We start from the raw sequence: 218,761 nt of genomic DNA on the forward strand, positions 1-218,761 counted from the left end.
CCACGAGCAGGATTATTTCATCGACCAGGTCCGCAGCGGCGACACCGCCGTGCCCCGGCTGGTGCTGACCGACCTGCCCAAGGATCTGGGTGCCCTGGACAGCGTGGACGACCGCAAGTCGGTCTTCGTCAAGACCATGCTGCCGCTGGTGCTGATGGCCAACGAACAGATCGAGGCGGACCGCCGCCGGCTGGAGAAGCTGCAGGCGGTCCGCGACGGCGGTGAAAGCCTGGCCCCCCAGGACCAGCGCTGGGTGCTGGAACTGGCCGACCGCTACGGGGTGAAGCTGGACACGGGCGGCGACCTGAGGCCGCTGCTGCGCAAGGTGGACATCGTGCCGCCCTCCCTGGCCCTGGCCCAGGCGGCAGAGGAAAGCGGCTGGGGTACCAGCCGCATCGCCCAGAAGGGCAACGTGCTGTTCGGGCAGACCACCTCCAACACCGAACACCGGGGCATCACCCCCGCAACCGGGTGCCGGGTGAGACCTGGCGCTATCGGGCCTTCGATGACCCCAAGGCGGCGGTGGAGGCTTATGTCCACAATTTGAACACCCACCAGGCCTATGGGCAGTTCCGGGCCATGCGGGCATCCTTGCGCAAGCAGGGCAAGCCGCTGGAGGGCATCCAGCTCGTCGCCGCGCTGGAAAAATACTCCGAGCGGGGGACGGATTACGTGAAGACCATCCGCACCCTGATCCGCAAGAACGGCCTGGACGATTTCGACCGCGCCGTCCTGCGCCAGGACGGGCCGGAACAGGTGATCCGGCCGGAACCGGCAGGCGTGCAGCAGGTGGCGGCGAAGCGCTAGACCCGTTTCCCGCAGACTGGAAACCGGTCTAGCTCTTCGTGTTCCTCAGTCGCCGGCGCCGCATCCGCGGCTTGGCTTACGCGGGCATGGGCCCGCGCGGCGGCAGTCGCCGCCGGAGCGTGTTTACGGTCAGCGTAAACACGCTCTAAACACGTTTCCGGAGCCCGGAAACCGGTCCAGCCGTTCGCTTCCTCAGTCGCGGGCGCAGGCTCCGCCTGCTTGGCTTACGCCCCGTCAGGCCACCCGCGGCCCCAGCGCCCCGTCATCCACCAGCGGATAGCGCTTGGCGTCCGGCAGCTGGTAATGCCACCATTCGAAGGTATAGTGCTGCCAGCCGGCCGCCGCCATCAGGCCCAGCAGCAGCAGGCGGTTGCGTTGCGCCTCCACCGGCACGGCGGTGTCGGCGTGGTAGGCCCGCTCGCTCATGTCGTCGAAGTCGGTGCCCATCTCCAGCGGCGTGCCGTCGGCCGTCGCCAGGGTCAGGTCCACGGCCACGCCGCGGCTGTGGTTGGAGCCCTGGCGCGGGTCGGCGATGAAGGTGGGGTCCGGCAGGGCCCGCCACAGGGCCCATTGTGCCGCGGGCGGCCGGAAGCCGTCGAACACGCGCAGCCGCAACCCCTGGGCTTCCGCCAGCATCCGCGCCCGCTCCAGCCGCCGTGCCGCCTCCGGGTGCAGCAGGCACAGGGGCCGGCGATAGATGGGGCTTCCCGTCAGGTTGTCCGCCGTGGCATAGCGGAGGTCCAAATCGACGGCCGGCGACGTGATCTCGACGAAGCGCATGGGGCATGGGTCCCGTGGGTTGCTGCCGGCCTCCTGTACCACGGACGGGACGGGCGTCCAGGGCGAACGCGGGGCAGCCTCATGATCACCCTCGGCATCGACACGGCCACCAGCGCCTGCGCCTGCGCCGTCTGGTCCGCCGGCGAGGGCCGCGCCCTGGCCGTCCGGGCGGAAGCCATGACCCGCGGCCAGGCGGAACGGCTGATCCCCCTGGTACAGGAGACGTTGGCGGCGGCCGGGCTGGGCTTCGATGCCATCGGCCGCTACGCCGCCGTGGTGGGGCCCGGCACCTTCACGGGCCTGCGCATCGGCCTTGCCGCCGCCCGGGGGCTGGCCCTGGCCGCCGACAGGCCCCTGCTCGGCGTCACCAGCCTGGAGGCCGCGGCGCGCGGCCTGGACGTGGGCGACCGGGACGGCCGGACCCTGCTGGCCTGCATCGAAAGCCGGCGGGACGAGCTGTTCGTCCAGCCCTGGGGCGCCGACCTGGCCCCCTGGCCGACCCGGCAGAGGTGCTGCCGGCGGACCTGCCCGCCTATGCGGCCCGGGTACTGCCGCCGGGGCCCGTGACCCTGGTGGGCGACGCTGTGGGCCGTGGGGCCGCGGCGCTGGGGCCCTGGCCGGACCTGCGGGTCATCCAGACCACCGGGGCCGCGGAGGCCGTGGCGGTGGCCCGGCTGGCGGCGGCGCTGTCGTTGGAGGAGATCGCGGCCCGGCCGGCCGATCCCTTCTACCTGCGCCTGCCCGACGTGACGCTGGCCCCCACCCGGCCGGCATGACGGAGGTCACCACCCTGGGGCCGGCGGGGGCGGAGCTGCTGGCCGCCATCCATGCGGAGGCCTTCGACCCCGCCGTCAGTGGCGACGCCTGGGAAGCCAAGGCCTTCACGGAGCTGTTGTCCCTGCCCGGCACCGCGGCCCTGCTGGCCGGCCGCGACGGGGACCCGTTGGGTTTCGTCCTGCTCCGCACCGCGGCGGACGAGGCGGAGATCCTGACCCTGGCCACCCGGCCCGCCGCCCGGCGTCGCGGCGTGGCGCGGGGGCTGCTGTCGGCGGCCGCCCGGACGGCACAGGCCGCGGGGGCCGCCACCCTGTTCCTGGAGGTCGCGGCGACCAATGCGGCGGCCCTGGCCCTCTATGCCGGTTTCGGCTTCTCTGCTGTGGGCCGCCGGCGTTGCTACTACCGGCTGAGCGGCGGCCCGGTGGACGCGGTGGTCATGGCCCGCCCACTTCCCTGAGTAGCGCTAACTTCCCCGTCTTACCAGCAGGCGATGCACGCCCGTTCCGGCGGCGGAACTTTCCTGCGCAACGGATAAAATCTCATGTCCCTGCTCGGCAAGTGAGCGGGGCACGTTGACCAGCGGCTCCCCGGAATTCAGCCGGATTTCAATGATTTGCCCGGCAGTCATCCGCTCTATAGCCAGCTTGGCCCGCACGAACGTCATCGGGCAGACCTGACTGGTGATGTCCAGGAACTGGTCGGGACTGCTTTCAGCCACCGCGTTTTCCTTTTCGAAGGGAGTAATTCGATATTGCGTACAAACCGGAGAAGACTTATATCACGGGAAAGTTCCTAGGCTGGAGCAAAGATAGATGTCCACTACGTCCCCGACGAATGAGCTGTTGTCTCTCACCACCGAGATCGTGGCCGCCCACGTCTCCAACAATACAGTGGGCATCCAGGACCTGCCGGCCCTGATCGAGCAGGTGTACCGCACCCTGTCCAACGTCGGGACCGAGCCGGTGGTGCAGAGCGAGAAGCCGCAGCCCGCCGTGCCGATCAAGAAGTCCGTCACCCCCGAATACATCATCTGCCTGGAAGACGGCAAAAAGCTGAAGATGCTGAAGCGGCACCTCAAGACGGCGTACAACATGACGCCGGAGGAATACCGCGACCGCTGGGCGCTGCCGGCCGACTACCCGATGGTCGCCCCCAACTATGCCAAGCAGCGCTCCAAGCTGGCCAAGCAGATCGGCCTGGGCACCCGCGCCCGCCGCAACGGTGCGGACGAGGAGTAAGGGTTCCACGTACCAGGTAAGGACCGGCGGCATAACGTCTTGACCCATGCCGCCGGCCCGCAGGCCCATGCCCGCGCAAGCCAGGGGCGCGGATGCGACCGCCCGGCGGCCGTCCGGATAGACCAAAGGGCCGGTGGCGACACCGGCCCTCCCCTTTTGCGGGGGGTGTTGCACAATCTTTCCGCTGGGATGAAAGTTTCGTGATCGGGCCGTAGGCAGTGTCGGAGTTGGTTGACCGTGCTCCGCCGCTTTGTGGTATGCCAATGGGCCGAGACGTCCCCTGGGCGTGCCCACCCGGGAACGCCAGCGACCGCGAACGAGAGCATGGCAGACATCACGATCGACTCGCTGACCTCCGGGGAGCTGCGCTTCGGCAACCTCGAGGTCCGTCTCGCCGAGACCAGCTCCGAGGTGCAGGCCGCCCAGGCACTGCGCTACCGCGTCTTCTACGAAGAGATGAACGCCCGCCCCACGGCGGAGATCGCCGCCCAGAAGCGGGATTTCGACCGCTATGACACCCTGTGCGACCACCTGCTCGTGGTGGACCACAACCTCGGCCCGGGTGCCGCGGGCGTGGTGGGCACCTACCGGCTGATCCGCCGCCCCGCCGCGGCCCGCGCCGGGTCCTTCTATTCCTCCGACGAATACGACATCTCCCGCATCGAGGAATACCCAGGTGAGGTGCTGGAGCTGGGCCGGTCCTGCGTCGATCCCGCCTACCGCTCCCGCGGCAGCATGCAGTTGCTCTGGCGCGGCATCGCGGCCTATGCGGTGGTCTACAATGTCGAGCTGATGTTCGGCTGCGCCAGCCTGCCGGGCACGAAGCCGGATGCGCTGGCGGTCCCCCTCTCCTACCTCTACTACCACCACCTGGCCCCGCCGGCCCTGCGCCCCGTGGCGCTGCCGCACCGCTATGTGGACATGCGTATGCTGGACGAGCACGCCATCAACCCGCGCACGGCCATCCAGGAAGTGCCGCCCCTGATCAAGGGCTACCTGCGCCTGGGCGGCTTCGTCGGTGAGGGGGCGGTGGTGGACCACCAGTTCAACACCACCGACGTGTCCATCGTGGTGAAGACCGACATGATCACCGACAAGTACCTGCGCCATTACGAGCGGCGCGGTTCCGCCCTGCTCTGACCGGCCGGCACGGGAGGGCCGCACCAGAATGGAGATCGGCTCCACCCTCCGCGGCGTGCTGCGGCTCGTGGCCTATGTCTCGGTGACCCTGGCCGGCATCCCGGTGCAGGCGGCGTTCCTGGCCCTGGGCTGGACCAAGGCCTATGTCCGCTTCCCCCGGGCCTACCACCGCTTCTGCCTGCGCATCCTGGGCATCGAGGTGGTGGTGAAGGGCGCGCCGTCGGCCAAGCGGCCCACCCTGTTCATTTCCAACCATTCCTCCTACCTGGACATCCCCGTCCTGTCCGCCGTGGCCGACGTGTCCTTCGTGGCCAAGTCGGAAGTGAACGACTGGCCCTTCTTCGGCCTGCTGGCCCGGCTGCAGCGCACCGTCTTCGTGGAGCGGGAGAAGCGCACCAAGGCGCAGGAGCAGCGGGACAGCATCGCCGGCCGCCTGCAGGCCGGCGACTGCCTGGTGCTGTTCCCGGAAGGCACCAGCAGCGACGGCAACCGCGTGCTCCCCTTCAAGACCGCCCTGTTCAGCGTGGCCGGTACCAAGGTGGATGAGGCGCCGGTGCTGGTGCAGCCCGTCTCCGTCACCGCCACCCACCTGGACGGCCTGCCCCTGGGCCATGTCTGGCGGGCCCTCTATGCCTGGTATGGCGACATGGAGTTGCCGCCGCACCTCTGGCGCATGGTGCGGGCCGGGCGCATCCGCGTGGTGGTGGAGTTCCACCCTGCCCTGACCGTGGACCAGGTGGGCAGCCGCAAGGCCCTGGCGGAGCATTGCTGGCGCACCGTGGCGCAGGGCGTGGAACGGGCCGTGAAGAACCGGGCGGAGCTGCCGGTGCCGGCCAACGCCGCCGACGGGGCGAAGGCCGCGGTGGGGTGAGGGTGGGAGACCCTCGCTGTCCGGGTGCCTGGTAGGCCGGCCTGTTTTGGCAGCATCAACTGCCTCCCCTGCGCAAGCAGGGGTCCACGGTTTTTGACTCCCATCTCCGCGTCACGGCCGCAGAAGAACTGTGGGCCCCTGCTTTCGCAGGGGAAGCAGGAAAACCTGGGCCTCAAGGGTTGAAAGCGCCGGGAAAGCCGTAAGCCGGCTCACACCACCAGATTCAGCCGGGTGCCCCGGGCACTGCCGCCGTTGGTCTTGGCGCGCACGGTCCCGGCTTCCGTGTCCACGGAATAACCCTGGAAGGTGCTGCTCTGGTTCTCCCGGCCCCGGTCCGCCTGGGCCACGGCGGCGGTGGCGCGGGACGTCTGCACCTCCGTCGGCCGCGCCGTCTTTTGCGCGGTCACCATGGCCGAGGCCAACGCCGCGTTCTGCTGCGGCGCTGGTGTCGATGCCGGTGGCGGCGGCGGTGTGTAGGACGGGATCAACATGCCTTATTCCGCCGCCGTCCCAGGCTGGGAGTCAAGAAAATCCGGTAGGGCTGCTGAACGGCACGTTGCAGGCGGCCCGGCCGGCGACCGTCCTCACGGATGGTCCGCGAACCGGTATGACACCTCCTTGATGCCGGGGTCGTCCGGGCTGTCGTGGGTGGTGAAGCCCAGTTCGCGGCAGAGGGCCAGCATGCCCGAATTCTCCCGCAGCACCTCGCCGAACACCTCCTTGATGCCGCGGCTCTTGGCGTATTTCAGGATCTCCGTCATCAGGATGTGGCCCAGGCCCTTGCCCTTCATGTCGCTGCGCACCAGCACGGCATACTCGGCCCGCTCATTGTCCGGGTCGGCGGTGATGCGGACGACGCCATAGATCGGGTCCTGGGCGTCCTGCTCCTCCCCCCGGCCCGCGGGGAAGGTGGCGACCAGGGCCATTTCCCGGTCATAGTCGATCTGGGTCAGCCGGGCGGCCATCTGGTGGGACAGGCGCTTCATGGGCGCGAAGAAGCGCAGGCGCATGTCCTCGATGCTGGTGTGGGCCACCATGTCGTGGATCAGGGGCTCATCCTCCGGCCGGATCGGGCGGATGAAGAATTCCCGACCGTCGCGCAGCGTCTCCTTGTGCTCCAGCCGCTTCGGGTAGGCGCGCACCGCCAGCCGCTTGGTGGCGGCCTGGGTCAGCGGCACCACCTTGATGCGGGCGTCCAGGGCCAGCACGCCGTTCTCGTCGGCGAACAAGGGGTTGATGTCCAGCTCGGCGATCTCCGGGAAGTCGCTGACCAGCTGGCTGACCTTGACCATGGCTAGGGCCACCGCGTCCAGGTCCGCCGCCGGGCGGTTGCGGTAGCCTTGCAGCAGCTTGAAGATGCGGGTGCGGGCCATCGTCTCCCGCGCCAGGTTCAGGTTCAGGGGTGGCAGGGCCAGGGCCTTGTCGGCCACCACCTCCACGCCCGTGCCGCCCTCCCCGAACAGGATGACCGGGCCGAACAGCACATCGTCCACCATGCCCACGATCAGCTCATGCGCGCCGGGGCGGTGGGCCATCTCCTGCACCGTGAAGCCCTCGATCTTGGCGTCCGGCAGGGCGGTGCGGATACGCTCCAGCATGGCCTCCGCCTCCGCCCAGACCTGGTTCGGCAGCAGGTTCAGGGACACGCCGCCCATGTCGGACTTGTGCACGATGTCGTGGGACAGGATCTTCAGGGCGATGCGCCCGCCCAGGCGCTTGGCGGCCCGTTCCGCCTCCGCCGGGGAGTTGGCCACCACTGTGCGGACGCAGGGGATGCCATAGGCGCGCAGCACCTCCTTGGCCTCGAACTCCGTCAGCCAGGCGCGGCCCTCCCGCAGCGCCTCGTCCACCATGGCGCGGGCGGAGGCCATGTCCACGTCGAACTGCTCCGGCACGCTGGGCGGCGTCTCCATCAGCAGTTCCTGGTTCTTGCGGTAGCGCACCAGGTGCATGAAGGCCCGCACCGCCTGGTTCGGCGTGTGGTAGTCGGGGATGCGGTGCTGGGCGAACAGCTTGCGGGCGTCGGCCGCGGCAAATTCCCCCAGCCAGCTGGTCAGCACCGGCACTTTGCGGCCGCCGCCGGGCTTCTTCGCGTGCTCCAGGATCACGTCCACGGTGGCCTTCGCCGCCTCGCCCGCGTCCGCCACGGCGGTGGGGCAGTTCAGCACCAGCACGGCGTCCAGGCCGCGGTCCTCCAGCAGGATCTTCAGGCTGTCCGCATAGCGCTTGCCGTCGGCATCGCCGATGATGTCAACCGGGTTGCCGTGGCTCCAGGTGGGGGGCAGAACGCCGTTCAGCTTCTCGATGGTCTCCGGCGCCAGCTGGGCCAGCCGACCGCCGGACCCGATCAGCGCGTCCGTGGCCAGTACGCCGATGCCGCCGCCGTTGGTCAGGATGGCCAGCCGGTCGCCCTGGATGTGCACGCCGGTGGCCAGGGTCTCCACCGCGTCGAACAGCTCGTCCAGCTCCGCCACCCGCAGCATGCCGGCGCGGCGGAAGGCGGCGTCATAGACCGCGTCGGCCCCGGCCAGGGCGCCGGTGTGGCTGCTGGCGGCCTTGGCGGCTTCCTCGCTGCGGCCGGCCTTGATGACGATCACCGGCTTGGCGCGGGCGGCGGCCCGGGCGGCGGACATGAACTTGCGGGCGTGGGTGATGGCCTCCACGTACAGCAGGATGGCGCGCACGCTGCTGTCCTGGGCCAGATAGTCCAGCAGGTCGCCGAAATCCACGTCGGCCATGGAGCCGAGGCTGACCAGGTGGCTGAAGCCGATGCCGCGGGGCGTGGCCCAGTCCACGATGCTGGTGACCACGGCGCCCGACTGTGCCACCAGGGCGATGTCGCCCTTCAGGGGCGGCACATGGCAGAAGCTGGCGTTCAGCCCCTGCCCCGGGACCATGACGCCCAGGCAGTTCGGGCCCACCAGCCGCATCAGGTGGGGCTTGGCGGCGTCCAGCAGCTCCTGTTGCAGCGCCTTGCCCTCCTCGCCCAGCTCGGCGAAGCCGGCGGTGATGACGATGGCGGCCTTGGTGCCCCGCTCCCCCAGCTCCCGCACCAGGCCGGGCACCGTCTGCGGCGGGGTGGCGATCACCGCCAGGTCGGGCACCACGGGCAGGTCGGCGACGGAGGGATAAGCCAGCACGCCCTCGATCGACCGCTCCCGCGGGTTCACCGGCATGATCGGGCCGTCGAAGCCGGCGTTGAACAGGTTGCGGGCCACCACCTGGCCGATGGCGCGGGCCCGGCGGCTGGCGCCGATGAGCGCGATGGAGCGTGGCTTGAACAGCCGGTCCAGGTTGCGGATCGTCATGTCAGCCCTTCCCTGTGAAAGCTGGAATGGTTGGCCCGGCGAACCGCCGGCGCGGCCCACCATAAACCTGTGCCGCGACGCGGCGATGACATACCTCAAGCGGGTGAGCAGGCTTATCCGACGGCTTATTGCGGCGCACAATTGCCGCAGGCCCGGCGCCTCACTCAATGGCCCGCAAGGCCCGCCCGGCCAGGGGGTGGCCCCCGTCCATGGCCTTCCTCAGCCAGTGGCGGGCGGCTTTCAGGTCCTGGGGCACGCCCCGCCCCTCGATGTGCATCACGCCCAGGCGGAAGGCGGCCTCCGGGTAGAAGGCGGGGCCCCGGCCGTCCAGCGGGCCCGGCAGGGGCGAGGCGTTGTTGCCGGGCACGACGATGTAGGTGGTGGGCGGCGGGCCCTTCACCGCGGCCAGCCGGTACCAGCGGGAGGCCAGTTCCGCATCCTCCGGCACGCCGATGCCGGTCTCGAAGCTTTCGCCCATGACCAGGGCGGCGGCCTTGTCACCCTGGCAGGCCTGCAGGTAGGCCATGGCCAGCAGCGGCGCCCGCTGGAAGGGCATGGCGTCCTTCTCCTGCGCCGGGCGGCCCAGGGCGGCGCAGGGGTCGGCGAACTGGCAATCGGGCAGGCCCGGGCAGATGCTGTCCCGACCCCCGGCGACACAGGCGGACAGGACCAGCCCGGACAGGGCCAGGGCGGACAGGCGTGCGGCGAAGCCCACGCCCCTGCCGGTTGGGACCGTCATCGCTCACCCTTTCTGCGTCCCGGTTCCGGGGGAAAGCATGGCCCGCCGGGCGGGGCCGCGTCCATTACCCGAAATGGGGGTCAGGCCGGATGGCCCGACAGTTCCTTCGGGCTGCGCCAACGCGCCAGGGCTCCCCGCAGCGCATGGGCGAAGTCCAACCGCTCCTCCGGCGCCAGGAAGCTGCCCACCACCAGGTGCCGCCCGTGGGACGACAGGGTGACGTGGCTGTCATGCTGCACCGGTTCCTGGATGTGGACCTGCAGCCAGGTGGGTTGGAAGGTCCAGGTTCGGACGCGGCGGGCGGGGTCCACCCGCTGCACCGTCAGCGTGTCCGCGTCCAGTTCCACCGTCTCATACAGCCGGCCGCTGCGGTAGCTGGCCTTGAAGGCGAGATAGACCAGCAGCACGTCCAGGCCCAGGAAACCCACGATGGGCCAAGCCCCCGCCAGGAAGAAGCCCAGGCCGAGGGTGAAGCTGAGGGCGCCCACCACCAGCATCAGCCGGCGGAAGCCCTTGGCGCTGAGGCTGCGGTTGGGGTGCAGCACGGCCCGGAACAGGACCGGCCGCTGACCCCCCTGCCCCGGATGGTCTGCCCGCGTATCCATGGGGCGAGAATATGCTTCGCCGGGCGAACCGGGCAAGGCCTGCCGTGCCGGCGATTGCGGGCGATCTGTCGCCCCCCTAGATTGCTGCCCGGTCCCGTCCGCCATCTCGAGGTCCCCCGTGAAGCGTGCCGCCATAGAGGAGTTCTTCCGCCGCTTGTCCGCGGCCGACCCGGAGCCGAAGACCGAGCTGGAGTACGGCAACCCCTATACCCTGCTGGTGGCCGTGGTGCTGTCGGCCCAGGCCACCGACGTGGGCGTCAACAAGGCGACCAAGGGATTGTTCGCCGCGGCCGACAACCCGGCCGCCATGGTGGCCCTGGGCGAGGCCACGGTGCGGGACTTCATCAAGACCATCGGCCTGTACAAGAACAAGGCCGCCAACGTCATCAAGCTGTCCCAGATCCTGCTGGACAAGCATGGCGGCGAGGTGCCCCGCGACCGGGAGTCCCTGGAAGCCCTGCCCGGGGTGGGGCGCAAGACCGCCAACGTGGTGCTGAACGTGGCGTTCGGGGAACCCACCATCGCCGTGGACACCCACATTTTCCGCGTGGGCAACCGCACCGGCCTCGCCCCCGGCAAGGACCCCGATGCGGTGGAACAGGTGTTGCTGAAGAAGGTGCCCAAACCCTATCGCCAGCACGCCCACCACTGGCTGATCCTGCACGGCCGCTACACCTGCAAGGCCCGCAAGCCCGACTGCCCCGCCTGCATCGTCCGCGACCTCTGCGCCTACCCCGCCAAGACCACCGCCGAGGAAATGGCCAAGGGCCGGACGGCTCCGGAGGCGTGAGCGTTGGACAAAATTGACCTTAAGGTGACTAACTTTACCTAAAGGTGACGCTTAACTTTACCATGGTTAAGTTATATGTGGCTGATTTTGCTGGGGTTTGTGCCTTAAGGCGACTAACTTGACCGGGTTGCGCTTTGTGTCACCTTAAGGGGTGGTTGCGTCAGGAGTGCTGACCTGTTGACAGGTGTAGCGGATGGACGGGGACACGGATGTCCACGGATGATGTCCGGAAAGCCGCGGATGGAGGAATTCACCCTGTCCAAGAACCGCGCCGAAAGGGCGTGGGAGGAGCATGGCACGCCCTAGGAATTTTGTCACCTGTCGGGCAAGGGGCATGCATAAACGCGAAAGTTGCCTTGGGTTGGATTTCCGGTAGATTCATTTGTAGGAGCCGCCCGCACGCCGTCGATGCCGGTGGCCGTCCGGGACCGGGTCATGGGAAACGCCACACCGACGAACCCGCTGGCCGCAGGGTTCTATACCGTCGATGATGCCGCCCGGCTGATCGAGGTCGGCAGCGCGCGCCGTATCCTGGGCTGGTTGCGGGGCTACCCGGACCGACAGATCGGGCCGCTGCTGCACCGGGACTACCAGCCGCTGGGCGGGCGCCAGGAGCTGAGCTTCCTGGACCTGATGGAAGTGCGGTTCGTGGAGCATTTGCGGGAGCAGGGCGTGAAGGTGCGCACCCTGCGCCGGGCGCTGGAGGCTGCCCGCGCCCTGTTCGGGGAGGCGAAGCCGCTGGCCAGCGACAAGGTCCGCTTCCTGCTGACGGCCGACCGCAAGAACGTGCTGGTGGAGGAGGTGCTGAAACCGGCCGCGCAAGAGGCGGGGGACACGCGGCTGTGGAACCTGCTGACCCGGCAGTATGAGATGTGGGAGGTGATCCAGGCGACGCTGGCCAAGGGCGTCAGCTTCGATCCCCAGACCCATCTGGCAGCCCGCTGGGCACCCCGCCCGGACAGTTTCCCGACCATCCTGATCGATCCCCGCATTGCCTATGGGCAGCCAATCGTCCCCGCCCTGGTCCCGACCCGGGCCATCGCCGACATCTGGGCGGCGGAGGGAGGCGACGTGGAGGCGGCCGCCGACTGGTTCGGCATCCCTGTCGAGCAGGCCCGGGACGCCGTGGGGTTCGAGTTGGCCCTGAACGAGCCGAAGCAGGCGCTGGCGGCGTGATTTGAGCACGAGTAGAAAATCTTCCACCCTAAAACCAAGAGTCTGTTTTGCGTTGGCTCCGATGAGATCTTGCAATCATTTCTGATGATTTCCAGATACGACAGCCATCAATGGATGCTGGAGTAGCTGACGTAAATGCTTAAAACTTTGTGGCAAATTTCCAGCAACAAGCTGGTCGCCACGAGCAACCTGATCAGCTTAAAATTTTTCGTGCTCCTTTGGGGCCCCTTCATTCCATCCTCCATATCTTGCGAGTTTTCTGCGAAAGCCGACGCTACATTATGATGGAGAGCCTACCCCCTTCTCGCAAACGCTTTTGTGTATAGAAATTGCTAGGGCTGTTAGCAACTTGTGGATAAATCTGGTGCGTCTGTTGATAAGTGTCTTCTTTGGAACCAACGTGTCATTAGGTCGGCTGCTAAGCAATTGAAATGACTTGGAAATTTTTGTCACCTGTCACTCTGTTGAAAGCGTCAATCTGCGGTAAGGGATCGCAGAAAATTTCACGGGCATTTCTGATAGCTTACAATCGCCTAAGCTCTTTCAAGTTCGGCGGGGAAGGTCATGAGCGCCCAGACAAATCAGAGAACAAAAAAGCGAAACCAATTAAATGTACGACTTTCCGATAAGAGTGATTTCCAGCTTGAACTTATTCGTATGAAAAAAGCCTTGAATCAGACATCTGCACTTGAAGTAACAATAGAAAGCTATGTTGATGGCTTAGAATTAAGTTCAGAAGGACTTACATGGCAGGATATATGGCATGCTGATCCAGCAATTCGAGAGTTTAGATTGCTTCTCTGTGATAGGATATGGTTAGAACATAATCGGCAGGAATTACGAGATTTCATCAAAGAGCATCACGAATATTTTTTCTTTGGCGGATTTGGGGTCCGTCCAAATGAAAGTGCATTCAAAGTATTCTATTCTAGAAAAGATGAGATAATGAAGTATTGGAGGTCTGGAAATGGCTTTGACCTGAATGCCCTCCATCGCACTCTCCAGGCTGAACTTGTCCGAAGAGGTGTTCAGTTTGCAAGAAGCGAAAGTGTGGACGAGCTAATGGATACTGACCAGATTGCCGAATAAAGAACCCCGCCCCCTCTCGCGAAGGGGCGGGGCTTCTCGTCTCAATCCCGAAGGATGCCCTCAGGCGCCGGCGGGCTCGGGGGCCTTGGGCGCGGGGGCGGTGGCGGGCTTCGGGCCGCCGGTCAGCACCTCGATGGTGCCGGACAGCTGGCCGCCATTCTCCACCTCCAGGGTGCCGTAGCGGATGGTGCCGGTGATCTTGCCGGTGCCGCGGACCTTCAGCGTGCCGCGGACGGTGATGTCGCCCTCGAACCGGCCGCCGATGTCGGCGTCGTCGATCTCCACCGAGCCCTTGAACAGGCCGGTGTCGGCGATCTCGATCACCCGGCCGTCGCGCAGCTTGGCCTCGACCGTGCCTTCCACCACCAGCACGTCGCAGGCGGCGATCTCACCGGACAGGCTGATGTCGCGGCCGACGATCAGCTTGCGCATCTCCGTGGCGGGGGCGCCGCCCTCCGTGCCCGTGGGGGCCACCCGCTTCGGCGGGGTGCCCGGGATCTCCACCACCCGGCGGGGGATGTCGGGCTTGAAGCCCTGGGTCAGCGGGTTGCCGCCGGCCGGGGTGGTGCCGGACGCGCCGGTGCCCGGCGGGAAGGAGGTGGGCGTGTTCATGGGTGCGGGCCTCGTCTGCGGGTCGGTGGGCTGGGCGGCTGCGGGCGGCGTGGGGCTCGGCGCAGGGTCCGGGACGCGCGCCTCGGGCGCCGCGGGCGGGCTCACGGGCGTGCCGGGGCCGGAGGGTGGCTTGGTGCGTCGGAACATGGCGGTCTTGCCCCCAGGAAGCTTGCGCGGTGACGACGGTCGTCTTGGCCGTTGGGCTGACACCGTCCGGGTATCATGCGCCCCCCGTCCGCGGCAAGCCTCGGCGCAACCGTTCGAACAGATGCACCATGAAGGCCGTGGCGACGACGGGCGCCAGCAGATTCACGATTGGGATGGAGGAGATAAAGGCAATAATGATTCCGGCCACAAAAAGTCTCAACGACTCTGACGAACGTAGGTACTTCATGCTGCGAGCATCCATGCGCCGCACGGCCACAAGTTCGTAGTACTCCCGCCCAAGGAGGTAGCCGTTCAGCCCATAAAAGATGAGCGGATACAGGGGTCCCAGAAACAGGAACGGCAGGGCCAGCAGGTTCAACAGGAGGACGAGGCCCAGGAACTTCGCGCTGCTCCACAGCCCCTCTGCCAGCGTCTGGGAACGGCCCGGCGGCAGGTGCGGGTACCAGCGCCGTTCCACCGCTTCCACGATGCTGTCCAGCATCAGGCTTGACGTGGTGACCACCACGGCGGGGAAGGCCAGCCAGCTCAGACCGATCACCGCCGCCCCGCCCAGCAGGTCCACGCCCCAGTCCAGCCAGGGCGTCTCGAACAGGGCCGTATGGGTGACCAGATAGCCGAAACCGGCCCAGACGGCGGCGAAGACCACCACGGTCAGCAGCACCGACAACAGCACCACGCGGGTGAAGGCCCGGTCGGTAAGCTGGCTAACGGCCTTGAAGAAAGCGTCGATCATCGTGCCACGCGAACAGGTGCCGGAGGAATACCATCTAGGAGAAAGCCCGCCCTTGCCGCAAGCGCGCCGCCGCCTATACTGCGCCGCACTTTCTTTCCCGGTGGAGGCTTTTCCGTGGCGGCTCGGTTCGATGTGGTGGGTATCGGCAACGCGATCGTGGACGTGATCGCCCAGGCCAGTGACGAGTTCCTGGCCGCCAACGGCCTGGTGAAGAGCGGCATGGCCCTGATCGACGCCCAGCGCGCCGAGGAGCTGTACGCCAAGATGGGCCCGGGGATCGAGATGTCCGGCGGCTCCGCCGGCAACACCATGGCCGGCATCGCCATGCTGGGCGGCAAGGGCGCCTTCATCGGCAAGGTGGCCGACGACCAGTTAGGCAAGGTCTACCGCCACGACATCCGCAGCGTGGGCGTCACCTTCGACACGCCGGACCTGACCGACGGCACCCCCACCGGCCAGTGCCTGATCCTGGTGACGCCGGACGCGCACCGCACCATGAACACCTTCCTGGGCGCTTGCACCCTGCTGACCCCGGCGGACGTGGACCCGGCCGTCATCCAGGGCAGCCAGGTCACCTACCTGGAAGGCTATTTGTGGGACCGGGACGACGCCAAGCAGGCCTTCCTGAAGGCGGCGGAGCTGGCCCACGCGGCCGGCCGCAAGGTGGCCCTGTCCCTGTCGGACAGCTTCTGCGTCCACCGCCACCATGACAGCTTCCTGGAGCTGGTGGCCAACCATGTGGACATCCTGTTCGCCAACGAGGGGGAGGTCACGGCCCTCTATGGCGGGGACTTCGACAGCGCCGCCGCGGCGGTCCGCAAGCATGTCGACACCGCCGTGCTGACCCGCAGCGAGAAGGGTGCGGTGGTGCTGGCCGGCGGCCAGACCTACAGCGTCCCGGCCGAGCCGGTGGCCCAGGTGGTGGACACCACGGGGGCCGGCGACCTGTTCGCCGCCGGCTTCCTGCACGGCTACACCACCGGCCGCAGCCCCACGGACTGCGCCCGCCTGGGCGCCATCTGCGCGGCCGAGATCATCAGCCACTACGGCGCCCGCAGCCAAGCCGACCTGAAGGCGCTGGCGAAGGCGAAGCTGGGGTGAGGGGATTGGCTGGGGGAGGGCAAACCTCCCCTGGCCCGGATGTTCAGAATGCCAGGACGTGTTCCAAGAGGTCTTGGTTTGCAGGGTTGAAGGGGTTCACGAACCGCACCCCTTCCAACTCCCGGCCATCTTGCAGGTCCTCGCTCAGCAGGTAGGCGGCGCCGGCCCGGCGGCTGACTGCCCAGATCATGCCATCCCAAAAAGAGATGCCGTGGTCCCGATGGACCCGCATGGCATCAGCCAAATCTGCCATTTCCGCTGAGCGGGGTGGAAAGACGGCGCCCCAGACCTCGACCAGCTCCTTCGCCTTGCCCGGATCGGCATGCACTTTCCGGGTGACGACGGTGTAGAATTCCGTCAAGGCCTGCATCGGCAGCAAGCCCCTGTTCCCGAGGCTCAGGCGGGCCAGGATGTCCACGGCGATCCCATGCTTGCCGGCATCGTGCGTCGGGTTGGCCGCATAAACCAGGATATTGGTGTCCAAGGCCGCCCGGATCATCGGGAGTGCAACGCGTCCCGGTCCAGCTTGCCGTCATAATGGAAGGCCATACCCTTCTGGAGCATCTCAAGCATCCGGGTCCTGGCGGCCTCTGCCACGAGGTCGGGCACCGCAGACGCGGGGACCATGACCGCCACCGGCTTGCCATCCTTCGTGATGGTCACCTGCGCGCCATCCTCCACGCTGCGGAGGAGGCGGGAGAAGCTCCGGTTGGCGTCAGTCGCTGAGATGAAGGCGTCGGGCATGCCACCCACCGTGCCAGTAGTGTGTAGTCACTACCTTGGTCCCTCAGGGTTGGTGGGTCAAGCCCCCCGCTGCCATGCTGCTTCCCGCCCGCCTGTCCCAGGCTGTTTCCAGCACCACGCCGTACAAGGGCACGCGGTCGGGCCAGGCGATGTGGCTCCAGGCGGCGATGCGGTCCTCGGGGCTGTAGAACAGGGGCACGATGGGGAAGTCCCAGAGCAGGGCCCGGTCCAGGGCGCCGGTGGCGGCGGCCAGCTCTTCCCGTGTGCGGGCCTGGCCCAGGGCGGTGATGGCGGCGTCAACGGCCCCGTTGCGCAGGCCGGGCCAGTTGCGGCTGCGGGGGATGTCGGCGGCGGCGCTACCGTAATACTGGGCCTGCTCGTTGCCGGGGGACAGGCTGTTGACCCAGCGGTGGGTGATGGCATCGAACTGGAAGCGGTCCAGGCGCTGCTGGAACTGGGCGGCATCCACCAGCCGGGGCCGCAGCACCACCCCGATCCGGGCCAGTGACCGGGACCATTCCAGCAGCATCCGCCCCTCGGCGGGGAGCTGGTACAGAACCTCCGCCTCCAAGGGCGTGCCGTCGGGGCCGACCTGCCGCCCCTCCACGACGCGGTATCCGGCCTGGGCCAGCAACTCCATGGCGCGGCGCAGGTGCGGGCGCATGGCATAGCCGGTGCCGTCGGTGCGGGCCACCCGCCAGGCCGGGCCGAAGGCGCGGGGGTCCAGCCGGTCACGGAAGGGCTCCAGCAGGGCCAGCTCGGCGGGGCTGGGCGGGCCGGCGGGCGCGGCCAGGTCGGCGTTGGGATACAGGCTCTCGATGGGGCGGACCTGGCCGAAATACAGGCTCTTGGCCATCCAGTCATAGTCGAAGGCCAGGGCCACCGCCTCACGCACCAGCCGGTTGTCGAAGGGCGGGCGGCGCAGGTTCAGGAAGACGGCCCGGGTCCATTCGGTGCGGCCATGGGGCAGGGCCACCAGCCGGATGCGGCCATCGCGCACCGCCGGCGTGTCATAGTCCCGGGCCCAGCGGGCCACGTCCGGCTCCCGCCGCAAATCGATGCCGCCCGCCTTGAAGGCCTCCAGCGCCACCGTCTCATCCCGGAAATAATCGATGGTGATGCGGTCGAAGTTGAAGTGGCCACGGTAGGCGGGCACCCGCTCCCCCCACCAGCCCGGCACCCGCTCATAGACCACCCGGCGGCCGGGTTCGGCCACGGCGACACGGTAGGGGCCGCTGCCCAGGGGCGGGTCCAGGTGGGTCTTGCCCACGTCGCGGCCCTCCGCCTGCCACCAGTGCTTGGGCAGCACGGGCATCAGGCCCAGGATCAGCGGCAGCTCCCGGTCGATGCTGCCGTCGGGGTTGGGGGACAGGTCGAAGCGCACGCTGCGCTCCCCCGTCCGCTCCGCCCTGGCGACGCGGGCGTAATAGCTGCGGTGGTTGGGGCGGCCCTTGGTCTTCAGCTCCTGGAAGCTGAACAGCAGGTCGTCGGCGGTGACGGGCCGGCCGTCATGCCAGCGGGCGGCGGTGTCCAGGGTGAACTCGATGGCCGAACGGTCGGGGGCGACCCGGAAGCTCTCCGCCAGGCCGGCATAGAGGGTGAAGGGCTCATCCCAGCTGCGGGCCAGCAGGGATTGGTAGACCCAGCCGGTCAGGTAGGTGGCCGCCTTGCCGCGGATGGCGTGGGGGTTCAGGCTGTCGAAGCCGCCGGTCATGCTTTCCCGCCGCTGCCCGCCCTTGGGCGCGGCGGGGTCGGCATAGGGGAAATGGCTGAAGCCGGGGGCAGGGCCGGTTCCCCCTGCATGGCGATGGCCGCCTGGGGCGGCCCCAGCTCCCCCGCCAGGACGGGCGCAGAGACAAGAAAGGCGAGGAGCAAGAGGAGCAGCCCACCTGGTACCCGTCCCCAAGGGGCAGTACCAAAGTCCATGCGTCGGAAACGCACAGCCGCCCCGACCACCGGAACCTTCATTTCGCACCTGCACTGGCGTAGAGTGCCCCGGCGACGTGCGGTGCCCCAGGGGCCGCGCTCCCTATATTGTCAGAAGGCCGAACCATGGACATCACCAAGATCCCCGTGGGCAAGAACCCCCCTGGGACCTGAACGTCGTCATCGAGATCCCGCAGGGTGGCCAGCCCGTCAAGTACGAGATGGACAAGGACAGCGGCGCCCTGTTCGTGGACCGGTTCCTCCACACCGCCATGTTCTACCCGGCCAACTACGGCTTCGTCCCGCACACGCTGGCGCTGGACGGCGACCCGATGGACGTGATGGTGGTGGGCACCCAGGCCGTGGTGCCGGGCGTGATCCTGCGCAGCCGCCCCATCGGCGTGCTGATCATGGAAGACGACGCCGGCGTGGACGAGAAGATCCTGGCCGTGCCGGTGGACAAGCTGCACCCCTTCTACTCCAACATCGCCAGCTACCGGCAGCTGCCCCAGATCCTGGTGGAGCAGATCGCCCACTTCTTCGAGCACTACAAGGATCTGGAGCACGGCAAGTGGGTCCGCGTGGTCCGCTGGGGCGAGGCCGACGAGGCCGCCAAGCTGATCATGGAGTCCTTCGAGCGGGCCAAGGGCACCGACAAGGAGTGAGGTTCCGGTCCTGGACTGGAGACAGGGGGCGGGCTCTGCGGGGCCCGCCCTTTTTCTTTCGGTGCGATCGAGGCGGTCGGGCCTGGGGCTGGTGTTCGGCCAGGGGACACGGACGGCACGGATGCCGCTTGCGCGGCCACGGATGACACGGACGGTTCAACGGGGCCGTTCGGCCTTGATGAAGACCAAGCGCGGCGAAGCCGCAGTAGGATGTTCTTGCGGCTTCGCCGCGGGGTGTCGGTGCGGTGAGGGCCACACGGCATCCAATGCCATCCGTGCCTATCCGTGGCCGCGAAGCGGCATCCGTGTCGTCCGTGTCTCCTGGAAGACTCGCTCCGCGTGCCCGACGTCGCCTTATGGCACCTGGCACCGCTCTACCCAAGCCTCCGCCTGGCACAAACCGGCGCTGCCGGACCCCAGGCGCTGGCGTTCGGCATCAAGGATGGCGTGGAAGGCGGACAGCTTGGCAGCGCGGACCTCGGCCGGGGGCAGGGGGTTGCCGGCGCTGTCCAGGACCAGGTCGATCACCCGCTCCGCCGCGTGCAGGCGGCCCAGCACATAGTCGTGCTCCCGATCGGTGCGGCTGAAGAAGCCGCCGAAGGCGTTCAGCCGGGCGCTGCGCATCTGCTGCGGGGCGCCGGCCTCGCGTAGCAGGCGGGCGTCGGGCGGGGCGATGCGGTCCACCTTGATGGCGTGGAACTCGTCCAACTCCTGCCAGCCGCTGGTGCTGAAGGTCAGCACGTCCCAGAAGGCGAAGCCCAGGTACGCCTCGAAAAGCTGCTGCCGGGCGGCGAGGCCCAGATAGTTCAGGCCCATCAGGGCGAAGACCTCATCCACCTCCCGGCTGCTGCCTTCCAGGGCCCAGGCCCGTTCCAGGATGCCCAACGCCCCGTCCAGGTCGGCCGGGCCGGGGATCGCGGCGGCAGAGAGCAGGGCGGCCAGGGCGGGGCGGTCCTCCGCCGACAGGGTCTCCAGCGCGCGGGCCCGGCGCAGCCCCTCCAGGCTGCCATAGAAGGCGACCTTCAGCTCATCCAGGTCATGGGGGCGGGTATCGGCCAGGGCGCCGGTGCCCACCGCCTCATACAGCAGGTTCAGCTCCCGGATCAGGAAGCGCAGGCGGCGCTCGCGGAAGCCGATGTCGAACCCCTGCAGGAACCCCACCCAGGCGGGGGCGGGGCCGCCGGGCTCCGGCGCGTCCAGCCGGTCGGGCAGGATGCCGCGCGCACGGGCCCAGCCCTTCAGGGCAGCCAGCAGGGCGGCGCGGCCGGCGGGGTCGGGGTGCCCGGACAGGGTGGAGAGCAGGCCCGACAGCTCCTCCAGCACCCCCTCGATCTTCAGGCGGATATAGGCCTCAAAGGCGAAGCCGGCCTGGGCGGCGGCGCGGCGGCTGGCGCCCTCCCGCCAGCGGCGGACCTGCTCCATGCCCGGGGCGTCGGGCAGGGGGCCGCCCACGATGGCCGCCACCTGGTCGGCGATGCGGGGCCGGGCGGCGTCCAGCACCCCTTGCAGCCGCTCCACCCGGCGGTTGGCGTCGGCGATGGCGCCCAGGGCGTCACGGGTGGGCTCGTTCCGGGGGATGTCGGACAAAGCCCCCTTCAGCGTCCGGAAGAAGCCGGGCACGTCCGCCCGCCCCGGGCCGGTGGGGCCGGCGGGGTTGGGGTCCACATAGACGACGCGGCGGTCCACCTCACGGTAGGCGGGGCGGCCGGCAATGGCCGCCAGGGCCGCGGCGAAAGGCTTGTTGTTCAGCACGCTGCCGTCGATGAAGCAGGCCTGGGCCGGGCTGGCGCCCGCGGCCAGGTAGGGCTGGAAGTTGCCGGCCAGGAACCTGTCCCGGTCCGGCCAGTCCAGCCCCTGGTCCTCCAGCAGCCGGTCCATCTGGGGCAGGCGGGCCGGGGGGAAGGCGCCGGGGAAGCTGCTGGTGGCCCGGGCGGCGAAGACCAGGCCGGGCACGTTGGCATCGGTGAAGTCGCTCTCCACCGGGCCCTCCGCGGCGCGGCGGTAGCGGAAGGCGAAGATGTGCCGGTGCTCCCGCTCCTCCACCAGGGGCGGGTCGTGGGCGGGGATGCGGGTGCGGTAGCCGTGGAAGTCCGTGGCCGTGACGAACAGGGTCAGCGGCAGGCCGCGGGGCAGCAGGCTCGGCCCCTCCGGCCCGTCGTCGGCCGGGCCCATGGCATAGGCGGCCTCCAGCAGGAAAGCCATCAGCCGGTCCCCGTCGAAGGGCGGCTGGAACCAGCGGGAGCGGACGAACAGGGACAGCTTCTCCCGCACCTCCGGGTCGGGGGCCAGCCGCTCCAGCCGGGGCAGGCCGGCCCACAGGAAGGGGCGCAGGAACCACTTGCTCCATTTCCCGGCGCGGCGGTCATCGCCCAGCAGGCGGGTGACGTCCGCGTTTTCCAGCCACAGCCGGGTCAGGGGCTCCAGGCTCAGATCGTGGGCCAGGGCGCGGGCCAGCAGCACGCCGTTGATACCCCCGGCGCTGGACCCCGCCACCACGTCCACCACCACCCGCAGGGACAGGTCCCGCCCCAGCCGCCGCAGCAGGTCCAGGTAGACACCCTCGCTGTCCTCCACCGGGGCGGCGGTCGGCCGCCGGTCATGGCAGGCACGGGACGCCCGGGCCAGCTTCCACACCTCCTTCGTCACCCCGTGCATGTACACGGCCAGCGACACGCCGCCATAGCAGACCAGCGCGACCCGAAGTTCCTTTTCCTTCACGGCCGGCCTGCCGGTGCGGTTGTTGGGTGGGTCCAGGGTGACGCGGGCGGGTAGGGGCGTCAATGGTGGCGGAGGGCACGGGGATGTGCTTGGCGCCGGGGTGCCGGCGAGGGCGTGTGTTGGGAAAACGGATTTGAACGGATCGAAACGGATGTAAACGGTAGGCGGGGTTGGTGGTGGAGGTGTTCGTCTGCTCCGCGGAAGTTGTCAGGAAATATTACGCCGCAGGCGCGAAAAAGGGGATGAGAATTAGACTGGAACTCTGATAGCCGGATAAATCCCTACGCCTTTCGCCACACCAACATTACCGTTCAAATCCGTTTCGATCCGTTCAACTCCGTTTTCCCCACACCCCCCACCACCAAACCGACCGCCAATCAAAGGGCCCTGCACCGTCAACTTCCCGGCCCACCCCCCTCCACCCGCAGGTTCAGCCGGGCCAGGGCGTCGGCGATGGGGATGAAGAAGTTCAGGCCGGTGTTCAGGCCCTCGGCGTTGCTGAAGGTGGCGACGGTGATGCCGACCACGTTGCCGTTGGCGTCCAGCAGCGGGCCGCCGCTGTTGCCGGGATGGACGATCGTGTCGGCCTGGATCAGGGGATAGCCGGTCAGCCGGTCCTTGCGGTGGGAGCTGACGATGCCCTGGGTCACCGTGCCCTGCATGCGTTCGGACAGGGGGGCACCCACGGCCAGCACCGTCTCGCTCACCGGCGGGGGGCCAAGCGCAGGGGCAGGGCGGGGTAGCGGCCGCGGGGGACGCGGACCAGGGCCACGTCGCGCTTGCGGTGCACCCGCTCCACCGTGCCCACCAGGGCCACCCCATCCTGCAACACCACCCGCACCCGATCCGCATTGCCCACCACATGGGCGTTGGTCAGCAGCAGCCCGTCCGGGTCGATGAAGAAGCCGGAGCCGTGCCCGCCCCCGGCCGCCACCAGCACTGCCTGGTCCTGCACCCGCCCGTCCAGGGGCTTGGACCGCAGGGGGAAAGCGGGCAGGTCCAGCCAGGGAAGGCCGCCGGAAACGGGGGACAGGTCGGTGTCGGGCCGGGAAGGCTGGGGGGTGCCGGGCCCCGGTGAACCGGGGGCGGTGAGGGCGATTGCCGGGGCAGGGCCGTCCACCCAGGCAGGCGCCTGGCCCGGCAGTGCGGATGGCGGTGGGTCACCGGGAGCCCCGACGACGGGCGAGAGGCCCGGCGCGGCCGCGGCGGCCATGCGGACGGGTGGTCCTTCGGCTTCTTCCCGCCCGCCTTCCCCCGGCACCCCGCCGGTCCAGGCGGGGGGTGCGGCGGCGCCGCGGAATTCCAGCAGGCCCTCCGCGGGGTCGCGGCTGCCCTCCCGCAGGGTGCGCAGGCTGCGGGCCACGGCCTGGTCGCCCCCGGGGGCGCTTGCCCCGCCGCGGGTCAGGGCGGCGCGGAAGGCGGGCGTGGCGCCCAGGGCATTCACCGCGTCCGCCAAGGCGGATTGCAGCACCAGGTACTCCCCGTCGGCGCTGGCGCGGTCCAGCTTGCCGTGCCCCTCTGTCGTGGCCTGGGCCAGCATGCGGCGGTCCACCCGGGAATAGAGCGCCCAGTCTACCCGCACCTGGGCCTGGCCGGTCACCCCCTCCGGCCAGCCGGTCCAGAAGTTGACGGCGTTGCAAAGGTCGTAACGGACGAAGGTCACCCGGCCGGCCAGCAGCGCCTCCGCCCGCTGGTAGTCCTCCTCCAGCTCGAACAGGCGGGCGGGGTCGCCCACCATGTCATAGCCCAGGGTGGACAGCCCCTCATACACCACCTCCGCCAACCCCAGCTTGGCGCCGGGCGGGGTGACCCAGGTCATCCGCTCATAGGGCGGGCCGCAGAGCAGGCTGAAGGGATAGCCGCCCACATCGGTGCCCCGGGGGATGTCGAACACCAGCTTCTGGAAACCGGTGGGCACCATCATGCCGCTGGCCGGGCGGGTGCGGGCGGCGGACGCTTCCCAGACCACGGCCTCACGCGGCGGGGCGGGACCAAGCCCGCCGTCGCCCAGGCCCGCCCCCAGGCCGCAGCCGGTCAGGCTGGCTAGCAGGGCTAACGGCTTGAGGCAAAGGCTCATGCCGTTGAAGGCCGGCGACCGCCGGCCCGCGGGCCCATGCCCGCGTGAGCCAAGCCCGCAGATGCGGGCGCCCGGCGCTTGAGGGGGCTGTTGATCGGTCACGATCAACAGCCGCGCGTATAAGCCGAACCAAAGCCGTGCGGCTATGTGCATGGCGTTGTTCCCGCGGTGCGTGTGCTCGCGGACGGTAGCCTACAAGTCTAGGGCCGGCAAGACCCCAGGGCAGGACAGCATGGCGGGGGTGGTTGTGGACGAAGCCGCCGGCCCTTGCTACCTAACCGGCATGGACAGCATCGCCCCCGCCCCCCGCCGCACCGCCAGCGTCGCCCGGACGACGAAGGAAACCCGCATCCAGGTGTCCGTGGACCTGGACGGCACCGGCCAGTACTCGGTCTCCACCGGGGTGGGCTTCCTGGACCACATGCTGGAACAGCTCAGCCGCCATTCCCTGATGGACCTGACGGTGAAGGCGGAGGGCGACCTGCACATCGACTTCCACCACACGACAGAGGACACGGGGCTAGCCATCGGCGAGGCGGTGGCCAAGGCCCTGGGCGACCGCAAGGGCATCCAGCGCTACGGCCATGCCTACCTGCCCATGGATGAGGCGCTGACCCGCTGCGCCATCGACCTGTCCAACCGGCCCTACCTGATCTGGAAGGTGAACTTCACCCGGGACAAGCTGGGGGACATGGACACGGAATTGTTCAAGGAGTGGTTCCAGGCCTTCGCCCAGACGGCCGGCGCCACCCTGCATGTCGAGAACCTGTACGGCGAGAACAACCACCACATCGTGGAGAGCTGCTACAAGGCCCTGGCCCGGGCCCTGCGGGCGGCCATCGAGATCGACCCCCGCAAGGCCGACGCCGTCCCGTCGACGAAGGGCGTGCTTGGCGGGTCGTTGTAGGTCGGATTAGCGTAGCGTAATCCGACGGCCCACCATCGACGTTTTGATGTCGGATTATGCGGCGTTGCCGCTAGTCCGACCTACGGTATTACGGCATCGAAGGCCCTGACATGACCGAAACCGTCGCCCTGATCGATTACGGCTCCGGCAACCTGCGCTCCGCCGCCAAGGCGCTGGAGCGGGCGGCCCTTGAGGCCGGGCTGGACGTGGTGGTGCAGTTGACGGCGGACCCCGACGCGGTGCGCCGGGCCGACCGGGTGGTTCTGCCGGGGGTCGGGGCGTTTGCCGACTGCATGGGCGGGCTGGAGGCGGTGCCGGGCATGGTCACCGCGCTGTATGAGACGGTGCTGGTGCACAAGCGGCCCTTCCTGGGGATCTGCGTGGGCATGCAGCTGATGGCCCGGGTGGGGCACGAGCATGGGGAGCATGCGGGCCTGGGCTGGCTGGACGCGGAGGTGGGGCCCCTCACCCCGTCCGACCCGGCCCTGAAGATCCCGCACATGGGCTGGAACGAGTTGCTGGTGGTCCGGCCGCAGCACCCGGTGCTGCACGGCATCCCCAACCGGTCCCATGCCTATTTCGTCCATTCCTACTGCATGCGCCCCGCCGACCCCACCCTGGTCCTGGCGGAATGCGGCTATGGCGGGCCCTTCGCGGCGGTGGTGGGCCGGGACAACCTTGTCGGCACCCAGTTCCACCCGGAGAAGAGCCAGGCCACCGGCCTTGCCCTGATCGCCAACTTCCTGCGCTGGCATCCCTGAGGGTCCCCGATGAACATGATGCAGAAGGCCACCACCGCGGTCGAGGTGGTCGAGGAGTTCAGGCGCGGCGACCTTTACGACCTGTGCGACGCGGCGGACGCGGCCATCGTGGATGGCGGCGGCTTCGGCTGGGTGGACCCGCCGCCCCGGGACGTGATGGAGCGGTATTGGCGCGGCGTGCTGGCGGTGCCGGAGCGGACCCTGTTCGTGGGCCGGCTGGACGGGGTGATCGCCGGCTCCGCCCAGCTGGTCCGGCCCACCCGCAACAACGAGGCCCAGCATTTCGCCGCCGGGCTGACCACGGCCTTCGTCGCCCCCTGGGCCCGGGGCCATGGGCTGGCGCGGATGCTGACCCTGGCGGTGGAGGGGCGGGCGCGCCAGGAAGGCTTCAAGGTGCTGAACCTGGACGTGCGCGACACGCAGAAGGCGGCCATCGCCCTGTATGAGAGCCTGGGCTACAAGCGCTGGGGCAGCCACCCCCGCTACGCCATGGCACATGGACGGGTCTTCGCGGGCTTCTACTACTACAAGGACCTGGACGAAACGGCCCCGCGCGACGGCGGGGAGGAGCGCTGAGATGATCCTGTTCCCCGCCATCGACCTGAAGGATGGCAACGCCGTGCGGCTGGTCCGCGGCGACATGGCCCAGGCCACGGTGTTCAGCAGCGACCCGTCGGAGCAGGCCGTGCGGTTCGAGGCGCAGGGCTTCCAATGGCTGCACCTGGTGGACCTGAACGGCGCCTTCGCCGGCAAGCCGGTGAACGCCGAGGCGGTGGAGCGCATCCTGTCCCGCACCCGCCTGCCGGCCCAGCTGGGCGGCGGCATCCGCGACATCGCCACCATCGAGGCGTGGCTCAGCCGCGGCATCAAGCGCGTGATCCTGGGCACCATCGCCCTGCGCGACCCCGCTTTGGTGAAGGAGGCGTGCAAGCGCTTCCCCGGCCAGGTCTGTGTCGGCATCGACGCCCGCGACGGCTATGTGGCGGTGGAGGGCTGGGCGGAGACGAGCGAGGTGAAGGCGCTGGACCTGGCCCTGAAGTTCGAGGATTGCGGCGTGGCCGCCATCATCTACACCGACATCGACCGGGACGGGGCGCTGGGCGGGGTGAACGTGGAGGCGACGGCGGACCTGGCCAGCCACCTGACCACGCCGGTGATCGCCTCGGGCGGCGTCTCCACCCTGGCCGACCTGCAGGCCCTGAAGGCGGTGGAGCATACGGGCATCGAGGGGGTGATCAGCGGCCGGGCCCTCTATGACGGCCGCATCGACCCGGGCAAGGCCCTGGCCGTGCTGCGGGGGGCCGCCTGATGCTGAAGGCGCGCATCATCCCCTGCCTGGACGTGAAGGACGGCCGGGTGGTCAAGGGTGTCAACTTCGTCGACCTGGTGGACGCGGGCGACCCCGTGGAGCAGGCCCGGGTCTATGACGCCGCCGGGGCGGACGAGCTGACCTTCCTGGACATCACCGCCAGCCATGAGAACCGGGACACCATCTTCGACGTGGTGCGCCGGACGGCGGAGCAGGTGTTCATGCCCCTGACCGTGGGCGGGGGCGTGCGCACGGTGGAGGACATCCGCAAGCTGCTGCTGGCGGGGGCCGACAAGGTCTCCATCAACACCGCGGCCGTGCACCGGCCGGACTTCGTGCGGGAGGCGGCGGAGAAGTTCGGCGCCCAGTGCGTGGTGGTGGCGGTGGACGCCAAGCAGGTGGCGCCGGGGCGGTGGGAGGTCTTCACCCATGGCGGCCGCAACGCCACGGGGCTGGAGGCGGTGGCCTGGGCGCAGCGGATGGCCAGCTTGGGCGCGGGGGAGATCCTGCTGACCAGCATGGACCGGGACGGCACCAAGTCCGGCTTCGACATCGCCCTGACCCGCGCCGTGGCCGATGCCGTGCCGGTGCCGGTCATCGCGTCGGGCGGGGTGGGCACCCTGGACCACCTTGCCGCGGGCATCCGCGACGGCCATGCCAGCGCCGTGCTGGCGGCCAGCATCTTCCATTTCGGCACCTTCACCGTCGGCCAGGCCAAGGCGCACCTGGCGGCCGCCGGCATCCCCGTCCGGCACTAGGAAAGGGCCAACCCTTGGCCGAGAACAGCAAGAAGAAGGCCGGCGCGCCGGGCGTGGAGGTGCTGGACGCGCTCTACGCCACCATCCTGTCCCGCAAGGGCGCCGACCCCGAAACCTCCCACACCGCCCGCCTGTTCAGCCGCGGCCGCGCCAAGATCGCCCAGAAGCTGGGGGAGGAGGCGGTGGAGACGGTGATCGAGGGGGTGCGCGGCGACAAGCAGAAGCTGGCGGAGGAAAGCGCCGACCTCTTGTACCACCTGCTGGTCCTGTGGGCCGACGCGGGCGTGGACCCGGCGGAGGTCTATGGCATCCTGGAAGGCCGCAAGGGGGTGAGCGGCATCGAGGAGAAGAAGAACAGGAAGGGGTAGGGCCGGAAGGTTGCCTGTCCCGTCTCCCCTGCTTCCCCCACGAAGGCGGGGGTCCACAGTTCTTGGAATCGGTGTCCGGCGGGATTGGGGTCAAAAACCGTGGGCCCCCGCCTTCGCGGGGGAAACAATCACCCCCATCCCGGCCGGATAGCCCAACGCGCGTCACCACCGGGAGGAACCAACGGATGACCTACGACCCGAACAACATCTTCGCCCGCATCCTGCGCGGGGAGATTCCCTGTAAGAAGGTGTATGAGGACCAGCACGTGCTGGCCTTCCACGACATCCACCCCCAGGCGCCGACCCACATCCTGGTCATCCCCAAGGGCGCTTATGTCAGCTTCGCCGACTTCAGCGAGAAGGCGACGCCGGAGGAGATCGTCGGCTTCACCCGCGCCGCGGGCCTGATCGCCCGCCAGGCGGGGGTGGAGGACACCGGCTACCGCATCCTGGCCAACCACGGCCCCGACAGCCACCAGGAGGTGCCCCACTACCACCTGCACATCGTCGGCGGGAAGAAGCTGGGGCCGCTGTTGATGCGGTGACGCCGTCGTTATTGGGGTGTGTCGGGGTTCGGCTTCGCCTCACCCCGACCTACGATGGACCGTAGGTCGGGGTGACCAACGGGAACCCCGACATCACTTGGCTCTTCGCCTCACCCCAACAACAAGCCCGTGTCCACCGTGGCGGTGTCGGACAGGCCCACCAAGCCCAGGCTGGAGCCGGTGCCGAGGGTCAGCTTGATGTTGTCCCCGGTCAGGCTATTGGCCTGGACGCCCTTCAGGGTCGCCAGTTCCACCGCCCGGCCGCTGCCGGCCCCGTCCAGGTCCACCAGGATCCTGGTGTCGGCGCCGGACTGCACCGCCTTCACGTGGCTGCCGTAGCTGTCGGCCAGCATCAGCCCGCCGCGGACCAGCAGGGCGCCCAGGTCGATCACGTCGCCGCCGCGGCCGGCCTGGAAGTCGGTGATGGTATCCCCGGCCTCTGACACGTCGTTGAACAGGAAGCGGTCACGGCCCGCGCCGCCGGTCAGGCGGTCGGCCCCGCGGCCACCCCAGACAAGGTCGTCGCCGGCGCCGGTGGTGATGGTGTCCCTGCCGTCGCCGCCCAGGCGGATGTCCTGGCCCGCGGTGCCGCCCAGGGTCTCGTCCTCCCCGCCGCGGTCCCAGAGGCGCTGCACGTTCTCCAGCTTCACGCCGCCGCCCACGCCGAAGTGCCACTGGCGGGCGCTCTCGAACTCCCCGTTGCGGACGATGCTGTTGGTGACGGAGCCGGCGGTGACCAGGGTCTTGTCGGTCATGTCGCGCAGGACCACGTCCTCCACCAGCAGGCGCTTGCCGTCGCCGTCGCCATACTCGAACAGCTGGATGCCGCGGGGCATGTTGCTGCCGCCGCTGTTCTTGAAGACGTTGTCCACCCCGCGCAGCACGGCCAGCTGCTGGCTGTCGAAGGCGAAGACGCTGTCATAGACGCCCAGCTTGGCCTCGGAATGCCAGGAATAGGCGGCCGCCGTGGTGCCGTAGCTGATGGCGTTCTTTACCACCATGCCGATGTCGCCGCCATATTTGGACATGTCGGAGTTGGCGGGGTCGCTGCCGCTGTTGTTGTCGGCGGTGTGCCGCACCCGCTGGCCGTACAGCCCGTCCACATGGGTGCCGTAAGACTGGGCGGAGTGGACGCCGTAGCCGTAATGGCCGTTGGCGATGTCGTCCTTCAGGTTGACGGCCGCCACCTCCGTCGCCTTGGCCAGGACCGTGTTGACGAAGTCGATGCCGGGGCCGCCGCCGTCCCGCACCATCACCTTGTGCACCTCCGGGTTCACGGTGGACCGGATGCTGACCAGGGCGGCGCCGCTGTCGCCATTGCCCTTGATGGTGCCGTCCACCAGGGTGAACTTGCCCGTCTCGAACGCCGCCACGCGGATGTTGGTCTTGTAGACCGACTGCTCATGCAGGGGCGGGTCGCAGATCAGCTTGTCGCCCTGGATGTCCACCACCTTGGTGGCCTGGCCGATGCGGACCGGGTTGTTGCCGGAATGCTTGGCGTTGGGGAGCTTGTCGTCGGCGGTGACCTTGACCCAGTCGCCCACCTGGATGCCCTGGGGCATGCCTTTCAGGTCGATGACCAGCTTGCCGTCCTTGGTGGACAGGCCGCTGGCGCCGTGGGCCTGCTCCAACCCGCCTTCCACCTTGATGACGGTGCCCATCTTGCTGCCCTGCTGCAGGGTGGCGCCGTTCAGGTCGAAGGTGATCTTGCGGCCGTTCAGGTCGAACGACAGCGACTTGTCCAGGCGGATGGTCTCGTTCTTCGGGAAGACGATGCGGGCGTCCGCGCCGGCCTTGGCGACGGCGGAAAGGATGTCGTCGGCATCCGCGCCGGAGCGCAGGGTGATGGTCTGGGTCATGTTTGCCTCTGTCCCCTTGTCGTTCTTCTGGCCGGCGGCAAGCCGCGCCCGTCCCCTGGGCCCGCTTGGCGACGGGTCGGGGTCGGGTGGCGCGGTCGCGCTTGCTTGGCGGGCGGGGCCGGGAGGAAGGGTTTCCGGCCATCGCCGGGCTTTGGCCCCCACCGCCAAGGCAGGCGGGGCGGACCCCACCGGCCTTCTGGTGCTGCCGTCCCGGGGGTGCCGGGCGACGAGGGGCAGGATGGGCGGCAATGGTTAACAGGAATTAACCAAAGCCAAGACAATCATGGGACAGGCAAACCGCAATGGGGGTGGTCTTCCGCTTATGGGTACCCAAGCCAAGGGGGGACCGTGACAGGGAAAACGCATGTTGTGTCGATGAAGCGACAATCTTCGTGAAGGAAGCTGTCAGGACACGGTGTGGCTTTTGGGTTTTGGACTATCGCCTGGTCCGGATTAATTAACGAATGCTGTTGCTTGACTGGTATATCGGTTCGTAGGTCGGATTAGTGAGCGCAAGCTCGCGTAATCCGACGTGAGGGCGGCGGGTTCTGGGGCCGTCGGATTACGGGGCTTTGCCCCTAATCCGACCTACGGGAGTGCCTACCCCTCCGCCCGCCAGACATCCTTGATGTGCTTGGGCCAGCGGCGGCGGCGGACCACCATCAGGTCGAAGCGGATGCCCAGGCTGTGCAGGTGGGAGCGGCCGGACAGGTATTGGTTGGCGGCGGCGTGGCGGCGGCGCCAGTTGGGCAGGGACACGGCGGCGAGCGCGGCTTCCAGGCTGGGGCGGGCCTTCACCTCGATCACGGCCAGGGCCTTACCCTTCACGGCCAGGATGTCGATCTCCCCGCCCGACAGCCGCAGCCTTGTGCCCAGGATGCGGTAGCCGCGCAGCCACAGGGAGAAGCAGCACAGCCACTCCGCCCAGCGGCCTTTCCGCTCGGCGCTGCGCCGGTCGCGCTTCGTCCGCTGCTTCGGCATTACGCTTGTTCCCTCAAGCGCCGGGCGCCGGCTCCGCCGGCTTGGCTTGCGCGGACACGCGTCCGCGGGCCGGCGGTCGCCGGCCTGGGGCCATGCGTCGCTGGCGCTCTCATGGCCCCCCGTCCCGTGCCGCGGACGCCAGTTCCAGGGCGCGGGCGTAGACCTGCTTCTTGGGCTGGCCGGTGACGGTGGCCACGTGGGCGGCGGCGTCGCGGACGCTCATGCTGGCCAGGGCCTGGCGCAGCAGCGTGTCCAGGTCGGCGGCCTCGGCCTGCGCCGCCCCCTCCGCGGGCGGGGCGATGACCACCACCACCTCCCCCTTGGGCGGGCCGGCCTGGGCGTAGTGGGCGGCCAGCTCCGGCAGGGGGGCGCGGCGCACCTCCTCGAACAGCTTGGTCAGCTCCCGCGCCACGGCGGCTTCCCGGTTGCCCAGCACGGAGGCCGCGTCGGCCAGGAAGTCGGGCAGGCGCTGGGGGACTCGTACAGCACCAGGGTGGCGGGGACGGGCTTCAGCTCCTCCAACGCCGTGCGGCGGGGGCCGCCCTTGTTGGGCAGGAAGCCCGTGAACAGGAACCGGTCGCTGGGCAGGCCGGACAGCACCAGGGCGGTGATGGCCGCGTTGGCCCCGGGCAGGTGGGTGACGGGCAGGCCTGCCTCCCGCGCCTCCCGCACCAGTTTGAAGCCGGGGTCGCTGACCAGCGGGGTGCCGGCATCGGACACCAGCGCGATCGCCTCCCCCGCCGCCACCCGGGCCAGGATCTGGGGCGGACCTTGGCGGCGTTGTGCTCATGATACGGAAACAAGGGCACGGAAATGCCATACCGGCGCAGCAGGCTGCCTGTGGTGCGGGTATCCTCACAGGCCACGGCGTCCACGCCGCGCAGCGTCTCCAGCGCGCGCAGGGTGATGTCGCCCGCGTTGCCGATGGGGGTTGCCACGATGTGGAGTCCGGGTCCGGGTTTACGGCCGGGCTTCACGCCGGTAGGCTCCGCGCCGAAATCCGGACCGCCGGTTGCGGCGTTGTCCTCAGTCGTGTCGGGGTCGCCGGCGTCAGAGTCAGGGGGTTGGGCCATGGGGCTGTTGGGTTTCACGCGGCAACGGGTGGGAAAGCGCATGCGCGGGGTGGCCGCGTGCATGGCACTGGCCGGGCTCGTCGCCTGCGCCAGCCCCCAGACGGTACCGGCCCCGCCACCCCCACCGCAACCCCCGCCGCAGGCCGAGGTGTTACCCCAGGTGGTGGCCCCGCCGCCGCGGGTGGTCCCCAATGATGGGAAAACCCGTATCGCCCTGCTGCTGCCCCTGACCGGCCGGGGCGCCAACATCGGCAAGAGCATGCTGGACGCCGCCCAACTGGCGGTGTTCGAGCTGGCGGGGGATGAGTTCCTGTTGCTGCCCCGTGACACCCGCGGCACGCCGGAAGGGGCCGCCGCCGCCGCCCAGGCCGCCATGGACGAGGGCGCCAAGCTGGTGCTGGGTCCCCTGTTCAGCAATGACGCCACCGCCATCCGCCCCATCGCAGCCACGGCCAACGTGCCGGTGCTGAGCTTCAGCAGCGACTGGGCCATCGCCGGGGGTGGGTTGTGGACCCTTGGCTTCCAGCCGCAGGACCAGGTGCGCCGGGTGGTGAACCACGCCCTGGCCCAGGGCATCACCCGCTTCGGCGTGCTGGCGCCCAACACCGCCTATGGCCAGGCCGTGGTGGACAGCCTGGCCCAGGCGGCCCAGGCCGGCGGCGGGCAGGTGACGAAGGTGGAGCGCTATGCCGCCAACCCGTCCAACCCCACCGACCTGGTGAAGCGTTTCGCCGAGTTCGACCGTCGCCGCGCCGCCCTGGAGGCGGAGCGCGCCCGCCTGCGCCAGGCGGGGGATGAGCCGGGGCTGAGGCGGCTCGCCAACGCCAGCACCTTCGGGGAGCTGCCCTACCAGGCCGTGCTGCTGGCCGAAGGCGGGGCCAAGCTGAAGGAACTGGCCAGCCTGCTACCCTTCTTCGACGTGGACCCGGGGCCCGTGCGGGTGCTGGGCACCGGCCTGTGGGACGAGCCGGGCCTGGGCCGGGAACCTGCCCTGCTGGGCGGCTGGTACGCCGCCCCGGCCCCGGAGTCCCGCCAGCCCTTCGAGGCGCGCTTCCAGGAGCTGTACGGTTACCGGCCGCACCGGCTGGCGACCCTGGCCTATGACGCCACGGCCCTGGCGGCGGTGCTGTCCAAGGGCGGCGGGCGGGAGCCCTTCACCCCCGGCGCCCTGACCAACCCCAACGGCTTCGCCGGTATCGACGGCATCTTCCGCCTGCTGCCCAACGGCCTGCCGGAACGGGGCCTGCCGGTGCTGGAGGTGACCCGGGCCGGCGTCAACGTGGTGGACCCGGCCCCGGCAAGCTTCGAGCCGAGGGCGTTCTGACCCGGGCGTTTTTGCAATAGACCGGACGGCACGGACAAGCCACGGACGGACACGGACAAAAAGGGTGATGCCTGCGGCGCTTGGCGCCAAAAAATTCTGTCCGTGCTTGTCCGTGGAGTGTCCGTGTCGTCCGTGAAAATCAGCCCCTCGCCTCGAGGACTGCGACCATGGACCTGATTGTTTCACGTGAAGCCGACGGGACTTGGCGCCTTTCCTGGCCGGGCGGCGGTGCCCGATGTGCCGTGGGGCGGAACGGGATCGTCGGCGACAAGCGGGAAGGGGACGGGGCCACGCCGGTGGGGGCTTGGCCCTTGCGCCGTGTGCTGTACCGGCCGGACCGGCTGGCGGCGCCGCGCACGGCGTTGCCGGTGGCGGCCATCGAACCGGACGACGGCTGGTGCGACGACCCCGCCCATCCCGACTACAACCGCCCGGTCAAGCTGCCCTTCGCGGCGAGCCACGAGGTGATGTGGCGGGAGGACCCTGTCTATGACGTGGTCGTCATCCTGGGCCACAATGACGACCCGCCCGTGCCCGGCCTGGGCAGCGCCATCTTCCTGCACCTGGCCCGGCCGGAGTATGAGGGCACCGCCGGCTGCGTGGCCGTGGACCTGCCCGCGGTGCTGGCCTTGTTGGAAGCCGCAGGCCCTGGGGACCGGGTGGTGGTGCCGGCCGCGTGACCAAGCTCCTGTTCTGGGCCCAACCCCTGTCCGGGGCGGAGGAACCGCCGCTGCTGGCCATGGCCGGGGCGCTGGCGGGGGCGGGGTTCGCCGTGACCCTGGCCTGGGGCGGTGTCGGTCTGCCGGACATCCCCGGCGTGGCCGTGGCGCCGCTGCCGCCCGCCGTGGGGGACGGGGCGGGCCTGGTCTGCCGGCCGGACACGCTGGAGCCGGTGGACAACGCCTGGAAGAAGCGCCGCGCCGCGGCCACCCTGGCGGTGCTGGCAGGGCAGGCACCCAGCGTCATCCTGTTGGACCGCTTCCCCCGCGGCCACCGGGCCTTCCGGTTCGACCTGCGGCCGTTCCTCCACATCGCCGCCCGCCGGGACCCGGCCCCGCTGGTCGCGAGCTGGCTGCCGCCGGGGATGGCGGCGGTCGACGATCCCGCGCTGGAGGCGGAGCTGGGCGGGCTGGTGACGCTGCGGCTCAGCGGGGAGTTGGGGGAAGTCGCAGGTCGGATCAGGCGCGACGCGCCGTAATCCGACGGCACCCCAGCCCTCTCCGGGCTACGGCGCCGCCTCGATCAAGGCGCCGCGGAGGGACAGCAGGCCCACCTCGGCGGTGTCCTGGCGGGCGTCGCTGCGGTTCCAGTCCAGGACGAAGCGGCGTTCCGCGATGCGCCAGTCGCCATCACGGCGCTCGAACCGGTCAAGGTAGCGGCCGCCCACCACCACCTGCCGCTCCACGCCGCCCTCCCGGACCCAATGGTAGGCGACGACGTAGGATTCCACCTCGGCCCGGTCGCCCTCCAAGCGGATCAGCACGTTGCCCAGCTTATGCATGCAACGGTGGGGCGTGCAGCCCGTGCCGACGGCCTGCTCGATGGCGGCCCCGATGGCGGCCAGGCCCCCCTCGACCCCCTCGGGGCCCTGGGCCTCCGGCCAATAGGCGCTGGCCAGCAGCCGGCGGTCCTTCTGGTCCATGCCGCGGCAGTAGCGTGCCAGACAATCCTGGATCGCCTGCCGGTCCAGCAGCGCGTCGATCCCGAGCACGCCCATCCTTCCCGTTCCCTTTCCCTGTGGGCCGGCCCCTGACAGGACCGGATGTTTCGCCGACGGGTTGCATCCCGACCCGTTCCTTTCCGCTAGGCTAGCGTCCCCTTCCGGCGAATCCAAGCCCCCTGGTGCGGTGCCCCTTTCCGCCGAAGCGCGGGGGGAACCGGCAGCCTTGCCCCGGGGTTTCCCTGGGACGGGCGCGATGTCCGGGCTCCGGGGGAACGCGGCATGGAACAAGACGCCGTCATCGACACGCTTAACGACCTGATCCAGGCCACAGAGGACAGCCATCTGGGCCTGCAGCGCTCGGCCGAGGACATGAAGGACGAGGCCACCAAGGCCCTGCTGAACGACATGGCGGCCCGCCGCGGCGCCATCGTGCGGGACCTGCAACGGACCGTGGCCGCCCTTGGGGGGGCGCCGGAGGCCACCGGCACCCTGATGGGCGGGGCCCGGCGGATGGTGGCGGAGGTGGCCGCCGCCCTGGGTGCCCGCAGCGACCCGGCCATCCTGGCCGACACGGTGGCGGCGCAGGAAGCCACCCTGTCCGTCTATGGCCGCATGCTGGACCTGGACCTGCCGGAAGAGGTGCTGGAGGCCATGGCCGGCCACCAGGACCGGTTGCGCGAGGACCGGGACCGGCTGGCCGCCCTGAACCTGCCCGACCAACCGGCCGAGCCCACCCGTGAAAGCGCCTGAGCAAGGACGAGACCCATGCCCACGAATGCCGAGATCGCCGCCCAGCTGCTGCGCGATGCCGCCGACTTCTTCCGCCAGGTCGGCGACCAGAACGCCCCCATCAAGCCCCAGATGGACCACAACGCCCGCGCCTTCGAGGTGGTGGCCGACCGACTGGAACGCTCCCCCACCGACGAGTTCGCCCCCGGCACCCTGGCGGCGAACGACGGGGCGAACGGGGCGGGGTGAGGGGCGTCACGACACCGGCGGCGTGACCGTCTTCGGCAGGAACAGCCAGTAGCGTCCCTCGCTCTTCATCTTGCCGGCGCGCAGTTCGGCGTCGGCGCCATGGCCCCAGAACACATCGCCGCGCACGGGGCCGCGGATGGCGCCGCCCGTGTCCTGGGCCACCATCAGGCGGCGGATGCGCGCGTTGGCGTCCAGCGGGTCCTGGGCGTCCAGCCACAGGGGCACGCCATAGGCGATGAAGCTGCGGTCGATGGCCAGCGACCGGCCGGGGGTCAGGGCCACGCCCTGGCCGCCCAGGGGGCCTTCCCCTTCCAGCGGGCGGAAGAAGACGAAGGACGGGTTGCTGTCCAGCACGGCCTTCGTCTCCGCCGGGTTGGCTTCCAGCCAAGCGCGGATGGATTGCATGCTGACCTGTTCCTTGGCCAGCGCGCCGCGGGCCACCAGTTCTTTGCCGATGGCGACATAGGGGTGGCCGTTCTGGCCGTCGAAGCCGATGCGGGCCTCCGTCCCGTCATCCATCATCACCCGGCCGCTGCCCTGGATCTGCAGGAAGAAGGCGTCCACGGGATCGTCCACCCACAGCAGCTCCAGCCCCTTGCCGGCCAGGGCGCCGGCCTCGATGGCCTTGCGGTCCTCGAAGGGCCTCAGCCGGCCGTCCACCACCCGGCCGGCGATGCGCTCCCCCTTCATGGCCGGGCGGAACTCCCCCAGATCCACCATCACCAGGTCCGGCGGGCGGCGGTACAGGGGGGTCTGGTAGGCGCCCTGGCGGGTGCGGCTGCCGCGCAGCTCCGCCTCGTAATAACCGGTGAACAGGCCGTCGGCCTTGCCGTTGTTGGCGGCCAGCCAGGGGGTGAACCAGCGCTCCAGCCAGGCCCGCGCCGCCGCGTCGTCGCCCGCGGGCACGGCGGCCAGGGCGCGGCAGGGTTCCTGCCAGTCGGCGATGCGGCCCATGATGCCGTCGGGGCCCACGGGCCGGTCGGCAGGCTGGGCCAGCAGCTTGGGGCAGGACCTGGCCAGGGCGGGCAGCGCCTCTGCCGGGCGGTCGGCGGACCAGCCCGGCAGGTCGTTGAGGCTGGCGGCGGACAGGGTCAGCCGCGGCGGGGGCGGCGGCTCCTCCGCCTTCTGTGTGCAGGCGGCCAGCAACAGGGCCAGGGCGAGGGGGAAGGTCAGGCGGGGCAGTCGCAGCATGGGCAGGGGATGGCCTTGTCCTTGGGGGCTGGGGCAAGGTGGCAAAGACGGGCGGTGCTTGTCACCCCCTGGCAGCGCCCCCGCCGCAAAGCAGAAGGGGCGGCGCCGCTTGGCACCGCCCCCTGGGGTATCGGGCTGTTGAGACCTTACTTGGCGGTGCCGGCGCTTGCCGTGGCGCTGACGCCGGCGCCGGCCTGGACGCCCGACGGGGTGGCGCTGGCCTTCGCGTCCGGCTTGGCTTCCGCCTTCACCTCGGGCTTGGGGTCCGCCTTGGGGGCGGGCTTCGGCTCGGCCTTCGCCTCGGCGGCCTTGGTGACGGCGGCGTCGGCCTTGTCCGCGGCCTGGGCCGGCAGGCCCTCGGCCTTGCCGGTGGCGGCGGTCGCCTTGTCCGCGGCGGTGGCGGGCAGGGTGGCTGCGGTGGCCGTCGCCTTGTCGCCGGCGGCGGCGACCTTTTCCGTGGCCGTGTCGGTCTTGGCGGCGACGGTATCGGTCACGGTGGCAGCCTTGGCTTCCGCGGCGGCCCTGGCCTTCTCCGCCCGGGCGGCGGCGGTGCCGGCCAGGCTGCCGGCCCGCTCCTGCGTCTTGCCCAGGGTGTCGGTCGCCCTGCCCAGGGTGTTGCCGGGGGCGGCCGGGCCGGTGACGCCCAGGGTGCCGGTCACGCTCCCCCCGGCGGAACCGGTGACCCCACCCACCAGGCCCGCGCTCGCGGCACCGGTGATCAGGGCGATGGCGGCGGCGCCGACCAGGACATGGACACGCATCTGTTCCCTCCGAAGCTCAGGACATCGGGCCTTCCCGGCCCCGCCGGCGGGGTATTTCCCCCGACCGGCTGCCCATTAGTTTGGAGATCGAACCGTGGCCGGTTTTGGGCAGGTCCCTGGCGGCATTTCGGATTTGTGGCCGCAAGATCAGGGCAGCGTGGCGCAGGCGAGGGGGGTGCATACCCCCTTCAGCCGTCCCGCAGCATCTTCCGGATCGTCTGGGCGAGCAGGGCATAGGGGTCCTCCCCCGCGGCCCGGGCCTGGTCCTCCACCCGCTTGCGGAAACCGTCGCCCAGGGCGCGCTTGCGCCGACGCTCCAGCTCCGCCGCCGACAGGCGGTGGTCCAGGGCGCCGGGCTCGGGCTCCGCCGGGGGCGGGGTTTGGGCGGGGGCTTGCGCATGGGGGAAGTGTGCGCCGCCCCGGCGCCGTGGTCCAGGGCGCCCGTCAGTCGCCGACGTCAATCGCCGACGATGGCCCTGCCCTGGCCGATGTTCTGCACCCGGGCGGTGCCGGTGTGGCGGGAGACGTGGACGCTGCCGGCACCGGCGGCCAGCACCTCCGGGTTCTCCGCCGTGCCGTCGAAGGTGAACTCCGCCGCCCCCGTGGATGCCACCTTGAGGGGGGAGGCGGTGCCGCCGTTGATCCGTACCGTGCCGGCGCCGGGCAGGTCGGCCTTCACCGGGCCCTCCACCCGGTCCACGGTGACGTCGGCATGGCCGGGGATGGACAGGGTCAGCCCGCTTTCCACCCGGCCCACATTCACTTCCGCGTTGCCGGCCACGTCCAGGCTCAGCGTGCCGGCCCGATCCACGGTCAGTTCCCCATGGCCGTGGGCGCTGAAGGACAGCTTGCCTTCCACCCGGTCGGCGGTGAAGGTCCCGGCCTCATGCACGGTGATGTTGGCATCCTGCAGGCGGCCGGCGGTGACGTCGCCGCGGCGCAGGTCCAGGGTCAGCTTGCCGTCGATGTTGCCGTCGATGGCCAGGTCGCCGGCCAGGCCGGTGATCTCCAGGCTCGCCTCATCCGGCACCACCAGCTTGATGTCGGCGCCGGGGATGTCGCCGCCGCGACCCACCAGGGTCAGGGTGCCGTCCACCACGCCGGTGCGCAGGGATTCGCCGCCGCCCTCAACCTCCAGCCCCACCTTGTCGGCCCGGCGGCTCACCTCCACCCGCACGTCGCCGGTGATGTCCACCAGCCGCACGCCCCGGGGCGCGGTGAAGCTGGCCTTCAGGGCGCCGTCCTGGGCCTGGAGCCCGGCGGACAGGGCGGCCATGGCCTGGGCCTGGGCGCCGCGGGCCTGCTCGGCCGCGCGCAGCGCCTCCCGCCGGATCGCCTCCACGTCGCCGGTGCGCAGGCCTTCCTCCACCGCCCGGCGGATGGCGTCCGCGTCCACCCGCACCACGATCTCCCCCGGGGCGCCGGGCCCGCGGGGCGGGGCGGGCGGGGCCGGCGGGGCAGGGGGTGCCGGGACGTGGAAGGCGGCCCGGTCGGTGTCGAAGTCGAAATCCACGTCGAACCCCCGGTCCGACGACCCGCCGGCCATGATGCCCCAGCCCACCATGGCCAGGGTCACGGCCAGGGCCGCGACGCCCCCCGCGGGGATGCCGGGGTTCAGGCGCGGGCGGGCGGCGAGGGGGCTGGCATCCATGGGACGGGTCTTTCGCATGGGAATGGCTCTACCCCGGGACTATGGCGCGGCCGTTGCGGCCTGTCCGCCGGCGTTGCACGGCATTTACAAAATTCACCGGGCCGTTACGCCCGGCCCCTGCCCATCATCGCCCTCCGCCCCGCCCGGGGCAAGCTTCCCCGGTCCGAAACCCGCGCGGGAGCGTTCCCACACCCACGGGGAAAAGGGGGAGGGCAACCGAGCATGAGCACCGTCCTGGCGCGGCTGGCGCTGGTGATCTACGGGCTGGTCACCGGCTCGCTGCTGCTGATGGCCATGCTGTTCGTCGTCGGGGCCTGGTGGATGGTGGCCAAGGCCGCCCTGGGTGGCGAGAACGTGGTGGAGGTGATGCTCCGCTCCATCGGCCTGCTTGTCATCGCGCTGGCCGTGTTCGACGTGGCGAAGTTCCTCTGGGAGGAGGAGATCGTCCGGGACAAGGAACTGCGCTCCGCCACGGAGGCGCGGCGGACCCTGACCAAGTTCATGACCATCCTGGTCATCGCCGTCAGCCTGGAGGCGCTGGTCTTCATCTTCGACGCCGGCAAGGACGACGTGCGCACCGTGGTCTACCCGGCCATCCTGCTGGCCGTGGTGGTGCTGATGCTGGTGGGCATCGCCGCGCACCAGCGGCTGATGCGCTCCGCCGAGCAGATGGACCCCACCGCCGACCCGGACAGCGAGGCGATCCACCGGGAGGGGGACGACATCAAGGACCAGGCTGACGGCGACGACGCGCCCGTCAGCCCCTCATCCGCCAGCCCTGGGCATAGAGCCTGAGGCACAGGGCCAGGAACACGGCACCAGTCCCGGCCACCACCAGGGCGGAGACGGCGGGGTCTTGCTGGCTGCTGCCCAGCAGGGCCCATCTGAAGCCGTCGATGGCATAGAAGATGGGGTTGGCCTGGACGATGGCGGCGAAGGCCGGGGGCATGGCGCTGACCGGGGCGAACAGGCCGGACAGGAAGCTGACCGGGACGAAGACGAAGGTGAAGAAGGCGGACATGTGGTCCCACTTCAGGCTGACCATGCCCGCCAGCACCCCCGCCAACCCCATCATCAGGGCGGCCCCGGCGGCGAACAGCAGGGCCGCCAGCGGGTGCGCCACCGGCATGGGCCAGAGCAGCAGCGACCCCAGCCACACGGCCGTGCCGCTGGCCAGGCCCGACAGCATGCCGGACAGGGCATAGGCGGGGACCACCTCCCGCGCGCCGACGGGGGCCATCAGCTGGTCGTTCACCATGCCCTCGATCTTGGCATAGAGCAGGCTGAAGCTGGTGTTCTCCGCCGCCCGCAGCAGCACCGACAGCATGACCAGGCCGGGTACCAGGAAGTCCAGCACCCGCTCGCCCGTGTCCGTCCCCCGCTCGGCGCCCAAGCCGAAATGGAAGCAGGTGAAATAGATCATCGCCATCACGGCGGGCGCCACCACCACCATGGCCGCCATCTTCCACACCCGCATCAGTTCCCGCCGCAACAGGGCCTGGAAACCCGGCAGGTGGAAGGCGGGGATCCGCCGGTCGATCTCCGGCCGGAAGGCGCCGGCGGGCAGGGTGGTGGGGTCCGGCATGGGGGAGGGTTCCGCGGCGGGAAGGGTGGCGGGAAAGGGGTCAGGCCTTCAGCTTGTAGCCCTTGGCGATCATCCGCCAGGCGGCGAAGCCCAAGACGAGGTTGGCGCCCAGCATGACCAGGATGCCGGTGCCCAGGGTGCCGTCGGTCAGGCCGATGAAGCCGTAGCGGAAGCCGTCGATGAAATAGAAGAACGGGTTCAGGTGGGCCAGGAAGTGGAAGGTGGGTGGCACGCTTTCGATGGAATAGAAGGTGCCGGACAGGAAGGCCAGGGGCGTGACGACGAAGTTGGTCACCGCCGCCATGTGGTCGAACTTGTCCGCCCAGATGCCGCCGATCAGCCCCAGCAGGGCCAGCAGGGTGGCCGCGGCCACGGCGTGGAACAGGATGTAGCCCGGGTGCAGCACCGGCAGCGGCACCACCAGGGCGATGGCGGCCCAGGTCACCACCCCCACCAGCAGCCCGCGGATCAACCCGCCCAGCACATAGGCCAGCGTCAGCTCCGTCGCTGACAGGGGCGGCATCAGCACGTCCACGATGTTGCCCTGCACCTTGCTGACCAGCATGGAGCTGCTGGCGTTGGCAAATGCGTTCTGGGTGATGGCCATCATGATCAGGCCGGGGGCCAGGAATTCCATGTAGGGCACGCCGCCCACGGTGCGCACCACCCCGCCCAGGGCCAGGGCGAAGACGGCGTAGAACAGCAGCGTCGTCACCACGGGGGCGGCGATGGTCTGCACCCAGACCTTCAGGAAGCGCCGGACCTCCTTGCGCACCAGGGTCTGGAACCCCACCCAGTTGACGGCGCCGACGGCGCGCGGCATGGGGAAGCTGGTCTCGCTCATCGGGATACCTCGGGGCCTCGGGCGGGCGGCACCCTAGCGGAGCGGCGGGGACGGGGCAACCGCGGGTGGGGTTTTGGCAGGGATGCGGCGGTCCGGCCGCCAGGGTGCGATGATGGGGAACGGGATGGACGAGGGACGCAAGCCGCCGCCGAAGCGCAAGCAGCCGCGCAAGGTCTCGCCCGAGTACCTGGAGCGGTCGGCGCTGCATTACCTGGAGCGCTATGCCAGCAGCAGCGCGAACCTGCGCCGGGTGCTGCTGCGCAAGGTCCAGGCCTCCGCCCGGGCGCACGGCACCGACCCGGAGGAGGGAACGCGCTGGGTGGAGGACCTGCTGGCCCGTTACCGGCGGAGCGGCCTCTTGGACGACAAGGCCTATGCGGAGATGAAGGCCGGCGGCCTGCAACGCCGCGGCGGCTCCACCCGCAGCATCCGGCAGAAGCTGGCCGCGAAGGGCGTGGACCCGGACCTGGTGGAACAGGCGGTGGGCGGCCTTGAGGGGGCAGAGAGCGGGGAGGCCGACCTGGCCGCCGCCATCGCCTATGCCAAGCGCCGCCGCATCGGCCCCTTCCGGGTGGAGCGCCCGGGCCGGGAAGGGGAAGACCCCCGCGCCCGCCGCGACAAAGACCTGTCCGCCATGGCCCGCGCCGGCTTCGACCTGGACACGGCCCGGCGCGTGCTGGAGGCGGAGGACCCGGAAAGCCTGCTTTGATGCCCGTGTGCGCATTCAACATGCACGAACACGCACGAAACATTCACGGACACGCACAAGAGAAGAATGCCTGCGGCGCTCAGGTGCCGGCGAAACGGCTCGGCGCATGGCACCCGTGCGTGTCCGTGAGTGGATGGTGCGTGTCCGTGCGTGTTGCCGGGAACCCGGCAGCGGTCAGGGCGGCACCCCCCCTCAATCCACCGCCCCTTGCGCCGCGGCCAGGGCGAGGGTCTTGGGGTCGGCCTTTTCCGGCAGGCCGCCGGCGATATGGACCGTGCGCTGCGGGAACGGGATGTTGATGCCCAGCTCGTCGAAGCGCTTCTTCATGCGGCGGTTGAACTCCCGCCCCACGGTCCATTGCTGGATGGGGCGGGTCTTGATGCGGGCCTTCACCAGCACGGCGCTGTCCTGGAAGGCGTCCACCCCCGCCACGTCCAGGGGCGCCAGGATCAGGGGCGCGTATTTCGGGTCCTGGCGCATGCCCTCCGCGATCTCCCCCAGCACCTGCACCACCCGGTCCGTGTCCTCCCGGTAGTCCACGGTCACGTTCAGCACGGCGAAGCTGAAGTCCTTGGTCAGGTTGCTGACGGTGGTGACGGAGCTGAAGGGCACCGTGTGGACGGCACCGTTATAGTCGCGCAGGCGGATGGTACGGATGGTGATGCCCTCCACCACGCCGCCCAGGGCGCCCAGGTTGACCACGTCGCCGATGCTGATCGTGTCCTCGAACAGGATGAACAGGCCGGTGATGACGTCCTTCACCAGGGTCTGGGCGCCGAAGCCGATGGCCAGGCCCACCACGCCGGCGCCGGCCAGCAGCGGGGCGATGTCCAGCCCCAGTTCAGACAGGGTGGTCAGGATGACGATGGTCAGCAGCAGCACCATGAAGGCGTTGCGCAGCAGGGGCAGCAGGGTGCGGACCCGGGCGCTGCGCTGGACCACTTGGCCGCTGGTGTCCGTGGCGGTCAGGTAGCGCTCGATGGCGCCGCTCACCACCTCCCACGCCACCAACGCGAAGACGATGATGAAGGTGATGGAGACGAGGCTGCCGCTCACCCGCTGGCCCACCGGCGTGGCCAGCCAGCCCAGGCTGTCGATGCCCCAGGCCTCCAGCACCACCATGGCGACGACGAAGGAGACGAAGCCCTTCAGCACGCGGTTCAGGATGGGCAGGTAGCGGTTGGCACGCTGCTCCAGCCTTGGATACTGGCTTTTCAGGTCGGGGGCGACGCGGAAGCCGCGGGCCACCAGCCTGTCCACGCCGCGGGAAACCAGCCGGCCCACCACCAGCGCCACCAGGGTCACCAGCGTGGCGCGCAGCACGTATTCGAAGCCGCCCTCGATGTCCAAGGCCCAGATGCCGTAGATCACCACGATGTAGAGGATGGCCAGCACGTGCCAGACCTCCGCCAGCCGGCGGCGGGCGGCGTTCCAGGCCTGTCGGGGCTCCCGCTTGGCGCCCGTGGTGGCGGTGACGCTGACCGGCGGGTGGTCGCCCGTGGACTCCCCCGCCACGGCGGCGGCCAGGGCGACGTCGGCCGGGTCCTGGGTGCCCGGTTCCAGCCGGCGGGTGCCGCGCAGCCAGTCGGCGAAGGCGTGCCGGTTCTGCAGCACCAGCACCACCAGCATGGCCGCCACTACCAGCCCCACCAGTTTCAGCAGGGCGGCATAGGGGCGTGACGGCAAGCCCAGGAACAGGGCGGCCTGGGCGATGAAATAGCCGTAGACGGCGGTGAAGGCGATGCGGCGGACCCAGATCACCAGGTAATGCGCCGTCTCGTCCGACACCTTCAGCAGCCGCAGGTTCGGCCCGCTCGGCGACAGGGGCACGCGCGCCGCGATCATGACCAGCTGGACGACGATGCTGGCGCTGATGAAGGCCAGGGCCGCCTGGCTGACCACCTTGGGCGGGTTGGTGACCGCCAGCACGCCATAGCCCGCGGCCACGAAGGCCACCGCGGGCAACAGGTCCATCAGCACCCGCACGAACAGCAGGGGCAGCCGCGACCAGACGCCGTTGGCCGGCCGGGCGGACAGGGCCCGGCGCGGGCGGGCCAGCAACCACAGCATCAGGAACCGGGCCACATAGCCCGCCGCCACCACCACCACCAGTTCCAGGAACAGCCGGGCCCAGGTGGCGCGCTTGGCGGGGTCCTGCACCTGCTGGTTCAGCCAGCGCAACGCCCGGGGCGTGTCCACCAGGGCGCGGCCGGCGGCGCTGATCTCCGCGCTCACATCCTCCGCCCGGTCGGACAGGGTGGTCAGGATACGGGTGCCGAAGGTTTCCGGCGGGGTGTCATCGGCCGCCTTCTGGGCCTCGGACAGGGTCTTGAGCTGCTTGACCAGGGCGGCCCGCTGGCCCTCGTCCTCCAGGGTGTGGACCAAGCTGTCGATCTGCTTGGGGTCCACCTCCGCCGCCGGGGCGGGCTTGGACGGCGCGGGCACGGGCACCTGGGCCGGGGACGGCAGGGTTCCCAGCAGCAGCAGGATCAGGGAAAGCGCCGGCAGGCACAGGCGGCGGACGCGGGACATTCGGTCAGCCCATCCAACGGTTGCGGTCGAAAAACGGGCGGGAGGTTAGACGCCAAAGCGCGCCATGCCAACAAGCCGAATGCCAGTGTCTCCGGATGGTGCTAAAGGCCAAGGCTTGCGGAGGCCGCGACCATGACCGCATCCCCCCTCGCCCCAGCCGGCGGCCGACGCTATGTTACGGGGCCGAGCGCATCTTGACGACGTGAAGAAGGCCGATCCCATGGCACCCGACGACCAGAACCCCCTCCCCAACGCCAAGCTGGTGGAGAGCAAGCAGAAATGGGCCGAGGACGGGCGCCTGCTGACCGGCGCCCCGGTCCCGCCGGAGCAGCGCCTTCCACCCGGCCAGCGGGAGGTAAAGAACTGGCCGGTGCTGGACCTTGGCATCCAGCCGGAGATCGCCACCGGCGACTGGGAACTGGCCATCGACGGGCTGGTGGAGAACCCGGTGACGTGGCGCTGGGCCGACTTCCAGGCCCAGCCGCAGGTGCAGGAGGTGTCGGACATCCACTGCGTCACCGCCTGGTCCCGCTACGACAACCGGTGGGAAGGCGTGTCCGCCGCCCACATCCTGGCCACCGTGCGGCCGAAGCCGGAGGCGCGGCACATCGTCTTCCACTCCTACGACAGCTACACCACCAATGTCCGGCTGGACGTGTTCGCCGACAGCGACGTGCTGCTGGCCCATAGCTGGGAGGGCAAGCCCCTGACGACGGAGCATGGCGGCCCGGTGCGGGTGATCATCCCCAAATTCTATTTCTGGAAATCCGCCAAGTGGCTGAAGCGCATCGAGTTCGTGGCCGAGGACCAGCCCGGCTTCTGGGAACTGCGCGGCTACCACAATGAGGGGAACCCCTGGACCGAGGAGCGCTATTCCTGAGGGATGGTCTTTCCCGCGCTCGTTGTGGGCGTTGCGGGGCGAGGCGATCGGGTCTATATTCTAGAAGGGAAAGGCGGGGTGGTGTTGGCGCACCACCCCGCCCGCTCCTAGGTCCGCTCGATCAGGAAAACGAGGCTCACCGAGCGTCGTCTCCAGACCGGAAAACGGAGCACCAAGAGGAACGGCATTCTCCTCATGCCATTTCTCCCTGTAGGCGGCGGGTTCGGGACCCATTCCCGGCCCGCCGTTCCCTTTTCTAGCGCATACACTTTCAAGCGCCCATGATTATGCGCGCGCTGGATGCAATCCGGTTAGGCCGGGGCCATGCGGCCCCGCCTGCGACGCGGGGACGCAAGAACTGCGCTTGTCCGGGGGTGGGGTCCGCGACCATATCGCGACGGAACTTTTTCCCCAGACAGCCCCGGCAGGACAGGCCCCGTGACGTCAACCGTCCTTTCCCCCGAGACAATGGGCCGCCGCGCCGACCGCGCGTCGGCCAGCACCCGCACGGTGGCCGCCTGGCTGCTGACCTGCGCCGCCATGGTGTTCGCCATGGCCATCATCGGCGCCATCACCCGGCTGACCGAGAGCGGCCTGTCCATCACCGAGTGGAAGCCCATCACCGGCGCCATCCCGCCCCTGACGGAGGCGCAGTGGCTGGTGGCGTTCGAGAAGTACCGGCAGATCCCGGAGTACCAGCTCATCAACAAGGGCATGAGCCTGGAAGAGTTCAAGTTCATCTTCTTCTGGGAGTGGTTCCACCGTTTGTGGGGCCGGCTGATCGGGCTGGTGTTCCTCGTGCCCTTCGTCTGGTTCTGGGCCACGGGGCGCCTGTCCAGGCCGCTGGTGCCGAAGCTGCTGGGCATCTTCGCGCTGGGCGGGCTGCAGGGCTTCATCGGCTGGTTCATGGTGCAGTCCGGCCTGTCCGTTCGCACGGACGTCAGCCACTACCGGCTGGCCCTGCACCTGGGCATGGCGCTGGTGCTGTACGGGATGCTGCTGTGGGTGGCCCTGGGCCTGCTTGACCCGCGGCCCCTGGCGCACCGGGCGGCCCAGGCCGTCTCCCTGCGCCGCCACGGGAAGGCGGCCCTGGCGCTGGTGGCGGTCACCGTGGTCTGGGGGGCCTTCGTGGCGGGGCTGGATGCCGGCTTCGCCTACAACACCTGGCCGCTGATGAACGGCACCTTCGCCCCGCCGGAGATGTGGACCCTGTCGCCCCTGTGGTCGAACCTGGTGGAGAACACCGCCGCCGTGCAGTTCACCCACCGTTGGTTGGCCATCCTGACCGCGGCCGTGGTGCTGGCCTATGCCTGGCGCATCGGGCAGCAGGCGGACTTGGATGCCCGCACCAAGAAGGTGGCCCTGGGCCTGTCGGGGGCCGTGCTGTTGCAGGTGCTGCTGGGCATCGCCACCCTGCTGGCCGCCGTGCCCGTGGCCCTGGGCGCCGCGCACCAGGGCGGGGCCATCCTGGTCATCACCCTGCTGGTCTGGACCCTGCACGAATTCCGGAAGCCGGCGGCGTGAGGGTGGTGCAGGGGACACGGACGGCACGGACGATCCACGGACTGCACGGACAAGGATGAATCGCTGCCGCAGCCCTAACCTGCCTCGGTTTGCGAGCTGGTCTGGGTGGTGAGACTGTCCGTGTCCGTCCGTGGCGTGTCCGTGCCGTCCGTGTCCATGCCCCCACCTCTCAGGCCCCCACCCCCTCGAACCGTGCCGGCTTGCCGAAGAAGCGGGTGGCCAGGGTGGTAACGGCGGGGGCGTTGCCGGTGGTCATGAAGCGCACATGGCCGCTGCCCGTCCGGTCGAACTCCGGGTGGCGCTCCAGATAGGCGGACAGGCTGCGGGCGGTCAGGTCGGGTTGGGACAGGATCTCCACCTGTCGCGGCAGGGCGGCGGCGAAGGCATCGGCCACCAGCGGGTAATGGGTGCAGCCCAGCACCACGGCCTGGGGCAAGGCGCCCCCGAGCCGGGTCAGCAGCCCGTCCACGTACCGGTTCACGGCGGCGGTGACGGCAGCCGGCGGGGCGTCCGCCTCGATCAGCGGCACCAGCTCCGGGCAGGCTTGCTGCACAACCGTCACCTCAGGGGCGCGCTTGTTGATCTCCCGCGGGTAGGCGCCGCTGTCCACGGTCCGCTGGGTGGCGAAGATGCCGATGGTCCGCGGTTCCCCCGCATGGCCGCCGGCGGGCACGTCCGCCATCCAGGGCTGGCCGGTGATGGCCTCCACCATGGGCACCAGCACGCCCAGCACCCGCCGGCCGGGATAGGCCCCCTCCAGCCAAGTCTGCTGCATGCGGCGCAGGGCCACGGCGGATGCGGTGTTGCAGGCCAGGATCACCAGCCGGGCGCCCTGGTCGAACAGGCGGGACACGGCGGCCCGCGTCAGGTCGTAAATCTCCTCCGGCGTGCGGTCGCCATAGGGGGCGGCGGCGTGGTCGCCCAGATAGGCGAAGTCGTGCCCCGGCATGGCCGCGTGCAGCCGCCGCAGCACCGTCAACCCGCCATGCCCTGAATCGAAGACCCCGATCATCCACCGCCCCAACCTGCCGCCCTATTCGGGAACCCAGCCTTCCCGCGGTGTAGCACGGCATTGCGGCAAGGGAAGGGCTTTCGCCGTGACCGCGGCGGTGACTTGCCAAGGGCTTGCGGCTGTGCCTAACTCCGCCCCGATTTCCGCCCCTCTCGGGCTTACCCCGGTCGAGTGCTGCCAGCCCATGCCCGTCCCGATGCGTCGCCTGTCGTCAAGCACCGCCCTGCTGCTGGGCACTCTGCTGCTGCCACTGCCCGCGCTGGCCCAGGGCGGCCCCACCCTGGGGGACATCGTCCGCCAGGCGGAGCAGCCGGCCCCGGCCGCCCGTCCCGCCCCCACCCCGGCCCCGGCACCCGCCGCCCCGCAGGGCCGCGCCCTGACGCTGGAGGAGATCGCCCGGCAGGCCGCCCAGCCCGCGGCCCCCGCCGGCGGCCAGCGACCGGCCCCGGCCGCCCGGACCCAGCAGGCCCCGGCCGCTGCCGGCGGGCCGACCCTGGGCGACATCGTGCAGGCGACCACGCCCCAGGGCTGCGACCGCCCGAAGGCGCCGGAGAAGTTCCCCGACGGCCGCAGCGCGCCGGAGCCGGAGATGCGCGCGGCCCAGGAGGGCATCCGCAAATACGTGGCGGAGGGGGAGACCTTCAACAGCTGCATCGACAAGCTGATCCGCGACAACTACGCCCGGCTGACGGTGAGCGACTACCTGACCCTGTTGCAGCAGCAGGTGATCATGGAGGCGCAGGTCATGCAGGCCGCCAACCGCTTCAACGAGCAGCTCCGCCTGTTCAAGGCCAAGGCGCCTTAACGCGTTCCCTCAGGCGCCGGCCTTGGTCGTTTTTCCCCAGGCGCCGGCCTCGGGGCCCTACACCCAGCGGGCCACGGCCACGCCCAGCCGGGAGCCGGCGACGGCGATCCAGGCCAGCAGCCGCTCCACCCAGCCCGCCCGGCCCATGGCGATGGCGGCGTCGCGGCTGTGGTGCGCCTCGTCGTTGCGGCAGGCCTGGAGCAAGTCCAGCAGGCGGCGGTCGGGGGCCAGGCGGCGGACCAGGGCGATCTGGCCGGCATAGTGCCCGTCCACCCAATGCTCCACCGCCGACACCACGGCATAGAAGGCCTTGGGCCCGACACGGGCGGGCAGGCCCCCCATCAGAAGCCCTGCGAAGCGCCAGAACGGCCCCAGCCGGCTGCGGTAACGGGGCGGCAGGGTGGCCTCGAACAGGGCCAGATGGTGCCGCTCCACCGCCCGGTGGCTGGCGGCGAAGCGCAGCACGTCCGGGTCGCGGGTGGCGCGGGTGACGCCATCATACAGATGGACGGCCACCGTCTCCCCCACATGGCTGGCGCGCAGCTCCCGGATCACCCGCCGGGGCAGCCGGTCGAAGTCCAGGGGTACCGGCTCGGCCTCCGCCGCCGCGGCCGGCAGGACGCCATGGTAGTCGGGGGCGGGTCGGGTGGTGCTGGGCGCGTGCATGCCCGGACAACCCGCGGCACGGGCAGAAGTTTCCAAGACATGGACGTGACAAGACGTCCGGCAGGGAAGGATAGGGAAGATTAGCGGGCGCTTTTATGAACGTTGGTAGGTCGGATTAGCGGGCGTCAGCCCGCGTAATCCGACAGGAACGCCGACTTGGCCGTCGGATTACGGCGCTGCCGCGCCTAATCCGACCTACGATGTGCGGCCATTCCTGCTGAAACGCAGGTACACCGGCCTGCCGCCCCGTTCCCGGGCCTTCTGCTCATACCGGGTGGGGGTCCAGTCGGCCGGCGGCTCCCGCCAGTCCTCCGGGCCCTGGGCCAGCCAGGTGAAGTCCGGGTGGCGCCAGGTATGCTCCAGCATCCAGCGGGACAGCTGCACGTCGTCGGTGGCCAGGCGCAGCTCCGCCCCGTCCCGCATCACCCGGGACAGGCGGGCCAGGTTCTCCGGCCCGATGAAGCGGCGGAAGGCGTGGCGCAGCTTGGGCCAGGGGTCGGGGAACAGCACGAAGACCCGGCCCAGGCAGGCATCGGGCAGGGCGTCCAGCAGGGGGCGGGCATCGTCGGGCACCACCCGCACCCTGTCGGTGGTGCCCTGCTCCTCCAGGTGCTTCAACAGGCTGGACACGCCGTTGACGAAGGGCTCGCAGCCGATGAAGCCCACGTCGGGGTGGCGGGCGGCCTGGGCGGCCAGATGCTCCCCCCCGCCGAAGCCCACCTCCAGCCACAGGTCGGCGACGGGGCGGGGGAACAGGGTGGCGGTGTCGATCGTCCCGCCGCCGGCCGGGGCGTCCAGTTGCAGCCGGGGCAGCAGCGTCTCCAACAGGTCCTTCCGCTGCTGCCGCAGGGGCCGGCCGTGGCGCCGCCCGTAGAAGATCTGGCGGTGCTGGGCGGAATCCTCGGTCATGGCGGGCCTGGGTCGTGCTGCGGGAACGGCGGCGGAAGGTACAGGCGGGGGCCCCCGGGGGCAAGGCCGGGCGGGCCTTCGCGCTTTCCGCGTGAAGCCGGCGGTCGGGTTCACCAAACCACTGTTCCCGGCGCAACCATATGCTATGGTGACGCCCCCTTTCGGTCCCCGGGGCCGGTAGGGGACGTGGCGGCAATAACAGGCACCGCGGCCCCCCTCGGGTGGCGGTGGAGACAACGAACCGGACCCCAGATGAAGATCACCATCGAGCGTGCGGCCCTGCTTCGGTCCCTTGGGCATGTGCAGAGCGTCGTGGAGCGGCGCAACACCATCCCCATCCTGTCCAACGTGCTGCTGCGCGCGGAAAACGGCGAGCTGTCCCTGACCGCCACCGACATGGACCTGGAGATCGTGGAAAGCGTGCCGGCGGACATCGCCCGCCCCGGCGCCGCCACCGCCCCGGCCCACACCCTGTATGACATCGCCCGCAAGCTGCCCGACGGCAGCCAAGTGGAGCTGGACGCCACCGGCGACCTGCTGACCCTGCGCTCCGGCCGGTCCCAGTTCAAGCTGGGCACCCTGCCGGTGGACGATTACCCGCAGATGGCCCAGGGCGACCTGCCGCACCGGTTCCAGCTGTCCGCGGCCGACCTGAAGATGCTGGTGGACCGCACCAAGTTCGCCATCTCCACGGAGGAGACGCGCTATTACCTGAACGGCATCTACATCCACGCCGCCAAGCCCAAGGCCGGCACCACGGACCCCGCCGTGCTGCGCGCCGTGGCCACCGACGGCCACCGGCTGGCCCGGGTGGAGATGGCGCTGCCCGACGGGGCGGCCAGCATCCCCGGCGTCATCATCCCGCGCAAGACCGTGCTGGAAGTGCGCAAGCTGCTGGATGAGGCGGCGGACCGGATCGAGGTGCAGCTCAGCGACACCAAGGTGCGCTTCGCCTTCGACAGCATCACCCTGACCAGCAAGCTGATCGACGGCACCTTCCCCGACTATGAGCGGGTGATCCCGTCCGGCAACGACAAGGCGCTGGAAGTGGACCCGAAGCTGTTCGCGGCGGCCGTGGACCGCGTGGCCACCATCAGCACGGAAAAAAGCCGGGCGGTGAAGCTGTCCCTGGACCGCAACGTGCTGACCCTGTCCGCCAACTCGCCGGAGGCGGGCTCCGCCACGGAGGAGCTGGAGGTCAGCTACAACGCCTCCCCGCTGGAGATCGGCTTCAACAGCCGCTACCTGCTGGACATCACCGGCCAGATCGAGGGCGACGGCGCCCGCTTCATGATGGCCGACCCCGGCAGCCCCACGGTGGTGCGCGACGTGGCCGACGGCTCGGCGCTGTACGTGCTGATGCCGATGCGGGTGTGAGGATCGTAGGTTGGATTAGCGGGCGCAAGCCCGCGTAATCCAACAACCCCCGCCTTGGTGCCGTTGATGTCGGATTACGCCGCTGCGCGGCTAATCCGACCTACCAAGCTCACAGCGTCGTCAGGTTGCGCGGCTTCAGGCCCTTGGCGATGACGCGGACCTTCACCTCCAGCTGGGCGGCGGAGAAGGGCTTGACGATGAAGGCCGTCACGCCGTGCTGGCGGGCGGCGATGACGTGGTCCTTGGTGCCGTGGCCCGTCTCCATGATGAAGGGCATGTCGGGGTCAAGCTGGCGCACGGCCATCAGCAGGTCGATGCCGCTCATCCGCGGCATGGCCCAATCACAGATGATCAGGTCGATCACCTGGGACCGGTCCTTCACCAGATCCAGCGCCTCCATCCCGTCATTGGCGGCCAGGATTTCCCGCACGCCCATCTGGCGCAGCATGTCGACGATCCAGTTGCGGGTCTGCAACTGGTCCTCCACCACCAGGATGCGCAGGGACTTGATCGGGTCCTCGGGCACGAACAAGCGGGTCATCAGGCCCTCACCAGGGTCGCGGTCCCGGACAGGATGGCGGCGACCGTGGCCGGCAGGCTGTCCAGGTCCAATGGTTTGTACAGGATCGTGGCCCCGGCGGGGAGGTCGGCCGGCGCTTCCTGCCCCCGCGCCGGGTAGCCGGTCATGAACAGCACCCGCACCCGCGGGTCCAGCTCCGTCACCAGGTGGGCCAGGCGGGCGCCGCCCAGGCCGGGCATGACCAGGTCGGTCAGCAGCAGGTCAATCCCGCCCTCCTCGAACCGCTCCAGCGCCTCCACCCCGTCCGGGGCGGCCAGCACCCGGTGGCCCGCCCGCTCCAGGGTCGCGGTCACCAGCGCCAGCAGGTCCGGTTCGTCCTCCGCCACCAGGATGGTGGCCGACGGGCCGGTGCCTGACGTGGCGGCATCCGTCACCACCTGGCCCGGGGGCGGGTCCGCCGGGGCCGCGGCCAGGGGGAACCACAGGGTGAAGCGGCTGCCCCGGCCGGGGGCACTGTCCACCGCCGCGGTGCCGCCCGCCTGTTTCAGCAGGCCATAGACCATGGCCAGGCCCAGGCCGGTGCCCTGGCCGGGGGCTTGGTGGTGAAGAAGGGGTCGAAGATGCGGGCCCGCACCGCCTCCGTCATGCCACAGCCCCGGTCCTCCACCACCAGCATGGCGCAGGGGCCGGGCGGCAGCTCCGCGGGGCCCGACGGCACCACATGCAGGGCCACGGCCAGCGGCCCACCCTCCGGCATGGCGTCGCGGGCGTTGATGGCCAGGTTGACCAGGGCCTGGGCGGCCATGTCCGGGTCCACCGCCACCCAGACCGGCTCCCGCGGCACGGCCACGGACAGGGCGATGCTGGCGCCCAGCAGGGGTTTCAGCAGGAACTCCTGCCCCCGCACCACGGCGCCCAGGTCCACGGTCCGCGCCTCCCCCACCCGCTGGCGGGAGAAGGTCAGCAGCTCCCGCGTCAGGGCGGCGGCCCGGTCCACCCCCTGCCGGATCTTGGCAAGGTAGGCGGACAGCGACTCGGCCCCGCTTCCCTGGGCACCCAGCCCACGGGCCTCCTCCCGCGCCATGCCGGCATAGCCGCCGATGACGGACAGGATGTTGTTGAAGTCGTGGGCCAAGCCGCCGGCCAACTGGCCCAGCGCCTCCATCTTCTGGCTTTGCAGAAGTTGGGCCTGGAGCGTCTTCTGCTCCGTCACGTCGGCGAACAGGGCCACATAGCCGCCGCCGGGCATGGGGAAGTGGCGGACCTGCAACCACTTGCCGTTGGGCCGCTGCCGTTCCCCGAAGAAGTGGCCCCGCTCCCGGATGCGGTCATAGTCGGCCAGGCTCTGCTCCACCGTCTCGCCCGGGTATTCGCCATGCTCGGCCAGGTATTTCAGCACGTCCCGGTCCCAGGTGCCGGGGCACAGGAAATCCTCCGGCAGGTCCAGCAGCTCCGTCAGCCGCCGGTTGGCCACCAGAAGCCTGCCATGGGCGTCATAGACCTCGATCCCGACGCCCACGCTCTCCATCATGGCTTCCAGGATGCGGGTCTTCTCGTCGATTTCCGCCTTGGCCTGGCGCTGGCCGGTGATGTCGCGGATATAGGCGGTGTAGCGGCGGCCGGGGCCCAGGGCCACCTCGGTGATGGCCAGCTCCACCGGGAAGACGGTGCCGTCGCGGCGCATGGCCTCCAGCTCCATGCGCCGGCCCAGCAGCCGGTGCTCCCCCGTCTCCTTCAGCCGGGCCATGCCGCGGTCATGGGCGGCGCGCAGGTGGGTGGGGATGATCAGCTCCCCCATGTTCCGGCCCATGGCCTCCGCCCGCGACCAGCCGAATGTCCGCTCCGCCGCGGGGTTGAACTCCTGCACCAGCCCGTCGCTGTCCACGCTGATGATGCAGTCCAGGGCCGATTCCAGGATGCTGCGGGCGCGGGCCTCGCTCTGGCGCAGCTTCAGGCTGGCGGCGGCCTCGTCGCTGACGTCCCGGAACAGGCAGAGCACCAGCCGGTCCGTGCCGCTGAAGAAGGGCACGGCGGAAAACTCCGCCACCCAGTCGGCCCCGTCCTGGCGGCGCAGGGGGATGCGCACCTGGGTCACCGACTCGCCCCCCGCCACCCGGCGCATCATGGCTTCCGCCAGGGGGCGGGATTCCGGGGTGGCGAAGGACAGAACCGACAGGCCGGCGGGGTCCGTATCCTCCGCCAAGCCCAGGATGCGGCGCCCGGCGCTGTTCAGGAAACGGCCCCGGCCCTGGGTGTCGTGCACGGCGATGCCGTCGGGGGACAGGTCCACCAGCTGGCGGTAGCGCTGCTCGCTCTCCCGCAAAGCGGCCTCCCGCCGCTTCAGCTCGGTGATGTCGGTGCGGATGCAGACGGTGCTGCCGTCCGCCGCCTTCTGGTCGCGCACCAGCACCCAGCGCCCGTCGGACAGGCGGAACTCGAACGGTTGCCCGGGGTAGCGGAAGCGCAGCAGCCGGGCCTGGACATACTCCTCCGGGTCCTTGCCCAGGGCGTCCAGGTTTTCCCCCAGCGCTATGGACTGGCGCAGCAGCTCCTCAAACCGCACGCCGGGGACCATCAGCTCGGCCGTGCCGTCGAAGATCTCCCGGAATTTGGCGTTGGACAGCACCAGCCGTTCGTCGGCATCGAACAGGGCGATGCCGTCGGAGATGCATTCAAGCGACGCGGTAAGCTGGCGGATGTCCAATCCCTACCCCCTTTTCCCAGCACCAGTGTGTCCGTTCGGCCGGGAAAGGATCAAGGGGCGATGCCGGGTGGGCGGGACTTTCGAATTCGAAAGTGGCTTACCAGTTCCCTCAAGCGCCGGGCGGGCGCATCCGCGCCCTTGGCCTACGCCCGCACGTGCGGGCGGGCCGGCAGTCGCCGGCCTCCAGGGCCATGGGGCCTATGCCCCTGGCCTCATGGGACCAAGTGCGTGACCACGTTGCTGCCATTGGCGGCCAGCGCCTCCGCCGTGGTGCGGAAATCGGTCCGGCCACTGAATCCGCCGGCCTCCCGCACCGTCTCGATCCAGGCGGGGGAGGCACCCAGGCTGACCAGCCGGTCCACCATGCGGCCGGTGGACTTCAGGGTCACCGTGCCGGTGGCCAGGCCCCGGGGGCATGGACCATGAAGGTGGAGGAGGGGGCGGCGAAGCGCTGGGCCCCGGCCATGTACAGGGCCACGCACATGCTCTCGCACGTCTCGCCCGCGCGGACGGCGGTGGCGACGCGGCGGCCGGCCTCCCGCTCCGCCATCACCCGGTCGATCATGGCATAGCCAGCGTTGGTGTAGCCGCCGGGGCTGTCCAGCTCCAGCAGCAGGGGCCGGCCGGCGGGCAGGCGGGCGATGGCCGTGTCCAGCTTGGCCGCCACCTCGGGCGTCAGCACCCCGTCGATGCGCAGCACCGTGGCATCCTGCCCCTCCCGCTGGGTCACGGTGGCAGAGGGCAGGGACGGGGGCGCCGACAGGGCGGCCTGCTCCGCGCGCGCACCCGCGGTCTGGGCGGCGGCGGTCAGGACCAACAGCAGGGCAAGGGCAAGGCGGCGCATCGGGCATCCTCCGGAACTCGCGACGGAGGATGGGGCCCTTGTACTTTCCGGGTGGTTAACGGGCGCCGCGACGCAACAATTGTCGCCGAACACGGTGCGGGCGGCGCCGTCCCGTCTTGAGGTATGCACGGTCGGTGTTCTTGTGGCGGGAAGCCTTGGGGTGAAGGGGGGCTTGGCCCGCCGAGGAAAACTTCGGTCGCGCGGAAAGCTGTTAAGGGAAAACGGATTTTAACGGATCACAACGGATTTGAACGGATAAAAGGAAAATAGGATTCCAGCTTCACAATTTTGAATGGTGATTTGATTTCTGGCATCAAATCAAATTCGGGCACCTCCACTTAAATTTATGCTCTATCCGTTCAATCCGTTTTGATCTGTTGAAATCCGTTTTCCAAACACACCTATACCCAAGCACCTTCTTGTCCGGTTCGCTCTTCCAAAAGATTGGCGCGAGATACGAAGCAGCCAGCCAAGGATAGTAAGTTCCCCTTCCGGGGGCCGGACAACCCCTCTCCCTGTCCCTCCCCCACCGGGGGAGAGGACGCGGTGGGGACGTTCGGCCTTGGCGACAACCTCACAGGTCCCGCAGGAGATCCTGCGGCGTCCTGAACAGGAGGGCGCGTGGGGAGAGGTCGGCGATGAAGGCCAGGGCGTCGCGCCTGTCGCCGTGGACGGCCTCGTTGTAGGCGTCGACCAGGTCGTCGTAGAGGTTCAGGCCCCTCAGCAGCGCCACCTTCTGCTGCAGCGGCGCCTGGGCCGCCAGCTCCAGGTGCACCAGCGCCAGCCCCGCCGCCGGGGCGCCCGCCTGGCCCGGCACCGGCAGCAGCAGCAGGTTCTCGGTCCCGTGCGGGCCCGCCGACAGCACCGCCCGGCCCAGCCGCAGCGCCCGGCGCTTGCTGCCCGCCGGCGGCCTCGGGTTGTCGTAGCCCGACGCCACCCCCGCCGCCGCCCCGACCCGCGCCGTGGCCCGCAGCAGCGGCAGCCCGTCCGGCCCGTCCCCGGCGGCCGCGTACAGCATGGCCGAGGGCACGCCCGTGACCACCGGCGACAGGGCCAGCAGCCAGTCCCGGTCCCGCGCCGCCAGCCCCGCCAGGGAAAGCCCCAGCCCCGCCAGCGCCTGGGCCAGGGAAGGCGCCACCTCCCGGCCCGGGCGGCTGATGCCCACCGTCACCGTCTTGGCCTGGTGCCGGATCGTGTCCACCGGACGGCTCGTCTCCTCCGCCAGCTGGCGCGCCAGCACCACGCCCCCCTCCAGCGCGCCCCGCAGCGCCACCGGGTCCGCCGGCGGCTCCCGCAGCGCCCCCTCCAGCGCCGCCAGTTTCGCCACCGCCCGCGGCGGCAGGCAGGCGTCCATCATCCCGTGCGACACCCGCGCCAGCGCGCCCCGCGCCAGCCCCGCCGGGGCCGACAGCTCCCGCGTGCCCGACACCAGCGCCGCCTCCAGCGCCGCCCCCAGCTCCCGGAACGGACCGGACTGCCGGTCGATGGCCTTGGCCGCGTGGAAGCCGAACAGGTGGCCCGCCACGGTGGCCAGCACCATGTCCAGCCCTGCCCCCGCCGACGGCACCTTGATGACCGCCTCGGCATAGGCGTCGAAGCAGCCCTCGCCCTTGGCCGCGATGACGATGGGGCTGCCGGCGTGCGCCTTGAAGATCGCCACCTCCTTGGCCGTGTCCTGGGCCAGTGCCGCCGGCAGGTCGTTGGCGATGACCAGGGTCAGGGGCTCGGTGGACAGGTCGATGTGCTTCTTGTCCTCGGTGAAGTCCACCGGGATGGACTTGTAGCAGAGCTCCGACAGCTTGATCCGCACCTCCTCCGCCGCCACCTTGTTGGCGCCGTTGCCCACCACCGCCCAGTGCCGGGCGTAGGGGGCGTAGCGCTCCGCCACCGCGGCGACCTCCGCCTCCCCGTCCAGCACCTCCTGGATGCGGGCGGGCAGGCCCTCCAGCGCCACCAGCTCGTCATGCACCTGGGCAGGCGGCAGGGTGCCCAGCGCGTCGGCCAGGCACAGGGCGGTGAGCTTGCCCGCCGCCACCTGGGCGTAGAAGGCCTTGGTGGAGGCCACCGCCATCTCGATGTCGCGGCCGTCGCTGGTGAACAGCGTGCTGTCGGACTTCATGGCCAGCGGGCTGTTGCGCCGGTTCACGATGGCGTGCACGAAGGCGCCCGCCGCCCGGGCCAAGTCCACCGTGCGGTTGGTGTCGGTGGTGGTGCCGGACTGGCTGATGGCGATGACCAGCGCGTCCGTGAGGTCGCGGCCCTCCAGGTCGGCGCTGAGTTCCGACGCCTTGGCCGCCTCCACCCGCACCTGCTCGCCCAGCGCCTGGCGCAGCAGGTGGGCCACCCCCATGCCGGCCACCGCGGCCGTGCCCTGGCCGGTGACGAACACCCGGCGCAGCCCCGGGCGGCTGGGGTCGGCGCAGCGCTCGCGCAAGGGGCCCCACACGCCGGCCTCGAACAGCACCGCCCGGCCCTGGCGGCGGTAGCGGCCGGCCAGGGTCTTGCGCACGCTCTGCGGCCCCTCGTGCACCTCCTTCTCGAAGAAGTGGGCGAAGCGGCCGCGGAAGATGTCGCGGCTGAAGATGGCGATGGGCTCCGCCTTCAGCTCGGTCGCCGCCCCGTCGTCCACCGCCACGGCCGCGAGGGCGGGGTCGCCCCCCTCCGTGGACAGGGTCACGCACAGGCCGCCGCGCTCCACCCGCGCCAGGGCCACGGAGGCGCGGGCGCGCGGGGCCAGGCCGTAGTTCTCCGACGCCACGCACAGGCCGTCCGCGGTCTCCGCCACGAACAGGCTCTGGCCCGAGCCGCGCTGGCCCAGGTACAGCCGCCCGGGCTCCGCCGGGTGCAGCAGGCCCACGGCGACGGAGCCCTCCAGCCGGCGCAGGGCCGCCAGGAAGCGGGCGGGCACGGGCGTGCCGGCGGCCTGCAGGCGGAAGCAGGCGGGGATGGCCTTCAGGTCGGTGGTGGTCTCCGCCGGCAGGCGGTGGCCGGCGGCCTCCACCAGGCCCTCGCGGATGGCGCGGTAGTTGTCCACGTCGCCGTTCAGCACGGCCACGGCGTCGGCGTCCGGGTCGAGCCAGGGGCCGTTGTCGCCGGCCAGGCGCCCGTTGAGCGGGTGGCAGTTGTCCAGGCTGATGGCGCCGTGGCTGGCCCAGCGGGTGTGGGCCAATGCTGAGACCCGGCGCATGGCGCCCGCCAGCTCCCAGAACAGGGCGTCGCCGCGCAGCTTGGCGCGCAGGGCGGCGCCGTTGTCGCCCAGGCTGCCCACCAGCTGGGCGGTCTTGTAGCTGAAGCGCGCGGTGGCGCCGCCGCCGGGCAGGGCGTGGGCGCTGACCGACAGGTCCCGGTCCAGCCCGCCGCGGCCCAGCTCGATGATGCGGGCCCGCAAGGCGGCCACGTCCACCACGCCCGGGGGCAGCTCCAGCTGCACGGCGACGCCGGCGCTGTCGCGGCCGCGCACCTCCAGCCGGTCCAAATTCTCCAGCACCTGGGCCAGGGCGAAGGCGGCCATGTGGGCGGCGCGGCTCGCCCCGGCCGGGTCGGGCATCAGGGCCAGCACGCGGGTGGCACCCGCCAGCACCTCGTGGCCGACCTGCCAGGCATAGTCGCGCAGCCGCTCCACGGCGCGCTCGGCCGCGGGCTCGCGGGCGCCGGGCCCCTCGGCCAGGGCGCCGGCCAGCAGGTCCAGCCGGGCGGCGACGGCCTGCAGCGCGGCGCGGGCGGACGGGTCGGTGGCCACGGCGAGGTGGGTGGCGAAGGACATCAGCTCGGCAAACCGCGCCGCCAGCGCGTCCACCGCCCGGTCGGCCGCCGCCGCGTCCCCCGGCGCCGCCGCCTCCAGCCCCGCCGCGACCGGCCCCAGCCACCCCAGGCCCCCGTCACGCACCCAACCCAAACCAGACAGGAAACCCGCGACGCCGCACATGGTGGTTATCCCAAATTTCAGGCAGCCCTTTCATACAATGCGGCTGCCGAACTGCGCAAAGGGCGCTTTTGGGGCAGGGGTCAGCCCTTTGCCTTGCCCTCCAGCTCGATGATCAATTCCACCTCATCCCCCACCAGCCCATCCGCCACGCCATAGGTCATGCCGAACTCGCTGCGTTTCAGCGTGCCGCGAGCGGAGATCCCCACCGCCTCATGCCGGTCGCCGAAGGGATAGGTGCCCACCTTGTTCAAGGTGACGTCCAGGGTCACCGGCCGGGTGACGCCGCGCAGGGTCAGGTCGCCGGTGATGCGGCCCGTGTTCTTCCCCGTCTGCTCCGCCTTGGTGCCCACGAAGGTCATGGTCGGGTACTTGTCCGCCCACAGGAAGTCCTGCTTGCGCAGGTGGCCGTCCCGGGCCTTGTGGCCGGTGTCCACGCTGTCCGTGGCTATGGTGATCCGGATGTCGGACACGGCCGGAGCCGCCGCGTCGAAGGTGAAGCCGCCCTCCACCTCCCGGAAGCTGCCCAGCACCTTGGCGAAGCCGACATGGCTGACCAGGAAGCCGATGCTGGCATGCTCCTCATCCACCTCATAGGCCTTGGGCGCTGCCAGCGCCGGGGTGGACAGGGCCAGGACCAGGAACAGGGGCACGAGGCGCCGCATGGTGTCCTCCGTTTTCGGGTGGTCCCACGAAGGTAGGGGCACGGTGGCCGGGCCGCCAGGGCGGACAGGGGTTACTCGGCCACCCGCAGTCCGGCGCGGCGGGCCTCGGCGGGGTTGGTGGCCAGGGGCACGGTGAAGGTGACGACGGTGCCCTTGCCGGGCACGCTGTCCACCTTCAGCCCGCCGCCATGGCGCAGGACCAGGTCCCGCACCAGGGTCAGGCCCAGGCCGGTGCCTTTCTCCCCCTGGGTGCCCGGGCGGCTGGGGCCGGGGCCGGGCCGCGCCACCTGGTGCAGCTCCTGGGTGTCCATGCCGACGCCGCGGTCGGTGACCGCAACCTCCAGCCGGTCGCCCTGGGCACGGCTGGTCACGTGGACCACGCCTTCCGGGTGGCTGAACTTCACGGCGTTGACCAGCAGGTTGCGCAGGATGGCCAGCACCATGGTCCGGTCGGCCAGGACCCAGCGGTCGCCCACCGCGTCCAGGATCTGGATGGACTTGGCGTCGGCCGCGGCGGAGACGTCGCGGATCGCGTCACCCACCAGCTCCCGCAGGGGGAAGGCGGTGGGGGCGAAGGGCTTGCCGGACATCTGCACCCGCGACCATTGCAGCAAGTTCTCCAGCAGGTCGAAGACCTTCAGGGCGCTTTCATGCACCGACCCGGCGAAATCGGCCACATCGGCCGGGCGCATGCGGGTGCCCTGGTTCGCCAACTCCTCCGTCATGCCCAGCAGCGCGTTGAAGGGGCCGCGCAGATCGTGGGAGACGAGGGAGAAGAAGCGCGTCTTCTCCCGGTTCAGGAAGTCCAGCTCGTCATGGGCGGCGCGGAGGTCTTCCAGCGCCGACTCCGCCGCGGCGCGGGACTGCCGCTCCGCCAGGGCCGCCGCCTCCCGGCCCGCCAGCGCCCGCAGCATGGCCCAGCGGCTGAGCAGCAGCACCACGGCCAGGATCAGCACCAGCCCGCCCATGGCCTGCACCGTCTCGCCCAGGCCGGGGTACAGGGCGCCGACGCCATCGGCCACCAGCAGCAGCCGCCAGGGCGCCGCGGCCAGGCCTTGCGCCGCCAGATAGGACCCGCCCTCCGACCGGGGCAGGGGGGTAAGGCCGGGCAGGGCGGCGGCCCCGCCGGGAAGGATATCATCCAGCCGGTCCGGCAGCTGGCCGCCGGTCGCCGCGAGGGGGCGGCCCCGCTCATCCAGCAGCAGCAGCCGCATGCCGTCTGCCGGGGGCGGCCCCAGCAGGGCCGACAGGCCGGCGGCCGGGAACTCCGCCGCGAACATGCCGCGCAGGCGCCCCTCCTGCAGCAAGGCCAGGGCCAGGGTGGCGCCGCCGTCCCCGGGCATGGCGGACCAGGCGGCGGGTGCGGCGGGGTCGGTCACCTCCGCCAGGCGGCGATAGGCGGGGCTGGTGGGGTAACTGTCCAGCAGGTCCGTGCCGCCACCCCGCACCCAGGGCACCAGGGCCACCAGCCCGCGGGTGGAGGCGTAATAGACCCGCCGCGCCTGGGGCAGGGCAGGCAGGCTGGCCGACAGGGCCGGCATCACCGCGAGGCCCAGCGCCGCCTCATGCCGCAGGGTGGCGGCGTCGCTGCTGGTCAGCCCCTCCCGCCGCCGGGCCATGGCGCCGTCCAGGGCCAGCAGGGTCCCGACATCGCCGGCGGCATAGGGGGGCGGGGGTTGGTCCAGGCTGTGGGCGCGGTTGGCCCCGTCGGTGCCGCCGCTGGCCAGGAAGGCGGACAGCAGGGGCGTGTCTGGCACGGCCCCCGGCGTGGGGACCTGTTTCAGGTACAGGGTGGCCTGGTGGCGCAGCTGCTCCAACTGGCGGCCGGCGCGGGCCAGCTCCCCGTCCAGGGCGGCGGCGCGGGCCAGAAGCAGCGATTGCGCCTGCCGCTTCGCCTCCCCCACCTGTGCCTGGAAATGCAGGGTGACCAGGCTGAGCGCCAGGGCCAGGCCCGTGACCACGGTGACGGCCAGGATCCGGTCGGGGCCGAGCGCCGCCATCCATGGCCACAACCGCCTCATCAGACCCCCTGTGCCACCCTATCCCGGATTGTCTAACACCAAGGGCATGTGCGGGCAACGGGCCGCCCTGCCACACGCCCTGATGGTCATGGGGGCGGGTCCGGTGCCGCGGGGCCGGGGCTGTATGACAGACGCATGGCAGCCACCGTTCAAATGCCTTGACAGCGGCCCCCGGCACCTCTATCTCAGCCGCCCACGGACGGGCGCGTAGCTCAGGGGTTAGAGCACTCGCCTGATAAGCGAGAGGTCGGTGGTTCGATTCCACCCGCGCCCACCATCCCGTCCTGGATCAAGACGCTGACGAAAAAAGCCGGCCGCTGGGCCGGCTTTTTCGTGTTCGGGATGCCGCAGGTCGGATTAGCCGCGTCAGCGGCGTAATCCGACAGCGACGGTGGTCCCAAGTGCCCGGGCCTGGGTGCCGTCGGATTACGCGGCCTTGCGGCCGCTAATCCGACCTACCATGGCCGCCTCACGCCTTGGCGATCGCCAGCTCGATCTCCGTGCCGGACAAGTCCACCTTGGTGGCGACCCCGGTCAGGCCGCCCTGGTTGACCTTCAGGTCCACGGCCAGGGTCTCCCGCTTCACCGTCTCGGCATGGGCCTCCAGGGCGGCGGCGACCTCCGCCGGGACGGTGGCGCCGATGCGGATGCGGTCGGTGACGTGGAAGCCGGCGTCCTTGCGGGTGCTCTGCACGGCGCGGACGAAGTCGCGGGCCCAGCCTTCCTTTTCCAGCTCCGCGTCCACGGTGGTGTCCAGCACGACGACACCCTTGCCCCCGGCGAAGCGGGCAGCGTCCAGGCCTTGGTTGGTCTGCACGCGGATGTCGAACTCACCGGCCCCCAAGGTCACCCCGGCGAGGGAGACGGTGCCGTCGCCATTGTCCGTCCACTGGCCGGTCTTGCTGGCGGCCATGACCGACTTCATGGCCGGGCCCACCTTCGGCCCCACCACGGCGGCGTTGACGGCGAGCTGCCGGCTGCCCACCAGGGCGATGTCGGTGGACAGGGTGACGGCCTTCACGTTGACCTCCCCCGCGATGATCTGGCTGTAGCTTTCCAGGGTCGCGGCGTCCGGGTGGACGATGGTCAGGGTGCGCAGGGGCAGCCGGGTGCGGAGCTGCTTCTGCTCCCGGATGGACATGGCGGCGGCGCAGATGTCGCGCACCAGGTCCATCTCCGCCACCAGCTTGGCGTCGGCGGGCAGGGCCGACGCATCCGGCCAGTCGGCCAGGTGCACGCTCTTCTCCCCCGTCAGCGCGGTGTAGATGCGCTCGGTGACGTGGGGCAGCATCGGCGCCAGGGCCTTGCACAGGGTGACCAAGCAGGTGAACAGGGTGTCGTAGGCGTCCTGCTTGTCCTGGGCCGCGCCGTCCGCGTCCCGCCAGAAGCGCTGGCGGCTGCGGCGGATGTACCAGTTGTTCAGGGCGTCGTAATAGCCGGGCACCAAGGCATAGGCGCCGGGCAGGTCGAAGGCGTCCAGCCGCGCCGTCACCCCCTCCACCACCTGCCGCGTCTTGGCCAGGATGTAGCGGTCCAGGCTGCCCACCTGGTCCCAGCTGTCCCGTTGCCGCGCCTTCACCCCGTCGATGTTGGCGTACAGGGTGAAGAAGCTGTAGGCGTTCCACAGGGGCAGCACCCCCTGGCGCAGGGCCTGGGCGATGCCGCGGGCGTCCTTGGGCATGGCCAGGTCGCCGCCGGCCATCAGGGGGCTGGACACCAGGTACCAGCGCAGCGCGTCGGCACCGTAGGTGTTCAGCACCTCCTGCGGGTCGGGGTAGTTGCGCAGCCGCTTGGAGAGCTTCTGCTTGTGCTCATCCAGGACCACACCGTGGCAGATGACGTTCTTGAACGGCACGCTGTCGAACAGGGCCGTGGAAAGCACCATCAGCGTGTAGAACCAGCCGCGGGTCTGGGCCACGTACTCCACGATGAAGTCGGCGGGGAAGTTCTTCTCGAACTGCTCCTTGTTCTCGAACGGGTAGTGGAGCTGGGCGAAGGGCATGGAGCCGCTCTCGAACCAGCAGTCCAGCACGTCCTCCACCCGGCGCATCATGGACTTGCCGGTGGGGTCGTCGGGGTTGGGGCGGACCAGCGCGTCGATGCCGGGGCGGTGCAGGTCGGCCGGGCGGACGCCGAAGTCCCGCTCGATCTCCTCCAGGCTGCCGTACACGTCCACGCGGGGGTAGCGGGCGTCGTCGCTCTTCCATACCGGGATGGGGGCGCCCCAGAAGCGGTTGCGGCTGATGTTCCAGTCGCGGGCGTTCTCCAGCCAGTTGCCGAACAGCCCGTCCTTCACGTGGCCGGGGATCCAGTTGATCTGCTTGTTCAGCTCCGCCATCCGGTCCTTGAACCGGGACACCTCCACGTACCAGGAGTTGACGGCCTTGTAGATCAGCGGCGTGTCCGTGCGCCAGCAGTGCGGGTAGTTGTGCACGATGGTCTCGTGCCGCAGCACGACGCCCGCCGCCTTCAGATCCTGGATGATCTGCTTGTTGGCCTCGATGACGTTGATACCCTCGTACGGCGGCACCTCCGCCGTGAACTTGCCGGCCACGTCCACCGGCACCTTCACCGGGATGCCGTGGGCGACGCAGACGTTAAGGTCGTCCTCACCGAAGCCGGGGGCCATGTGGACGATGCCCACGCCGTCGCCGGTGGCCACGAAGTCGGCGGCCAGCACCTTGTGCGCGTTCTCCGTCCCTTGGAAGAAGGGGAAGACGGGCTGGTAGGTGCGGCCGGCCAGGTCCGTGCCCTTCATGGACGCGACCGGCTCGTACCCTTCCAGCTCCTTGGCGTATTTGCCCAGGGCCGCCTCGGCCAGCAGCAAATGGTGGTCGCCCTTCCTCACCAGGGCGTAGTCGATCTCCGGCCCCACGGCGAGGGCCAGGTTGCTGGGCAGGGTCCAGGGGGTGGTGGTCCAGGCCAGGATGTCGATGGGGCCGGGGTCGCCGTCCCGCGGGTCCAGGCGGAACTTCACCGTCAGGGCGGGGTCCTGCCGCTCCCGGTAGGAATTGTCCAGGCGCGTCTCGAAGTTGCTCAGCGGCGACTGGACGGCCCAAGAGTAGGGCACCACGCGGTAGCCCTCATAGATCAGGCCCTTGTCCCACAGCCGCTTGAACGCCCACATCACGGATTCCATGAACGACAGGTCCATGGTCTTGTAGTCGTTCTGGAAGTCCACCCAGCGGCCCTGGCGGGTGACGTAATATTCCCACTCATGGGTGAAGCGCTGGACGGACACCTTGCAGTGCTCGTTGAAGCGCTCCATGCCATAGGCCAGGATCTCCTGGCGTCCGCTGATGCCCAGCTCCTTCTCCGACTGCAACTCCGCCGGAAGGCCGTGGCAGTCCCAGCCGAAGCGCCGCTCCACCCGCCGGCCCTTCATGGTGTGGTAGCGGGGGACAAGGTCTTTCACGAAGCCGGTGACCAAATGCCCATAGTGGGGCAGGCCGTTGGCGAAGGGCGGGCCGTCATAGAAGACGAACTCGTTCGTGCCCGCGTCACCCGTGGCCGGGCGGAAGGACACCGACTCCTCGAAGATTCGGTCCCGCTTCCAGGCCGCCTGGACCTCCTCCTCGATCCGGGGAAAGTCGGGGCTCGCCTCCGCCGGGGGATAGGCCAGGGATGCGGTCTCGGCAGGGTGGGTCATGGGACAGGACCTTCGGGCAGGGGCGGACGCAGCCAATGATGACTGAGCACGGTCATATCTGGGCGCCCGCCCGCTGTCCAGGCAAGGGCGGGCAACCCTGGAAACCCCTGGTGTCAAGGCTTTCGGGCCGGGGCCGCGGCGCCGCCGGCGGGACGGCGCCGTCTGGGCCGAAGGTGGCGCCAAGGGAACGAGGTGCAGGTGGCAAGAGTAGGCAAGAATTGGGTGCGGCGCAGCATGCCCGAACCCTTCCATCTGCGCGCATGATTAAAATTTGCACCACTTTCGCGTTAACTCTTTGACAATAACCGGGGCGCGTAATGTGACCATCGGCCAAAATTGGTCACAGGGGAGGCGTCCATGGTCACTTGGGTCCGCAACCAATCCCTCGGCCACAAGATCTACGGCGTGCTGGGCCTGTTGGCCGCCGTGGCGGCTTTGTTGGCCACCGCCGGCTCCTTCTCCGTCACCGCGCTGCATGACGGGGCCAAATCGCTGAAGACATTCGACGATGTGCGCTTCGCCTCCAGCCGCGCCACGTCCAACCTGCTGGCCTTCGCGCGGGCGGTGGAATTCCTGCCCCTGTCCACCCCCGCCACCCGGCCGGCCGAAGAGGCCAAGGCGGAGAGCGAGCTGGCCGCCCTGAGGCAGCGGCTGGATGAGCTGCGCGCCCAGGGGGACCCGCAGGTCCAGGCCAAGCTGGAGGCCATCCGCCCGACGCTGGAGCGTTACCAGGCCACCCACCGGCAGGTGGTGCAGTTGGCCAGGGCGGAGAAGCTGGCGGAGGCCGGGGACGCGGTGACCGCCGCCGCCCCGCTGGTGGATGAGATGCGCGCCCGGTTCCAGGCGCTGGAGGACCACACGGCCACGGGGGTGGATGCCGCCGCCGCCGGGCTGGACGCGGAGAAATCCTCCATCCTGGGCACGCTCTGGTCCGTGGCGGGCGTCGCCATCCTGGCAGGGGTGGCCCTGGCCGTCGCGGTCGTCCGCTCCATCACCGGGCCGCTGGCGCACATGACCGCCGCCATGGGCCGGCTGGCCGAGGGGGATGACGGGGTGGCCGTGGAGGCGACCGACCGCCGGGACGAGGTGGGCCGCATGCAGCAGGCCTTGGCCGCGCTGCGCGGCACGGTGGCGGAGGCGTTCCGCCTGCGGCAGATGGTGGACGGCATGCCCGTGTCGGTGATGATGGCCGACCCGAACGACGGGTTCCGCATCACCTATGCCAACCGCCGCACGCTGGAGACGCTGCGGACCATCGAACACCTGCTGCCAGTGAAGGCGGACGAGATGCTGGGCCAGTCGGTGGACATCTTCCACAAGAACCCCGAGCACCAGCGCCGCATCCTCTCCAAGCCGGAGAACCTGCCCTGGAACGCCAAGATCAGGCTGGGTCCGGAGACCATGGACCTGCGCATCTCCCCCGTCCGCGACCGCCAGGGGCGCTATGTGGGGGCCATGCTGAACTGGTCGCTGATCACCCAGCAGGTGAGGCTGGCCACCGACTTCGAGAACACGGTGAAGGCGGTGGTGGACACGGTGGCCGCCGCGGCCGAGGAACTCCAGGCCTCCGCCGGCGCCATGTCGGCCACGGCGGAGCAGACCAACCGCCAGGCCACCGCCGTGGCCGCGGCGGCGGAACAGGCCAGCGCCAACGTGCAGACCGTGGCCTCCGCCGCGGAGGAACTGTCCAGCTCCATCGCCGAGATCGGCAAGCAGGTGGCCCTGTCCAGCCAGGTGGCCGCCGACGGGGCGGTGCAGGCGGGGGAAACCAAGGCCGTGGTGGACGGCCTGGCCCAGGCCGCCCAGCGCATCGGGCAGGTGGTGGACCTGATCAACTCCATCGCCAGCCAGACCAACCTGCTGGCCCTCAACGCCACCATCGAGGCAGCGCGGGCGGGGGACGCGGGCAAGGGCTTCGCCGTGGTGGCGAGCGAGGTCAAGGCCCTGGCCCAGCAGACCCAGAAGGCGACGGAGGAGATATCCGGCCAGATCGGGGCGATCCAGGCGGCCACCGGCAACTCCGTCACCGCCATCGGCCAGATCGCCGGGGTGATCGCCCGGGTCAACGAAATTTCCGCCACCATCGCCGCGGCGGTGGAGGAACAGGCCGCGGCGACGCGGGAGATCGCCCGCAACGTGGAGCAGGCGGCCCAGGGCACGCACGAGGTGTCATCCACCATCGCCGGGGTCAGCCAGGCGGCGGCGGAAAGCGGCAGTGCCGCCACCCAGGTGGCCAGCAGCTCCGCCGAGCTGTCGCGCCAGTCCGGCCTGCTCAGCCGGCAGGTGGACAGCTTCCTGCAAAGCATCCGGGCGGCGTGACCGGCCCCCGGATCCCGCGGCGAGGGCCCGCGGGGTCCGGGGCGGGCGTCTGTGTCCGCCGTCACAGGGGGTAACGGCCCGGCACCCCGCCCTCCACCCACCTGTTCCCGCATGGGTGGCGCCGCGGGTCAGGCGGGTAGGGGCCGGGGTGGGCGTCCCGCCCAACGATGCCCCCGGGAAAGCACGGTTAATCCAGGGTTTAAGCGACGGATGGCCTACCCCGTCGGTGCATTTGTCCCTTGCGTGACCTTCTTCGTTCTGCCATACGGGCATTGTTGTCCTGCGCCACATGCAGGACACATTCTCGGGGAACGTGTCCCGGCTGCAACGCCGGGGGGTGAAGCAAGGGAAGACAGGAAATGGTGGAACGGCCGAGCGGGACCGACCTGACCAACCCCTCCACGTCGCGCCCCGAGTCTCCTGAGAATTCCGATGCCCCCGACGCTGCCCGCCGCGGTTTCCTGCGCTCCGTCTGCAAGCTGGGCCTTGCCGCCGGCGCGGCCATCTGCCTGCCCACGCTGATCACCGACACGGCCGAGGCCGCCAGCCTGTCCGCCCCCCGCCGCACCTTGCAGTTCGTCTCCCTGCACACGGGGGAGAAGCTGAAGGTCACCTATTGGGCCGACGGCCGCTACCTGCCCACCGCGTTGCAGGACGTGAACGAGATGCTGCGCGACTGGCGCACGGGTGAGCAGACCCGCATGGACCCCAAGCTGCTGGACCTGCTGTTCCAGCTCCGCCAGAAGCTGCGCGCCGACCAGGCCTTCCAGGTCATCTCCGGCTACCGCAGCCCCAAGACGAATTCCATGCTGCACGCCAGCAGCGACGGCGTCGCCAGCAAGAGCCTGCACATGGAAGGCAAGGCCATCGACATCGACATGGCCGGCCGCCAGCTCAAGAAGATCCGCCAGGCCGCGCTGGATTTGCGCCTGGGCGGCGTGGGCTACTATCCCAAATCCAGCTTCGTCCACGTGGACACCGGCCGCGTCCGCCAGTGGTGAAAGTGTAAGCGGCTTGTGTTCTCTCAAGCATGCAAGGTGAAATCACATACCTGCTAATTCTTCTGCGTTGACCTTTAACGCTTTTCCTCTATGGATTTTGCCTGTTGAATCTTCGCAAGCAGGATAAATTTTCACCTTTTTTATTTTCTCATGGATTAATGCCTGCCCTATAGATTGATACGTATAGCATTTTGCTGCTGACGCGCCATCCTCTAACTTAGCCGGAAGTTTCGTGTCTACTAGGGATGGAATTGCGTCATTCAGAGTCAAAAGCTTTTTAGCATGAGGTAGCAAGATATAGATTTGGTTCACAGTAACTGGTCGATGCCCATTGTTAATAACTTTCACTTCTAGATGTTGGCATCCCGAATGAGCGCCGTTCATCGAAGATGGATGCCGAAATTGCACATCCAGCTTTCTCTTTTCTTTCTGAATGATTTTCAAGAAGTTAAATGTGGACAGGCCAGCTCCCCAGAGGGCAAGGAGTAGCAATATTATATCTTTGTAGCTTAATAGAAATTCCTTTATTAACATCAGGATTTCCCATTGCGCGTGCCAGTGACCACCACCACAATACCGAAAGAATGTATAAGACTTATACAATTTTCTCTAGCTAGCTCTTTCCCTCATCCCCTCCAGCACCGCCCGCACGTCAGCCGGGATCGGGGTGGGGCGGCGGGTTTCGCGGTCCACATAGACATGGACGAAATGGCCGGCGGCGGCGGGGCTGTCGGCGCCCGCCTTGAACACGCCCACCTCATACCTCACGGAGCTGGTGCCCAGGTGGGCCACCACGATGCCCACCTCCAGATCGTCGGGGAAGGCGACGGAGGCGAAGTAGCGGCAGCCCGTCTCCACCACCAGCCCGATGGCCGGGCTCCGCTCGATGTCCAGCACGCCGGCCCGGACCAGCATGGCGTTCACCGCCGTGTCGAAATAGGAATAATAGGTGACGTTGTTCACGTGCCCATAGGCGTCGTTGTCCATCCAGCGGGTGGTGACGGGCACGAAGCTGCGGAAACGGTCCCGGCCGGGGATGTCGGGGCGCTGCTTGTCGGACACGGGGCGGACCTCTCGGGGCAGGGGCGGCGGTAAGCCAGGGTGGCCTGTGTCAAACGTTTGTTCAAGTGCCGTCGGTGTTCGCCGCCGCGAAGCCTGAGACAAGGCTTTCCCGCAACGGGGGAATCAGCCATACCATTGCCCGATGGGGTAAGGGGGAGGCTTGTCCATGCGCCAGGGGATCGTCGCGGCCCTGTTGCTGCCGCTGTTGCTGGGGGCCTGTTCCGCCGGCGGGCCGCAGGGAAGCGGGCCGGTGGCCGCGCCGGCCCGGGCGACGGTGGCGGAGGCGCCCGCACCGGCCCTGACGGACGAGCAGCTTTTCGGCATCTCCCAGGTCGCGGCGGCGGTGACCAGCCCGGAACTGGCGCGGCCGCTGGTGCGCATCACCCCGGACAACCCGGACCTGGTCTGGCGCGACGGGGCCAAGGGGCGGCAGGTGAAGGTGGCGTCGGTCATGCCCGCCGGTTCCTACCGCAAATATTACCTCGGCAAGGCCACCGGCACCTCCCCCAAGGGCTGGGGCACCATGTGGGTGACGGCGGCACCGCAACTCCAGCGCTTCTGCGCGGCCGTGCCCGGCGACGCGGATGCCAAGCGCCGCCGTGTCCAGCAATGGCTGGGCCTGAGGCCGGAGGCCAACGACCCCTGGGTGGTGGAGTTCTGGGTGGAGCCCGCGTCCCTGGCCCGGCCCTGCCCCAACCCGGACATCACGGCGGAAAGCTGCCCGGTGGACACGCCGCAGACCGTGGCCCGCCCCACCTGCGACGCCAAGGACAAGGCCTGTGCCGAGAAGGTCGGCTTCGTGGACTGGCTCGACAGCTACACCCGCCTGTCCGTGGTGGCCGGCGGCTATCCCTGGACCCGGCTCGGCTATACCTTCGACTGGAAACCCGCCGAGGGCAAACCGCCCGTGGGCGAGACCGTCGCCTTCAGCCGCTATGGCGCCACGGAATTCATCCTGCGGCCCAACCAGCCCTATGAGCAGGCCAGCGCCACGACGTTGGGGGATTACTGCAAGTGACCGTGGCGTCGTCCGCTTTGGCGGCATGCCCCAATGTTTCTAGGTGCTTTTTACATACATTTTGATCCGCTCAAGTCCGTGTTCCCAACACACGGTCCCCGCAGGCTTTCCTGTTCAGCTTCTCATACGAAGAACAGGCTGACGACGAACACGTCCTCCACCAGGTCCTTGCCCACCGCGGTGTTGGCGATGTCGCGGATGCGGGCCTTCATGCGGGCCAGGTCCGCCGGGGTCGCGTCGCGGCGGACCAGCTCCTCCGCCGCCAGCGCCTCCGTCACCGTGCCGATGATCCGGGGGCGGTAGCTAGACACCGTTTCCACGTCCGCGGCCAGGCTGCCGGACTTGCGCACCACCAGGTCCACCAGCAGGCGGGCATAACCCAACCGTTCCTTCCCCGGCACCAGGATGGGAGTCAGGTGGATGTAACGGATGGCGTCCGGGTCCTGGGACTTGGGCGGGGGTTTCTTGACCGGCTTGGCGGGCTCGGCAGCCAGGGCCGGCCCGGCGGGGCCCACCCACAGCGCCAGGGCCGGCAGGCTTGCCAGCAGCATGCGGCGGGACGGTAGCGGGCACCGCGCCATGGGGGCCACCCGACGGTTCGATTCCAGCAAAGGTTAGCATGGGGAACCGTAAGTTGAAAGGGGGTGCCCCCCGGCCAGCACCCGCGGCCGTCCGGGGCACCACGGGAGGAACCGTAGCCCCGGCTGCGTGGTTGACCAATGTGACAGGATATGGATCGACCTGAGAGGGGTGTGCCGTGGCTGAGCGGATGGGGCTTGCGGGTCTGGTGCTTTGCGTGGCGGCGCTTTCCGCCTGTTCCTCGGCGCGGGAGGCGGAACAGGCCCGCTACGCCCAGCAGGCCCTGGTGGGCATGCCGGCCGAGACGCTGCTGTCCTGCGCCGGCGTGCCGGAGCGGCGGGAAGCGGCGGGCGGGGACGAGTTCCTGACCTATACCAGCGCCCGGGCCGGCGGGTCCGGCAGCAGCATCGGCCTGGGCGTGGGCGGCGGCGGGGGCAATCTGGGGCTCGGGCTCGGCCTGGGCATCCCGTTGGGCGGGGGTGGCTCCTCCTCCTGCGCCGCGACCTTCACGGTCAGGCAGGGCCGGGTGGCCCAGCTCGCCTATCGTCAGGATAGCGGGGACACGGCGGCGTGTTACGCCATCGTCGAGAATTGCCTGTCCCGGATACCCCGACAACAATAACGAAAGCCGCGGAACCCCAAGGGCTTCAGGCCCGTTGGCGTGGGGCAGGTTCTGGTTAACGGGTACGATGCGCGGAGGGGAAGACATCATGGCGGCCAGTGACACTCCCAAGGACGACCGCCCGGGAAATGACGCACGCTCCCGCGAGGAGGAGCGCATCCGGCGGCAATCCGAGCGCATCCGCGAGATGGAGCGCCTGATGCGCGCCGCGGCCGCCTTCGCCCGCGGCAAGCCACCGCGCTGAGCCGCGCGCCGGCGCCGGCCACGTCCGGCGGCCATCCATGCTGGCCGCCGGTGCCGCCGGGACTCACCCCGGCAGCAGCGCCTCCACGGCGGCGACAAGCTCGTCCGACAGCGGGGCGACACGCGGGCCGAAGATGCCGGCCACCTGCCCGTCCGGGCCCAGCAGCAGCTTGTGGAAGTTCCACTTCGGCAAGGCGGCCTCCCCCACCTCCTCTCCCAGCCAGCGGTAGAAGGGATGGGCGTCGCCGCCCAGGACGGGCTGCTTGGCCGCCAGCGGGAAGCTGACACCGTAGTTCCGCTCACAGAAGGCGCCGATCTCCCCGGCGTCACCGGGCTCCTGCCCGCCGAAATCGTTGCTGGGCACGCCCAGCACGACCAGGCCGCGCTCGCGGTAGCGGTCCCACAGGGCCTGCAAATCCTTGTATTGCGGGGTGAAGCCGCAGGCCGACGCCGTGTTCACCACCAGCACCGGCTTGCCGGCGAAGGACCCCAGGCCGATGGTGCCCGTCCCGTCCAGGGTGGGGAAACTGAAGGCGTGGGCGGTGGTCATGGTCCGGTCCCCTTCCAAGGCGCGCTCGGGCCATAGGTGGGGGCGAAGGGGGCACCCTGCCAGCCCGATCCCCGGAAATTCCATGCATCCCCTTGGAATTCTTGCAGAAACAGGGTTGTCCGCCGACACCGGCGAATGATTAACTGTTGCCAGCCCGGGACGGTCGGCCAACGACCGCCAGGAGGGCGGAGGGAACTGCCGCCAGCGGCGGCATAGCGCAGGGGACGACAGACCATGAGCCTTCGTTTCAGCACCATGACCGCCGCCCTGATGGCCCTCGGGCTTATCGGCATGGGCGGCGCGGCCCAGGCCGGGCCGACCCTGGACGCCGTGAAGGCGCGGGGCCAGCTCGTCTGCGGCGTCAACACGGGGCTGGCGGGGTTCAGCAACCCGGACAGCCAGGGCAAGTGGACCGGCCTGGACGTGGATGTCTGCCGCGCCGTCGCCGCCGCCGTGCTGGGCGACGCCAACAAGGTGCGCTACACGCCCCTGTCCGCCCAACAGCGCCTGACGGCGTTGCAGGCGGGGGAGATCGACATCCTTTCCCGCAACACCACCTGGTCCCTGACCCGCGATGCCCAGGGCTTGGACTTCGCCCCCGTCACCTATTATGACGGCCAGGGCTTCATGGTGAACAAGTCGCTGGGCGTGACCAGCGCCAAGCAGCTGGACGGCGCCACGGTGTGCGTGCAGCCCGGCACCACCACCGAGCTGAACCTGGCCGACTATTTCCGCGCCAACAACATGAGCTTCAAGCCCGTGGTGATCGAGGCGCTGGACGAGGTGAACGCCGCCTTCTTCGCCGGCCGCTGCGACGTGCTGACCACCGACGTGTCGGGCCTGGCCGGCATCCGTGCCACGGTGGCCACCAAGCCGGACGATTTCCTGATCCTGCCGGAGGTGGTCTCCAAGGAGCCGCTGGCCCCCGTGGTCCGCCATGGCGACGACCAGTGGCGCGACATCGTGCGCTGGACCGTCTATGCCCTGGTGGAGGCGGAGGAGAAGGGCGTCACGTCCGCCAACGCGGACGAGAAGCTGAAGAGCGCCGACCCCGGCGTGCAGCGCCTGCTGGGCGCCCAGGGCGATCTGGGGAAGCTGTTGGGCCTCGAGCCGCAATGGAGCCACCGTGCGGTCAAGCAGGTGGGGAACTATGGCGAGATCTTCGAGCGGAACCTGGGCAAGTCCACCCCGCTGAAGCTGGAGCGAGGCCTGAACGCCCTGTGGCTGAACGGCGGCCTGATGTACGCCCCGCCGTTCCGGTAAGCCCCGTAGGTCGGATTAGCGGGCGTATGCCCGCGTAATCCGACGGCAACCAGGAAGCCTGCGGCCTGTCGGATTACGGCGCTGACGCGCCTAATCCGACCTACGAACCGGTGGCCATGTCAGCACCCCCCGTAACAGGCTGAACCCCAACGACCCCCGCGTCCGCGCCCTGCTGTGGCAGGCGCTGGTGCTGGGGCTGGTGGCGCTGGGCACCTGGTACCTGGCGTCCAACACCATGGCGAACGTGGCCCGGCTGGGCGTCGCCTCCGGCTACGGGTTCCTGGGGCGGGAAGCGGGGTTCCAGATCGGGGAGACGCTGGTGGCCTACGGGCCCCAGGACCCTTACGCCCGCGCCTTCCTGGTGGGGGTGCTGAACACGTTGAAGGTGGCGGGCATCGGCATCGTGCTGGCCACCATCCTGGGCACGGTCGTCGGCATCGCCCGCCTGTCCCGCAACTTCCTGGTCAACCGGCTGGCCGCGGGGTACGTGGAGGCCCTGCGCAACGTGCCGCTGCTGCTGCAACTCTTCCTCTGGTACGGGGTGCTGACGGAGGGGCTGCCGGGACCGCGGCAGGCGCTGGAGCCGCTGCCGGGCCTGTTCCTGTCCAACCGGGGCCTGAAGCTGCCCGGCCCGGCGGACGACCCGACCTGGTCCTGGGTGGCCGCGGCCTTCGGGCTGGGGGTGCTGCTGGCCCTGGCGGCCACCGCCTGGAACAAGGGGCGGCAGGCGCGCACCGGGAAACGGCTGCCGCTGCTGCCCATCACCCTCGGCCTGCTGCTGGGCCTGCCGGGGCTGGTGATGCTGGCCTTCGGCGGGGCGGCGCTAGACATGCCGGTGCTCAAGGGCTTCAACTTCCAAGGTGGGGTCACGCTGACGCCGGAGCTGGCGGCCCTGCTGTTCGGCCTGGTCACCTACACCGCCGCCTTCATCGCGGAGATCGTGCGCAGCGGCATCCAGGCCGTGGGCCACGGCCAGACGGAGGCGGCGCTGGCGCTGGGCCTGTCCCGGGGCAGGGTGCTGCGGCTGGTGGTGCTGCCCCAGGCGCTGCGGGTGATCATCCCGCCCACCACAAGCCAGTTCCTGAACCTGACCAAGAACAGCAGCCTGGCGGTGGCCATCGGCTACCCGGACTTCGTCTCCGTCGCCAACACCACCATCAACCAGACGGGGCAGGCGGTGGAAGGGGTGGCGGCCATCATGGCCGTGTTCCTGGCGGTCAGCCTCAGCCTCTCCGCCCTTATGAACTGGTACAACCGGCGCATCGCGCTGGTGGACCGCTGACATGGACGGAGCGCTGAGATGAGCGACGGCGCCTTCGGCCTTTCCCCCGGCGAGCCGCCCGCCACCCGTCCGCCGCCGGCCATCGCGGCGCCGGGGGTGGTGGGCTGGCTGCGGGCCAACCTGTTCCGTACCTGGTACGACACGCTGCTGACCCTGGCGGTGCTCTACGTCCTCTGGCTGGTGGTGCCGGACGTGGTGCGCTGGGCCCTGGGCGACGCGGTCTGGTCGGGGGAGGCGGCGGCCTGCCGGGCGGCGGGCGGGGCCTGCTGGGCCTTCGTGGCGGAGAAGTGGCGCTTCATCCTGTTCGGCACCTTCCCGGCCGACCAGCACTGGCGGCCCACCCTGGCCATGCTGCTGACCATGGGCGTGTTGTTGGCCAGCGCCGACCGGCGGTTCTGGGGCCCAGGCTGCTGGTGCTGTGGGCGGTTGGGCTGGGGGCGGCGTGGCTGCTGATGGCCGGCGGGCTGTTCGGCCTGTCGCCGGTCCCGACCGAGCTGTGGGGCGGGCTGCCCCTGACCCTGGGCCTGTCGGTGGTGGGCCTGGCCGTGGCCTTCCCCCTGGGAGTGCTGCTGGCCCTGGGCCGGACCAGCGCGCTGCCGGTGCTGCGGGTGCTGAGCACCGCCTATATCGAGCTGATCCGCGGCGTGCCGCTGGTCAGCGTGCTGTTCATGGCCAGCGTCATGATCCCCCTGTTCCTGCCCACCGGGGTAAGCATCGACAAGCTGCTGCGCGCCCAGATCGGCCTGATCCTGTTCGCCGCCGCCTACCTGGCGGAAGTGGTGCGCGGCGGGCTGCAGGCCATCCCCAAGGGCCAGGTGGAGGCCGCATCGGCCCTGGGCCTGGGCTATTGGCAACGGCAGCGGCTGATCATCCTGCCCCAGGCCCTGTCCCTGGTGATCCCGCCCCTGGTGAACACCTTCATCGGCTTCTTCAAGGACACCAGCCTGGTCATCATCATCGGCCTGCTGGACCTGCTGTCCACCGCCAAGGCCGCCCTGACCGACCCGGCCTGGCGCGGCTTTTACAAGGAGGCGTACCTGTTCGTGGGCGTGATCTACTTCCTGTTCTGCTACGCCCTGTCGCGCTACAGCCGGTACCTGGAAACCAGCCTGTCCAAGGGGAGGCGGCGTTGACCGACCTGTCGGGCGACGAGCCCATCATCGAGCTGTCCGGCGTCAACAAATGGTATGGCGCGTTCCACGTACTGCGGGACGTGTCGTTGACCGTGGCGAAGGGGGAGCGGATCGTGGTCTGCGGGCCGTCGGGGTCCGGCAAGTCCACCCTGATCCGCTGCATCAACCGGTTGGAGGAGCACCAGGCCGGTACCATCCGGGTGCACGGCATCCCCCTGGACCAGGATGTCCGCCACATCGAGGCCATCCGCCGCGACGTGGGCATGGTGTTCCAGAGCTTCAACCTGTTCCCCCACCTGACGGTGCTGGAAAACCTGACCCTGGCCCCCGTCTGGGTGAAGAAGACCCCGAAGGCGGAGGCTGAACGGCTTGCCCGCCAGTACCTGGAGCGGGTGCGCATCCCGGAACAGGCGGACAAGTACCCCGGCCAGCTTTCCGGCGGTCAGCAGCAGCGGGTGGCCATCGCCCGCGCGCTCTGCATGAATCCCAGCATCATGCTGTTCGACGAGCCCACCAGCGCCCTGGACCCGGAAATGGTGAAGGAGGTGCTGGACGTGATGGTGGACCTGGCCCAGGGCGGGATGACCATGCTGTGCGTCACCCACGAGATGGGCTTCGCCCGCCGGGTGGCCGACCGCATGGTCTTCATGGACAAGGGCGAGATCGTGGAGGTCGCCCCGCCGGCCGAGCTGTTCGCCAATCCCAAGAGCGAGCGCACCCGCGCGTTCCTGGGGCAGGTGCTGGGGCATTGAGTATGCAGGGATTAAGGTCGGAAATTGATTGAAGATTCGTAGGCTTGTTGACTTTTGTGTCTAAATTAGATATGAAAAATTGATTTTAGCTTATCACCTGGGGGTGTGTCTTCTTCTTTTTTTTCCATCTTCTGGAGCCTGTCAAAGGCGTAAGTCACTTCATTGATATAATCCAATCAATGGAGAAAAAGTCAAATGTCTCCGTTTTCTATCGGGGGCATGCTGACAAGTCTTTCCTTTGTCAACCCTCTCTTTTTCGAGATGCGGGGCATCGTCGTCATGAAGATAGGCTGCTGATGTCTCTTGTAGCGACACAGCCAGATGCTTTTTCGGCCGATAGTTCCACTTTCGAAAGGCTTGTCAGGGCTCAACATTACTCGTTGCCGACTCGGCTGCTAGACATAAGCTCAAACCCTTTGATTGCTTTATACTTTTCTGTATGCGGCGAGCCAAATGCTGATGGTGAAGTTATTGCTTTTGCTTGTGAAGATAAACTTGTGAAGTTTTTTGGTAGTGATTCAGTCAGTATCTTGTCTAATTTGGCGTATCTGAAGCCTGCCGAGCGAAATGTTTTGAGAAAGAACATGAAATCTTCTAAAGATCACTTCAATTCTCTTTCGGAAGTCAATAGACTTGTCTGTTTCATTAAGGAAGAGAAACCCTATTTCACCGCCGCTATAAATCCTGCTGATTTGAGTCAGCCGGTATTTGTAAAGCCAAAACTGAGCAATCGCAGAATTGTTGCTCAGAACGGGGCGTTCATTGTTTTTGGCCTCAATAAAAATTTAGACAGTGGTTTTTCAGAAAAGTTTATCACAGTAAGAATAAATATACCAGCGCTCAGGAAAGCGCAGATTTTATCGGAATTGGACAGGCTTGGTATTAATGAAGGAACTGTTTTTCCTGACCTTGAAAAATCCTCCGTTTACATTAAGTCCAAGTACAAGGCACCCTTGAAGTAGTATCAACAGTCAAATCTTTGTCCGTGAGTATCGACACAGATCGGCGTGACGGCGAGCAAGGACTCTGAAGCCTGGAAACTTGTAGATGAGGATTCCGAGCGGTTGGTACATCAAAAAAATACTTGCGTGCGACGGTGCCAAGGAAGCGACACTGGTTCAAGTAGAAATAACTTCAATGTTAAATTTATCCTCCTTTCTTTATCCTCAATGCGCCGCGGCCCAGCTGTGGCCCCAACCGGCTTCCGCCTCCAGGGGCACGCCCAGGGTGGCGGCGCCCTCCATCACCCGCTTTACCAAGGCGGCCGTCTCCTCCACCTGCGCGTCCGGCACCTCGAACAGCAGTTCGTCATGGACCTGCAGCAGCATCTTCGCGTCCAGCTTGGCGGCAGCCAGCGCGTCGGGCAGGCGGATCATGGCGCGCTTGATGATGTCGGCGGCGGTGCCCTGGATGGGGGCGTTGATGGCCTGGCGCTCGGCGAAGGCGCGCTGGGGGCCCTTGCCGTCGCGGATGCCCTGGATGGTGCAGCGGCGGCCGAACTGGGTGCAGACGAAGCCGTGCTGGCGCGCGAACTCCTTGGTCTGCTCCATGTACTGGCCCAGCTGCCAGAACCGCTCCAGGTACTTCTTGATGTAGAGCGTGGCCTCCACCTGCGGGATGCCCAGGCGCTGGCTGAGGCCGAAGCCGGAGATGCCGTAGATGATGCCGAAGTTGATGGTCTTGGCCTTGCGGCGCAGGTCACTGTCCACCTTGTCCACCGGCACGCCGAACACCTGGGCCGCCGTGGCGGCGTGAACGTCGATGCCGTTCTGGAAGGCCTCCTTCAGCGCGTCGATGCCGGCCATGTCAGCCACCAGCCGCAGCTCGATCTGGCTGTAGTCCACGGACAGGAGCTTGTGCCCCTCCGGCGCCACGAAGGCGGCGCGGATCTTGCGGCCCTCCTCGGTCCGGATCGGGATGTTCTGCACGTTGGGGTCGGAGGAGGAGAGGCGGCCGGTGTTGGTGGCGGCCAGGGCGAAGTGGGTGTGGACGCGGCCCGTCTCCGGGTTGATCTCCTCGGCCAGCGCGTCCGTGTAGGTCACCTTCAGCTTGGTAAGCTGGCGCCAGTCCAGCACCCGCTGGGCGATGGGGTGGCCCTGTTCCGCCAGGGCCTCCAGCACCGTCACGTCGGTGGAATAGGCGCCGGTCTTGCTGCTTTTCTTGCCGCCGGGCAGCTTCAGCTCATCGAACAGGATTTCCCCCAACTGCTTGGGGCTGCCGACGTTGAAGGACCGGTTGGCCAGCTTGTGGACGTCCGCCTCGATATGGACCAGCCGCTCGGCGAAGTCGCGGGACATGTCCCGCAGCACGGCCCGGTCCACCAGCACGCCTTCCTGCTCCATCCGCGCGATGATGGCGGGCAGGGGGCGCTCGATGGTCTCATACAGCGTCACCTGCCGTTCCCGCACCAGCCGCGGCTTCAGGTAGCGGTAGAGCCGCAGGGTGACGTCCGCGTCCTCCGCGGCGTAGGCACACGCCTTGTCCAGGGGCACCTTGTCGAAGCTGATGCGGTTGCGCCCGGTGCCGGTGACGTCGTCATAGGTGATGCTGGTGTGGCCGCAATAGAGCTGGCCCAGCTCCTTCAGCCCATGGCCGTGGGCGCCGCCCTCCAGCACGTAGGACATCAGCATGGTGTCGTCCACCGGCGCCACCGCCATGCCGTGCCGGTTGAAGACGGTCAGGTCGTACTTGATGTTGTGGCCGACCTTCAGCACCCCCGGGTGGGCCAGCATCGGCGACAGGACCCGCACCACATCCGCCAACGGGATCTGGCCGGGCAGCAGCCCGCCGTCACCGCCGAAGTCCAGCCCGCCGGACGGGCCCGCATCCGGCTTCTTGTGGGCCACGGGGACATAGCAGGCCTTGCCCGGCTCCACCGACAGGGACAGGCCCACCAGCTTGGCGCGCATGGCGTGCAGGCTGTCCGTCTCCGTGTCCACGGCGACGATGCCGGCCTCCATGGCCTTGTCCACCCAGGCCTGGAGCTGTTCCACCGTCTGGACCAGTTCATACTCCGTGCTGTCGGGGCTTGGCACGGGCACCCCGTCGGCGCGGGGGGCGGCGGGGGTGAAGTTGCGGGCGTTGAAGGCGGCGCGCACCGCGTCCGTCCGGTCCGGGGCGGGGGCGCCCGCGGGGGTCGGGGCGGCGCCGTCGGCCAGGGCGCCGTCCTTGGCCAGCTCCGCCTCCACCTTGTGGACGATGGAGCGGAAGCCCTGGAGTTTCAGCCACTCCACCAGCTTGCGGTGGTCCGGCTCCCGCACCACCAGCTCCTCCACCGGCGTGGGCACCGGGGCGTTCTCCTCCAGCTGAACCAGCTTCTTGGAGATGCGGGCAAGCTCCGCGTTGGTCTGCAGCTTCTCCCGCCGGCCGGCCTGCTTGATTTCCCCCGCCCGTTCCAGCAGGGCCTCCAGCGAGCCGTATTCGGTGATGAGCTGGGCCGCGGTCTTCACGCCGATGCCGGGCACGCCGGGCACGTTGTCCACGCTGTCGCCGGCCAGGGCCTGCACGTCCACCACCTTGTCGGGCGTGACGCCGAACTTCTCGAACACCTCGTCGGGCCCGATATACTTGTTCTTCATGGGGTCCAGCATGCGGATACCGTCCCCCACCAGCTGCATCAGGTCCTTGTCGCTGCTGACGATGGTCACCGGCCGGCCCAGCGCCCGGGCCTGGCGGGCATAGGTGGCGATCAGGTCGTCCGCCTCATACCCCTCAAGCTCCAGGCAGGGCAGGTTGAAGGCATCCACCGCCTCCCGGATCAGGGCGAACTGGGGGCGGAGGTCCTCCGGCGGCTCGGGCCGGTGGGCCTTGTAGTCGGCATAGATCTCGCTGCGGAAATTCTCCCGCTTGCTGTCGAACACCACGGCCACGGCCTGGGCCTTCAGGTCGGCCAGCAGCTTCAGCAGCATGTTGGAAAAGCCCAGCACCGCGTTGACCGGCGTGCCGTCGGGCCGGGACAGGGGCGGCAGGGCGTGGTAGGCGCGGAAGATGAAGCCCGACCCGTCCACCAGGTACAGCGGGTTGCCGTCCGCGGCGGGGGTGCCCTTGGGCGCGGCGGTCTCGGTCGCAGTGGTGGTGTCGGTGGGCATCGGCGTTCAGTCCGCGTTCCGGGCGTCGGGTCGGGGCTGAACATGGCCCAGCGGCGGGCGGGTGTCGAGGGTTTGGCAGCTCCCGCCCGGTCGTCTTGGCACGGCTTTCGAATTCGAAAGTGGCGCCTCCGCGCCCCGCCCCTCACGCCTTCCAGTGCGTCGGGTCGGACAGGAAGCGGCGGATGCTGGACAGGGCCTCCTGGGGCAGGGCGTCCCGGTCCTCCGCCGCCTCCAGCAGGTCCCACCAGGTGGACAGGGCGTGCAGCCGCACCCCCAGGGGCGACAGGTGCTCATGGATGGCGTCGAACACCCCGTACTGGAACACCACCATCAGGTCGGTGACGTTGGCGCCCGCGTCGCGCAGGGGTTGGACCAGCCCGGCCTTGCGGTGCCCGTCGGTGGCGAGCTGCTCCACCAGCAGCATCCGCCAGCCCTGCTTCACCCGCCCTTCCACCTTGTGCTTGCGCGGGTCTGCCTCCCCCGCCGGGCGGCGGACGAAGACCAGGGGCAGGCCCAGCCGGTCGGCCAGCATGGCGGCCACGGGCACGCCCGGCCCGTCCGTGCAGCAGGATATGGCGTCCAGCCGCCCCTCCACCTCCCGCTCCACCATCTCCAGCGCGTGGTCCAGCAGGCGGTTGCGCCGGTCCGGGAAGCCCAGCAGGGGCCGGATGTCCACATGCAGTGGGCTGGACAGGCCCTGGCCCACCCGGAACGGGTTGGCGTCGTCGAAGCAGACGCAGCCGCTGTCCAGCAGCATGGTGGCGGTGTCTACGGCGTTCTTGCGGTTCTCGATGTCCGCCTGGGTCGGGATCATGGCGTGGCCTCCCCCTTCTGCCTTCTTAAGGGGAAAGCCTAGCAACCCCTGTCAGGGGCGGCGATGAGAGAGGTCAAGGGCCCCGGGGGCATTGGGCATACCCCCACGGGGCAAGGGGCGTAAAAGCCGCGCCCGCGGAACCAACCCGCGGGCCGCCGTCAGCTGATCTGCGACAGCGCCTCTTCCAGCTCGTTGAAGTCGGGCATGTACTCGCTGGGTACTTTCTTGCGTGCCGCCTCGATGCTGACCTGCGGGGCATAGCCGCCCAGGTGGGCGGTGATGGCGGCGCGGATCACGTGGTAGAACTGGTTTTCCTCCTCCACGATGCCCTTCAGGCGCGAGGCGATGGGCGCGCACAGGCCGTAGGACAGGAAGATGCCCAGGAAGGTGCCCACCAGGGCGCCGCCGATCAGCTTGCCCAGCACCTCCGGCGGCTCGGTGATGCTGGCCATGGTCTTGATCACGCCCAGCACCGCCGCGACGATGCCCAGCGCCGGCATGGCGTCCGCCACCGCCTGGATGGCGTGGGAGCTGTGCAGCCCCTCATGCTTCACCTTCTCGATCTCCTGCTCCATGAGGGCTTCCAGCTCATGGGGGTTGTCCACGCCGATAGAGAACATGCGCAGGTAATCGGCGATGAACTTGACCGTGAAGGGGTCCTTCATGATGGTCGGGTAGGCGTTGAAGATGTTGCTCTCCATCGGCTTCTCGATGTGCTGCTCGATGGCGAGGACGCCCTTGGTCTTCATGGTCTTGAGGATCTGGTACAGGAGCGCCAAAAGCTCCATGTACTCCTTCTTGTGGAACCGGGCGCCGCCGAAGATCCTCTTGATGTCGCCCAGCGACTGCTTGATCACGTGGGTGGAGTTGGCGATCAGGAAGGTACAGGCCGCCGACCCGCCGATGATCATCACCTCCTTCGGCAGGGCCTCGATGATGATGCCGATCTTGCCGCCGAAGATGATGTACCCGCCGAACACGCAGAAGAAAACGCCGGCAAGGCCAATGATGGCGAACATGCGCCCACCCCGGATTCCGAAACCACTACCCCGCTAGAACGTCAGCGCAAACGCCGGATTTGTCAAACCATACCCCGTTCGGTGGGCCCCTGGGCCGGCGGTTGTCACTTGCCCCGGTGTCGCAGGCCCGTCATCCCGCCGCCTTGTCGTCCACGGCAACCTTGTGCTTGCGGCTGAACCAATCGGGCAGGCGGTCCACGCAGGCCCAGACCAGCAATGCCACCCAGCCGGCCGAACTCCACGACCCCACGGCCAGGTTCAGCCCGGCCAGCACCTTCAGATGCCGGTGCCGCCGCACCGCCGCGATGGCGGTGGGCAGGAAGACGATGACCAGGGCGAAGCCGATGCCGAAGGCCACCGCCGCGGGGCCGGCCTGGACCAGCATGTCCCAGGCTTGGGAAAGTTCTTCCATCCGTATCCTCCCGAATATTGGGTTTCCCGCAGGCGCCGGGTTCACCCCTGGGCGCAGGGCGTGTCGTCGTTGGCGATGAAGATCTGCTCCACCGGCTGGCCGAACAAGCGGCCGATCTTCAGGGCCAGGGGCAGGGACGGGTCGTACTTGCCGGTCTCGATGGAGTTGACGGTCTGTCGGCTGACGCCCAGCCGCTCCGCCAGCTCCGCCTGGGACCAGCGGCGCTCCGCGCGCAGGATGTGCAGGCGGTTCTCCATCATCTGTACTTCCGGTAGGCGAGCATCCAGCCGACCGTGTAGCCGACCCCGAACAGCAGGACCAGGTACAGGGCGGGCACCGGTGGCCGGCCCGCCACCTCCTGCAGCAGCACGAAGCTGCACGCCGCCCCGGCGCAGAACAGCACGGCGATGCGCAGGGCGATGCCGTCCATGACCTTGAACAGCTCGTCCTGGCGGCCGCAGAAGCGGAACCAGTGCAGCAGGGCGGCGACGAAGGGCAGGGTGGGCAGCATGGCCAGCGCGCGGGTCAGGTCATCCTCGGCCAGCGCCGGCCGGTCCTCGAACAGGGCGGCCAGGAAGCCGGCGATGGCGCCGGCCACGAACATGTAGGCAAGGCCGAACAGCAGGTCGCGCTTGTCGGCCCGGGTCAGGCTGGACCAGCGGACCCACAGGCCGCCATGGGTGATCTCCACCATCATCCCCTCCTTCTGGTTGGCGCTTCGGAAGCCGGCTCAGCGATAGGACCGGGCCACCAGGCGGGTGGCGACCAGCCACAGGGTGCCCATTACCGCCCAGACCGTGACCATGGGCAGCCGGGGAAGCCCGGCGCTTTCCAGGAAGCCATAGGTGAGGCTCAGCAAGGCTGTGCCGACAAAGGCCAGCATGATGGCCTCCCCCTGGATGCGGCGCTGAAGTTCATCCATCCGCCGGAACTGCTGCCAGACCAGCCAAGCCATTGCGAGGGCCGGAAGCATAGGTAGCAGGACGACGGGCACCAGGGCCGGTCCGGCTACCCATCCCCGGTCGATGGAGGCAAGAACAGGCAGGGTGACCAGGGCATAGGCCATGGACGCCAGCCCCATCTTCCGCCCATACGCCTTGCCGGACAGCCCCTCCGCCCCGCTGTCCACCCTGTCGGCCTTGTCCATCGCCACCTCCCTCTGTCATGTCTTGGCGACAGAATGACAAGCTTCCTTGTCATGATCAAGCGTCCTTTACAAACAGACGCGGGACCTTGACCTGCGTCCCTCCGCGCGGGCTCACCCCCTTGCTTTCGCCGGCCGCCGGGTCCATGACTCATGGCAAGCCCGGGGTGCCCCGGCGGCTTGGTGGCCGTCGGGGCTGAGATCACACCCGTCGAACCTGATCCGGGTCATGCCGGCGAAGGGAGGAAGCCAGTGACCATTTCCGATTCCCCATCCAAGCCCCCCCATTCCAGGCCAAGGGTCGCCATCATTGGCGGCGGGATCGTCGGCCTGTCCATCGGCTGGCGGCTGGCCGCGGCCGGCTGCGCGGTGGACGTGTTCGAGCGGGCCAAGGCCGGGCAGGCGGCCAGCCGCGCCGCCGCTGGCATGCTGGCCGCGGGGGTGGAGGCGGAGCCGGGGGAACAGCCGCTGCTGCCCCTCTGCCTGGAAAGCCAGCGCCTGTGGCCGGACTTCGCGGCGGAGCTGGAGGCGGCAAGCGGGCTTGAGGTGGGTTTGCGGCGGGAGGGGACCATGGTCGTCGCCCTGACCCGGGACGACCTGAACATCCTGCGCAGCAATTACGAGTTCCAGCGCAAGCTGGGCCTGCCCCTGGAATGGCTGACCGGCGCCCAGGCGAAGGAGCGCGAGCCCTTCCTGAACCCCCGCGTGGCCGCGGCAGTCTATAGCCCCAATGACGGGCAGGTGGACAACCGCAAGGCCTGCGGCGCCCTGGTGGTCGCCCTCGCCAAGGCCGGCGGGCGGCTGCATGAGGGGGTGGAGGTCACGGGCGTGGAGGTCACCAACGGCCGGGTCGCGGGCGTGGTGCTGGGTGACGGGCTGCACCAGGCGGACGTGGTGGTGCTGGCGGCGGGGGCCTGGTCGCGGCAGATGGCCGGGCTGCCGCCCGCATCGCTGCCCCCGGTGCGGCCGGTGAAGGGGCAGATGCTGTCCGTGTCCATGGACCCCGCGGACCCGCTGCTGCGCCATGTGGTCTGGGGCCCGAAATGCTACCTGGTGCCCCGGGCCGACGGCACCCTGATCGTGGGCGCCACGACGGAGGAGAAGGGCTTTGACGCCAGCCTGACCGCCGGTGGCGTGCTGGCCCTGCTGGAGGCCGCCTGGCGCACCTTGCCAGGGATCGAGGAACGGCCGATCACCGAGATGTGGACCGGCTTCCGCCCGGGCAGCCGGGACGACGCGCCTATCCTGGGCCCGGCCCTGGGCGTGGACGGGCTGGTGCTGGCCACCGGCCACCACCGCAACGGCATCCTGCTGGCGCCCATCACCGCCGACGCCATCGCGGGATACGTGCTGGCCGGCCAGGTGGACCCGCGCATCGCCGGCTTCGGCGCCGACCGCTTCGCGCCGAGGGAGGCCGCGGCATGAGCACCGTCAACGGCAAGCCCCACCCGCCGGGACCCCTGCTGTCCTTCCTGGAAAGCCTGGGGCACGGGCCGGAGACCCGCGGCCTCGCCATCGCCCTGAACGGCGCCGTGGTGCCCAGGTCCCGCTGGACGGAGACCACCGTGGCCGAGGGCGACGCGGTGGAGGTGGTGAAGGTGTTCCAGGGGGGGTGAGGCAACCCACCTGTCTTTCCAGAGGACACGGACGGCACGGACCAAGGATGGTTGCCGCCCCGCGGCGGTTGGATGGTGGCGGGGATCAAGTGGGTCCGTGTCCGTCCGTGGCATGTCCGTGCCGTCCGTGTAAAACATCCACGCACCCGAAGCAGGCAGACGAGATGACCCAAGACCTCCTCACCATCGCCGGGAAAAGCTTTTCCTCCCGCCTGTTCCTGGGCTCCGCCGGGTACCCGAACCAGCAGGTGTTCCTGGACAGCCTGGCCGCCTCGGGGGCGGAGGTGCTGACCGTGTCCGTCCGGCGGGCGGACCTGACAGGCTATGGGGAAGGGTTGCTGGACCTGGTGGCCGGCAAGGTCTGGCTGCTGCCCAACACCGCCGGCTGCGCCACCGTGAAGGACGCGGTGCTGACCGCCCAGCTCGCCCGGGAAGCCATGGGAACCGACTGGGTCAAGCTGGAGCTGATCGGAGACCGGGAAACCCTGTACCCCGATGTGGAGCAGTTGCTGAAGGCGGCGGACACGCTGGTGCGCGACGGCTTCACCGTGCTGCCCTATTGCACCGACGACCCCGTGGTCTGCCAGCGGCTGGCGGATGTGGGCTGTGCGGCGGTGATGCCGCTGGGCGCACCCATCGGCACGGGCCTGGGTATCCTGAACCCCTACAACATCGAGCTGATCTGCAGCCGCAGCCCCGTGCCCGTGGTGCTGGATGCCGGCATCGGCACCGCCAGCGACGCCGCGCTCGCCATGGAGCTGGGCTGTGATGCCGTGCTGCTGAACACCGCCGTGTCCAGGAGCACCGACCCGGTGCGCATGGCCGCCGCCATGCGCACCGGGGTGGAGGGGGGCCGCCTCGCCCGCCTGGCCGGCCGCATCCCCAAACGCACCCGCGCCGAGGCCAGCAGCCCCGAGCTGGGGCTGATCGGGGGCTAGGTGCTTCCCACCCCGCCCCTTCTGCTGATAACCGACCGGACGCAGGCGCGGCTGCCGCTGGTGGACGTGGTGGCCGCCGCGGTGGCGGGGGGGTGCCGGTGGGTCAGCCTGCGGGAGAAGGACCTTTGCCCGGCCGGGCGGCTGGCTTTGCTGGCGGAGCTGCGCGCCGTGACCGGGCCGGCGGGGGCCCAGCTGACGGTGCATGGCGACTTGGACGCGGCGCGGGCCTGTGACGGGGTGCATCTGGGCGCCGGGGGTGACGTCACGGCGGCGCGGGATCTGCTGGGGCCGGGGGCGCTGGTCGGGGTGTCCTGCCACACGGTGGACGCGGTGCGCCGGGCCGCGGCGGCCGGGGCGGATTATGTGACGCTCAGCCCCATCTTCCTGACGGACAGCAAGCCGGGCTACGGGCCGGCCCTCGGCCCGGGCGCCCTGCGGGGAGCGGCGGCGATCGGTGTGCCCGTGCTGGCCCTGGGCGGGGTGGGGGTGGCAACCGCCGCCGCCTGCCGGGAAGCCGGGGCGGCGGGGCTGGCTGTCATGGGCGGGGTGATGCGGGCGGCGGAGCCGGCAGGGTTGGTAAGGCGGTTGCTCGGCGCTTGGTGTCCCTAAAGCTTCGCGCCGCGCAGGCCCAGGACGCGGGCCTGCATCTCCTCCAGCGTGGCGGTGGGGGGAAGGGTGTGGCCCACCACCACCTCCAGCCGGCGCCACAGGCGGCGCGGCCAGGTGCGGGCGCGCAGGTCGCGGCAATAGGTGAAGATGCTGCCCCAGGCGCCGCGCACGGCCACCGGCACCACCGGTACCGGCGTCTCCCGCAGGATGCGCAGCACGCCGGGGCGGAACGGGGTCATCTGCCCGTCCTTGGTCAACTGGCCCTCCGGGAAGATGCAGACCAGCTCACCTGCGCGCAGGGCGGCGGCGATGCGGGCGAAGGCAGCCTCATGGATGGCCGCGTCCTCCTTGGCGCCGGCGATGGGGATGGCGCCCAAGGCCTTGAAGAACCAGGACAGCAGGGGTGCCTGGAAGATCCTGTAGTACATGACGAACCGGACGGGGCGCGGGCTGGCCAGGGCCACCAGGACCGCGTCCAGGAAGCTGACATGGTTTGCCACCAGCAGGGCCGGCCCTTGCGCCGGGATCAACCCCGTCCGCCGCCGCCGCACCCGGTAGCAGGCATGCACCAGCAGCCAAGCGATACCGCGCATCACCCGACCGGCTGTTTCCTGTACCCACCCCGACATGGCGCCCTCATTTTGAACAATGTTCATTCCGTGGTCCGAACATCACCCGACACCGGGCATGTTGTCAAGGCGGATTTTGAACATTGTTCAAAACAGTGTCGATCAGGGGAAGCGACAGCTCTCAACCTGATCCCGTCAGGGCTGGGGAAAGGGGTGACCGACCGGCCTCAGCAGATCACGTCCAGGAACATGCCCCGGCGATAGCGCGCGGGCAGGCGCAGGATGCCGTCCACCATCAGGGCCGCCAGCTCCAGCGGGTTGGGCCAGCGGTTGCCGGGCCGGCCCTTCTGGATGGGCCGGGTGGACGGGGCCGTCACGGCGCCCGTGCGGCGGCCCCCGCTTTCCGGGATCGGGCCGCCGAGGCTGGGGAGGGTGGGCCTGGTCTCAACCATGGGGTGCCGCTCCGGCTGTTCGGACGGCGAAGGTTAACCCAATCGGATGCGGCATGCACGGGGCAAGGTTCGGTCAGGCGAACTCCCGCCGCTCGGCCAACGCCCCCTCCGCCCCGTGCCGGTCACCGGTGCCGCCGCGCAGGCGCTTCAGCATCTGGAACTCGTCCGGGTCGTGGCCGCAGAAGACCACCACCTCCCGCCCATGCTCCGCCACCAGCCCGCGCAGGCGGCGTTGGTTGTGCAGGCGGGACCGGCGGTCCACCTCCATCATGGTCTGGTAGCCGCGCAGGCCCGGCGGGCAGTGGTGGCCGTCGGCGTCCATCTCCGCCGCGTGGAAATAGGCGTCGCCGGCATGCAGCAGCCAGCCGTCGGGCAGGCGGATGGCGACGCCGGCATGGCCCTCCGTGTGGCCGTACAGGGGCACCATCAGGATCTCCGGCGGCAGGCCGTCCAGGTCGCGCACCGCCTGGAAGCCGAACCAGCCCTCCCCCGCGTTCGCGTCATAGGGGCGCCAGCGGATGCGGTCATCCCACTGCTCCGGCCTGTAGCGCTGGCTGGCGATGAAGCCGTCGCGGCCCTTGGTGGCGGCCCGGAACTCCCGCCCCATCAAGTGGACCATGGCCCCGGGGAAATCCTCCACCCCGCCGGCATGGTCGAAGTCCAGGTGGGTCAGCACGATGTGGCGCACGTCGCGCGGGGAGAACCCCAGCCGCTGCACCTGGCGCAGGGCCGTTTCCTCCGGGTCCAGGCGCGGGCGGTTCAAGCCGCGGAAGAAGGGGCTCAGCCGCTCCCCCGGGCGGCGGGCGTCGCGCATGCCGAAGCCGGTGTCCACCAGGACCAAGCCATGGCTATCCGTTTCCAGCAGCAGGCAGTGGCAGACCAGGGTGGCCGGTTGCCCGGCATGGCTGATCCGCCCGTCCATCAGCCGCCCGCCCCAGGGACAGCAGGTGCCGCAGTTCAGGTGGTGGATGCGCATGGGGCCCTCCGCTGGTGGCTGTGTCCGGTCCCAACCGGTGACGGGCAGGGGCGTTGCAGGGGCTTGACCTTCCAGCCGCTGGAAGCTTCAGCCTTCGCCTGCCATAAAAGGGAGGGAACCATGCGCAAGTCGGCGGAGCGGCGGGCGGCCTACCGGGTCGAGATGGACAGGGCTCGGGCCGCGGGGAGACGGGGCGACCTGGACGGGGCCATGGGACATCTGGAACGGGCCCACATCCTGGCCCAGCCCTGGGCCTGGCCCCATACCCGCACCCATTGGGCCATGCTGTGCCTGGGCCTTCGCCGGGGTGACGGGCGGGAGGTGGCGGGGCAGGTGCTGCGGCTGGCCTTCGGCTGGGCCGGTTCCCTGCTCGGGTGGCTGCCCCACGGCAATCCCGGCAGCGCCCGGGTCCCTTCCACCCGGCCGGTGCCGCCGCCGGACGACTTGCGCCCCTGGTGGGTTGAGGCGGCGGGGCGCGGGGTCTATACCCAAAGCCTCACCCCCACCCCCGACCGGAAGCCATGATGAGGAAAGAGGAGCTGGAACGCCGCCTGCTGCACCGGGACGGGCTGATGCTGGTGGTGGACAAGCCCGCCGGGATCGCCGTGCATGCCGGGCCGGGCGGGGGCGACGACCTTGAGCGCTATTTCCACCATCTCCAGTTCGGGCTGCCGCGGCCGCCGTCGCTGGCCCACCGGCTGGACCGGGACACGTCGGGCTGCCTGGTGCTGGGGCGCCATCCCAAGGCCTTGCGCAAGCTGGGCATCCTGTTCCAGCAGGGGCGGGTGGAGAAGACCTATTGGGCCGCCGTGCTGGGCGGGCCGGAGGGGGAGAGCGGCCGGGTGGAAAACGCCCTGGTCAAGCGCACCGACGCCAAGCGCGGCTGGCGCATGATCGCGGTGGCCCCGGGCACGGAGGACGCGCTGGAATCGGTGACCGACTGGCGCGTGCTGGGCCGGGGCACCATGCCGGGTATCGGTCCCGTCAGCTTCATGGAGTTCAACCCGCGCACCGGCCGCACACACCAGATCCGGGTGCATGCCATGGGGCTGGGCTGCCCGGTGCTGGGGACCCCGTCTATGGCGGCAAGCCGCTGACGCCGGAGGGGCAGGCCCTGGCCTTGCACCTGCACAGCCGGGCGGTGACCGTGCCCCTGCAGCAGAGCAAGCCCCCCGTCACCGTGACCGCCCCCGTGCCCCCGCATATGCGCGCCGCCCTGGCCGCCTGCGGCTGGGCGGGGGAGTCACCCTAAATACCCGTAGGCTCGAGGCGGATGCCCTTGCGGGTGACGGCGCCGTCGGGCTGTGTCTCCAGCCAGCGTTTCCAGGCCTGGAAGTGGGGGGCTTGGCGGTGGGCGTCGATGGCGGCCTCGTCCCGGAACTCCTCCCAGAAGTAAAAGATCGCGGGGCCGCCCGGCTGCTCCTCCCCGCGGGCGCGGGCCACTTGGAACCGCTCGCAGCCGGGCTCCTGCCGGCTGCCGGCGGCGTTGGCGCCCTGGACCTCCAGGAATGCCTCCACCAGGTCCGGCCGGACCTCTACCCGCACCAACTGCCACACGCCCTGCGCCATGGATTTCCCCGTCATCTCGCCACCACCTCGACCCCGTCCAGCAGGACGGCGCCCGTGCCGGTGAAACGTACCCCGGTGGTCACCGTGGCGCTACGGTCGCGGATCATGGCCTCCAACGCCGCCGCCCGCTCCTCCGGCACATAGAGCTGGAAGACCCGCCCCGGTTCCCGCAGGGGGCGGGGGCACTGGCGCAGGTCCTCCGGCGCGCAGGATCGCAGCGGGCGGGCGATGGGGCGCAGCGGGTCGGCCGGGTTGTCCTCCAGGCAGGCGCAGGGCGGTAGGCCGGGGAAGGGCGGGACCATCGGCATGGCGTCTTCCCCCTGGCGCCAGGCCTGGGCGGGGGGGCCGGGGCGGCCTGTCCCAATGCCGGGGTGAGGTCGAGTCGGGCCACCAGATAGTGCCCCCGCAGCAGGTCCCGCGGGTCCACCCCCACCAGGGCGATGCGGTGGACGGGCAGTTGCTCCCGCTCCGTCACGATGGCGCCGACCCAACCGGCCACCAACACGGTGGGCAGCAGCAACAGGGCCAGGGTGATCAGCCGTCTCATCGCCTCACGCCCCCGCCGCCCGGGGCCCGCCCCAGGCGATCACCTTGCGGGCGGCGACACCCAGCCCCATCAGCAGGGCACCCGCCAGCACCAGCCCGAAGCCGGTGGCCATCAGCCCGCCCGCTGCCTCCAGGAACACGCCGAACACCCGCAGGGCGACCAGCGCCACCGCCAATTTGAACAGGCCCGGCTCATGGTGCCGCAGGGCCAGGACGGCCACCGTGACCCAGCCGGCGCAGAACAGCAGCGCGGTGGAGAGGGTCTGCGGCACCGCGGGGAGGAAGGTGGGGAGCACGATCCCGACGGGGACCGATCCCAGCAGAAAACCCAACGGCCGCGCCTCTCGCCGCCGCCCCTCCGCCAGGGCGAAATGCGCCGTGAGCAGAAGCAGGCTGCCGCCGACCCCCAGGATGGCCTTTTCCGTCAACAAATCGGCCCTGGGCGACTGGAAGACGAAATGGCCGTGGGCCAGGAAGATGCTTGCCATGACAGCCAGCGCCGACAACGCGCCATCCCGGAACAGCCGGACCCAGCCCGGGTCCAGCGACGGGGCGGCCCCGCGCAGGCCATAGAAGGCCGCCACGGGCACCATAAGGGCCAGGCCGGACAGCATGCGGGCGTCAAGCCATGCCTGATACCTGTCCAGCAGCAGGTAAAGCCAGACCACCACCCCGCAGGCCCACAGGACCCGGTGGAACTGCCCCCGCACGAAGGCCAGGGTGAAGGGCGTCACCAGCGCCAGCCAGAAGCTGACCAGGCCAAGCGCGCTGCCTTGCAACTGGAAGCCCTGGCCCACATGGGCGATGAACGCCAGGGTGCTGGCGGACAGCAGCAGCAACGCCACCTCCGCCCGGTTGCCGCCGGGTCCGGGCTTCAGCCAGTGCCAGGCCAGCAGGCCCAGGACCACGTTCAGCGCCCCGTGCAGCCCCAGCTTCACCTCCAGGGGGATGGCGTCCCAGTTGGCCGAGACGATGGCCACGATCCCCAGCGCCACCGCGAACCCGCCCAGCGCCGCCAACGCCGACGGCAACCGCACCCGGCCCCGCCCCGCCTCGAACGCCGCGATCCGGGCCGCCGTCTGGGCATCCAGCAACCCGGCCTCCTGCCACGCCGCGAGGCGGGCCGGAAGGCTGCGGGGTCCGAGGGGGAGGAGGGGGGCGGACACGGGGAGGCTCCGGGTGAACGATGTTCAATGAAGCTAGCAGCATGGTGCGCGTGGTGCAAGGAACCAATAAGCTCAACTATCCCGGTCGATGCGGCGGGGTCGGCCCCGTCCTCGCGCCAGAAGAACCGCTTCCCGTAGCTGCTGGAAAAACCCCGCCGTCACCAAGCCCCGGGCAAACCCGCCACCCGCCTGTGGCACCAAGTCGAACCCCGGCCAGGTGAAGACATTGGCATCATCCACGATCACCCAGGCGTCCCGGGCCTGATCCAGACCCAAAGTGCGCTTCAGGCTGGGCGGCACGGCGACGGCGTGGGCGTCCGCCCTGGGTTTCCGGCTGGTGATTGGCAGGACGGTTGTCTTGTACCCGGTGCCGGCAGGGTCCGGTTCCACAGCGATGATGACACAGGGCCGGGGCTTCCGTCCCTCGACCAGACCCGCGGTCTGTTCCTCGAACCAGAGGAAATGGTGGACGACGACTTGGCCGACCTTCGGTGCCACGTCCCGGTCCGCCATCGGGGCGGTCACTCTGCCGGCAGATGGGACAGGTCGGCGTCCAGCATCGCGTCAATGGTGGCGGCGGGCAGGTCCGCGGTCCGCACCGCCTTGGTGGCACGGTCCTCAAGCCGCTTCAGCCGCTCGTAATCCTCTGACGACAGCAACACCAGGGAAGGCCGCCCCGGCTGCGTCACGGTCACCGGTTCACGCCGCGCTAAGTCAGAAACTTCGCCGATCCGGGCCTGGAGGTCGCTGGCACTGACGGTCTGCATGATACCCGCCGCGTCATCGGAAACTTAACTGACGATAGGTGGGACGCCGGTCCAGGGCAAGCTACAGCGCATTTCCCGGGGCGGGCAGCCTCGCGTGCGACGATCAAGGGAGAATGGCGGAGGGGATGAGATTCGAACTCACGATACGGTTTTTGCCGTATACCCGCTTTCCAGGCGAGCGCCTTCAACCACTCGGCCACCCCTCCGTCTGGAACGGAGCGGGACCATATAGAGGATGCCCGCCTGCTTCAAGCCCTGATTTGGGGGTCGTGACATCAAGGGGAATGGCCGGATTTCAGGGCTGGAATGGTTCGGCGGCGATGCTGTCCAGCAAATCGTCCGGTGCCTCCGCCAGGGCGGCCAGGGCTGCGTACGGGTCGCCACACAGGCCGAACAGGCAGGCGAAGGCGGGTTCCGTCTTCAGGCCGGACCGCTTCAGGGCGCGCAAGGGCTCGGCGGCGTCGGGCCTTGCGTGCAGCAGCCGCGCCTCCGCCAGCAGGTGCAGCCAGCCCATCTGCCGCTCCACGGGCCAGGCCTGGGCGAAGATTTCCACGGTCAGGCCGTCCAGGGTGAAGGACGCCACCTCTGCCGGGCCGTCGGTGAAGGTGCCGTGGACGCGAGCGTAGTTGGAGTCGGCGCCGAAGACCTGGTCCAGGGTGGCCGCCGCCGCGTCCAGGTCTGTGACCTCCACCAGCAGGTCCAGGTCGGAACCCTCCACCCCCAGGTCCAGCGGGAAGGTCCCGGCCAGCCGCGCCGGCCAGGGGGCCAACCGCTCCAGCAGCCGGTGCCGGGACAGCACGGCCCAGGCCTGCCGCTGGGCCCCGCTGCCGCCCGCCATCCAGGACGGGTCGCGCAAGCGGGCGCGGATGGTGTCCAGCCGCGGGGACAAGGGGGCGGCTCAGCCCGCGGTGTCGGCCGGGGTCTCGGCCTCCGCCGGCTTCTTGCGTTCGCCGAAGATGCTGGTGCCCACGCGTACGTGGGTGGCGCCCAGGCGCACGGCCACGTCGAAGTCGCCGCTCATCCCCATGCTCAGGCCCGGGACGAAGTGGCGCTTGGCAAGGTCGGCCAGCAGGGCGAAGTGCAGGGCCGGTTCCTCCTCCGCCGGGGGAATGCACATCAGGCCGCTGACCTGGATGCCGTAGTCCAGCTTGCAAGCGGTCAGGAAGGCGCCCACCTCGCCCGGGGCGATGCCGGCCTTCTGCGGCTCGTTGCCCGTGTTCACTTCCACGAAGAATTTGGGCCAGCGGTTCTGCTTGCGGCACTCCGCCGCCAGGGCCTGGGCCAGCTTGCCCCGGTCCACGGTCTGGATCACGTCGAACAGGGCCACCGCCTCCTTCACCTTGTTGGTCTGGAGGGGGCCGATCAGGTGCAACTCCACGTCCGGGTACTCTTCCCGAAGGGCGGGCCATTTGGACTTGGCCTCCTGCACCCGGTTTTCCCCGAACACGCGCTGCCCGGCGGCAAGCGCCGCGCGAAGCTTCTCCACCGGCTGCACCTTGCTGACGGCCACCAGGGTGACGGCCCGGGGGTCGCGCCCCACGGCCCGGGCCGCGTCGGCCACGGCGCCGCGCACGGCGGACAGGTTGGCGGCCACGTCGTCCGTGGGGGACAGGGCGGGGGCGGGGCTGGCGGTGGTGGCGCGCATGGGACGGCTTTATCTTGGGGGGAGGGGGGTGGACAAACCGGTCGGGGATGGCGACTTTTGCGGCGGCGGCAGCGTCGGCGCAAGCCTGAACCTGCCTGGGGCGGAAACGTCCCGCCTCCCAAGCGTTACCCGTTCCCGTCCCGCCACCCGGTGCCCCCGACCATGACCCTGACCCGACTGTTGGCTTCCGGCCTCGCCCTGGCCTGCGCCGCCCCCGCCCTGGCGGCCGAGACCAGCTTCGAGTGGCGCGCCGTGGGCCAGGCGGCCGGCAGCTATGCCACCGACCCGCCGCCGCGGGCCGACCGCTGGGATGCCTTCGCCGGCTATGGGGTAACGGGGGATTTCGCCGTGACCAGCGACAGCGGGCTGAAGGTCGGCCTGACCGCCACCGTGGGCTCCGGCGATTACGAGAAAAGCCTGGACCGCCCCGGCAACAATGAGAAGCTCACCCTCAGCGAGGTGTTCCTGGACGTGACCTCCGCCTACGGCCGGGTGAAGCTGGGGGATGAGGATGGGGCCGCCAAGCGGGCGGTGGATTTGCTGCCCATCCTGGTGGGCGGGCAGATGGACGGGTTCTGGACCCGCATGCCCGGCGCCCGCCCGCCCCAGTACCACCTTGGCCGCGACAGCGACGACGCCACCAAGATCCTGTACGAGACGCCACGCCTCGCCGGGGCGCGCGCCGGCCTGTCCTACGCGCCGGAGCGGGACAGCCTGGTGGAGGACATCAAGAAAGCTTCCCTGCTGCCGGCGGAGGAGGATTTCTGGGAACTTGGCCTGAACTACCGTGGCGACGCGGGCGCCTGGAGCTATGAGCTGGCCGCCGGTTATGGAAGGGGCCAGTCCGACACGCCGGGCATCGCCGACACGGAAAGCGTCAAGCTGGCGGGCCTGCTGCTCTATGGCGGGTTCTCCTTCGGCGCCCTCTGGTACGATGACGGGGACAGCGGCCGGCCCACCGGGCGGTTCGACACGTCCGGCTACACGCTCCAGGGCACCTATGAGAACGGCCCCTACGGCGCCACCCTGTTCTGGCATGACAGTGAGGCGGAGGGGTTGGCCGACTACCGGGCCTATGGGCTGGGCCTGTCCTGGCGGGCGCGGGAGACGCTGACCTTCGGCCTGGACCTGGTCCGCGTGGACAACGACCTGGCCACCCCGGCGCGGGGCCAGGACGGCTGGGTCGGCACGCTGGTGGCGGAGGTGCGGTTCTGAAGCCGGCGGATGGCGTGATCGAGGCGGTCGGGCCAGGGGCGGCGTCACGGCCAGGGGACACGGACGGCACGGATGCCGCTTGCGCGGCCACGGACAAGCACGGACGGTGCGGTGTAGGGCGTTCGGCCCGCCTCGAGCTCTTGTGCGGCGAAGCCGCGATAATGCATCAACAGATTGGTGAGGGCTGGGGTAGAGGCTTGATTGCGGCTTCGCCGCGGGTGCCACATGGCACCGCACAGCCTCACCGCGGTCCGTGTCATCCGTGGCCGCGAAGCGGCATCCGTGCCGTCCGTGTCCCCTGGCCGTGACGTGAAGCCCAAGCCCGACGGAGCCTTAAGGCACCGCCTGCCCGTCGTGCCCCGCCTCAGAAGCTGACGAACGGGTTGATCAGCCGCCCCAGCGGGCCGGTCAGGCGCAGGGGCGCGTCGGTGACGGCCAGGCAGATGCAGTCGGCGTCGTCGTCAGCCACGGGCTGGTGGTCCACGCTGCCGTCGGTGGCCACGAAGTCGCCGCGCAGGAAGTGGCCCGTCTCATCGCTGAAGCCGCCGGACAGCACCAGGGTCAGTTCGCTGCCGCCATGGGTGTGGCGGGGCATGGCCGTGCCGGCGCGGATGCGCATCAGCCGGACCTTGGGGCCCGCGCCGCCGCCCGCCGGGCCGCAGGGCACCGACACCTCATCCACCCCGCGGATCACCTTGGACCAGCGCACCCCGTCCAGGTCACAGCCCAGGTAGCCGCGCAGGGGTTCCGGGATCACGGTCCTGGCCGACGCCTTGGCCGGCCGGCGGGCGACGGCGACGCCGAGCCCGCCATCCCCCCCGATGGGCCCAACCTTGGGCTGGGGCGACTCGAGCTGGGCGAAGATGGAGGCCAGCAGGTCGTCGGCCACGGGCGCTTCCGGCATGTCCGCCAGCAGGGCGCCGCCCAGCGCCTCCAGCCGGCGCACCTCCGCCCGGCAGTCCGGGCACAGGGCCATGTGGGTGGCGACGATCAGGCTGGACGCCTCCGGCAGGGTGCCGGCGGCATAGGCGACCAGGAAATCCTCGGCGGGGTGGTGCGTCGGGGTCATTGCTCCTCCCCCAGGACCTTGCGCAGCCGGGCCAGTGCCAGCCGCAGGCGCGACTTCACCGTGCCCAGGGGCAGGTTGCGCTCCGTCGCGATGGCGCTGTGCGCCTTGTCCTCGAAATAAGCCATTCTCAGCAGGTCCGCCTGTTCGGGCGGCAGCAGCCGGATGGCCCGGTGCAGCCGCTCACTCTCTTCCTCCAACAACAGGGCCCGGTCCGCGGGGTCCTCCGGGTCCGGCACCAGGGCCGGGTCGTCGGGGTCCACCTCGGGACGGCGTTCCTGCCTCAACCGGTCGATCCGGCGATTACGGGCGATGGCGAAGATCCAGGTCGACGCCGTCGCCAGGGTCGGGTCGAAGCTTTCGGCCCGCCGCCAGACAGAGACCATCACGTCCTGGATGATCTCCTCCGCCGCCCCCGCATCCGCCCCCATCTTCTGGAGGAAGGATTTCAGGCGCGGCGCGAAATGGTGGAACAGGGCGACGAAGGCCTGCCTGTCCTGCCGCGCCACGCGCAGCAAGAGGGCGTTGAGGCGGTCAACCTCGACCTGGTCGGTGGGCTTACGGTCCATGGCGTTCCAGCGCGGGGATGCCATACGGGCTTCCCGGTTCGGATGTCCGAACGCCGCCGGACTATAGAGGCCTGCCTGTCCCATCACAAAGGTTTACGAAAGCTTGTCCCGGCCGGATCAGTCACCCCCCAACAATTTTTTCGGCCTTCGTTCTTTCGCCATCTTCGGCTAGTGACATAGGGCGGTCCCGCCCGCCGTCAGCCCCCATACGCCCGGACATGACCCGCACCAGGCCTGCCCCCGCCCTCCTCCCCGCCCTCGCCCTCTGCGCCGCCCTGTCCGGGTGGTCCATGCCCGCGCGGGCGGAGGAACCGAAGCTGATCGGCAGCTTCCGCGACTGGAACGCCTTCATGCTGGAGGAGCCGGGCGGCCGCGTCTGCTGGATGGCCAGCCGCCCGAAGAAGCAGGAAGGCGACTTCGCCAAGCGCGGCGACGTGTTCGCCCTGATAACCCACCGGCCGCACGAGCGGTCGCTGGACGTGGTCAGCGTCATCGCCGGCTATGCCTTTGCCCCCGACACCACGGTGACGCTGGAGGTGGGGCGCCAGACCTGGAAGCTGTTCGTGGACGGGGAGACGGCCTGGGCGCGGGAGGAAACCACCGACCGCGCCATCAGCCAGGCCATCCGCCAGGGCACCACCATGGTCGTCCGCGGCACCAGCAGCCGCGGCACCCGCACGGCCGACACCTACAGCCTGGCCGGCACCGGCGCCGCCTACCAGGCCATGAACAAGGCCTGTTCGGTGGAGGGGCGTTAAGCCACCCGCGCACGCGGCTTCCATGTTGTTGGCGCGGTTGACTGGGGCCGTGGGTCGCTTATCTTTGCGGCTCTCCCGTGCCGGCGGTATTCGCGCGGCGCGGTTTTTTCGTTGGTGGGTCCCGTTCCCCGGGGTTTTGCAGGGGCCGGGCGGGGAGTGGCCTTGAAGAAGAAGCTGTTCATCAAGACCTATGGCTGCCAGATGAACGTCTATGACAGCGGTCGCATGGCCGATGTCCTGGCGCCGCTGGGCTATGAGCCGGTGGACGCGCCCGAGGGCGCGGACATGGTCATCCTGAACACCTGCCACATCCGGGAAAAGGCGGCGGAGAAGGTCTATTCCGAACTGGGTCGCATCCGCACCCTGCAGAAGGACAAGGCGACGGAGGGCGGCCGCATGGTCGTCGCCGTGGCCGGCTGCGTCGCCCAGGCGGAGGGGGCGGAGATCATGCTCCGCGCCCCGCACGTGGACATGGTCTTCGGGCCGCAGACCTATCACCAGCTGCCGGAGATGGTGACCCGCGCCGTGCGCGGCACCGGCGGGGTGGTGAACATCGACTTCCCCGTCGAGAGCAAGTTCGACCTGATGCCGGAGGAGACGGCGAAGCCCAACGGGCCGTCGGCGTTCCTGTCGGTGCAGGAAGGCTGCGACAAGTTCTGCACCTTCTGCGTGGTGCCCTATACCCGCGGGCGGAGTTCAGCCGGCCGGTGGGCCAGGTGCTGGCGGAGGCGCGGCGGCTGGCCGACCTCGGTGCCGTGGAGCTGACCCTGCTGGGCCAGAACGTCAACGCCTACCATGGGGAGGCGCCGGACGACTCCACCTGGGGCCTGGGGCGCCTGCTGCGGGCCCTGGCCGAGGTGCCGGGGGTGAAGCGGCTGCGCTACACCACCAGCCACCCCCGCGACATGGATGACGACTTGATCGCCGCCCATGGGGAGCTGCCGGCCCTGATGCCCTTCATCCACCTGCCGGTACAGTCGGGCAGCGACCGCATCCTGGCGGCCATGAACCGCAAGCACACGGCCGATGACTACCGCCGGATCATCGATCGGCTGCGCGCCGCCCGGCCGGACTTGGCCCTGTCCAGCGACTTCATCGTCGGCTTCCCCGGGGAAAGCGACCAGGACTTCGCCGACACGCTGCGGCTGGTGACCGACGTGGGCTTCGCCCAGGCCTACAGCTTCAAGTACAGCGCCCGCCCCGGCACCCCTGCCGCCGGCATGGACGGCCGGCAGGTGCCGGAGGACATGAAGGATTCGCGGTTGCAGGCCTTGCAACAGCTATTGAACGCCCAGCAGGTGGCGTTCAACGAGGGGCTGGTGGGCACGGTGCAGCCCATCCTGTTCGACCGGGTGGGCAAGAAGCCGGGCCAGTTGCTGGGCCGCAGCCCCTTCATGCAGTCGGTCCATGCCATCGCGCCGTCCCGGCTGTTAGGGCAGGTGGTGGATGTCCGCATCACCGGCGCCCACGCCAACAGCTTGGGCGGCGAGGTGGTGACCGTGGACGGCCTTTCGGTCATTGAAACAACGCCGGCGCCCGCCGGCAGGCAAGCGGAGGAGCGGGTTTGACGCTGGACGCACGGGGGACGAACAGGGCCCCGGGGATCGCCGCATCGACCTGACGTTCGCCGACAACCGATTGTTGCCGCTGCTCTTCGGCGAGCATGAGCAGTACCTGAGCCGGATCGAGAAGCGCCTGGGCGTGACCCTGGTCAGCCGGGGCAACCATCTGACCATCGCCGGCCCCGCGGACTCGGCGGAGCAGGCGCGCAGCGTGCTGGACGCCCTGTGGGAACGGCTGAAGGCGGGGCTGGAGGTCGGGGCCGGCGAGGTGGATGCCGCCATCCGCATGGCCCAGGCGTCCGACCTGGAGATCCGCGACCAGGCCCTGTCGCAACTGTCCGACCCCCGCGCCGGCCTGCGTACCAAGCGCAAGGTCATCGCCCGCGCAGCCCCACCCAGGCCCGCTACCTGGAGGCGCTGGCCCAGTACGAGCTGGTGTTCGGCCTGGGCCCGGCCGGCACGGGCAAGACCTACCTGGCCGTGGCCCAGGCGGTCAGCCTGCTGATCCAGGGCAAGGTGGACCGCATCATCCTGTCCCGCCCCGCCGTGGAGGCGGGGGAGCGGCTGGGCTTCCTGCCCGGCGACATGAAGGAGAAGGTGGACCCCTACCTGCGCCCTCTTTACGACGCCCTCTATGACATGCTGCCCGCCGACCAGGTGCAGAAGCGGCTGGAGACGGGGGTGATCGAGGTGGCGCCGCTGGCCTTCATGCGTGGCCGCACCCTGGCCAACGCCTTCGTCATCCTGGACGAGGCGCAGAACACCACCACCATGCAGATGAAGATGTTCCTGACCCGCCTGGGCGAGGGCAGCCGCATGGCGGTGACCGGCGACATCACCCAGATCGACCTGCCGCCCGGCCAGAAGTCCGGCCTGAAGGATGCCATGCAGGTGCTGGCCGACACCGAAGGCGTGGGCTTCGTCCATTTCACGGATGCCGACGTGGTGCGCCACCCGCTGGTGGGCCGCATCGTCCGGGCCTATGACGCGGCGGGCAAGGCGGCCGCGCCCACGCCATGACCCACGCGGTGGAAGTCATCGTCAGCCTGGAAGCCGGCGGTTGGGAGGACGCGCTGCCGGATGCCGAGGCCACGGCCCTGCGCGCGGCGGAACTGGCCCTGGCCCAGGCGGAGGGGGTGCCGGACGGGCCGGCGGAGCTGTCAGTGGTGCTGGCGGACGACGCCACGGTGCAGGAGCTGAACCGCACCTACCGGGGCAAGGACAGGCCCACCAATGTCCTGTCCTTCGCCATCCATGCCGACGACCCTTATGGGGACGATCCCGGGCGGGATGATGCCCCGGATGGGGAGGATGAAGGCGAAATCGACGCGGATGAGCCCGAATCCCATGAAGATTCCATGGCCGGGCAGCATTTCCCCTCGCAGGACGGTCCCGTTCCTGTATTGTTGGGGATGTGATCCTGGCCTTCGAGACGGTGCGGAGGGAGGCCACGGAACAGGGCAAGCCCCTGGCCGACCACTTCACGCACCTTGTGATCCATGGCGTGCTGCACTTGCTGGGCTACGACCATATCGAGGACGACGGGGCCGAGGCGATGGAACGCCTTGAGACCCGCATCCTTGCCGGTGTCGGCATCGCCGACCCCTATGCGTGGCACGACCACCCTTCCGCCGCCGGGGGCTGCCCAGGCGCCGCGCCCCGGACGATCCCGGGGACGAGGACCCTGGCGGTCCGAACCCTTCCTACCAGAACTGACGATGGCAGACCTTAGCGACAGTCGATCGCCCCGCGAGGACGGGGCCGAAGAACAGGGGTCCTTGACCCAACAATTCCGGGGCTGGCTCCGGTCGATCCTGGGTGTGCGGGGCGGCGACACGCTGCGCGACACCATCGAGGAATTGATCGAGGAGCGGGACAGCACGGAATCCTCCATGGCGGAGGGCGAGCGCACATTGCTCGCCAACATCCTGAAGCTCCGCAACCGCACCGTGGTGGACGCCATGGTGCCGCGGGCCGACATCGTGGCCGTGCCCGCCGACATCAGCCTGCAGGAGCTGATGAAGCGCTTCTCGGAGGAGGCGCACAGCCGCATGCCGGTCTATAAGGACACGTTGGACGACGTGGCCGGCATGGTCCACATCAAGGACCTGCTGCCCTGCATCGCCGGGCTCCAGCCCTACGACCTCTCGGCCATCGTGCGGGAGGTGCTGGTGGTCGCCCCCAGCATGCCGGTGCTGGACCTGCTGCTGCGCATGCGCCAGACCCGCCAGCACCTGGCCCTGGTGGTGGATGAGTTCGGCGGCATCGACGGGCTGGTCACCATCGAGGATCTGGTGGAGGAGATCGTCGGCGAGATCGAGGACGAGCACGACCTTGCCGAGGAACAGCCCAAGGTCCAGGTGCGCCCCGATGGCAGCCTGGTGGCTGACGCCCGCATCCCCATCGAGGATTTCGAGGCCCAGGTGGGCCGCGTGTTCGACGCGGAAGACCTGGAGGACGTGGACACGCTGGGCGGCCTCGTCTTCTCCCTGGCGGGCCGGGTCCCGTCCCGGGGTGAGACGCTGAAGCACCCGTCGGGCCTGGAGTTCGACATCCTGGACGCCGACCCCCGCCGCATCAAGCGGCTGCGGGTCCGCAACCTGCCGGAGGTGCTGGACGGCGGCAACGGCGTGGAGATGCGGCAGGCGGGGGCGTAGGGACGTCCTGCTTCCCATGGCCCCGCCCCTTTTCCTGTTTCCCCCGCGAAGGCGGGGGTCCACGGTTCTTGACCCCCTTCCTGCCCTCCCTGTCCTTTGAAAACAGTGGACCCCGCCTGCGCGGGGGAAACAGGCATGGCGGGATGTGCATGGGGTATTGCCCCCCACCATCCTCCCGCCATCATCCCCATATAGCCCCCTCCAGGACCACGCCCCGGAGTTAGCCACCTTGCGAAGACCACTTTCCCCGCCCGCCTCGCCACCTCCCTGGCGGGCCTTGCCGGCTGGCGGCGGGCGATTGCCGCGGCGGCTGCCGGCGGGTTGGCGACGCTGGCGTTGCCGCCGGCCCATGTGGTGCCGCTGCTCTGGGTGGCGTTCCCCCTGCTGCTCTGGCTGCTGCGCGGGGCGCGGACGGGCTGGCCCGCCTTCTGGACCGGCTGGTGGTTCGCCTTCGGCCACCATGTCCTTGGCCTGTACTGGATCAGCGCGGCCCTGTTCGTGGATATCGGCCGCTTCTGGTTCGCCCTGCCCTTCGCGCTGGGGGGCTGCCGGCCCTGCTGGCGGTCTTCGTCGGGCTGGCGACCCTTGCCCATGTGAAGCTGCGGGACCGCTTCGCCCTGTCCGGGGCGGCAGAGGCGGCGCTGTTCGCGGCCCTGTGGGCGGGGGCGGAGTGGGTGCGGGGCCACATCTTCACCGGCTTCCCCTGGAACCTGGTCGGCTATGCCTGGGCGGACTTCCTGCCCGTGCTTCAGGGCGCGGCGCTGGTGGGCACCTATGGCCTGTCCCTCCTGACGGTGCTGGTGGCCGGCCTGCCCGTGGCCCTGGACGGGCGCGGCCGGGCAAGGCCCTGGGCCCCGATGGCGGCGGGACTGGCCGGTTTGGCCGTGCTGGGCGGCTGGGGGCCGGGCACCTCTCCGCCAACCCGACCCGGCTGGTGCCCGGTGCCACCCTGCGGCTGGTGCAGCCGGGCATCGAGCAGGAGTTGAAGTGGGACCCGCAGGCCCGCATGGACAATTTCCAGAAGCACCTGGACATGAGCCGGGCACCCGGCTGGGACCAGGTCACCGCCGTGATCTGGCCAGAGACGGCGGTGCCCTTCTGGCTGGGCAACACAAGGGGCTGGAAGAAGCCATATCCGGCGTCGCCCCGCCCGGCGGCGTGGTGATCACCGGCGTCCCACGGCGGGGGACGGGGCCGGACGGCGCCCCGAGCTATGCCAACAGCATGGCCGTGCTTGACGCCAAGGGCGTGGTGGCAACCTTCGACAAGTTCCACCTGGTGCCGTTCGGCGAGTACATGCCGTTCCGCTCCATCCTGCCGGTGGGGGCCATCGCCTCCGTCGCGCCGTCTTCGGCGGATTTCAGCGCGGGCCCGGGGCCGCGCACCCTGGAATTGCCGGCCCTGCCGCCGGTCAGCCCGCTGATCTGCTACGAGGTGATCTTCCCCGCCGCCGTGGCCCCCGACCCCGCCGGCCCGCAGCCCCGGCCGGGCTGGTTGCTGAACCTCACCAACGATGCGTGGTATGGCGAAACCGCCGGCCCCCACCAGCATTGGGCCATATCCCGGGTCCGGGCGGTGGAGGAAGGCTTGCCCCTGGTGCGCGCCGCGAACACCGGCATCTCCGGCGTGGTAGACCCGCAGGGGAGGGTGGTGGGCAGCCTCGGCCTGGGAGAGGAGGGGGTGCTCGACCTCCCCTTGCCAATGGCTAGTACCGCCACACCACCGTATGGCCGGTATGGGGATCGGCTTTTCGTCTTAGCACTCTTGTGCGTAATCATGGCGGTTCCGTTTCTCGCCCGACGGGTGTAGAACGAAGTCCAGGCACTCGTCCGTCATCATACGGAAGCATAGGTGAGTCGCTCTTGACGGCATACGTAAGTGTGCCGCAAATTCGCGCAGTCACTCTGACTGGAGGTTGTTGAAATGCAGACCGCAACGCGCGGCCGTCGTGGTGGCGGCCGACCCCGCCTGGGCAAGCCCAACCCCGTGGACGTCCATGTCGGCTCCCGCGTCCGCCTGCGCCGCACCCTGCTGGGCATGAGCCAGGAAAAGCTGGGGGAGGCGATCGGCCTGACCTTTCAGCAGGTGCAGAAGTATGAGCGCGGGGCCAACCGCATCGGCGCCTCGCGGCTGTTCGACCTCAGCCGGGTGCTGGACGTGCCTGTCTCCTTCTTCTTCGACGACATGCCGCTGGACGACCAGCCCACCCCCGGCAACCCCAACGCCACGCCGGAGCCGGGTGAGCCCGATCCCATGGCCAAGCGGGAGACGCTGGAACTGGTGCGCGCCTATTACCGCATCACCGACCCGGCGTGCGCAAACGCATCTTCGAGCTGACCAAGGCCGTCGCCAACGCCTCCGACGTCCATTGAGGCAACGGGGAAGCCGGCGTCTTACGGATTAAGCCTTGCACAGCCGGGCGGTCGCTTGACCGTTCCCGCGGGCTTGCGACAACAGCGCCGTCCCTGGCCGATTGCCGGGGGCGGCGTTTTCGCGTTTGGCATGCGGCACGCGCAACGAGGGACGAGGGAACAGCGGTGGCGAAGCAGAATTACGTGTTCACGAGCGAGTCGGTCTCCGAAGGCCACCCGGACAAGGTGTGCGACCGCATCTCCGACGCGGTGGTCGACCTGTTCCTGGGCGCCGACCCCTATGCCCGCGTGGCCTGCGAGACGCTCGCCACCACCAACCGCGTGGTCATCGCCGGCGAGGTGCGCGGCCCGGCCGGCCTGCTGGAGCAGGTGGAGGGCGTGGCCCGCGACGCCATCCGCGACATCGGCTACGAGCAGGAGGGCTTCCACTGGCGCGACGCCAAGGTGGAGGTGCACCTGCACGCCCAGTCCGCCGACATCGCCGTGGGCGTGGACGCCGCCGGCAACAAGGACGAGGGCGCCGGCGACCAGGGCATCATGTTCGGCTACGCCTGCACCGAGACCCCGGACCTGATGCCGGCCCCGCTGTACTACAGCCACCGCATCCTGAAGTCCCTGGCCGAGGCCCGCCACGGCGGCGCCAAGTGGCTGGGCCCCGACGCCAAGAGCCAGGTGTCCTTGCAGTACGAGGGCGGCAGGCCGGTGCGCTCCACCAGCGTGGTTGTCTCCACCCAGCACGCCGAGGGCGTGGGCCAGGAGGAGATCCGCGAGCAGGTGCGCGCCCACGTGCTGAAGGTGCTCCCCGAAGGCTGGATGTGCCCGGAGGCCACCTTCTACGTGAACCCCACCGGGCGGTTCGTGATCGGGGGCCCTGACGGCGACTGCGGCCTGACCGGGCGCAAGATCATCGTGGACACCTATGGCGGGGCGGCCCCGCACGGCGGCGGCGCCTTCTCGGGCAAGGACCCCACGAAGGTGGACCGGTCGGCGGCGTACGCGGCGCGGTACCTGGCCAAGAACGTGGTGGCGGCCGGGCTGGCGGAGCGCTGCACGATCCAGCTCAGCTACGCCATCGGCGTGTCGCACCCGCTGTCGGTGTACATCGACACGGCGGGCACCGGCCGGGTGGACGAGGACCGGCTGGCCGAGGTGCTGCGCCAGCTGATGGACCTGACCCCGCGCGGCATCCGCACGCACCTGGGCCTGAACAAGCCCATCTACGCCCGCACCGCGGCCTACGGCCACTTCGGCCGCACCCCGGACGCGGACGGCGGCTTCTCCTGGGAGCGCACCGACCTGGTCGCCGACCTGAAGGGCGCCTTCGGGGCTGATACCAGCCCCGCCGTTGATCGTGCCCGATCAACGGCCCCTCAGGCGCCGGGCGCCGCCATCCGGCGGCTTGGCTTACGCGCCCATGGGGGCGCGGGCCGGCGGTCGCCGGCCTTGTTCGTGTTCCCTCAGGCGCCGGGCGCCCGCATCCGCGGGCTTGGCTTGCGCGCCCATGGGGGCGCGGGCCGGCGGTCGCCGGCCTCCAAGCGCATGAGGCAACAACTCATGGGCTTGGCATGAGCCCAGGCACCAGGGCAGACCGCGACGGCCCGCCGGGGAAACCCGGGCGGGCCGTTCGCTTTTCAGGCCGCTTGGCGCAGCAGGGTTTCCAGGGCGGAGCGGTGGGCGGGCGACAGGCCGTCGAAGCGGACATGCAGGCCCCTGGCGTCCGCTTCCAGCACGGTGAAGGCTGGGGACACGGCCAGCCCCGGGATGGACAGGCTGCCGCGCGTGCCCACGGGCAGGGGTTCATCCAGGCTGATGCAGGCACCCCCGGCGGACAGGTCGGCCAGGGTCCCCTCTACCTGCCGGCCCGCCACATCCACCACACAGGGGCGCGCCAGGGCCACCCGCGGCGCGGCGCGGCGGTCCACGTCGGCGATGGAGGTCCGTACCACCCTGACCAGCATGGTGCGCAGGTCGGTGATGCCGTGGGCAATGTCGGAGGCGGCGGCCTGGACAGTGCCGGCCCGGTCACCGGACGTGCCAGCCTCGGCAGAGACTTCGGCGATGCGGGCGGAGACCTCCCGCGCCGCTTCGGCGGCCTGCGTGACGTTGCGGCTGATCTCCTGCGTGGCGGCCCCTTGTTCCTCGATGGCGGCGGCGATGGCGCCGGACACCTGGTCCATGTCCCGCACGGCCACGCCGATGGAAGCCACCGCCTCCACCGCGTGGCGGGTGGCGGCCTGGACCTCCTGGATCTGCCGGGTGATCTCCTCCGTGGACCGGGCGGTCTGGCTGGCCAAGCCCTTCACCTCCCCCGCCACGACGGCAAAGCCCTTCCCGGCCTCACCCGCCCGGGCGGCCTCGATGGTGGCGTTCAGGGCCAGCAGGTTGGTCTGGCTCGCCACCTCCCCGATCAGCACGGCCACGTCGCCGATGCGGGCGACGGCTTCCGACAGGGAGCCGATGATGGCTTCCGCCGCCACGCCCCGTTCCACCGCGGCGCGGCTCACCTCCCCGGCATGGCTGACCTGGGCCGAGATTTCCCGGATGGAGGCGGCCAGCTCCTCCGATGCGGAGGCCACCGTCTCCGCATTGTGCAGGGCCTGCTCGGCCGCCGCGGCGACACCCTGGCTGTTCTGGGCCACCAGCCCGGCCGACCCGGCCATGGAACGGGCATGCCCCGCCATTTCCTCCGTGCGGGCGGCCACTTGGTCCACGGCGAGGCGCGTCTCCCGCTCCACCGTGGCGGCCATCGCCTCCAGGGCGGCGTGCTTCTGCGCCTCCGCCCGGGCGGCGTTCTCCGCCGCCTCCGCCTCCAGCCGACGCTTGTCGCGGGCTTGGCCGCGGAACACCTCCAACGCGCGGGCCAGCCCGCCCAACTCGTCCGTGCGGCCGGTGCCGGGGACGGGGGTGTCCAGCTCCCCGGCGGCCACCCGCCCCGTGGCGGCGGTCAGGATGGACAGGGGACGCACCACGCCCAGCATCACGGCCGCCGCCGCCCCGGCCAGGGCCGACAGCACGCCGATGCAGCCGGTCAGGATCAGCACCCAATCGGCGGTGCGGCGCACCGCCTCCTCCTCTGCCTCCAGCCGCTTGACCTCCTCGGCCTGGCGGTCGATGAAGCCGTCGGTCAGCTTGGACGCCGTGCGCTCCGCCGGGCGCACCGCGGCGCGGAAATGGGCCAGGGCCTCCTGGTCCTTTCCGGCCAGGGCCAGGTCGACGACGGTCCGGACCTCCGTCGCCACGCCCTTCTGCAAGGTGACGAAATCCGCCATGCCGGCCGCGGCCGCCCCGCTACCCAGCATGCTGAGCACCGTCTCGGATCGGCGCAGCATCTCATCCGCCCGCTTTCGCACGCGGTCGGCGAAGGCTTGGCGGTCCGCCGGCGGCTCCAGCGTGGTGTTCAGCGCGTCACGTTGGACAGCGCGGCTCAGCGCCCGCACCTCCGACACCTCAAGCTGCATGCGCTCCGCGAGGATGACCCGATGGGAGGCTTCCTCGGTCCGATGCAGGGTGGTGAAGCCGATGGCGACGAGGCCTGCCGCCACAAGGGATAGGGCGACGATGGGGGCAAGGAGCTTGGGGGCAAGCCGCATGGCGCGGGACTCCGGGCCGGATGGAAGGGATTGCACCCATCATCCCAAACCCGCAGGCCCGAAGCATTGATAAAAATCATATCGGCCCTAGTATTGATCAGCTTATCGGAATTTCATGCCGGGGACTCAAGCACCACCGGCGCGCCTCCCGCCAAATGGCGCAGCCGCCGGGTGATGGTGGGCAGCTCCTTTTTGTAGACCTTGGACAGGGGCGCCAAGCTGACGGCCCAGCCCTTGGCCGTGCGGCGATGGGTCCAGGTGGCGACCACATGGCCCTGGCGCAGCACCACGGCGCTGATCCAGCCGGCCGTGCGGTAGACCGCCGGGCGGTGGCGGTCCTCCAGGTACTGGCCCGTGTCGGTGTGGGACAGCAGGTAGGGGTCGAACAAGGGAAGCACGGCCAGGTGCCCCTCCGCCGGGGCGGCGTCACGCAGGGCGGCTTCGTCCGCCGCCAGGGCGAAGGCGGCCTTTCCGGCCAAGCTGACGGGCAGCAGCTCCGGGCCCAAGTCGGCGAAGGCCTGGCGCACGGGCTCAGCTGCGATCCCGGTGAATTTGCGGAAGTCGGCCGGGGTGGCCGGGCCGAAGGCGTGCAGGTAGCGGCGCAGCAGGCCGGCCATGGCGGCGCGGGGCTCCAGGGACATGGGCGCGCCCGCCCAGGCGGGCAGGTGGACGAACATCGCCTCCCGCTCCCCCTCCTCCCCGCCCTTGGCGGGGCCGTGGCAGACATGGCCCAGGGCGCAGGCCAGCTTGATGATGCCGCCCCAGCTATGTTCCAGCATGGGCCGGGCCCATTCGCCCAGGACCGGGACCAGCCGGCGCGACAGGTCCATGCGGCTGTGCGGCCCGTGGGTGGCCAGGGCCTCCGCCACGGCGGCCACCAGCCGCTCCACCTGGTCCGGGGTCAGGCCCTCAGCCTCATACCAGCGGTGGTAATTGCCGACATACAGCCGGCGGAAGGCCAGCATCAGGCCCAAATCGTCCCGTGGCGTCAGGTGCAGGGTGGAACGCTGGGCCCACAGCTTCACCAGGGACCGGTCCTGGTAGAGCAGCCGGTCCATCTCCCCGTCCCCGCAGGCCCCCGTGCGGGCCCGGAGCTGGAGCACCGCCGCCGAATGGACCTGCGCCTGCGCCCCCAGCAGGGTCCGCGCCGCCGTCAGCGGGTCCGCCGCCGGGCTGGCCAGATGCTGCCGCCCCAGGCGGAAGGCCAGGGCCTGGGGCAGGGTGACGGGCAAGGGAACGGTAACCAGGATCGCCTCCCGGGATCAGGGGAACAGAAGGCGAACTTTGCTTGATGGAAAGTCGCTGGGCAAGGGGGTAGCGGGTTGATCCATCAACACGGACGACACGGACTTTCCACGGACGGCCACGGACCGGTTGCTGCCACCCCGGCCGGTCGCTTGTCGCGCAGGGGCTCGCCGCGCTGCGCGCTCCACCCGTGTCCGTGTCGTCCGTGGCGTGTCCGTGCCGTCCGTGTCGATGGCGCCGCCCGGAACTCCAGCCTTACGCGTACACGAAGTCGCCAGCCGACAGGGTCACCGACCCGGCCAGCAGGACCACCAGTTCCGGCGTCGTGTCGCCGCCGGTGTTGCCGAACAGCCAGGTGCCCTGGGCGTCCTGGAAGGTGCGCAGCTCGCCCACGGCGGCCACCTCGCCCGCCCCGGCGAAGGACAGCCGCTGGACCCCCTCCAGCCCGGCATTGCCGTCGAATGCGCCCAGGCCGATCCTGTCGCCGGCCGCGGCGTCGAAGTCGATGACCAGGTCCGGCGCGTCGCCGGTGCTGTCGGCGGCGTTGAACAGCCAGAAGGTGTCGGCCCCCTCACCGCCGAACAGCAGGTCGCTGCCCGCGCCGCCGTTCAGATGGTCGTTGCCGTCGCCGCCGTACAGCTCGTCCGCGCCGGCATTGCCGAACAGCCGGTCATTCCCGGCCCCGCCTTCCACCAGGTCAGCAGCCGCCGAGCCCCGGATCTCATTGGCCAGGCTGTCGCCCCGGACCCAGCCGGCCTGGCGCATGGTGATGTTCTCCACGTTCAGCCCGTCGGCCAGGAAGAACTCGTCCCCGCCATTGTATTCCACCGTGTCGATGCCGCCGCCGGCGGTCTCCACGATGCGGGTGGCGGTCTGCACGTCGGGGTCATAGGCCAGGGTCGGCAGCACATAGGTGTCGTTGCCGTTCCCGCCTTCCAGCCGGTTCAGGCCGCTGCCGCCGGACAGGCGGTCATCGCCGTCGCCGCCCAGCAGGATGTCGTCCCCGTCGCCCCCGAACAGCCTGTCATTGCCGCTGCCGCCTTCCAGCCGGTCGTTGCCGGCCTCCCCGTACAGGGTGTCGGCGCCGCCGTGGCCGCGCAGGATGTCGTCACCACCCCGGCCCCACATGATGTCGCCATAGGCGGAGCCGTCGCGGACGTCGTTGCCGGCCTTGCCGTACCAGGAACCCATTCTCTGCTCCCCAACTTCATTACCCCCTGGCGGCGCGTCGTCCGCCTTAAGGGATCGTTAACCAAACGACATGAGCTGGCAATTCGGGAGCGACGCACCCTTTTCTTGTCACGCCGGGGAATGTCACAAGCCAGGATTTATACCAGCCGCCGTTGATCGTGACCGATCAACGGCCCCTCAGGCGCCGGGCGCCGCCATCCGGCGGCTTGGCTCACGCGGGCATGGGCCCGCGGGCCGGCGGTCGCCGGCCTCCAAGCGCATGAGTCAAAAACTCATGCGCTTGGTATTACCCGACCGGGCGGGGATCAGTCCGGTATCGGATTGTTCCGGGGGCGGTGCAGACGTGAAGTATCCGTCGGGCCCGGAGGGGAGGCCCCCATCGTGGCCAACGCGCCTCCAGGGTTCACCGCATGACGCCAACATCCCGTGATCCCCGCGAAAGCGGAGATGACGGGCAGGGCGGTTAGTACTGTTGAAGCTATCAAGCCAACCCTGGGCTCACGTGATCGCGTCAAGCTGCGGGTCGGACAGGTTGCCCGGCACGATGGTGACGGGGATGCGCAAGGACCCCGACATCTGCCCCACCACATAGCTGATCAGCGGCCCCGGCCCGCCCCGGCCCGTGCCGGCGGCCAGGACGAGGATGGAGATGCTCGGCTCCTCCTGGATCAGGGCCAGGAGCTGTTCCGACCGGTTGCCCTCCCGGATATAGAGGGCCGGCACGTTGCCGGAGATGGCGACCACCTCCGCCGCCAGCTTCTGCAGGAGCTGCTCCGCCTCCTCCCGCTGCTCGGCCTTCATCAACTCCTCGATGGCGCCCCATTGCTGCAGCTCGCCCGGCTCGATCACGTGCAGCAGCGCCACCCGCCCGCCGGTGTTGCGGGCCCGGCGGGCGGCGTAGTGCAGGGCCACGGTCATCTCCTCCGACTCGTCGACGACGACCAGGAAGATGCGCTGGTGGGTCTCGTTCGGCATGGCGGCCTCCCCCGGGATACGGTTGGCGTCAGGACTTGCGGAAGATCGCGCCGGCCAGCCAGCCGGCGGAGACGGCAAGGGCGATGCCCAACAGGGCGTACCAGATGCTGTCTCGCTTGGCGAACTCGAACACGCTGGCGGAAAAGCCCACCTTGCTGACCAGCAGCGGGGTCGTCTGGGCACTGACCACGTCCCCGTCGCGGATCAGGTAGACGCTGGCCGTGTAGGTGCCGGTGGGCACGTTGGCCGGGAAATGGATGCGGGTACGGAACAGGCGCTGGCCCAGGAAGGACACCTCCTCCGCCTCGGTGCTGTACAGGCCCTGGCGCTGTTTGTTGCGGATCAGGGCGGCCCGGAACTCCGCCACCCGCTCGGCGCTGGCGCTGCCGCGGGGGACCAGGCGCAGATGGTCCAGCCCGATCTCATGCCGTTGCAACACGGCGGGGGGCACGTCCGCCTCCAGCGGGCGGCTGGTGGCCAGGCCGTAATAGGCGGGGACCCGGTCGAAGGTGATGTCCTCGTTGTTCACCCAGATGCCGACGATCCGTTCCTTCTGGCGGACGGTGACCTCCGCCTCCGGCCCCTGCACCACCACGGCCACGTCGCCCGCCCCGTCCACGGCGCCGAACAGCACCACGTCGGTGCCGATGAAGCCCGTGGTGATGGCCACCAGATGGCTGGACAGGTCGGCCACCAGGGACTGGGCCCAGGCCTGCCGGGCCGCCAGCCAGAAGCAGGCCGCCGCCAACAGGACACAGGCCAGGAAGGCCGGCAGGGCAAGGCGCCGGCGGGCCGCCTTGGGCGCCGCGGTCATGGCATCCCCGGCCGGGTGATGGAGAACAGGTCCTCCGGCCGGACGATCAGGTCCACGGCCAGCTTCACCGCCACGGCCATGACCATCAGGGCCAGCAGGGCGCGGGCCTGCTCACCCCGCAGCCGGGCGCCGGCCCGGGTGCCGAACTGGGCGCCGATCACCCCGCCCACCAGCAGCAGCATGGCCAGCACGATGTCCACCGTCTGGTTCGTGGCGGCCTGGAGGAAGGCGGCCATCCCGGTGGAGAAGATGATCTGGAACAGGGACGTGCCCGCCACCAGCCCGGTGGGCATGCCCAGGATGTAGATCATGGCCGGCACCAGCAGGAAGCCGCCGCCGATGCCCATGATGGCCACCAGGATGCCGCCGACGAAGCCGATCCCCGCCGGCAGCAGGGCGGAGATGTACAGCCGCGACCGCGGGAAGCGCATCTTGAAGGGCAGGCCGTGCAGCCAGGTGTGGTGGTGCAGCTTGCGCGGGGCCACGGCCTTGGCCCGGCCGCGCAGCATGGTGCGGATGCTCTCCCACAGCATCAGCCCGCTGACCGTGCCCAGGAAGAAGACGTAGGAAAGGGAGATCACCAGGTCGATGTGGCCCAGTTGCTGGAACAGGCCGAACAGCCAGACCCCCAGCCCGGTGCCCAGCACGCCCCCCACCAGCATCACCCCGCCCAGCCTCACGTCCACATTGTTGCGTCGCCAGTGGGCCAGCACGCCGGACACGCTGGCGCCCACCAGCTGGTTCGCCTGGGTGCCCACCGCCACGGCGGGCGGCACGCCGATGAAGATCAGCAGCGGCGTCATCAGGAAGCCGCCGCCCACGCCGAACAGGCCGGACAGGAAGCCGACGCCCCCGCCCAGCCCCAGGATCAGGAGGGCATTCACCGAAAGCTCGGCGATCGGGAGATAGACCTGCATGGGGGAGGCTGGGCACCGAGGAGGGGCGGGACGGCAGGGTAACCCCGCACCAACCCCGGCAGAAGGGGGAAAATCCCGCGGGATGCCGGGAACCTTTCGCCGCACCCGGTCCTTCGGAACTCCCCAGCGTCGCGGCTATCGACACGGATGACGCGGATGGTTTCCGGATTTTCACGGATAAGGAAATCAGAGCGCGGCAAAGCCGCGCAACGATCCGTACTCCAAGATCGCGCCCCGGTGCTGACACGCGACCATCCGTGCCAATCCGGACATTATCCGTGTCCATCCGTGTCTTCTGGAACACCCCAAAAAACGGAGGCCCCCACCAAGGCCTTCGGGCCTTCAGCCGACCGCCAGCCCTTCCGACACCACCCGACGATCACCCGCGCCGCCGCCAGTTGCCGGTCCAGCCCCATGCCCGTGCGGCGGCCCGCATCCTCCGGCTTGATGCCGTCCGGCAGGGGTGGGACGTGGATGAAGCCGGCGGGGACCGGGTGCCCTTTCCGCTCCAGCCAGTGCCGGGCCTGGAAGAACAGGTGGTTGCAGATATAGCCGCCGGCGTCCCGGCTGGGCTTCACGGCATACCCCTCCGCCTCCAGCCGGTCGGCGATGGCGTCCAGGGGCAGGGTGGACCAGTACCCCATGGGGCCGTCCGGGTCGATGGGCCGGTTGCGGCGGGCCACGCCGTCATTGTCGGCGGCCGCGGCATCGTCCAGGTTCAGGGCCAGCCGTTCCGGCCGGATGGCGTCCGTCTCATAGGCCAGGCCGAACATCAGCAGCGCGTCGGGCTGCAGCCGCTCCAGCGCGTCCAGCAGCCGCGGCGCCGCCCCGGCATAGGTGACCGGCAGGCGCAGGCCGGTGACCCGGGCCCCCGCCACCTCGGTCCCGTCCAAACCTTCCGCGATCAGGGCGCTGGGGTTGCGGGCATGGCCCAGGAACGGCTCGAAGCCGGTGACGAGGATCAGGGGCATCGGGGGGGTGCTGCCTTGGCAGTCGGGACGATGGCCGCCAGCCAAGCAGCCGCCGCGCGGTTTGGCAAGGGCCGCGCGATCAAGAAAATCCCGTCAGCTGGATCGTCCAGTCCGGCTGGGACGGCGGCTTGGGTGCGGTGACGGTGACGCTCTGCCAGCCCATGTCCCGGAACTGCTGGGCCTGGGCCTGCACGTCCGCCTCGGCGGCGGACCCTTCCACGGTCACGGTCTTGCTGACGGCCAGGGTGTCCGGGGCGGCGGTCGTGTCGGTCATGGGGTGGTCCCCCCTCACTGTTGGGTGGCGGCGGTAACGGTGGCCTGGAGCTGGGCCAGCAGGCCGCTGCTGCCGGTGGCGTCGGTCAGGAAAAGCCGCAGCAGCCGGCGGGCATTGTCGCCGCTGGTTGGCGACAGCCCCATCTGCGCCGCCTGCTGCGCCGTGGTGGCGAAGCCGGAGATCTGCGCCGCCTGCTGGGCCGCCGTGACGGCCTGGGTGTCGGTCAGGGCCTGGATCTGCTGCAACAGGGTGCCGCGGGCCTGCACCTGGGCCGGGGCCACGTCCACCGCCTGGAACCGGGTATCCGCCAGGGCCTGGATCTGGGCGTCGGCGGTCTGGTACTGGGCGCCGGCCTTCTGGCTGATCTGTTGCAGGGCGCCGGCGAAGCTGCCCGCGAACTCATAGGCTTCCAGGTCCACCAGCGCCTCCAGCAGGGAGTAGTTGGGCGACTGGAGCTTGGTCATGATCCCGGCCAGGGTGGCGCGGCGGCTGGCCACCATCTGGGTGACCAGGGCCGGCACGGTCTGGTCGTAGAAGGCGTTCTTGTCGATGGAGCTGCGCGCGCCCAGCAGGGCGCCGGACAGGCCGCTGAACACGTCCTTCGCCGTCTCCGTCCCCGACAGGACGGACGCGGTGTTCAGCCCGATCACCGCCAAGTCGCTGCCGATGGCGAAATTCTTCGTCTCCACCCCCAGGCCGGCCAGGAACTGCTTGAACCGGGCATCCACGGCGGCGATGCGGGCATAGACCACCTGGTCGCGGTAACTGGGTTGCTGGTCCGTGGGCAGCCCCTGCCAGGTCTTCACCACGTCCGGCGCCAGGTAGGGCTGGACCGATTGCAGCACCTCATCCGCCGTCTGCAACGGCTTCGGCGCGCCGACGATGGCGGGGGACCCGCAGCCGGACAGGGCCAAGGCCGACAGGGGCAGCAGCCACGCCAAGGATCGTCCTACCCGCACCGCCACGCTTTCCTCCCCCATCGGCTTAACCCGTTCGATGGAAGCCAGCATAGTGCAACCGGCAAGGGGCGCAAGATGGCTGAAAGCTGCGCGTGGTACGAGAGCTGGTGATAAATTCATGTCGCTGTGACCAAGGCCCGGGTCCGCCCCACGCTGCCGGGGTTTGACCTCGCCCCCCGGGCCGGGCAGGCTGGGGCCGTCCCCGTCGCTTCAGGCCCCGCCCCGTGCCCCAGCCGAACCTGTTCACCCTGCCGCCCTCCCTGCCCTTCGTGGACGCCCTGGCCGCCGGCGTGCTGGACCAGGTGGGGACGGACCCGCTGGCCCTCAGCCAGGCCACCATCCTGCTGCCCACCGCCCGCGCCAAACGGTCCCTGCGGGAGGCCTTCCTGCGCCGGTCGGAGGGGCAGGTGACCCTGCTGCCGCGCATCTCCTCCCTCAACGACGTGGATGAGGATGAGCTGTCCCTGCGGCTGGAAGGGCTGGCGGGCAGTGCCGGCGGGCTGGACCTGGCCCCCGCCATCAGCCCGCTGCGGCGGCAGTTGCTGCTGACCCGGCTGGTGACCCAGGTGCCGGACTTCACCGCCACCATCCCCCAGGCCGCCCGGCTGGCGAAGGAGCTGGGCAAGCTGATCGACCAGGTGCAGACGGAGGGGCTGGATTTCGCCCGGCTGACGGACCTGGTGCCGGAGGACTATGCCGAGCACTGGCAAAAGACCCTGAGGTTCCTGACCATCGTCACGGAGCACTGGCCCGCCATGCTGGCGGCGGAAGGCTGCGTGGACCCCGCCGCCGACCGCAACGCGCGGCTGGCCGCGCTGGCACAGGCGTTCCAGGCGGACCCGCCCGCCGGCCCGGTGATCGCCGCGGGCTCGACCGGCTCCATCCCCGCCACGGCCGACCTGCTGGCGGTCATCGCCCGGCTGCCCCGGGGGGCGGTGGTGCTGCCCGGCCTGGACCAGGACATGGACGCGCTGAGCTGGGAGGCGCTGGACCCCGCCCACCCGCAATTCGGCCTGAAGTCCCTGCTGGACCGGCTGGGCGTGCGGCGGGAGGAGGTGCGGCCCTGGCCGGTGCCCGCCGACGTGGTGCCCTGCAGCCCCGCCAGCCGCGGGTGGCTGCTGGCGGAGGCGCTACGCCCCGCCGACACGACAGAGGCCTGGCGCGACCTGGACAGCCTGCCCGACGACGCGCTGGACGGGCTGATGCGCGTCGATGCCCCCACCCCGCAGGAAGAAGCCGGCACCATCGCCCTGATCCTGCGCCAGGTGCTGGAGACGCCGCGCCAGACGGCGGCCCTGGTCACCCCCGACCGTGACCTGGCCCGGCGCGTGGCCATGGAGCTGCGCCGCTGGGGGGTGGAGGTGGACGACAGCGCCGGCCGGCCCCTGTCCGCCACCCCGGTGGGCAGCTTCCTGCGCCTGCTGGCGGACACGGCGGTGGACCCGTCACCGGTGCGCTGGCTGTCCCTGTTGAAGCACCCGCTGGCGGCGGGGGCCTGGAGACCACCCGGTTCCGCCGCCATGCCCGCGCCCTGGAACGCGCCATCTTCCGCGGCCCCCGGCCGCCCGCCGGGCTGGAAGGGCTGCGCCACGCCGTCACCACGGCGGAGCACCGCGCCTTCGCCACCCATGGGGAGCGGGAGGAGCTGCTTTCCTTCCTGGATGGGCTGGCCGGGCGGTTGGGCCCCTTGCTGGAGGCCATGCGGGGGAAGACCGGCCCCTGGCCGATTGGGTGGAACTGCACGGCACCGCGGCAGAGGCCCTGGCCGGCACCGACAAGGAACACGGCGCCCTGCGCCTCTGGGCCGGCGACGACGGGGAGGCGGCGGCCCGCTTCCTGCGCGAGGCCAAGGACGCGGCGGAGGGCTTCCCCGCCTTGTCCGGCACCAACTATGCCGGCATGCTGGAGGTGCTGCTGGGCGGGCAGGTGGTGCGTCCCAGCTTCGGCCTGCACCCCCGCCTGCACATCCTGGGCCTGCTGGAAGCCCGGTTGCAGCAGTTCGACGTGATGGTGCTGGGCGGGCTAAACGAGGGTACCTGGCCGCCCGCCCCGCCCGCCGACCCGTGGATGAGCCGCCCCATGCGCCAAGCCTTCGGGCTGCCGGCGCCGGAACGGCAGGTGGGCCAGACCGCCCATGACTTCGCCCAGGCTGCCGGGGCGCCGCTGGTGGTGCTAACCCGGAGCGAGCGGGTGGAGGGCACGCCCACCGTGCCGTCCCGCTGGCTGCTGCGCCTGGACACGGTGCTGGACAAGGCTCGCCGCCTGCCCGCCCTGACGGCAGAGGCGGGGGAATGGCTGGCCCTGCAACGGGCCCTGGATTGGCCGGAGGCGGTGCGCCCCTGCCCGGCGCCGGCCCCCACGCCGCCCGTCTCCGCCCGGCCCCGCCGCCTGTCGGTGACGCAGGTGGAAGCCTGGATGCGCGACCCCTATGCCGTCTATGCCCGGCATGTGCTGGGCCTGTCGGCGCTGGACCCCATCGACGCCGACCCCGGGGCAGCGGAGCGGGGGCAGGTGCTGCACGCCGCCCTGGACGCCTTCGTCCGCAAGTTCCCCGAAAAGATGCCGCCCAATGCCCGCCAGGAACTACTGGCCTGCGGGCGGGACGCGTTCGGCCCGCTGCTGGACCAACCCGGCGTCTACGCCTTCTGGTGGCCGCGGTTCGAGAAGGTGGCGGACTGGTTCCTGGCGCTGGAGGAACAGCGCCGCGCCGCCAAGGTCATGCCGCTGGCCACGGAGGTGAAGGGCCAGCTGGTGATCGACGGCCCCGCCGGCCCCTTCACCCTGACCGCCAAGGCCGACCGGCTGGACCGGCTGCCGGACGGGCGGCTGTCCATCCTGGACTACAAGACCGGCACACCCCCAGCGCCAAGGAGGTGCGGCTGGGCAAGGCGCCGCAGTTGCCGCTGGAAGCCCTGATCGCGGAGGCCGGCGGCTTCGAGAACGTGCCCGCGGCGAAGGTGGGGGCGCTGGAGTTCTGGCAGCTCAGCGGCGGCGACCCGGCGGGCAAAGTCCACGACCTGTCGAAGGAAGACCCCTCCGCCCTGGCGGCAGAGGCCCGTGACGGCTTGGCCGCCCTGGTCGCCCTGTTCGACGACCCAGCCACCCCCTACCGCAGCCAACCCCGCCCCGGCTGGGCCCCCCGCTACACCGACTACGCCCACCTGGCCCGCGTGGCCGAATGGTCCGCCGGGGTGGGGAGGGGGAGGGGTGACCCCGTTCCCTCTCCCGGGGGAGAGGGTAGACCGGCCGCCAGGCCGGGACGGGTGAGGGAGGTGGGAGCACCGAAACGTACCCCCTCTCCCCGCCGGGGAGAGGGTTGGGGTGAGGGGGTACCGGGAGCAGGCCGATGGTCGGTCCCTACACCCACCTCCCTCACCCGGCGCTATCGCGCCACCCTCTCCCCAAGGAGCAGGGCTATCGCATATGAAAATCCCAAGTACGTTCCGTGCATTTGGAACCGCTCTTCGAGTAGCGATTCTGCCCGAAACGCACCCAGCAGAGTTCGATGTTTGCCGGGCGGAAGCGGGTCGAGCGCCATATGCGATAGCCCTGCCCCAAGGAGAGGGGAAGGGAGGGGTCAGGCCGTACCTTGGGGCTCGGCCATGTCGTCGCCCTGGGCGGACATCAGCTGGCGGCGGTACAGGTCGACGAAGTCGATGGGCTGCAGCATCAGCGGCGGGAAGCCGCCCTGCTGGGTCATGTCGGCCAGGATCTGCCGGGCGAAGGGGAACAGCAGGCGCGGCCCCTCGATCAGCAGCAGGGCGCGCTGCTGGTCGGCCGGCAGCGGGGCCATGGTGAAGACGCCGCAATAGACCAGCTCGGCGATGAAGGCGGTGCGGTCGCCCTGGGTGGCCTCCGCCCGGAAGGACAGCTGCACCTCGGCCACGTTGTCGCCCAGGGGGCGGCCCTGCACGTCCACCTGCAGGTCGATCTTCGGGGCCCCGTTGCCGGCCAGCAGGCTCTGCGGCGCGTTGGGGTTCTCGAAGGACTGGTCCTTCACGTACTGGACGTTGACGATGATGGGGGAGCCGCCCCGCTGCTCGTTCTCGGCCTCGTTGGTGCCGTTGGTCTCATCGGACATGGGGTGCGCTCCTGGGGGTCGTCACTGGTTGGTTCTCGGGACGCGCGGGCCTAGCACGGAAGGCGCGTGGCTGGCAACCCGAAGGAAGCGGCCGCCGACTGCCCGAACAGCCCAGACCATGGGACATCGCGGCATTGTGCCCGGGTCGGGTTGACAGGCGGGGCGCTTGGGCGTTGAAAGGACGCGGTACGTGGCGATTTGCAGACCGGATTGCGGGCCACGCTAAAGAAGCCGCTAAAAGGTCGAAGCCGTCGATGCCGGGATGCTTCCCGCGGGTTGCGCGCCTCGATCCACCGGTCGGGCAGACAGGCGCACCCGAGGACATGATGGCAGAGCACGCGGACGACCTCCCCCTCTCCCCCCAGACCCTGCTGGTCCATGCCGGCACCCGCCGCAGCGGCTTCGACGAGACCAGCGAGGCGCTGTACCTGACCTCCGGCTTCGTCTACGGCACGGCGGAGGAGGCGGAGCACGCCTTCGCCAACGAAGGGGTGCGCTTCGTCTACAGCCGGTTCCGCAACCCCACTGTGGCCATGTTCGAGGACCGGCTGGCCACGTACGAGGGGTATGAGCGCTGCTTCGCCACCGCCTCGGGCATGGCGGCCGTCCACGGGGCGGTGATGGGGCTGCTGAAGGCGGGGGACCGGATCGTCGCCAGCCGGGCCCTGTTCGGCTCCTGCCTCTACGTCGTCAACGACATCGCCCCCCGCTTCGGGGTGGAGACGGTGCTGGTGGACGGCACGAAGCCGGAGGAATGGGAGGCCGCCCTGTCCAAGCCGGCCACCCTGGTGTTCCTGGAGACGCCCAGCAACCCCTGCCTGGACCTGGTGGATCTGGAGCATGTGACGGCCCTGGCCCACAAGGCCGGCGCCCTGGTGGTGGTGGACAACGTCTTCGGCACGCCGGTCTTGCAGAAGCCCAAGCGTTTCGGCGTGGACGTGGTGGTCTATTCCGCCACCAAGCACATCGACGGCCAGGGCCGCTGCCTGGGCGGCGCCATCCTGTGCAACAACGAGGTGGCGGCCAAGCTCAGCCCCTACCTGCGCCACACCGGCCCCACCATCAGCCCGTTCAACGCCTGGGTCCTGCTCAAGGGGATGGAGACACTGGAACTGCGCGTCCGCGCCCAGACGGCCAGCGCCCTGGCCGTGGCCCAGGCGCTGGAGGCCCACCCGGCGGTGGCCCGCGTCCTCTACCCCGGCCTGCCCAGCCACCCGCAGCATGAGCTGGCCCAGCGGCAGATGCTGGCCGGCAGCACCCTGGTCTGCTTCGACGTGAAGGCGCCGGAAGGCCAGGGCAAGGCGGCGGCCTTCGCGGTGGAGAACGCCCTGAAGGTCATCACCATCTCCAACAACCTGGGCGACAGCAAAAGCCTGATCACCCACCCCGCCACGACAACCCACCAGCGCCTGACCGACGCGGAACGCGCCACCCTGGGCATCAGCCCGGCGACCCTGCGCCTGTCCGTGGGGCTGGAGGACCCGGCCGACCTGGTGGCGGACCTGCGGCAGGCGTTGGACGCGCTCGGCCGTTGAACGGGGCGGGGGATGATGTCAGATTATGTCAAAGCCTGACATTGCCGCCCCGGAGCCCCGCCATGAACGTCTCCCTCACCCCCCAGCTTGAGGAGTTCGTCCGCCGCAAGGTGGAGACGGGGCTTTATACCTCCGCCAGCGAGGTGGTGCGGGAGGCGTTGCGGTTGCTGGAGTCCAAGGAGCGCACCGAGCGGGAAAAGCTGGAAGCGCTGCGCCGCGACATACAAGAAGGCATTGACAGCGGCTTCGAAGACCTCAACATGCAGGAGATTATCCAAGAAGCACACCGGCTGAGGAAGGAAGGCCGGCTTTAACAAGCGGGACTTGCATGGCGGGCAAGCGGGTCAGACGATCGAACCTTGCCAAGGCCGACCTGCTGGCGGTGTGGGGCTATATCGCGGGCGACAGTCCGCGGGCCGCCGACAAGCTGCTGAAAGAGATCGACAAGAAGCTGGCGCTCTACGCCAGGAAGCCGGACATCGGCCGGCGCCGCCCGGAGTTGGGCTTGGACCTGCGCTCCTTCCCTCATGGCACCTACGTCGTCTTCTACCGGCCATCACCGGACGGGATCGAGGTGGTGCGCATCCTCAGCGCTTACCAGGATGTCTCCGGCCAATCCTTCGACGCCTGACACCCGCGGCCCCCTGCCGCAGTTATATTGCAGTGCAGCATAAGTTTGCACCGCAACATGAGAAGGTGCTACCTGTTGGTCCGGCGGTGGATCACGGTTGGAGGCATCTCATGGCCCGCAAGGCGACGATGGACGGGGCCCGCTCGGCCCAGGTCTGGGGGGAACTGGCGGCAACCGCGCTGGTGCTGGGGGAAACGGCCTGGGCCGCCCAGGTGGTGATCGGGCTGCGCATGACCCGGCTGGCCGGCGTGATGGCCGATCCCAAGACGGCCAGCGACCCGGAATTCCGCACCATGGTCTGGGAAAAGCTCCAGGCCGCCACCAACGCCAACCTGGCCATGGCCGAGGGCATGCGCGTGGTGCAGGACGGGCTGTGGGACTGGGGCTCCCGCCAATGGGAAGCGGCGGAGGAAGCCTGGATGAAGCTGCTGTTCACCACCGACGCGACCAAGGCCGCCGACATCCAGACCCGCTTCGCCGAGGCCAGCCTGAACGCGGCGGAGACGGCCTGCAACCACATGTTCCTGGCGGCCAGCCGGCTGGGGGGCCTGGGCCTTGCCCCCATCCACAAGGCGGCCAGTGCCAACGCCAAGCGCCTGGCGCGGGAAGCGCGGCTGCCCTTGCTTGCAGGCTAGGGCGGAACGCCCCGGCGGCGGCGGATGCGGCTGGAGACCGGCGACCGCCGGCCCGCGGGCACGTGCCCGCGTAAGCCAAGCCCGCGGATGCGGGCGCCCAGCGTCTGAGGGGGTCGTTGATCGGCAACGATCAGCGGCCGACGACATGGAACCCGAACGAGGCCCGGTCACGCCCCTGTGAACGGGCCGAAGGAGCGCCAGATGTCCGGGGGCCCGGCAATACACACGCGCCTCCGCTTCTTTCGTGGCATATTGTCGGGCAGGCTTACCCCCGGACCGCCCGCCATGCCCGACACCATCGCCACCCCCGTCGCCCCGCCTGCCGACCTGCCCACCCGAGCGGGGATCGGGCAGCGGCTGGATGCCTTGCTGAAGGGGGGCCGGGGCAAGGACCCGGTGCCGGCAGAAAGCATCCGCGGCCCCGTGCTGGCCACCCTCAAGGCGATGCTGGAGGAAGGGCGCCAGGGCATCCGCGCCCGGTTCGAATCCTCCCACCGCGGCGACGCCTGCGTGGAGGAGACGGCGGCCCTGACCGACGCCATCGTCCAGGCCCTGGCGGACTTCACCCTGGGCCACGTCTTCCCCGTGGCCGCGCCCACCAAGGCGGAAAAGCTGGCCATCGTCGCCACCGGCGGCTACGGCCGGGCAGAGATGGCGCCCTATTCCGACGTGGACCTGCTGTTCCTGCTGCCCTACAAGCGCACGCCGCGGGTGGAGCAGGTCGTGGAATACATGCTCTACCTGCTCTGGGACCTGGGCTGGAAGGTGGGCCACGCCGTGCGCTCGGTGGATGACTGCATCCGCCAGGCCGACGGCGACATGACCATCCGCACCAGCCTGCTGGAGGCGCGGTACCTGTGGGGGGAGCCGCGGCTGTTCATCGAGCTGCGCAAGCGCTTCGCCAAGGAGGTGGTGGCCAGCAGCGCCAACGCCTTCATCGAGGCCAAGCTGGCGGAGCGGGACGTGCGCCACCGCAAGGTGGGCGACAGCCGCTATGTGCTGGAACCCAACGTGAAGGAGGGCAAGGGCGGCCTGCGCGACCTTCAGACCCTGTTCTGGATCGCCAAATACGCCTACCAGGTAGAGGCGGTGCCCGAGTTGGTGGCCAAGGGCGTGCTGCTGGCGGAGGAGGCGCAGCGCTTCGCCAAGGCGCAGCTGTTCCTCTGGACCACCCGTTGCCAGCTCCACTACCTGACGGGGCGGCAGGAGGACCGGCTGACCTTCGACGTCCAGGCGGAGATGGCCCGGCGGCTGGGCTACACCAACCATGCCGGCAGCTCCGACGTGGAGCGGTTCATGAAGCACTACTTCATGGTGGCAAAGGACGTGGGCGACCTGACCCGCATCCTCTGCGCCACGCTGGAGCAGGAAAGCCGCCGCGCGCCCCGCTTCGCCTTCCTGCGCCGGGCCTTCGGCCGGGCGGAGCTGGAGGGGTTCAGCCTGGAGGCGGGCCGCCTGAACGTGCGCGGCACCACCCATTTCCGGGAAAAGCCGGTGGATTTGATCCGGCTGTTCCACGTGGCCCAGGCGCACGACCTGGACATCCACCCCAACGCGCTGCGCGCCATCACCCGGGCCCTGTCCGCCGCGGGGCCGAAGCTGCGCCAGGACCCGGAGGCCAACCGGCTGTTCCTGGAGATCCTGACCAGCCGCAAGGACCCGGAGCTGGCCCTGCGGCGGATGAGCGAGGCGGGGGTCCTGGGCCGCTTCGTCCCGGATTTCGGCCGCATCGTCGGCATGATGCAGTTCGACATGTACCACCACTTCACGGTGGACGAGCACACCCTGTTCGCCATCGGCATCCTGCACCGGGTGGAGACGGGGGAGCTGAAGGACGAGGTGCCGCTGGCGTCGGAGGTGATCCACACCGTCAACTCCCGCCGCGCCCTCTATGCGGCCATGCTCTGCCACGACATCGCCAAGGGCCGCGGCGGCGACCATTCCATCCTGGGCGCCAAGGTGGCGGAGAAGCTGTGCCCCCGCCTGGGCATGACGGAGGAGGAGACGGAGACGGTGGCCTGGCTGGTGCGCTGGCACCTGGCCATGTCCAACACCGCCTTCAAGCGCGACCTGGATGACGAGCAGACCATCAAGGCCTTCACCGACCTGGTGCAGAGCCCGGAACGGCTGAAGCTGCTGCTCTGCCTGACGGTGGCGGACATCCGCGCCGTGGGCCCCGGCCGCTGGAACGGCTGGAAGGCCACCCTGCTGCGCCAGCTCTACCGCCGGGCGGAGGAACGCATGTCCGGCCGGGTGGAGCAGGAGGCGACGGACGGCCGCGTCCAGGCCGCGCGGGCCGAGCTGGCGGCCCTGCTGTCCGATTGGCCGGCGGCGGACATGGAGGCCCACCTGGCCCGCGGCTACCCCTCCTATTGGCTGGCCTTCGATACCCAGACCCTGGCCCACCAGGCCCGGCTGATCCGGGAGGCGGAGCGGGAGCATGCGCCCCTGACCCTGGACACGCGGCTGGACAAGGGCCGCGGGGTGACGGAGGTGACCGTCTATACCCCCGACCATCCCGGCCTGTTCTCCCGCCTCGCCGGGGCCTTGGCCCTGGCCGGGGCGGACATCGCCGACGCCCGCATCTTCACCATGGCCAACGGCATGGCCCTGGACGTCTTCACCGTCACCGCCGCCGGTGGGGGCGCCTTCGACAGCGCGGACAAGCGGGCCCGGCTGGCCGCCCTGGTGCGCAACACGCTGGAGGGCGGCGTGCGCCTGACGGACGAGCTGGCGCGGCGCAGGCCCACCATCACCGGCCGCACCCGCGTGTTCCGCGTGCCGCCGCGGGTGCTGGTGGACAACACCCTGTCCGGCGCCCACACGGTGGTGGAGGTCAACGGCCGTGACCGGCCGGGCCTGCTCTATGACCTGACCCGGGCGCTCACCCAGCAGAACCTGCAGATCGCCTCCGCCAAGATCAGCACCTATGGCAGCCTGGCGGTGGACGTCTTCTATGTGAAGGACGTCTTCGGCCTGAAGGTCACCCACGCCCGCAAGCTGTCCGACATCCGCACCGCCCTGCTGGCCGTGCTGGACGACCCGGCCGCGGCGGAGGCCAAGGTGGCCAAGAAGAAGGCGGGTTAGGGCGTGTTTACGGAAACCGTAAACACGCTCCGGCGGCGACTGCCGCCGCGCCCGCCCATGCGGGCGTGAGCCAGGCCGCGGATGCGGCGCCGGCGCCTGAGGGGCGCGTCAGGCCTTCGCCAGCCTGGCCACGTCCAAGGCGGCCAGCAGGCCCAGGATCTCCTCCCGCGTGGCGCCGTTGCCGCGGACGGTGACCATCATCCGGTTGTCCACGATCATGGTGGCCTCGCCGCTCCTGGCCTCGGCGTCATATTGCAGGAAGGCCTTCTGGCCGCCCACCTTCTCCAGTTTGGCACCGCTGCTGGCCATCACCGCCGGGTTCGTGAACATGGCGGCCATCCCCTGCAACATGGGGCTGTCGGTGACGATGCTCAGCGTCATGTCGGCGTCGCCCTTGGTGTAGCGCCGCTCGGCGGTCACCCCGCCGCCGAACAGGGCGGCCGCGGCGGCCTGGCTCTCCCCCTTCTCCGCCGTCCAGCCGGCGGGGGCCGCGGGCAGCAGCTTCTCGATCCCGGCCGCTTTCTGCTGGCGGATCAGCTGGGCGGCATAGTCGAGCTGGCCCGCCGCCCCGCCGAGGTCGCCCTTCTTGTAAAGGTCCAGGGCCTCCTTGGCCGCGTCCTCCACCTCATCCGCCCAGGCGGGTGCCGCCATCCCCAGCACCGCCACGCCCGCCACCAGCAACCCCCGCAGAACACCGGCCATCGAATCCTCCCCCTGTCATGTCGGGGGATCATGCACCCGGCCGCCGGGCGCGGCGCGTGCCCGGAAGCGGGGCGGGCACGCGCCGGTGGGGTAGCACAGGCCGGCAACCCGGGCAGGGCCGCCGGCCGGTGATGCCGGCTCAACTGGCCGGCAGATGCACTTTCAGGAACTTCTCCCACGCCGTCAGGATTTGCAGGTGTTCCTGCATGGTCGAGGGGGCGTGGTCCATGTTGGGGATCTCGATGTACTCGAAATTCTTGTTGGACTTCTTCAACGCGTCGATCATGTCGCGGCTGTGCTGGACGAAGGCCTGCACGTCCTTGTCCCCGTGGATGATCAGCAGCGGGATGTTCACCCCGTCGGCCCGGTGGTAGGGGGAACTGCGCTTCAGGCCCTCCGGGTCGTTGTCATTGAAAAAGTTGCCCCGGGCCGTGTTCTTGAAGGCGCTCCAGCCGATCTCGTCATACAGGCGCGGGATGTTGGCCACGGGCGCGGTGGCGACGGCGCAGCGGAACAGGTTGCTGTCCCGAGCCGCCCCCATCAGGGCGGCGTATCCGCCATAGCTCCAGCCCAGGACGCAGACCCGCTTGGCGTCGGCGATGCCCTGGTCGGCCGCCCATTTCACGCCGTCGTTCAGGTCGTCCTGCATCTTGCCGCCCCACTCCCCTTGCCGGCCAGCACGAAGGCGTGGCCATAGCCGGCGGAGGCGCGGAAGTTCGGTTGCAGCACGGCATAGCCGCGGCTGGCCAGGAACTGGGAGTGGACCTCGAAGCCAAGGTCGTCCCGGGCGATGGGGCCGCCATGGGGCAGCAGGATCAGCGGCAGGTTCTTCGGCTCGCGCCCCGGCGGCAGGGTCAGGTACGCGTCGATGTCCTTGCCGTCCCGGGCCTTGTAGGTCACCAGCTTGCGGGTGCCCAGCGCCTCCGGCGGGATGTTGGGGTAGGTGTCGGCGAAGAAGGTGAACTGCTTGGTGTCCCGGTCGAACAGGCGGTAAACGTTCGGCTCGTTGGGGCTGATGCTCCGCACCAGGGTGAAGCGGCCGTCATTCGTCCAGTCCACGATCAGCTCGCGGCTGTCCGGGATCGCCTTGTCCAGCGCCTCTTGCAGCTTCTGCTTCTCCGGGTCCAGCCAGCGGATGGTATCCATGTCATCCGTCCAGGTGATCCCCAGCACCCGGCCGCGCCGGACGATGGCGCCGGCCACGTCGAACCGGGGGTCGGAGGCGACCTTCTGGACGAAGTCGCGGGTCTTCAGGCTGAAGGTGTAGACGGCCGCCTTGTCCCCCTCATGCCCGGACGCGACATAGACCATGTCCGGGTCGTCGGGGGAGAAACCCAGCATCTCGAACACCGGGTCGGTGTCCTTGAAGGTACGCAGTGTCTGGAAGCTGTCCTCGGGCTTCTCGCGGATCAGCACCCGCCCCTCGCGCTTGCCGTCATTGTAGTCGGAGGCGACGCGGATCTTGCCGGTGGGGTCGGGCAGGAAACTGATCTGGCCCTGCTTGGCGGCCTGCATCACCTTGTAGTCGTTGGTGTAGACATCCATCCGCACGATCTCGGGAGCGGCGAACGGGTCGTCGTCGGCCCGCACGGCCAGCACGGTCCGATCGTCCACGTACTGGAGGATCGCGCGGGCACGCAGCTTCATGGGCTTGCTGCCATCCTTGTTCACCGCAAGGATCGTCTGGTAGCGCTGGGGCAGGCGGCGGGTAGGGCCGTTGACCATCTCGACGGTGCCGACGCCCACCAGCAGGCGCTCATTGTTCATCCACTCCACCCAGCGGGTGGTGGCGCCGTCCGGCGGCGGGAAGATCTGGGCCTTGTCCCCGGGGGCCGGCTGCAGCTTGTTGATCACCGTCACCATCTTGCCGTTCAGCATGGTGACGAAGGCCACATGCGTCCCGTCCGGTGACAGGGACAGCTGCCGCACCTCCCCGCCCAGCGGCGCGGCATAGGCCGAGACGGGCGGCGGTGCCGGCTGCGCCCCGGCTGCCCCACTGGCCAACGTCCCCGCGGCGACGAGCCCCATCACGAACAGGCCCGCCGCAAACTTTCCCAAACGCATTCCCGCTCCCCTTCTTTTCGTCTCGTTCGTGGAAATGGCACCACATGGATTAAACCAAGCGGCACCATCCTGGAACATCGAAATAGCCGCCGATCCGGTCCGGGCGAGTCCCCTCGGCGGGGCGGGGCAGGCTCCCTCAAGGGGGCAGGTGGGTCTTCAGGAACTTGTCCCAGGCCTCCAGCACCTTGGTGTGCTCGGCCTCCGTGCGGGCCGAATGGTCCATGTCCTCGATCTCCAGGTACTCGAAGGGCTTGCCCGCGCTTTTCAGGGCGTCGGCCATGTCGCGGCTGTGCTGGACATAGGCCTGGGCGTCGCGGTCGCCGTGGACCATCAGCAGCGGGATGCCCAACATGTCGGCCATGTGATAGGGCGATGCCTTCCTCAGCCGGCCCCTGTCCTGCTCGAAATAGACGTCGCGGTTCAGGTTCTTGAAGAAGCTCCATTCCAACTCGTTGTACAGCCGCACCAGGTTGGCCACCGGTGCGGTGGCGATGGCGCAGCGGAACAGGCCGGGGTCGCGCATCGCCCCCACCAGGGCCGCGTAGCCGCCGTAGCTCCAGCCGACGATGCAGACGCGCTTGGGGTCGGCGATGCCCTGCTCCACGGCCCAGGCCAGGCCGTCATTCAGGTCGTCCTGCATCTTGCCGCCCCATTCCCCCGGCCGGCGACCTCGAAGCGGGTGCCGTAGCCGTAGGAACCCCGGAAGTTGGGTTGGAACACGGCGTAGCCACGGCTCGCCAGGAACTGGGCGTGCAGGTCGAAGGACAGGTCGTCGCGGGAGATCGGGCCGCCATGGGGCATCAGGATGAAGGGCAGGGACCGCGGTTCCCGCCCCGGCGGCAGGGTCAGGTAGCCGGTGATCTCCAGCCCGTCCCGCGCCTTGTAGGTCACCGCCTTGCGCGGGGTCAGGACGGCCTGGGGAATCTTCGGGAAGGTGTCGCCGAACAGGCTGAACTCCTTGGTCTGCCGGTCGAACAGCTTGTAGGACAGGGGTTCCAGCGGGCTGTAGCTCGCCACCAGCGTGAACCTGCCGTCCTTGGTCTGGTCGACGATGATCTCCCGGCTGTCGGGGACGGCCTTGTCCAGGGCGTCCTGGAGCCGCTGCATGGCCGGGTCGATCCAGCGGCGGGCGGGCAGGTCGTCCGTCCAGTCGAAGGCCACCACGCGCCCCTTCACCACATGGGCTTCCCGCACGTCATAGCGGGGGTGGGACGCCACTTTCTCCCCGAACGTCTTGCTGCGCAGGTCGAAGGCATAGGTGGCGATCAGGTCGCCCTCATGGTTCGAGGCGACATAGACCACGTCCGGGTCGGCGGAGAAGCCGAGGATATCGAAGAAGCCGTCGTTCTTCTCATCCTTCCACAGCACGTCGAACGAGTCGCCGGGCTTCTGCCGGTACAGGTAGGTCCTGGTCTGGGTACGGTCGCTGTAATCGACCGCCACCCGCACCTGGCCGGACGGGTCGGGGATGAAGCCGATCCGCCGGTCCGTGCCGCCAGCGACCCGCTCCCACCGGTTGCGATAGATGTCCAGGCGGACCACGTCCCCGTCACGGGTCCCCAGGATGGTCTGCTCGTCGACGAAATCGACGATCTGGTCCACCTTCAACCGCACCATCTCCGTGCCGTCGCGGTTGAACGCGAAATAGCCCCGGTTCCGCCAGGGAATGCTGCGGCTGGGGCCCATGATCTTTTCCACCTCTTCCACCCGCGCGACCAGCCGCTCCGGGTTGGCCCAGGTGATCCCCTTGATCTCCGCGTCGCCGGGGGCGACGAAGGACGGCTTGTCCCCGGGACCGGGCTTCACCTTGCGGATGACGATGGTCTGGCGGCCCTGCCAAGGGGTCAGGTAGGCCACGTGCTCCCCGTCCGGCGACAGGGACGGGCTGGACATGTTGGCGGGGTGGGCATAGGCGGAAATGGGGGGAGGGGCTGGCTGCGCCCCCGCCGGAACCCCGGCCGAGATTGCCAGCACCATGGCCGCGCAGCGTGCGACGGCGGAAAACGTGACCCGCATGGTTCCCCCTGTCCGGACGGGGTAAGCCTACCCCGTTATCGCGGACAGGATAGCCAGCATCCGTAAATCCTCAATGAAGCGCATATGCGTGCGCATGCGGGCCGCGATTGATCACCTTCCTTCCGCCCCGGATTTCCGCTAAGCCGCAGCCTGCCCCCGCAGAAAGCCCCGGCCGCACCCACCCATGTCCCTCGCCCGCGCCATCGCCACCGTCGGCGGCATCACCATGGTGTCCCGCGTCGCCGGCTTCATCCGTGACAGCCTGATGGCGCGCTACCTGGGCGCGGGGCCGGAGGCGGACGCCTTCTTCGTGGCCTTCCGCCTGCCCAACCTGTTCCGCAGCCTGTTCGCGGAAGGGGCCTTCACAGCCGCCTTCCTGCCCCTGTTCTCCAAGGAGCTGCACGGCCACGGCAAGCCCCACGCCCAGCGGCTGGCGGAGGAGGCGCTGGCGGTGATGGTCACGGCCCTGCTGGGCTTCAGCATCCTGATGGCCCTGGCCATGCCGGTGGTGGTGGCGGTGCTGGCCTCCGGCTTCACCGACGACCCGGACCAGTTCAAGCTGGCCATCAGCCTGTCCCACATCACCTTTCCCTACTTGGCGCTGATCTCCCTCACGGCGCTGCTGGGCAGCATCCTGAACGCCCTGGGGAAGTTCGGGCCCTTCGCCGCGGCCCCCATCCTGCTGAACCTGGTGCAGATCACCGGCCTGCTGCTGTCCGGGCCGTTGGGCATCCCGGCCCACATCATGCTGGCCTATGGCGTGCCCGTGGCGGGCCTGGCCCAGCTCATCTGGATGGCCGTGGCCTGCCACCGGGCGGGGATGGACCTCCGCCTGCGCCGGCCGACGCTGACGCCGGGGGTGCGGAAGCTGTTCGCCCTGCTGGCGCCGGGCATCCTGGGTGCCGGGGTCTACCAGTTCAACCTGCTGATCGGCACCAACCTGGCGTCCTGGCTGCCCACCGGGGCCGTGTCCTACCTGCAATATGCCGACAGGCTGAACCAACTGCCCATGGCCGTGATCGGCGTGGCGGTGGGCACGGCCCTGCTGCCGGTGCTGAGCCGCAAGGTGCAGGACGGCGACCGCTCCGGCATCCGCGACACCCTGTCCCGCGGGCTGGAGTTCGCGGCGCTATTGGGCCTGCCGGCCACGGCGGCCCTGATGGTCATGCCCGGCCCTATCATCCAGGTGGTGTTCCAGGGCGGCGCCTTCACGGCAGAGGCGACGGCGGCGACGGCGGCGGCCCTCCAGGCCTATGCCATCGGCATCCCGGCCTTTATCACGGCCAAGGTCCTGTCGGCGGCCTTCTTCGCCCGGCAGGACACGAAGGCGCCGGTACGCTTCGCCATCATCGTGCTGGTCAGCAACGTGTTGCTGTCCCTGGCCCTGATCGGGCCGTTGGGCCATGTCGGCCTGGCCCTGGCCCCCGGGCTGACGGCCTGGCTGAACGTGGCCCTGCTGGCCTGGGGCCTGCACCGGCGCGGGCAGTTGGATTTGGACCGGCGGCTCTGGTCCCGGCTGTGGCGCACCCTGGTGGCGGTGGCCGGCATGGTGGGGGTGATCCTGGCGGCCCTGTCCCTGCTGGACCGGTTCCTGTCCGGCCGGCCCATCCTGGTGGAGGTGGCGGCCCTGGGCACGGTCATCGTCCTGGCCGTGCTCACCTATTTCAGCCTCTGCGCCCTGACCGGCGCCGCAAGGCCGGCGGAGGTCAAGGCGCTGATGCGCCGGCCCAGGAATGGCGGGGGCACGCCCGTGGCGTCCACGCCGGGCATGCCTGAGTGAAGTCCCGGGCCGCTTGACCCGTTCCCAGGCAGCCTTCATACCTCACGCTCCCCGCCCGCCCTCCATAAGCGGGCAACCCTTTGAGGCCATGTGATGAACCGCATCTTCTCGGGCATGCAGCCCACCCGCCAGCTCCACCTTGGCAACTATCTGGGCGCGTTGAAGAACTGGGTCCGCTTGCAGGACCAGTTCGAGGCGATCTTCTGCGTCGTGGACCTGCACGCCCTGACCATCGACCACGACCCGGAGACCCTGCGGAACAACATCCGCGCGGTGACGGCCGCCTATGTGGCCGCGGGCATCGACCCCGAGAAGAACATCCTGTTCAACCAGTCCGCCGTGCCGGGCCATGCCGAGCTGAACTGGATCTTCGCCTGCCACACGCCGCTGGGCTGGCTGAACCGCATGACCCAGTTCAAGGAGAAGGCGGGCAAGCACCGGGAGAACGCGGTGCTGGGCCTCTACGCCTATCCCGTGCTGATGGCGGCGGACATCCTGTTGTACAAGGCCACCCACGTGCCGGTGGGCGAGGACCAGAAGCAGCACCTGGAGCTGGCCCGCGACATCGGCGGCGCCTTCAACCGCTACTACAAGCGCGACGACTTCTTCCCCTGCCCGAACCGCAGATCCTGGGCGAGGCCACCCGGGTCATGAGCTTGCGCGACGGCACCAAGAAGATGTCCAAGTCGGACGAGAGCGATTACAGCCGCATCAACCTGACGGACGACGCGGACACCATCGCCCTGAAGATCCGCAAGGCCAAGACCGATCCGGAACCCCTGCCGGAGACGGTGGAGGAGCTGGAGAAGCGGCCGGAGGCGGACAACCTCGTCACCATCTACGCCGCGCTCGCGGACAGCAGCCGGTCGGCGGTGCTGGCGGAGCATGCGGGCAGCCAGTTCAGCGGCTTCAAGTCGGCCCTGGCCGACCTGGCCGTGGCCAAGCTGGGCCCCATCGCGGCGGAGATGAAGCGCCTGATGGACGAGCGGACCGAACTGGACCGCATCCTCCAGCGGGGGGCGGAGCGCGCCGGCGCCATCGCCGAGAAGACCATGGGCGAGGTCAAGGACATCGTCGGCCTGCTGCGGTATTGAGCACGCCACAGCCTTGGAAGAACCGGGGGCCTGCCGGCGACGGCAGGCCCCCTTTGTTCTGGGCTTTCGAATTCGAAAGTGCGTTTCGCCGCCGCGCGACCACGTGGTCGCGGAAGCCAAGCCGCGGATGCGGCGGAGCCTGCCCCGGCCCTCGAGCCGGGGGCGACTGAGGAAACTTAGAATTTATACATCACGCCGATCTTGATGACCGGGTACCACTTGAAGTCCTCCACGTCGTCCTCCAGCTCCTGCCGCTCCCGCTCCAGGTCGGCGGCGAAGACGGGGTCGGCCGCCAGGCCGCCGGTGGCGCGCAAGGACACCTTGGGGGAACCCTGGTACAGCACGCCCAAATCGCCGATGAACTGCAGGCCCGTGCCGAAGAAGCCCGAGGTCCAGCCGATGCCGGCATAGGGGGCAAGGCGGTCGAACTCCACATTGCCTTCCAGGCTGCCGATCTGGGCCGGGGTATAGGTGCGGCCGCCGATCTGGCGCGGGCCGTTGGGCGAGGCCGTGACGTCAGCCTCGTTCCAGTTCAGCCGGGCACCGGCGGAAACGCGGAAGCCCACCAGCGGGAACGGGTAGAAATCGACGATGCCGCCCAGGGACTTCAGCTGCACGTCGGCGTCATAGTCGATGTCGTCCACGCCGAAGCTGTGGTCGAAGGACAGGGTGGCGCCGTCCACCCGGATGCCGAAGAACGGCGTGACGGAGACGCCGGCATCGATGCCCACCCCGTTGGTGGAGACGCTGGCGCCGACGCTGGCGGCCTGGGCGGGGGCCGCGGCGGCCAAGGAAACGGCCAGCACGGGAAGGGCGAGAAAGGCGGAACGCATGGGTTAATCCTGTGGGTAGGAACGGACCTGGGCGTTACGAACACGGAACGACAGGCCCTGCGCAAGCGACCAACGCCGGTCACAGCCCGATCCGGGGGCAGATGTTGCAGAACCGGAACAGATGGGCCCTGGTCGGATGGGGGACTGGACAGGCGGGGCCGCACAACCCACCGTTACAGCGCGCACCCGTGTGCGCGTAAGCCAAGCCGCGGATGCGGCGGAGCCTGCCCCGGCCCTCGAGCCGGGGGCGATCGAGGAACGAAAAAGCGTAAGCTTTTGGGAGCCCTTGCATGGAGCGTGTCCACCTGTCCGTCTGCGCCTCGCTGGACGGCCATATCGACCATGCGGGGGCGGAGACGCTGTGCCTGTCCAGCGAGGAGGACCGGCGCGACATCCACGCCCTGCGCGCCGGGTGCGATGCCATCCTGGTGGGCGCCGGCACGGTCCGCCGGGACGACCCCCGGCTGACCGTGCGCTACCCGGACCTGGTGGCCGCCCGCAAGGCGCAGGGCCTGCCGGAACAGCCGACCCGCGTGGTGCTGACCCGCACCGGCGAGCTGGACCCCGGTGCCTCCTTCTTCGCCGCCACCGGGCGGCGGGTGGTGCTGTGCCCGGAAGCCGTGTGCACGGACCTGCGGGACCGCTTCGGCCGGGTGGCGGAGGTGGTGGGCGTGGCGGAGGAAACGGCCCCCGCCCTGCTGGCAGCCCTGGCCCGGCTCGGGATAAGGCGGCTGCTGGTGGAAGGCGGAAGCTGCGTGCTGACCCTGTTCCTGGCCGCCGGCGCCTTCCACACGCTGCGTCTGGCGGTGGCCCCATTCTTCGTCGGCGACGGCCGGGCACCGCGCATGGTGGGTCCCGCCAGCTTCCTGCACGGGCCTGACAACCGGCTGCGGCTGGAAGGCACCCGCACCCTGGGCGACGTGGCCGTGATGGATTTGGTGAACCCGACGCCCAGGACCTAGGCTGCCGGCACCCGCCGTTCCGAATCCGCCGCGACCGGGGCGGGCCCCCGCAGGGGCAGGGGGCAGTCTTCCAGGCTGGCGGCGACACGGGACAGGGCGGCGGCCAGCTCGGGCCGGGCTGCCGGGGGTGCCAGCCGGGCCAGCAGGAAGGACGGGTCGCCGCCCGCGCCGGGAAGGCTGGCGGCGGTGGCGGTCAACAGGGCGCGCTCGGCCGGGCTCAACCGGCTGTCACAGCCGTTGCGGATCTCCGGCGTGCGGCTGGGAAGCTGGTGCAGCAGGTCCAACGCCTCCTCCCAGGCCAACAGGGCGTCGGCCCAACGGGGGCCGGCCAGGCGCTTGTACTCCGCCTCCACCTGGTCCCAGCAGAAGCGGCCATGGCGCCAGCGCCGGGCGGACCAGAGCAGCAATTGCTCCCCCTGCGACAGGCCGAAGACGACGGTGCCGTCCAGCGGCCCCGGGTCGGCAGGCTGGAAGGCCCGGCGGTGGATCTGGCGGATGGTCTGCTGGTCTGCCATGGCAGTCTCCTCGGTCAGCCCTGAAGCCAGGGTATTGCGAGTCATTCGCAATTGCAAGCGGGAACGCGAGCAGGCCTCCCGCGGTTGGAACGGCCAGCAAGCCCCTTCAGACCAGGAGGACCACCATGGCCAGCCATGCCCGCGGCTCAGACGCCGCCCCCACCACCGACCATGACGAGATCCGCCGCTGGGCGGAGGAACGGGGCGGCCGCCCCGCTGCCGTGAAGGGCACGCCCAAGGGGGACGATGGCGGCCTGCTGCGCATCGACTTCGGTGAGCCGGAGGAAGGGCTGGAGGAGATCAGCTGGGACCAGTTCTTCAAGACCTTCGAGGACCGGAAGCTGGCTTTCCTGCACCAGGACAAGATCGACGGGAAGCAGAGCCGCTTCTTCAAGCTGGTGAACCGGGGGTGACGCCAAGCCCCTACTCTTTCCCTGCCTCGGTCTCGGGCGGCGGCGGACCGCAGATGGCCTGGAGGGCGGCCCAGTCGGCGGACAGGTCCGGGCCGCTCCCCGCCGCGGGGCCGTCACCGCCGCGGATGGCGGCGATGCGGGACTGGATGTCCGGGTGGCTGGCGACCAGGGCCAGCCACTTGGGCTGGTCACCCACCTTCAACTGCATGCGGCCGAACAGGTCGGCGAAGGGGTCGGTGGGCAGGCCGGCGGCGCGCAGGGCGGCCACGGCATAGGCGTCGGCCTCCCGCTCATGCTCCTGGCTGTAGCCGCTTTCCACCATCTGCCCCACCGCGGCGGCCCCGATGCCGCCGCCCAGGTCGCCGGTCAGCAGGGTCAGCAGGGTGGATGACATGGCCACCCGCATCACCCGGCGCATGGCATGGCCCTCGGCCACATGCCCCACCTCATGGGCCAGCACGCCCAGCAGCGCCTCCGGCGTCCCGGCGAAGCGCACCATCCCTACGGGCACGACGATGAAGCCGCCGGGGGCGGCGAAGGCGTTGACCATGTCGCTGTCGATGACCCGGACCTGGACCGCCGGCCCGTCGGGCAGCCTGATCCGCTGGACCAGTCTGTCCAGGGCGGCGGTGCCCTCCGGCGTGCGGCATTCCGCCTTGCGGCCACCCTTCACCAGGATGCCGGTGGCCACCTCCGCCACCTGCTCGCCGATGCGCCGCTCCAGCGACGGCGGGACGAAGCCGGCCAGCACGTCGCCCAGGGCCGGCAGCACAACGAACAGCAGCAGCACGACGGACGCCGCTGCCCCGCCCAGCCAGACCGGCAGCGGCAGGTCCCGCTTGGCCTTGTGGGCCTTCAGCGCCGGCGACCGGCCCTGGCCCGCCAGGAACCCGGCCAGGGCCGGGGGCACCTCCGGGCAGGGCAGGGCCAGCAGGGCGGGGGAGTCGGCGGCAAGGCCCAGCCTGGCGTGCCCGTCCGCCCCGGCATCGGGCACGGGCCGCACCGCGGCAGCGGGCCACCGGTCCAGCTCCCGCCCGTCTTCCCGCAGCAGCAGCAGGAACCCGCCCTCACCCCGCAGCAGGACAGGCACCGACCGGCCCAGGCGGCGGTCCTCGTAAAGGGCGGTTCCCAGGTCCACGGTGTCCCCCCGTCAGAAGCCGATGTCGCCGATGGCGTCGGCCAACCCCTCACCCCGGCGGGGGGCGACGGCGCCGCGGTTCAGGAACTCATCCGCCACGGTCGGGTCGCTGGCCTGCAGGTTGGCGCAGATCAGCCGCAACGCCTCGAAGGCGAACCAGGCTTGGTTGATCATCCCCATCAGCAGCACGAAAAGGAAGGAGGCAAGGATCGGCACCAGCCCCGCGAAAACCTTGGCGCCGGGGCCATCGGCGGCCTTGATGAGCAGATAACTCAGCCCGCCCAGCACCGCCGCGGCCCCCACCAGCAGCAGCAGGTAGACCACGGCCACGTACAGGGCCTGGCGGGTGCGGATGTCGCAGCGGAACCCCGTGCCCTCCAGCCAGGTGTGGGCGGTGAAGTGGCGGAAGCGGACCAGCAGATAGCGGGCGTACAGGAACATGCCCGCCAGGAACAACACCACGGCAGGGATCCACAGATAGCCGAAACCCGGGAAAGGCGGCATGGCACCGCCCGCCTGGCGTGCCGCCGCCGCCTCGGCCTGCCAGCCCATGAACGGCAGGAAGCTTGCGAAGAAGAAGGCATAGGCCAGGGCATAAGTGACCCAGACGGCCATGTAGGCCGGCACCAGCGGCCCGGCGGCGGCGTTCGCGCCGAACCGGCCGGTCCCGAACCAGGTCACGCCCATGCGGTAATTGTACGTCCTCGCCTGCGCCCAGGGCAGGGCTAGCCCCAGGGTCACGGCCACCAGCACATAGGCCTTCAGGTGCGCCCAGGTGAAGGCCGCCCAGCCGCCATCCTGCCCGGCATGGATGCCGCGCCAGGCGGTGCGGGTCAGCAGGTAGCGCCGGGCGAAGTACATGGCCAGCACGCCCAGCACGCCGAACAGCAGGCCCAGGCCCGTGTTCACGCCGATGACCAGCAGGAACTCCGTGGGCGGCACCAGGTTCTGGATGATGGTGATCACGACGAAGACGGGCAGCAGCACCAGCATGGCCACCAGGAAGCCGATGAACAGCTCCTTGCCCGTGCCGGTATAGGCCAGCGGCTCCCCCCGCAGCCGGACCATGGACCACAGCGCCCGGCGCACCCGGGTGCGGGCCCAGAACCGGTAGATGCCCAGGGTCACCAGGTTCAGCAGCATGTTGACCAGCAGCAGGCGCAGGAACGCCCCCCTTCTGCCCTCGAACGCCACGACAGGCGGTTCCCCGCCGGTCACCGGTTCCTCGGCATACGCCACCACCATGGGCATCCCCCTGTCGTCCAGCCCTGCCCGCCTCTCGGGAAGGTCGCCTATCCCCAGCTTCGGGTATAAGCGGGACCGCCCATTGCTGTCGATGGGGGCGCATAAAGTCGCAAGCGCGATGGGGCAGGGGGCCGGAACGGTTCGGCCCTCCCCGCCGTTGCAGGTGGAAGCCCTGACGGCCCCGCAGCCCCCCCGAGGATCCCCCCATGCACTTCCATCCGAAAGCCGGCCCGGCCGCCGCCCTCTGCCTCGCCCTTTCCCTGGTGGCGACCGGCCCCGCCCTGGGCCAGGATGCCGGCAATGCCGGCCAGCAAGGCCAGGGCGAGCGCCCGGCCGGGCAGGTGAAGACGCCCAACCAGCAGATGCTGCCCCAGGTCAACCGCACCGACGAGCCGCAGCAGGTGACCGCCACCAGCGTCATGAAGGACGCCAAGGGCAAGCCGCTGGGCACCGTCGCCTTCGCGGAAACGCCCAACGGGGTGCTGGTCCAGGCCCGGCTGGAGAACGTGCCCCCCGGCCAGCACGGCTTCCACGTGCATGAGGCCGGCAAGTGCGACCCGCCGGACTTCAAGACCGCCGGCGGCCACTTCAACCCCGGCGGCAAGGCCCATGGCTACCTGAACCCCAGGGGTCCCCATGCCGGGGACCTGCCCATCCTGTTCGTGGGGGAGGACGGCAAGGGCGCCATCGACGTGGTCGCCCCCGGCCTGTCGCTCCGCCCCGGCGCCAACAGCCTGCTGCCCAGCGGCAGCCGGTCGCTGGTGCTGCATGAAGGCATCGACGACTATGTCAGCGACCCGGCCGGCAACTCCGGCGGGCGCATCGCCTGCGGCATCATCGAGGTGCCCATGGCTGGCAATGCCGGGACCCAGCCGCCCAAGCCCGGGGGGAAGTGAGGTCGCGGGCATACGGCCCGGTGCCGCGGGCCATGCCGTCGCGGCACCGGGTGGGGCGAAAGACCACACTTTGAGAATGGGTCGCAATGCCGCTTGACAGGCGGGGCGGGGGCTCGCATCGTCCGCGCAACTGCGAGTGATTTGCAGATTTTACAAGCGACCCACCCGGAGAATCCCCATGGCACTCCCCATGCGCCGCGCCCTGGCTTCCGCCGTCGGCATCGTCATGCTGGCCCTGTCCGGCACCGCCGCCGCACAGGAGCTGAACGTCTATTCCTCCCGCCACTACGACACCGACCAGCTCTTCTACAAGGCCTTCACCGAGAAGACGGGCATCAAGGTCAACCTGATCGAGGGCAAGGACGACGAGCTGATCGAGCGCATCAAGGCCGAGGGCAAGAACAGCCCCGCCGACGTGCTGGTGGCCGTGGATGCCGGGCGCCTGTGGCGCGCGCAGGAAGCCGGGGTGCTGCAGCCGGTGAAGAACGAGCTGCTGGAGAAGACCATCGCCCCGCAGTTCCGCGAGCCGCAGGGCTACTGGTTCGGCCTGTCCACCCGCGCCCGCGTCATCATCTACAACAAGGCCGCGGTGAAGCCGTCGGAGCTGTCCACCTATGAGGATTTGGCCGACCCGAAGTGGAAGGGCCGGCTGCTGATCCGCAGCTCCACCAACATCTACAACCAGTCCCTGACCGGCTCCGTCCTGGCCGCCAACGGCCCGGAGAAGACCGAGGCCTGGGCCAAGGGCATCGCCGCCAACCTGGCCCGCCCGCCCCAGGGCGGCGACACTGACCAGATCAAGGCGGTGGCCGCCGGCGAGGGGGACGTGGCCGTCTCCAACACCTATTATTTCGCGCGCCTGTCCGCTTCCGCCAAGCCGGAGGACAAGGCCATCGCCGACAAGGTGGGCGTGTTCTTCCCCAACCAGAAGGACCGCGGCACCCATGTGAACGTGTCCGGCGTGGGCGTCGCCGCCAACGCGCCGAACAAGGCCAACGCCATCAAGTTCATCGAGTTCATGGTGGGCCCGGAGGCGCAGAAGATCTTCGCCGACGGCAACTATGAATACCCGGTCCTGTCCAGCGTGAAGCCGCACCCGGTGGTGGCCGGCTGGGGCGAGTTCAAGGCCGACGCCCTGAACGCCGCCACCTATGGCAAGAACAACGCCGAGGCGCTGAAGATCATGGACCGCGCCGGCTGGAAGTGAGCCGGTCGCATTGATTGACCAGGCCCGCCGCGATCCCTCGCGGCGGGCCTTTTTATTGGGGCGCGGCGCTCTTGTCCTCCAGCCTCTGCCAGAAACTGCTGTCATGGGTGGTCAGCGGCACAAGCACCAGCCTTCCCCTCGGGATGTCCAGGGTGAAGCGGTACTGGGCCAGCAGGCCCAGGCCCACCACCCCGTCCCAGTCGCCAGGGAACAGACGGTCCCACAGGGTGGCCCGGGGGACGATGTCCAGCTCCACCTTGGGCAGGCGCTGGGGGCCGACGCGGACCTCCCCCACCGTCAGCTTCTCGAACTCCACCTCCCCGGCGGCGGCCAGGGCGCGGCTGCGGCGGCCCTCGCCATAGCGCGCCCGCAGGCCCAGGCGCTCCGCCACGTCTTCATACAGGGTGATGTCGCTGGTGGCGGCCCCGGTATCGATGGACAGGCGTACCGGCTGCCCGTCCACCCGCAGTTCCACCAGGGGCATGGGCCCGGGCAGCAGGGGCAGGGTGATGGCCCCCTCCGGCACCGGCCCGCCGGGGGGTGACAGGGTCAGGGTCCCGGCGGGCACGTCCACGGTGACGGCATAGGCATCGAACAGGGGCTGCCCCAGGAAGCCCGCCAGCGCCACGCCGCCGTCGCGGGCCAGCACGCCCGGCGGCAGCCCCACCACCGCCATGGGCAGGCCGCGCAGCTCCAGCCCGCCCAGGCCCAGGCTTTCCACCCGGGTGAAACGGGCCATGCCCAGCCCGGCCCAGCTTCCCACCAGGGCGAAGCCGTGCTGCTCCAGCCCCAGCCGCTCCGCCGTGTCGCGGCCCAGCACGTGGGTCCCGGTCAGGCCGCTGTCGACGATGAAGGTCTCCGGGGTGCCGCCGTTCACCGAGGCCTGGACCATCAGGTCGGACCCGCCGGCCTGCACGGGCAGCACCACCGGCGCGTCCAGGGCGGGCGGCGGGGGCCCGGCTGGCGGCTCGCCGCAGGCGGCCAGCAGCAGGGCCAAGGCCAGGACCAGGACAGGAAAGCGGGTCAGAGGGCAGGGTCCGCAGGGCAGGCGGGGCGGATGTCCGTCCGGGCGAAATCCTCCCCCTTGAACAGCAGCGGCAGGCCCCGTGCCCTTGCCAGGGCATAGGCGAACAGGTCGCCGAAGTTCAGCACGGCGGGGGGCGCCGCCCGGCCCTGGCCGAACCGGTGCGCCGCCTCACAGGCGATGCGCGCCTGCTCCTCGTCCACCGGAACGATGGTCAGCTTCAGGGTTGCCAGAAGGGCATGCAGCCGGGGAAGGCCGCCCTGGGGCAAGCGGCGTTGGACGACCAGCTCCAACTCAATCCGGGTCCCGGCCGACATCAGCAGCTGGTTTCCCGCCATGAAGTCGGCAAATGCCGGCCCCTCCGGCTCGCCAAGCAGGACGGCCAGGACGGACGAGGTATCGACGGCCGCTTCGCTCATTTCGGGATGCCGTACTCGTCATACAGCATCTCCCCGTGGTCGCGGGGGTCCAGGACAGGGAGCTTCCGCACCTCCGCCACCAACTCATCGATCTTACGGCGGCGTTCCGCCACCTCCTCCAGCCGCGCCTTCCGCTCCTCCAGCGCCCGGCGCACGGCGTCGGCCACGCTGCTCCCCTCCAGCCGGGCCACCTCCTCGGCCAGGGCTTCCAGGGACTGGTCGCGCATCAGCGTGTCCATCGGGGGCCTCCCGTCCTCACTGTCATGAGCGAGGATAACGCGGAACGGCCCTCGCGGGAACCGGGCCCCTCAGCCGTTCTCGTGGCCGGGGCGGCTCCTGGCGATGGCGCGGCTCAGCAGGACCACCGGCAGGATGCCGACGACGACGATGGCCAGGGCGGCGGTGCTGGCCTCTGCCAGGCGCTCGTCGCTGGCCAGGGTATAGACCCGCACGGCCAGGGTGTCGAAGTTGAAGGGCCGGACGATCATGGTCGCCGGCAGCTCCTTCATCACGTCTACGAACACCAGCAGGGCGGCGGTCAGCAGGCTGCCCTTCATGATCGGGGCATGGACCCGCACCAGGGTGCCGCCGGGGGTGTGGCCCAGGATGCGGCTGGCATGGTCCAGGGTGGGGCGGATCTTGCCCAGGCTGGCCTCCACCGTGTTCAGGCTGACCGCCAGGAACCGCACCAGATAGGCATAGACCACGGCCACGATGGTGCCGGACAGCAGTAGGCCCGTGGACAGGCCGAAGGTGGACCGCATGAAGCCGTCCAGGGCGTTGTCGAAGCTGGCCGCGGGGATCAGGATGCCCACGGCGATGACGCTGCCGGGGACCGCATAGCCCATGCCCGCCACCCGCGCCGCGCCGCGCAGCACCGGCCCGGGCCGCAGCCGCATGCCATAGGCCACCAGGGACGCCAGGGTGACCGCCAGCACGGCGGTGATGCCGGCCAGGGTCAGGGAATTGCCCGCCAGCCTCAGGAACACCGGCCCGAACAGGGCGTCGCCCCCCTCGAAGGTCATGCGCAGCAGCAGCAGGCAGGGCAGGGCGAAGCCCAGCAGGACAGGCAGGGCGCAGGCCGCCAGCGCCACGGCGGCCCGGGCGGGCCCCAGCTTGTAGCTGGGCAGGGCGCGGTATCGGCCGGTGGAATGGTGATAGCGGGCGGCCCCGCGGCTTGTCCGCTCCAGCGCCAGCACGGCCAGCACGAACAGCATCAGCACGGCGGCCAGCTGCGCCGCGGCCACCGGCTGCCCCAGGGCGAACCAGGTGCGGTAGATGCCTGTCGTGAAGGTGTCCACGGCGAAGTATTGCACGGTGCCGAAATCCGCCAGCACCTCCATCATGGACAGGGCCAGCCCCGCCACGATGGCCGGCCGCGCCAGGGGCAGGGCCACCCGGAAGAAGGCGCGCCAGGCGCCGGCGCCCAGGGTGCGGCTGACCTCCAGCACGCAGACCGACTGTTCCAGGAACGCCGCCCGGGCCAGCAGGTAGACATAGGGGTACAGCACGAAGGACAGCACGGCGATGGCGCCGCCCAGGGACCGGATGTTGGGGAACCAGTAATCGGCCCGTGTCCAGCCGAACGCCTCCCGCAGCGCGGTCTGCACCGGGCCCACGAACTGCAGCAGGTCGGTATAGACATAGGCCATGACATAGGCCGGCATGGCCAGGGGCAGCAGCAGCGCCCATTCCAACACCCGCCGGCCGGGGAAGCGGCACATGGTGACCAGCCAGGCCGTGCCGATGCCGATCACCAGAACCCCGATGCCTACCCCCAGCACCAGGCTCACCGTGTTGGCCAGGTAGCGGGGCAGCACCGTGGCCGCCAGATGGTCCCACACCCCGTCCGTAGGCACGAGCACGCGGCTGCCCACGATCAGCACCGGCAGGGCCACCAGCAAGGCGACCAGCAGCCCGCCCACCAGCCAGGGGCTGGGCAGCCAGGCAGCCAGCCGCCCGGGGGGCCGGGCGGCGTCGGGCGGGGGTCGGAATCCGGTCAGGGGTTGGTCCACCATGGGGCTGGTTGTCCCACGTCCTGCGAGCGGTTCGCAACCCCCGCGGCCCGCCGGGCTGCCCCGCCGCGACGGCTGGCCGCGTCCCCCTTGTCACGAACCCAGCTTGGCCCTTGACCCGGACGGGCTACCCATGCACCCCTTTCGGGAAGGAAGTCGCGCGCATGCAAGCGGGGGAGGAAGCCATGACGCCGGAACAGGTCAAGCTGGTACAGGCCAGCTTCGCCAAGGTGGTGCCGATCAAGGAACAGGCGGCGGCCCTGTTCTATGGCAAGCTGTTCGAGCTGGACCCGGCCCTGAAGCCCCTGTTCCGGGAAGACATGGTCATCCAGGGCCAGAAGCTGATGGCGTCGCTGGCCGCGGCAGTGGCCGCGCTGAAGGCGCCGGACGCCATCGTGCCGGTGCTGCGGGACATGGGCGTGCGCCATGCCCGCTATGGCGTGCGGGAAAAGGACTATGACACGGTGGGCACCGCCCTGCTCTGGACCCTGGAACAGGGCCTGGGCGCCGGCTTCACCCCGGCGGTGCGGGACGCCTGGGCCGCCACCTACGCCCTTGTCTCCGGCGTCATGAAGGACGCGGCGGCCACCGCCCCGGTGGGGTGAGTCAGGCCGCCACGGCGATCTGCCCTTGAGCGCCGCTGGGCCGCAATGTGATCTCCACGTCATAGCCCAGCGCGTTCAGGAATCGCAGCAGCCGTTCCAGCGTGAACCCGGCCAGCTTGCCCCGCACCAGGGATGAAACCTTTGGCTGGTCGATGCCCAGCAGTTCCGCGGCGCGGACTTGGGTCAGGCCACGGTCCTGGATCACCTGGGCGATCTGTAGGGCGATGCGGGCCTTTGCCAAGCGCAGGTCGGGTTGGTCCAAACCCAGGTCGGCGAACACATTGCCGCTGCCGCCCTCAATGGCAATCACGCCTGATGGCTCGTCCGTCATCCTGACCTCCTGCCCCGGTAATGGTCTTCCGCCAGTTTCAGCCGGCTTCTGACCAACGCGATCTCTGACTGTGGTGTCTCGATCCCACGCTTCGACTTCTTCTGGAAGGCATGGAGGACATAGACGGCGTCCGAGAAACGGACGGTGTAGACGCACCGGTACGTATCCCCTTCACCGTCCTCCACGATCTCCAACACGCCCGCACTGCCGAATCCAGCCAAGGGCTTGGCATGTGGGTGTTTGCCCCCGGTCTGAGCCGCAAAGAGGGCAAAGCCCACGGCGTCCCGGATGTCCTCCGGGAATGCCCGCACGTCCTTTCGACCGGAGCCGACCCAATAAACTGGCTTGGGCTCACGCATCCAACACCAAATTATGTCAAATCTGGCATGGGCTCAAGGCCCGCCCCTCACTTCGTGCCGAACAGCCGGTCGCCCGCGTCGCCCAGGCCGGGGACGATGTAGGCGTTCTCGTTCAGATGGCTGTCCAGGGCGGCGGTGAAGACGGGGACGCTGGGGTGGGCGTCGTGGAAGACCTTCACCCCCTCCGGCGCGCTGACCAGGGCCATGAAGCGGATCTGGGCGTCCAGCACCCCGTGGCGGTTCAGCACGTCCACGGCATGGACGGCGGAATAGCCGGTGGCCAGCATGGGGTCCACCAGGATGAAGATGCGACCCGCCGGGTCCGGCAGCTTCACCAGGTACTCGACCGGGCGCTTGGTCTCATGGTCGCGGTACAGGCCGATATGCCCCTCGCGCGCCGCGGGGACCAACTCCAGCAGCCCCTCCGCCATCACCAGCCCGGCGCGCAGGATGGGGACGATGGCCAGCTTCTTGCCCTCGATCACCGGGGCGTCCATGACGGTCAGCGGCGTCTCGATCCGCTCCGTCGTCAGCTTCAGGTCGCGGGTGATCTCATACCCCATCAGCAGGGCGATCTCCCGCAGCAATTGCCGGAAGCCCATGGTGGACCGGCTCTTGTCCCGCATGTGGCTGAGTTTGTGCTGGATCAGCGGGTGGTCCAGGATGAACAGGTTCGGGTAATCGGGATGGGTGCGCATGGGGCCCGGCCGTCAGTATCAGGATCGGCGGGAGCATAGCGTGCCGGATCGGTCCCGTCAGCGGCATCCATGACGCTGACCGACCGCGGCCGCGCGGACACGTGTCCGCATGAGCCAAGCCGTCGCGTGGCGGCACTTGGCGGCCGAGGGAACAGAAAACCAACTGTGCGGGGCAGGGATGCGCGGCACCGTGGCAAGCCGGCACTTTCCAGGGGCATCCGGTGCGCCTACCTTGCCCTGTCATGCGCCGCCATGACCGCCCCCCAAGGAAACCGACCTGACCCTGCCCCCCGGCCGTGAGCGGCTGGGCGAGGCCGGGGCCATCCGCACCCTGCTGCCTTACCTGTGGCCCGTGGGCGAATGGGGGATACGGGCGCGGGTTGTGGTCGCGCTGCTGTTCCTGGCGGTGGCCAAGGGCGCCAACGTCACCGTGCCCATCCTGTACAAGGGCGCGGTGGACGCCCTGTCCGGCGACGGGCCGCGGGACTTGGCCGCGTCCGCCGCGGCCAACCCGGCGATCGCCATTCCCCTGGGCTTCATCCTGGCCTATGGCCTGGCCCGCGTCGCCACCCTGGCCTTCGGGGAACTGCGCGATGCCGTGTTCGAGCGGGTCAGCCAGCGGGCCATGCGGCAGGCGGCGCTGAACGTCTTCCAGCACCTGCACTCCCTGTCCCTGCGCTTCCACCTGGAACGGCAGACCGGCGGCCTGTCCCGGGTGATCGAGCGGGGCACCAAGGCCATCGACAGCCTGCTGGGTACGCTGCTGTTCAACGTGCTGCCCACCCTGCTGGAAATCCTGCTGGTCACCGTGATCCTGTGGAAGATGTTCGACTGGCGCTTCGCCGTCGTCACCTTCGCCACCGTGGCCGGCTACATCGCCTACACCATCACGGTCACCAACTGGCGCACCCGCATCCGCCGCGCCATGCTGGACGCCGACACCAAGGCCAACGCCCGCGCCATCGACACGCTGCTGAACTACGAGACGGTCAAGTATTTCGGCAATGAGCGGTTCGAGGCGGAGCGCTACGACAAGGCCCTGCGGGTGTATGAGGACGCGGCGGTCCGCACCCAGTCCTCCCTGTCGCTGCTGAACGTGGGCCAGGGCTTCATCATCGCCACGGGCGTGGTGGCGGTGATGTGGATGGCCGCGGCAGGCATCGCCAACGGCAGCATGACCATCGGCGACTTCGTGGCCGTGAACACCTACCTGCTGCAGCTTTACCAGCCGCTGAACATCTTCGGCTTCGTCTACCGGGGCATCAAGGAGTCCCTGAACGACATGGAGAAGATGTTCGACCTGCTGAACGTGGAGCGGGAGGTGCAGGACAAGCCCGGCGCCCAGCCCCTGCACGCCGCGGGGGGCGAGGTGCGGTTCGAGGATGTCCGTTTCGCCTACGACGCCCGCCGGCCCATCCTTCAGGGCATCAGCTTCACCATCCCGGCCGGCAAGACCGTGGCCGTGGTGGGCCCCACCGGGGCGGGCAAGTCCACCCTGTCGCGGCTGCTCTACCGCTTCTACGATGCCACGGGCGGGCGCATCCTGGTGGACGGGCAGGATGTCCGGGACGTGACCCAATCGTCCCTGCGGGCGGCCATCGGCATCGTCCCGCAGGACACGGTGCTGTTCAACGACACCATCCGCTACAACATCGCCTATGGCCGCCCCGGCGCCACGCAGGGGGAACTGGACCGGGTGGTCTCCGCCGCCCAGATCCGGAACTTCATCGCCAGCCTGCCCGACGGCTGGGACACCATGGTGGGGGAGCGGGGCCTGAAGCTTTCCGGCGGGGAGAAGCAGCGGGTGGCCATCGCCCGTACCCTGCTGAAGGACCCGCCCATCCTGATCCTGGACGAGGCGACGAGCGCCCTGGACACCCACACGGAGCGGGAGATCCAGGCAGCATTGCGCGACGCCAGCCGCGGCCGCACCACCCTGGTCATCGCCCACCGCCTGTCCACCGTGGTGGACGCGGACGAGATCATCGTGCTGGAGGCCGGCCGCATCGTGGAACGCGGCGCCCACGCCGCCCTGCTGGCCATGGGCGGCGCCTATGCCGCGCTGTGGGCGAAGCAGCAGGACGTCAACGGCAACGGGGCGAAGGCGGCAGAGACGGTGGCGGCTGACTAAGCCGACTTTCGAATTCGAAAGTCGCGGGCTGGGACGGGCGTGTCAGGTGCCGTCCACCGCGGCCAGGAATGCCTCCAGCCGCACCCGGTCCTCCCGCGACAGGCCATAGAAGGCGGCGCCCAGCTTGTCGCCGGACCGCCAGCCGACGATGGCCTCCGCCTCCAGCTCCAGCCGGCCGGTGGCGTCGGCCAGGTACAGGGTCAGGGCGAACCGGTCCTGGGGGCTGAGGGAGCCGCGATAGCCCTGGATGCGCAATCCGGTGGCGCTGACATCCGCGACCTTCAGCAACACGCCGCCCACCTGCACCAGCCCGCTTTGCGGCTGCCAGCGCGGGGCGCCTCGTCGCTCGATGCCCAGCATGCGGGCGAGCCAGGCAGGGACCCGGCGTAAGCCGGGCTGCCCTGCCGGTTGCGCCGGGGCACGGTCAGTCTCAAGGACAGGGGCGGACCCGTCATAGTCGGGAGGCATCGGGGCACTCCACGCGGTTTACCCCCTACTGTCGCATGCAGGTCGCCGACCCGGAACGCTTCCAGGGGTGATAACCCGTTCGGGCTATCGGTCCGTGCGGCGCTCGGCGGGCATTTCCCAGGCGGGTTTGACCTGTCAACGGCCCTGGTCCATCATCCCCCCATGAAGACCGTCAACGTCCGCGACGACGACCCCACCCTGTCCGCCCTGCTCCGCGACCTGGACGCGGGGGAGGAGGTGGTGCTGGCCCGTGACGGGCTGCCGGTGGCACGGCTGGTGCGTCTGCCCCGGCCCATGTCCCGCAAGGGGTTGTATGGCTTCGCCAAGGACCAGGTGACCGTACCCGACAGCTTCTTCGACCCGCTCCCGGAGGAAGAGCTGCGCGCGTGGGAGGACGGCCCGATCTTTCCAGGCGGGGACAAGTGACGACCCTGCTGCTGGACACCCATGTGTTCCTCTGGTGGGCGGGCGGAACTGCCGCGATCCCGCGGCCGGTGGTGACCCAGTTGGAGGCGGACGGGCAGACCCTGTTGATGAGCGCGGTCAGCGTCTGGGAGATCACGACCAAGGTCCGGCTCGGCAAGCTTCCGCCCGTCGGCGACCTGGGCGCCCTGTTGGCGCGAAGCAATGTCGCGGTCATCCCCATTGATTACCAGGACGCCAAGCTGGCAGGGGAGATGGAGGGCGAGCATCGCGACCCGTTCGACCGCATGATCGTGGCCCAGGCCAGGTTGCGGAACATCGGCCTGGTCAGCGTCGATACGGCCCTGGACGTCTTCCCGATCCGAAGGCTCTGGCCCCATGCCTGACACCCTCTCCCCCGATTCCCTCGCCCCCGCCATCCTGTCCGGCGACAGGCGGGCCCTGGCCCGGGGCATCACCCTGGTGGAAAGTACCCGCCCCGACCACCGGGAACGGGCGGAGGCGCTGCTGGCCGCCTTGCTGCCCCACACGGGCAAGGGCGTGCGCCTGGGGATCACCGGGGTGCCGGGGGTGGGCAAGTCCACCTTCATCGAGGCGTTCGGCCTGCACGTCATCGGCCAGGGGCACAAGGTGGCGGTCCTGGCCGTGGACCCCAGCAGCCAGCGCACCGGCGGCAGCATCCTGGGCGACAAGACAAGGATGGAGGAGCTGTCGCGCCACCCCTCCGCCTTCATCCGTCCCTCCCCCGCCGGCAGCACCCTGGGCGGCGTGGCGCGGCGCACGCGGGAAGCCATGCTGTTGGTAGAGGCCGCGGGCTATGACCTTGTCATCGTGGAGACGGTAGGCGTGGGCCAGTCGGAGACGGCCGTGGCCGACATGGTGGATTTGTTCCTGCTGCTGCTGCCCCGGCGGGCGGGGACGAGCTGCAAGGCATCAAGAAGGGCATCGTCGAGCTGGCGGACATGATCGTCGTCAACAAGGCCGACGGCGCCTTGGCCGCCGCCGCCCGGCACGCGGTGGCGGAATATCGTCACGCCCTGTCCATGCTGCGCCCCGCCGACCCGGCCTGGCGGGTGCCGGTCCTGTCCTGCTCCGCCCTGGAGGGGCAGGGGGTGGGGGCGGTGTGGGACCGCATCGGCGACTACCGCCGCACGCTGGGCGGCACCGGCGCCCTGGACCGTCGCCGCGCCGCCCAGGCCCGCACCTGGATGTGGAACGAGATCCGCGAGAACCTGCTGTCCTCCTTCACCAACGACCCGGGCGTCCGGGCCGCGCTGCCGAGTCTTGAGCGCGCCGCGGCGGCCGGGAAGGTGACGCCCGGCATGGCGGCGCGGCAGTTGCTGGGGCTCTTCCGGGGGGAGCGGACGGTATAGCCCCTTGCCCCGGACCCGGTCCGGCCACACCTCCTGTCCATGGCCGAGTCCCGCCCAACCATCCACCTCCCTCGCCGGCGCCTGCTCACCGGGGCTGCCGCCCTGGCGGCGTTCGCGGCGCTGCCGGCCCCCGCCCGGGCCCTGGTGCCGACCCCGCGGCAGACGGCGGGGCCCTTCTATCCCACCGAGTTGCCCGCCGAGCATGACTGGGACCTGGTGCGGGTCACCGGGCGGGCGGCGCAGGCCATGGGGCAGGTCACCCACCTGTCCGGCCGGGTCCTGGCCGCCGACGGCACGCCCCTGGCCGGGGCGCTGGTGGAGGCCTGGCAGTGCGACGCCAACGGCATCTACCACCACCCCGCCGACCGTGAGCAGGGCCGGGACGGCAACTTCCAGGGCTATGGCCGCACCCGGACGGACGCGGATGGCCGCTACCGGTTCCGCACCATCCGGCCGGTGGCTTACAGCGGGCGGACGCCCCATGTGCATTTCGCCGTGGCCGCCCCCGGCCGGTCCCGGCTGGTGACCCAGATGTATGTGGAGGGGGACCCTGGCAACCCGAGGGACTTCATCTTCTCCCGCCTGTCGCCGGAACAACGGGCAGCTGTTGCGGTGCGGCTGGAACCGGCCGACGGGATCGAGACGGGCGCCCTGGCCGGGCGGTTCGACATCATCCTCGCCTGATGTCGCGGGTTGCGCGGGGCGGATGGCGCACCCGCGCTTGACTCTGTCGGGCCGCTTGGCTATCAACGCGTCTCCGCCGGGCGCCCTGGGGTGTCCGGCGCAAGATTTTCTATGGGTAACGCGACCTCTCCACCCCCTTGGGGCCGGATGTCGCCAGCAGCAACGCCAGTAGCGAAAAAGGGTGTTCCGATGTCCCGCAAGTGCGACGTGACCGGCAAGGGTGTGCAGACCGGCAACAACGTCTCCCACGCCAACAACAAGTCCCGTCGGCGCTTCAAGCCGAACCTGCAGGAGACGTCGCTCCTGTCCGACGCGTTGGGCCGCATGGTGCGCCTGCGCCTGTCCACCAACGGCATCCGCACCATCGAGCACAAGGGTGGCCTGGACGCCGCCCTGCTGGACATCGCCGACGCCAAGCTGAGCGACGATGCCCGCAAGGTGAAGAAGCAGATCAAGAAGGCGCTGGAGTCCAAGTCCGCCGCCTGAAGCGCGGCTGGCTGCTGACCCGCTGCCGTCTGGCTTGACCGGCCCCGCGCCGCCCCCGGAAACGGGGTGCCCGGCGCGGGGTTGTTCCTTTTTGTGATCCCCCAGGCGCCGGGCGGCCGCATCCGCGGCCCGTTGCGTATGCTGGCATTCGCCAGCGGGGGGCTTGCGCGCACCCGCGTGCGTGGGGCCGCCGCCGCGGCCCTGCCGATGCCGACAGGCTCCGCCTGCCGTCATCGGCTTTTCCGGTGAAGGCCCATGCCCCTGAACCCTGCCGACCTGGTCGCCGCCCTGCATGCCGTGCCGCCGGAGCTGCTGCTGCTGGCGCAGGCGCTGTTCTGCTTCGGCACCATCCTGCTGTTCGCCCGGCTGTTCGGGGCGCCGGGACTGTATCTCTACATCGCCGTGGCCGTGATCGCCGCGAACGTGGAGGTGCTGAAGGCCGTGCAGTTCAGCGTCTATGACCACCCGGTGGCGATGGGCACGGTGCTGTTCAGCTCCACCTACCTGGCCACCGACATCCTGACGGAGCATTACGGGCGGGACGCGGCGCGCAAGGCCGTGTTCCTGGGCTTCGCCGCCTACCTGCTGTTCACCCTGCTGATGGTGCTGACCCTGGGTTTCCGGCCTTTGACGGCGGAGCAGGCGGGGGCGGACATGGCCTGGGCCCTGCCCATGCAGGACCACATGGCGGCCCTGTTCCTGCCGGCCCCGGGCCTGTTCGCGGCGGGGATGACCGCGTACCTGTGCAGCCAGCTGTTCGACGTCTGGGTCTACCAGCGCATCCGCGGCGCCACGGGGGACAAGCACCTGTGGCTGCGGAACAACGGCAGCACCATGCTGTCCAGCCTGGTGGACAACGTGATCTTCTCCGTCCTGGCCTGGGTGGTCTTCGCGCCCGAGCCGGTGGGGTGGGAGGCGTTGCTCCACACCTACATCCTGGGCACCTACCTGCTGCGGGTGGGGTTGAGCCTGCTGGACACGCCCTTCATGTACCTGTCGCGGCTGGCTGTGGGCCGACCGGGGCTGGCAAGCTGACCCCAATGGGCTTTGACCCAGGGCGTGAGGCCTTGACCCATGCCCGTTAAGGCCGGCGACTGCCCGCCCGCGCCCCCATGGGCGCCTGATACCAGCCGCCGTTGATCGTGACCGATCAACGGCCCCTCAGGCGCCGGGCGCCGCCATCCGGCGGCTTGGCTCACGCGGGCATGGGCCCGCGGGCCGGCGGTCGCCGGCCTCCAAGCGCATGAGTCAAAAACTCATGCGCTTGGTATAAGCCAATGGCGCGGATGCGCCCGCCCGGCGTTTGAGGGGGCACGAACAGGTCTGAGGGGCGGCGCCGGGGTCCGGCGCCGCCCCGGCCTGTCAGACCTTCAGGAAGCCCATGGTGCCGGTGGCGGAACCGATGCGGCTGTCCAGTTGGACCAGGTACTTGTAGCTGGCCAGGAAATGACGGCCCGTGTTGACGATGCCGTTGGCGCTGGGCTTCGCCAGGCGGGCAAAGGCCGGGACCGACGCCTGCTTGCCGCACTGGTCCATGTTGAAGCCCCAGCTCATGCCGCCCACGGTCACGCTCACCCCCACGCCGGGGATGAACTGGAAGCCCCCGTTGGGGTTCGGCTCCTGCCACGCGGTGGGGGAGGGCGGCGGCTCTGCCGGCGGGTTGGTGTTCGGGGTGACGATGGTGTAGTCGATGCCCGTGTCCATCAGGAACGGCACGGTGGCCGTGTAGGTGGGCAGGCCCGGGCCGGTCAGGGTCACCTGTGCCGCGGCGGTGCGCTGGCCCAGGGCCGAGGTCACCGGCGCCTGGGTGAACTGGGCCAGGGTGTCCTGCCCATAGCCGAACCAGACCCCGTATTGGTCCAGGATGTAGCCGGCGGGGTAGCTGCCGTTCACGATCCCCGGCACGTTCAGGAAGACGTTCATGGCGTCCAGGTCGGCAAAGCGCGTGCTGACCCCCATCATGGACACGCCGGGCGAGCTGGTGCTGCGGAAGACGGTGATCGGCGCGGGCGTGGTGAAGCTGGCCCCGTTGCCGCCGGTCACGGTGGCGGTGACCTGGACCCACTGGCCCTCATACTGGTTGCCGTCGCTGGAATAGTTGGGGGCCGGGGTGTTGGGCTGGGGATCGCAGACGGTATAGGTCCCTTCCGGCAGCAGGTTGCTGCCCACGTTCATCCAGGGGGAGCCGGTATCCATCAGCAGCAGGTGCTGGGTCTTGCCCCCGTCGAACGACACGTTGAAATCATAGGCCTTCAGGACTCCGCCACCACCAGAAGCATAGGTAAGGAACAGTCCCTGATTAACAGCCGTCATGGTCGGACTCCCCAAATCAAGATAAATGGTGTGTAAACGGCCAGAAACCCACCACAGGGCGTGCTCTGGTAATATTACTTATGCCGAAAGGCTAGGGGGCGGGACAGTGAAATTTGTGCAACCGGCCTTCCGGCCCTGCCCGGTGGGCAACCCTGCCTGTCCCGGGCGGCCCCGGGCTGGAGGGGCGGGGCCGGCCATGCTATGCAACCCGGTCCGCCCGCTGCCGCGGACGCCCCCATCGCAATGCTGACGGTCCCATGTCCCGCTATCCCGGCTTCGCCTTCGACATCCTGCACCGCGACCCCGCCAGCCAGGCCCGGCTGGGCCGGCTGACCACGCCGCACGGGGCGATCGAGACGCCGAACTTCATCTTCTGCGGCACCAAGGCGACGGTGAAGGGCGTGACGCCGGACCAGCTCCGCGCCGAGCAGACGGACATCATCCTGTCCAACACCTACCACCTGATGATCCAGCCGGGGGCGGAGGTGGTGGCGGCCATGGGCGGCCTGCACAAGTTCATGGGCTGGGACGGGCCCATGCTGACCGACAGCGGCGGCTACCAGATCTTCGCCATGGGCCATGGCAGCGTGGCGGACGAGGTGAAGGGGCGTCGCACCACGACCCGTGAGAAGACCCTGCTGAAGATCACGGAGGAGGGGGCCAAGTTCCGCAGCTACATGGGCGGGGAGCACCTGTTCCTGACGCCGGAGAAGAGCATCGACATCCAGCGCAAGCTGGGTGCCGACCTGATCGTGCAGTTGGACGAGTGCACGCCCTTCCACGTGGACCGCAACTACACCGCCCGCTCCATGCGCATGTCCCACCGCTGGGGCGACCGGTCCTTGGCGGAGTTCGAGCGCGGCGGCGGCCTGTCGGCCAACGGCCTGCCCCAAGCCATGTACGGCATCGTCCAAGGCGGCGTGTACCCGGACCTGCGCAAGGAAAGTGCCGAGTACACCAAGGACCGGCCCTTCTTCGCCACCGCCGTGGGCGGGTCCCTGGGGGCCCACAAGGAACAGATGGTGGAAGTGGTGGCCATGGCCATGGCCCATGTCCATGCCGAGCGGCCGGTCCACCTGCTGGGCATCGGCGGCATCGTGGACATCTTCGCCGGGGTGCGGCTGGGCATCGACACCTTCGACTGCGTCAGCCCCACCCGCATCGCCCGCCACGGCTGGGCCCTGGTGCCGGGGGTGAAGGGGGAGCGGCTGAACCTGCGCAACGGCCGCTTCAAGTCCGACCCGGAGCCCATCGACGCATCCTGCGGCTGCTACGCCTGCCGGAAGTTCAGCCGCGCCTACCTGCACCACCTGCTGAAGGCGGAGGAGCTGCTGGCCATGCAGCTCGTCTCCCTGCATAACATCCACACCATGAACCGGCTGATGCGCGATGTCCGCGAGGGACTGCGGACAGGTACGCTGGACGCGGTGGAGCAGCGCTGGGTATGGCGGGAATGACGGGGACCGGGACCCGCTGACGCAACCGGCCCGGCAGCGAAGCCACAGCCCCGTGCCATTTCGGGGGTGTGGTCACGCGGTGGGTGCCACGTCAGGCGAAGTGCGCTATGTCTTTAGGGCGTAGTGCCCGCGGATGCGTGGCCCTTACCCAAGGCGTCAGCCATGTCCCCCACACCGCCGTCCCAGGCCGGCCTCAGCCCCGTCATCGACGAACATCTCCGCTGGCTCACCCGGTGGCACCGGGCTGTCTTCTTCCCGGCGGAGTGCGGCCTGTCCGGGCCCGACGCGGCCCCCATGCCCATGGGGTTCATCCTGTGGGTGAAGCGGGCCAAGGACAGCGAGCTGACCGACCAGCCCGCCGTGGACCGGCTGGTGACCTTGCATGAGCAGCTCCACCGCATGGCGCGGCTGGTGCTGATGCGGGTGGCGGAGGGCACGCCCTGTGGCCACCAGGCCTATGAATCGGTGGCGGAGAAGTTCGACGAGTTCATCCAGCAGTGCCGCCGCTTCGAGAAAGCCTTCAGCATGGCCGGCAGCGGCATCGACCCGCTGACCGGCCTGCGCAACCGCACCGGTTTGCAGGAGGAGCTGGAGCGGGAGCTGAACCGGTTCCGCCGTACGGGCAAGCCCTTCTGCCTGGCGCTCTGCGACCTGGACAAGTTCAAGTCAGTCAACGACACCTATGGCCATGACGCGGGCGACCGGGTGCTGGTGGCCGTGGCAGGTGCCATCAACCGCGGCATCCGCAGCTTCGACGAGGCCTTCCGCCTGGGCGGGGAGGAGATGCTGATCCTGCTGAAGGACACCAGCCTGCCCGAGGGCATGATGGTGCTGGAACGGCTGCGCGCCGACATCGCCGCCCTGCCGGTGCACCTGGCGGACGGGCGGACCTTGTACGTGACGGCCAGCTTCGGCCTGGCGGAGAGCCGCCTGGACCTGACCCTGGACGCGCTGGTGGACCAGACCGACCAGGCCCTCTACGAGGCCAAGCGCACGGGCCGCAACCGCATCGTCACGGCGGCGGCCTTGAAGGCGGCGGTGGGGTAAGGCTTGGCTTCGTAGGTCGGATCAGCGGCCGACAGGCCGCTGATCCGACCTACGGGGCAATTAAGGTACGCGCGTCTCGACCAGCACCCAGTTGGGGTTGGTGGCGCGGGTGTTGCGGCTGAAGGTCCAGATGTCCACCACCTCCTCCGCCGTGCCGTCGCCCTCCACCGGGTTGCCGTTGGCGTCCCGGGTGACGTTGATCTGGTGGGTGGTGAAGGTGACCGTGCAGAAGGCGGTGCGGCCTTCCAGCCGGGCGGCGGTCATGTCCACGGACTCGAAGGATTGGATGACCGTGTCCAGGCTCTCCCCCGCCTGCTGGCGCTTGCGGATGGCCTCGGCGAAGTTGTCGTAGACCTCGTCCGCCAGCAGGGGGCGCAGGGTGGCGGTGTCGCCGGCGGCGAAGGCGCTGACGATCATCTCGAACGCCGCCTTGGCGCCCTGCAGGAAATGCTTCTCGGTGAAGCTGGGGTCGGCGGTGCGGATCTGCTTGATGCCGTCGGCCACGGACACCGGGCCGGTGAAGGCCGGCGGCTCCGCCGCCAGGTCCGGCGCCACGCGGCCGGGCAGGGGGACCACGTTGTCGGCCTTGTCGCCCAGGGGGCCGCGGCCGGCGGGGGGCGGGGCGATGGGGTTGGGGCGCTGGCGCTCATCCCCATGGCGGCGGCCCAGCACGCTGCGCAACCGGAACACCAGGAAGGCGGCCACCATGGCGAAGATCAGGATGTCGATGAAGAAGAACCCCTCGCCCATGTGCCAAGCCGTCCTGTCTGTCGTGACCGAAGTCCCGGGGATGGTGACCGCGCCTCAGGTTCGCACGGAATCGGCCCGCAAGGAACCTGTCCGTTGGCCCCATGGCCCCTTACATCCGGGGCCGCGGCGCATTACCTCTAGCCTTGCCAGCGGCCGCGGTGCCGGTGGAAAGAGTGCCGGCGGCGGCCCTGGGCTCTAATCAACCATCGCCGCCGGGGGCGGTTCCGGGAGGCCGGGATGGCCCCGAACCCAAGGGTTAGATAGGCCCCCGGTCAACAAAGAGCAAGGCGCCCCATGCGTTTCCTCCTCCCCTTCCTGCTGTTGCCGTTGGTGGAGATCGCCGGCTTCGCCTATGTGGGCGACAAGGTCGGCGTCCTGAACACGGTGCTGTTGGTCATTCTGGCCGCCGTGGCGGGCATCGCCCTGTTGAGGCGCCAGGGGCTGGGCACCCTGCGGAAGGCGCAGGAACGCATGGACCGGGGCGAGCCGCCCCTGAAGGAGGCGTTCGACGGGCTGTGCCTGGCGCTGGCCGGCGTGCTGCTGGTGATCCCGGGCTTCGTCACCGACATCCTGGCCCTGCTGGTCCTGCTGCCCCCGGTGCGCGGTTGGCTTTATGGCCGGATCGCGCGGGCCGTGCGGTCCGGCCTGGTGCAGGGGGAGATGCGCGCCGGCGGCACCACCGTCTGGCGCTCCGGCGGGCGCCCGCCCTACAGCGACACCACGGTGATCGAGGGCGACTTCCGCGAGGTCCCGCAGGCCGACCCCGAACAGGACACCCTGCCACCCCCGACAGCCGCTGGCGCCCGCCGGGGCGGTGAAGGGTTGACCGAGGACGCAGCATTCTATGTCTCCCCCGCGCAGGCGGGGGTGCACGGTTCTTCAACGACAGAGACGACGGACACCGGGTCCAAAAATGTGGGCCCCCGCCTTCGCGGGGAAGCGGTCGTGCCAGTCACAGGCGGTTCGGCCCCAACCCAGCGGCTGTGGGCTCGATTCCGGCATCCATCAGGGCGTTGAGGTGCTCGTGCCGCGGGTCCATGCGCGCAGTCTCCAACGCCTCCTTCAGGTGCTCCGGAAGCTCAGAGGGATGGAACGCGCGGCTGCGTCGGACGCTATCGGGCGCACGGTCCCAGGGCTCGGGCTTTCCTTGCATGGCCATCGTCCTTCCCTTCATCGCGGCAGCACCACCCGCACCGTCGTCCCGGCACCGGGCCGGCTGCGGATCGACAAGTCGCCGCCGTGGAGTTGGACCAGCATGCGGGAGATGGGCAGGCCCAGGCCCGCGCCCTCCTGCACATGCTTGGTGAAGTTGCTGACCTGGCGGAAGGGTTCCAGGGACAGGGCCACCTCCGCCGGGGTCATGCCCACGCCGGTGTCGCGCACCTCCAGGGCCACCGCGTCCGGCAGCGCCTCGGCGGACACTTCCACCCGGCCGCCGCGGGGGGTGAACTTCACGGCGTTGGTGACCAGGTTCAGCAGGACCTGCTTCAGCCGCACCGGGTCGGCGGACAGGGGCGGCAGCGGCACGGGCAGGCTGGTCAGCAGCTCCACCCCCTCCACCTCCGCCCGCGGGCGGGCCAGGGCCACGCTCTCTTCCACCAGCACGGCCAGGTCCACCGGCTCGGGGCGCAGTTCCAGCCGCCCCGCCTCGATCCGGGCCAGGTCCAGCATGTCGGTCACCATGGCCAGCAGGTGCCGGCCCGAGGCGTGGATGTCGCCGATATATTCCCGCTGCTTCGGCGTCAGCGGCCCGAACAGCCCCGCCTCCAGCACCTCCGAGAAGCCAAGGATGGCGTTCAGCGGCGTGCGCAGCTCATGGCTCATGTTGGCCAGGAAGCGGGACTTGGCCGCGTCGCTGGAGCGCAGCCGCTCGTTCAGTTCCGCCAGCTGCCGCATGTGGCGCAGGATCACGTCGTTGATGGCATGGCGCAGGCTGCGGGCGATGTCCGGCTCCCACCCGGCCCAGGGCTGGGCCTGGCCGCGCCTTTCCTCCACCCACCGCTCGAAGCTGGCGCGGGGCAGCACCGCCGCCGTCCCGTCCTCCCGCCGTTCGGCGGGCTTGTGCGGGTTGCCGCCCCAGACGATGAGCTGGGCCTCCTCCGGCCGGAACCACAGCAGCCAGTCATCCGCGTCCGCCGCCAGCCGCACGGCCAGCAAGCCGCTCGCCACCTCCCGGTGCTTCTCCAGCGCCGGGCAGAGGGACGGCAGGGCGTCGGTCATGAAGATGCCGTCATCCACCACCTGGTCCCGCAGCCAGCCCGCCAGGGTGCCCAGGGCCGTCTCCGGCGGGGTCCGGCCCACACAGGCGGCCCGGCCCTGGTAGAGGATGGCCGCCCCGCCCCCCTGGAACAGGGCGCTGATGTCGTCCGGCCCCTGGGTCAGGGCCAGCAGGAAGTCGGTTGACCCCGCCATCTGCGCGATGAGCCGGTTCAGCCGGTCCGCGTCGGCCCGCCGCTCCCGCGTTGCCTGGGCCTGGAGGACGGAGGCGATGCGTAGGCCGAACGCCTCTGTCAGGGACAGGGCCGCCGCCCGCCGCACCGGGTCCACGAAGTGGGGCAGCCGGTGGTGGAAGGTGGCCAGGCCCCAGAGCTTGCCGTCCTGCAGGATGGAAATGGACATGGACCCGTTGACGCCCATGTTCCGGTGGTATTCCAGGTGCACCGGCGACAGGCTGCGCAGCCGCGACAGGCTGAGGTCCAGCGCCTCCCCCGCCGCCGCGCCGTCCCCGGCCAGCAGCGGCACGGGCACATAGTCCCGGTCGGGCACATGGCGGATGGGGCTGCGCACATACAGGTCCCGCGCCTGCCGTGGGATGTCGGAGGCGGGGAAATGCAGCCCGGCGAAGGACTGCTCCCAGTCGGGCACCTTGTCCTCCGCCAGCACCTGGCCGTGCCAGTCCCGGTCGAAGCGGTAGACCAGCACCCGCTCGAACCCCGTCAGGTCCCGCAGGGCGCGGGCCATGGACTGGGCCAGCTCCACCAAGCCGGCGTTGCGCCGCATCGCCGCCATGCCCCGTTGCACGACCGCGGCGGTGCGGACCCCCTGGCCGGTGTCCACCCCCACCAGGGACTCCAGCTCCAGCAGCAGCCGTCCGCCCCAGCGGTGGGCGGACAGGTACAGGGGCTGGCCGGTGCGCGGGCAGCGGACCTGGTCCTCCCAGCTCTGGCCTTCCGCCAGCAGCCCGTCGGCCATGGCGCGGCGCAGGGCGGCGGGCACCCCTTCCGGCAGCAAGGCGTCCAGGGGCAGGGCGCGGTCCCCCGGGGCTTCAAGGCCCAGCAGCTCCCAGGCGTTGGCGCTGCAGGCCGTGACCGTCAGGCTGTACGGGTCCAGGGCCAGCAGGGCGCCGAAGGGCTGGATGGCGCCCGGCAGGTGGATGCGTTCCCGCTCACAGACGGACAGGTCCAGCATCGCCCCGTCCACGGTGACGTTGGACCGTTGGGCGACGATGCGTTGCGCCTCCGCCGGACGGTAGGGTTGCAGCCGCTCGATCACCCGGACCAGGATCCAGTAGCGGCCCGGCTCGGCGGCGTCCCGCATGTGGATGCCGACCCGCACCGGGGCCATGTGGAAATCGAAGACGAAGGTGAAGCCCACATCCAGGCTGCCGCGGGCCACCCCCTCGGCGAAGCGGCCCTGGAAGCCCGGCATGTTGGTGCAGGGGGCCACGTCGCGGAAAAAGTCCCGGCCGACCACCCGTTCCGGCGCGCGGCCGGACAGCTGGCTTTCCGCGCGGTTGTAGCGGTGGATGATGCCGTTGGCGTCCACCTGGATGGCGCCGAAGGGCAGCTCGTCGAACTGCTCCGGCGACAGGTCATCCAGGGCGAAGCCGCGGAAGACCTCGCCGAAGTCCCTCCCCGCGTCCGAACCCATTCCCGACCCCGCGGTTACCTGCCGACATGACACACGCGGGAATTGTCTACCGGAAGTACCCCCTTGGCAACCCACCTTCCGGCCCGGGCCGGATCAGGGCGCGCCGGCCATCCAGTCCCGCAGGGCGGTGAAGGCAGACAGGGCGCCGGCCTCCGCCCCGTCGGCCCAATCGGCGGGCAGCCCGTCCAGCCAGGCGCGGCAGAGCTGCCATTGCTGGCTGGCGGCGGGGTCGTCGGCGTGGAAGCTCAAGGAACCCGCGACCTCCGGCCCCAGGCTGTCGCGCAGGCGCCGCGCCACCACCCGGCCGCCCAGCAGGCTGCCGTCCAGCAGGTAGGCCACGCCCGCTGCCGCGGGGGTGATGTCCAGCCCCGGCGGCAGGGGCGCCAGGGGCAGGCCGCCCACCCGCCCCTCGTCCCAGCCCAGCCGGAACAGGTCGGCCACGATGCTGCCCGCCTGGGGCAGGGGCAGGAAGCCCAGGGCGCCGTCCCGGTCGGCTTCCGTCACCGCCGCCTCCAGCGGCCCGATCACCCCCAGCATGCGGGCCAGGGTGCGGGCATAGGTGTCCCGGTCCAGGTCGGGCGCCATCAGCCGGGCGGCGAAGGGCAGGGACTCCGTCTGCTGGTGGATCACTTCGGTCGCCGCGCGCAGGCGCTGGCTCAGGGTCGTGTCGGCCATGGGCATGCCTATTCCCGCACCGGGGCGGCCTGGGCCGGGACCGGGGGAGCGTCCTTGGCGGCGGGGTTGGTGGCCGCCTCCGCCGCCAGGTCGGGCCAGTTCACGCGTGAGGCGATCAGCGCCTGGGCCAGCCGCCGGTCGCGGCCATAGACGTCGCCGCGGAAATCCACCGTGCCGTCGGACTCCACGAAGGCGGTGATGTAGGTGATGTGCACGGGCAGGGACTGCTTCAGCCGGATCACCTGCCGCTGGCCCGACGCCAGCGCCTCATCCAGCTTGACCCGGTCCCAGGACGTGGTGCCGGTGACGCGCAGGATGGCCTCCGCCAGGTCGAACGGGTTCTCCACCCGGATGCAGCCATGGCTGAAGCTGCGGGTGGCGCGGCCGAACAGCTTTTTGGACGGGGTGTCGTGCAGGTAGATGTCCCACTGGTTGGGGAACATCATCTTGATCCGGCCCAGGCTGTTCTTGTCCCCCGGCTCCTGCCGCACGCGGTAACGGAAGGTGCGGGGCGTCAGTTGGGCCCAGTCCACCGTCTTCGGGTCCACGGGCACGGCGCTTTCCGTATAATCGGACAGCAGCACATAGCCCTCCCGGGCCAGGTAGGTCGGGTCCTTCTTGGCTTTGGGGAAGATCTCGTCCCGGGCGATCTTCACCGGCACGTGCCAATAGGGGTTCACCTCGAAGAAGGTCATGGTCTCACTGAACACCGGCGTGCGGGTGCTGGTGGCGCCCACCACCACCCGGGTCTGGTGGACGACCTTGCCCTCCTCGAACAGGGCCAGCTCGAAGGCGGCCAGGTTGACGATCAGGTAACGCCGGCCGAGGTCGTCGGGCATCCAGCGCCAGCGTTCCATGTTCAGCTTGATCTGGCCGATGCGCTGGTCCACCGGCACGTTCAGGGCCGCGAAGGTGCCCTTGCCCACGGCCCCGTCCGGGTCCAGCCCGTGGCGGCGCTGGAAGGTGACCACCGCCTTTTCCAGCTCCGGGTCATACAGGGTGGGGTCCTCCGGCAGGGGGGCGTCCCCCGGGTACTCCCCCGTCACCTTCAGCCTTTCGCGGATGGAGGGCACGCGCGGGTCCGCCTGGCCGGGCTTCAGCGTCTCCCCCTCCGACTGCACCCGCGGCCAGCCGCCGGCGGCGGCCAGGTCCCGGTAGCGGGCCAGGGCGTCGCGCAGGCGCACATACTCGATCCGGGTGGGCAGCAGGGTGGCCAGCACCGCGCCGGGGTCGGCGGCGCCGGTGACCTTGCCTAGCAGGGCCAGCGGGTCCACGCCCCGCCGCTCCACGAACAGCTCCGGGTCCACGATGGACGGTTCCAGCCGGCCGCTGGCCAGGTCGCGGCCCAGGGTCAGGGCGCCCTTGGTCAGCAGCAGCTCCAGCTCCGCCAGGGCGTCCGGGCTGTCGCCCCGCTCCAGCAGGGCGGCGATGCGGTTGACGCCGTAATCCTTGGGTTCCAGCCCCTCCAGGGCGGAAGCCTTCAGCGCGGCCAGCATGGCGGCGGCGCGGGGGCCCGGCTTGCCGCCCTCCAGCCAGACCGGGGCCATGTTGCGGGATTCATAGAACTTGCCCAGCAGGACAAGGTCCTGGCCGTCCCGCTCCCCCGCGGGCTGCCCACGCCCTTGGTCAGCCGTTCCTGCATGGCGGTGCCCAGGCCCGGCGCCGGGGCGGCGGCCACCGGCGACACCGCCAGCGCCAAGCCCAGGCAAGCCCACAACAGACACCGACGCATGGGGACACTCCCGACCATCAAACCGTGCGGTCAGGATACAGCCATTCCCGGCGGAGAGAAGGGGGCGGGGCACAGGCCGGTCATGCTTGTCACGATATTCGTGTCCCCTCAGGCGCCCCCGGCTCGGGGGCCGGGGCAGGCTCGCGCCGCCCATAGGCCCGCAGGAACACGTCCACGGCAGCCCGGGCGCGGGCTTCCATCGCCGCGGGAGAGGTATCGGTGCCGATGCCCAGGACCATGCGCATCTGGATCTGGCCGTTGACCAGGCCCAGGAACTGCTCCGCCGCCGCCAGCGGGTCGGGCACCCGCAAGGCCCCCTGCCGGTCCATCCGGGACAGGTAGTCGGCCAGGCGGCCCAGGGAACGGCGGGGACCCACCTCGAAGAAATGGTCGGCCAGCCCGGGGAACTGGCCCTGCGCGCCCACCAGCACCCGCAGCACGCAGGCATAGTCCGGCAGGGTCAGCAGCTCCAGGAAGCGCAGGGCCAGGCTGTGCAGCACCGTCTCCACGCCCGCGTCGGGGGCGGCGTTCACCAGCGGTTCGGTCAGTCGGTCGGAACGCCGGCGGACGATGGCCTCGAACAGCAGTTCCTTGGACTCGAAATGCTTGTAGATGGTCTGCTTGGACACGCCCGCCTCCTCGGCGATCCGGTCCATGCTGGCGGCATAGCCGTCGGCCACGAACACAAGCTGGGCGGCGGCCAGGATGGCGTCGCGCTTCCTGGGGTCGGGCGGGCGGCCGGGGCGACGGGCGCCGGTCTCTTCCGTGTCGGTGGTCATCGGGTCCTCAATGGGCACCGGAATCGGTGGCCCCGCGCAGCACCGGGCGCTTGACGAAGGGCAGGGTGGCCAGGGCCAGCACGAACACCATCCCCATCAGCAGGAACACGTCGGCGAAGACCATCACCGTGGTCTGGGCCCGCAGGATGCCCGCCAGGGTACGGACGGCGCCCAGCTCGGCGTCGCCGGGCAGGGTGGCGGACAGGCGGGCCTGCATGGCCTCCAGGAAGCCTGCCACCTCGGGCCGGCTGGGGTCCAGCCATTCCGCCAGCCGCTGGCTGTGCAGGGCGGTACGCTCCGTGATCACCGTGTTGATGCCCGCCAGCCCGAAGGCCCCGCCCAGATTGCGCATCAGGTTGAACAGGCCGGAGGCGTTCTTCACCTCCTCCATCGGCAGGGTGCCCAGGGCCAGGCTGGTGATGGGGATGATGCAGAACATCAGCCCCGCCCCGCGCAGCACCTGCGGCAGGAACCACTGGTCGAAGCCCCAGTCCGCCGTGACCGGGGTGCTGATGAGGAAGCTGGTGGCCAGCAGGATGAAGCCCACGGCCAGCACCTTGCGCACGTCCACCTTGGACGACAGCACGCCGGCGATGGGGCTGGACAGGAACTGGCAGACGCCGGTGACGAACATGGTGGCGCCGATCTGCTGGGCGTTCAGGCCCCGCACCTGGCCCAGGAACAGGGGCAGCACATAGACCGAGCCATAGAGCCCGATGCCGATGATGAAGCCATAGACGCTGCCCATGGCGAAGTTGAAGTTGCGAAGCGCCCTCAGGTCCACGATGGGCTGGCGGTAGGTCAGCACCCGCCACAGGAACAGCACGCCGGACACGCCGGCCAGGATGCTGAACCGGACGATGTGCTCATCCTCGAACCACTGGTTCCGGGCGCCCTCCTCGATCACGTATTCCAGGCTGCCCAGGAACAGGGCCATCAGCACCATGCCGATGATGTCGATCCCCTTCAGCAGGGACCAGTCGGGCTTGTCGATGTCGATGCAGCGCCAGACGGTGGCGGCCACCAGCAGCCCCGGCACCAGGTTGATCAGGAACAGCCAGTGCCAGCTGAACTGCTCCGTCAGGTAGCCGCCCAGGGTGGGGCCGATGGTGGGGCCCAGGGTGGCCACCAGCCCGATGACCACGGTCACGGGGGCGCGCTTCGATGGCGGGAAGGCCATGAAGCTGGTGGCGAAGACGGTGGGGATCATGCCGCCGCCGATGAAGCCCTGCAGCGTACGCCACAGCACCAACTCGTCAATGCTGCTGGACTGGGCGCAGAGGAAGCTCATGGCCGTGAAGCCCAGGGCCGACACGGTGAACAGCACCCGGGTGCTCAACAGCCGCGACAGGTAGCCCGACAGCGGGATCATCACGACCTCCGCGATCAGGTAGCTGGTCTGGACCCAGACGATCTCATCCGCGCTGGCGGCGACGCCCGCCTGGATCTGGGTCAGGCTGCTGGCGACGATCTGGATGTCCAGGATCGCCATGAACATCCCGAACACCATGGCGACGAAGCCCACCAGGGTGCGGGCCGACAGCTTCTGCGCCGCCGGCGGGGCGGGCGGGGCCGGCGGTGCCGGGATGTCGTCGGCGGTGGTGGCGGTCATGATGGACCCCTTTCCCCTCTCCCTGGGGAGAGGGTGGCCGCGCGGCGGCCGGGTTAGGGAGACGGGTTCCTCGAGACGATCCCCCCTCTCCCCACCGGTGAGAGGGTCGGGGTGAGGGGGCTTTAGCAGAAAGACGGTAGGTCCCTACGCCCACCTCCCTCACCCGGCGCTATCGCGCCACCCCCTCCCCAGGGAGAGGGAACAAGGTTACCGCGCCGCCACCTGCGGCTTCGGCTGGTCGGCCTTGTCGCGGGTGTCCACCTCCACCACCACGGACAGGCCGGGGCGCAGCAGGCCGGCCAGGGGGCCGTCCTGGGGCAGGGACACGCGGACGGGCACGCGCTGGACGATCTTGGTGAAGTTGCCGGTGGCGTTCTCCGGCGGCAGCAGGCTGAACTGGGCGCCAGAGGCCGGGGACAGGCTCTCGATCCGGCCCTCCGCCTTCAGGTCGGGGAAGGCGTCCACCGCCACCGTGACCTTCTGGCCCACGCGCAGCCCCTCGATCTGGGTCTCCTTGAAGTTGGCGGTGACATAGGCAGCCTGGACCGGCACCACGGCCATCAGCTGGGTGCCCGGCCGGACATACTGGCCCACCCGGGCCGCCTGGTTGCCCACCACGCCATCCACCGGGGCGCGGATGACGGTCTTTTCCAGGTCGTTCTCCGCCAGGGACAGGGCGGCTTTCAGCTCCGCCAGGGTGGCGCGGGCGCGGGCCTTCTCCGTCTCCAGCACCGCCACCTGGTCCCTTTCCGCCACCAGGGCGGCCTGGGCGCGGCGCAGGGCCGCCTGGGCCTTTTCCGCGTCGGCCACGGTGTTGCTCAGGGTCTGCTGGCTGGCGAAGTCGCGGCCCGCCAGGGCGGCATAGCGCTTGCGGTCCGCCTCTGCCCGGTTCAGGTCGGCCTGGGCAGAGGCCACGTCCGCCTCCGCCCGGTTGATCAGGGCCTGCTCCAGGGACAGGCGGCTGTCGATGTTGGCGATGGCGGCTTCCTGCGCCGCGATCCGGGCGCGGGCCTGGTCCACCCGGGCGCGGAAGTCCCGGTCGTCGATGCTGGCCAGCACGTCGCCGGCCCGGATCGGCTGGTTGTCCACCACCGGCACGGCAGCGACATACCCCTCCACCCGCGGGCTGATGGTGGTGATGTCCGCCTGGACATAGGCGTTGTCCGTGCTCTCCACGAAGCGCGCCACCGTCCACCAGTGCCACCCGCCCCAGGCGGCCCCCGCCAACAGCACCGGCACCAGCAGCAACCCGATCCGCTTCTTCATGGCACTGACCCCTTCGCCCGACCGCCCAATTAGCAAACTGGACGGTCCAGTATCTGGGCTGAGGATGTAGCCGCACCCGGACTGGGGTCAACCGGGAAACGGAACTGGCGAGTATGGAAATTGGGAGGCCAGCCATGCCGTGGGGGCATTGGCAGATGGCATGGGGTGTCGGGGAGGGTCAAGCCAAGCGCATGACCTCATGCACTTCGAGGCCGGCGACCGCCGGCCCGCGGGCGCGTGCCCGCGCAAGCCAAGGGCGCGGATGCGCCCGCCCGGCGCCTGAGGGAACACGAACAAGGCCGCCGGCCCGCGACCTCGTGGTCGCGTAAGCCAAGGGCGCGGATGCGCCCGCCCGGCGCTTGAGGGGGTTGCTGATCGGTCGCGATCAGCAGCCATCGGCATCAGTGGTGGCTGCCCGCGGCCCATTCGCCGAGGGTGATCGGAAGCCTCGCCAAGCCTGCATGGCCTGACTGGCGCAAGGCCCGCTCGAACGGCTTGTCGGAAAGGACCAGCCGCTCGGCCCCTATTCCCAGCGCGAAGGCGGCGTACAGGCAGTCATAGGGGGAATGGTTGATGGACAGCCCGATCTCCAGCGCCGGGCCATGCAGGTCCATGCCGGATGTCCTCTTCTGTGGAAGGTAATCCCGGATGAAGGCAAAGCCCTGCCGCGCATGCTCCGGCGACCACAGGCCCCGGTGCGCCTGCAACCAGATGACGTTGCACGCCTCGTTCAGCCAGAAATCCGGGACGACAAGCTCTGGCCCAGACCGATAAAGCCGGTCAGCAAGCTCGCTCTCAGGCTCCTCAAGCACCAGCTTCAGCGCGACGGAGGCGTCAAGGACCCAAACCACGGGTTACATGCCCTCATCCGACCCGGTCAGCCGCCGGACCTGGGCGCCGCGGGTCTCCCGCAACAGCCCCAGGATGGTGCCGTCGGGGCTGGGCGCGACCTGCTTGCGGAACGCGGCCAGCCGGTCCGCCATCTCCGCCCGGCTCGGCTCCCGGGACGCCGTCCCCAGCGCCTGTTGCAGGATTTCCCGATGCTCCGCCTCCGCCGACCGGCCATTCTCGGCGGCACGGATGCGGAGCTTGCGCACGGTATCCTCATCAAGGTTGCGGACGGTCAGGGTCGGCATGGCCTGTTCCCGGCATGTGCTGTCAATGACAGCAATGAAAGCACATCATGTATACTTGTCAACCCCCGCCCGGCTCCAGCGTCAGCACCCACTTGGCCGGGCCGGGCAGGAACGGGGTGGGGCGGCCTTCCAGCCAGTCCGTGTGGCCGGCCAGGTAGTAGGGGGACCAGGGGTGGCCGCTCTGGCCGCCGGGCATGTGGAAGATGCCGTCGGCCTCATGCCCCGGCGACACGGCGAAGCGCTGGCTGGCGCCGAAGCCGGGGCCTGGGCGCGGGGTTGGTAGGTGTCACCGGGCACGGGCTGCTCCGGCGGGTCGGTCAGCAGGCTTAAGCCCGGGATGATGCGGGCCAGCGGGTGCCTGACCCCGGCCACCGCCCGCTCCCCCCAGGTGAAGTCCTTCACGTCGCCCTCGATGCTGCCCTTCACCCCGGCCAGGGCGGCGTCGATCACCGCGTCCCAATCCTTGTACCCGTCCGGCACCAGCCCGGCGGGGCGCTGCTCCAGCAGGCGGCGCATGCTGCCCTCCACATGGGCGCCATAGCGGCTGCGGTCGCGGCCTCGGCCTGCCACGGGCTTGCCCAGATATCCCTCATGCACCAGGCGCAGGAACTCCGACCGGAAGCCGCGCACCAGCCGGTAGCCCACGCTGTCCGGCACCGCCCGCCCGCCCCAGTCGCGGACGAAGGGCAGCCAGGGGGCCAGGTCCTTGTCCCCCGCCCGGGCCTCCAGCACCTTCAGCAACTGTTCCTGCCAGAAGCCCAGCATCACGGAGCTGTCGTCCAACTGGATGGCCAGCATGTCCGCCGGGGCGAAGCGGTCCTTGGCGAACAGGGCGTCACGGATCTGGCGGGCGCGGGCGCCCAAATCATAGCCGCCATCCCCCAGCTTGGCATAGGCCTCCCCGCCCAGCACGCGGGTGTTGGCGGTCCAGATGCGGTGGTCATCCGGGTTCAGCACCACGGGGATGGCCTCCGCCGGCAGGGTGCCCAGCCAGCCCCGGGTCCCGTCGGCCCAGCTCACGGGCACCCGCCCGTCATGGCCGAAGCGGGCGGGGACGGCGCCGATGATGGTCCAGGCGACGCTGCCCTCCCGGTCGCCGACGACGAAGTTCTGCTGCGGGATGCGGGCCCGGTGGGCGATGCCCACGGCCTCCGCCACGGTTCCCGCCTGCTCCAGTTCCAGCATGGGGGCCAGGCGCACGGCGTCCCGCTCATGGGCGGTCCAGCGATAGGCGTATTTGCGGCCCTGCTCGTCCGTGTGGACGACGGGGCCCCAGATGGTCTCCTCCACCGTCAGCGCCTCACATCCCGCAAGGCGGGCGCAGAGCTGCTCCTCCACCACCGTCACGGCCTTGGGCCCGTCGGGGGTGCGGTAGGTGCCGGGCGGCTGGCCCTCCACCGGTTCCAGCAGCACCAGGTCCGACGTGTCGATGTAGCTGTTGGTGAAGCCCCAGGCGATGCGGCCGTTGCTGCCGGCCACGGTGATGGGGGTGCCCGGCAGGGTCACGCCGGTGATGTCAAGCACCTCCTCCACCACCAGCCGCGCCCGGTACCAGGTGTTGGGCATGGACAGGCCCAGATGCATGTCGTCCGCCACCAGGGCGGCCCCCGTCCCCGTCAGGGCGCCGCCCACGGCCCAGGCGTTGCTGCCCCGGGCGGGCGGCGGCTCCTCCAGGCTCGCGCTGCCGTCGGCCTGTTTCGGCCTGGGCATGGCGTTGGGCAGGGGCGGGTCGTCCAGCCGGCTGCCGTCCAGGGGGCTGTCCCACAAGGACCCGCGGGGGAACAGGAAATCCGCCGCCGGTTGGCCCAGCGTCTCCACGGCCTCCGCATACTGCCGCTCCCCCCGCCCGTCCAGGGACTGGAGCTGGATGGCCATGGCGAACACGGTCAGGATCGTGTCCTCCGGCTGCCAGGGCTTCGGCCCGTCCAGCAGCAGGGCATACTCGAAGGGCCGGGCCCCCAGGCTGGACAGGCCTGCATTGACCCCGGCGGCATAGGCGTCCAGCAAGGCCCGCTCCTCCGGCGCCAATGCCTCGACGATGGCCTGGGCGCGGGGGCGGAAGCGGTGGATGCGGGTGCGGCGGTCGAACTCCAGCGCGGGGACGCCGGTGACCTCCGCCAACTCCCCCGCGGCCAGGCGGCGTTGCAGGTCCATCTGGAAGAACCGCTCCTGCCCGTGCAGGAAGCCCAGCGCGCGGGCCACGTCCACCCGGCTCTTGCCGCGGATCACGGGCACGCCCGCCGCGTCCCGCTCCACGGCCACCGGCCCGGACAGGCCGGCCAGGGGCATGGTCCCCTCCAGCACCGGCTCGCTTCGGTAGAGCGACAGGGCCAGATTGGCCGCCAACCCGGCCACCAGGACCAGCACCAGCAGGAACAGGGCGCCTGCCCCGATGCCCAAACCCCTCAACACCCGGCGCCCAAGGCCCCGCCGCGTCCGACCCATGCTCACCGGCTCCCCTGACAGTCATGCCACCCAAAGCTTTACCCCGGTTGGCCGCCCGCGGCCATGGCGTCTTGGGGCGGGAGCCACTATGGTCCGGCGCAAGACGAAGACCAGGGGGAGGATGCCCATGACCGCCGCCATCACGCTGCAGGACTGCCAGGCCCTGGACCGGGATGACCCGCTGGCCCCCTTCCGTGACCGGTTCGACCTGCCGGACGGCGTCATCTACCTGGACGGCAACAGCCTGGGCGTGCTGCCCAAGGCGACGAGGGCGCGGCTACAGCAGGTGGTCGCGCAGGAATGGGGCACGGACCTGATCCGCTCCTGGAACGCCCATGGCTGGATCACCCTGCCGCAACGGGTGGGTGCCTTGATCGCCGGGGTCATCGGGGCCGAGCCGGACGAGGTGGTGGCCGCCGACAGCACGTCGGTCAACCTGTTCAAGCTGATCGCCGCCGCCGTGCGGATGCGCCCCGGGCGGCGGGTGATCCTGTCGGAACCGGGCAACTTCCCCACCGACCTCTACATGGTCCAAGGCCTGGCCGAGCTGCTGGGCGGGCAGGTGGAGCTGCGGCTGGTGGAGCGGGACCGCATCGCCGACGCGCTGACGGACGAGGTGGCCCTGCTGCTGCTGACCCACGTCCATTACAAGACCGGCGCCATCCATGACATGCGCGGCCTGACGGAGCGGGCCCATGCCGCAGGGGCGCTGACCCTGTGGGACCTGTCGCACAGCGCCGGGGCGCTGGAGCTGTCCCTGTCGGCGGACGGGGCGGACCTTGCCGTGGGCTGCGGCTACAAGTACTTGAACGGCGGCCCCGGCGCCCCGGCCTTCCTTTATGTCGCCAAGCGCCACCAGGACGCGGTGCGCCAGCCCTTGAGCGGCTGGATGGGCCATGCCGCCCCCTTCGCCTTCACCGATGCCTACGAGCCGGCCCCCGGCATGGCCCGGCAGCTCTGCGGCACCCCCTCCATCCTCGCCCTCTCGGCCCTGGAGGAAGGGGTGCGGGTCATGGCGGACGCCCACATGGGGGCGGTCCGGGCCAAGTCCCGCCGGATGGGGGACCTGTTCCTGGCCCTGGTGGAGCAGCGCCTGCCCGGCACCTTCGGCATCGCCTGCCCGCGGACAGCGCCCGGCGCGGCAGCCAGGTCAGCCTGACCCATGGGGAGGGCTACGCCATCGTCCAGGCCCTGATCGCCCGCGGGGTGGTGGGCGACTTCCGCGCGCCCGACGTGCTGCGCTTCGGCTTCACGCCCCTGTACCTGCGCCACACGGACGTATGGTATGCCGTTGACAACCTCGCCGCTGTCATGGCCGGGCAAGAATATACCGAAAGGCGGTTCCGGGATCGGGCCGTGGTGACCTAAGGCCTGCGACCATTCCGCCGATGGTGCTAAGGATCGAATACGACTTTCGCGCATGCTCTTTTGCGTTAAGTTTGCGCTCATATTGATGTGCTCAGTTGGCCTTCGCCCTTCGCCGACAGGAGCACACCATGCCCCGCCTGACCCTTTCCGTTGCCGCGCGCCTTGCCCTGCTGATCACCGGGGCGTTGGTCATCCTCACGGGCGCCATCCTGGCCACCAATGCCTGGCTCCTGGCCAGTTACCAGTCAGAGCTGGCCCGCGACCGCCAGGACAGCAACATGCGCGTGGCGTGGGAGGTGCTGGGCGGGTATGGCAGCGGCTTTGCCCTGAAGGACGGTGCCTTGTTCCTGGGGGAAATCCCGCTGGCGGACTTCCATGAGCCGGTGGACATGGTGAAGAAGCTGGTGGGCGGCACGGCCACCATCTTCGTGGTGAAGGACGGGGAGGCGACCCGCATCGCCACCAACGTGCTGGGCAAGGACGGCAAGCGCGCCGTGGGCACCAAGCTGGCCCGCAACGCGGCGTTCGAGGCGGTGGTGACCAAGGGCCAACCCTACCGGGGGGAGGCGGACATCCTGGGCACGCCCTTCTACACCGCCTACGACCCCATCAAGGACGGGTCCGGCAAGGTGGTGGGCGTGCTGTACACCGGCATCCAGAAGCGGGTCTTCTCCGCCGCGGCGGACCATCTCCAGGCCATGACCCTGGGCTTCGGCGCCGGGGCCGCCCTGCTGCTGGGGGCGGCGGGCTGGTGGCTGGCCCGGCGCTGGGTGGGCCGGCCGGTGGCGGACGTGGCGGGGATGCTGGACCGGCTGGCGCAGGGCGACACGTCGGTGGCCCTGGCCGACACCGGCCGCAAGGATGAGGTGGGCCGCATGCAGCGCGCCGCCGCCAGCCTGCGCGGCGCGGTGGCGGAGGCGTTCCGCCTGAAGCAGATGGTGGACACCATGCCGCTGAACGTCATGGCGGCGGACGCGCGGGACGATTTCCGCATCACCTATGCCAACGACGCCACCCGCGGCACCCTGACCCGGCTGGCCGACGCGCTGCACGGGCCGGTGGGCGCGGTGGTGGGGGAAACCATCGACCTGTTCCACAAGGACCCGGCCCGGGTCCGCCAACTGATGTCCGACCCGGCCAACCTGCCCTGGTCCGCCAAGATCCCGCTGGGGCCGGAGGTGATGGATTTGCGGGTCAGCGCCGTGCATGACCGCGACGGGTCCTACATCGGGCCGATGCTGACCTGGACCATGGTCACCCAGCAGGTGCGCCTCGCCAGCGACTTCGAGGCCAACGTGAAGCGGGTGGCCGACACGGTGGCCGGGGCGGCGCGGGAGATGCGCGACGCCGCCCGCGCCATGGCCGCCACCGCCGATTCCACCGGCCGCCAGTCCCTTGCCGTGTCCGGGGCCGCCGCCCAGGCCGCCAGCAACGTGGAGACGGTGGCCGCCGCGGCGGAGGAACTGGCCGCCAGCGTGGAGGAGGTGGGCCGCCAGGTGGCCCAGTCCAGCCGCATCGCCGCCCGCGCGGTGGAGGAGGCGGGCGCCACCGGTGAGACCATGCGCTCCCTGGCCGAGGCGGCGGAGCGGATCGGCCAGGTGGTGGCCCTGATCAACGACATCGCCAGCCAGACCAACCTGCTGGCCCTCAACGCCACCATCGAGGCGGCCCGCGCCGGTGAGGCCGGCAAGGGCTTCGCCGTCGTGGCGGGGGAGGTGAAGGCCCTGGCCACCCAGACATCCCGCGCCACGGAGGAGATCCGCAGCCAGATCGAGGCCATGCAAGCCCGCACCGGCCAGAGCGTGGGCGCCATCGCCCGCATCGGCAGCACCATCCGCGAGGTGGACGAGGTCTCCGCCTCCATCGCCGCGGCGGTGGAGCAGCAGGCCAGCGCCACGCGGGAGATCGCCCGCAACGTGGCCGAGGCCGCCCGCGGCACGGCCGAGGTCACCCAGACCATCGGCGACGTCACCCGCGCCGCCGGCGAGGCAGGCTCCGCCGCCACCCAGGTCCAGGCCACCGCCGACCGCCTGGGCAGCGAGGCCGACGCCCTGACCGACGCCATCGAGAAGTTCGTGAAGACCTTGCGGGCGGCGTGAGGGGGGGCCTCACCGGGGATGGTGGTCCAGAATTCACGGATGGCACGGACACAGACACGGACGACACGGACAGGAAAGAAAAGGCCTGCGGCGCGGCCGCGGTCATCCCTTTTCGGATTTTGCTGAGCCAAGGCGCGGCTGACCCTGTCCGTGTCCGTCCGTGGGGTCGTCCGTGTCGTCCGTGCAAACTGATGCGGTGCGCCCCTCACAGCTCCCGCAGCACCGCCCGCACCGGGGCGGCGTCGGCGGTGGCGAGTTTCAGGGGCAGGGCGACCAGCTCGTAGGTGCCTTCGGGCACGTCGTCCAGCACCAGCCCCTCCAGGATGCCCATGCCGTGGCGGCGGACGGCGTGGTGGGCGGACAGGGTCTTGCTGTCCTGCGGGTCCAGGGACGGGGCGTCCACGCCGATGAGCTGGACGCCCCGCGCCGCCAGCCAATCGACGCAGCCGGCGTCCATGGCGGTGAAGTCGCTCCGCCAGCCCCCCTGCGGGAAGCGGTCATAGGTCCGCAGCAGCAGCCGCACGGTGCCCGCCGGCACGCGCCCCTCCAGCTGGGCCACCGTCACCGCGGGCTGGCCGGGCGGGATGTGCAGCAGCAGGGCCGGGCCGATATAGCGGTCCAGGTCCAGCCCGGCCGCGGGCACGCCGTCGGCGTCGTAATGCAGTGGCGCGTCGGCATGGGTGCCGGTGTGGCTGGACAGGGTCAGCCGGCTGACATTCACCGGGCAGCCCGGCCCGATGGCCCAGGTCCGCTCCTCCCCATAGGCCGTGTCCCCCGGCCAGACCGGGATGCCCACCCGCACGGGCTGGCTGATGTCCCACAGGCGGCGGCTGGTCATGGGCGGGGCTCCCTGGCGTTGGTGTGCCAGGGATAGTGGGCGTGGCGGCTGAACCCAAGCCGATTTTTGCTGAACCGACCCCGAGATGGAAAGCGGGCACCTGCTTTCCCAATCCCGACTGTTTCCCCCGCGACGGCGGGGGCCCACGGTTTCTACGGACGCTGATGATGGGTGGCGGGTCAAGAACTGTGGGCTCCCGCCTTTGCGGGAGAGACACAAAAGCCCAAGCGTTGATCCAGCCTTTCCCCGCCGTGCCCCCTCAAGCCACCAGCGCCGTCCGCACGGCGCTGTGCCGTTCCGACGTCAGCACCTGGCGGACCAGGGGCAGGGCGCGCAGGGTGCGGGCGACATAGTCGCTCTCGGCCCTTGTCAGGGTGCGGACCTGCACGTCCACCACCAGTTCCTCCTCCGCCTCCAGGAAGCGGGCTTGGACGGAGGCGGGGACGAGGCCGCGCTTGGCGAAGGGCTCCAGCAGCCGGGGCAGGGCGCCCGGGTCCGGCTCCGCCACGATGGCGAAGCAGGCGGTGCGGTCGGGGTCGGTGGGGCGGGTCTCGGTGGCCGGCGGGGCCAGGGTGGGCATGGACATGGCGGTCACGCGGCCACGGCGGCGGTGGTCACCTCGGCCCCGGCGGCGAAGCCTTCCAGCTCCACCCGGCGCAGGCAGCGGTCCAGGGCGGCCTTGGCGTCGCCCCGCTCCGCCCCCGGCAGCACGCAGGCGAAGGCCGGCAGGCCGCGAGACGCCCGCAGCGCCCCGTCCACCGCGGCGTCCAGGCAATCCACCCGCAGGCGCTTCCACGGCACGGGCGTGGGCGCGGGGGCGTTCCGGCGCACGGCCAGGGCGATCCGGATGCCGGTGACCGGGTCGGTGTAGACGGTCAGGCTGGCAGGGCGGTCGGTCCGGGTCATGGCATCTCTCCTGGGTGCGGCCCCGTCGGTTCGGGGGGACGGGCGGAGAGTACAAAAGGCCTGGGGGAATTTCTTTGCGAAGATCGCGCGTCCAGGCCATTTTGTGCATGGATCATGCGTAGAAGAATGGCAAAAGGTGATTGATCATGCAGAGGTCCCTGGACGGGTTGGACTGGCGCATCCTCGCCCACCTGCAACGGGATGGCGCCGCCACCGCCGCCGAGGTGGGGGAGGCGGTGGGCCTGTCGCAGAGCCCCTGCTGGCGCCGCATCCAGCGGCTGGAGGAGGACGGGGTGATCAAGCGCCGCGTCGCCCTGCTGGACCGCAAGGCGGTGGGGCTGAACGTCATGCTGTTCTCCCAGGTCAAGCTGGAGGCCCACAGCGGCGACAAGCTGGACGAGTTCCGCGAGGCCATCCGCCAGATCCCGGAGGTGCAGGAATGTTTCGTCCTGATGGGGCAGGTGGACTTCCTGCTGCGCATCGTCACCAAGGACATCGAGGCCTATGAGCGCCTGTTCTTCGAGCGCCTGTCCAAGCTGCCCGGCGTGCGGGAGATCAACAGCATGATCGTGGTCAGTGCGGTGAAGGAGACGACCGAACTGCCGCTGCCAGCCTGACGGGGGCTCACCCCACCTGCACCGCCGGGCCGGGGTGGATGAAGTAGCTGGTGCGGGTCTTGCCGCTGGACTCCACGAAGGCCAGATGGCTGCGGTACAGGCCGGGCCGCGTCGGCGCGGTGGCCTCGGCCGGACTGGACAGGTCGCCCAGGCCGGGTTCCTCCTCCAACGGCACCAGGGCCACCAGGGCGGGCCGCGGGTTGGCGTCGGCCAGCAGGGACAACGGCGCCCCCGGCGGCAGGGTCGTGGGCAGGTCGCGGGCCAGCAGGGCGCTATGGGCGCTGAACAGCTGGACCAGCACCATCTCGTCCCCCCGCACCCCGGCGCCCATGCCGCAATGGGTCCAGCGGCTGTCCAGGATGTTGCGGCGGTGGCCGGGGGATTCCATCAGGCTGTCCACGGCGAAGCGGCCGGCCCCCATGGCGTTGCCGCGACGGAACTGGTTGGCGGTGAACAGGTTCTCCCCGCTCGCCCCCACCAGCCGGCGGTGCAGCAGGGCGATGCGTTCCGCCGGGCCGCGGCCTTCCCGGTCATGGTGGTCGAACGGGGCGCCCGCGGCGATGGCGGAGGCGTAATGCCGGGCGATCCAGGCCAGCATCTCCTCCCGCTTCAGCGGGGCGGCGTTCACCCCCTCCCGCCGCCGCTGGAAATTGGTGCGGGCCAGGGCCCCGGCCTCCACCCCCGACAGCACCTCCGCCCGGTCGGGGTCGGCCGCCAGCTCCTTGCGGAAAGCCTCGAAGGACGCCCGGTAGGCGGCGACCCCGTCCCCCGGCGCGGCCCAGACGGGCATGCCCGGCAGCAACCCGGACAGGACGGCACCCCCCAGACCTGCCAACACCTGCCTGCGCCGCATCACGATCCCTGTGGCTCCGCCGTTCATGGGCTGTCTACAGCAGATGGGTTGGAAAACGAAGCATCCCAGCCCCTGCCGCTTGGGTGCGTTGCAGCGGAATTCTGCCTGCCCCGTTGCGCCGGCGCGGGGCCCGTCTATAGTTGGCTAGTCTTCGGCACGGGGCGGGCCATCGTGTAAATGGCATGTCAACGCCGAGGGCGATGAAGAATTCACCCGACCGTCGGGGCCACATCCCTTGGCCATGTCCGCCGCAACCCTCGCCCAGGCCGTCACCCTGCCCCTGAACCGGCTGCCCTTCGTGGGTGAACGGCTGGACGGCAAGCAGGGCTATTGGGTGATCCCCGGCTTGCCCGACGGCACGGACCTGCGCTTGCAGGGCCGGACCTATGCCGCCTGGCTGCTGCTCTATGCGGAAGTCAACGGCAACCAGGCCGCCCAGGACCTGCTGGACAGGATCGAGCGGGAGATGCCCTCCCGCTATCCCGCCCTGGACAGGGTCTTCCTGGCCGAGGTGCACCGGCGGCTGTGACCGCCACCCCTCTCAAGGAACGCACACAAGGCCCCTGAGCCGGGGGAGCCTGGGGGCATGCGGAAAAGAAGCGGCCCGCCCGGGGGGACGGGCGGGCCACCGTCTGGCGTGCCGTCGGCGGGAGGGACGGTCAGCCACGCATGGGGCAGGTCTAGCCACCCACACCCTTGCTGCCAGTCGCAACGTGCAAGTGTCCGTTCCCGTTCCGCCCCTTCCATAAGATCAACAATCCTCCGCCCGAACGTATCCTGGGGGTAGGATACCACTTCTGCGGGGACGAATACCTGCGGAGAGGGGGTTCGCTTCTTGGATCCCATAAAGGAGTTTTTAAGCACGCCAGAGCAGGATCGGAAAACAATCGTCGATGGACAAGGGATGTTCACGCAATGACCTGTATCGTTGGGCTGGTGGATAACGGCACCGTCTGGTTGGGTGGCGACAGCGCCGGGGTGGCCGGGCTGGACATCAGCCTGCGCTCCGACCCCAAGGTGTTCCGCAACGGGAACTTCCTGATCGGCTTCACCAGCTCCTTCCGCATGGGCCAGCTCCTGCGCTTCCGCCTGGCCCCGCCGCCGCGCCGGCCGGACCAGGACCTGTTCCGCTACATGGTCTGCGACTTCGTGGAGGCCGTGCGCGTCTGCCTGAAGGATGGCGGCTTCGCCCACCGCAGCAACGACGTGGAGACCGGCGGCTTCTTCCTGGTGGGCACCGAGGGGCGCCTGTTCTCCATCCAGGACGATTACCAGGTCAGCGAATTCAACCGCGGCTACCATGCCATCGGCTGCGGCGCGGCCTATGCCATGGGCTCCCTATACACCACCAAGGGCGAGGACCCGGAGGGCCGTGTGCGCAAGGCGCTGGAGACGGCGGAGCACTTCAGCGGCGGCGTCCGCGCCCCGTTCAGGATCGAGAGCCTGTCCATGGCCGACAGCCAGGCCCGGCCGGTGCTGGTGGCCTGACCCGGCCCTGGGCCGGGGGCGCTTGATCGAACTGGATGACGGGCCGTGGCGCCGGTGGGTGCCGCGGCCCGTTTTCGTTGCGGGGTGGCAACAAGCGGCAACGTGCGCGCAAGTCCCCGGCGCGCTGCCCGAATACCGGCGGGTCTTTCCCGGGGTGCCCTGACCGAATCACCGGGGAATGGGGGAAAGGTTGGGCGGACTTCCGGGCGCTGTTTCTTCTTTGTAAAGTCAGGCCGTCTGTAACAGAGCCGTTACAGAGCCCAGACATCTTGGCACAATCGCTGCCGACGACTCTGCGCAATGCTTTCCGCCGCGCGAGAAAGTGGGTGCCCATGCCGAGACGGCGCTTGATGCGCGCGCCCTCTCGCTCCATCTTCCGGGCAAGCGCGCCGATTTTGTTCCGGCGCGGTCTTCACCCATTTATCCAGCCGGGATTTCCGATGCGGCTCCTGCCCCAGCTCGCCATCCTTGCCGTTCTGGCCGCCGCCGGGGGCGGTGCCTGGTACATGACCATGGGCGGGGGTGCCGCCACCCAGGGCCCGTCCGCGGCGGCACCGCGTCCGGTCTCCGTCGTCGCCGTTCCGGCGGCCAAGGGCGACATCCTCGTCAGCTTCGACGCGGTGGGCACGCTCCGCGCGAACGAGGCGGTGACCGTCACCTCAAAGACCGCGGGCATCGTCAAGGCCATCCAGTTCACCGAGGGCCAGCAGGTCCAGGCCGGTTCCGTGCTGGTGGAGCTGGACGACACGGAGGCCCGGGCCAACCTGGCGGTGGCGGAGGCCAACCGGCGCAACATCCAACAACTGCTGGACCGCTCCCGCGCCCTGCTGGGCCGGCAGGCCGTGGCCCAGGCCCGGGTTGACGAGCTGATGACCGAGCTGCAGGGGGCGGAGGCGTCGGTGCGCGCCGCCCAGGCCCGGCTGCAGGACCTGACCATCCGCGCGCCCTTCACCGGCATCACCGGCCTGCGCCAGGTCAGCCCCGGCGCCCTGGTCCGCCCGGCGGACCCGGTCACCACCCTTGACGACGTGCGCGAGGTGAAGCTGGACTTCACTGTGCCGCAGGCGGCCCTGCGCAGCCTGGGGCCCGGCATGACCGTGAACGGCCTGACCAGCGCCTTCCCGGGCCAGCCCTTCCAGGGCAAGGTCACCGCCATCGACACCCGCGTGGACCCGCTGAGCCGGACCCTCACCGTCGTCGCCACCCTGCCGAATGGGGAGCAGAAGCTGAAGCCCGGCATGTTCATGACGGTCCAGCTCACCCTGGAGAACCGCAAGGACGTGGTGCTGGTGCCGGAGGAGGCGCTGGTGCCCGTGGGTGACCAGCAGTTCGCCTTCGCCGTGGTGGACAACAAGGCGCAGCGCCGCCCGCTGAAGATCGGCGCCCGCCAGAGCGGCATGGTGGAGGTGCTGGACGGCATCCGCGCCGGGGAGCTGGTGGTGACCCGCGGCGTGCAGAAGGTGCGCGACGGCCAGCCGGTGGCCCCGCAGGTGCCGCAGGGCCTGGCCCCCGCCGTGGCCCAGCGGCCGACGCAGAGCTGAACGCCCGGGCACCGGGGCTTCCCGGGGTTCGGGCCGCGAATAGTTTAGTCTGAGACGGGGTGCGGCGAGGGTGCTCGCCCCCCGAACAGGGACCAGGGAGACGCCCGCGATGGTGCTGTCCGACCTTTCCATCCAGCGGCCGGTGCTGGCCTTCGTGCTGAGCGCGCTGCTGGTCGTCTTCGGCGTCATGGGCTATGAGCGCCTGCCGGTGCGCGAGCTGCCGAAGATCGACTATCCGGTCGTCTCCATCTCCACCACCTATCCCGGCGCCTCGGCGGAGGTGGTGGACAACGAGATCACCGAGCGCATCGAGGGCGTGGTCAACGGCATCGAGGGCATCAAGACCATCCGCTCCCGCTCACGGGAAGGGTCCTCCTCCGTCTCCATCGAGTTCGAGATCGACCGCGACATCGACGCGGCCAGCAACGACGTGCGCGACCGGGTGGGCCGCGTCATCGACGCCCTGCCGGAAGAGGCGGAGCAGCCGGAGATCAGCAAGGTCGACGCGGACAGCAACCCCATCATGTGGATCAGCCTGTCCAGCGACCGCATGAACCAGCTGGAACTGACCGACTATGTCCGGCGCTACTTCGTGGACACCCTGTCCACCGTGCCGGGCGTTGCCAGCATCCGCATCAGCGGGCGGCGCGACTTCGCCATGCGCGTCTGGCTGGACCGCAACGCCATGGCCGCCCGCGGCGTGACCGTGCAGGACATCGAGCAGGCCATCCGGCGGGAGAACACGGAGCTGCCCGCCGGCCGCATCGAGTCCACCCAGCGGGAATTCACCGTCCGCACCGACACCCGCCTGTCCCGGCCGGAACAGTTCGGCCGCATCGTCCTGCGCCAGGACGGCGGCAGCCTGGTGCGTCTGGGCGACGTGGCCAAGGTGGAGATCGGCCCCCGCGACGACCGGGGCGACTTCCGCATCAACGGCACCTCCTCCGTCGGCATGGGCATCGTCCGCCAGTCCACCGCCAACACGGTGGAGGTTTCGGAGGCCGCCCGCGGCATGCTGGAACAGTTCCGCGCCACCCTGCCCGCCGGCATGACGCTGGAGGTCCGGCACGACGACGCCGTGTTCATCAGCCGCTCCATCTACGAGGTGTTCCACGCCATCGGCGTGGCCATCCTGCTGGTGATCCTGGTGGTCTGGGTGTTCCTGCGCACCTTCCGCGCCACCCTGATCCCGGTGGTGGCCATCCCCATCTCCATCGTCGCCGCCTTCGGCGTGATGGCGGCCATGGGCTTCTCCATCAACGTGCTGACCCTGCTGGCCTTCGTGCTGGCGGTGGGCCTGGTGGTGGACGACGCCATCATCGTGGTGGAGAACATCTCCCGCCGGATCGAGGAGGGGGAGCCGCCGCTGCTGGCCGCCTATCGCGGCGCCCGCCAGATCGGCTTCGCCGTCATCGCCACCACCCTGGTGCTGCTGGCGGTGATCGCCCCGCTGGCCATGCTCAGCGGCGACCAGGGCCGGCTGTTCCGGGAATTCGCCATCGCCCTGATGGCAGCCATCGCCTTCTCCTGCGTCGTGGCGCTGACCCTGTCGCCCATGCTCTGCTCCAAGCTGCTGAAGGGGCATGAGAGCCATGGCCGCTTCTTCAACGCGACGGAGCGCTTCTTCACCGGCATGTCCGACGGCTATGCCCGCCTGCTGCGCAAGGCGCTGGGCGCGCCGCTGCTGGTGTTCGGGGCCCTGGCGGCGGTCATTGCCGTCACCGGCTTGCTGGCCGTGCGCCTGCCCACCGAGCTGGCGCCGGTGGAGGACCGCGGCGTCTTCCGCATCGCCCTGACGGCGCCGGAGGGGGCGACGCTGGACTACACCATGCGCGACCTGAAGGCGGTGGAGGACATCCTCCAGCCCTACCTGAAGAGCGGGGAGCTGGACAGCGTGCTGTCCATCCTGAACCCGGGCTGGGGCGGCAACGCCGGCGTCAACCGCGCCTTCGCCGTGGCGCGCACCCCCGCCTGGGACAAGCGGGTGACCGAGCGCAAGGTGCAGGAGATCGTGGCCGAGGTGCGGCCCAAGCTGGCCGCCATCCCCGGCGCCCGCGTCGTGCCCATCATGCCGTCCGGCCTGGGCGGCGGCGGCGGGGCCAACGCCAACCAGATCCAGGTGGTGATCGGCGGCAACACCTTCGAGGAGCTGGCGGAGTGGCGTGACGCCCTGATCGACCGGATGGAGGATTTCCCCGGCCTGACCGGCTTCTCCGCCGACTATGACGAGACCAAGCCGCAGTTGAAGGTATCCGTGGACCGGGACCGCGCCTCGGACCTGGGCGTGCCCGTCACCACCATCGGCACCACCCTGGAAACCATGATCGGGGAGCGGATCGTCACCCGCTACCTGGACCGGGGCGAGGAGTATGACGTGGTGCTGCGTGCCCTGGGCCAGGACCGCGCCAACCCCCGCGACCTCTCCAACATCTTCGTCCGCACCGGCACCGCGTCGGGCACGTCGGACCTGGTGCCCCTGGCCAACCTGATCAAGGTGGCGGACGCCGCTGGCGCCACGGAGCTGAACCGCTACAACCGCCTGCGTTCCATCACCATCACCGCCAACCTGACGGAGGGCACCTCCATGGGTGCCGCCATCGCGGCGGTGCAGCAGGCGGCGGCCGAGGCCCTGCCGCCGGAGGCCCGGGTCAGCTTCGAAGGCGCGGCCCGGCTGCAGCTGGAGGCGTCCACCGCCATCTGGTTCGCCCTGGGCATGGCGCTGCTGGTGGCCTTCCTGGTGCTGGCGGCCCAGTTCGAGAATTTCCGCCTGCCGGCCATGATCCTGGTGTCGGTGCTGCCCGCCGGCTTCGGCGGCATCGTGGCCATCGCCGCCACGGGCATGTCGCTGAACACCTATACCCAGATCGGCCTGATCATGCTGATCGGCCTGATCGCCAAGAACGCCATCATGATCGTGGAGTTCGCCAACCAGCTCCGGGAGGAGGGGATGGAGATCTACGAGGCGGTGGTGGAGGCATCCAAGCTGCGCCTGCGCCCGATCCTGATGACGTCCATCGCCACGGTCTTCGGCGCCATGCCGCTGGCCCTGGCCGAGGGGGCGGGGGCGGAGGCGCGCATGGCCATCGGCTGGGTGATCGTGGGCGGCGTCACCGCCGGTACCGTGCTGTCCCTGTTCGTCACCCCGGTGCTGTACCGCCTGTTCGCCCACGGCGTGCAACCCATCGGCACCATCCGCCGCAAGATCCAGGAGGAGGAGCGCCGCTTCGCCCTGAAGGGCGTGCCGGCGGAGTGAGGGCAGCAGGCTAGGTTCCGGTAATCTCGGGTGTCGCCCATCCGCCTTCCGTCCGCGGGCGCCATGGCAGAATCATTCCGCATCCAGCCAAAACCGTTGCCTCCCCTGCGCAAGCAGGGGAGGCAGAAAAAGGCGGGTCGATGTGCGATCCTGCTGCCGCACGCCAGTAACCTTTCCGACCGCCAGCCTCACTCCTCCATCCGCCTGCGCGCCAGGGACAGGGCGGCGACGGTGCAGGCGGCGAACAGGGCGCCTTCCAGGGTGGCGGTGACCGTCTGGCTCACCGGGCCGAAGCCTGCCTCCCCCAGCAGGGCGCCGATGGGGTCCAGCCGCAGCCGCGCTTCCGGGAAGCGCTGGGCGAGCAGGTCCAGGCTGCCGCCCAGCAGCCGGCCGCCCAGCAGGGTGACCAGCGCCCCCGCCATGCCCCCGCATAGGGCCCCGGCGATGGCCCCCCGCCGCAGGCCCCCGGTGCCGCGCCCGGCGATCCAGGCGCCCAAGCCCACCGCGGCCCCCAGCACCAGCCCCTCCGCCGCCCCGGTGATGTCGCCCGGCGACTGGCCGAACAGCAGGGTGAAGGCGTCCAGGCCCAGCAGCTTCACCACGGCCCCCACCAGCAGCCCGCCGGCCGCCCCGCCGGCGATGCCCCAACCCCGCGGGCTTCCCGGCACCAGGCCCACCGCCGCGATCCCGAAGCTGACCCCCGCCCCGCCCAGCAGGGCGATGAACAGGGTGATGCAAGCCAGGACCAGCAGGACGGAAAAGGCGCCCATGCCGGGCCCCGCCGTCCCGGAGGTCGCGGCGAAGCCATAGAGCAGGCCGCCGACGGCCCCCGACACCGCCGCCCCGGCCGTGCCGCCCAAGCCCAGCAGCAGGAACCGCCGCCATGCCGTCGGCATCGCCGCCGGGGATACGGACGGGGGCCCGCCCGGCCCGGGCGGCGGCAGGGCATCAACCAGGGGCGTGGGTGGTGCGGCGGTTCCCGCCTCCTCCACCGGCGCGATGAAGCGGTAGCCATGCTTCGGCACCGTCTCGATGAAGCAGGGGTCGGCGGCGTTGTCGCCAAGCTGCCGGCGCAGCGTCTTGATGCATTGGGTCAGGGCCTCGTCGGTGACGGGCACGTCCCGCCAGACCTCCTCCAGGAAGCGGCCCTTGGTGACCAGCTTCCCCTGCTCCCGCACCAGCAGGGCCAGGGCGTCCAGGTAGCGGCTGTTCATCTCCACCGGCATGTCGTCGCGCCACAGCCGGCGCTCGCCCATGTCCAGGTGGAAACGCGCGAAACGGAAACCGCCCGATCCCATTGCTCAGCAAATCCTCAGGGTTTCCTCATGCCACCCGCCCGGCCCCTGGGGCAGTGTGGCGGCCGAACGCGGACCGGCGCGGCGCGCTGGCGCCGGCCCCGGGACCGCGGCCACTGGTACCATAGAGGGGAGGTCAGGCGATGGTGGAAATCGGCGGCAACGGCCCGCGGCGGGGCGTGAGCCCCTGGCGGCTGGTGGGGTGGGGCGGGGCGGCGGCCCTGTTGCTGCTGCCCGCCGTGGCCATGCGCTTCACGACGAAGGTTGATTGGGGGCCGGAGGACTTCATCACCTTCGGCGTCATGCTGGCCGTGGCCGGGGGCGCCCTGGAGGTGGCCGTGAGGATGTCCGGGAATTGGGCCTACCGGGCCGGCGCTGGCGTGGCGGTCGCGACGGGCTTCCTCCTGCTCTGGGCCAACCTGGCCGTGGGCGTCATCGGGTCGGAGGACAACCCCGCCAACCTCATGTTCCACGGCGTGCTCCTGGTCGGCATCATCGGCGCCATCCTGGCACGTTTCCGCCCCCGCGGCATGTCCCTCGCCGTGGCCGCGATGGCCCTGGCCCAACTGCTGGCCTTCGTCGTCGGCGTCGTGGCCGGCTGGGGGGAAACGCCTGTCGTGACCGTGGTCTTCGCCGGGCTGTGGTTGACGTCGGCCTGGCTGTTCCGCAAGGCGGCGCGGGAGGAGGGGTGAGGGGGCGCGTAGGGTAGGGGACGGCCCGTTTACTCCCCCTCTTCGTCCTCGTCCGGCCGCCAGCCGCCCAGGGGATAGCTGCGCAGCTCGTGGTAGACGGCGCCGCCCTTGCCCAACACGCTCTCGAACAGGCAGAAGCGGTCCACCTGGAACGGCCCGTCGCGGAACAGGCCGTTCGCCTCCACGAAGCGGGCCAGCTTCTCCGCGCTCAGGTCGCTGCCCAGCCGGGCCAGGGTGACGTGGGGGCTGAACTTGCGGTCCTCCGCCGGCTGACCGGCCCGGACCACGGCCGATTCCACCTTGGCCTGCAGGTGGGACAGGCCCTCGGCCTTTTCCACCCCCACCCACAGCGTATGCTGCCGGTGGCCGCGGCCGAAGCTGCCCAGCCCGTCCAGGGCCAGGGGAAAGGGCTTGGCCACCACATGGTCCAGGGCCTCATCGATGTCGGCGGCGGTGCCCTCGTCCACCTCCCCGATGAAGCGCAGGGTCAGGTGGTAGTTCTCCGGCGGGATCCAGCGGGCCCCGGCCAGCCCGTGGGCCAGGCTGGCCAGCCGCTCACGGGTGCGCTCCGGCAGGGGAAGGCCGACGAACAGGCGGATCATGTCATGCTCCCGTCAAAGAGGCGCGTTACCGCCTCCCCTGCGAAAGCAGGGGCCCACTTTTCTCGACCCGATCCCGCGAGGGCCAGTGGCAAAGAACTGTGGGCCCCTGCTTGCGCAGGGGAAGCACAATTCAGCACGAAACGCCGATCAAGGGCACGGGTTCGGGTTGGCGGCATGGACCGCCTCGATCTCCTCCATAACGGCGTCGGGCAGGGTCAGGTCGAAGCCCGCCAGGTCATTTTCCAACTGCGCCAGGCTGGTTGCGCCGATGATGGTGGCGGTGACGAAGGGCTGCCGGTTCACGAACGCGATGGCCATCTGGGCCGGGTCCAGCCCGTGCCGCCGGGCGATGTCCACATAGGCCTTCGTGGCCGCGTCCGCCCGCGGGGTGGCGTAGCGGGACTTGCGGAAGTCGATGGACCGGCGGGAACCTTCGGGCATGGCCCCGCCCAGGTACTTGCCGGTCAGGGTGCCCGCCGCCAGCGGGGCATAGGCCAGCAGGCCCACATCCTCCCGCACCGCCACCTCCGCCAGCGCGTCCTCGAAGGTGCGGTTCAGCAAGTTGTAGGCGTTCTGGATGGTCACCACCCGTGGCAGACCCAGGTTCTCCGCGGCGCGCACGAAGGCCATCACGCCCCAGGGCGTCTCGTTGGACAGGCCCACATGCCGGACCTTGCCCGCCTTCACCAGGTCGGCCAGGACGGCCAGCGTCTCCTCCACCGGCACCTCGTCCGCCGTCGGGCGGAAGTCTGCCCCGCGCCCGCCGAAGCGGTTGGTCCGCCGGTCCGGCCAGTGCAGCTGGTACAGGTCGATGTAGTCCGTGCGCAGCCGGCGCAGGCTGTCCTCAAGCGCCTGGGTGATGTTGGCCCGGTCCAGCTTGGCCCCGCCGCCCCGCACCCAGGGGAAGCTGCCATTGGCCCGGCCGATCACCTTGCTGGCCAGCACCACCCGGTCCCGCCGGCCGCGGCTGGCGAACCAGGACCCGATGATCTCCTCCGTCCTTCCATAGCTCTCGGCCGTGGGCGGGATGGCGTACATCTCCGCCGTGTCCCAGAAGGTGACGCCGCGGTCGAAGGCCAGGTCCATCTGGGCATGGCCCTCACCTTCCGTGTTCTGCACGCCCCAGGTCATGGTGCCCAGGCAGCAGGCGGTGACGGTCAGGCCGGTGCGGCCGAGGGGGCGCATCTCCATGGGTCGAACCTCAGGGATATCGGGAAGGGTCACAGGAACAGGGTCAGCACCCCGGTATACCCGTACAGCCTTGTGTTGGAAATCTCCCCGCCGGCGAACAGGCCGGCCAGGGGGAAATGGCCCAGGGCCGACTCGATGGCCTTCAGCTCCTGGCTGTCCTCCCCGAACAAGCTGGGGCCGCGGGCGACGCAGGAGACGTAGATGCCTGCCTTGGGTACGCGCCCGCGCAGGCGCTTCTTCAGGCCTGCCAGCATGCGGTCCAGGTCGGCAGTGGCCGTGGCCCGGTCGCGGCGGCAGAACATGACGCCGTCGCCGTCCTCCAGCTCTTCCCCGATGGCGATCCAGCCCTTGGCGGGGTCGATGGCCAGCAGGTTGCGGACAAGGTAGTCCCCCGTGTCGGACCCCGGGATGGGCAGGGCGGCGAAGACGGTGCCGCCCACCTGGCGCAAATCCTTGGACAGGGCCGGGCCGATGTCCTCCTTGAACACCTCCAACGCCGGGCGGCCGTCCAGTTGGACCAGCACGTTGCCCTCGGCCTCCGTCACCGTGCGGACGGGGCCGATGGGGGTGCAGCCCTGGCTGAGGGCCGTGGCCACCTCCACCTCCTGCGCGAACAGCACGCCGGACACCGCGTTCTCCCCCACCCGTCCGGCAAGCTGGGCGAAGTCGCGGCGGCTGGCGGTGACGGCACCCACCAGGAAGGCGCCTGTGCGCTCCGCCAGCCCCTCCAGCAGGGTGGGCACCTTGGCATTGCGCGGGTCGGCATGGACCAGGCCCAGCAGGGGCGGGTGCAGGGCCAGCCAGGTGCCCAGCTCCGCCAGCGGCCCCGTCCCGTCGGTCAGGGGCGGGATCAAGCGGAACGACCCTTCCGGGAAAGCGCCCACCAGTGCGGCGACGGCGGGCTCGTCAAAGATCTCCTCGCCCGTGCCGCAGACGCCCAGGCCCACCGTGCCTACCCACTGGTCCACGCCGGTCACGCCGCGGAACAGGGTGACGATGCTGGAAAGCTGGTCCGCCAAGTGGTCGGTGACGTAGATGAAGCCCAAATTGGCGCCCGGCACCAGGTCCAGCCCGGCCAGGCAGTCCTTGGCGGCATCGGACCAGCTTTCCCCGGCGGCGATGCTGCTGGCGAAGCGCGGGGCGTCGTCGGGGAAATCCTCCATGCCTCAGCCCGCCTTCATCTTGTCCAGAACCCCGGTGACCACGGGCAGGATGCCCTTGACGATCACCGCCACCCCCTCCGCCGTGGGGTGCATGCCGTCATCCAGGTTCAACTTGGGGTCCATGGCCACCCCTTCCAGGAAGAAGGGATAGAAGGCCACATCGTATTTCTTCGCCAGTTCCGGGTACAGGGCGTCGAACACCTTGGCGTAGTCGGACCCCATGTTGCGCGGCGCCAGCATGCCGGCCAGCACGGCGGGGATGCCGCGCTCCTTCAGCTTGGCCAGGATCTTGTCCAGGTTGGCACGGGTGACGTTGGGGTCGATGCCGCGCAGGCCATCGTTGGCGCCCAGCTCCACGATCATCAGGTCCGGCTTGTCCGCCAGCAGCCAATCCAGCCGGGCCAGGCCGCCGGTGGTCGTTTCCCCGACACGCCGGTGTTGGGGACGCTGACGTCATAGCCCTTGGCCTTCAGCGCCGCCTCGAGCTGGCTGGTGAAGGCCGCTTCCTTCGGCAGCTTGTAGCCGGCGGACAGGCTGTCCCCCAGCGTGACGATCTTCAGGGGCTTGCCGCCCTGGGCCAGCGCCACGCCCGGCACCAGGGCCCCAAGGGGAACCAATATCCCCGCGAACAGCAGGGCCAAAGCGCCGGTTCGGTTGATTTGGCGCCGGGTGGGGCCATATCGCGTGGAGTTTGCCGCCTTCCGGGAATCCGTCATGCCCAAGCCTGTCCTGACCAGCCAAACCGTCGTCGCCCTGACGGACGTCCACCTTAAGCTGGAGAGTGAGGCGGGGCCCGTCAACATCCTGAAGGGCATCAGCCTGGAAGTGGGGGCGGGGGAGAAGGTGGGCGTGGTGGGGCCGTCCGGTTCCGGCAAGTCTTCGATGATGATGATCCTGGGCGGGCTGCAACCGCCGACCTCCGGCAGCGTCAAGGTCAAGGGGCAGGAGCTGACCACCCTGAACGAGGATGCGCTGGCCCGCTTCCGCCGGGACGAGGTGGGCATCGTCTTCCAGGCCTTCCACCTGATCCCCACCATGACGGCGCTGGAGAACGTGGCCATCCCGCTGGAGTTCGCCGGCGTGCCCGACGCCTTCGACCGGGCCCGCAAGGGGCTGGAGGCGGTGGGGCTGGGCCACCGGCTGACCCACTACCCCGGCCAGCTGTCGGGGGCGAGCAGCAGCGCGTCGCCCTGGCCCGCGCCTTCGCGCCAGAGCCGGCCCTGCTGCTGGCGGACGAGCCCACGGGCAACCTGGACGGCGACACCGGCCGCAAGGTGATCGAGCTGATGTTCGGCATGGCCGACCGGCTGGGCACCACCATCCTGCTGATCACCCACGACCCCGGGCTGGCGCAGAAATGCGACCGGGTGGTCCGGCTGGTGGACGGGTTGATCGTGGATGACGGCCGCGCCGCCCCCCGCGCCTCCCTCGCGGCGGGGGAATGATCCGCCATGTTCCTCGCCCTGCCGTCTGACAATCCCTCCCCCTTCTGGGCCCAGCTCCGCCTTGCCCTGACCATCGCCCGGCGGGAGCTGCGTGGCGGGTTGAGCGGGTTCCGCATCTTCCTGGCCTGCCTGGCCCTGGGCGTGGGCGCCATCGCCACGGTGCAGAGCGTTTCCGGCGGCATCCTGGACGCGCTGCGCAGCGACGGCCGCGCCATCCTGGGCGGCGACGTGGCCCTGCGGCTGCTGTACCGGGAGGCCTCGCCCGACCAGCTTGGCTGGATGCAGCAGCGGGGACAGGTGGTGGTATCGGGGGAGATGCGGGCCATGGCCCGGGACCCCGCCGATCTGGGCAAGGCCGCCCTGGTGGAGCTGAAGGGCGTGGGGCCGGGCTACCCGCTCTACGGCCAGTTCACCTTGACCAGCGGCCCCGTGGACATCCAGTCGGTCCTGGCCAAGAAGGACGGCACCTGGGGTGCCGTGGTGGAGCAGACCCTGGCCGACCGGCTGGAGATCGGCGAGGGCGCCAGCCTGAAGGTCGGCGACATGACCGTGCAGGTGCGCGGCATCATCGGGCGGGAACCGGACAAGGCCGGGTCCGGCAGCTTCAATTTGGGCCCCCGCATGATGGTGGCGGACGGGGCCCTGCGGGAAAGCGGGCTGGTGCAGCCCGGCAGCCTGGTCACCTGGTCCTACCTGCTGAAGCTGCCGCCCGGCAGCGACGTGAAGGCCTTCCGCGAAGGGCTGAAGGCCGACCACCCCAACGCCGGCTGGCGCATCCGCGACTATACCGACGCCGCCCCCCAGCTTGCCCGCTTCGTGGACCGGCTGACCCTGTTCCTGACCCTGGTGGGGCTGACCGCCCTGCTGGTGGGCGGGGTGGGCGTGGGCAACGCCGTGCGCAGCTACCTGGACGGCAAGACCGCCACCATCGCCACCCTGAAATGCGTCGGCGCCCGCGGCGGGCTGGTGTTCGAGGCATACCTAGCGCAGATCCTGGCCCTGGCCGCCGTGGGCATCGCCATCGGGCTGGTCATCGGCACCATCGCCCCCATCGCCGCCGGCCGGGTGCTGGCGGACCTGCTGCCCATCACGGCGCGGATCGGCGTCTATCCCGGCGGCTTGGCCGTCGCCGCCGGCTTCGGCCTGCTGACCGCGCTCGCCTTCTCCCTCTGGCCCCTGGCCCGGGCGCGGGAGGTGCCGGCGGCGGCCTTGTTCCGCGATGCCGTGGCCCCGGCGCGCACCCGGCTGCGGCCGGGCTACTTGGCGCTGATGGTGCTGTCCGGTCTGGGCCTGGCGGGCCTGGCCGTGGCGACGGCGGAGGAGAAGGGCTTCGCCGCCGTGTTCGTGGCCGGCAGCCTGGCCACCTTGGGCGCCTTCTGGCTGGCGGGCTGGGCGGTGACCAAGGGGGCGGCCAGGCTGGGCCGGCCGCGGCAGCCGGTGCTGCGCCTGGCGCTGGCCAACATCCACCGGCCGGGCAACCCCACCGGGGCGGTGGTGCTGTCCCTGGGCCTGGGGCTGACGGTGCTGGTCGCCATCTCCCTGATCGAGGGCAACTTCCGGCGGGAGGTGCAGGACACCATCCCCAAGGACGCGCCGGCCTTCTTCTTCGTGGACATCCAGCAGGACCAGGTGGAGGACTTCCGCGCCACCGTCCTGGGCGTGCCCGGCACCGACCGGCTGGACATGGTCCCCAACCTGCGCGGCCGCATCACCGCCGTGAACGGGACAGAGGCGGAAAAGGCGCTGGTGAACCGGGAACACGCCTGGGTGCTGAACGGCGACCGCGGCATCACCTACCAGGCGGAGGCGCCGGAGGGCGACGTGGTGACCGCGGGCGCCTGGTGGCCCAAGGACTACCAGGGCCCGCCCAAGCTGGCCATCTACAAGGACGTGGCGGACGCCTTCGGCATCGGCCCGGGCGCCACCCTGACCGTGAACATCCTGGGCCGCGACATCGAGGCGGAGGTGGCGGTGGTCCGCGACCTGGATTTCCGCAATGTGGGCATCAACTACACCATCGTCTTCGCCCCCGGCACGCTGGAAGCCGCGCCCCAGACCTTCGTCGCCACCCTGCACACGACGGCAGAGGCGGAACCGGTGGTGCAGCGGGCCGTGGCCAGCAAATACGCCAACATCACCATGGTGCGGGTGAAGGACGCGCTGGACACGGTGAATTCCATCATCACCAACATCGGCATGGCCGTGCGGGTGACGGCCGCCGTCACCCTGCTGGCGGGCACGCTGGTGCTGGCCGGCGCCATCGCCGCCGGGCACAAGCGCCGGGTCTATGACAGCGTGGTGCTGAAGGTGCTGGGCGCCACAAGGGGCACGGTGCTGCGCGCCTTCCTGCTGGAATACGGCCTGCTGGGCCTGATCACGGCCGCCGTGGCCGGGGCGCTGGGCACGCTGACCGCCTGGGCCGTGCTGACCCAGGTGATGGACATCGAGTGGAACTTCATGCCGCTGGCCGTCATCGGCACCGCCCTGCTCTGCACCGCCATCACCCTGACCCTGGGCTTCATCGGCACATGGCGGGCCCTGGGCCAGCCGGCGGCCCCGCTTCTACGGAATGACTGACCGTGTCAGCCATGCGCCTGCCGGTTTCCGCCTGGGAAGCGGAAGGCGCGTGGCTGCCGGGTCGGGTGCGGTAAAAGCCGGGCCGGACGTGTGGGCCTTCCCGTCGCCACCCTGGCTTCGTCGGTAGCCGCCGGGCCGTTCATCAGGTGCCGTGCATATGCCCGATGGATTGGGTCGTGGTGCGTTCCGGTATGGTGAACTTCTGGTTAACTGGAATTGCCTATCCTTTTCACGGACGCTTCATCTCCGACGGAAAACCCGGCCGGCGACCTGGGGATATTCCCGATACTGCCGGATCGGGACTTGCGGGCGGCCAAGAACCATTTCGACAAGACAGACAACCGGTTGGCATCTGCGCCGTCCAAAGGCATCTACTTAAGGTCGCTACGATGCCTGTCATGGAAATGCAATTAAAATCCTATCCTTTGGGATAGGCTCGCCGCGCTGCAAAATAAACAGACCTCTCCTGAAGCAGCGAAAATTCGCATAAGTCTTTAGGAGGGGCGAATGAATTGGTTTCTTAATCTTCGCATCACCAACAAGATCATCACCTGCTTCACCGTCCTCGCCACGGCCGTGCTGCTGATGGGATTGGTGATCCAGGCGCAGCTCATGCGCATCGACGACGCGACCGACTGGTCCCAACATAGCTATGAGGTGCTGGGCCAGGCAGAGGGCGTGGTGAACGCCATGGTCAACCAGGAAACGGGGGTGCGCGGTTACCTGGTGTCCGCCGACACGGCCTTCCTGGGCCCCTTCGCGGAAGGGCAGGCGGCGTTCGAGCGGTCCTGGGCCGCGGCCAAGACGCTGACCCGGGACAACCCGGCCCAGCAGGCCCGCCTGGACGATGCCCGGACCCTGGCCCTGCGCTGGCGGGCCGAGGTGGCGGAGCAGGAAGTGGCCCTGGCCCGGGACGGCCGGTTGGAGGAGGCCCGTGCCCTGGCGGGCAGCGGTGCCGGCAAGGCCTTGATGGACCAGTTCCGCGCCCGCATGGCGGAGATGGAGAAGGCGGAGCGGGAGCTGCTGGCCCAGCGCTCCGCCCAGCATGAGGCGGCGGACAGCACGGCCATCGCTGCCCTCTGGGGCGGCATCCTGGCCATGGTGGGGCTGGCGGTGGGCCTGGGCTTCCTGGTGCACCGGGGCGTCACCACGCCCGTGGTCCGCATGACCGATGCCATGGACCTGCTGGCGGGCGGCCGCACCGACCTGGCCATCCCCGGTGTCGGCCGGCGGGACGAGCTGGGCCACATGGCCGCCGCGGTGCAGGTGTTCCGGGACAACGCCCTGCGCAAGGCGGCGCTGGAGGCGGAGCAGGCCAGCCTGTCCGGCCAGGCCGAACGGGAACGGGTCGCCACCGCCCTGCGGCTGGCGGACGAGCTGGAAGGCAGCATCCAGGGGGTGGTGGGTGCCGTCTCCGCCGCCGCCGGCCAGTTGAAGGCCAGCGCGGAGTCGATGAGCAGCACCGCCGGCCAGGCGGGGCGCCAGTCCGGCACCGTGGCCGTGGCGGCGGGCCAAGCCACCGCCAATGTCCAGTCGGTGGCCGCGGCGGCGGACCAGCTTTCCGCCTCCATCCAGGAGATCGCCCGCCAGGTCTCCGAATCCTCCGCCATCACGCAGGAAGCGGTGGTGGACGCCACCCGCACCAACGAGGCGGTGGCGGGCCTGGCCGTGGCGGCCCAGCGCATCGGCACGGTGGTGGAGCTGATCCAGAGCATCGCCGGCCAGACCAACCTGCTCGCCCTCAACGCCACCATCGAGGCGGCCAGGGCCGGGGAGGCGGGCAAGGGTTTCGCCGTTGTGGCGAACGAGGTGAAGAGCCTGGCCAACCAGACCGCCCGGGCGACGGAGGAAATCTCCGTGCAAATCGCCGATATCCAGGCCCAGACGGAAGGGGCCGTGGGTGCCATCCAATCCATCGGCCGCACCATCGGCCGGGTCAGCGAGATCGCCAACAACGTGGCCGCCGGGGTACAGCAGCAGGCCGCCGCCACCAGCGAGATCGGCCGCAACGTGGCAGAGGCCGCCCACGGCACAGCGGAGGTCTCCAGCAACATCGCCGGGGTCAGCCAGGCGGCCACCCATGCCGGGGCCGCCGCCGCCCAGGTCCTGTCCGCCGCCACCCAGCTCGCCATCGACGTGGACCGGCTGCGGCGGGAGACGGACGGCATCATCACCCGCATCCGGGCGGCTTGATGCCCGTGGCCGCTGATCGTGACCGATCAACGGCCCCCTCAGGCGCCGGGCGCCCGCATCCGCGGGCTTGGCTCACGCGGGCCCCATTCCCAAAAAACTGAAGGGCCGCCCGACGCCGGGCGGCCCTTCTTCGTTCCCGTACCCGAAGCAGGGTCAGGCTGACGTGTCGACCTTCGGCGCCTCGCCGCCCTTGGCGACGACGACCATGGCCTCGCGCAGCAGGCGACCGTGGATGGTGTAGCCGGGCTGGTAGACCTGGACCACGGTGCCGGGGGCCTTACCCGTGCCCTCGATCTCCGCCATGATCTGGTGGAAGTTGGGGTCGGCGGGCTTGTCCAGGGCTTCCATCTTCTGGATGCCGCCGCGGTCGAAGGCGGCGAGGAGCTGGCGCTCCGTGGCCTCGACGCCGGTCAGCAGGTTGTTGACGGCCTGGTCGGCCTCCCGGGTCTCGGCGGGCACGGCCTCCACGGCACGGCGGAGGTTGTCGGCCACGGCCAGCAGTTCCTTGGCGAACTTGGACACGGCGTACTTGGCGGTGTCCTCCCGCTCCCGCTCCGCCCGGCGGCGGATGTTCTCCGCCTCGGCCAGGGCGCGCAGCAGCTGGTCCTTCAGGGACCCCACCTCCGCCTCCAGCTTCGCCACCCGCTCATCGCTGCCGCCATTGGCGGTGGCATGCGCCTCGGCGGTGGCCTGGGGGGCTTCGTCGGCCGGGGTGTCGTGGGACGTCGTCTCGTCGGTCATCGGTGTCTCGCTCAACGGGTCGTGACGCGGGGCGGCGCGCCCTCCAGGGACAAGCGACGCGCCACCCGTGAGCCCATGCAGATAAGGATGTCGGCCGGAAAGGTCGAGAGGAGTTTTGCGGCGCCCCCCGCGATTTCGGGCCGCGCCTCACCCCATCAGCCGCCCGATCACCTTGGCCGTGTAATCCACCATGGGGATGATGCGGGCATAGTTGATGCGGGTGGGGCCGATCACGCCGATGGCGCCCACCACCTGGTCCCGGCCGTTGCCATAGGGGCTGACGATCATGGAGCAGCCGGCGTGGCGGAACATCTCGTTCTCCGCCCCGATGAAGATCTGCACCCCCTCGCCCCGTCCGGTGGCGTCCAGCAGGCGGACCATGTGCTCCCGCGTCTCCAGCGCCTCGAACAGGGTGCGGATGCGCTCCAGGTCGGAGATGGCGGTCACGTCCTCCAGCAGCTTGGCCTGGCCGCGCACGATCAGGTACCCCGCCGTGCCCCGGGTGCCGGACCAGGTGGCAAGGCCCGTCTCCACCACCTTCTGGGTCAGGGCGTCCAGCTGGGTCTTCTGCTCCTCCATCTCCCGCTGGATGATGGCGCGGGCCTCGGCAAGCGTCTTCCCCACCACCTTGGCGTTCAGATAGTTGCTCGCCATGCGCAGGGCGGACGGCGGCAGGCCCTGGGCCACGTCCACCACCCGGTTCTCCACCAGGCCATCCTCCGTCACCATCACCACCAGGGCGCGTCCGGGGGACAGGCTGACGAACTCGATATGCTTCAGGGGCCGGTCCGTCTTGGGCGCCACCACCAGCCCGGCGCAGGAGGACAGGCCGGACAGCAGGTTCGTCGCCTCCTCCAGCACCTCCGGCAGGGAGCGGCCGCGGGTGGCGCAGGACGCCTCGATGTCCTCCCGCTCCCGGTCGGTCAGGTCGCCCACCTGCAGCAACCCGTTGACGAACAGGCGCAGCCCCGCCTCCGTCGGCACCCGGCCGGCAGAGGTATGCGGCGCCATCAGCAGCCCCAGCTCCTCCAGGTCGGCCATGACGTTGCGGATGGTGGCGGGGGAGAGCTGGACAGAAAGCCGGCGCGACAAGGTGCGCGAGCCCACCGGCTCCCCCGTCTGCACATAAGCCTCGACGATCTGGCGGAAAATCTCCCGCGACCGCTGGTTCAGCTCACTGATCATCGCCGCCGGCAGTCTCCGTGTTGCCCAACCTGGACAATGACACTAGTCGCCAGGGGGGCGGGAATCAATGTGGCGGGACAACACGTGCACGCTTGAACCATTTGGCGTCGAGGAAGGGTGCCGCATCCGGGTCCGCTTCCCGGGCTTTCCGGATGTCCTCGTCCGTGAACGCATCGAACGCGGTCCAGTCAGGCTCCCCGGTTATCGGGTCCATCGGCACTTCGACCTCGGGATCGCCCTGGCGTGCATCGGCAATCGCGTTCAGGGCCAAATCTTCCTCCAGGTCGGCGTTCGCTGCTTCGCGTCGACGTGGCATGCGGCTTCCCTTCCGTTCACATGCATGATGATGCAATTGCACGTCGAAAGGAAGCGGCCAGCGCTGCACGCGGTTCCACGGCACTGGACCTCCCGCCCCCGCCGGTCTACCAAAGGGCCACCATTGCGAAAGAGACCGACCATGACCCGCCCCTCCGGCCGCGCGCCCGACCAGCTCCGCCCCGTCAGCCTGGAGGTGGACGTCAACAAGTATGCCGAGGGCTCCTGCCTCGTGCGGTTCGGGGACACGCATGTGCTCTGCACCGCCAGCGTGGAGGACCGGGTGCCGCCCTTCCTGCGCGGCAAGGGCGAAGGCTGGGTGACGGCGGAATACGGCATGCTGCCCCTCCACCGAAAGCCGCATGGACCGGGAGGCGGCGAAGGGCAAGCAGTCCGGCCGGACGCAGGAGATCCAGCGCCTGATCGGCCGCTCCCTGCGCGCCGTCACCGACATGCGCGCCATGGGCGAGGTGCAGGTGAAGGTGGACTGCGACGTGATCCAGGCCGACGGCGGCACCCGCACCGCCGCCATCACCGGCAGCTACGTGGCCCTGCACCTGGCCTTCCAGCACCTGATGCGCATCGGCCTGGTGAAGACCATGCCCCTGACCGACAGCGTGGCCGCCATTTCCTGCGGCCTGTACCAGGGCACGCCCGTGCTGGACCTGGACTATGCGGAGGACAGCACCGCCCAGGCCGACGCCAACTTCGTGCTGACGGGCCGCGGCGGCATCGTGGAGATCCAGGGCACCGCCGAGAAGACCCCCTTCCAGGAGGCGGAGTTCATGGCGCTCCTCTCCCTGGCCCGCAAGGGCATCGGGGAGTTGGGAGAGCTGCAGAAGCGCGCCCTGGGCCTGTGACGGGGGACCGAGCATGACGGAGACGGCGCGTCGCTCAACCGAAACTGTTGCTCCGCGTCGCTTCGCGGGCGACACCCTGGTCATCGCCAGCCACAACAAGGGCAAGGTGCGGGAAATCGCCGCCCTACTGGGCCGCTATGTCGCCAACTTCCCCTCCGCCGGGGAGCTGGGCCTGCCGGAGCCGGAGGAGACGGAAAAGACCTTCATCGGCAACGCCGCCCTGAAAGCCCTGGCAGCGGCCAAGGCCTCGGGCCTGCCCGCCCTGGCGGATGACAGCGGGCTGGCGGTGGACGCGCTGGACGGGGCTCCCGGCATCTATTCCGCCCGCTGGGCCGGGCCGGAGAAGGACTTCGCCCTGGCCATGGAGAAGGTGCGGCGGGAGCTGGCCCTCGCCCCCGACCGCAAGGGCGACCGGGCCCATTTCGTCTGCGCCCTGGCCCTGGCCTGGCCCGACGGCCATGTGGAGGCGGTGGAGGGCCAAGCCCACGGCACCCTGACCTTCCCGCCCCGCGGCAGCAAGGGCTTCGGCTACGACCCCATCTTCATCCCCGACGGCCACGGCACGACCACCTATGCCGAGCTGGACCCCGACCAGAAACACGCCATCAGCCACCGGGCGGACGCGTTCCGCCAGTTGGTGGCGCGGTGCTTCGGGTGAGGTGAAAGAAGCCGGTGCATATTCTTGTCAGGCGTGATTTTATTCTACACGGACGACACGGACATGCCACGGACGGTCACGGACAATGGCGGGAAAGCTGGATGAGGGGATGGAGGCCATCACGGAAGCCATCCTTGGGGCGGCCTTCGACGTATCGCATCACCTCGGTGCCGGCTTCTTGGAAAACCTTTACAAACGGGCATTGCTGAAGGAACTGCGGCTCCGCCGCTTGGCCGTGCAGGAGGAAGTGCCTTTCCAGGTCCGCTACAAGGGTGAGCCGATCGGCACATACTTCGCCGACCTCCTGGTAGAGCGGCAGGTGATTGTCGAATTGAAGGTGGCCGAGGCGATCAACGATGCCCATGTTCACCAAGTCGTGAATTATCTGAAGGCCAGCGGATTGCGGGTTGGCCTGATCCTGAATTTCGGCGTGCCGCGTGTCGCCGTCCGCCGGGTTCTGCTGTGACCCCTGTCCGTGTCCGTCCGTGGATTGTCCGTGCCTGTCCGTGTTGAAAATGCCGGAGCCCCCGGCTTCGCCCTCTACGTCCACTGGCCGTTCTGCGCGTCCAAGTGCCCGTATTGCGACTTCAACTCCCACGTCCGGGACCGGGTGGACCATGCCCGGTGGCGGGACGCGCTGGTGCGGGAGCTGGACCATTTCGCCGACCTGACCCCGGGCCGCACCCTGACCAGCGTCTTCTTCGGCGGCGGCACCCCGTCGCTGATGCTGCCAGAGACGGTGGAGGCTGTGCTGCGGCGGGCGGATGAGCGGTGGGGCCTGCCCGCGGGCACGGAGGTGACGCTGGAGGCCAACCCCACCAGCGTGGAGGCGGACCGGTTCCGCGGCTTCCGCGCCGCCGGGGTGAACCGCGTCTCCCTCGGCATCCAGGCGCTCAACGAGGCTGACCTGAGGGCGTTGGGCCGGCGCCACTCGGCGGACGAGGCCCTGGGGGCCATCCGTCTGGCGCGGGACATCTTCCCCCGCTACAGCTTCGACCTGATCTATGCCCGCCCCGGCCAGACCGTCCCCGCCTGGCAGGCGGAGCTGCGCCGCGCCCTGGATGAGACAGTGGGCCACCTGTCGCTCTATCAGTTGACCATCGAGGAGGGCACCCAGTTCCACACCCTGCACAGCCGCGGCGAGCTGGTCCTGCCGGACGAGGAGACCCAGGGCGACCTCTATGCCGCCACGCAAGAGCTGCTGGAGGGCGCCGGCCTGCCCGCCTATGAGGTGTCCAACCACGCCCGGCCGGGGGAGGAAAGCCGCCACAACCTGACCTACTGGCGCTATGGCGACTATGTGGGCATCGGCCCCGGCGCCCATGGCAGGCTGACCCTGGACGGGAACAAGCTCGCCACCCGCACCCACCGCGCGCCGGAAGTCTGGCTGGAGCGGGTGGAGGCGCACGGCACCGGCAGCCACGCCGTCGAACCGGTGGCCCCTGCCGACCGCCTGACCGAGATGCTGATGATGGGCCTGCGCCTGCGCGAGGGCGTGCCGCTGGCCCGGGTGGAGCAGGAGACCGGTCAGCCCCTGCAAGCCTGGATCGACCCCGCCCGCCTGGACGGCCTGGCCCGCCACGGCATGCTGGAATCCGACGGCACCACCCTGCGCGTCACGACGGACGGGCGCGAACGGCTGAACGCCGTGCTGGCGCGGTTGTTGGGGTAGCCCAGCCCTATCTTGAGCGCCCATACAAAGTTTTGTATGCTGGCTGCATGGTATCGCCCAAGCCCATTATCTTCCGTGGAACCTCGTTGCAGGACCTACGGGACTTCCCCGAACCGGTCCGGCGGGAAGCCGGGTACCAGCTGGGCCGGGTGCAGAGCGGTTTGGAACCGACGGACTGGAAGCCGATGCAGGGCATCGGCCCTGGCGTGCAGGAAATCCGGGTGCGGGACGGCTTGGGCGCGTTCCGGGTGATCTATGTCGCCAAGTTCGCCGACGCTATCTACGTGCTCCACTGTTTCCAGAAAAAGACGGCGAAGACCAGCGGGCCCGACCTGGACCTTGCGGCACAGCGTTACCGGGACTTGGCGCGGGAGAAAGCACGATGACCGACGAACAGCGCTTCACCAGCGTCTGGGACGCTATCGAGGACACGGCGGCGGAGGCGGAGAACATGCGCCTCCGCAGTTCCCTGATGATGGCCCTCGACCAGCACATCCGCAAACAGGGCTGGACCCAGGCGGAGGCGGCGAAGCGGCTTGGCGTGACCCAGCCCCGCATCTCCGACCTGTCGCGGGGAAAGATCGGCCTGTTCGGCCTGGACACGCTGGTGAACATGGCGGTCGCGGCAGGGCTGCATGTGGAACTCAAGGTGGTGGATGCCGCCTGACCCTTCACCTCCCCCGCCGCCCATGCCATACAGGGCGCCATGAGCACAGAGACCAACCGCCGCCGTTATGCCGTGGACCTGGAGGGGGAGGGCGTGCATGAGCGCCCGGACTTGTCCTATGGCGCCTATCTTGGCCTGGACACGCTGCTGGCCAGCCAGCACCCGCGCTCGGACGAGCATGACGAGCTGCTGTTCATCGTCATCCACCAAGCGTCCGAGCTGTGGATGAAGCTGTCCCTGCATGAGCTGCGGGCGGCGCGGGAGCAGGTGCGCAAGGATGAGCTGGGCCCCGCCTTCAAGATGATCGCCCGGGTGGCCCGCATCCAGGCCCAACTGATCCAGAGCTGGGACGTGCTGTCCACCCTGACGCCCGCCGACTACACCCGGTTCCGGCCCTATCTGGGGCAGAGCAGCGGCTTCCAGTCCTGGCAGTACCGGCTGCTGGAATATGTGCTGGGCAACAAGAACGCCGGCATGATGGCCGTGCACCGGGGCGACCCTACCGCCCATGCGGCGCTGGAACAGGCCCTGGCGGAGCCGTCCCTCTATGACGAGGCCTTGCGCCTGCTGGCCCGCCGCGGCTTCGACATCCCCGCCGACCGGCTGGACCGGGACTGGCGGGAGCCCTACCGGGCATCCCCGGAGGTGGAGGCCGCCTGGCTCGCCGTCTACCGCGACACCGCCGCCCACTGGGACTTGTACGAGTTGGCGGAGAAGCTGGTGGACCTGGAGCAGCGCTTCCAGACCTGGCGCTTCAGCCACATGAAGACGGTGGAACGGGTGATCGGCTTCAAGCAGGGCACCGGCGGGACGGGTGGGGTGTCCTACCTCTCGAAGGCCCTGGACCTGACCTTCTTCCCCGAGCTGTTCAGCCTGCGGACATCGTTGTAGGCGCTTTTCGTAGGTCGGATTAGCGAAGCGTAATCCGACGGCAAAGCACCGGTGCAGGGGACCGTCGGATCACGCGGCCTCGCGGCCGCTAATCCGACCTACACCCCCTCAATGCCCGTGGCTGTGGCGCTTGCCGTCCTCGGTCTGGATGAAGCGGCGGCCGCAATAGGGGCAGTCCACCTGGCCCTTGCCTTCCAGCGACAGATAGACCAGCGGGTGGCCCAGGGCGCCGCCGCCGCCGTCGCACCCGACGGTGGCGTCATCCACGAAGATGGTCTCGACCGGCTGCATGGTCCCTGGCCCCTGTGTCCGTATCCTGATCCCGGGCATGTCCCGGCTGCGGCGCATCATAGCGGCAAGTGGCCGGGGATCAACTGCCGCAAAGCCGCGGATGCCAAGCTGGCGCAGCCTGCGCCGGCACGTGAGGAACGCGAAAGCTGCCGAACATCGCTGCCCCGCCCGGCCCGACATTGATTCTTCTGCACACGGGTGCTAACCCGTGTCGCCTCCCGTCCCAGGATGCGCGACCATGCCCGACGCCCTGACCCCCGCGACCGCCGTCAAGGCCTTCACCGTGCCGGACGCCGCGGTCGAGGTGCGCGACCTGCGCAAGACCTACAAGGCCAGCGGCAAGGCCCCGGCGAAGGAAGCGCTGAAGGGCATCTCCCTCGCCATCCCCCGTGGCTCCCTCTATGGCCTGCTGGGGCCCAACGGGGCGGGGAAGAGCACCTTCATCAACATCCTGGCCGGGCTGGTGAACAAGACCAGCGGCACGGCCAGGATCTGGGGCATCGACATCGACCAGGCGCCGCGGTCCGCCCGCGCCGCCATCGGCGTGGTGCCGCAGGAACTGAACCTGGACCCCTTCTTCACCCCGCGGGAACTGCTGGACCTGCAGGCCGGCCTCTATGGCGTGCCGAAGGCGGAGCGGCAGACGGAACGGCTGCTGGAGGCGGTGGGGCTGAAGGACAAGGCCAACGCCTATGCCCGCACCCTGTCGGGCGGCATGCGCCGGCGGCTGATGGTGGCCAAGGCCATGGTGCACGCCCCGCCCGTGCTGGTGCTGGACGAGCCGACGGCGGGCGTGGACGTGGAACTGCGCCAGATGCTGTGGGCCCATGTCCGTGACCTGAACAAGGCCGGGACAACGGTGGTACTCACCACGCATTATCTCGAGGAAGCGCAGGAACTCTGCGATACCATCGCGATCGTCAACCATGGTCAGGTGGTGGCGTGCGACGCGACGGAAAACCTGCTGCGTACCCTCGACAGCAAGGAACTGGTGGTCACCCTGGACCGCGACCTGGACGCGGTGCCGGCGGCCCTGTCCCCCTTCAAGGCCACCCTGCCGGCCCCGCGCAAGCTGGTGGTCAGCTACCAGCCCTCCCGCGCCAAGGTGGGGGAGATCCTGGCGGCCATCGCCGCCGCCGGGCTGGGGGTGCAGGACATCAGCACCGTGGAGTCCGACCTGGAGGACCTGTTCCTCCAGTTGACCCGCGCGCCGCGTCCGGCCGGGGCTGCGCCGGACGATGAGTACCGCTGAGACCCATTCCTTCCGCCTGTTCCCGCCGCCGGCCCTGCTGGTGGCGTTGCTGGTGCTCCTCCTCTCCTCCTGCGCGCCACGCGCCAGCCCATGGGCACCCGGGTGGCGGAACCGGCCATCGACCCGGCCGCCACGGAATATGTGGCCGCGGACGGGGTGCGCCTGCCGCTGAAGGCGTGGCTGCCGGAGGGTGGGGCGCCCAAGGCCGTGATCCTGGCCCTGCACGGCTTCAACGACTATTCCAACGCCTTCGCCGCCCCGGCCAAGGACTGGGCCGCCCAGGGCATCGCCACCTATGCCTATGACCAGCGCGGCTTCGGCCGCGGGCCCCGGCCCGGCATCTGGGCGGGGGTGGACACCATGCAGGCGGACCTGTTGGGCGCCGCCCAGGCCGTCCGCGCCCGCCACCCCGGCGTGCCCCTGTTCCTCCTCGGGGAAAGCATGGGCGCCGCCGTGGTGCTGACCACCCTGGCGGAGCAGGGCAACCTGCCCGTGGGCGTGTCCGGCGCCATCCTGTCGGCCCCGGCGGTCTGGTCGCGGGACACCATGCCCTTCTACCAGCGCTGGGCCCTGGCCGTGGCGAGCTGGACCGTGCCCTGGTACGAGCTGACGCCGCCCAAGGGCCTGAAGATCCGTGCCTCCGACAACATCGAGATGCTGCGCGCCCTGGGCCGCGACCCGCTGGTGATCAAGGCCTCCCGCGTGGACGCGGTGGCCGGCCTGACCACCCTGATGGACCAGGCGCTGGGCTCCGTCGGCAAGCTCCCCGGCCCCGCCCTGGTGCTGTATGGGGAGCATGAGGAACTGATCCCCCGCCTGCCCGTGGGCATCGCCCTGTCCAGGCTGCCCAAGGACAGGGTGCAGGCGGCCATCTACCCCAAGGGCTTCCACATGCTGCTGCGCGACCTGCATGCGGGCGTGGTGCGGGACGACATCGCCGCCTGGGTCCTGGACCCCGGCCGCCCCCTGCCCAGCGGGGCGGAGACCCACCCGCGGGTGCTGGAACACCGCGGCGCCCTGGTGGCCGGCAACCCGCCGGACCCGGGCAAGACCGCCGCCGTGCAGGGCGGGAGCTGAGGGTGGTCCCCGTCAGCGTCAACGCCGACGACTATGCCCTGTCCCCCGGCATCAGCGCCGCCATCCTGGACCTGCTGGCCGCCGGGCGGATCACCGGCACGTCGGTGATGACGGCCAGCCGCTTCTGGCGGGACCATGCGCCTGACCTGCGCCCCTTCGCCGGCAAGGCCGATATCGGCCTGCACTTCACCCTGACGGAGCTGGCGCCCCTGGGCACCATGCCGCTGTTCGCCCCCGCCGGCCGCTTCCCCGCCCTGGGCACCCTGCTGCACGACGCCTTGCGCGGGCGCTTGGACACGGTGGAGGTGCGGGCCGAGCTGCGCCGGCAACTGGACGCCTTCGAGGACGCGCTGGGCCGCCCGCCGGACTTCGTGGACGGGCACCAGCATGTGCATGTGCTGCCCGGCATCCGTGCCCAGGTGCTGGCCGAGCTGTCCCACCGCTATCCCGCCGGCAGCGTGGGCTTGCGCGACTGCACGGAGGTCCCCGCCCGGGTCCTGCGCCGTGGGGTGGCCGTGCCCAAGGCCCTGTTCATCGGGTCCCTGTCCCGCGGCCTCTCGCGGCAGGCGACCAGGCTGGGCATCCCCACCAACCCCGCCTTCACCGGCATCTACGGCTTCCGAGGAGATCCGCCCTTCGCCGCCCTGCTGGCCGGCGCCGTGCCCGGCACCTTGATGATGGTGCACCCCGGCCGGGCGGAGGGCCCCACCGACCCGCCCGACGCCATCGCCGCGGCCCGGGTGCGCGAGCTGGCCTTCCTCTCCGGCCCGGACTGGCCGGCGCTGTTGCAGGGGATGGGCATGCGGTTGGTGCGGATCGGCGGGGGTCCGTGCTAAGCCTGTGGGGCGCGCCCGAGTCGCCCCGAGTCGCGCCGAAGTATTCCACAGAGATTCATCCTCCGTTCCCGCTTTGTTGATGGCTGCCCCTCCGAGTCGCCCCTATACTCCGCCGCCATGAGAGGCCCCCCCGCCCCCTTCGCGGCGCCGCCTTCCCGCGGCCTGATGCTGCCGGACGCCCCCGCCATCGTGGTGGGGGCGAAGGGAGTCACGTGGCTGTCCCCCGACGGGGAGGTGGAGTTCATCCCCAAGGACGAGAGCGGGTGGAAGCTGCGCCAGGGGCCGGTGCTGCTGGTCCATGGCAGGGCGGTGTCCCGCCGGCTGGGGCTGGACCGGGTGCCGGAGGCGTTCGACCTGCTGGAGCTGTTCGCCTTCGTCCGCCCCGCCAGGTTCTGCCTGCCCACGCCGAAGGGCCTGGCGGAGGCGCTGGGCCTGCCCCCGCCCCGCGACCCAGAGGGGGAATGCCTGACCCTGGTCAACGCCGCCCGGATATTGCTGGGGGAGGTGGGCGACCAGGACCGGCCCAAGGGGCGGGAGGAACGCAGTGACCCCGTGGGCATCGCCTGGGCCATGGGGCAGGCGGGCTGGCCCTGGGCGCGGTTCGTGCTGGCGGCCCTGGGCGCGCCGGCCGGGCCGGGGTCCGCCGAGAAGGCGCGCCGGGCCCTGATGGTCTGGAACGGGCTGAAGGAATGGCAGGCGGAGGCGCCGGAGCCGCCCCCCGGCCATTTGCCCGTGGAACCCACGGAGGCCCGGCGGCGCCTCGCTGAGATGGTGGGCCAGGGCCGCGACGCGGAGCCGCGGCCCCAGCAGGCGGACTATGCCAGCGCCGTCAGCACCGCCTTCACCCCCGCGACGTACCCGGCAGCCCCAACCTGGTGCTGGCGGAGGCGGGCACGGGCGTGGGCAAGACCCTGGGCTACCTGGCCCCCGCCACGGTCTGGGCGGAGAAGAACAAGGGCCCCGTCTGGATCAGCACCTATACCCGCCAGCTCCAGCACCAGATCGACAAGGAGCTGGACCGGCTGCACCCCGACCCCCAGGTGAAGAACCGCAAGGTGGTGATCCGCAAGGGGCGGGAGAATTACCTGTGCCTGCTGAACCTAGAGGAGGCGGCGAACATCGCCCAGACCCAGCCGGCCTTCATGACCGCCATCGGCCTGATGGCCCGCTGGGCCGCCGCCACAAGGGACGGGGACATGCAGGGCGGCGACTTCCCGGGCTGGCTGGTGGACATCCTCGGCAAGGGCCGCACCCTGACCCTGGCCGACCGGCGGGGGAGTGCGTCTACAGCGCCTGCCCGCACTACCAGAAATGCTTCATCGAGAAGTCGGTGCGCCGGGCCCGCAAGGCCGACATCGTCGTGGCCAACCACGCCCTGGTGATGATCACCGCGGCGCTGGGCGGGGGGGATGAGGCTTATGTGCCCAGCCGCTATGTCTTCGATGAAGGCCACCATGTCTTCGACGCCGCGGACAACGCCTTCGCCGGGCACCTGACGGCGGTGGAGACGGCGGAGCTGCGCCGCTGGCTCTTGGGGGCGGAGGTGCAGGGCCGCAGCCGCGCCCGGGGCCTGCGCCGCCGGGTGGAGGACCTTGTCGGCGGCGACCAGGAATCGACGGAACTGCTCCAAGAGATCGCCCAGGCCGCGAAGGTCCTGCCGGGGGAGGCCTGGTCCCAGCGGGTGCATGGGGGGGAGCCGGTGGGCCCGACGGAGGCCTTCCTGGCCATGGTCCGGCAGCAGGTCTATGCCCGCGCCCACGGCCAGGACAACCCCTACAGCCTGGAGACGGAGACGCGGCCCGTGGTGGACGGGCTGCTGGAGGCGGCGGCCACCCTGGACGCGGCCCTGGCCAAGCTGGCCCAGCCCCTGGAAAAGTTGGCCGAACGGCTGAAGGCCATGCTGGACGAGGAATCGGATGAGCTGGAGGCGGAGACGCGCCGCCGCCTGGACGCCGTTGCCCGCTCCCTGAAGCGCCGCAGCCAGCAGGAGGTGAACGCCTGGCGGCTGATGCTCCAGCAACTGCCGCATGAGACGCCGCGCAAGTTCGTGGACTGGTTCGGGATCGAGCGGCTGGAGGGCCGCGACTTCGACGTGGGCATGTACCGCCACTGGGTGGACCCCACCATGCCCTTCGCGGACAGCGTCGGCGGCGTGGCCCACGGCTTGGTGGTGACCAGCGCCACCCTGACCGACGGCACCGGCAACCCCGAGGCGGACTGGCAGGCGGCGGCCCTGCGCACCGGGGCGGCCCACATGGGTTCACCGCCGTTACGCGCTGCCGTGCCCAGCCCCTTCGACCACGCCAAGCAGACCCGGGTGCTGGTGGTCACGGATGTGCGCAAGGACGACCTCGACCAGGTGGCCGCCGCCTACCGGGAGCTGTTCAAGGCCGCGGGCGGCGGGGGCCTGGGCCTGTTCACCGCCATCAGCCGCCTGCGCGCGGTGCATGAGCGGGTGAGCGTGCCGCTGGAGGAAGCGGGCATCCCCCTGCTGGCCCAGCACCTGGACGGCATGGACGTGCCCACCCTGGTGGACATCTTCCGCGGGGAGGAGGACGCCTGCCTGCTGGGCACCGACGCGGTGCGGGACGGGGTGGACGTGCCGGGCCGCAGCCTTCGCCTGATCGTCTTCGACCGGGTGCCCTGGCCCCGCCCCGACATCCTGCACAAGGCAAGGCGGGAGCATTTCGACAGGATCGCCGGCCGCCGCCGCTACGACGACATGATCACCCGCCTGCGCCTGCGCCAGGCCTTCGGCCGGCTGGTGCGGCGGGCCGACGACACCGGCGTGTTCGTCCTGCTGGACCCGATGATGCCGAGCCGGTTGGCGGGGGCCTTCCCGGAAGGGGTGGAGATCCGGCGGGTGGGGCTGGCGGAGGCGGTAAGGGAGACGAGGGGGTTCCTGGGTGTGGGCCAGGTCCACACCACGGTCCCACCTGCTTCCTGGTCCCCTGAATAGGTCTCCGGCCTATTTGCCCTGGCTGTTGAGGGTCGCCACCGACGTCACGGCGGCTGCCCCGACCAGGGGTACGGACACAAGCCGCGACGTGAGGGTAACCAGGGTGGTGACCACGCCGACGGCGCTGGATGCCAGGGCCAAGACTGCGTTCAAGGTGTCACCGGTGGTGGAATAGACATAGACCGAGGCCGCCAACAGCACGATGGCGAACGGGATCTGGACCGACGCCCAAGGGCTGCCGCCCATTTCCCGCTGCCAACCCTGGATGACGGCTTGGCTTTCCGCCGTCAGGATGAAACGCGCGAAACTTTCCGTGGTCACCCGGAAATCTTGCCGCCGCTCAACCAAACCGCGCCGTTCCAAGCGTAACACGGCTTGGATATTTCTCGGGTTTGCCAGATTCCTGCAAGCCAAGTGGTACAAAACCAGTTTTTCTTCCCGGGTACAATTTGACCAAAGTGATCTATAAAATGGTTCGGCCCATTCGGCAATAAATTCGATCACCTGCTTTTCAGTTATTCTGGCTAAGCCATCATTTCTTTGCTTATTTTGGGAAAATATACTATCAAGTATACTTTTTGCCTCTCTTATTGTCGGTGCCAATTCCTCCCAAAAATACTCCCTGTTCAGGATGATGTACAAATTCTGTACTTTCTCGTTCTTCTTATATTCAATTATCTTATTATGAATATCAAACAGAAGTTCGGCGCGTTGGTTGCGATTTGGTCGGAAGCGCAAGACGTCAGTTTCGCGGAATTGGAAACGCTCGCACCTTGACAGAAGTCTGACCCACCGGTCCAGTTCCTGCTGGAGTTCTTGCCAAGCGAGTTCTGCCGCTGGTTCGGGCGCGCTGGATTGGGATTTCGCGAGGCTGTCCATGAAGGACGGATGGGCAAGGGGGTCGTTGTCTGCGAATAGCACGATCCCATGGCCCTCGCTGGCGCGTGTCTCCAGATAGCCCAGCAACCCCGACCGAAGCGGCTGTGTCGCCATGAACCCGTCCAGGTCCGCGACGACGACGAATCGGCGGTTTGGTTCTGGGATGGACTGGAGAGCTGAGGGGTCCTTGGCAAAGGCGGTGCTCCACAGCACCACGCCACCGCGTCTTCGAGCCAACCAGGTGAAGACGGCACGTACCCGGTCTGCCGCCCGCAGGTACAGGATCGGATTGGCGGCGGGGCGTCGCTTCAGGGGGCTGTCGACCTGCAACCTCGGCAAGATCGTCCGTTCCAGCCGCGCACCCAACATCCGGCCCGTGAGCCCCGTCATCAGCCAGTAGAGCAAAGGCAAGCAGGTGATCCAGAACCCGGGCAGGATTGTCCCATGCCAAGGCCGTCCCACGATGTTGCGCCAGGGCAGCGGGTTTGCGGCCGTCCCCCCGTCAACAGGTTTCGCAGTCGACGTGTGCGGGACCGGGGGCACCAGGAGGTGGATGCTGGTCCGCATGGCGGATCGCACGGGCGCTTGGACCACGGAGTTCGCGTGGTACAGGTACGGGAAGCCCAGGCGCGCAGCCGTCTCCAGGCCGGGGGTCAAGGGGTCGTGACCTGGCCCACCGAGAGGAGCGACGTCGGCATAGATGCCGGTCACCTGCCATGGCCGAAAACCAGTGGCATTAACCGCCGCGGCAATGTTGTCGAACGTGGCCTTCATCTCCGGGACCGGCGCGGGTAGCCTCGCAAGGGCGGCGCGCTCCCCGCGACACGCTGCGCAGCCAAGTCGCGCTCCGCCATGGCTTGGGCTGTGGACCCGCGCAGGTAGGCGTCCAGCAGACGGCCCTCATGGTCGGCGGCCTCACCCAGGACCACGACCGCCGGAACCGCCGCGATAACCAGGACCAGGCTGCACGCCAGCAGGACATAGGGGACGTGGTACGGGACATGGAAGCGCGTCCGCCGTTCCAGCCAGCCCCGCAGCCCCGTGCTGCCGAAGAAGTACACGAGCCCCAGCGTTGATAACGCCGGACTTGCCAGAACGACCCAGGCGAGCAGGAAAATCCAGTGGCCCGTGCCCGTGTGCAGGCCAATGGCAATCAAGGCGCACAGGAGGGAAATGAGAAGATGGAAAAGGCAAGCGCGGCAGAACCCGCGCCAATCATGGTCGGAGACCATGTGTCGTGGCAGGAAGCTGCCAAGCGTCAGTTTCTCCGGCAGCGGCTTTGGCTGCGGGCCCAACATTGCCCGGGTCGTGGTGTAGGCGAGGATGGCGCCGGACAGGCAGATGAACATGCCCGCGAAGCCCCCGGCCCCGCGGGCCACCAAAAGGGTGATCGCGCCGACCAGGCCGACATACGCCGACAGGCAAACATAGATGATGCCGATCCGTTGGTCCGGCCATAGCCAGCGGCGGCGGATGCGCCGTGGCTCCATCAGGATGGGCAGGCCGATCAGGACCGCGAATAGCATGACGGTCAACAGGGTGCCACCCAGGGCGGTCACGGCCAGGTTGTGTGCCAGGATGTCCGGGATGGATTGTTCGTACATCACCAGCATCGTCCAGGGCAGCCCCTTGATCGGGTGCGTGACGAACCGGTGGGGGCTGCCGCGATAGTCCGCGCCGAAAACGTCCGGCGTGCGGAAGGCCAGGGCGGGTTGCAACGCGGACCAAAGCGCCACGTCGGCGCCCAACCGCTCCGACAATATGGCCTTCGGGTCGCTGTGCACTTTTACCTGACCTGTCCGGTCATCGATGACCGCGAACTTGAATTGGGGCGGCAGTACCGGATGGAAGAAGGTGTGCATCACCCGGCTCAAGACCATCACGGACGGCACGCAGTCGGGCTGGTCCGGCCCCGTCGGGGTCATGGAAGGCGGGGCAGAGAGGACCCACGCCGTCCCACCGGCATAACGGTCCCTGATGACGTCCACAAACATGTGCGGGGCCAATTGGTCCGCCGGGACTTCTTGGGTCAATCGCCAGGGCAGGCGGCGGGCGACCGTCGTGAAATATTCGCGGTCAGGTGCCGTTAGCGCAGCATATTGATACTTGTCGAACAATTGCAGGCCGGTTTGTTGCCCCCGCCAGTTCAAGGCAAATGCCCGGTTGAACGGCGACAAACCTTTTGTCTCATCAATCTCCACCCTCGAGAGATTGTATACGAAACACCGATTCTTATCCTTGCTCTTCGCCTCGAGGATGGAAGGTTCCAGTTTTTGGAGGAGGCTCAGTGAATCTTTGAGTTCAAGCTGGAAATCATCCACGATCCTCTGCGCGATCTTCGTCGCCTTGCCGTCAAGAGCCTCCTGAACTTTGGACCGATAATGGTACCAAGCCGGAAAAACGACGAAGGTGGCGACGACCACGCAAAGGCTCAGGGCGACCAAGATGGGATCGGCGCGCATCAGGCGCTCGTTCGGGTTGATGAGGGCAATCTTCAAGAATGGCCAAGACGCCAGCAAGAGGATGAAGCCGAAGACAAGCGGGATCGCATAGGACAGGCGTAGGCGGGCCGCCTCAAACTGGAACTCGTTTTCGGGCAGCAGGCCTAGGACATAGATGTCGCGGACGATCTCCGCGGCATTATTGTTGGACCGGACCTGTGCGGGCATCGACAAGCTGTGGGGGATCATGACGTAGCGGTAGCGCACGCCGCCCACCTCGACGCTGTCGCGTGTCACGAACGCCTTAGGATCGGGTTCCTCTTTGCCCAGGGACACTTGGTTGAAGCCGTGCGCGGCCAGCATCCTTGTGGCCAAGGCCGGCGTCATGACCGAGGTCGATCTTCCCCGCGAGATACTGCCGAGATGGTTTCCCTGCAGGTCTATCACGATTACCGAGTCAAAAAATTCAGACGCGTAGCCCGTGTCCAGCATGTCGCTGAGCTTGAGGATAAAATTTATCTTTGCGCTATGAGCGCCTACGCCGGTGCTAATCAGTTCATTGATTTTCCCGTCAAGTTCTTCTTGATCAGCGATATCCTCCCTCCATGCTGAAACTACCTTCTTGTCAAGCAAGCGAACCCTCTCCTGGGGGATTGGGAACTTGAAGTGCGCCTCTGCTGGCGGCAGGGCCCCGTCTTCGGCTAATATTGCATTCCTGTACTGGCGCGACTGCAGGAGGAGACCGACCGTCGACCAAGCCTGGACCTGGTTTTCCAGGGGGATCTGCGGGCGTTGGGCCAGGGAAACCAGTGGGACAGGAAAATCGGGCTTGGCAAAGCCGGTGAGCATGAAGGGTTCACTGACTAGGTTGTTGGGCGCCAGGAACACGCCGATACGGTTTATCACCTCCCGCTGGGCGACAATGCCCTCCTCCAGGTCACGCATCATGTCGGCAAGGGCGGCCAGGTTCCGCTCCCGCACGCTCTTTGTCCGCTGCTCGAGCAGCATCAGGTAGCCAACGGCCATGCCGGCCGCGACAAGGACGACCGACAGCGTGTAGGCCAGGAGGTGGACGAGCGGACGCTTCATGGCGGCCCCTGGTATGGCGAGGCTGGGCGCCATGGAATGGGCGGCCAGCCTCACTGAAGACGTTCTTCACAGGTCGTTATTTCCGGCTCTTCTCTTTCAGCGAGAGGAAGGATATGACTTTAGTCATGTATCGTTAAGTTATATCCGGCGCTAGCGCGAAAGAACTTGAAATGCAACTTTCTGGCTGAGATCGCCGTGTTCATTAGCCCGGTCTGATCGCATAGGTTCGGGGCAAGACGAACTACCGGATAGATCGTCAATAGGATGGATAATTCCAACCTCAGGCGACAAGCTGCCGGTTCTGCGCGCGGCGGGGATTGTTGCTCCAGACGGGCCGCCCGCCCCTCACGGCGGCGGCAACGGCAGCAGCAGCACCAGCAGCGCCGACAGGGTCGCCACCGACAGGACCGTGCTGGCCAGGATGACGGTGGAAGTGCGCTCCACCCCCGTGCCGTAGCGCTGGGCGACGACGAAGGTCAGGGCCCCCGTGGGCAGGGCGGACAGGATCACGCAGGCCCCGGCCCAGAAGGGCGGCAGGGGGAACAGGGTGGTGACCAGCAGCCAGGCCAGGGCCGGCTGCACCAGCAGCTTCAGCAGGCAGGCGATGGCGAGGCCGGCCGTCCCCCGCCCGTCCGCGGCGGCGAGGCGCAGGGGCCGGCCGGCCAGGAACAGGCCGATGGCGAACAGGGCGCAGGGGCCGGCGGCGCTGCCCATCAGGTCGCCGAAGGTGACCAGCGGGCGGGGCAAGGGCAGGCCGGCCGCGGAGACCACGGCCCCCAGCAGGGGCGCCATGACCAGCGGGTTGCGCGACAGGGCCTTGAGCACCTGGAGCAACGCCCCGCCCATGCCCCGGCCCTTGGCGCGGGACAGCTCGATCGCCACCACCGCCACGCCGATCACCAGGCTGGACACCAGCACCGTGGACAGGATGGCCGGGGCCAGCCCCTGCGGCCCGAAGGCGGCCAGGAACAGGGGCACGCCCATATAGCCCACGTTGCTGAACCCGGCGTTCAGGGCGTGCTGGGTCAGGGTCGCCGTGTCGGCCCGCGGGTCCAGAACCTTCTCCGCCACGCAGGCCAGAAGCGCCGTCACGCCCAGGGCGGCCAGGAAGGCGGCGATGAAGGGGGCGTTCAGCACGTCGCCCAGCGGGTTGCGGGCCATTCCCAAGAACAGCACCGGCGGCAGGGCGAACCAATAGACGAAGGTATTCAGCGCCCCTGCCGCCTCCCCGCCCAACAGCCTAGCGCGCCCGGCCAGCCAGCCGCAGGCCATGATGGCGAAGACGGGCAGGGCGACGTCGACGACGGCAAACATTCGTTCCGGGCTTGTGGCGGACAGGTCGAGCGACGCTATGGGAGGACGCGCGGGCTGGCAATGGCTTGGCCGCAAGGGTCCCCTGTCCGCGGCGCGGGCACCGGTCCCGCGCCATCTGGCCGCAGCAGGGGTTTCATGAGGATCGTCGCCAACTTAGGTCTATGCTGATGCACGTACTGAAGAACGACCACCAGGGACGGGACATGATCGACCACCACCGCGCGCTGATCTACACAATGGTCCTCGCCTCCGCCTCCGACGGGGACATGACCGACAACGAGCTGCACACGATCAGCGAGAATGTCCGCTTCCTGCCCGCCTTCCGCGGCTTCGACGTGGAAGAGCTGACGGAGGTCGCCACCGAGTGCACCGAGCTGCTGGGCGACCCGGAAGGGCTGGAGAAGACCCTGGCCGCCATCAAGCTGTCCCTGACCAAGTCGCTGCGGGAGACCGCCTACATGCTGGCCTGCGAGGTGGTCGCCTCCGACGCCCGCGCCAGCCAGGAGGAGCTGCGCATGCTGGAGCTGATCCGCCACGGCCTGGACATCGACCGCCTGACCGCCGCCGCCCTGGAACGCGGCGCCCGGGCGCGGCACGTGACGGGGGGGTGACCGGCTGGAGGTGAGGGACTAACGTGGCGGATGGATTCGGGCACGGATGAACGGGATGATGTCCGGATGGGCACGGATGTCTTTTGTGCCCGATGTTGAGCCATCAACATCCACGAACACGCACAATACACTCACGGACACGCACAAGGAATTTTGTTGCGGCTTCGCCGCGTCTTCAGCGCCGCAGGCATCTTCCTTTTTGTGAATGTTCGTGCATGCCTGGTGCGTGTCCGTGAATGTTCCCGGCCCGACCTTCGTGACTATCGTCCATCCGAGACCATCCGGCCTTCATCCGGGTTCATCCGTGCCCAAGTCCTTCCGCCACGCCAGCCACCGCCCGCCCCCGGGCCATCGCGAGCCTCACCACAAGGCGGCTTAGCCAGGCGTCCCCCAGCACTGCCGCCCCCGGCAGGTCGGACCGGCGGCGGCTGATGGCCAGGCGCGACTCGGCACAGCGTCGGGCCGCGGCGCGGCGGGTGCCGTCCTTCAGCCCGTCCACCCATGCCGCCCGGCCTCCGGCGCGCAGGGCGGCAACCGCCTCCCGCGGGGCGGGGCCGTCGTAACGGGCTTCAAGCTGGGCCAACAGGTCTGGGGAAACGGGCATGGCGCGACTCCGGCCGGGGAAGCCCCAGGCTGGCGAGGTCGCGCTGACCTGTCAAGGAATATTAACCTAGGAGAGTCAGGCCGACTCGGGGATTCCCGCCCCACAACCCCTACTGGCTGGCCCACATGATGCGGGCGATCCAGGCGATTTCCGGCATGGTCAGGCTGCGGTCCGGGTGGGCGCGGTTCAGGGAGATCAGCTCCACCTTCGTGGCGGTCTGGCGGGCCAGCTGCTTGGCCATCACCTCACCCCCCTTGGTGCGGACCACCACCCGGTCACCCTTGCGCAGGGACGCGGTGGGGGAAACGATGATGATGTCGCCGTCGCGATAAACCGGCTCCATGCTGTCGCCAGACACTTCCAGCGCATAGGCGTGCGGGTCGGCCATCTGGGGGAACTCCAGCTCATCCCAGCCATTGCCCACGGGATAGCCGGCATCGTCGAAATAGCCCTCGTTGCCGGCCTGGGCATAGCCGATCACCGGCACCCGCTGCAGGGCGCCCGCCATCCCGGCCCCGGCGGCCCCGGCCACCCCGTCCCCGGTCAGCGACACGAACTCCGTGAAGCTGCTGCCCGTTGCCTCCAGCACCTTGGCGATGCTCTCGGTGCTGGGCCAGCGCAGCTTGCCGTCCGGCGTCGTCCGCTTGGACTTGTTGAAGGTGGTGGGGTCCAGCCCGCCGCGCTTGGCGAGGCCGGATGCTGAGAGGCCATGCCGC

The 218,761-nt window shown here is 69.7% G+C and carries 214 protein-coding genes, 2 tRNA genes, 13 pseudogenes and 2 riboswitches (2 of these 231 only partly in view); of the genes and pseudogenes, 110 read left to right on the plus strand and 119 right to left on the minus strand.

Going from position 1 to position 218,761, the window contains the following annotated elements; translation table 11 throughout:
* Together HHL28_RS16000 and HHL28_RS16005 are read left to right on the plus strand one after the other, a co-directional pair.
* Positions 1–547: the 3' portion of a glucosaminidase domain-containing protein gene (locus tag HHL28_RS16000; protein ID WP_169655456.1), read on the plus strand. It extends 200 nt beyond the left edge of the window; only the last 547 of its 747 coding nucleotides appear in the window; its start codon lies off the left edge, out of view; it ends in the stop codon at positions 545–547.
* Positions 544–807, plus strand: a complete 264-nt coding sequence (locus tag HHL28_RS16005; RefSeq protein ID WP_169655458.1) for a hypothetical protein — start codon at positions 544–546, stop codon at positions 805–807. The genes HHL28_RS16000 and HHL28_RS16005 overlap by 4 nt, the downstream gene beginning before the upstream one ends.
* 234 nt (positions 808–1,041) lie before the next feature.
* On the opposite strand, the gene ddpX is transcribed toward HHL28_RS16005, so the two are convergent.
* Positions 1,042–1,587, minus strand: a complete 546-nt coding sequence (gene ddpX / locus HHL28_RS16010; protein ID WP_075770227.1) for a D-alanyl-D-alanine dipeptidase — start codon at positions 1,585–1,587, stop codon at positions 1,042–1,044.
* Positions 1,588–1,668: 81 nt separating this feature from the next.
* Here ddpX and tsaB point away from each other — a divergent pair, with 81 nt between their 5' ends.
* From tsaB to HHL28_RS16025, 3 genes are read left to right on the plus strand one after another with little or no spacing between them, the layout of a single operon-like run.
* Positions 1,669–2,154, plus strand: a complete 486-nt coding sequence (gene tsaB, locus HHL28_RS16015) for a tRNA (adenosine(37)-N6)-threonylcarbamoyltransferase complex dimerization subunit type 1 TsaB (RefSeq protein ID WP_169655460.1) — start codon at positions 1,669–1,671, stop codon at positions 2,152–2,154.
* Positions 2,151–2,363, plus strand: coding sequence for a hypothetical protein (locus tag HHL28_RS16020; protein ID WP_169655462.1), 213 nt, complete (start codon positions 2,151–2,153; stop codon positions 2,361–2,363). The genes tsaB and HHL28_RS16020 overlap by 4 nt, the downstream gene beginning before the upstream one ends.
* Positions 2,360–2,821 (plus strand): GNAT family N-acetyltransferase, encoded by a 462-nt coding sequence (locus tag HHL28_RS16025; protein WP_075770229.1) that lies wholly within the window; start codon positions 2,360–2,362, stop codon positions 2,819–2,821. The genes HHL28_RS16020 and HHL28_RS16025 overlap by 4 nt, the downstream gene beginning before the upstream one ends.
* Before the next feature lie 6 nt (positions 2,822–2,827).
* Here HHL28_RS16025 and HHL28_RS16030 read toward each other — a convergent pair whose 3' ends face one another.
* Complete coding sequence (locus HHL28_RS16030; protein ID WP_075770230.1) at positions 2,828–3,082, minus strand: sulfurtransferase TusA family protein; 255 nt, start codon at positions 3,080–3,082, stop codon at positions 2,828–2,830.
* A 94-nt stretch (positions 3,083–3,176) separates the two neighbouring features.
* On the opposite strand from HHL28_RS16030, the gene HHL28_RS16035 reads away from it, so the two are divergent.
* The 3 genes from HHL28_RS16035 (at position 3,177) to HHL28_RS16045 (ending at position 5,613) form a co-directional block, all read left to right on the plus strand.
* Complete coding sequence (locus HHL28_RS16035; RefSeq protein WP_075770231.1) at positions 3,177–3,602, plus strand: MucR family transcriptional regulator; 426 nt, start codon at positions 3,177–3,179, stop codon at positions 3,600–3,602.
* Between the two features lie 324 nt (positions 3,603–3,926).
* Positions 3,927–4,742: a GNAT family N-acetyltransferase gene (locus tag HHL28_RS16040; protein ID WP_075770232.1), complete on the plus strand. Its 816-nt coding sequence runs from the start codon at positions 3,927–3,929 to the stop codon at positions 4,740–4,742.
* Positions 4,743–4,770: 28 nt separating this feature from the next.
* Positions 4,771–5,613 carry a lysophospholipid acyltransferase family protein gene (locus HHL28_RS16045; RefSeq protein ID WP_075770233.1) on the plus strand — a complete coding sequence of 281 codons (843 nt, stop codon included), beginning with the start codon at positions 4,771–4,773 and terminating at the stop codon, positions 5,611–5,613.
* A 209-nt stretch (positions 5,614–5,822) separates the two neighbouring features.
* Here the strand turns inward: HHL28_RS16045 and HHL28_RS16050 are convergent, their stop codons facing one another.
* The 4 genes from HHL28_RS16050 to HHL28_RS16065 form a co-directional block, all read right to left on the minus strand.
* The gene (locus HHL28_RS16050) at positions 5,823–6,104 is read right to left on the minus strand and encodes a hypothetical protein (protein ID WP_169655464.1); all 282 of its coding nucleotides are present in this window, start codon (positions 6,102–6,104) and stop codon (positions 5,823–5,825) included.
* Between the two features lie 93 nt (positions 6,105–6,197).
* Entirely contained in the window at positions 6,198–8,921 is a 2,724-nt protein-coding gene (locus HHL28_RS16055) for a bifunctional acetate--CoA ligase family protein/GNAT family N-acetyltransferase (protein ID WP_075770235.1), read from the minus strand.
* Between the two features lie 160 nt (positions 8,922–9,081).
* Entirely contained in the window at positions 9,082–9,660 is a 579-nt protein-coding gene (locus tag HHL28_RS16060) for a tetratricopeptide repeat protein (protein ID WP_075770236.1), read from the minus strand.
* Positions 9,661–9,740: 80 nt separating this feature from the next.
* Positions 9,741–10,265 (minus strand): DUF2244 domain-containing protein, encoded by a 525-nt coding sequence (locus tag HHL28_RS16065; protein WP_075770237.1) that lies wholly within the window; start codon positions 10,263–10,265, stop codon positions 9,741–9,743.
* A gap of 118 nt (positions 10,266–10,383) precedes the next feature.
* Between HHL28_RS16065 and nth the strand changes: the two genes are divergently transcribed.
* The 3 genes from nth to HHL28_RS16080 all read left to right on the plus strand — a co-directional run bounded on the left by nth (position 10,384) and on the right by HHL28_RS16080 (position 13,320).
* Positions 10,384–11,055 carry an endonuclease III gene (gene nth / locus HHL28_RS16070; RefSeq protein ID WP_075770238.1) on the plus strand — a complete coding sequence of 224 codons (672 nt, stop codon included), beginning with the start codon at positions 10,384–10,386 and terminating at the stop codon, positions 11,053–11,055.
* 435 nt (positions 11,056–11,490) lie between these two features.
* On the plus strand, positions 11,491–12,231 hold the full coding sequence (locus tag HHL28_RS16075; protein ID WP_169655466.1) for a hypothetical protein: 741 nt from the start codon (positions 11,491–11,493) through the stop codon (positions 12,229–12,231).
* Between the two features lie 564 nt (positions 12,232–12,795).
* Positions 12,796–13,320 carry a hypothetical protein gene (locus tag HHL28_RS16080; RefSeq protein WP_169655468.1) on the plus strand — a complete coding sequence of 175 codons (525 nt, stop codon included), beginning with the start codon at positions 12,796–12,798 and terminating at the stop codon, positions 13,318–13,320.
* Positions 13,321–13,380: 60 nt separating this feature from the next.
* On the opposite strand, the gene HHL28_RS16085 is transcribed toward HHL28_RS16080, so the two are convergent.
* Together HHL28_RS16085 and HHL28_RS16090 are read right to left on the minus strand one after the other, a co-directional pair.
* Positions 13,381–13,932 (minus strand): bactofilin family protein, encoded by a 552-nt coding sequence (locus HHL28_RS16085; protein WP_075770240.1) that lies wholly within the window; start codon positions 13,930–13,932, stop codon positions 13,381–13,383.
* A 220-nt stretch (positions 13,933–14,152) separates the two neighbouring features.
* On the minus strand, positions 14,153–14,833 hold the full coding sequence (locus HHL28_RS16090) for an EI24 domain-containing protein (RefSeq protein WP_075770241.1): 681 nt from the start codon (positions 14,831–14,833) through the stop codon (positions 14,153–14,155).
* A gap of 114 nt (positions 14,834–14,947) precedes the next feature.
* On the opposite strand from HHL28_RS16090, the gene HHL28_RS16095 reads away from it, so the two are divergent.
* Positions 14,948–15,934: an adenosine kinase gene (locus tag HHL28_RS16095; RefSeq protein ID WP_075770242.1), complete on the plus strand. Its 987-nt coding sequence runs from the start codon at positions 14,948–14,950 to the stop codon at positions 15,932–15,934.
* A gap of 43 nt (positions 15,935–15,977) precedes the next feature.
* On the opposite strand, the gene HHL28_RS16100 is transcribed toward HHL28_RS16095, so the two are convergent.
* From HHL28_RS16100 to HHL28_RS16110, 3 genes are read right to left on the minus strand one after another with little or no spacing between them, the layout of a single operon-like run.
* Positions 15,978–16,418 (minus strand): PIN domain-containing protein, encoded by a 441-nt coding sequence (locus tag HHL28_RS16100; RefSeq protein WP_169655471.1) that lies wholly within the window; start codon positions 16,416–16,418, stop codon positions 15,978–15,980.
* Positions 16,419–16,429: 11 nt separating this feature from the next.
* Entirely contained in the window at positions 16,430–16,678 is a 249-nt protein-coding gene (locus tag HHL28_RS16105; RefSeq protein WP_075770244.1) for a type II toxin-antitoxin system Phd/YefM family antitoxin, read from the minus strand.
* Between the two features lie 43 nt (positions 16,679–16,721).
* On the minus strand, positions 16,722–18,392 hold the full coding sequence (locus HHL28_RS16110; protein WP_169655473.1) for an extracellular solute-binding protein: 1,671 nt from the start codon (positions 18,390–18,392) through the stop codon (positions 16,722–16,724).
* A gap of 338 nt (positions 18,393–18,730) precedes the next feature.
* Here HHL28_RS16110 and ppa point away from each other — a divergent pair.
* Positions 18,731–19,269, plus strand: a pseudogene (ppa, locus tag HHL28_RS16115) (inorganic diphosphatase).
* 354 nt (positions 19,270–19,623) lie between these two features.
* Here ppa and HHL28_RS16120 read toward each other — a convergent pair.
* The 3 genes from HHL28_RS16120 to HHL28_RS16130 all read right to left on the minus strand — a co-directional run bounded on the left by HHL28_RS16120 (position 19,624) and on the right by HHL28_RS16130 (position 24,064).
* Positions 19,624–21,987: a patatin-like protein gene (locus tag HHL28_RS16120; RefSeq protein WP_169655475.1), complete on the minus strand. Its 2,364-nt coding sequence runs from the start codon at positions 21,985–21,987 to the stop codon at positions 19,624–19,626.
* 395 nt (positions 21,988–22,382) lie between these two features.
* Entirely contained in the window at positions 22,383–22,694 is a 312-nt protein-coding gene (locus tag HHL28_RS16125; RefSeq protein ID WP_169655477.1) for a trypsin-like peptidase domain-containing protein, read from the minus strand.
* On the minus strand, positions 22,691–24,064 hold the full coding sequence (locus tag HHL28_RS16130) for a S1 family peptidase (protein ID WP_169655479.1): 1,374 nt from the start codon (positions 24,062–24,064) through the stop codon (positions 22,691–22,693). Before HHL28_RS16130 ends, HHL28_RS16125 begins: the two co-directional genes overlap by 4 nt.
* A 283-nt stretch (positions 24,065–24,347) precedes the next feature.
* On the opposite strand from HHL28_RS16130, the gene hisB reads away from it, so the two are divergent.
* From hisB to HHL28_RS16165, 7 genes are all read left to right on the plus strand, one after another.
* The gene (hisB, locus tag HHL28_RS16135; protein ID WP_075770290.1) at positions 24,348–24,971 is read left to right on the plus strand and encodes an imidazoleglycerol-phosphate dehydratase HisB; all 624 of its coding nucleotides are present in this window, start codon (positions 24,348–24,350) and stop codon (positions 24,969–24,971) included.
* Between the two features lie 110 nt (positions 24,972–25,081).
* Positions 25,082–25,732, plus strand: coding sequence for an imidazole glycerol phosphate synthase subunit HisH (hisH, locus tag HHL28_RS16140; protein ID WP_075770248.1), 651 nt, complete (start codon positions 25,082–25,084; stop codon positions 25,730–25,732).
* Positions 25,733–25,741: 9 nt separating this feature from the next.
* The gene (locus tag HHL28_RS16145) at positions 25,742–26,308 is read left to right on the plus strand and encodes a GNAT family N-acetyltransferase (protein ID WP_075770249.1); all 567 of its coding nucleotides are present in this window, start codon (positions 25,742–25,744) and stop codon (positions 26,306–26,308) included.
* Between the two features lies 1 nt (position 26,309).
* Positions 26,310–27,041, plus strand: a complete 732-nt coding sequence (hisA, locus tag HHL28_RS16150) for a 1-(5-phosphoribosyl)-5-[(5-phosphoribosylamino)methylideneamino]imidazole-4-carboxamide isomerase (RefSeq protein WP_075770250.1) — start codon at positions 26,310–26,312, stop codon at positions 27,039–27,041.
* On the plus strand, positions 27,041–27,799 hold the full coding sequence (gene hisF / locus HHL28_RS16155; protein ID WP_075770251.1) for an imidazole glycerol phosphate synthase subunit HisF: 759 nt from the start codon (positions 27,041–27,043) through the stop codon (positions 27,797–27,799). Before hisA ends, hisF begins: the two co-directional genes overlap by 1 nt.
* 14 nt (positions 27,800–27,813) lie before the next feature.
* Entirely contained in the window at positions 27,814–28,167 is a 354-nt protein-coding gene (locus HHL28_RS16160) for a phosphoribosyl-ATP diphosphatase (protein ID WP_404325975.1), read from the plus strand.
* A 185-nt stretch (positions 28,168–28,352) separates the two neighbouring features.
* Complete coding sequence (locus tag HHL28_RS16165; RefSeq protein WP_075770252.1) at positions 28,353–28,712, plus strand: histidine triad nucleotide-binding protein; 360 nt, start codon at positions 28,353–28,355, stop codon at positions 28,710–28,712.
* A 110-nt stretch (positions 28,713–28,822) separates the two neighbouring features.
* Here the strand turns inward: HHL28_RS16165 and HHL28_RS16170 are convergent, their stop codons facing one another.
* From HHL28_RS16170 to HHL28_RS18900, 5 genes and pseudogenes are all read right to left on the minus strand, one after another.
* Positions 28,823–30,571: a type I secretion C-terminal target domain-containing protein gene (locus HHL28_RS16170; protein WP_075770253.1), complete on the minus strand. Its 1,749-nt coding sequence runs from the start codon at positions 30,569–30,571 to the stop codon at positions 28,823–28,825.
* 600 nt (positions 30,572–31,171) lie between these two features.
* On the minus strand, positions 31,172–31,552 hold the full coding sequence (locus tag HHL28_RS16175) for a YraN family protein (protein ID WP_075770254.1): 381 nt from the start codon (positions 31,550–31,552) through the stop codon (positions 31,172–31,174).
* 109 nt (positions 31,553–31,661) lie between these two features.
* On the minus strand, positions 31,662–31,964 hold the full coding sequence (locus tag HHL28_RS18890) for a hypothetical protein (RefSeq protein ID WP_404325977.1): 303 nt from the start codon (positions 31,962–31,964) through the stop codon (positions 31,662–31,664).
* Entirely contained in the window at positions 31,949–32,272 is a 324-nt protein-coding gene (locus tag HHL28_RS18895; protein WP_404325979.1) for an SAM-dependent methyltransferase, read from the minus strand. The genes HHL28_RS18890 and HHL28_RS18895 overlap by 16 nt, the downstream gene beginning before the upstream one ends.
* A gap of 161 nt (positions 32,273–32,433) precedes the next feature.
* Positions 32,434–32,688: pseudogene (locus HHL28_RS18900) on the minus strand (hypothetical protein); the annotation flags it as partial.
* On the opposite strand from HHL28_RS18900, the gene HHL28_RS16185 reads away from it, so the two are divergent.
* The 3 genes from HHL28_RS16185 to HHL28_RS16195 all read left to right on the plus strand — a co-directional run bounded on the left by HHL28_RS16185 (position 32,687) and on the right by HHL28_RS16195 (position 35,147).
* The gene (locus tag HHL28_RS16185; RefSeq protein WP_404325980.1) at positions 32,687–33,949 is read left to right on the plus strand and encodes a penicillin-binding protein activator; all 1,263 of its coding nucleotides are present in this window, start codon (positions 32,687–32,689) and stop codon (positions 33,947–33,949) included. The pseudogene HHL28_RS18900 and the gene HHL28_RS16185 overlap by 2 nt on opposite strands.
* Before the next feature lie 167 nt (positions 33,950–34,116).
* Positions 34,117–34,629: a L,D-transpeptidase family protein gene (locus tag HHL28_RS16190; protein WP_075770256.1), complete on the plus strand. Its 513-nt coding sequence runs from the start codon at positions 34,117–34,119 to the stop codon at positions 34,627–34,629.
* Entirely contained in the window at positions 34,626–35,147 is a 522-nt protein-coding gene (locus HHL28_RS16195; RefSeq protein WP_075770257.1) for a hypothetical protein, read from the plus strand. Before HHL28_RS16190 ends, HHL28_RS16195 begins: the two co-directional genes overlap by 4 nt.
* A 27-nt stretch (positions 35,148–35,174) precedes the next feature.
* Here HHL28_RS16195 and HHL28_RS16200 read toward each other — a convergent pair whose 3' ends face one another.
* Positions 35,175–35,666 (minus strand): nuclear transport factor 2 family protein, encoded by a 492-nt coding sequence (locus tag HHL28_RS16200; RefSeq protein ID WP_075770258.1) that lies wholly within the window; start codon positions 35,664–35,666, stop codon positions 35,175–35,177.
* Positions 35,667–35,891: 225 nt separating this feature from the next.
* Between HHL28_RS16200 and HHL28_RS16205 the strand changes: the two genes are divergently transcribed.
* Positions 35,892–36,362: a PA2169 family four-helix-bundle protein gene (locus HHL28_RS16205; RefSeq protein WP_075770259.1), complete on the plus strand. Its 471-nt coding sequence runs from the start codon at positions 35,892–35,894 to the stop codon at positions 36,360–36,362.
* A gap of 15 nt (positions 36,363–36,377) precedes the next feature.
* A complete protein-coding gene (locus HHL28_RS16210; protein WP_075770260.1) occupies positions 36,378–36,590 on the plus strand; it encodes a hypothetical protein in 213 nt (70 codons plus the stop codon).
* A gap of 6 nt (positions 36,591–36,596) precedes the next feature.
* Here the strand turns inward: HHL28_RS16210 and mltA are convergent, their stop codons facing one another.
* The 4 genes from mltA to HHL28_RS16230 all read right to left on the minus strand — a co-directional run bounded on the left by mltA (position 36,597) and on the right by HHL28_RS16230 (position 40,211).
* On the minus strand, positions 36,597–37,781 hold the full coding sequence (gene mltA / locus HHL28_RS16215) for a murein transglycosylase A (protein WP_075770261.1): 1,185 nt from the start codon (positions 37,779–37,781) through the stop codon (positions 36,597–36,599).
* A 146-nt stretch (positions 37,782–37,927) separates the two neighbouring features.
* A complete protein-coding gene (locus HHL28_RS16220) occupies positions 37,928–38,542 on the minus strand; it encodes a hypothetical protein (protein ID WP_075770262.1) in 615 nt (204 codons plus the stop codon).
* A gap of 188 nt (positions 38,543–38,730) precedes the next feature.
* Positions 38,731–39,003, minus strand: coding sequence for a hypothetical protein (locus HHL28_RS16225; protein WP_169655481.1), 273 nt, complete (start codon positions 39,001–39,003; stop codon positions 38,731–38,733).
* Positions 39,000–40,211, minus strand: a complete 1,212-nt coding sequence (locus HHL28_RS16230) for a GIN domain-containing protein (RefSeq protein WP_404325984.1) — start codon at positions 40,209–40,211, stop codon at positions 39,000–39,002. The genes HHL28_RS16225 and HHL28_RS16230 overlap by 4 nt, the downstream gene beginning before the upstream one ends.
* 204 nt (positions 40,212–40,415) lie before the next feature.
* On the opposite strand from HHL28_RS16230, the gene HHL28_RS16240 reads away from it, so the two are divergent.
* Complete coding sequence (locus HHL28_RS16240; RefSeq protein ID WP_075770265.1) at positions 40,416–40,988, plus strand: hypothetical protein; 573 nt, start codon at positions 40,416–40,418, stop codon at positions 40,986–40,988.
* Here HHL28_RS16240 and HHL28_RS16245 read toward each other — a convergent pair.
* Together HHL28_RS16245 and HHL28_RS16250 are read right to left on the minus strand one after the other, a co-directional pair.
* Positions 40,951–41,778 carry an ABC transporter permease gene (locus HHL28_RS16245; protein WP_075770266.1) on the minus strand — a complete coding sequence of 276 codons (828 nt, stop codon included), beginning with the start codon at positions 41,776–41,778 and terminating at the stop codon, positions 40,951–40,953. The two genes, HHL28_RS16240 and HHL28_RS16245, sit on opposite strands and share 38 nt — an antisense overlap.
* Positions 41,779–41,818: 40 nt before the next feature.
* Positions 41,819–42,622 (minus strand): ABC transporter permease, encoded by an 804-nt coding sequence (locus tag HHL28_RS16250; protein ID WP_075770267.1) that lies wholly within the window; start codon positions 42,620–42,622, stop codon positions 41,819–41,821.
* Between the two features lie 124 nt (positions 42,623–42,746).
* Between HHL28_RS16250 and HHL28_RS16255 the strand changes: the two genes are divergently transcribed.
* Complete coding sequence (locus HHL28_RS16255; RefSeq protein WP_075770293.1) at positions 42,747–43,331, plus strand: regulatory protein RecX; 585 nt, start codon at positions 42,747–42,749, stop codon at positions 43,329–43,331.
* 192 nt (positions 43,332–43,523) lie between these two features.
* On the opposite strand, the gene HHL28_RS16260 is transcribed toward HHL28_RS16255, so the two are convergent.
* The gene (locus tag HHL28_RS16260) at positions 43,524–45,863 is read right to left on the minus strand and encodes a mechanosensitive ion channel domain-containing protein (RefSeq protein ID WP_075770268.1); all 2,340 of its coding nucleotides are present in this window, start codon (positions 45,861–45,863) and stop codon (positions 43,524–43,526) included.
* Between the two features lie 220 nt (positions 45,864–46,083).
* Here HHL28_RS16260 and HHL28_RS16265 point away from each other — a divergent pair, with 220 nt between their 5' ends.
* Both HHL28_RS16265 and HHL28_RS16270 read left to right on the plus strand, forming a co-directional pair.
* Positions 46,084–46,743, plus strand: a complete 660-nt coding sequence (locus tag HHL28_RS16265) for a sulfite oxidase-like oxidoreductase (protein ID WP_075770269.1) — start codon at positions 46,084–46,086, stop codon at positions 46,741–46,743.
* 438 nt (positions 46,744–47,181) lie between these two features.
* Positions 47,182–48,267 (plus strand): COX15/CtaA family protein, encoded by a 1,086-nt coding sequence (locus tag HHL28_RS16270; protein WP_404325986.1) that lies wholly within the window; start codon positions 47,182–47,184, stop codon positions 48,265–48,267.
* A 169-nt stretch (positions 48,268–48,436) separates the two neighbouring features.
* On the opposite strand, the gene murI is transcribed toward HHL28_RS16270, so the two are convergent.
* The gene (gene murI / locus HHL28_RS16275; protein ID WP_075770271.1) at positions 48,437–49,279 is read right to left on the minus strand and encodes a glutamate racemase; all 843 of its coding nucleotides are present in this window, start codon (positions 49,277–49,279) and stop codon (positions 48,437–48,439) included.
* 184 nt (positions 49,280–49,463) lie between these two features.
* Between murI and HHL28_RS16280 the strand changes: the two genes are divergently transcribed.
* The gene (locus tag HHL28_RS16280; protein ID WP_169655485.1) at positions 49,464–50,084 is read left to right on the plus strand and encodes a hypothetical protein; all 621 of its coding nucleotides are present in this window, start codon (positions 49,464–49,466) and stop codon (positions 50,082–50,084) included.
* Positions 50,085–50,141: 57 nt separating this feature from the next.
* Here HHL28_RS16280 and HHL28_RS16285 read toward each other — a convergent pair whose 3' ends face one another.
* Positions 50,142–50,750: a 3-demethoxyubiquinol 3-hydroxylase gene (locus tag HHL28_RS16285; RefSeq protein WP_083699594.1), complete on the minus strand. Its 609-nt coding sequence runs from the start codon at positions 50,748–50,750 to the stop codon at positions 50,142–50,144.
* A gap of 195 nt (positions 50,751–50,945) precedes the next feature.
* On the minus strand, positions 50,946–51,659 hold the full coding sequence (gene trmB, locus HHL28_RS16290) for a tRNA (guanine(46)-N(7))-methyltransferase TrmB (RefSeq protein ID WP_075773361.1): 714 nt from the start codon (positions 51,657–51,659) through the stop codon (positions 50,946–50,948).
* Between the two features lie 252 nt (positions 51,660–51,911).
* Between trmB and dnaN the strand changes: the two genes are divergently transcribed.
* Positions 51,912–53,036: a DNA polymerase III subunit beta gene (gene dnaN / locus HHL28_RS16295; protein ID WP_075773362.1), complete on the plus strand. Its 1,125-nt coding sequence runs from the start codon at positions 51,912–51,914 to the stop codon at positions 53,034–53,036.
* Positions 53,037–53,145: 109 nt separating this feature from the next.
* Here the strand turns inward: dnaN and HHL28_RS16300 are convergent, their stop codons facing one another.
* The 8 genes from HHL28_RS16300 to HHL28_RS16330 form a co-directional block, all read right to left on the minus strand.
* The gene (locus HHL28_RS16300) at positions 53,146–53,577 is read right to left on the minus strand and encodes a response regulator (protein ID WP_075773363.1); all 432 of its coding nucleotides are present in this window, start codon (positions 53,575–53,577) and stop codon (positions 53,146–53,148) included.
* Positions 53,577–54,119 carry an ATP-binding response regulator gene (locus tag HHL28_RS16305; RefSeq protein ID WP_169655487.1) on the minus strand — a complete coding sequence of 181 codons (543 nt, stop codon included), beginning with the start codon at positions 54,117–54,119 and terminating at the stop codon, positions 53,577–53,579. The genes HHL28_RS16300 and HHL28_RS16305 overlap by 1 nt, the downstream gene beginning before the upstream one ends.
* Positions 54,101–56,260, minus strand: coding sequence for a PAS domain S-box protein (locus HHL28_RS16310; RefSeq protein WP_169655489.1), 2,160 nt, complete (start codon positions 56,258–56,260; stop codon positions 54,101–54,103). The genes HHL28_RS16305 and HHL28_RS16310 overlap by 19 nt, the downstream gene beginning before the upstream one ends.
* Before the next feature lie 212 nt (positions 56,261–56,472).
* On the minus strand, positions 56,473–56,649 hold the full coding sequence (locus HHL28_RS18905) for a hypothetical protein (protein ID WP_404325990.1): 177 nt from the start codon (positions 56,647–56,649) through the stop codon (positions 56,473–56,475).
* Positions 56,646–57,104, minus strand: a complete 459-nt coding sequence (locus tag HHL28_RS16315) for an ATP-dependent Clp protease proteolytic subunit (protein ID WP_404325992.1) — start codon at positions 57,102–57,104, stop codon at positions 56,646–56,648. Before HHL28_RS16315 ends, HHL28_RS18905 begins: the two co-directional genes overlap by 4 nt.
* A 574-nt stretch (positions 57,105–57,678) precedes the next feature.
* On the minus strand, positions 57,679–61,029 hold the full coding sequence (locus tag HHL28_RS16320; protein ID WP_404325994.1) for an SIS domain-containing protein: 3,351 nt from the start codon (positions 61,027–61,029) through the stop codon (positions 57,679–57,681).
* 80 nt (positions 61,030–61,109) lie between these two features.
* Positions 61,110–61,691, minus strand: a complete 582-nt coding sequence (locus HHL28_RS16325) for a YceI family protein (protein WP_075772246.1) — start codon at positions 61,689–61,691, stop codon at positions 61,110–61,112.
* 71 nt (positions 61,692–61,762) lie between these two features.
* A complete protein-coding gene (locus HHL28_RS16330) occupies positions 61,763–63,712 on the minus strand; it encodes a sensor histidine kinase (RefSeq protein WP_169655491.1) in 1,950 nt (649 codons plus the stop codon).
* A 201-nt stretch (positions 63,713–63,913) separates the two neighbouring features.
* Between HHL28_RS16330 and HHL28_RS16335 the strand changes: the two genes are divergently transcribed.
* Positions 63,914–63,989 (plus strand) — tRNA-Ile (locus HHL28_RS16335).
* 192 nt (positions 63,990–64,181) lie between these two features.
* On the opposite strand, the gene ileS is transcribed toward HHL28_RS16335, so the two are convergent.
* Positions 64,182–67,361, minus strand: a complete 3,180-nt coding sequence (gene ileS, locus HHL28_RS16340) for an isoleucine--tRNA ligase (RefSeq protein ID WP_075772248.1) — start codon at positions 67,359–67,361, stop codon at positions 64,182–64,184.
* A gap of 357 nt (positions 67,362–67,718) precedes the next feature.
* Here ileS and HHL28_RS16345 point away from each other — a divergent pair, with 357 nt between their 5' ends.
* The gene (locus tag HHL28_RS16345) at positions 67,719–69,680 is read left to right on the plus strand and encodes a methyl-accepting chemotaxis protein (protein ID WP_075772249.1); all 1,962 of its coding nucleotides are present in this window, start codon (positions 67,719–67,721) and stop codon (positions 69,678–69,680) included.
* 359 nt (positions 69,681–70,039) lie between these two features.
* Positions 70,040–70,681: a DUF882 domain-containing protein gene (locus HHL28_RS16350; protein ID WP_083699281.1), complete on the plus strand. Its 642-nt coding sequence runs from the start codon at positions 70,040–70,042 to the stop codon at positions 70,679–70,681.
* Between the two features lie 42 nt (positions 70,682–70,723).
* Here the strand turns inward: HHL28_RS16350 and HHL28_RS16355 are convergent, their stop codons facing one another.
* Together HHL28_RS16355 and HHL28_RS16360 are read right to left on the minus strand one after the other, a co-directional pair.
* Positions 70,724–71,215 carry a hypothetical protein gene (locus HHL28_RS16355; RefSeq protein ID WP_169655493.1) on the minus strand — a complete coding sequence of 164 codons (492 nt, stop codon included), beginning with the start codon at positions 71,213–71,215 and terminating at the stop codon, positions 70,724–70,726.
* Between the two features lie 75 nt (positions 71,216–71,290).
* Positions 71,291–71,743, minus strand: coding sequence for an acyl-CoA thioesterase (locus HHL28_RS16360; protein ID WP_075772250.1), 453 nt, complete (start codon positions 71,741–71,743; stop codon positions 71,291–71,293).
* Positions 71,744–71,909: 166 nt separating this feature from the next.
* Between HHL28_RS16360 and HHL28_RS16365 the strand changes: the two genes are divergently transcribed.
* Positions 71,910–72,761: a hypothetical protein gene (locus HHL28_RS16365; RefSeq protein ID WP_075772251.1), complete on the plus strand. Its 852-nt coding sequence runs from the start codon at positions 71,910–71,912 to the stop codon at positions 72,759–72,761.
* 122 nt (positions 72,762–72,883) lie between these two features.
* Here HHL28_RS16365 and HHL28_RS16370 read toward each other — a convergent pair whose 3' ends face one another.
* Entirely contained in the window at positions 72,884–73,342 is a 459-nt protein-coding gene (locus tag HHL28_RS16370) for a hypothetical protein (protein ID WP_169655495.1), read from the minus strand.
* A gap of 176 nt (positions 73,343–73,518) precedes the next feature.
* On the opposite strand from HHL28_RS16370, the gene HHL28_RS16375 reads away from it, so the two are divergent.
* Positions 73,519–73,962 carry a hypothetical protein gene (locus HHL28_RS16375; RefSeq protein ID WP_169654473.1) on the plus strand — a complete coding sequence of 148 codons (444 nt, stop codon included), beginning with the start codon at positions 73,519–73,521 and terminating at the stop codon, positions 73,960–73,962.
* An 88-nt stretch (positions 73,963–74,050) separates the two neighbouring features.
* Positions 74,051–74,206: a hypothetical protein gene (locus HHL28_RS16380; protein WP_169655497.1), complete on the plus strand. Its 156-nt coding sequence runs from the start codon at positions 74,051–74,053 to the stop codon at positions 74,204–74,206.
* Positions 74,207–74,269: 63 nt separating this feature from the next.
* Here HHL28_RS16380 and HHL28_RS16385 read toward each other — a convergent pair whose 3' ends face one another.
* Positions 74,270–74,755, minus strand: a complete 486-nt coding sequence (locus tag HHL28_RS16385) for a glutathione peroxidase (RefSeq protein WP_075772254.1) — start codon at positions 74,753–74,755, stop codon at positions 74,270–74,272.
* Positions 74,756–74,989: 234 nt separating this feature from the next.
* Here HHL28_RS16385 and HHL28_RS16390 point away from each other — a divergent pair, with 234 nt between their 5' ends.
* The 6 genes from HHL28_RS16390 to HHL28_RS16410 all read left to right on the plus strand — a co-directional run bounded on the left by HHL28_RS16390 (position 74,990) and on the right by HHL28_RS16410 (position 80,147).
* Positions 74,990–76,018 (plus strand): amino acid ABC transporter substrate-binding protein, encoded by a 1,029-nt coding sequence (locus tag HHL28_RS16390; protein WP_075772255.1) that lies wholly within the window; start codon positions 74,990–74,992, stop codon positions 76,016–76,018.
* Between the two features lie 139 nt (positions 76,019–76,157).
* Positions 76,158–77,300 (plus strand): amino acid ABC transporter permease, encoded by a 1,143-nt coding sequence (locus HHL28_RS16395; protein WP_169655736.1) that lies wholly within the window; start codon positions 76,158–76,160, stop codon positions 77,298–77,300.
* A gap of 18 nt (positions 77,301–77,318) precedes the next feature.
* A complete protein-coding gene (locus tag HHL28_RS18910; protein WP_404325997.1) occupies positions 77,319–77,753 on the plus strand; it encodes a hypothetical protein in 435 nt (144 codons plus the stop codon).
* Positions 77,714–78,433 (plus strand): amino acid ABC transporter permease, encoded by a 720-nt coding sequence (locus HHL28_RS18915; RefSeq protein WP_404325998.1) that lies wholly within the window; start codon positions 77,714–77,716, stop codon positions 78,431–78,433. The genes HHL28_RS18910 and HHL28_RS18915 overlap by 40 nt, the downstream gene beginning before the upstream one ends.
* A complete protein-coding gene (locus HHL28_RS16405) occupies positions 78,430–79,185 on the plus strand; it encodes an amino acid ABC transporter ATP-binding protein (protein ID WP_075772257.1) in 756 nt (251 codons plus the stop codon). Before HHL28_RS18915 ends, HHL28_RS16405 begins: the two co-directional genes overlap by 4 nt.
* A 179-nt stretch (positions 79,186–79,364) precedes the next feature.
* The gene (locus tag HHL28_RS16410) at positions 79,365–80,147 is read left to right on the plus strand and encodes an FRG domain-containing protein (RefSeq protein ID WP_083699283.1); all 783 of its coding nucleotides are present in this window, start codon (positions 79,365–79,367) and stop codon (positions 80,145–80,147) included.
* Positions 80,148–80,351: 204 nt separating this feature from the next.
* On the opposite strand, the gene polA is transcribed toward HHL28_RS16410, so the two are convergent.
* The 7 genes from polA to HHL28_RS16445 all read right to left on the minus strand — a co-directional run bounded on the left by polA (position 80,352) and on the right by HHL28_RS16445 (position 86,665).
* A complete protein-coding gene (gene polA / locus HHL28_RS16415) occupies positions 80,352–83,273 on the minus strand; it encodes a DNA polymerase I (protein ID WP_075772259.1) in 2,922 nt (973 codons plus the stop codon).
* 142 nt (positions 83,274–83,415) lie between these two features.
* Positions 83,416–84,087: an orotate phosphoribosyltransferase gene (locus HHL28_RS16420; RefSeq protein ID WP_075772260.1), complete on the minus strand. Its 672-nt coding sequence runs from the start codon at positions 84,085–84,087 to the stop codon at positions 83,416–83,418.
* Between the two features lie 158 nt (positions 84,088–84,245).
* Complete coding sequence (gene motA, locus HHL28_RS16425) at positions 84,246–85,106, minus strand: flagellar motor stator protein MotA (protein ID WP_075772261.1); 861 nt, start codon at positions 85,104–85,106, stop codon at positions 84,246–84,248.
* 130 nt (positions 85,107–85,236) lie between these two features.
* Positions 85,237–85,518, minus strand: coding sequence for a superinfection immunity protein (locus HHL28_RS16430; protein ID WP_075772262.1), 282 nt, complete (start codon positions 85,516–85,518; stop codon positions 85,237–85,239).
* 41 nt (positions 85,519–85,559) lie between these two features.
* On the minus strand, positions 85,560–85,778 hold the full coding sequence (locus tag HHL28_RS16435) for a helix-turn-helix transcriptional regulator (protein ID WP_404326001.1): 219 nt from the start codon (positions 85,776–85,778) through the stop codon (positions 85,560–85,562).
* Positions 85,775–86,215, minus strand: coding sequence for a hypothetical protein (locus tag HHL28_RS16440; protein WP_169655499.1), 441 nt, complete (start codon positions 86,213–86,215; stop codon positions 85,775–85,777). The genes HHL28_RS16435 and HHL28_RS16440 overlap by 4 nt, the downstream gene beginning before the upstream one ends.
* 33 nt (positions 86,216–86,248) lie before the next feature.
* Complete coding sequence (locus tag HHL28_RS16445; protein ID WP_083699284.1) at positions 86,249–86,665, minus strand: hypothetical protein; 417 nt, start codon at positions 86,663–86,665, stop codon at positions 86,249–86,251.
* A gap of 150 nt (positions 86,666–86,815) precedes the next feature.
* Positions 86,816–86,923, plus strand: a riboswitch (TPP riboswitch).
* Here HHL28_RS16445 and thiO point away from each other — a divergent pair.
* The 4 genes from thiO to HHL28_RS16465 all read left to right on the plus strand — a co-directional run bounded on the left by thiO (position 86,915) and on the right by HHL28_RS16465 (position 89,825).
* Positions 86,915–88,087, plus strand: coding sequence for a glycine oxidase ThiO (gene thiO / locus HHL28_RS16450; RefSeq protein ID WP_404326003.1), 1,173 nt, complete (start codon positions 86,915–86,917; stop codon positions 88,085–88,087). It overlaps the preceding riboswitch by 9 nt.
* A complete protein-coding gene (thiS, locus tag HHL28_RS16455; protein WP_075772264.1) occupies positions 88,084–88,278 on the plus strand; it encodes a sulfur carrier protein ThiS in 195 nt (64 codons plus the stop codon). Before thiO ends, thiS begins: the two co-directional genes overlap by 4 nt.
* 164 nt (positions 88,279–88,442) lie before the next feature.
* Positions 88,443–89,216, plus strand: coding sequence for a thiazole synthase (gene thiG, locus HHL28_RS16460; RefSeq protein ID WP_075772265.1), 774 nt, complete (start codon positions 88,443–88,445; stop codon positions 89,214–89,216).
* A complete protein-coding gene (locus tag HHL28_RS16465; RefSeq protein WP_075772266.1) occupies positions 89,217–89,825 on the plus strand; it encodes a thiamine phosphate synthase in 609 nt (202 codons plus the stop codon).
* Here HHL28_RS16465 and HHL28_RS16470 read toward each other — a convergent pair.
* From HHL28_RS16470 to HHL28_RS16480, 3 genes are all read right to left on the minus strand, one after another.
* Positions 89,822–90,418, minus strand: coding sequence for a 1-acyl-sn-glycerol-3-phosphate acyltransferase (locus HHL28_RS16470; protein ID WP_075772267.1), 597 nt, complete (start codon positions 90,416–90,418; stop codon positions 89,822–89,824). The two genes, HHL28_RS16465 and HHL28_RS16470, sit on opposite strands and share 4 nt — an antisense overlap.
* 203 nt (positions 90,419–90,621) lie before the next feature.
* On the minus strand, positions 90,622–90,846 hold the full coding sequence (locus tag HHL28_RS16475) for a hypothetical protein (RefSeq protein ID WP_075772268.1): 225 nt from the start codon (positions 90,844–90,846) through the stop codon (positions 90,622–90,624).
* Positions 90,847–90,919: 73 nt separating this feature from the next.
* Positions 90,920–91,822 (minus strand): MBL fold metallo-hydrolase, encoded by a 903-nt coding sequence (locus HHL28_RS16480; RefSeq protein ID WP_075772269.1) that lies wholly within the window; start codon positions 91,820–91,822, stop codon positions 90,920–90,922.
* Positions 91,823–91,942: 120 nt separating this feature from the next.
* Between HHL28_RS16480 and HHL28_RS16485 the strand changes: the two genes are divergently transcribed.
* From HHL28_RS16485 to HHL28_RS18920, 3 genes are read left to right on the plus strand one after another with little or no spacing between them, the layout of a single operon-like run.
* On the plus strand, positions 91,943–92,347 hold the full coding sequence (locus HHL28_RS16485) for a DUF3703 domain-containing protein (RefSeq protein WP_169655501.1): 405 nt from the start codon (positions 91,943–91,945) through the stop codon (positions 92,345–92,347).
* A complete protein-coding gene (locus tag HHL28_RS16490) occupies positions 92,344–92,919 on the plus strand; it encodes an RluA family pseudouridine synthase (RefSeq protein ID WP_404326006.1) in 576 nt (191 codons plus the stop codon). Before HHL28_RS16485 ends, HHL28_RS16490 begins: the two co-directional genes overlap by 4 nt.
* A gap of 23 nt (positions 92,920–92,942) precedes the next feature.
* Entirely contained in the window at positions 92,943–93,074 is a 132-nt protein-coding gene (locus tag HHL28_RS18920) for a hypothetical protein (RefSeq protein ID WP_404326008.1), read from the plus strand.
* On the opposite strand, the gene HHL28_RS16495 is transcribed toward HHL28_RS18920, so the two are convergent.
* The 8 genes from HHL28_RS16495 to HHL28_RS16530 form a co-directional block, all read right to left on the minus strand.
* Positions 93,071–93,406, minus strand: coding sequence for a putative quinol monooxygenase (locus HHL28_RS16495; RefSeq protein WP_083699286.1), 336 nt, complete (start codon positions 93,404–93,406; stop codon positions 93,071–93,073). The genes HHL28_RS18920 and HHL28_RS16495 overlap by 4 nt on opposite strands.
* A complete protein-coding gene (locus tag HHL28_RS16500; RefSeq protein ID WP_169655503.1) occupies positions 93,403–93,699 on the minus strand; it encodes a hypothetical protein in 297 nt (98 codons plus the stop codon). The genes HHL28_RS16495 and HHL28_RS16500 overlap by 4 nt, the downstream gene beginning before the upstream one ends.
* A 243-nt stretch (positions 93,700–93,942) precedes the next feature.
* Positions 93,943–95,031: a DUF2157 domain-containing protein gene (locus HHL28_RS16505; RefSeq protein ID WP_075772274.1), complete on the minus strand. Its 1,089-nt coding sequence runs from the start codon at positions 95,029–95,031 to the stop codon at positions 93,943–93,945.
* Between the two features lie 144 nt (positions 95,032–95,175).
* A complete protein-coding gene (locus HHL28_RS16510; RefSeq protein ID WP_169655505.1) occupies positions 95,176–95,601 on the minus strand; it encodes a type II toxin-antitoxin system PemK/MazF family toxin in 426 nt (141 codons plus the stop codon).
* Between the two features lie 23 nt (positions 95,602–95,624).
* Positions 95,625–95,870: a type II toxin-antitoxin system Phd/YefM family antitoxin gene (locus tag HHL28_RS16515; RefSeq protein WP_075772276.1), complete on the minus strand. Its 246-nt coding sequence runs from the start codon at positions 95,868–95,870 to the stop codon at positions 95,625–95,627.
* Positions 95,871–95,984: 114 nt separating this feature from the next.
* A tRNA-Ser gene (locus HHL28_RS16520) sits at positions 95,985–96,076 on the minus strand.
* A gap of 89 nt (positions 96,077–96,165) precedes the next feature.
* Complete coding sequence (locus HHL28_RS16525; protein WP_083699288.1) at positions 96,166–96,759, minus strand: DUF4269 domain-containing protein; 594 nt, start codon at positions 96,757–96,759, stop codon at positions 96,166–96,168.
* A 9-nt stretch (positions 96,760–96,768) separates the two neighbouring features.
* A complete protein-coding gene (locus tag HHL28_RS16530) occupies positions 96,769–97,515 on the minus strand; it encodes a YggS family pyridoxal phosphate-dependent enzyme (protein WP_075772277.1) in 747 nt (248 codons plus the stop codon).
* 162 nt (positions 97,516–97,677) lie between these two features.
* Here HHL28_RS16530 and HHL28_RS16535 point away from each other — a divergent pair, with 162 nt between their 5' ends.
* Positions 97,678–98,730, plus strand: a complete 1,053-nt coding sequence (locus tag HHL28_RS16535; RefSeq protein WP_075772278.1) for a porin — start codon at positions 97,678–97,680, stop codon at positions 98,728–98,730.
* Positions 98,731–99,094: 364 nt separating this feature from the next.
* On the opposite strand, the gene HHL28_RS16540 is transcribed toward HHL28_RS16535, so the two are convergent.
* Both HHL28_RS16540 and HHL28_RS16545 read right to left on the minus strand, forming a co-directional pair.
* Positions 99,095–99,799 (minus strand): ChrR family anti-sigma-E factor, encoded by a 705-nt coding sequence (locus HHL28_RS16540; RefSeq protein WP_075772279.1) that lies wholly within the window; start codon positions 99,797–99,799, stop codon positions 99,095–99,097.
* Entirely contained in the window at positions 99,796–100,365 is a 570-nt protein-coding gene (locus HHL28_RS16545; protein ID WP_075772290.1) for a sigma-70 family RNA polymerase sigma factor, read from the minus strand. The genes HHL28_RS16540 and HHL28_RS16545 overlap by 4 nt, the downstream gene beginning before the upstream one ends.
* A gap of 218 nt (positions 100,366–100,583) precedes the next feature.
* On the opposite strand from HHL28_RS16545, the gene HHL28_RS16550 reads away from it, so the two are divergent.
* From HHL28_RS16550 to metK, 11 genes and pseudogenes are all read left to right on the plus strand, one after another.
* Positions 100,584–101,123, plus strand: coding sequence for an invasion associated locus B family protein (locus tag HHL28_RS16550; protein WP_075772280.1), 540 nt, complete (start codon positions 100,584–100,586; stop codon positions 101,121–101,123).
* Between the two features lie 201 nt (positions 101,124–101,324).
* A pseudogene (gene miaB, locus HHL28_RS16555) lies at positions 101,325–102,691 on the plus strand (tRNA (N6-isopentenyl adenosine(37)-C2)-methylthiotransferase MiaB).
* Positions 102,692–102,734: 43 nt separating this feature from the next.
* Positions 102,735–103,705: pseudogene (locus tag HHL28_RS16560) on the plus strand (PhoH family protein).
* Positions 103,702–104,303 (plus strand): annotated as a pseudogene (gene ybeY / locus HHL28_RS16565) (rRNA maturation RNase YbeY); the annotation flags it as partial. The pseudogenes HHL28_RS16560 and ybeY, both read left to right, overlap by 4 nt.
* Before the next feature lie 100 nt (positions 104,304–104,403).
* A complete protein-coding gene (locus HHL28_RS16575; protein ID WP_075772281.1) occupies positions 104,404–105,342 on the plus strand; it encodes a hemolysin family protein in 939 nt (312 codons plus the stop codon).
* Between the two features lie 321 nt (positions 105,343–105,663).
* On the plus strand, positions 105,664–105,939 hold the full coding sequence (locus HHL28_RS18925; RefSeq protein WP_404326012.1) for a hypothetical protein: 276 nt from the start codon (positions 105,664–105,666) through the stop codon (positions 105,937–105,939).
* Positions 105,936–106,328, plus strand: coding sequence for a hypothetical protein (locus HHL28_RS18930; protein ID WP_404326014.1), 393 nt, complete (start codon positions 105,936–105,938; stop codon positions 106,326–106,328). The genes HHL28_RS18925 and HHL28_RS18930 overlap by 4 nt, the downstream gene beginning before the upstream one ends.
* A complete protein-coding gene (locus HHL28_RS18935) occupies positions 106,277–106,507 on the plus strand; it encodes a hypothetical protein (RefSeq protein ID WP_404326015.1) in 231 nt (76 codons plus the stop codon). Before HHL28_RS18930 ends, HHL28_RS18935 begins: the two co-directional genes overlap by 52 nt.
* Positions 106,504–107,151 (plus strand): apolipoprotein N-acyltransferase, encoded by a 648-nt coding sequence (gene lnt, locus HHL28_RS18940; RefSeq protein ID WP_404326017.1) that lies wholly within the window; start codon positions 106,504–106,506, stop codon positions 107,149–107,151. The genes HHL28_RS18935 and lnt overlap by 4 nt, the downstream gene beginning before the upstream one ends.
* Before the next feature lie 114 nt (positions 107,152–107,265).
* Complete coding sequence (locus HHL28_RS16585; protein WP_404326018.1) at positions 107,266–107,679, plus strand: helix-turn-helix domain-containing protein; 414 nt, start codon at positions 107,266–107,268, stop codon at positions 107,677–107,679.
* A 200-nt stretch (positions 107,680–107,879) separates the two neighbouring features.
* Positions 107,880–109,043, plus strand: a pseudogene (gene metK, locus HHL28_RS16590) (methionine adenosyltransferase); the annotation flags it as partial.
* Positions 109,044–109,345: 302 nt separating this feature from the next.
* Here metK and HHL28_RS16595 read toward each other — a convergent pair.
* The 9 genes from HHL28_RS16595 to HHL28_RS16635 all read right to left on the minus strand — a co-directional run bounded on the left by HHL28_RS16595 (position 109,346) and on the right by HHL28_RS16635 (position 118,701).
* Positions 109,346–111,304 carry a methyl-accepting chemotaxis protein gene (locus HHL28_RS16595; protein WP_404326020.1) on the minus strand — a complete coding sequence of 653 codons (1,959 nt, stop codon included), beginning with the start codon at positions 111,302–111,304 and terminating at the stop codon, positions 109,346–109,348.
* Positions 111,305–111,417: 113 nt separating this feature from the next.
* On the minus strand, positions 111,418–112,536 hold the full coding sequence (locus HHL28_RS16600) for a winged helix DNA-binding domain-containing protein (RefSeq protein WP_075773409.1): 1,119 nt from the start codon (positions 112,534–112,536) through the stop codon (positions 111,418–111,420).
* A 268-nt stretch (positions 112,537–112,804) separates the two neighbouring features.
* Positions 112,805–113,740: a calcium-binding protein gene (locus tag HHL28_RS16605; protein ID WP_075773410.1), complete on the minus strand. Its 936-nt coding sequence runs from the start codon at positions 113,738–113,740 to the stop codon at positions 112,805–112,807.
* Positions 113,741–114,238: 498 nt separating this feature from the next.
* A complete protein-coding gene (locus tag HHL28_RS16610) occupies positions 114,239–114,715 on the minus strand; it encodes a universal stress protein (RefSeq protein WP_075773411.1) in 477 nt (158 codons plus the stop codon).
* A 28-nt stretch (positions 114,716–114,743) separates the two neighbouring features.
* Positions 114,744–115,529 carry a TIGR02186 family protein gene (locus HHL28_RS16615; protein WP_075773412.1) on the minus strand — a complete coding sequence of 262 codons (786 nt, stop codon included), beginning with the start codon at positions 115,527–115,529 and terminating at the stop codon, positions 114,744–114,746.
* On the minus strand, positions 115,526–116,446 hold the full coding sequence (locus HHL28_RS16620) for a sulfite exporter TauE/SafE family protein (RefSeq protein ID WP_075773413.1): 921 nt from the start codon (positions 116,444–116,446) through the stop codon (positions 115,526–115,528). The genes HHL28_RS16615 and HHL28_RS16620 overlap by 4 nt, the downstream gene beginning before the upstream one ends.
* Before the next feature lie 272 nt (positions 116,447–116,718).
* Positions 116,719–117,417 carry a pyroglutamyl-peptidase I gene (locus HHL28_RS16625; protein ID WP_169655509.1) on the minus strand — a complete coding sequence of 233 codons (699 nt, stop codon included), beginning with the start codon at positions 117,415–117,417 and terminating at the stop codon, positions 116,719–116,721.
* A 79-nt stretch (positions 117,418–117,496) separates the two neighbouring features.
* Positions 117,497–117,691 carry a hypothetical protein gene (locus tag HHL28_RS16630; RefSeq protein WP_075773631.1) on the minus strand — a complete coding sequence of 65 codons (195 nt, stop codon included), beginning with the start codon at positions 117,689–117,691 and terminating at the stop codon, positions 117,497–117,499.
* Between the two features lie 14 nt (positions 117,692–117,705).
* On the minus strand, positions 117,706–118,701 hold the full coding sequence (locus HHL28_RS16635; RefSeq protein WP_169655512.1) for a hypothetical protein: 996 nt from the start codon (positions 118,699–118,701) through the stop codon (positions 117,706–117,708).
* Positions 118,702–118,874: 173 nt separating this feature from the next.
* Here HHL28_RS16635 and HHL28_RS18945 point away from each other — a divergent pair, with 173 nt between their 5' ends.
* Together HHL28_RS18945 and HHL28_RS18950 are read left to right on the plus strand one after the other, a co-directional pair.
* Positions 118,875–120,788, plus strand: coding sequence for a PD-(D/E)XK nuclease family protein (locus HHL28_RS18945; RefSeq protein WP_404326023.1), 1,914 nt, complete (start codon positions 118,875–118,877; stop codon positions 120,786–120,788).
* Positions 120,730–121,566: a PD-(D/E)XK nuclease family protein gene (locus tag HHL28_RS18950; protein WP_404326024.1), complete on the plus strand. Its 837-nt coding sequence runs from the start codon at positions 120,730–120,732 to the stop codon at positions 121,564–121,566. Before HHL28_RS18945 ends, HHL28_RS18950 begins: the two co-directional genes overlap by 59 nt.
* Positions 121,567–122,227: 661 nt before the next feature.
* On the opposite strand, the gene secB is transcribed toward HHL28_RS18950, so the two are convergent.
* Positions 122,228–122,731, minus strand: coding sequence for a protein-export chaperone SecB (gene secB / locus HHL28_RS16645; RefSeq protein ID WP_075771171.1), 504 nt, complete (start codon positions 122,729–122,731; stop codon positions 122,228–122,230).
* A gap of 180 nt (positions 122,732–122,911) precedes the next feature.
* Positions 122,912–122,989: riboswitch (SAM riboswitch) on the plus strand.
* 68 nt (positions 122,990–123,057) lie between these two features.
* Here secB and metZ point away from each other — a divergent pair.
* The 5 genes from metZ (at position 123,058) to HHL28_RS16670 (ending at position 128,619) form a co-directional block, all read left to right on the plus strand.
* A complete protein-coding gene (metZ, locus tag HHL28_RS16650) occupies positions 123,058–124,266 on the plus strand; it encodes an O-succinylhomoserine sulfhydrylase (RefSeq protein ID WP_075771183.1) in 1,209 nt (402 codons plus the stop codon).
* 62 nt (positions 124,267–124,328) lie between these two features.
* Complete coding sequence (locus HHL28_RS16655) at positions 124,329–124,580, plus strand: type II toxin-antitoxin system ParD family antitoxin (RefSeq protein WP_075771170.1); 252 nt, start codon at positions 124,329–124,331, stop codon at positions 124,578–124,580.
* Between the two features lie 14 nt (positions 124,581–124,594).
* Entirely contained in the window at positions 124,595–124,897 is a 303-nt protein-coding gene (locus HHL28_RS16660) for a type II toxin-antitoxin system RelE/ParE family toxin (protein ID WP_075771169.1), read from the plus strand.
* A gap of 110 nt (positions 124,898–125,007) precedes the next feature.
* Positions 125,008–125,532 carry a hypothetical protein gene (locus HHL28_RS16665; protein ID WP_075771168.1) on the plus strand — a complete coding sequence of 175 codons (525 nt, stop codon included), beginning with the start codon at positions 125,008–125,010 and terminating at the stop codon, positions 125,530–125,532.
* A 285-nt stretch (positions 125,533–125,817) separates the two neighbouring features.
* Positions 125,818–128,619, plus strand: a complete 2,802-nt coding sequence (locus tag HHL28_RS16670) for a [protein-PII] uridylyltransferase (RefSeq protein WP_075771167.1) — start codon at positions 125,818–125,820, stop codon at positions 128,617–128,619.
* 108 nt (positions 128,620–128,727) lie between these two features.
* On the opposite strand, the gene HHL28_RS16675 is transcribed toward HHL28_RS16670, so the two are convergent.
* From HHL28_RS16675 to HHL28_RS16695, 4 genes and pseudogenes are all read right to left on the minus strand, one after another.
* Complete coding sequence (locus tag HHL28_RS16675) at positions 128,728–129,321, minus strand: hypothetical protein (RefSeq protein ID WP_075771166.1); 594 nt, start codon at positions 129,319–129,321, stop codon at positions 128,728–128,730.
* Between the two features lie 139 nt (positions 129,322–129,460).
* Positions 129,461–129,970 (minus strand): alpha/beta hydrolase family protein, encoded by a 510-nt coding sequence (locus tag HHL28_RS16680; RefSeq protein ID WP_169655516.1) that lies wholly within the window; start codon positions 129,968–129,970, stop codon positions 129,461–129,463.
* Positions 129,955–131,385, minus strand: coding sequence for an alpha/beta hydrolase family protein (locus tag HHL28_RS16685; protein WP_169655518.1), 1,431 nt, complete (start codon positions 131,383–131,385; stop codon positions 129,955–129,957). Before HHL28_RS16685 ends, HHL28_RS16680 begins: the two co-directional genes overlap by 16 nt.
* A 136-nt stretch (positions 131,386–131,521) precedes the next feature.
* Positions 131,522–133,401 (minus strand): annotated as a pseudogene (locus tag HHL28_RS16695) (alpha/beta hydrolase family protein).
* A 184-nt stretch (positions 133,402–133,585) separates the two neighbouring features.
* Here HHL28_RS16695 and murJ point away from each other — a divergent pair.
* On the plus strand, positions 133,586–135,181 hold the full coding sequence (gene murJ, locus HHL28_RS16700) for a murein biosynthesis integral membrane protein MurJ (protein ID WP_075771163.1): 1,596 nt from the start codon (positions 133,586–133,588) through the stop codon (positions 135,179–135,181).
* Between the two features lie 93 nt (positions 135,182–135,274).
* Positions 135,275–136,275: pseudogene (trpS, locus tag HHL28_RS16705) on the plus strand (tryptophan--tRNA ligase).
* 176 nt (positions 136,276–136,451) lie between these two features.
* Here the strand turns inward: trpS and HHL28_RS16710 are convergent.
* A complete protein-coding gene (locus tag HHL28_RS16710; RefSeq protein WP_075771161.1) occupies positions 136,452–137,108 on the minus strand; it encodes a hypothetical protein in 657 nt (218 codons plus the stop codon).
* Positions 137,109–137,398: 290 nt separating this feature from the next.
* Between HHL28_RS16710 and HHL28_RS16715 the strand changes: the two genes are divergently transcribed.
* Positions 137,399–138,070, plus strand: coding sequence for a RibD family protein (locus HHL28_RS16715; protein WP_075771160.1), 672 nt, complete (start codon positions 137,399–137,401; stop codon positions 138,068–138,070).
* On the opposite strand, the gene HHL28_RS16720 is transcribed toward HHL28_RS16715, so the two are convergent.
* Positions 138,067–138,585: a hypothetical protein gene (locus HHL28_RS16720; RefSeq protein ID WP_075771159.1), complete on the minus strand. Its 519-nt coding sequence runs from the start codon at positions 138,583–138,585 to the stop codon at positions 138,067–138,069. The two genes, HHL28_RS16715 and HHL28_RS16720, sit on opposite strands and share 4 nt — an antisense overlap.
* Positions 138,586–138,710: 125 nt before the next feature.
* On the opposite strand from HHL28_RS16720, the gene HHL28_RS16725 reads away from it, so the two are divergent.
* Positions 138,711–138,998 (plus strand): hypothetical protein, encoded by a 288-nt coding sequence (locus HHL28_RS16725; protein WP_075771158.1) that lies wholly within the window; start codon positions 138,711–138,713, stop codon positions 138,996–138,998.
* A 10-nt stretch (positions 138,999–139,008) separates the two neighbouring features.
* Here HHL28_RS16725 and HHL28_RS16730 read toward each other — a convergent pair whose 3' ends face one another.
* Positions 139,009–140,136, minus strand: a complete 1,128-nt coding sequence (locus HHL28_RS16730) for a M48 family metallopeptidase (protein WP_075771157.1) — start codon at positions 140,134–140,136, stop codon at positions 139,009–139,011.
* Positions 140,137–140,148: 12 nt separating this feature from the next.
* The gene (locus HHL28_RS16735) at positions 140,149–141,381 is read right to left on the minus strand and encodes a DUF898 family protein (protein WP_169655524.1); all 1,233 of its coding nucleotides are present in this window, start codon (positions 141,379–141,381) and stop codon (positions 140,149–140,151) included.
* Between the two features lie 206 nt (positions 141,382–141,587).
* Here HHL28_RS16735 and HHL28_RS16740 point away from each other — a divergent pair, with 206 nt between their 5' ends.
* Both HHL28_RS16740 and HHL28_RS16745 read left to right on the plus strand, forming a co-directional pair.
* On the plus strand, positions 141,588–142,277 hold the full coding sequence (locus tag HHL28_RS16740) for a superoxide dismutase family protein (protein WP_075771155.1): 690 nt from the start codon (positions 141,588–141,590) through the stop codon (positions 142,275–142,277).
* Positions 142,278–142,455: 178 nt separating this feature from the next.
* The gene (locus HHL28_RS16745) at positions 142,456–143,484 is read left to right on the plus strand and encodes a Fe(3+) ABC transporter substrate-binding protein (protein WP_075771154.1); all 1,029 of its coding nucleotides are present in this window, start codon (positions 142,456–142,458) and stop codon (positions 143,482–143,484) included.
* Between the two features lie 52 nt (positions 143,485–143,536).
* Here the strand turns inward: HHL28_RS16745 and HHL28_RS16750 are convergent, their stop codons facing one another.
* From HHL28_RS16750 to HHL28_RS16765, 4 genes are all read right to left on the minus strand, one after another.
* Entirely contained in the window at positions 143,537–144,481 is a 945-nt protein-coding gene (locus tag HHL28_RS16750; protein WP_075771153.1) for a retropepsin-like aspartic protease, read from the minus strand.
* Between the two features lie 26 nt (positions 144,482–144,507).
* Positions 144,508–144,927, minus strand: a complete 420-nt coding sequence (locus tag HHL28_RS16755; protein WP_075771152.1) for a type II toxin-antitoxin system VapC family toxin — start codon at positions 144,925–144,927, stop codon at positions 144,508–144,510.
* A complete protein-coding gene (locus HHL28_RS16760) occupies positions 144,924–145,166 on the minus strand; it encodes a type II toxin-antitoxin system VapB family antitoxin (RefSeq protein WP_075771151.1) in 243 nt (80 codons plus the stop codon). Before HHL28_RS16760 ends, HHL28_RS16755 begins: the two co-directional genes overlap by 4 nt.
* Before the next feature lie 69 nt (positions 145,167–145,235).
* Positions 145,236–146,945 carry an ABC transporter permease gene (locus HHL28_RS16765; RefSeq protein WP_169655526.1) on the minus strand — a complete coding sequence of 570 codons (1,710 nt, stop codon included), beginning with the start codon at positions 146,943–146,945 and terminating at the stop codon, positions 145,236–145,238.
* A gap of 161 nt (positions 146,946–147,106) precedes the next feature.
* On the opposite strand from HHL28_RS16765, the gene HHL28_RS16770 reads away from it, so the two are divergent.
* Positions 147,107–147,547 carry a globin family protein gene (locus HHL28_RS16770; RefSeq protein ID WP_404326030.1) on the plus strand — a complete coding sequence of 147 codons (441 nt, stop codon included), beginning with the start codon at positions 147,107–147,109 and terminating at the stop codon, positions 147,545–147,547.
* Between the two features lies 1 nt (position 147,548).
* Here the strand turns inward: HHL28_RS16770 and HHL28_RS16775 are convergent, their stop codons facing one another.
* From HHL28_RS16775 to upp, 3 genes are read right to left on the minus strand one after another with little or no spacing between them, the layout of a single operon-like run.
* A complete protein-coding gene (locus tag HHL28_RS16775) occupies positions 147,549–147,878 on the minus strand; it encodes a helix-turn-helix domain-containing protein (RefSeq protein ID WP_075771149.1) in 330 nt (109 codons plus the stop codon).
* Positions 147,875–148,237, minus strand: coding sequence for a type II toxin-antitoxin system RelE/ParE family toxin (locus tag HHL28_RS16780; protein WP_075771148.1), 363 nt, complete (start codon positions 148,235–148,237; stop codon positions 147,875–147,877). The genes HHL28_RS16775 and HHL28_RS16780 overlap by 4 nt, the downstream gene beginning before the upstream one ends.
* A 47-nt stretch (positions 148,238–148,284) precedes the next feature.
* Entirely contained in the window at positions 148,285–148,935 is a 651-nt protein-coding gene (upp, locus tag HHL28_RS16785) for a uracil phosphoribosyltransferase (RefSeq protein WP_075771147.1), read from the minus strand.
* Between the two features lie 277 nt (positions 148,936–149,212).
* On the opposite strand from upp, the gene HHL28_RS16790 reads away from it, so the two are divergent.
* Positions 149,213–151,066 carry an ABCB family ABC transporter ATP-binding protein/permease gene (locus HHL28_RS16790; protein ID WP_075771181.1) on the plus strand — a complete coding sequence of 618 codons (1,854 nt, stop codon included), beginning with the start codon at positions 149,213–149,215 and terminating at the stop codon, positions 151,064–151,066.
* 42 nt (positions 151,067–151,108) lie between these two features.
* Here HHL28_RS16790 and HHL28_RS16795 read toward each other — a convergent pair whose 3' ends face one another.
* On the minus strand, positions 151,109–151,426 hold the full coding sequence (locus HHL28_RS16795; protein WP_075771146.1) for a PilZ domain-containing protein: 318 nt from the start codon (positions 151,424–151,426) through the stop codon (positions 151,109–151,111).
* A 270-nt stretch (positions 151,427–151,696) separates the two neighbouring features.
* Between HHL28_RS16795 and HHL28_RS16800 the strand changes: the two genes are divergently transcribed.
* From HHL28_RS16800 to HHL28_RS16825, 6 genes and pseudogenes are all read left to right on the plus strand, one after another.
* Positions 151,697–151,960 carry a type II toxin-antitoxin system Phd/YefM family antitoxin gene (locus HHL28_RS16800; RefSeq protein WP_075771145.1) on the plus strand — a complete coding sequence of 88 codons (264 nt, stop codon included), beginning with the start codon at positions 151,697–151,699 and terminating at the stop codon, positions 151,958–151,960.
* Positions 151,957–152,343, plus strand: a complete 387-nt coding sequence (locus HHL28_RS16805) for a type II toxin-antitoxin system VapC family toxin (protein WP_169655528.1) — start codon at positions 151,957–151,959, stop codon at positions 152,341–152,343. The genes HHL28_RS16800 and HHL28_RS16805 overlap by 4 nt, the downstream gene beginning before the upstream one ends.
* Positions 152,336–153,330 (plus strand): annotated as a pseudogene (gene meaB / locus HHL28_RS16810) (methylmalonyl Co-A mutase-associated GTPase MeaB). Before HHL28_RS16805 ends, meaB begins: the two are co-directional and overlap by 8 nt.
* Positions 153,331–153,369: 39 nt before the next feature.
* Positions 153,370–154,014, plus strand: coding sequence for a dioxygenase family protein (locus HHL28_RS16815; protein WP_075771143.1), 645 nt, complete (start codon positions 153,370–153,372; stop codon positions 154,012–154,014).
* A 189-nt stretch (positions 154,015–154,203) separates the two neighbouring features.
* Entirely contained in the window at positions 154,204–154,500 is a 297-nt protein-coding gene (rpmB, locus tag HHL28_RS16820; protein WP_075771142.1) for a 50S ribosomal protein L28, read from the plus strand.
* 255 nt (positions 154,501–154,755) lie between these two features.
* The gene (locus HHL28_RS16825) at positions 154,756–155,535 is read left to right on the plus strand and encodes a queuosine precursor transporter (protein ID WP_083699108.1); all 780 of its coding nucleotides are present in this window, start codon (positions 154,756–154,758) and stop codon (positions 155,533–155,535) included.
* 327 nt (positions 155,536–155,862) lie between these two features.
* Here HHL28_RS16825 and HHL28_RS16830 read toward each other — a convergent pair whose 3' ends face one another.
* Positions 155,863–156,813, minus strand: coding sequence for a hypothetical protein (locus tag HHL28_RS16830; RefSeq protein ID WP_169655530.1), 951 nt, complete (start codon positions 156,811–156,813; stop codon positions 155,863–155,865).
* A 257-nt stretch (positions 156,814–157,070) separates the two neighbouring features.
* Here HHL28_RS16830 and tgt point away from each other — a divergent pair, with 257 nt between their 5' ends.
* Together tgt and HHL28_RS16840 are read left to right on the plus strand one after the other, a co-directional pair.
* Positions 157,071–158,270, plus strand: coding sequence for a tRNA guanosine(34) transglycosylase Tgt (tgt, locus tag HHL28_RS16835; protein WP_075771140.1), 1,200 nt, complete (start codon positions 157,071–157,073; stop codon positions 158,268–158,270).
* Positions 158,271–158,432: 162 nt separating this feature from the next.
* A complete protein-coding gene (locus HHL28_RS16840) occupies positions 158,433–159,317 on the plus strand; it encodes a diguanylate cyclase (RefSeq protein WP_075771139.1) in 885 nt (294 codons plus the stop codon).
* A 60-nt stretch (positions 159,318–159,377) separates the two neighbouring features.
* Here the strand turns inward: HHL28_RS16840 and HHL28_RS16845 are convergent, their stop codons facing one another.
* On the minus strand, positions 159,378–160,067 hold the full coding sequence (locus HHL28_RS16845; protein WP_075771138.1) for a Tim44/TimA family putative adaptor protein: 690 nt from the start codon (positions 160,065–160,067) through the stop codon (positions 159,378–159,380).
* A gap of 294 nt (positions 160,068–160,361) precedes the next feature.
* Between HHL28_RS16845 and HHL28_RS16850 the strand changes: the two genes are divergently transcribed.
* A complete protein-coding gene (locus HHL28_RS16850) occupies positions 160,362–161,084 on the plus strand; it encodes an FxsA family protein (RefSeq protein ID WP_169655532.1) in 723 nt (240 codons plus the stop codon).
* Between the two features lie 153 nt (positions 161,085–161,237).
* Here HHL28_RS16850 and pyp read toward each other — a convergent pair whose 3' ends face one another.
* From pyp to HHL28_RS16895, 9 genes and pseudogenes are all read right to left on the minus strand, one after another.
* Complete coding sequence (gene pyp, locus HHL28_RS16855) at positions 161,238–163,937, minus strand: photoactive yellow protein (RefSeq protein ID WP_075771135.1); 2,700 nt, start codon at positions 163,935–163,937, stop codon at positions 161,238–161,240.
* Between the two features lie 93 nt (positions 163,938–164,030).
* Positions 164,031–164,612: a biliverdin-producing heme oxygenase gene (locus HHL28_RS16860; RefSeq protein WP_169655534.1), complete on the minus strand. Its 582-nt coding sequence runs from the start codon at positions 164,610–164,612 to the stop codon at positions 164,031–164,033.
* Between the two features lie 8 nt (positions 164,613–164,620).
* Positions 164,621–166,159 (minus strand): L,D-transpeptidase family protein, encoded by a 1,539-nt coding sequence (locus HHL28_RS16865; protein WP_169655537.1) that lies wholly within the window; start codon positions 166,157–166,159, stop codon positions 164,621–164,623.
* Between the two features lie 274 nt (positions 166,160–166,433).
* Positions 166,434–167,123 carry a TetR/AcrR family transcriptional regulator gene (locus HHL28_RS16870; RefSeq protein ID WP_075771132.1) on the minus strand — a complete coding sequence of 230 codons (690 nt, stop codon included), beginning with the start codon at positions 167,121–167,123 and terminating at the stop codon, positions 166,434–166,436.
* A gap of 7 nt (positions 167,124–167,130) precedes the next feature.
* Positions 167,131–168,735, minus strand: a complete 1,605-nt coding sequence (locus HHL28_RS16875; RefSeq protein ID WP_075771131.1) for a DHA2 family efflux MFS transporter permease subunit — start codon at positions 168,733–168,735, stop codon at positions 167,131–167,133.
* A gap of 207 nt (positions 168,736–168,942) precedes the next feature.
* Complete coding sequence (locus HHL28_RS16880; protein WP_075771130.1) at positions 168,943–170,001, minus strand: HlyD family secretion protein; 1,059 nt, start codon at positions 169,999–170,001, stop codon at positions 168,943–168,945.
* A gap of 401 nt (positions 170,002–170,402) precedes the next feature.
* Complete coding sequence (locus HHL28_RS16885; protein ID WP_075771129.1) at positions 170,403–170,852, minus strand: type II toxin-antitoxin system VapC family toxin; 450 nt, start codon at positions 170,850–170,852, stop codon at positions 170,403–170,405.
* A 3-nt stretch (positions 170,853–170,855) separates the two neighbouring features.
* Positions 170,856–171,137 carry a FitA-like ribbon-helix-helix domain-containing protein gene (locus HHL28_RS16890; RefSeq protein ID WP_075771128.1) on the minus strand — a complete coding sequence of 94 codons (282 nt, stop codon included), beginning with the start codon at positions 171,135–171,137 and terminating at the stop codon, positions 170,856–170,858.
* A gap of 58 nt (positions 171,138–171,195) precedes the next feature.
* Positions 171,196–173,582, minus strand: a pseudogene (locus HHL28_RS16895) (penicillin acylase family protein).
* Positions 173,583–173,709: 127 nt separating this feature from the next.
* Between HHL28_RS16895 and HHL28_RS16900 the strand changes: the two are divergent.
* The 3 genes from HHL28_RS16900 to HHL28_RS16905 all read left to right on the plus strand — a co-directional run bounded on the left by HHL28_RS16900 (position 173,710) and on the right by HHL28_RS16905 (position 177,049).
* Entirely contained in the window at positions 173,710–174,741 is a 1,032-nt protein-coding gene (locus HHL28_RS16900; protein ID WP_404326036.1) for a kynureninase, read from the plus strand.
* On the plus strand, positions 174,738–174,950 hold the full coding sequence (locus HHL28_RS18955) for a kynureninase/PvdN C-terminal domain-containing protein (RefSeq protein ID WP_404326951.1): 213 nt from the start codon (positions 174,738–174,740) through the stop codon (positions 174,948–174,950). The genes HHL28_RS16900 and HHL28_RS18955 overlap by 4 nt, the downstream gene beginning before the upstream one ends.
* A 128-nt stretch (positions 174,951–175,078) precedes the next feature.
* Positions 175,079–177,049: a methyl-accepting chemotaxis protein gene (locus HHL28_RS16905; RefSeq protein WP_083699106.1), complete on the plus strand. Its 1,971-nt coding sequence runs from the start codon at positions 175,079–175,081 to the stop codon at positions 177,047–177,049.
* Positions 177,050–177,254: 205 nt separating this feature from the next.
* Here the strand turns inward: HHL28_RS16905 and kynB are convergent, their stop codons facing one another.
* The 3 genes from kynB to HHL28_RS16920 all read right to left on the minus strand — a co-directional run bounded on the left by kynB (position 177,255) and on the right by HHL28_RS16920 (position 178,793).
* Positions 177,255–177,887 (minus strand): arylformamidase, encoded by a 633-nt coding sequence (gene kynB, locus HHL28_RS16910; RefSeq protein WP_075771126.1) that lies wholly within the window; start codon positions 177,885–177,887, stop codon positions 177,255–177,257.
* A 259-nt stretch (positions 177,888–178,146) separates the two neighbouring features.
* Entirely contained in the window at positions 178,147–178,473 is a 327-nt protein-coding gene (locus tag HHL28_RS16915) for a hypothetical protein (RefSeq protein WP_404326039.1), read from the minus strand.
* 5 nt (positions 178,474–178,478) lie between these two features.
* Positions 178,479–178,793 carry a hypothetical protein gene (locus tag HHL28_RS16920; RefSeq protein ID WP_075771125.1) on the minus strand — a complete coding sequence of 105 codons (315 nt, stop codon included), beginning with the start codon at positions 178,791–178,793 and terminating at the stop codon, positions 178,479–178,481.
* 146 nt (positions 178,794–178,939) lie between these two features.
* Here HHL28_RS16920 and HHL28_RS16925 point away from each other — a divergent pair, with 146 nt between their 5' ends.
* Positions 178,940–179,410, plus strand: coding sequence for an Lrp/AsnC family transcriptional regulator (locus tag HHL28_RS16925; RefSeq protein ID WP_075771124.1), 471 nt, complete (start codon positions 178,940–178,942; stop codon positions 179,408–179,410).
* 7 nt (positions 179,411–179,417) lie between these two features.
* On the opposite strand, the gene HHL28_RS16930 is transcribed toward HHL28_RS16925, so the two are convergent.
* Complete coding sequence (locus HHL28_RS16930) at positions 179,418–180,263, minus strand: CAP domain-containing protein (RefSeq protein WP_075771123.1); 846 nt, start codon at positions 180,261–180,263, stop codon at positions 179,418–179,420.
* Between the two features lie 241 nt (positions 180,264–180,504).
* Here HHL28_RS16930 and HHL28_RS16935 point away from each other — a divergent pair, with 241 nt between their 5' ends.
* From HHL28_RS16935 to HHL28_RS16950, 4 genes are all read left to right on the plus strand, one after another.
* Positions 180,505–180,792, plus strand: a complete 288-nt coding sequence (locus HHL28_RS16935) for a hypothetical protein (protein ID WP_169655544.1) — start codon at positions 180,505–180,507, stop codon at positions 180,790–180,792.
* Between the two features lie 386 nt (positions 180,793–181,178).
* Positions 181,179–181,751, plus strand: a complete 573-nt coding sequence (locus tag HHL28_RS16940) for a hypothetical protein (RefSeq protein ID WP_075771121.1) — start codon at positions 181,179–181,181, stop codon at positions 181,749–181,751.
* Between the two features lie 440 nt (positions 181,752–182,191).
* Positions 182,192–183,292, plus strand: coding sequence for an efflux RND transporter periplasmic adaptor subunit (locus HHL28_RS16945; protein WP_075771120.1), 1,101 nt, complete (start codon positions 182,192–182,194; stop codon positions 183,290–183,292).
* A gap of 109 nt (positions 183,293–183,401) precedes the next feature.
* A complete protein-coding gene (locus tag HHL28_RS16950) occupies positions 183,402–186,545 on the plus strand; it encodes an efflux RND transporter permease subunit (RefSeq protein WP_075771119.1) in 3,144 nt (1,047 codons plus the stop codon).
* A gap of 188 nt (positions 186,546–186,733) precedes the next feature.
* Here HHL28_RS16950 and HHL28_RS16955 read toward each other — a convergent pair whose 3' ends face one another.
* Positions 186,734–187,843 carry a winged helix-turn-helix domain-containing protein gene (locus tag HHL28_RS16955; RefSeq protein ID WP_075771118.1) on the minus strand — a complete coding sequence of 370 codons (1,110 nt, stop codon included), beginning with the start codon at positions 187,841–187,843 and terminating at the stop codon, positions 186,734–186,736.
* Between the two features lie 140 nt (positions 187,844–187,983).
* On the opposite strand from HHL28_RS16955, the gene HHL28_RS16960 reads away from it, so the two are divergent.
* Positions 187,984–188,532: a hypothetical protein gene (locus HHL28_RS16960; RefSeq protein ID WP_075771117.1), complete on the plus strand. Its 549-nt coding sequence runs from the start codon at positions 187,984–187,986 to the stop codon at positions 188,530–188,532.
* Between the two features lie 29 nt (positions 188,533–188,561).
* Here HHL28_RS16960 and thpR read toward each other — a convergent pair whose 3' ends face one another.
* The 5 genes from thpR to HHL28_RS18965 all read right to left on the minus strand — a co-directional run bounded on the left by thpR (position 188,562) and on the right by HHL28_RS18965 (position 192,129).
* Complete coding sequence (gene thpR / locus HHL28_RS16965; protein ID WP_075771116.1) at positions 188,562–189,134, minus strand: RNA 2',3'-cyclic phosphodiesterase; 573 nt, start codon at positions 189,132–189,134, stop codon at positions 188,562–188,564.
* Between the two features lie 147 nt (positions 189,135–189,281).
* Positions 189,282–190,325, minus strand: coding sequence for an aldo/keto reductase (locus HHL28_RS16970; RefSeq protein WP_075771115.1), 1,044 nt, complete (start codon positions 190,323–190,325; stop codon positions 189,282–189,284).
* A 29-nt stretch (positions 190,326–190,354) separates the two neighbouring features.
* Positions 190,355–191,488 (minus strand): FIST signal transduction protein, encoded by a 1,134-nt coding sequence (locus HHL28_RS16975; protein WP_075771114.1) that lies wholly within the window; start codon positions 191,486–191,488, stop codon positions 190,355–190,357.
* A gap of 3 nt (positions 191,489–191,491) precedes the next feature.
* Positions 191,492–191,893, minus strand: a complete 402-nt coding sequence (locus HHL28_RS18960; protein WP_404326954.1) for an arylesterase — start codon at positions 191,891–191,893, stop codon at positions 191,492–191,494.
* Positions 191,851–192,129 (minus strand): SGNH/GDSL hydrolase family protein, encoded by a 279-nt coding sequence (locus HHL28_RS18965; RefSeq protein ID WP_404326042.1) that lies wholly within the window; start codon positions 192,127–192,129, stop codon positions 191,851–191,853. Before HHL28_RS18965 ends, HHL28_RS18960 begins: the two co-directional genes overlap by 43 nt.
* A gap of 73 nt (positions 192,130–192,202) precedes the next feature.
* On the opposite strand from HHL28_RS18965, the pseudogene HHL28_RS16985 reads away from it, so the two are divergent.
* The 3 genes and pseudogenes from HHL28_RS16985 to HHL28_RS16995 all read left to right on the plus strand — a co-directional run bounded on the left by HHL28_RS16985 (position 192,203) and on the right by HHL28_RS16995 (position 197,703).
* A pseudogene (locus tag HHL28_RS16985) lies at positions 192,203–192,933 on the plus strand (ABC transporter ATP-binding protein).
* Positions 192,934–192,939: 6 nt separating this feature from the next.
* Complete coding sequence (locus HHL28_RS16990) at positions 192,940–195,510, plus strand: ABC transporter permease (RefSeq protein ID WP_075771111.1); 2,571 nt, start codon at positions 192,940–192,942, stop codon at positions 195,508–195,510.
* A gap of 507 nt (positions 195,511–196,017) precedes the next feature.
* The gene (locus HHL28_RS16995; protein WP_075771110.1) at positions 196,018–197,703 is read left to right on the plus strand and encodes a methyl-accepting chemotaxis protein; all 1,686 of its coding nucleotides are present in this window, start codon (positions 196,018–196,020) and stop codon (positions 197,701–197,703) included.
* A 153-nt stretch (positions 197,704–197,856) separates the two neighbouring features.
* Here the strand turns inward: HHL28_RS16995 and grpE are convergent, their stop codons facing one another.
* The 3 genes from grpE to HHL28_RS17010 form a co-directional block, all read right to left on the minus strand.
* Positions 197,857–198,444: a nucleotide exchange factor GrpE gene (grpE, locus tag HHL28_RS17000; protein ID WP_075771109.1), complete on the minus strand. Its 588-nt coding sequence runs from the start codon at positions 198,442–198,444 to the stop codon at positions 197,857–197,859.
* 147 nt (positions 198,445–198,591) lie between these two features.
* Positions 198,592–199,629 carry a heat-inducible transcriptional repressor HrcA gene (gene hrcA / locus HHL28_RS17005; protein ID WP_075771108.1) on the minus strand — a complete coding sequence of 346 codons (1,038 nt, stop codon included), beginning with the start codon at positions 199,627–199,629 and terminating at the stop codon, positions 198,592–198,594.
* A gap of 64 nt (positions 199,630–199,693) precedes the next feature.
* Positions 199,694–200,029, minus strand: coding sequence for a hypothetical protein (locus HHL28_RS17010; RefSeq protein WP_169655545.1), 336 nt, complete (start codon positions 200,027–200,029; stop codon positions 199,694–199,696).
* A 57-nt stretch (positions 200,030–200,086) separates the two neighbouring features.
* Here HHL28_RS17010 and rph point away from each other — a divergent pair.
* The 7 genes and pseudogenes from rph to kynA all read left to right on the plus strand — a co-directional run bounded on the left by rph (position 200,087) and on the right by kynA (position 204,692).
* A pseudogene (rph, locus tag HHL28_RS17015) lies at positions 200,087–200,804 on the plus strand (ribonuclease PH).
* Positions 200,805–200,817: 13 nt separating this feature from the next.
* A complete protein-coding gene (gene rdgB / locus HHL28_RS17020; RefSeq protein ID WP_075771105.1) occupies positions 200,818–201,462 on the plus strand; it encodes an RdgB/HAM1 family non-canonical purine NTP pyrophosphatase in 645 nt (214 codons plus the stop codon).
* 109 nt (positions 201,463–201,571) lie between these two features.
* Positions 201,572–201,928 (plus strand): GxxExxY protein, encoded by a 357-nt coding sequence (locus tag HHL28_RS17025; RefSeq protein WP_404326046.1) that lies wholly within the window; start codon positions 201,572–201,574, stop codon positions 201,926–201,928.
* Between the two features lie 30 nt (positions 201,929–201,958).
* Complete coding sequence (gene hemW / locus HHL28_RS17030; RefSeq protein WP_404326048.1) at positions 201,959–203,134, plus strand: radical SAM family heme chaperone HemW; 1,176 nt, start codon at positions 201,959–201,961, stop codon at positions 203,132–203,134.
* 86 nt (positions 203,135–203,220) lie between these two features.
* Positions 203,221–203,520: a type II toxin-antitoxin system RelE/ParE family toxin gene (locus HHL28_RS17035; RefSeq protein WP_404326050.1), complete on the plus strand. Its 300-nt coding sequence runs from the start codon at positions 203,221–203,223 to the stop codon at positions 203,518–203,520.
* Entirely contained in the window at positions 203,517–203,801 is a 285-nt protein-coding gene (locus HHL28_RS17040) for a helix-turn-helix domain-containing protein (protein ID WP_075771102.1), read from the plus strand. The genes HHL28_RS17035 and HHL28_RS17040 overlap by 4 nt, the downstream gene beginning before the upstream one ends.
* Before the next feature lie 39 nt (positions 203,802–203,840).
* Positions 203,841–204,692: a tryptophan 2,3-dioxygenase gene (gene kynA / locus HHL28_RS17045; protein WP_075771101.1), complete on the plus strand. Its 852-nt coding sequence runs from the start codon at positions 203,841–203,843 to the stop codon at positions 204,690–204,692.
* Positions 204,693–204,800: 108 nt separating this feature from the next.
* Here kynA and HHL28_RS17050 read toward each other — a convergent pair whose 3' ends face one another.
* Entirely contained in the window at positions 204,801–204,983 is a 183-nt protein-coding gene (locus HHL28_RS17050) for a zinc-finger domain-containing protein (protein WP_075771100.1), read from the minus strand.
* Between the two features lie 238 nt (positions 204,984–205,221).
* Here HHL28_RS17050 and HHL28_RS17055 point away from each other — a divergent pair, with 238 nt between their 5' ends.
* The 4 genes and pseudogenes from HHL28_RS17055 to HHL28_RS17070 all read left to right on the plus strand — a co-directional run bounded on the left by HHL28_RS17055 (position 205,222) and on the right by HHL28_RS17070 (position 211,107).
* Positions 205,222–206,235: an ABC transporter ATP-binding protein gene (locus HHL28_RS17055; RefSeq protein ID WP_075771099.1), complete on the plus strand. Its 1,014-nt coding sequence runs from the start codon at positions 205,222–205,224 to the stop codon at positions 206,233–206,235.
* Positions 206,236–206,325: 90 nt separating this feature from the next.
* Positions 206,326–207,312: an alpha/beta hydrolase gene (locus HHL28_RS17060; protein WP_169655547.1), complete on the plus strand. Its 987-nt coding sequence runs from the start codon at positions 206,326–206,328 to the stop codon at positions 207,310–207,312.
* Positions 207,313–207,314: 2 nt separating this feature from the next.
* Positions 207,315–208,148 carry a ChbG/HpnK family deacetylase gene (locus HHL28_RS17065; RefSeq protein WP_404326054.1) on the plus strand — a complete coding sequence of 278 codons (834 nt, stop codon included), beginning with the start codon at positions 207,315–207,317 and terminating at the stop codon, positions 208,146–208,148.
* Positions 208,149–208,265: 117 nt separating this feature from the next.
* A pseudogene (locus HHL28_RS17070) lies at positions 208,266–211,107 on the plus strand (ATP-dependent DNA helicase).
* A 9-nt stretch (positions 211,108–211,116) separates the two neighbouring features.
* Here HHL28_RS17070 and HHL28_RS17075 read toward each other — a convergent pair.
* The 3 genes from HHL28_RS17075 to HHL28_RS17085 all read right to left on the minus strand — a co-directional run bounded on the left by HHL28_RS17075 (position 211,117) and on the right by HHL28_RS17085 (position 216,830).
* Entirely contained in the window at positions 211,117–212,760 is a 1,644-nt protein-coding gene (locus HHL28_RS17075) for a hypothetical protein (protein ID WP_169655549.1), read from the minus strand.
* Complete coding sequence (locus HHL28_RS17080; protein ID WP_169655551.1) at positions 212,757–215,516, minus strand: hypothetical protein; 2,760 nt, start codon at positions 215,514–215,516, stop codon at positions 212,757–212,759. Before HHL28_RS17080 ends, HHL28_RS17075 begins: the two co-directional genes overlap by 4 nt.
* Positions 215,517–215,861: 345 nt before the next feature.
* Entirely contained in the window at positions 215,862–216,830 is a 969-nt protein-coding gene (locus HHL28_RS17085) for an AEC family transporter (RefSeq protein WP_075771094.1), read from the minus strand.
* Positions 216,831–216,997: 167 nt separating this feature from the next.
* Here HHL28_RS17085 and HHL28_RS17090 point away from each other — a divergent pair, with 167 nt between their 5' ends.
* Positions 216,998–217,441 (plus strand): tellurite resistance TerB family protein, encoded by a 444-nt coding sequence (locus tag HHL28_RS17090; protein WP_404326056.1) that lies wholly within the window; start codon positions 216,998–217,000, stop codon positions 217,439–217,441.
* A 298-nt stretch (positions 217,442–217,739) separates the two neighbouring features.
* Here the strand turns inward: HHL28_RS17090 and HHL28_RS17095 are convergent, their stop codons facing one another.
* Together HHL28_RS17095 and HHL28_RS17100 are read right to left on the minus strand one after the other, a co-directional pair.
* Complete coding sequence (locus HHL28_RS17095; RefSeq protein ID WP_075771093.1) at positions 217,740–218,045, minus strand: hypothetical protein; 306 nt, start codon at positions 218,043–218,045, stop codon at positions 217,740–217,742.
* A 109-nt stretch (positions 218,046–218,154) separates the two neighbouring features.
* Positions 218,155–218,761: the 3' portion of a S24 family peptidase gene (locus HHL28_RS17100; RefSeq protein WP_075771092.1), read on the minus strand. It continues 47 nt past the right edge of the window; only the last 607 of its 654 coding nucleotides appear in the window; the start codon falls outside the window, past its right edge; it ends in the stop codon at positions 218,155–218,157.

This window comes from Aerophototrophica crusticola, from assembly GCF_012913305.1.
GTDB classification, from domain to species: domain Bacteria; phylum Pseudomonadota; class Alphaproteobacteria; order Azospirillales; family Azospirillaceae; genus Niveispirillum; species Niveispirillum crusticola.

Excerpts from the sequence above, each read along its gene's own strand:
- HHL28_RS16420 (WP_075772260.1), bottom strand. The coding sequence starts at position 84,087 with ATGATCCCGACCCAGGCGGACATCGAGAACCGCAAGAACGCCGTAGAC.
- HHL28_RS16200 (WP_075770258.1), bottom strand. The coding sequence starts at position 35,666 with ATGGGCGTGCTCGGGATCGACGCGCTGCTGGACCGGCAGGCGATCCAG.
- ddpX (WP_075770227.1), bottom strand. The coding sequence starts at position 1,587 with ATGCGCTTCGTCGAGATCACGTCGCCGGCCGTCGATTTGGACCTCCGC.
- tgt (WP_075771140.1), top strand. The coding sequence starts at position 157,071 with ATGTCCCGCTATCCCGGCTTCGCCTTCGACATCCTGCACCGCGACCCC.
- HHL28_RS16630 (WP_075773631.1), bottom strand. The coding sequence starts at position 117,691 with ATGACCGACACGACCGCCGCCCCGGACACCCTGGCCGTCAGCAAGACC.
- polA (WP_075772259.1), bottom strand. The coding sequence starts at position 83,273 with ATGCCCACCGACACCACCACTGCGACCGAGACCGCCGCGCCCAAGGGC.
- HHL28_RS16430 (WP_075772262.1), bottom strand. The coding sequence starts at position 85,518 with ATGGAAGAACTTTCCCAAGCCTGGGACATGCTGGTCCAGGCCGGCCCC.
- HHL28_RS16875 (WP_075771131.1), bottom strand. The coding sequence starts at position 168,735 with ATGACCGCCACCACCGCCGACGACATCCCGGCACCGCCGGCCCCGCCC.
- HHL28_RS17060 (WP_169655547.1), top strand. The coding sequence starts at position 206,326 with ATGGGCACCCGGGTGGCGGAACCGGCCATCGACCCGGCCGCCACGGAA.
- HHL28_RS16840 (WP_075771139.1), top strand. The coding sequence starts at position 158,433 with ATGTCCCCCACACCGCCGTCCCAGGCCGGCCTCAGCCCCGTCATCGAC.
- HHL28_RS16660 (WP_075771169.1), top strand. The coding sequence starts at position 124,595 with ATGGCGGGCAAGCGGGTCAGACGATCGAACCTTGCCAAGGCCGACCTG.
- grpE (WP_075771109.1), bottom strand. The coding sequence starts at position 198,444 with ATGACCGACGAGACGACGTCCCACGACACCCCGGCCGACGAAGCCCCC.
- HHL28_RS16845 (WP_075771138.1), bottom strand. The coding sequence starts at position 160,067 with ATGGGCGAGGGGTTCTTCTTCATCGACATCCTGATCTTCGCCATGGTG.
- thpR (WP_075771116.1), bottom strand. The coding sequence starts at position 189,134 with ATGATCCGCCTGTTCGTCGGCCTTCCCCTGCCGGAGCGCACCCGTGAG.
- HHL28_RS16610 (WP_075773411.1), bottom strand. The coding sequence starts at position 114,715 with ATGCCGAACGAGACCCACCAGCGCATCTTCCTGGTCGTCGTCGACGAG.
- HHL28_RS16245 (WP_075770266.1), bottom strand. The coding sequence starts at position 41,778 with ATGCCGGACCCCACCACCCTGCCCGCCGGCGCCTTCCGGCCGGAGATC.
- HHL28_RS16285 (WP_083699594.1), bottom strand. The coding sequence starts at position 50,750 with ATGCACGCGCCCAGCACCACCCGACCCGCCCCCGACTACCATGGCGTC.
- HHL28_RS16385 (WP_075772254.1), bottom strand. The coding sequence starts at position 74,755 with ATGACCACCGCCCACGCCTTCAGTTTCCCCACCCTGGACGGGACGGGC.
- HHL28_RS16950 (WP_075771119.1), top strand. The coding sequence starts at position 183,402 with ATGGTGCTGTCCGACCTTTCCATCCAGCGGCCGGTGCTGGCCTTCGTG.
- HHL28_RS16725 (WP_075771158.1), top strand. The coding sequence starts at position 138,711 with ATGGCCAGCCATGCCCGCGGCTCAGACGCCGCCCCCACCACCGACCAT.
- HHL28_RS16080 (WP_169655468.1), top strand. The coding sequence starts at position 12,796 with ATGAGCGCCCAGACAAATCAGAGAACAAAAAAGCGAAACCAATTAAAT.
- HHL28_RS17055 (WP_075771099.1), top strand. The coding sequence starts at position 205,222 with ATGCCCGACGCCCTGACCCCCGCGACCGCCGTCAAGGCCTTCACCGTG.
- HHL28_RS16345 (WP_075772249.1), top strand. The coding sequence starts at position 67,719 with ATGGTCACTTGGGTCCGCAACCAATCCCTCGGCCACAAGATCTACGGC.
- HHL28_RS16675 (WP_075771166.1), bottom strand. The coding sequence starts at position 129,321 with ATGGCCGGTGTTCTGCGGGGGTTGCTGGTGGCGGGCGTGGCGGTGCTG.
- HHL28_RS16495 (WP_083699286.1), bottom strand. The coding sequence starts at position 93,406 with ATGACGGGGAAATCCATGGCGCAGGGCGTGTGGCAGTTGGTGCGGGTA.
- HHL28_RS16055 (WP_075770235.1), bottom strand. The coding sequence starts at position 8,921 with ATGACGATCCGCAACCTGGACCGGCTGTTCAAGCCACGCTCCATCGCG.
- HHL28_RS16220 (WP_075770262.1), bottom strand. The coding sequence starts at position 38,542 with ATGCGTGTCCATGTCCTGGTCGGCGCCGCCGCCATCGCCCTGATCACC.
- HHL28_RS18950 (WP_404326024.1), top strand. The coding sequence starts at position 120,730 with ATGCGCCAAGCCTTCGGGCTGCCGGCGCCGGAACGGCAGGTGGGCCAG.
- trmB (WP_075773361.1), bottom strand. The coding sequence starts at position 51,659 with ATGACCGAGGATTCCGCCCAGCACCGCCAGATCTTCTACGGGCGGCGC.
- HHL28_RS16365 (WP_075772251.1), top strand. The coding sequence starts at position 71,910 with ATGCGCCAGGGGATCGTCGCGGCCCTGTTGCTGCCGCTGTTGCTGGGG.
- HHL28_RS16975 (WP_075771114.1), bottom strand. The coding sequence starts at position 191,488 with ATGGAGGATTTCCCCGACGACGCCCCGCGCTTCGCCAGCAGCATCGCC.
- pyp (WP_075771135.1), bottom strand. The coding sequence starts at position 163,937 with ATGGGTTCGGACGCGGGGAGGGACTTCGGCGAGGTCTTCCGCGGCTTC.
- HHL28_RS16890 (WP_075771128.1), bottom strand. The coding sequence starts at position 171,137 with ATGCCGACCCTGACCGTCCGCAACCTTGATGAGGATACCGTGCGCAAG.
- kynB (WP_075771126.1), bottom strand. The coding sequence starts at position 177,887 with ATGACCAGCCGCCGCCTGTGGGACATCAGCCAGCCCGTGCGGGTGGGC.
- dnaN (WP_075773362.1), top strand. The coding sequence starts at position 51,912 with ATGAAGATCACCATCGAGCGTGCGGCCCTGCTTCGGTCCCTTGGGCAT.
- HHL28_RS16550 (WP_075772280.1), top strand. The coding sequence starts at position 100,584 with ATGACCCGCACCAGGCCTGCCCCCGCCCTCCTCCCCGCCCTCGCCCTC.
- HHL28_RS17085 (WP_075771094.1), bottom strand. The coding sequence starts at position 216,830 with ATGTTTGCCGTCGTCGACGTCGCCCTGCCCGTCTTCGCCATCATGGCC.
- murI (WP_075770271.1), bottom strand. The coding sequence starts at position 49,279 with ATGATCGGGGTCTTCGATTCAGGGCATGGCGGGTTGACGGTGCTGCGG.
- hrcA (WP_075771108.1), bottom strand. The coding sequence starts at position 199,629 with ATGATCAGTGAGCTGAACCAGCGGTCGCGGGAGATTTTCCGCCAGATC.
- metZ (WP_075771183.1), top strand. The coding sequence starts at position 123,058 with ATGGCAGAGCACGCGGACGACCTCCCCCTCTCCCCCCAGACCCTGCTG.
- HHL28_RS16880 (WP_075771130.1), bottom strand. The coding sequence starts at position 170,001 with ATGAAGAAGCGGATCGGGTTGCTGCTGGTGCCGGTGCTGTTGGCGGGG.
- HHL28_RS16190 (WP_075770256.1), top strand. The coding sequence starts at position 34,117 with ATGGACCTGATTGTTTCACGTGAAGCCGACGGGACTTGGCGCCTTTCC.
- HHL28_RS16655 (WP_075771170.1), top strand. The coding sequence starts at position 124,329 with ATGAACGTCTCCCTCACCCCCCAGCTTGAGGAGTTCGTCCGCCGCAAG.
- HHL28_RS16800 (WP_075771145.1), top strand. The coding sequence starts at position 151,697 with ATGAAGACCGTCAACGTCCGCGACGACGACCCCACCCTGTCCGCCCTG.
- HHL28_RS16165 (WP_075770252.1), top strand. The coding sequence starts at position 28,353 with ATGACCTACGACCCGAACAACATCTTCGCCCGCATCCTGCGCGGGGAG.
- HHL28_RS16485 (WP_169655501.1), top strand. The coding sequence starts at position 91,943 with ATGCGCAAGTCGGCGGAGCGGCGGGCGGCCTACCGGGTCGAGATGGAC.
- HHL28_RS16930 (WP_075771123.1), bottom strand. The coding sequence starts at position 180,263 with ATGCGGCGCAGGCAGGTGTTGGCAGGTCTGGGGGGTGCCGTCCTGTCC.
- HHL28_RS16435 (WP_404326001.1), bottom strand. The coding sequence starts at position 85,778 with ATGATGGAGAACCGCCTGCACATCCTGCGCGCGGAGCGCCGCTGGTCC.
- HHL28_RS16755 (WP_075771152.1), bottom strand. The coding sequence starts at position 144,927 with ATGAGCGAAGCGGCCGTCGATACCTCGTCCGTCCTGGCCGTCCTGCTT.
- HHL28_RS16870 (WP_075771132.1), bottom strand. The coding sequence starts at position 167,123 with ATGACCACCGACACGGAAGAGACCGGCGCCCGTCGCCCCGGCCGCCCG.
- HHL28_RS16745 (WP_075771154.1), top strand. The coding sequence starts at position 142,456 with ATGGCACTCCCCATGCGCCGCGCCCTGGCTTCCGCCGTCGGCATCGTC.
- HHL28_RS16300 (WP_075773363.1), bottom strand. The coding sequence starts at position 53,577 with ATGACCCGCTTGTTCGTGCCCGAGGACCCGATCAAGTCCCTGCGCATC.
- secB (WP_075771171.1), bottom strand. The coding sequence starts at position 122,731 with ATGTCCGATGAGACCAACGGCACCAACGAGGCCGAGAACGAGCAGCGG.
- hisH (WP_075770248.1), top strand. The coding sequence starts at position 25,082 with ATGACCGAAACCGTCGCCCTGATCGATTACGGCTCCGGCAACCTGCGC.
- HHL28_RS16940 (WP_075771121.1), top strand. The coding sequence starts at position 181,179 with ATGACCTGTATCGTTGGGCTGGTGGATAACGGCACCGTCTGGTTGGGT.
- rdgB (WP_075771105.1), top strand. The coding sequence starts at position 200,818 with ATGACGGAGACGGCGCGTCGCTCAACCGAAACTGTTGCTCCGCGTCGC.
- HHL28_RS16410 (WP_083699283.1), top strand. The coding sequence starts at position 79,365 with ATGGAGAAAAAGTCAAATGTCTCCGTTTTCTATCGGGGGCATGCTGAC.
- HHL28_RS16715 (WP_075771160.1), top strand. The coding sequence starts at position 137,399 with ATGGAGCGTGTCCACCTGTCCGTCTGCGCCTCGCTGGACGGCCATATC.
- HHL28_RS17090 (WP_404326056.1), top strand. The coding sequence starts at position 216,998 with ATGCACGTACTGAAGAACGACCACCAGGGACGGGACATGATCGACCAC.
- HHL28_RS16065 (WP_075770237.1), bottom strand. The coding sequence starts at position 10,265 with ATGGATACGCGGGCAGACCATCCGGGGCAGGGGGGTCAGCGGCCGGTC.
- HHL28_RS16105 (WP_075770244.1), bottom strand. The coding sequence starts at position 16,678 with ATGCCCGACGCCTTCATCTCAGCGACTGACGCCAACCGGAGCTTCTCC.
- HHL28_RS16250 (WP_075770267.1), bottom strand. The coding sequence starts at position 42,622 with ATGAGCGAGACCAGCTTCCCCATGCCGCGCGCCGTCGGCGCCGTCAAC.
- HHL28_RS16480 (WP_075772269.1), bottom strand. The coding sequence starts at position 91,822 with ATGCGCATCCACCACCTGAACTGCGGCACCTGCTGTCCCTGGGGCGGG.
- HHL28_RS16635 (WP_169655512.1), bottom strand. The coding sequence starts at position 118,701 with ATGCTGGCTTCCATCGAACGGGTTAAGCCGATGGGGGAGGAAAGCGTG.
- HHL28_RS17075 (WP_169655549.1), bottom strand. The coding sequence starts at position 212,760 with ATGAAGGCCACGTTCGACAACATTGCCGCGGCGGTTAATGCCACTGGT.
- HHL28_RS16380 (WP_169655497.1), top strand. The coding sequence starts at position 74,051 with ATGGCGGCCAGTGACACTCCCAAGGACGACCGCCCGGGAAATGACGCA.
- HHL28_RS16540 (WP_075772279.1), bottom strand. The coding sequence starts at position 99,799 with ATGACCCCGACGCACCACCCCGCCGAGGATTTCCTGGTCGCCTATGCC.
- HHL28_RS16175 (WP_075770254.1), bottom strand. The coding sequence starts at position 31,552 with ATGCCGAAGCAGCGGACGAAGCGCGACCGGCGCAGCGCCGAGCGGAAA.
- HHL28_RS16490 (WP_404326006.1), top strand. The coding sequence starts at position 92,344 with ATGATGAGGAAAGAGGAGCTGGAACGCCGCCTGCTGCACCGGGACGGG.
- HHL28_RS16230 (WP_404325984.1), bottom strand. The coding sequence starts at position 40,211 with ATGCGAAAGACCCGTCCCATGGATGCCAGCCCCCTCGCCGCCCGCCCG.
- HHL28_RS16720 (WP_075771159.1), bottom strand. The coding sequence starts at position 138,585 with ATGGCAGACCAGCAGACCATCCGCCAGATCCACCGCCGGGCCTTCCAG.
- kynA (WP_075771101.1), top strand. The coding sequence starts at position 203,841 with ATGAGCACAGAGACCAACCGCCGCCGTTATGCCGTGGACCTGGAGGGG.
- HHL28_RS16110 (WP_169655473.1), bottom strand. The coding sequence starts at position 18,392 with ATGACCGGCGGCTTCGACAGCCTGAACCCCCACGCCATCCGCGGCAAG.
- HHL28_RS16085 (WP_075770240.1), bottom strand. The coding sequence starts at position 13,932 with ATGAACACGCCCACCTCCTTCCCGCCGGGCACCGGCGCGTCCGGCACC.
- HHL28_RS16740 (WP_075771155.1), top strand. The coding sequence starts at position 141,588 with ATGCACTTCCATCCGAAAGCCGGCCCGGCCGCCGCCCTCTGCCTCGCC.
- HHL28_RS16440 (WP_169655499.1), bottom strand. The coding sequence starts at position 86,215 with ATGATGGTGGAGATCACCCATGGCGGCCTGTGGGTCCGCTGGTCCAGC.
- HHL28_RS16605 (WP_075773410.1), bottom strand. The coding sequence starts at position 113,740 with ATGGGTTCCTGGTACGGCAAGGCCGGCAACGACGTCCGCGACGGCTCC.
- thiS (WP_075772264.1), top strand. The coding sequence starts at position 88,084 with ATGAGCACCGTCAACGGCAAGCCCCACCCGCCGGGACCCCTGCTGTCC.
- HHL28_RS16530 (WP_075772277.1), bottom strand. The coding sequence starts at position 97,515 with ATGCGCGCCACCACCGCCAGCCCCGCCCCCGCCCTGTCCCCCACGGAC.
- HHL28_RS16795 (WP_075771146.1), bottom strand. The coding sequence starts at position 151,426 with ATGCTGGGCATCGAGCGACGAGGCGCCCCGCGCTGGCAGCCGCAAAGC.
- HHL28_RS16775 (WP_075771149.1), bottom strand. The coding sequence starts at position 147,878 with ATGACGGACGAGCCATCAGGCGTGATTGCCATTGAGGGCGGCAGCGGC.
- HHL28_RS16995 (WP_075771110.1), top strand. The coding sequence starts at position 196,018 with ATGAATTGGTTTCTTAATCTTCGCATCACCAACAAGATCATCACCTGC.
- HHL28_RS16315 (WP_404325992.1), bottom strand. The coding sequence starts at position 57,104 with ATGCGCCGCCTTGCCCTTGCCCTGCTGTTGGTCCTGACCGCCGCCGCC.
- HHL28_RS16670 (WP_075771167.1), top strand. The coding sequence starts at position 125,818 with ATGCCCGACACCATCGCCACCCCCGTCGCCCCGCCTGCCGACCTGCCC.
- thiG (WP_075772265.1), top strand. The coding sequence starts at position 88,443 with ATGACCCAAGACCTCCTCACCATCGCCGGGAAAAGCTTTTCCTCCCGC.
- HHL28_RS16915 (WP_404326039.1), bottom strand. The coding sequence starts at position 178,473 with ATGTCCATGCCCACCCTGGCCCCGCCGGCCACCGAGACCCGCCCCACC.
- HHL28_RS16595 (WP_404326020.1), bottom strand. The coding sequence starts at position 111,304 with ATGCGGCTTGCCCCCAAGCTCCTTGCCCCCATCGTCGCCCTATCCCTT.
- upp (WP_075771147.1), bottom strand. The coding sequence starts at position 148,935 with ATGCGCACCCATCCCGATTACCCGAACCTGTTCATCCTGGACCACCCG.
- HHL28_RS16900 (WP_404326036.1), top strand. The coding sequence starts at position 173,710 with ATGACCGCCGCCATCACGCTGCAGGACTGCCAGGCCCTGGACCGGGAT.
- HHL28_RS16145 (WP_075770249.1), top strand. The coding sequence starts at position 25,742 with ATGAACATGATGCAGAAGGCCACCACCGCGGTCGAGGTGGTCGAGGAG.
- rpmB (WP_075771142.1), top strand. The coding sequence starts at position 154,204 with ATGTCCCGCAAGTGCGACGTGACCGGCAAGGGTGTGCAGACCGGCAAC.
- HHL28_RS16920 (WP_075771125.1), bottom strand. The coding sequence starts at position 178,793 with ATGACCCGGACCGACCGCCCTGCCAGCCTGACCGTCTACACCGACCCG.
- hisB (WP_075770290.1), top strand. The coding sequence starts at position 24,348 with ATGGACAGCATCGCCCCCGCCCCCCGCCGCACCGCCAGCGTCGCCCGG.
- HHL28_RS16370 (WP_169655495.1), bottom strand. The coding sequence starts at position 73,342 with ATGGCGCGGTGCCCGCTACCGTCCCGCCGCATGCTGCTGGCAAGCCTG.
- tsaB (WP_169655460.1), top strand. The coding sequence starts at position 1,669 with ATGATCACCCTCGGCATCGACACGGCCACCAGCGCCTGCGCCTGCGCC.
- HHL28_RS16210 (WP_075770260.1), top strand. The coding sequence starts at position 36,378 with ATGCCCACGAATGCCGAGATCGCCGCCCAGCTGCTGCGCGATGCCGCC.
- murJ (WP_075771163.1), top strand. The coding sequence starts at position 133,586 with ATGTCCCTCGCCCGCGCCATCGCCACCGTCGGCGGCATCACCATGGTG.
- HHL28_RS16035 (WP_075770231.1), top strand. The coding sequence starts at position 3,177 with ATGTCCACTACGTCCCCGACGAATGAGCTGTTGTCTCTCACCACCGAG.
- HHL28_RS16260 (WP_075770268.1), bottom strand. The coding sequence starts at position 45,863 with ATGTCCCGCGTCCGCCGCCTGTGCCTGCCGGCGCTTTCCCTGATCCTG.
- HHL28_RS16470 (WP_075772267.1), bottom strand. The coding sequence starts at position 90,418 with ATGCGCGGTATCGCTTGGCTGCTGGTGCATGCCTGCTACCGGGTGCGG.
- HHL28_RS16025 (WP_075770229.1), top strand. The coding sequence starts at position 2,360 with ATGACGGAGGTCACCACCCTGGGGCCGGCGGGGGCGGAGCTGCTGGCC.
- HHL28_RS16575 (WP_075772281.1), top strand. The coding sequence starts at position 104,404 with ATGGCAGACCTTAGCGACAGTCGATCGCCCCGCGAGGACGGGGCCGAA.
- HHL28_RS16825 (WP_083699108.1), top strand. The coding sequence starts at position 154,756 with ATGCCCCTGAACCCTGCCGACCTGGTCGCCGCCCTGCATGCCGTGCCG.
- HHL28_RS16865 (WP_169655537.1), bottom strand. The coding sequence starts at position 166,159 with ATGGCCCCGGTCTGGCTGGAGGGCGGCAAGCCGGGCCCCCGCGCCGCC.
- HHL28_RS16770 (WP_404326030.1), top strand. The coding sequence starts at position 147,107 with ATGCAAGCGGGGGAGGAAGCCATGACGCCGGAACAGGTCAAGCTGGTA.
- HHL28_RS16780 (WP_075771148.1), bottom strand. The coding sequence starts at position 148,237 with ATGCGTGAGCCCAAGCCAGTTTATTGGGTCGGCTCCGGTCGAAAGGAC.
- HHL28_RS16240 (WP_075770265.1), top strand. The coding sequence starts at position 40,416 with ATGAGCACCGTCCTGGCGCGGCTGGCGCTGGTGATCTACGGGCTGGTC.
- HHL28_RS16445 (WP_083699284.1), bottom strand. The coding sequence starts at position 86,665 with ATGGACAAGGCCGACAGGGTGGACAGCGGGGCGGAGGGGCTGTCCGGC.
- HHL28_RS16255 (WP_075770293.1), top strand. The coding sequence starts at position 42,747 with ATGGACGAGGGACGCAAGCCGCCGCCGAAGCGCAAGCAGCCGCGCAAG.
- HHL28_RS16925 (WP_075771124.1), top strand. The coding sequence starts at position 178,940 with ATGCAGAGGTCCCTGGACGGGTTGGACTGGCGCATCCTCGCCCACCTG.
- HHL28_RS16130 (WP_169655479.1), bottom strand. The coding sequence starts at position 24,064 with ATGAGCCTTTGCCTCAAGCCGTTAGCCCTGCTAGCCAGCCTGACCGGC.
- HHL28_RS16170 (WP_075770253.1), bottom strand. The coding sequence starts at position 30,571 with ATGACCCAGACCATCACCCTGCGCTCCGGCGCGGATGCCGACGACATC.
- ileS (WP_075772248.1), bottom strand. The coding sequence starts at position 67,361 with ATGACCCACCCTGCCGAGACCGCATCCCTGGCCTATCCCCCGGCGGAG.
- HHL28_RS16205 (WP_075770259.1), top strand. The coding sequence starts at position 35,892 with ATGGAACAAGACGCCGTCATCGACACGCTTAACGACCTGATCCAGGCC.
- HHL28_RS16970 (WP_075771115.1), bottom strand. The coding sequence starts at position 190,325 with ATGGAGATGCGCCCCCTCGGCCGCACCGGCCTGACCGTCACCGCCTGC.
- HHL28_RS16765 (WP_169655526.1), bottom strand. The coding sequence starts at position 146,945 with ATGGTGGACCAACCCCTGACCGGATTCCGACCCCCGCCCGACGCCGCC.
- HHL28_RS16860 (WP_169655534.1), bottom strand. The coding sequence starts at position 164,612 with ATGGCCGACACGACCCTGAGCCAGCGCCTGCGCGCGGCGACCGAAGTG.
- HHL28_RS16830 (WP_169655530.1), bottom strand. The coding sequence starts at position 156,813 with ATGACGGCTGTTAATCAGGGACTGTTCCTTACCTATGCTTCTGGTGGT.
- HHL28_RS16320 (WP_404325994.1), bottom strand. The coding sequence starts at position 61,029 with ATGTGCGGCGTCGCGGGTTTCCTGTCTGGTTTGGGTTGGGTGCGTGAC.
- mltA (WP_075770261.1), bottom strand. The coding sequence starts at position 37,781 with ATGCTGCGACTGCCCCGCCTGACCTTCCCCCTCGCCCTGGCCCTGTTG.
- HHL28_RS16515 (WP_075772276.1), bottom strand. The coding sequence starts at position 95,870 with ATGCAGACCGTCAGTGCCAGCGACCTCCAGGCCCGGATCGGCGAAGTT.
- HHL28_RS16050 (WP_169655464.1), bottom strand. The coding sequence starts at position 6,104 with ATGTTGATCCCGTCCTACACACCGCCGCCGCCACCGGCATCGACACCA.
- HHL28_RS16615 (WP_075773412.1), bottom strand. The coding sequence starts at position 115,529 with ATGACCGCGGCGCCCAAGGCGGCCCGCCGGCGCCTTGCCCTGCCGGCC.
- HHL28_RS16090 (WP_075770241.1), bottom strand. The coding sequence starts at position 14,833 with ATGATCGACGCTTTCTTCAAGGCCGTTAGCCAGCTTACCGACCGGGCC.
- HHL28_RS16545 (WP_075772290.1), bottom strand. The coding sequence starts at position 100,365 with ATGGACCGTAAGCCCACCGACCAGGTCGAGGTTGACCGCCTCAACGCC.
- HHL28_RS16305 (WP_169655487.1), bottom strand. The coding sequence starts at position 54,119 with ATGGTCTATGGCCTGCTGAAACAGGCGGGCGGCACCGCGGCGGTGGAC.
- HHL28_RS16815 (WP_075771143.1), top strand. The coding sequence starts at position 153,370 with ATGGCCGAGTCCCGCCCAACCATCCACCTCCCTCGCCGGCGCCTGCTC.
- HHL28_RS16535 (WP_075772278.1), top strand. The coding sequence starts at position 97,678 with ATGACCCTGACCCGACTGTTGGCTTCCGGCCTCGCCCTGGCCTGCGCC.
- HHL28_RS16350 (WP_083699281.1), top strand. The coding sequence starts at position 70,040 with ATGGTGGAACGGCCGAGCGGGACCGACCTGACCAACCCCTCCACGTCG.
- HHL28_RS17050 (WP_075771100.1), bottom strand. The coding sequence starts at position 204,983 with ATGCAGCCGGTCGAGACCATCTTCGTGGATGACGCCACCGTCGGGTGC.
- HHL28_RS16325 (WP_075772246.1), bottom strand. The coding sequence starts at position 61,691 with ATGCGGCGCCTCGTGCCCCTGTTCCTGGTCCTGGCCCTGTCCACCCCG.
- HHL28_RS16905 (WP_083699106.1), top strand. The coding sequence starts at position 175,079 with ATGCCCCGCCTGACCCTTTCCGTTGCCGCGCGCCTTGCCCTGCTGATC.
- HHL28_RS16060 (WP_075770236.1), bottom strand. The coding sequence starts at position 9,660 with ATGACGGTCCCAACCGGCAGGGGCGTGGGCTTCGCCGCACGCCTGTCC.
- HHL28_RS16850 (WP_169655532.1), top strand. The coding sequence starts at position 160,362 with ATGCGTTTCCTCCTCCCCTTCCTGCTGTTGCCGTTGGTGGAGATCGCC.
- HHL28_RS16625 (WP_169655509.1), bottom strand. The coding sequence starts at position 117,417 with ATGCCCCTGATCCTCGTCACCGGCTTCGAGCCGTTCCTGGGCCATGCC.
- HHL28_RS16760 (WP_075771151.1), bottom strand. The coding sequence starts at position 145,166 with ATGGACACGCTGATGCGCGACCAGTCCCTGGAAGCCCTGGCCGAGGAG.
- HHL28_RS16585 (WP_404326018.1), top strand. The coding sequence starts at position 107,266 with ATGCAGACCGCAACGCGCGGCCGTCGTGGTGGCGGCCGACCCCGCCTG.
- HHL28_RS16945 (WP_075771120.1), top strand. The coding sequence starts at position 182,192 with ATGCGGCTCCTGCCCCAGCTCGCCATCCTTGCCGTTCTGGCCGCCGCC.
- hisF (WP_075770251.1), top strand. The coding sequence starts at position 27,041 with ATGCTGAAGGCGCGCATCATCCCCTGCCTGGACGTGAAGGACGGCCGG.
- HHL28_RS16045 (WP_075770233.1), top strand. The coding sequence starts at position 4,771 with ATGGAGATCGGCTCCACCCTCCGCGGCGTGCTGCGGCTCGTGGCCTAT.
- HHL28_RS16955 (WP_075771118.1), bottom strand. The coding sequence starts at position 187,843 with ATGGGATCGGGCGGTTTCCGTTTCGCGCGTTTCCACCTGGACATGGGC.
- HHL28_RS16680 (WP_169655516.1), bottom strand. The coding sequence starts at position 129,970 with ATGCAGGACGACCTGAACGACGGCGTGAAATGGGCGGCCGACCAGGGC.
- HHL28_RS16075 (WP_169655466.1), top strand. The coding sequence starts at position 11,491 with ATGGGAAACGCCACACCGACGAACCCGCTGGCCGCAGGGTTCTATACC.
- HHL28_RS17080 (WP_169655551.1), bottom strand. The coding sequence starts at position 215,516 with ATGAAGCGTCCGCTCGTCCACCTCCTGGCCTACACGCTGTCGGTCGTC.
- HHL28_RS16280 (WP_169655485.1), top strand. The coding sequence starts at position 49,464 with ATGCCCGTCCCGATGCGTCGCCTGTCGTCAAGCACCGCCCTGCTGCTG.
- HHL28_RS18910 (WP_404325997.1), top strand. The coding sequence starts at position 77,319 with ATGAGCGACGGCGCCTTCGGCCTTTCCCCCGGCGAGCCGCCCGCCACC.
- HHL28_RS16710 (WP_075771161.1), bottom strand. The coding sequence starts at position 137,108 with ATGCGTTCCGCCTTTCTCGCCCTTCCCGTGCTGGCCGTTTCCTTGGCC.
- motA (WP_075772261.1), bottom strand. The coding sequence starts at position 85,106 with ATGTTCGCCATCATTGGCCTTGCCGGCGTTTTCTTCTGCGTGTTCGGC.
- HHL28_RS16330 (WP_169655491.1), bottom strand. The coding sequence starts at position 63,712 with ATGAGGCGGTTGTGGCCATGGATGGCGGCGCTCGGCCCCGACCGGATC.
- HHL28_RS16265 (WP_075770269.1), top strand. The coding sequence starts at position 46,084 with ATGGCACCCGACGACCAGAACCCCCTCCCCAACGCCAAGCTGGTGGAG.
- HHL28_RS17040 (WP_075771102.1), top strand. The coding sequence starts at position 203,517 with ATGACCGACGAACAGCGCTTCACCAGCGTCTGGGACGCTATCGAGGAC.
- HHL28_RS16475 (WP_075772268.1), bottom strand. The coding sequence starts at position 90,846 with ATGGTTGAGACCAGGCCCACCCTCCCCAGCCTCGGCGGCCCGATCCCG.
- HHL28_RS16355 (WP_169655493.1), bottom strand. The coding sequence starts at position 71,215 with ATGTTAATAAAGGAATTTCTATTAAGCTACAAAGATATAATATTGCTA.
- HHL28_RS16040 (WP_075770232.1), top strand. The coding sequence starts at position 3,927 with ATGGCAGACATCACGATCGACTCGCTGACCTCCGGGGAGCTGCGCTTC.
- HHL28_RS16665 (WP_075771168.1), top strand. The coding sequence starts at position 125,008 with ATGGCCCGCAAGGCGACGATGGACGGGGCCCGCTCGGCCCAGGTCTGG.
- HHL28_RS16500 (WP_169655503.1), bottom strand. The coding sequence starts at position 93,699 with ATGCCGATGGTCCCGCCCTTCCCCGGCCTACCGCCCTGCGCCTGCCTG.
- HHL28_RS16935 (WP_169655544.1), top strand. The coding sequence starts at position 180,505 with ATGTCCGCCGCAACCCTCGCCCAGGCCGTCACCCTGCCCCTGAACCGG.
- HHL28_RS16735 (WP_169655524.1), bottom strand. The coding sequence starts at position 141,381 with ATGGTGGTGGCGTATGCCGAGGAACCGGTGACCGGCGGGGAACCGCCT.
- HHL28_RS16685 (WP_169655518.1), bottom strand. The coding sequence starts at position 131,385 with ATGCGTTTGGGAAAGTTTGCGGCGGGCCTGTTCGTGATGGGGCTCGTC.
- HHL28_RS16185 (WP_404325980.1), top strand. The coding sequence starts at position 32,687 with ATGGCACTGGCCGGGCTCGTCGCCTGCGCCAGCCCCCAGACGGTACCG.
- HHL28_RS16620 (WP_075773413.1), bottom strand. The coding sequence starts at position 116,446 with ATGCAGGTCTATCTCCCGATCGCCGAGCTTTCGGTGAATGCCCTCCTG.
- HHL28_RS16960 (WP_075771117.1), top strand. The coding sequence starts at position 187,984 with ATGGTGGAAATCGGCGGCAACGGCCCGCGGCGGGGCGTGAGCCCCTGG.
- hisA (WP_075770250.1), top strand. The coding sequence starts at position 26,310 with ATGATCCTGTTCCCCGCCATCGACCTGAAGGATGGCAACGCCGTGCGG.
- HHL28_RS16390 (WP_075772255.1), top strand. The coding sequence starts at position 74,990 with ATGAGCCTTCGTTTCAGCACCATGACCGCCGCCCTGATGGCCCTCGGG.
- HHL28_RS17025 (WP_404326046.1), top strand. The coding sequence starts at position 201,572 with ATGGAGGCCATCACGGAAGCCATCCTTGGGGCGGCCTTCGACGTATCG.
- HHL28_RS16990 (WP_075771111.1), top strand. The coding sequence starts at position 192,940 with ATGTTCCTCGCCCTGCCGTCTGACAATCCCTCCCCCTTCTGGGCCCAG.
- HHL28_RS17095 (WP_075771093.1), bottom strand. The coding sequence starts at position 218,045 with ATGCCCGTTTCCCCAGACCTGTTGGCCCAGCTTGAAGCCCGTTACGAC.